Annotated in this window: 228 protein-coding genes, 1 other RNA gene, 2 riboswitches and 2 other annotated features (1 of these 233 only partly in view); of the genes, 179 read left to right on the top strand and 50 right to left on the bottom strand. The window is 38.3% G+C overall.

Annotation, left to right across the window (positions count from 1 at the left end; all coding sequences use genetic code 11):
- Positions 1–45 carry the 5' end (the start) of a DUF3267 domain-containing protein gene (locus tag ACNSTQ_RS03780; protein WP_418198513.1) on the bottom strand. Its footprint begins 498 nt before the window's first position, so the window shows 45 of its 543 coding nt (coding positions 1–45); the start codon lies at positions 43–45; its stop codon lies beyond the left edge, outside the window.
- Positions 46–172: 127 nt separating this feature from the next.
- Between ACNSTQ_RS03780 and ACNSTQ_RS03775 the strand changes: the two genes are divergently transcribed.
- Complete coding sequence (locus ACNSTQ_RS03775) at positions 173–526, top strand: DUF1878 family protein (protein ID WP_418198512.1); 354 nt, start codon at positions 173–175, stop codon at positions 524–526.
- 16 nt (positions 527–542) lie between these two features.
- On the opposite strand, the gene ACNSTQ_RS03770 is transcribed toward ACNSTQ_RS03775, so the two are convergent.
- Together ACNSTQ_RS03770 and ACNSTQ_RS03765 are read right to left on the bottom strand one after the other, a co-directional pair.
- The gene (locus ACNSTQ_RS03770; protein WP_418198511.1) at positions 543–1,115 is read right to left on the bottom strand and encodes an HTH-type transcriptional regulator Hpr; all 573 of its coding nucleotides are present in this window, start codon (positions 1,113–1,115) and stop codon (positions 543–545) included.
- A gap of 365 nt (positions 1,116–1,480) precedes the next feature.
- Positions 1,481–1,825 carry a YtxH domain-containing protein gene (locus ACNSTQ_RS03765; protein ID WP_418198510.1) on the bottom strand — a complete coding sequence of 115 codons (345 nt, stop codon included), beginning with the start codon at positions 1,823–1,825 and terminating at the stop codon, positions 1,481–1,483.
- A 102-nt stretch (positions 1,826–1,927) separates the two neighbouring features.
- Here ACNSTQ_RS03765 and ACNSTQ_RS03760 point away from each other — a divergent pair, with 102 nt between their 5' ends.
- Complete coding sequence (locus ACNSTQ_RS03760) at positions 1,928–2,125, top strand: hypothetical protein (RefSeq protein ID WP_418198509.1); 198 nt, start codon at positions 1,928–1,930, stop codon at positions 2,123–2,125.
- A 54-nt stretch (positions 2,126–2,179) separates the two neighbouring features.
- Here ACNSTQ_RS03760 and serC read toward each other — a convergent pair whose 3' ends face one another.
- Together serC and ACNSTQ_RS03750 are read right to left on the bottom strand one after the other, a co-directional pair.
- Positions 2,180–3,262 (bottom strand): 3-phosphoserine/phosphohydroxythreonine transaminase, encoded by a 1,083-nt coding sequence (gene serC / locus ACNSTQ_RS03755; RefSeq protein WP_418198508.1) that lies wholly within the window; start codon positions 3,260–3,262, stop codon positions 2,180–2,182.
- A gap of 487 nt (positions 3,263–3,749) precedes the next feature.
- Positions 3,750–4,184 (bottom strand): HIT family protein, encoded by a 435-nt coding sequence (locus ACNSTQ_RS03750; protein ID WP_418198507.1) that lies wholly within the window; start codon positions 4,182–4,184, stop codon positions 3,750–3,752.
- 278 nt (positions 4,185–4,462) lie between these two features.
- Between ACNSTQ_RS03750 and ACNSTQ_RS03745 the strand changes: the two genes are divergently transcribed.
- The 6 genes from ACNSTQ_RS03745 (at position 4,463) to ACNSTQ_RS03720 (ending at position 10,085) form a co-directional block, all read left to right on the top strand.
- A complete protein-coding gene (locus ACNSTQ_RS03745) occupies positions 4,463–6,049 on the top strand; it encodes a long-chain-fatty-acid--CoA ligase (protein ID WP_418198506.1) in 1,587 nt (528 codons plus the stop codon).
- A gap of 141 nt (positions 6,050–6,190) precedes the next feature.
- Positions 6,191–6,691 carry a PCYCGC motif-containing (lipo)protein gene (locus ACNSTQ_RS03740; RefSeq protein WP_418198505.1) on the top strand — a complete coding sequence of 167 codons (501 nt, stop codon included), beginning with the start codon at positions 6,191–6,193 and terminating at the stop codon, positions 6,689–6,691.
- A gap of 254 nt (positions 6,692–6,945) precedes the next feature.
- Positions 6,946–7,689, top strand: a complete 744-nt coding sequence (locus ACNSTQ_RS03735) for an ABC transporter ATP-binding protein (RefSeq protein WP_418198504.1) — start codon at positions 6,946–6,948, stop codon at positions 7,687–7,689.
- On the top strand, positions 7,686–8,906 hold the full coding sequence (locus tag ACNSTQ_RS03730; protein WP_418198503.1) for an ABC transporter permease: 1,221 nt from the start codon (positions 7,686–7,688) through the stop codon (positions 8,904–8,906). The genes ACNSTQ_RS03735 and ACNSTQ_RS03730 overlap by 4 nt, the downstream gene beginning before the upstream one ends.
- A gap of 18 nt (positions 8,907–8,924) precedes the next feature.
- Positions 8,925–9,653 (top strand): EcsC family protein, encoded by a 729-nt coding sequence (locus ACNSTQ_RS03725; protein ID WP_418198502.1) that lies wholly within the window; start codon positions 8,925–8,927, stop codon positions 9,651–9,653.
- A gap of 213 nt (positions 9,654–9,866) precedes the next feature.
- Positions 9,867–10,085, top strand: a complete 219-nt coding sequence (locus tag ACNSTQ_RS03720; RefSeq protein WP_418198501.1) for a hypothetical protein — start codon at positions 9,867–9,869, stop codon at positions 10,083–10,085.
- Positions 10,086–10,803: 718 nt separating this feature from the next.
- Here the strand turns inward: ACNSTQ_RS03720 and ACNSTQ_RS03715 are convergent.
- Together ACNSTQ_RS03715 and ACNSTQ_RS03710 are read right to left on the bottom strand one after the other, a co-directional pair.
- Positions 10,804–11,985, bottom strand: a complete 1,182-nt coding sequence (locus tag ACNSTQ_RS03715; protein WP_418198500.1) for a M20 family metallopeptidase — start codon at positions 11,983–11,985, stop codon at positions 10,804–10,806.
- 84 nt (positions 11,986–12,069) lie between these two features.
- Complete coding sequence (locus tag ACNSTQ_RS03710) at positions 12,070–12,786, bottom strand: cytochrome c biogenesis CcdA family protein (RefSeq protein WP_418198499.1); 717 nt, start codon at positions 12,784–12,786, stop codon at positions 12,070–12,072.
- A gap of 294 nt (positions 12,787–13,080) precedes the next feature.
- Between ACNSTQ_RS03710 and ACNSTQ_RS03705 the strand changes: the two genes are divergently transcribed.
- The 7 genes from ACNSTQ_RS03705 to ACNSTQ_RS03675 all read left to right on the top strand — a co-directional run bounded on the left by ACNSTQ_RS03705 (position 13,081) and on the right by ACNSTQ_RS03675 (position 20,014).
- Positions 13,081–13,500, top strand: coding sequence for a LiaF transmembrane domain-containing protein (locus ACNSTQ_RS03705; protein WP_418198498.1), 420 nt, complete (start codon positions 13,081–13,083; stop codon positions 13,498–13,500).
- Positions 13,501–13,512: 12 nt separating this feature from the next.
- Positions 13,513–14,181, top strand: a complete 669-nt coding sequence (locus ACNSTQ_RS03700; RefSeq protein ID WP_418198497.1) for a PspA/IM30 family protein — start codon at positions 13,513–13,515, stop codon at positions 14,179–14,181.
- A gap of 105 nt (positions 14,182–14,286) precedes the next feature.
- On the top strand, positions 14,287–15,138 hold the full coding sequence (locus tag ACNSTQ_RS03695) for a DUF4097 family beta strand repeat-containing protein (protein WP_418198496.1): 852 nt from the start codon (positions 14,287–14,289) through the stop codon (positions 15,136–15,138).
- Positions 15,139–15,180: 42 nt separating this feature from the next.
- On the top strand, positions 15,181–15,987 hold the full coding sequence (gene liaF / locus ACNSTQ_RS03690; RefSeq protein WP_418198495.1) for a cell wall-active antibiotics response protein LiaF: 807 nt from the start codon (positions 15,181–15,183) through the stop codon (positions 15,985–15,987).
- A complete protein-coding gene (locus ACNSTQ_RS03685) occupies positions 15,987–17,033 on the top strand; it encodes a histidine kinase (protein WP_418198494.1) in 1,047 nt (348 codons plus the stop codon). Before liaF ends, ACNSTQ_RS03685 begins: the two co-directional genes overlap by 1 nt.
- 50 nt (positions 17,034–17,083) lie before the next feature.
- Positions 17,084–17,716, top strand: a complete 633-nt coding sequence (locus tag ACNSTQ_RS03680) for a response regulator (protein ID WP_418198493.1) — start codon at positions 17,084–17,086, stop codon at positions 17,714–17,716.
- Positions 17,717–17,866: 150 nt separating this feature from the next.
- Complete coding sequence (locus ACNSTQ_RS03675; RefSeq protein ID WP_418198492.1) at positions 17,867–20,014, top strand: transglycosylase domain-containing protein; 2,148 nt, start codon at positions 17,867–17,869, stop codon at positions 20,012–20,014.
- Positions 20,015–20,213: 199 nt separating this feature from the next.
- Here ACNSTQ_RS03675 and ACNSTQ_RS03670 read toward each other — a convergent pair whose 3' ends face one another.
- On the bottom strand, positions 20,214–21,926 hold the full coding sequence (locus ACNSTQ_RS03670) for a methyl-accepting chemotaxis protein (RefSeq protein WP_418198491.1): 1,713 nt from the start codon (positions 21,924–21,926) through the stop codon (positions 20,214–20,216).
- 592 nt (positions 21,927–22,518) lie between these two features.
- On the opposite strand from ACNSTQ_RS03670, the gene hemE reads away from it, so the two are divergent.
- From hemE to hemY, 3 genes are read left to right on the top strand one after another with little or no spacing between them, the layout of a single operon-like run.
- Entirely contained in the window at positions 22,519–23,556 is a 1,038-nt protein-coding gene (gene hemE / locus ACNSTQ_RS03665) for a uroporphyrinogen decarboxylase (RefSeq protein WP_418198490.1), read from the top strand.
- A 22-nt stretch (positions 23,557–23,578) separates the two neighbouring features.
- Positions 23,579–24,520: a ferrochelatase gene (gene hemH / locus ACNSTQ_RS03660; RefSeq protein WP_418198489.1), complete on the top strand. Its 942-nt coding sequence runs from the start codon at positions 23,579–23,581 to the stop codon at positions 24,518–24,520.
- The gene (hemY, locus tag ACNSTQ_RS03655) at positions 24,520–25,941 is read left to right on the top strand and encodes a protoporphyrinogen oxidase (protein WP_418198488.1); all 1,422 of its coding nucleotides are present in this window, start codon (positions 24,520–24,522) and stop codon (positions 25,939–25,941) included. Before hemH ends, hemY begins: the two co-directional genes overlap by 1 nt.
- Positions 25,942–26,523: 582 nt before the next feature.
- Here hemY and ACNSTQ_RS03650 read toward each other — a convergent pair.
- From ACNSTQ_RS03650 to ACNSTQ_RS03635, 4 genes are all read right to left on the bottom strand, one after another.
- Positions 26,524–27,528, bottom strand: a complete 1,005-nt coding sequence (locus ACNSTQ_RS03650; protein ID WP_418198487.1) for an aliphatic sulfonate ABC transporter substrate-binding protein — start codon at positions 27,526–27,528, stop codon at positions 26,524–26,526.
- A 22-nt stretch (positions 27,529–27,550) separates the two neighbouring features.
- Positions 27,551–28,324 (bottom strand): ABC transporter permease, encoded by a 774-nt coding sequence (locus ACNSTQ_RS03645; protein WP_418198486.1) that lies wholly within the window; start codon positions 28,322–28,324, stop codon positions 27,551–27,553.
- Positions 28,257–29,102 (bottom strand): ABC transporter ATP-binding protein, encoded by an 846-nt coding sequence (locus ACNSTQ_RS03640; RefSeq protein WP_418198485.1) that lies wholly within the window; start codon positions 29,100–29,102, stop codon positions 28,257–28,259. Before ACNSTQ_RS03640 ends, ACNSTQ_RS03645 begins: the two co-directional genes overlap by 68 nt.
- A gap of 128 nt (positions 29,103–29,230) precedes the next feature.
- Complete coding sequence (locus tag ACNSTQ_RS03635; protein WP_418198484.1) at positions 29,231–29,494, bottom strand: hypothetical protein; 264 nt, start codon at positions 29,492–29,494, stop codon at positions 29,231–29,233.
- A 471-nt stretch (positions 29,495–29,965) separates the two neighbouring features.
- Here ACNSTQ_RS03635 and ACNSTQ_RS03630 point away from each other — a divergent pair, with 471 nt between their 5' ends.
- From ACNSTQ_RS03630 to pheA, 4 genes are all read left to right on the top strand, one after another.
- On the top strand, positions 29,966–30,472 hold the full coding sequence (locus ACNSTQ_RS03630) for a Spo0B C-terminal domain-containing protein (protein WP_418198483.1): 507 nt from the start codon (positions 29,966–29,968) through the stop codon (positions 30,470–30,472).
- Positions 30,473–30,516: 44 nt separating this feature from the next.
- The gene (gene obgE, locus ACNSTQ_RS03625; protein ID WP_418198482.1) at positions 30,517–31,800 is read left to right on the top strand and encodes a GTPase ObgE; all 1,284 of its coding nucleotides are present in this window, start codon (positions 30,517–30,519) and stop codon (positions 31,798–31,800) included.
- A gap of 162 nt (positions 31,801–31,962) precedes the next feature.
- Entirely contained in the window at positions 31,963–32,412 is a 450-nt protein-coding gene (locus tag ACNSTQ_RS03620) for an ACT domain-containing protein (RefSeq protein WP_418198481.1), read from the top strand.
- A gap of 22 nt (positions 32,413–32,434) precedes the next feature.
- Positions 32,435–33,319, top strand: coding sequence for a prephenate dehydratase (gene pheA, locus ACNSTQ_RS03615; RefSeq protein ID WP_418198480.1), 885 nt, complete (start codon positions 32,435–32,437; stop codon positions 33,317–33,319).
- Between the two features lie 203 nt (positions 33,320–33,522).
- Here the strand turns inward: pheA and ACNSTQ_RS03610 are convergent, their stop codons facing one another.
- Together ACNSTQ_RS03610 and ACNSTQ_RS03605 are read right to left on the bottom strand one after the other, a co-directional pair.
- A complete protein-coding gene (locus tag ACNSTQ_RS03610; RefSeq protein WP_418198479.1) occupies positions 33,523–34,056 on the bottom strand; it encodes a transcription repressor NadR in 534 nt (177 codons plus the stop codon).
- 61 nt (positions 34,057–34,117) lie between these two features.
- The gene (locus ACNSTQ_RS03605) at positions 34,118–35,248 is read right to left on the bottom strand and encodes an IscS subfamily cysteine desulfurase (RefSeq protein ID WP_418198478.1); all 1,131 of its coding nucleotides are present in this window, start codon (positions 35,246–35,248) and stop codon (positions 34,118–34,120) included.
- Between the two features lie 144 nt (positions 35,249–35,392).
- Here ACNSTQ_RS03605 and nadB point away from each other — a divergent pair, with 144 nt between their 5' ends.
- From nadB to yajC, 12 genes are all read left to right on the top strand, one after another.
- Positions 35,393–36,979 (top strand): L-aspartate oxidase, encoded by a 1,587-nt coding sequence (gene nadB, locus ACNSTQ_RS03600; protein ID WP_418198477.1) that lies wholly within the window; start codon positions 35,393–35,395, stop codon positions 36,977–36,979.
- Positions 36,980–36,989: 10 nt separating this feature from the next.
- A complete protein-coding gene (gene nadC, locus ACNSTQ_RS03595; protein WP_418198476.1) occupies positions 36,990–37,835 on the top strand; it encodes a carboxylating nicotinate-nucleotide diphosphorylase in 846 nt (281 codons plus the stop codon).
- The gene (nadA, locus tag ACNSTQ_RS03590; RefSeq protein ID WP_418198475.1) at positions 37,832–38,935 is read left to right on the top strand and encodes a quinolinate synthase NadA; all 1,104 of its coding nucleotides are present in this window, start codon (positions 37,832–37,834) and stop codon (positions 38,933–38,935) included. Before nadC ends, nadA begins: the two co-directional genes overlap by 4 nt.
- Positions 38,936–39,113: 178 nt before the next feature.
- Positions 39,114–40,412, top strand: a complete 1,299-nt coding sequence (gene safA / locus ACNSTQ_RS03585; protein ID WP_418198474.1) for a SafA/ExsA family spore coat assembly protein — start codon at positions 39,114–39,116, stop codon at positions 40,410–40,412.
- Positions 40,413–40,723: 311 nt separating this feature from the next.
- Positions 40,724–41,998, top strand: a complete 1,275-nt coding sequence (locus ACNSTQ_RS03580; protein WP_418198473.1) for a YhcN/YlaJ family sporulation lipoprotein — start codon at positions 40,724–40,726, stop codon at positions 41,996–41,998.
- Between the two features lie 221 nt (positions 41,999–42,219).
- Positions 42,220–42,807, top strand: a complete 588-nt coding sequence (locus tag ACNSTQ_RS03575) for a BofC C-terminal domain-containing protein (protein ID WP_418198472.1) — start codon at positions 42,220–42,222, stop codon at positions 42,805–42,807.
- A gap of 357 nt (positions 42,808–43,164) precedes the next feature.
- Positions 43,165–43,779, top strand: coding sequence for a Holliday junction branch migration protein RuvA (gene ruvA, locus ACNSTQ_RS03570; RefSeq protein WP_418198471.1), 615 nt, complete (start codon positions 43,165–43,167; stop codon positions 43,777–43,779).
- Between the two features lie 70 nt (positions 43,780–43,849).
- Entirely contained in the window at positions 43,850–44,806 is a 957-nt protein-coding gene (gene ruvB, locus ACNSTQ_RS03565; RefSeq protein WP_418198563.1) for a Holliday junction branch migration DNA helicase RuvB, read from the top strand.
- Positions 44,803–45,021 (top strand): DUF2905 domain-containing protein, encoded by a 219-nt coding sequence (locus ACNSTQ_RS03560; RefSeq protein ID WP_418198470.1) that lies wholly within the window; start codon positions 44,803–44,805, stop codon positions 45,019–45,021. Before ruvB ends, ACNSTQ_RS03560 begins: the two co-directional genes overlap by 4 nt.
- A gap of 79 nt (positions 45,022–45,100) precedes the next feature.
- Positions 45,101–46,144 carry a tRNA preQ1(34) S-adenosylmethionine ribosyltransferase-isomerase QueA gene (queA, locus tag ACNSTQ_RS03555; RefSeq protein WP_418198469.1) on the top strand — a complete coding sequence of 348 codons (1,044 nt, stop codon included), beginning with the start codon at positions 45,101–45,103 and terminating at the stop codon, positions 46,142–46,144.
- Complete coding sequence (gene tgt / locus ACNSTQ_RS03550) at positions 46,145–47,284, top strand: tRNA guanosine(34) transglycosylase Tgt (RefSeq protein ID WP_418198468.1); 1,140 nt, start codon at positions 46,145–46,147, stop codon at positions 47,282–47,284.
- Between the two features lie 82 nt (positions 47,285–47,366).
- Positions 47,367–47,630, top strand: coding sequence for a preprotein translocase subunit YajC (yajC, locus tag ACNSTQ_RS03545; protein ID WP_418198467.1), 264 nt, complete (start codon positions 47,367–47,369; stop codon positions 47,628–47,630).
- Positions 47,631–47,914: 284 nt separating this feature from the next.
- Here the strand turns inward: yajC and ACNSTQ_RS03540 are convergent, their stop codons facing one another.
- Positions 47,915–48,259 (bottom strand): TIGR04086 family membrane protein, encoded by a 345-nt coding sequence (locus ACNSTQ_RS03540; protein ID WP_418198562.1) that lies wholly within the window; start codon positions 48,257–48,259, stop codon positions 47,915–47,917.
- A gap of 519 nt (positions 48,260–48,778) precedes the next feature.
- Here ACNSTQ_RS03540 and ACNSTQ_RS03535 point away from each other — a divergent pair.
- From ACNSTQ_RS03535 to ACNSTQ_RS03525, 3 genes are all read left to right on the top strand, one after another.
- Positions 48,779–50,065 (top strand): ArsB/NhaD family transporter, encoded by a 1,287-nt coding sequence (locus ACNSTQ_RS03535; RefSeq protein WP_418198466.1) that lies wholly within the window; start codon positions 48,779–48,781, stop codon positions 50,063–50,065.
- A 268-nt stretch (positions 50,066–50,333) separates the two neighbouring features.
- Positions 50,334–50,993: a DUF421 domain-containing protein gene (locus tag ACNSTQ_RS03530; RefSeq protein ID WP_418198465.1), complete on the top strand. Its 660-nt coding sequence runs from the start codon at positions 50,334–50,336 to the stop codon at positions 50,991–50,993.
- Positions 50,994–51,146: 153 nt separating this feature from the next.
- Positions 51,147–51,431 carry a hypothetical protein gene (locus ACNSTQ_RS03525; protein WP_418198464.1) on the top strand — a complete coding sequence of 95 codons (285 nt, stop codon included), beginning with the start codon at positions 51,147–51,149 and terminating at the stop codon, positions 51,429–51,431.
- 97 nt (positions 51,432–51,528) lie between these two features.
- Here ACNSTQ_RS03525 and spoVB read toward each other — a convergent pair whose 3' ends face one another.
- Positions 51,529–53,097 carry a stage V sporulation protein B gene (spoVB, locus tag ACNSTQ_RS03520; RefSeq protein ID WP_418198463.1) on the bottom strand — a complete coding sequence of 523 codons (1,569 nt, stop codon included), beginning with the start codon at positions 53,095–53,097 and terminating at the stop codon, positions 51,529–51,531.
- A gap of 226 nt (positions 53,098–53,323) precedes the next feature.
- Between spoVB and ACNSTQ_RS03515 the strand changes: the two genes are divergently transcribed.
- The 14 genes from ACNSTQ_RS03515 to ACNSTQ_RS03450 all read left to right on the top strand — a co-directional run bounded on the left by ACNSTQ_RS03515 (position 53,324) and on the right by ACNSTQ_RS03450 (position 69,796).
- Positions 53,324–54,160: a DUF368 domain-containing protein gene (locus ACNSTQ_RS03515; RefSeq protein ID WP_418198462.1), complete on the top strand. Its 837-nt coding sequence runs from the start codon at positions 53,324–53,326 to the stop codon at positions 54,158–54,160.
- A 395-nt stretch (positions 54,161–54,555) separates the two neighbouring features.
- Positions 54,556–54,852, top strand: coding sequence for a post-transcriptional regulator (locus ACNSTQ_RS03510; protein ID WP_418198461.1), 297 nt, complete (start codon positions 54,556–54,558; stop codon positions 54,850–54,852).
- A 114-nt stretch (positions 54,853–54,966) separates the two neighbouring features.
- A complete protein-coding gene (gene secD, locus ACNSTQ_RS03505) occupies positions 54,967–56,268 on the top strand; it encodes a protein translocase subunit SecD (RefSeq protein WP_418198460.1) in 1,302 nt (433 codons plus the stop codon).
- On the top strand, positions 56,258–57,196 hold the full coding sequence (secF, locus tag ACNSTQ_RS03500; RefSeq protein ID WP_418198459.1) for a protein translocase subunit SecF: 939 nt from the start codon (positions 56,258–56,260) through the stop codon (positions 57,194–57,196). The genes secD and secF overlap by 11 nt, the downstream gene beginning before the upstream one ends.
- 115 nt (positions 57,197–57,311) lie before the next feature.
- Positions 57,312–58,217 (top strand): cation diffusion facilitator family transporter, encoded by a 906-nt coding sequence (locus ACNSTQ_RS03495; RefSeq protein WP_418198458.1) that lies wholly within the window; start codon positions 57,312–57,314, stop codon positions 58,215–58,217.
- A 1-nt stretch (position 58,218) separates the two neighbouring features.
- Complete coding sequence (locus ACNSTQ_RS03490; protein WP_418198457.1) at positions 58,219–58,551, top strand: LapA family protein; 333 nt, start codon at positions 58,219–58,221, stop codon at positions 58,549–58,551.
- Positions 58,552–58,709: 158 nt separating this feature from the next.
- Complete coding sequence (gene recJ / locus ACNSTQ_RS03485; protein ID WP_418198456.1) at positions 58,710–61,061, top strand: single-stranded-DNA-specific exonuclease RecJ; 2,352 nt, start codon at positions 58,710–58,712, stop codon at positions 61,059–61,061.
- A 3-nt stretch (positions 61,062–61,064) separates the two neighbouring features.
- Positions 61,065–61,577, top strand: a complete 513-nt coding sequence (locus ACNSTQ_RS03480; protein ID WP_418198455.1) for an adenine phosphoribosyltransferase — start codon at positions 61,065–61,067, stop codon at positions 61,575–61,577.
- A 241-nt stretch (positions 61,578–61,818) separates the two neighbouring features.
- Positions 61,819–64,002, top strand: a complete 2,184-nt coding sequence (locus ACNSTQ_RS03475; protein WP_418198454.1) for a RelA/SpoT family protein — start codon at positions 61,819–61,821, stop codon at positions 64,000–64,002.
- 11 nt (positions 64,003–64,013) lie between these two features.
- Positions 64,014–64,460 (top strand): D-aminoacyl-tRNA deacylase, encoded by a 447-nt coding sequence (gene dtd / locus ACNSTQ_RS03470; RefSeq protein ID WP_418198453.1) that lies wholly within the window; start codon positions 64,014–64,016, stop codon positions 64,458–64,460.
- Positions 64,461–64,541: 81 nt separating this feature from the next.
- Positions 64,542–64,718, top strand: a complete 177-nt coding sequence (locus tag ACNSTQ_RS03465) for a hypothetical protein (protein WP_418198452.1) — start codon at positions 64,542–64,544, stop codon at positions 64,716–64,718.
- A gap of 60 nt (positions 64,719–64,778) precedes the next feature.
- Positions 64,779–65,003, top strand: a binding site (T-box leader).
- 114 nt (positions 65,004–65,117) lie between these two features.
- Complete coding sequence (gene hisS, locus ACNSTQ_RS03460) at positions 65,118–66,395, top strand: histidine--tRNA ligase (protein ID WP_418198451.1); 1,278 nt, start codon at positions 65,118–65,120, stop codon at positions 66,393–66,395.
- A gap of 2 nt (positions 66,396–66,397) precedes the next feature.
- A complete protein-coding gene (gene aspS / locus ACNSTQ_RS03455) occupies positions 66,398–68,191 on the top strand; it encodes an aspartate--tRNA ligase (protein ID WP_418198450.1) in 1,794 nt (597 codons plus the stop codon).
- A gap of 76 nt (positions 68,192–68,267) precedes the next feature.
- A riboswitch (SAM riboswitch) is annotated at positions 68,268–68,379 on the top strand.
- Positions 68,380–68,563: 184 nt separating this feature from the next.
- Positions 68,564–69,796: a homoserine dehydrogenase gene (locus tag ACNSTQ_RS03450; RefSeq protein ID WP_418198449.1), complete on the top strand. Its 1,233-nt coding sequence runs from the start codon at positions 68,564–68,566 to the stop codon at positions 69,794–69,796.
- Here the strand turns inward: ACNSTQ_RS03450 and ACNSTQ_RS03445 are convergent.
- On the bottom strand, positions 69,771–70,058 hold the full coding sequence (locus ACNSTQ_RS03445; protein ID WP_418198448.1) for a hypothetical protein: 288 nt from the start codon (positions 70,056–70,058) through the stop codon (positions 69,771–69,773). The genes ACNSTQ_RS03450 and ACNSTQ_RS03445 overlap by 26 nt on opposite strands.
- Before the next feature lie 581 nt (positions 70,059–70,639).
- Between ACNSTQ_RS03445 and ssrS the strand changes: the two genes are divergently transcribed.
- From ssrS to ACNSTQ_RS03415, 6 genes are all read left to right on the top strand, one after another.
- Positions 70,640–70,818: non-coding RNA, 6S RNA (gene ssrS, locus ACNSTQ_RS03440), on the top strand.
- A 304-nt stretch (positions 70,819–71,122) separates the two neighbouring features.
- Entirely contained in the window at positions 71,123–71,890 is a 768-nt protein-coding gene (locus tag ACNSTQ_RS03435; RefSeq protein ID WP_418198447.1) for a ThiF family adenylyltransferase, read from the top strand.
- Positions 71,891–72,165: 275 nt separating this feature from the next.
- Positions 72,166–73,950 (top strand): L-lactate permease, encoded by a 1,785-nt coding sequence (locus ACNSTQ_RS03430; protein ID WP_418198446.1) that lies wholly within the window; start codon positions 72,166–72,168, stop codon positions 73,948–73,950.
- Between the two features lie 232 nt (positions 73,951–74,182).
- Entirely contained in the window at positions 74,183–74,902 is a 720-nt protein-coding gene (locus tag ACNSTQ_RS03425; protein WP_418198445.1) for a (Fe-S)-binding protein, read from the top strand.
- Positions 74,903–74,929: 27 nt separating this feature from the next.
- Positions 74,930–76,357, top strand: coding sequence for a LutB/LldF family L-lactate oxidation iron-sulfur protein (locus tag ACNSTQ_RS03420; RefSeq protein ID WP_418198444.1), 1,428 nt, complete (start codon positions 74,930–74,932; stop codon positions 76,355–76,357).
- The gene (locus ACNSTQ_RS03415; RefSeq protein ID WP_418198443.1) at positions 76,357–77,076 is read left to right on the top strand and encodes a LutC/YkgG family protein; all 720 of its coding nucleotides are present in this window, start codon (positions 76,357–76,359) and stop codon (positions 77,074–77,076) included. The genes ACNSTQ_RS03420 and ACNSTQ_RS03415 overlap by 1 nt, the downstream gene beginning before the upstream one ends.
- 321 nt (positions 77,077–77,397) lie before the next feature.
- Here the strand turns inward: ACNSTQ_RS03415 and ACNSTQ_RS03410 are convergent, their stop codons facing one another.
- A complete protein-coding gene (locus ACNSTQ_RS03410; protein WP_418198442.1) occupies positions 77,398–78,027 on the bottom strand; it encodes an RsfA family transcriptional regulator in 630 nt (209 codons plus the stop codon).
- A 373-nt stretch (positions 78,028–78,400) separates the two neighbouring features.
- Here ACNSTQ_RS03410 and ACNSTQ_RS03405 point away from each other — a divergent pair, with 373 nt between their 5' ends.
- The 20 genes from ACNSTQ_RS03405 (at position 78,401) to greA (ending at position 99,020) form a co-directional block, all read left to right on the top strand.
- Positions 78,401–79,645 (top strand): replication-associated recombination protein A, encoded by a 1,245-nt coding sequence (locus ACNSTQ_RS03405; protein WP_418198561.1) that lies wholly within the window; start codon positions 78,401–78,403, stop codon positions 79,643–79,645.
- An 89-nt stretch (positions 79,646–79,734) separates the two neighbouring features.
- A complete protein-coding gene (locus ACNSTQ_RS03400; protein WP_418198441.1) occupies positions 79,735–80,445 on the top strand; it encodes a YczE/YyaS/YitT family protein in 711 nt (236 codons plus the stop codon).
- Positions 80,378–80,797, top strand: coding sequence for a cysteine metabolism transcriptional regulator CymR (gene cymR, locus ACNSTQ_RS03395; RefSeq protein ID WP_418198440.1), 420 nt, complete (start codon positions 80,378–80,380; stop codon positions 80,795–80,797). The genes ACNSTQ_RS03400 and cymR overlap by 68 nt, the downstream gene beginning before the upstream one ends.
- Before the next feature lie 80 nt (positions 80,798–80,877).
- Positions 80,878–82,020, top strand: a complete 1,143-nt coding sequence (locus ACNSTQ_RS03390) for a cysteine desulfurase family protein (protein WP_418198439.1) — start codon at positions 80,878–80,880, stop codon at positions 82,018–82,020.
- 39 nt (positions 82,021–82,059) lie between these two features.
- A complete protein-coding gene (gene mnmA, locus ACNSTQ_RS03385; RefSeq protein ID WP_418198438.1) occupies positions 82,060–83,175 on the top strand; it encodes a tRNA 2-thiouridine(34) synthase MnmA in 1,116 nt (371 codons plus the stop codon).
- A 103-nt stretch (positions 83,176–83,278) separates the two neighbouring features.
- Entirely contained in the window at positions 83,279–83,941 is a 663-nt protein-coding gene (locus ACNSTQ_RS03380; RefSeq protein ID WP_418198437.1) for a tetratricopeptide repeat protein, read from the top strand.
- Between the two features lie 12 nt (positions 83,942–83,953).
- The gene (locus ACNSTQ_RS03375; protein WP_418198436.1) at positions 83,954–86,224 is read left to right on the top strand and encodes an ATP-dependent RecD-like DNA helicase; all 2,271 of its coding nucleotides are present in this window, start codon (positions 83,954–83,956) and stop codon (positions 86,222–86,224) included.
- A gap of 61 nt (positions 86,225–86,285) precedes the next feature.
- Complete coding sequence (locus ACNSTQ_RS03370) at positions 86,286–86,759, top strand: PRC-barrel domain-containing protein (RefSeq protein WP_418198435.1); 474 nt, start codon at positions 86,286–86,288, stop codon at positions 86,757–86,759.
- An 18-nt stretch (positions 86,760–86,777) separates the two neighbouring features.
- On the top strand, positions 86,778–86,966 hold the full coding sequence (locus tag ACNSTQ_RS03365) for a hypothetical protein (RefSeq protein ID WP_216829090.1): 189 nt from the start codon (positions 86,778–86,780) through the stop codon (positions 86,964–86,966).
- A 349-nt stretch (positions 86,967–87,315) separates the two neighbouring features.
- Positions 87,316–88,380, top strand: coding sequence for an AI-2E family transporter (locus tag ACNSTQ_RS03360; RefSeq protein WP_418198434.1), 1,065 nt, complete (start codon positions 87,316–87,318; stop codon positions 88,378–88,380).
- A gap of 46 nt (positions 88,381–88,426) precedes the next feature.
- Positions 88,427–88,634: a binding site (T-box leader), on the top strand.
- Positions 88,635–89,430: 796 nt separating this feature from the next.
- Positions 89,431–92,073 (top strand): alanine--tRNA ligase, encoded by a 2,643-nt coding sequence (gene alaS / locus ACNSTQ_RS03355; protein ID WP_418198433.1) that lies wholly within the window; start codon positions 89,431–89,433, stop codon positions 92,071–92,073.
- Positions 92,074–92,159: 86 nt separating this feature from the next.
- Positions 92,160–92,429: an IreB family regulatory phosphoprotein gene (locus ACNSTQ_RS03350; protein WP_209122861.1), complete on the top strand. Its 270-nt coding sequence runs from the start codon at positions 92,160–92,162 to the stop codon at positions 92,427–92,429.
- Positions 92,429–92,848: a Holliday junction resolvase RuvX gene (ruvX, locus tag ACNSTQ_RS03345; RefSeq protein ID WP_418198432.1), complete on the top strand. Its 420-nt coding sequence runs from the start codon at positions 92,429–92,431 to the stop codon at positions 92,846–92,848. The genes ACNSTQ_RS03350 and ruvX overlap by 1 nt, the downstream gene beginning before the upstream one ends.
- 14 nt (positions 92,849–92,862) lie before the next feature.
- Positions 92,863–93,168: a DUF1292 domain-containing protein gene (locus tag ACNSTQ_RS03340; RefSeq protein ID WP_418198431.1), complete on the top strand. Its 306-nt coding sequence runs from the start codon at positions 92,863–92,865 to the stop codon at positions 93,166–93,168.
- Between the two features lie 265 nt (positions 93,169–93,433).
- Positions 93,434–94,597, top strand: coding sequence for an endolytic transglycosylase MltG (mltG, locus tag ACNSTQ_RS03335; RefSeq protein ID WP_418198430.1), 1,164 nt, complete (start codon positions 93,434–93,436; stop codon positions 94,595–94,597).
- Positions 94,598–94,798: 201 nt separating this feature from the next.
- Positions 94,799–95,443 carry an O-methyltransferase gene (locus ACNSTQ_RS03330; protein ID WP_418198429.1) on the top strand — a complete coding sequence of 215 codons (645 nt, stop codon included), beginning with the start codon at positions 94,799–94,801 and terminating at the stop codon, positions 95,441–95,443.
- A gap of 14 nt (positions 95,444–95,457) precedes the next feature.
- Positions 95,458–96,390, top strand: a complete 933-nt coding sequence (locus ACNSTQ_RS03325; protein WP_418198428.1) for a peptidase U32 family protein — start codon at positions 95,458–95,460, stop codon at positions 96,388–96,390.
- 12 nt (positions 96,391–96,402) lie between these two features.
- Positions 96,403–97,683 carry a peptidase U32 family protein gene (locus ACNSTQ_RS03320; RefSeq protein WP_418198427.1) on the top strand — a complete coding sequence of 427 codons (1,281 nt, stop codon included), beginning with the start codon at positions 96,403–96,405 and terminating at the stop codon, positions 97,681–97,683.
- Positions 97,683–98,330 (top strand): uridine kinase, encoded by a 648-nt coding sequence (gene udk / locus ACNSTQ_RS03315; RefSeq protein WP_418198426.1) that lies wholly within the window; start codon positions 97,683–97,685, stop codon positions 98,328–98,330. Before ACNSTQ_RS03320 ends, udk begins: the two co-directional genes overlap by 1 nt.
- A 213-nt stretch (positions 98,331–98,543) precedes the next feature.
- Entirely contained in the window at positions 98,544–99,020 is a 477-nt protein-coding gene (greA, locus tag ACNSTQ_RS03310; protein ID WP_418198425.1) for a transcription elongation factor GreA, read from the top strand.
- Positions 99,021–99,100: 80 nt separating this feature from the next.
- Here greA and ACNSTQ_RS03305 read toward each other — a convergent pair whose 3' ends face one another.
- Positions 99,101–100,315 carry a L,D-transpeptidase family protein gene (locus ACNSTQ_RS03305; RefSeq protein WP_418198424.1) on the bottom strand — a complete coding sequence of 405 codons (1,215 nt, stop codon included), beginning with the start codon at positions 100,313–100,315 and terminating at the stop codon, positions 99,101–99,103.
- 361 nt (positions 100,316–100,676) lie between these two features.
- Here ACNSTQ_RS03305 and ACNSTQ_RS03300 point away from each other — a divergent pair, with 361 nt between their 5' ends.
- The 4 genes from ACNSTQ_RS03300 to ACNSTQ_RS03285 all read left to right on the top strand — a co-directional run bounded on the left by ACNSTQ_RS03300 (position 100,677) and on the right by ACNSTQ_RS03285 (position 103,752).
- Entirely contained in the window at positions 100,677–101,054 is a 378-nt protein-coding gene (locus ACNSTQ_RS03300; RefSeq protein WP_418198423.1) for a GntR family transcriptional regulator, read from the top strand.
- Positions 101,051–101,911 (top strand): ABC transporter ATP-binding protein, encoded by an 861-nt coding sequence (locus tag ACNSTQ_RS03295; protein WP_418198422.1) that lies wholly within the window; start codon positions 101,051–101,053, stop codon positions 101,909–101,911. The genes ACNSTQ_RS03300 and ACNSTQ_RS03295 overlap by 4 nt, the downstream gene beginning before the upstream one ends.
- Positions 101,895–103,067 (top strand): ABC-2 transporter permease, encoded by a 1,173-nt coding sequence (locus tag ACNSTQ_RS03290; protein ID WP_418198421.1) that lies wholly within the window; start codon positions 101,895–101,897, stop codon positions 103,065–103,067. The genes ACNSTQ_RS03295 and ACNSTQ_RS03290 overlap by 17 nt, the downstream gene beginning before the upstream one ends.
- 88 nt (positions 103,068–103,155) lie before the next feature.
- Positions 103,156–103,752: a YrrS family protein gene (locus tag ACNSTQ_RS03285; protein ID WP_418198420.1), complete on the top strand. Its 597-nt coding sequence runs from the start codon at positions 103,156–103,158 to the stop codon at positions 103,750–103,752.
- 90 nt (positions 103,753–103,842) lie between these two features.
- On the opposite strand, the gene ACNSTQ_RS03280 is transcribed toward ACNSTQ_RS03285, so the two are convergent.
- Positions 103,843–104,052 (bottom strand): DUF2536 family protein, encoded by a 210-nt coding sequence (locus tag ACNSTQ_RS03280; protein WP_418198419.1) that lies wholly within the window; start codon positions 104,050–104,052, stop codon positions 103,843–103,845.
- Positions 104,053–104,175: 123 nt separating this feature from the next.
- On the opposite strand from ACNSTQ_RS03280, the gene mtnN reads away from it, so the two are divergent.
- A complete protein-coding gene (gene mtnN, locus ACNSTQ_RS03275) occupies positions 104,176–104,871 on the top strand; it encodes a 5'-methylthioadenosine/S-adenosylhomocysteine nucleosidase (RefSeq protein ID WP_418198418.1) in 696 nt (231 codons plus the stop codon).
- A 157-nt stretch (positions 104,872–105,028) separates the two neighbouring features.
- The gene (locus tag ACNSTQ_RS03270) at positions 105,029–105,277 is read left to right on the top strand and encodes a YrhC family protein (RefSeq protein WP_418198417.1); all 249 of its coding nucleotides are present in this window, start codon (positions 105,029–105,031) and stop codon (positions 105,275–105,277) included.
- A 139-nt stretch (positions 105,278–105,416) separates the two neighbouring features.
- Here the strand turns inward: ACNSTQ_RS03270 and ACNSTQ_RS03265 are convergent, their stop codons facing one another.
- The 4 genes from ACNSTQ_RS03265 to ACNSTQ_RS03250 form a co-directional block, all read right to left on the bottom strand.
- Positions 105,417–105,989, bottom strand: coding sequence for a hypothetical protein (locus ACNSTQ_RS03265; RefSeq protein WP_418198416.1), 573 nt, complete (start codon positions 105,987–105,989; stop codon positions 105,417–105,419).
- A gap of 257 nt (positions 105,990–106,246) precedes the next feature.
- Positions 106,247–106,375, bottom strand: coding sequence for a hypothetical protein (locus tag ACNSTQ_RS03260; protein WP_418198415.1), 129 nt, complete (start codon positions 106,373–106,375; stop codon positions 106,247–106,249).
- Between the two features lie 57 nt (positions 106,376–106,432).
- Positions 106,433–108,079 (bottom strand): sodium:solute symporter family transporter, encoded by a 1,647-nt coding sequence (locus ACNSTQ_RS03255; RefSeq protein WP_418198414.1) that lies wholly within the window; start codon positions 108,077–108,079, stop codon positions 106,433–106,435.
- Position 108,080: 1 nt separating this feature from the next.
- Positions 108,081–108,359, bottom strand: coding sequence for a hypothetical protein (locus ACNSTQ_RS03250; protein WP_275118377.1), 279 nt, complete (start codon positions 108,357–108,359; stop codon positions 108,081–108,083).
- A 346-nt stretch (positions 108,360–108,705) separates the two neighbouring features.
- Here ACNSTQ_RS03250 and ACNSTQ_RS03245 point away from each other — a divergent pair, with 346 nt between their 5' ends.
- The gene (locus tag ACNSTQ_RS03245; RefSeq protein WP_418198413.1) at positions 108,706–110,208 is read left to right on the top strand and encodes an MDR family MFS transporter; all 1,503 of its coding nucleotides are present in this window, start codon (positions 108,706–108,708) and stop codon (positions 110,206–110,208) included.
- Here the strand turns inward: ACNSTQ_RS03245 and ACNSTQ_RS03240 are convergent.
- From ACNSTQ_RS03240 to ACNSTQ_RS03230, 3 genes are all read right to left on the bottom strand, one after another.
- A complete protein-coding gene (locus ACNSTQ_RS03240) occupies positions 110,205–110,834 on the bottom strand; it encodes an NUDIX hydrolase (protein WP_418198412.1) in 630 nt (209 codons plus the stop codon). The two genes, ACNSTQ_RS03245 and ACNSTQ_RS03240, sit on opposite strands and share 4 nt — an antisense overlap.
- Positions 110,835–111,048: 214 nt before the next feature.
- A complete protein-coding gene (locus ACNSTQ_RS03235) occupies positions 111,049–113,037 on the bottom strand; it encodes a prolyl oligopeptidase family serine peptidase (protein ID WP_418198411.1) in 1,989 nt (662 codons plus the stop codon).
- Between the two features lie 11 nt (positions 113,038–113,048).
- Complete coding sequence (locus tag ACNSTQ_RS03230) at positions 113,049–113,492, bottom strand: Lrp/AsnC family transcriptional regulator (RefSeq protein ID WP_418198410.1); 444 nt, start codon at positions 113,490–113,492, stop codon at positions 113,049–113,051.
- Between the two features lie 223 nt (positions 113,493–113,715).
- On the opposite strand from ACNSTQ_RS03230, the gene ACNSTQ_RS03225 reads away from it, so the two are divergent.
- The 9 genes from ACNSTQ_RS03225 to ACNSTQ_RS03185 all read left to right on the top strand — a co-directional run bounded on the left by ACNSTQ_RS03225 (position 113,716) and on the right by ACNSTQ_RS03185 (position 123,821).
- Positions 113,716–114,384: a response regulator gene (locus ACNSTQ_RS03225; protein WP_418198409.1), complete on the top strand. Its 669-nt coding sequence runs from the start codon at positions 113,716–113,718 to the stop codon at positions 114,382–114,384.
- A gap of 97 nt (positions 114,385–114,481) precedes the next feature.
- Positions 114,482–114,814 carry a hypothetical protein gene (locus ACNSTQ_RS03220; protein WP_418198408.1) on the top strand — a complete coding sequence of 111 codons (333 nt, stop codon included), beginning with the start codon at positions 114,482–114,484 and terminating at the stop codon, positions 114,812–114,814.
- Between the two features lie 481 nt (positions 114,815–115,295).
- Positions 115,296–117,041: a PucR family transcriptional regulator gene (locus ACNSTQ_RS03215; RefSeq protein WP_418198407.1), complete on the top strand. Its 1,746-nt coding sequence runs from the start codon at positions 115,296–115,298 to the stop codon at positions 117,039–117,041.
- 873 nt (positions 117,042–117,914) lie between these two features.
- On the top strand, positions 117,915–119,123 hold the full coding sequence (locus ACNSTQ_RS03210; RefSeq protein ID WP_418198406.1) for a M24 family metallopeptidase: 1,209 nt from the start codon (positions 117,915–117,917) through the stop codon (positions 119,121–119,123).
- 22 nt (positions 119,124–119,145) lie between these two features.
- Complete coding sequence (locus ACNSTQ_RS03205; protein WP_418198405.1) at positions 119,146–120,351, top strand: cystathionine gamma-synthase family protein; 1,206 nt, start codon at positions 119,146–119,148, stop codon at positions 120,349–120,351.
- Positions 120,352–120,376: 25 nt separating this feature from the next.
- Complete coding sequence (locus tag ACNSTQ_RS03200; RefSeq protein ID WP_418198404.1) at positions 120,377–121,414, top strand: homoserine dehydrogenase; 1,038 nt, start codon at positions 120,377–120,379, stop codon at positions 121,412–121,414.
- A gap of 110 nt (positions 121,415–121,524) precedes the next feature.
- Entirely contained in the window at positions 121,525–122,958 is a 1,434-nt protein-coding gene (locus ACNSTQ_RS03195) for an aldehyde dehydrogenase family protein (protein ID WP_418198403.1), read from the top strand.
- A gap of 299 nt (positions 122,959–123,257) precedes the next feature.
- Positions 123,258–123,548, top strand: coding sequence for a hypothetical protein (locus ACNSTQ_RS03190; RefSeq protein WP_418198402.1), 291 nt, complete (start codon positions 123,258–123,260; stop codon positions 123,546–123,548).
- Positions 123,549–123,590: 42 nt separating this feature from the next.
- The gene (locus tag ACNSTQ_RS03185; protein ID WP_418198401.1) at positions 123,591–123,821 is read left to right on the top strand and encodes a helix-turn-helix domain-containing protein; all 231 of its coding nucleotides are present in this window, start codon (positions 123,591–123,593) and stop codon (positions 123,819–123,821) included.
- A gap of 54 nt (positions 123,822–123,875) precedes the next feature.
- On the opposite strand, the gene ACNSTQ_RS03180 is transcribed toward ACNSTQ_RS03185, so the two are convergent.
- The 4 genes from ACNSTQ_RS03180 to ACNSTQ_RS03165 form a co-directional block, all read right to left on the bottom strand.
- Entirely contained in the window at positions 123,876–124,208 is a 333-nt protein-coding gene (locus ACNSTQ_RS03180; RefSeq protein WP_418198400.1) for a helix-turn-helix domain-containing protein, read from the bottom strand.
- Positions 124,209–124,289: 81 nt separating this feature from the next.
- Positions 124,290–124,412, bottom strand: a complete 123-nt coding sequence (locus ACNSTQ_RS03175) for an anti-repressor SinI family protein (protein WP_418198399.1) — start codon at positions 124,410–124,412, stop codon at positions 124,290–124,292.
- Between the two features lie 491 nt (positions 124,413–124,903).
- Complete coding sequence (locus tag ACNSTQ_RS03170; RefSeq protein WP_418198398.1) at positions 124,904–125,050, bottom strand: anti-repressor SinI family protein; 147 nt, start codon at positions 125,048–125,050, stop codon at positions 124,904–124,906.
- Between the two features lie 253 nt (positions 125,051–125,303).
- Positions 125,304–125,495 (bottom strand): anti-repressor SinI family protein, encoded by a 192-nt coding sequence (locus tag ACNSTQ_RS03165; protein WP_418198397.1) that lies wholly within the window; start codon positions 125,493–125,495, stop codon positions 125,304–125,306.
- 32 nt (positions 125,496–125,527) lie between these two features.
- Positions 125,528–125,616: riboswitch (cyclic di-GMP riboswitch) on the bottom strand.
- A gap of 550 nt (positions 125,617–126,166) precedes the next feature.
- On the opposite strand from ACNSTQ_RS03165, the gene sigK reads away from it, so the two are divergent.
- The 3 genes from sigK to ACNSTQ_RS03150 all read left to right on the top strand — a co-directional run bounded on the left by sigK (position 126,167) and on the right by ACNSTQ_RS03150 (position 127,566).
- Entirely contained in the window at positions 126,167–126,871 is a 705-nt protein-coding gene (gene sigK / locus ACNSTQ_RS03160) for an RNA polymerase sporulation sigma factor SigK (protein WP_275118437.1), read from the top strand.
- Positions 126,872–127,042: 171 nt separating this feature from the next.
- Positions 127,043–127,294, top strand: a complete 252-nt coding sequence (locus tag ACNSTQ_RS03155; RefSeq protein ID WP_418198396.1) for a hypothetical protein — start codon at positions 127,043–127,045, stop codon at positions 127,292–127,294.
- Positions 127,294–127,566: a type II toxin-antitoxin system RelE/ParE family toxin gene (locus ACNSTQ_RS03150; RefSeq protein ID WP_418198395.1), complete on the top strand. Its 273-nt coding sequence runs from the start codon at positions 127,294–127,296 to the stop codon at positions 127,564–127,566. The genes ACNSTQ_RS03155 and ACNSTQ_RS03150 overlap by 1 nt, the downstream gene beginning before the upstream one ends.
- A gap of 192 nt (positions 127,567–127,758) precedes the next feature.
- On the opposite strand, the gene ACNSTQ_RS03145 is transcribed toward ACNSTQ_RS03150, so the two are convergent.
- Positions 127,759–128,334, bottom strand: coding sequence for a class D sortase (locus ACNSTQ_RS03145; protein WP_418198394.1), 576 nt, complete (start codon positions 128,332–128,334; stop codon positions 127,759–127,761).
- A gap of 377 nt (positions 128,335–128,711) precedes the next feature.
- On the opposite strand from ACNSTQ_RS03145, the gene ACNSTQ_RS03140 reads away from it, so the two are divergent.
- From ACNSTQ_RS03140 to ACNSTQ_RS03110, 7 genes are all read left to right on the top strand, one after another.
- Entirely contained in the window at positions 128,712–129,734 is a 1,023-nt protein-coding gene (locus ACNSTQ_RS03140; protein ID WP_418198393.1) for a hypothetical protein, read from the top strand.
- 56 nt (positions 129,735–129,790) lie between these two features.
- Complete coding sequence (gene sipW, locus ACNSTQ_RS03135; protein WP_418198392.1) at positions 129,791–130,372, top strand: signal peptidase I SipW; 582 nt, start codon at positions 129,791–129,793, stop codon at positions 130,370–130,372.
- 98 nt (positions 130,373–130,470) lie between these two features.
- Positions 130,471–131,364: a TasA family protein gene (locus ACNSTQ_RS03130; RefSeq protein ID WP_418198391.1), complete on the top strand. Its 894-nt coding sequence runs from the start codon at positions 130,471–130,473 to the stop codon at positions 131,362–131,364.
- A gap of 92 nt (positions 131,365–131,456) precedes the next feature.
- On the top strand, positions 131,457–132,125 hold the full coding sequence (locus ACNSTQ_RS03125; protein ID WP_418198390.1) for an LPXTG cell wall anchor domain-containing protein: 669 nt from the start codon (positions 131,457–131,459) through the stop codon (positions 132,123–132,125).
- 180 nt (positions 132,126–132,305) lie between these two features.
- Positions 132,306–133,460 carry an iron-containing alcohol dehydrogenase gene (locus ACNSTQ_RS03120; RefSeq protein ID WP_418198389.1) on the top strand — a complete coding sequence of 385 codons (1,155 nt, stop codon included), beginning with the start codon at positions 132,306–132,308 and terminating at the stop codon, positions 133,458–133,460.
- A gap of 12 nt (positions 133,461–133,472) precedes the next feature.
- Entirely contained in the window at positions 133,473–135,149 is a 1,677-nt protein-coding gene (locus tag ACNSTQ_RS03115; RefSeq protein ID WP_418198388.1) for an ATP-binding protein, read from the top strand.
- Positions 135,150–135,201: 52 nt separating this feature from the next.
- A complete protein-coding gene (locus ACNSTQ_RS03110; RefSeq protein ID WP_418198387.1) occupies positions 135,202–136,665 on the top strand; it encodes a sigma-54-dependent transcriptional regulator in 1,464 nt (487 codons plus the stop codon).
- A gap of 126 nt (positions 136,666–136,791) precedes the next feature.
- On the opposite strand, the gene ACNSTQ_RS03105 is transcribed toward ACNSTQ_RS03110, so the two are convergent.
- From ACNSTQ_RS03105 to pssA, 5 genes are all read right to left on the bottom strand, one after another.
- The gene (locus ACNSTQ_RS03105) at positions 136,792–137,448 is read right to left on the bottom strand and encodes a carboxymuconolactone decarboxylase family protein (RefSeq protein WP_418198386.1); all 657 of its coding nucleotides are present in this window, start codon (positions 137,446–137,448) and stop codon (positions 136,792–136,794) included.
- A 32-nt stretch (positions 137,449–137,480) separates the two neighbouring features.
- A complete protein-coding gene (adh, locus tag ACNSTQ_RS03100) occupies positions 137,481–139,001 on the bottom strand; it encodes an aldehyde dehydrogenase (RefSeq protein WP_418198385.1) in 1,521 nt (506 codons plus the stop codon).
- A 157-nt stretch (positions 139,002–139,158) separates the two neighbouring features.
- The gene (locus ACNSTQ_RS03095) at positions 139,159–140,319 is read right to left on the bottom strand and encodes an iron-containing alcohol dehydrogenase (protein WP_275118443.1); all 1,161 of its coding nucleotides are present in this window, start codon (positions 140,317–140,319) and stop codon (positions 139,159–139,161) included.
- 405 nt (positions 140,320–140,724) lie between these two features.
- Positions 140,725–140,997, bottom strand: coding sequence for an HU family DNA-binding protein (locus ACNSTQ_RS03090; RefSeq protein ID WP_418198384.1), 273 nt, complete (start codon positions 140,995–140,997; stop codon positions 140,725–140,727).
- Between the two features lie 133 nt (positions 140,998–141,130).
- The gene (gene pssA / locus ACNSTQ_RS03085; RefSeq protein ID WP_418198383.1) at positions 141,131–141,670 is read right to left on the bottom strand and encodes a CDP-diacylglycerol--serine O-phosphatidyltransferase; all 540 of its coding nucleotides are present in this window, start codon (positions 141,668–141,670) and stop codon (positions 141,131–141,133) included.
- A gap of 123 nt (positions 141,671–141,793) precedes the next feature.
- Between pssA and ACNSTQ_RS03080 the strand changes: the two genes are divergently transcribed.
- The 5 genes from ACNSTQ_RS03080 to ACNSTQ_RS03060 all read left to right on the top strand — a co-directional run bounded on the left by ACNSTQ_RS03080 (position 141,794) and on the right by ACNSTQ_RS03060 (position 146,864).
- Complete coding sequence (locus ACNSTQ_RS03080; protein WP_418198382.1) at positions 141,794–142,591, top strand: phosphatidylserine decarboxylase; 798 nt, start codon at positions 141,794–141,796, stop codon at positions 142,589–142,591.
- On the top strand, positions 142,591–143,733 hold the full coding sequence (locus ACNSTQ_RS03075; protein ID WP_418198381.1) for a CdaR family transcriptional regulator: 1,143 nt from the start codon (positions 142,591–142,593) through the stop codon (positions 143,731–143,733). Before ACNSTQ_RS03080 ends, ACNSTQ_RS03075 begins: the two co-directional genes overlap by 1 nt.
- Before the next feature lie 179 nt (positions 143,734–143,912).
- Entirely contained in the window at positions 143,913–145,325 is a 1,413-nt protein-coding gene (gene glcD / locus ACNSTQ_RS03070; protein WP_418198380.1) for a glycolate oxidase subunit GlcD, read from the top strand.
- Positions 145,322–146,656 (top strand): (Fe-S)-binding protein, encoded by a 1,335-nt coding sequence (locus ACNSTQ_RS03065; RefSeq protein ID WP_418198379.1) that lies wholly within the window; start codon positions 145,322–145,324, stop codon positions 146,654–146,656. The genes glcD and ACNSTQ_RS03065 overlap by 4 nt, the downstream gene beginning before the upstream one ends.
- A gap of 64 nt (positions 146,657–146,720) precedes the next feature.
- Complete coding sequence (locus ACNSTQ_RS03060; RefSeq protein WP_418198378.1) at positions 146,721–146,864, top strand: hypothetical protein; 144 nt, start codon at positions 146,721–146,723, stop codon at positions 146,862–146,864.
- A 652-nt stretch (positions 146,865–147,516) separates the two neighbouring features.
- Here the strand turns inward: ACNSTQ_RS03060 and mnhG are convergent.
- Genes mnhG through ACNSTQ_RS03025 form a run of 7 tightly spaced genes read right to left on the bottom strand, consistent with a single transcriptional unit; the run spans position 147,517 to position 153,280 of the window.
- Entirely contained in the window at positions 147,517–147,885 is a 369-nt protein-coding gene (gene mnhG, locus ACNSTQ_RS03055) for a monovalent cation/H(+) antiporter subunit G (RefSeq protein ID WP_418198377.1), read from the bottom strand.
- Complete coding sequence (locus tag ACNSTQ_RS03050; RefSeq protein WP_418198560.1) at positions 147,860–148,141, bottom strand: Na(+)/H(+) antiporter subunit F1; 282 nt, start codon at positions 148,139–148,141, stop codon at positions 147,860–147,862. The genes mnhG and ACNSTQ_RS03050 overlap by 26 nt, the downstream gene beginning before the upstream one ends.
- Positions 148,141–148,617, bottom strand: a complete 477-nt coding sequence (locus ACNSTQ_RS03045; RefSeq protein ID WP_418198376.1) for a Na+/H+ antiporter subunit E — start codon at positions 148,615–148,617, stop codon at positions 148,141–148,143. Before ACNSTQ_RS03045 ends, ACNSTQ_RS03050 begins: the two co-directional genes overlap by 1 nt.
- Positions 148,618–148,622: 5 nt before the next feature.
- Positions 148,623–150,104 carry a Na+/H+ antiporter subunit D gene (locus ACNSTQ_RS03040; protein WP_418198375.1) on the bottom strand — a complete coding sequence of 494 codons (1,482 nt, stop codon included), beginning with the start codon at positions 150,102–150,104 and terminating at the stop codon, positions 148,623–148,625.
- Entirely contained in the window at positions 150,097–150,435 is a 339-nt protein-coding gene (locus ACNSTQ_RS03035) for a Na(+)/H(+) antiporter subunit C (protein WP_275118453.1), read from the bottom strand. The genes ACNSTQ_RS03040 and ACNSTQ_RS03035 overlap by 8 nt, the downstream gene beginning before the upstream one ends.
- Entirely contained in the window at positions 150,435–150,860 is a 426-nt protein-coding gene (locus tag ACNSTQ_RS03030; protein ID WP_418198374.1) for a Na(+)/H(+) antiporter subunit B, read from the bottom strand. The genes ACNSTQ_RS03035 and ACNSTQ_RS03030 overlap by 1 nt, the downstream gene beginning before the upstream one ends.
- Positions 150,857–153,280, bottom strand: a complete 2,424-nt coding sequence (locus ACNSTQ_RS03025; protein WP_418198373.1) for a Na+/H+ antiporter subunit A — start codon at positions 153,278–153,280, stop codon at positions 150,857–150,859. Before ACNSTQ_RS03025 ends, ACNSTQ_RS03030 begins: the two co-directional genes overlap by 4 nt.
- A gap of 534 nt (positions 153,281–153,814) precedes the next feature.
- Between ACNSTQ_RS03025 and ACNSTQ_RS03020 the strand changes: the two genes are divergently transcribed.
- A complete protein-coding gene (locus tag ACNSTQ_RS03020) occupies positions 153,815–154,018 on the top strand; it encodes a hypothetical protein (protein ID WP_418198372.1) in 204 nt (67 codons plus the stop codon).
- A 299-nt stretch (positions 154,019–154,317) separates the two neighbouring features.
- Here the strand turns inward: ACNSTQ_RS03020 and ACNSTQ_RS03015 are convergent, their stop codons facing one another.
- Positions 154,318–154,458, bottom strand: a complete 141-nt coding sequence (locus ACNSTQ_RS03015; RefSeq protein ID WP_418198371.1) for a sporulation histidine kinase inhibitor Sda — start codon at positions 154,456–154,458, stop codon at positions 154,318–154,320.
- Positions 154,459–155,164: 706 nt separating this feature from the next.
- Here ACNSTQ_RS03015 and yqeH point away from each other — a divergent pair.
- The 7 genes from yqeH to ACNSTQ_RS02980 are packed head-to-tail and all read left to right on the top strand — an operon-like array spanning position 155,165 to position 159,712.
- Entirely contained in the window at positions 155,165–156,271 is a 1,107-nt protein-coding gene (yqeH, locus tag ACNSTQ_RS03010) for a ribosome biogenesis GTPase YqeH (RefSeq protein ID WP_418198370.1), read from the top strand.
- Between the two features lie 15 nt (positions 156,272–156,286).
- Positions 156,287–157,126, top strand: coding sequence for a shikimate dehydrogenase (gene aroE / locus ACNSTQ_RS03005; RefSeq protein WP_418198369.1), 840 nt, complete (start codon positions 156,287–156,289; stop codon positions 157,124–157,126).
- A 5-nt stretch (positions 157,127–157,131) separates the two neighbouring features.
- Positions 157,132–157,425, top strand: a complete 294-nt coding sequence (gene yhbY, locus ACNSTQ_RS03000; RefSeq protein ID WP_418198368.1) for a ribosome assembly RNA-binding protein YhbY — start codon at positions 157,132–157,134, stop codon at positions 157,423–157,425.
- A gap of 25 nt (positions 157,426–157,450) precedes the next feature.
- Positions 157,451–158,047 carry a nicotinate-nucleotide adenylyltransferase gene (locus ACNSTQ_RS02995; protein ID WP_418198367.1) on the top strand — a complete coding sequence of 199 codons (597 nt, stop codon included), beginning with the start codon at positions 157,451–157,453 and terminating at the stop codon, positions 158,045–158,047.
- The gene (gene yqeK / locus ACNSTQ_RS02990; protein WP_418198366.1) at positions 158,016–158,582 is read left to right on the top strand and encodes a bis(5'-nucleosyl)-tetraphosphatase (symmetrical) YqeK; all 567 of its coding nucleotides are present in this window, start codon (positions 158,016–158,018) and stop codon (positions 158,580–158,582) included. The genes ACNSTQ_RS02995 and yqeK overlap by 32 nt, the downstream gene beginning before the upstream one ends.
- Before the next feature lie 16 nt (positions 158,583–158,598).
- Positions 158,599–158,952 carry a ribosome silencing factor gene (rsfS, locus tag ACNSTQ_RS02985; protein WP_418198365.1) on the top strand — a complete coding sequence of 118 codons (354 nt, stop codon included), beginning with the start codon at positions 158,599–158,601 and terminating at the stop codon, positions 158,950–158,952.
- Between the two features lie 19 nt (positions 158,953–158,971).
- Positions 158,972–159,712: a class I SAM-dependent DNA methyltransferase gene (locus ACNSTQ_RS02980; protein WP_418198364.1), complete on the top strand. Its 741-nt coding sequence runs from the start codon at positions 158,972–158,974 to the stop codon at positions 159,710–159,712.
- A 56-nt stretch (positions 159,713–159,768) separates the two neighbouring features.
- Here the strand turns inward: ACNSTQ_RS02980 and comER are convergent, their stop codons facing one another.
- A complete protein-coding gene (comER, locus tag ACNSTQ_RS02975) occupies positions 159,769–160,605 on the bottom strand; it encodes a late competence protein ComER (RefSeq protein ID WP_418198363.1) in 837 nt (278 codons plus the stop codon).
- A gap of 114 nt (positions 160,606–160,719) precedes the next feature.
- A complete protein-coding gene (locus tag ACNSTQ_RS02970; RefSeq protein WP_418198362.1) occupies positions 160,720–160,986 on the bottom strand; it encodes a DUF2533 family protein in 267 nt (88 codons plus the stop codon).
- 33 nt (positions 160,987–161,019) lie between these two features.
- On the opposite strand from ACNSTQ_RS02970, the gene ACNSTQ_RS02965 reads away from it, so the two are divergent.
- From ACNSTQ_RS02965 to ACNSTQ_RS02950, 4 genes are all read left to right on the top strand, one after another.
- On the top strand, positions 161,020–161,631 hold the full coding sequence (locus ACNSTQ_RS02965; RefSeq protein ID WP_418198361.1) for a helix-hairpin-helix domain-containing protein: 612 nt from the start codon (positions 161,020–161,022) through the stop codon (positions 161,629–161,631).
- A 109-nt stretch (positions 161,632–161,740) separates the two neighbouring features.
- Positions 161,741–163,027, top strand: a complete 1,287-nt coding sequence (locus tag ACNSTQ_RS02960) for a homocysteine synthase (protein ID WP_418198360.1) — start codon at positions 161,741–161,743, stop codon at positions 163,025–163,027.
- A gap of 776 nt (positions 163,028–163,803) precedes the next feature.
- Positions 163,804–164,370: a ComE operon protein 2 gene (locus ACNSTQ_RS02955; RefSeq protein WP_418198359.1), complete on the top strand. Its 567-nt coding sequence runs from the start codon at positions 163,804–163,806 to the stop codon at positions 164,368–164,370.
- Positions 164,371–164,388: 18 nt separating this feature from the next.
- The gene (locus tag ACNSTQ_RS02950; RefSeq protein ID WP_418198358.1) at positions 164,389–166,713 is read left to right on the top strand and encodes a DNA internalization-related competence protein ComEC/Rec2; all 2,325 of its coding nucleotides are present in this window, start codon (positions 164,389–164,391) and stop codon (positions 166,711–166,713) included.
- A 47-nt stretch (positions 166,714–166,760) separates the two neighbouring features.
- On the opposite strand, the gene ACNSTQ_RS02945 is transcribed toward ACNSTQ_RS02950, so the two are convergent.
- Complete coding sequence (locus tag ACNSTQ_RS02945; protein ID WP_209122973.1) at positions 166,761–166,898, bottom strand: YqzM family protein; 138 nt, start codon at positions 166,896–166,898, stop codon at positions 166,761–166,763.
- 687 nt (positions 166,899–167,585) lie between these two features.
- Between ACNSTQ_RS02945 and holA the strand changes: the two genes are divergently transcribed.
- Positions 167,586–168,605 carry a DNA polymerase III subunit delta gene (gene holA / locus ACNSTQ_RS02940; protein ID WP_418198357.1) on the top strand — a complete coding sequence of 340 codons (1,020 nt, stop codon included), beginning with the start codon at positions 167,586–167,588 and terminating at the stop codon, positions 168,603–168,605.
- A 140-nt stretch (positions 168,606–168,745) separates the two neighbouring features.
- Here holA and rpsT read toward each other — a convergent pair whose 3' ends face one another.
- On the bottom strand, positions 168,746–169,012 hold the full coding sequence (rpsT, locus tag ACNSTQ_RS02935) for a 30S ribosomal protein S20 (RefSeq protein WP_418198356.1): 267 nt from the start codon (positions 169,010–169,012) through the stop codon (positions 168,746–168,748).
- Positions 169,013–169,338: 326 nt separating this feature from the next.
- Between rpsT and gpr the strand changes: the two genes are divergently transcribed.
- The 13 genes from gpr (at position 169,339) to deoC (ending at position 185,226) form a co-directional block, all read left to right on the top strand.
- Complete coding sequence (gpr, locus tag ACNSTQ_RS02930; RefSeq protein WP_418198355.1) at positions 169,339–170,463, top strand: GPR endopeptidase; 1,125 nt, start codon at positions 169,339–169,341, stop codon at positions 170,461–170,463.
- Positions 170,464–171,202: 739 nt separating this feature from the next.
- Positions 171,203–172,375, top strand: coding sequence for a stage II sporulation protein P (gene spoIIP, locus ACNSTQ_RS02925; protein WP_418198354.1), 1,173 nt, complete (start codon positions 171,203–171,205; stop codon positions 172,373–172,375).
- Between the two features lie 42 nt (positions 172,376–172,417).
- Positions 172,418–172,810 (top strand): DUF3679 domain-containing protein, encoded by a 393-nt coding sequence (locus ACNSTQ_RS02920; protein WP_418198353.1) that lies wholly within the window; start codon positions 172,418–172,420, stop codon positions 172,808–172,810.
- Positions 172,811–172,943: 133 nt separating this feature from the next.
- Positions 172,944–174,779, top strand: coding sequence for a translation elongation factor 4 (gene lepA / locus ACNSTQ_RS02915; RefSeq protein ID WP_418198352.1), 1,836 nt, complete (start codon positions 172,944–172,946; stop codon positions 174,777–174,779).
- A 183-nt stretch (positions 174,780–174,962) separates the two neighbouring features.
- On the top strand, positions 174,963–176,105 hold the full coding sequence (gene hemW / locus ACNSTQ_RS02910) for a radical SAM family heme chaperone HemW (RefSeq protein ID WP_418198351.1): 1,143 nt from the start codon (positions 174,963–174,965) through the stop codon (positions 176,103–176,105).
- Between the two features lie 91 nt (positions 176,106–176,196).
- Positions 176,197–177,228 carry a heat-inducible transcriptional repressor HrcA gene (hrcA, locus tag ACNSTQ_RS02905; RefSeq protein ID WP_418198350.1) on the top strand — a complete coding sequence of 344 codons (1,032 nt, stop codon included), beginning with the start codon at positions 176,197–176,199 and terminating at the stop codon, positions 177,226–177,228.
- 100 nt (positions 177,229–177,328) lie between these two features.
- On the top strand, positions 177,329–177,898 hold the full coding sequence (gene grpE / locus ACNSTQ_RS02900; RefSeq protein WP_418198349.1) for a nucleotide exchange factor GrpE: 570 nt from the start codon (positions 177,329–177,331) through the stop codon (positions 177,896–177,898).
- A gap of 67 nt (positions 177,899–177,965) precedes the next feature.
- On the top strand, positions 177,966–179,810 hold the full coding sequence (gene dnaK, locus ACNSTQ_RS02895) for a molecular chaperone DnaK (protein ID WP_418198348.1): 1,845 nt from the start codon (positions 177,966–177,968) through the stop codon (positions 179,808–179,810).
- Between the two features lie 188 nt (positions 179,811–179,998).
- Complete coding sequence (dnaJ, locus tag ACNSTQ_RS02890) at positions 179,999–181,114, top strand: molecular chaperone DnaJ (RefSeq protein ID WP_418198347.1); 1,116 nt, start codon at positions 179,999–180,001, stop codon at positions 181,112–181,114.
- A gap of 33 nt (positions 181,115–181,147) precedes the next feature.
- Entirely contained in the window at positions 181,148–182,086 is a 939-nt protein-coding gene (gene prmA, locus ACNSTQ_RS02885; protein WP_418198346.1) for a 50S ribosomal protein L11 methyltransferase, read from the top strand.
- A 62-nt stretch (positions 182,087–182,148) separates the two neighbouring features.
- Positions 182,149–182,901, top strand: a complete 753-nt coding sequence (locus ACNSTQ_RS02880) for a 16S rRNA (uracil(1498)-N(3))-methyltransferase (protein WP_418198345.1) — start codon at positions 182,149–182,151, stop codon at positions 182,899–182,901.
- Positions 182,902–182,906: 5 nt separating this feature from the next.
- A complete protein-coding gene (mtaB, locus tag ACNSTQ_RS02875; protein WP_418198344.1) occupies positions 182,907–184,253 on the top strand; it encodes a tRNA (N(6)-L-threonylcarbamoyladenosine(37)-C(2))-methylthiotransferase MtaB in 1,347 nt (448 codons plus the stop codon).
- 298 nt (positions 184,254–184,551) lie between these two features.
- Positions 184,552–185,226 (top strand): deoxyribose-phosphate aldolase, encoded by a 675-nt coding sequence (gene deoC / locus ACNSTQ_RS02870; protein WP_418198343.1) that lies wholly within the window; start codon positions 184,552–184,554, stop codon positions 185,224–185,226.
- A gap of 332 nt (positions 185,227–185,558) precedes the next feature.
- On the opposite strand, the gene ACNSTQ_RS02865 is transcribed toward deoC, so the two are convergent.
- Positions 185,559–186,494 carry a Na/Pi symporter gene (locus ACNSTQ_RS02865; RefSeq protein WP_418198342.1) on the bottom strand — a complete coding sequence of 312 codons (936 nt, stop codon included), beginning with the start codon at positions 186,492–186,494 and terminating at the stop codon, positions 185,559–185,561.
- A 201-nt stretch (positions 186,495–186,695) separates the two neighbouring features.
- Between ACNSTQ_RS02865 and ACNSTQ_RS02860 the strand changes: the two genes are divergently transcribed.
- From ACNSTQ_RS02860 to ACNSTQ_RS02640, 45 genes are all read left to right on the top strand, one after another.
- On the top strand, positions 186,696–187,901 hold the full coding sequence (locus ACNSTQ_RS02860; RefSeq protein ID WP_418198341.1) for an acyl-CoA dehydrogenase: 1,206 nt from the start codon (positions 186,696–186,698) through the stop codon (positions 187,899–187,901).
- Positions 187,902–187,917: 16 nt separating this feature from the next.
- Positions 187,918–189,555 carry a long-chain-fatty-acid--CoA ligase gene (locus ACNSTQ_RS02855; RefSeq protein WP_418198340.1) on the top strand — a complete coding sequence of 546 codons (1,638 nt, stop codon included), beginning with the start codon at positions 187,918–187,920 and terminating at the stop codon, positions 189,553–189,555.
- 38 nt (positions 189,556–189,593) lie between these two features.
- On the top strand, positions 189,594–190,367 hold the full coding sequence (locus ACNSTQ_RS02850) for an SDR family oxidoreductase (protein ID WP_418198339.1): 774 nt from the start codon (positions 189,594–189,596) through the stop codon (positions 190,365–190,367).
- Between the two features lie 31 nt (positions 190,368–190,398).
- On the top strand, positions 190,399–191,574 hold the full coding sequence (locus ACNSTQ_RS02845; RefSeq protein WP_418198338.1) for a thiolase family protein: 1,176 nt from the start codon (positions 190,399–190,401) through the stop codon (positions 191,572–191,574).
- A gap of 27 nt (positions 191,575–191,601) precedes the next feature.
- The gene (locus tag ACNSTQ_RS02840) at positions 191,602–192,354 is read left to right on the top strand and encodes an SDR family NAD(P)-dependent oxidoreductase (protein ID WP_418198337.1); all 753 of its coding nucleotides are present in this window, start codon (positions 191,602–191,604) and stop codon (positions 192,352–192,354) included.
- A 22-nt stretch (positions 192,355–192,376) separates the two neighbouring features.
- Positions 192,377–193,993 carry a long-chain-fatty-acid--CoA ligase gene (locus ACNSTQ_RS02835; RefSeq protein ID WP_418198336.1) on the top strand — a complete coding sequence of 539 codons (1,617 nt, stop codon included), beginning with the start codon at positions 192,377–192,379 and terminating at the stop codon, positions 193,991–193,993.
- 86 nt (positions 193,994–194,079) lie between these two features.
- The gene (locus tag ACNSTQ_RS02830) at positions 194,080–194,646 is read left to right on the top strand and encodes a TetR/AcrR family transcriptional regulator (RefSeq protein ID WP_418198335.1); all 567 of its coding nucleotides are present in this window, start codon (positions 194,080–194,082) and stop codon (positions 194,644–194,646) included.
- Between the two features lie 76 nt (positions 194,647–194,722).
- On the top strand, positions 194,723–195,607 hold the full coding sequence (locus tag ACNSTQ_RS02825; protein WP_418198334.1) for a 3-hydroxyacyl-CoA dehydrogenase family protein: 885 nt from the start codon (positions 194,723–194,725) through the stop codon (positions 195,605–195,607).
- Entirely contained in the window at positions 195,607–196,386 is a 780-nt protein-coding gene (locus ACNSTQ_RS02820) for an enoyl-CoA hydratase (protein WP_418198333.1), read from the top strand. The genes ACNSTQ_RS02825 and ACNSTQ_RS02820 overlap by 1 nt, the downstream gene beginning before the upstream one ends.
- 102 nt (positions 196,387–196,488) lie before the next feature.
- A complete protein-coding gene (locus ACNSTQ_RS02815) occupies positions 196,489–196,896 on the top strand; it encodes an acyl-CoA thioesterase (RefSeq protein ID WP_418198332.1) in 408 nt (135 codons plus the stop codon).
- 51 nt (positions 196,897–196,947) lie between these two features.
- Entirely contained in the window at positions 196,948–198,015 is a 1,068-nt protein-coding gene (locus tag ACNSTQ_RS02810) for a phosphotransferase family protein (RefSeq protein WP_418198331.1), read from the top strand.
- Positions 198,016–198,034: 19 nt separating this feature from the next.
- The gene (locus tag ACNSTQ_RS02805; protein ID WP_418198330.1) at positions 198,035–198,769 is read left to right on the top strand and encodes a 2-phosphosulfolactate phosphatase; all 735 of its coding nucleotides are present in this window, start codon (positions 198,035–198,037) and stop codon (positions 198,767–198,769) included.
- Between the two features lie 3 nt (positions 198,770–198,772).
- A complete protein-coding gene (locus ACNSTQ_RS02800) occupies positions 198,773–200,548 on the top strand; it encodes an acyl-CoA dehydrogenase family protein (protein ID WP_418198329.1) in 1,776 nt (591 codons plus the stop codon).
- Between the two features lie 18 nt (positions 200,549–200,566).
- Positions 200,567–201,331, top strand: a complete 765-nt coding sequence (locus tag ACNSTQ_RS02795) for an SDR family NAD(P)-dependent oxidoreductase (protein ID WP_418198328.1) — start codon at positions 200,567–200,569, stop codon at positions 201,329–201,331.
- A 14-nt stretch (positions 201,332–201,345) separates the two neighbouring features.
- Positions 201,346–202,125: an enoyl-CoA hydratase/isomerase family protein gene (locus ACNSTQ_RS02790; RefSeq protein ID WP_418198327.1), complete on the top strand. Its 780-nt coding sequence runs from the start codon at positions 201,346–201,348 to the stop codon at positions 202,123–202,125.
- A gap of 26 nt (positions 202,126–202,151) precedes the next feature.
- The gene (locus tag ACNSTQ_RS02785; RefSeq protein ID WP_418198326.1) at positions 202,152–203,135 is read left to right on the top strand and encodes a quinone oxidoreductase family protein; all 984 of its coding nucleotides are present in this window, start codon (positions 202,152–202,154) and stop codon (positions 203,133–203,135) included.
- Positions 203,136–203,391: 256 nt separating this feature from the next.
- Positions 203,392–204,255 carry a branched-chain amino acid ABC transporter permease gene (locus ACNSTQ_RS02780; protein WP_418198325.1) on the top strand — a complete coding sequence of 288 codons (864 nt, stop codon included), beginning with the start codon at positions 203,392–203,394 and terminating at the stop codon, positions 204,253–204,255.
- Positions 204,255–205,247, top strand: coding sequence for a branched-chain amino acid ABC transporter permease (locus tag ACNSTQ_RS02775; protein ID WP_418198324.1), 993 nt, complete (start codon positions 204,255–204,257; stop codon positions 205,245–205,247). The genes ACNSTQ_RS02780 and ACNSTQ_RS02775 overlap by 1 nt, the downstream gene beginning before the upstream one ends.
- A 14-nt stretch (positions 205,248–205,261) precedes the next feature.
- Positions 205,262–206,047, top strand: a complete 786-nt coding sequence (locus ACNSTQ_RS02770) for an ABC transporter ATP-binding protein (RefSeq protein WP_418198323.1) — start codon at positions 205,262–205,264, stop codon at positions 206,045–206,047.
- Entirely contained in the window at positions 206,019–206,726 is a 708-nt protein-coding gene (locus ACNSTQ_RS02765; protein WP_418198322.1) for an ABC transporter ATP-binding protein, read from the top strand. Before ACNSTQ_RS02770 ends, ACNSTQ_RS02765 begins: the two co-directional genes overlap by 29 nt.
- A 124-nt stretch (positions 206,727–206,850) precedes the next feature.
- Positions 206,851–208,065, top strand: coding sequence for an ABC transporter substrate-binding protein (locus tag ACNSTQ_RS02760; protein WP_418198321.1), 1,215 nt, complete (start codon positions 206,851–206,853; stop codon positions 208,063–208,065).
- 92 nt (positions 208,066–208,157) lie between these two features.
- Complete coding sequence (gene rpsU, locus ACNSTQ_RS02755; protein ID WP_003323311.1) at positions 208,158–208,331, top strand: 30S ribosomal protein S21; 174 nt, start codon at positions 208,158–208,160, stop codon at positions 208,329–208,331.
- 22 nt (positions 208,332–208,353) lie between these two features.
- Positions 208,354–208,797 (top strand): GatB/YqeY domain-containing protein, encoded by a 444-nt coding sequence (locus tag ACNSTQ_RS02750; protein WP_418198320.1) that lies wholly within the window; start codon positions 208,354–208,356, stop codon positions 208,795–208,797.
- 239 nt (positions 208,798–209,036) lie between these two features.
- Positions 209,037–210,389 carry an NfeD family protein gene (locus ACNSTQ_RS02745; protein ID WP_418198319.1) on the top strand — a complete coding sequence of 451 codons (1,353 nt, stop codon included), beginning with the start codon at positions 209,037–209,039 and terminating at the stop codon, positions 210,387–210,389.
- Between the two features lie 2 nt (positions 210,390–210,391).
- Positions 210,392–211,384, top strand: coding sequence for a flotillin-like protein FloA (gene floA, locus ACNSTQ_RS02740; RefSeq protein ID WP_418198318.1), 993 nt, complete (start codon positions 210,392–210,394; stop codon positions 211,382–211,384).
- A 32-nt stretch (positions 211,385–211,416) separates the two neighbouring features.
- Positions 211,417–211,947 (top strand): hypothetical protein, encoded by a 531-nt coding sequence (locus tag ACNSTQ_RS02735; RefSeq protein WP_418198317.1) that lies wholly within the window; start codon positions 211,417–211,419, stop codon positions 211,945–211,947.
- Positions 211,948–212,054: 107 nt separating this feature from the next.
- The gene (gene yqfC / locus ACNSTQ_RS02730) at positions 212,055–212,339 is read left to right on the top strand and encodes a sporulation protein YqfC (protein WP_216830094.1); all 285 of its coding nucleotides are present in this window, start codon (positions 212,055–212,057) and stop codon (positions 212,337–212,339) included.
- A gap of 24 nt (positions 212,340–212,363) precedes the next feature.
- A complete protein-coding gene (yqfD, locus tag ACNSTQ_RS02725; protein WP_418198316.1) occupies positions 212,364–213,551 on the top strand; it encodes a sporulation protein YqfD in 1,188 nt (395 codons plus the stop codon).
- A gap of 14 nt (positions 213,552–213,565) precedes the next feature.
- On the top strand, positions 213,566–214,531 hold the full coding sequence (locus ACNSTQ_RS02720) for a PhoH family protein (protein ID WP_418198559.1): 966 nt from the start codon (positions 213,566–213,568) through the stop codon (positions 214,529–214,531).
- A gap of 220 nt (positions 214,532–214,751) precedes the next feature.
- A complete protein-coding gene (locus ACNSTQ_RS02715) occupies positions 214,752–216,917 on the top strand; it encodes an HD family phosphohydrolase (RefSeq protein WP_418198315.1) in 2,166 nt (721 codons plus the stop codon).
- Entirely contained in the window at positions 216,917–217,387 is a 471-nt protein-coding gene (gene ybeY, locus ACNSTQ_RS02710) for an rRNA maturation RNase YbeY (protein WP_418198314.1), read from the top strand. Before ACNSTQ_RS02715 ends, ybeY begins: the two co-directional genes overlap by 1 nt.
- The gene (locus ACNSTQ_RS02705) at positions 217,371–217,775 is read left to right on the top strand and encodes a diacylglycerol kinase (protein ID WP_418198313.1); all 405 of its coding nucleotides are present in this window, start codon (positions 217,371–217,373) and stop codon (positions 217,773–217,775) included. Before ybeY ends, ACNSTQ_RS02705 begins: the two co-directional genes overlap by 17 nt.
- A gap of 24 nt (positions 217,776–217,799) precedes the next feature.
- A complete protein-coding gene (locus tag ACNSTQ_RS02700; RefSeq protein ID WP_418198312.1) occupies positions 217,800–218,534 on the top strand; it encodes a DUF502 domain-containing protein in 735 nt (244 codons plus the stop codon).
- 20 nt (positions 218,535–218,554) lie between these two features.
- Positions 218,555–218,935, top strand: a complete 381-nt coding sequence (locus tag ACNSTQ_RS02695; protein ID WP_418198558.1) for a cytidine deaminase — start codon at positions 218,555–218,557, stop codon at positions 218,933–218,935.
- Entirely contained in the window at positions 218,928–219,839 is a 912-nt protein-coding gene (era, locus tag ACNSTQ_RS02690) for a GTPase Era (RefSeq protein ID WP_418198311.1), read from the top strand. Before ACNSTQ_RS02695 ends, era begins: the two co-directional genes overlap by 8 nt.
- Positions 219,840–220,068: 229 nt before the next feature.
- The gene (locus tag ACNSTQ_RS02685) at positions 220,069–220,209 is read left to right on the top strand and encodes a YqzL family protein (protein WP_418198310.1); all 141 of its coding nucleotides are present in this window, start codon (positions 220,069–220,071) and stop codon (positions 220,207–220,209) included.
- A gap of 40 nt (positions 220,210–220,249) precedes the next feature.
- A complete protein-coding gene (gene recO / locus ACNSTQ_RS02680) occupies positions 220,250–221,014 on the top strand; it encodes a DNA repair protein RecO (protein WP_418198309.1) in 765 nt (254 codons plus the stop codon).
- Positions 221,015–221,416: 402 nt separating this feature from the next.
- The gene (gene glyQ / locus ACNSTQ_RS02675) at positions 221,417–222,307 is read left to right on the top strand and encodes a glycine--tRNA ligase subunit alpha (protein ID WP_418198308.1); all 891 of its coding nucleotides are present in this window, start codon (positions 221,417–221,419) and stop codon (positions 222,305–222,307) included.
- Positions 222,300–224,375, top strand: coding sequence for a glycine--tRNA ligase subunit beta (gene glyS / locus ACNSTQ_RS02670; RefSeq protein ID WP_418198307.1), 2,076 nt, complete (start codon positions 222,300–222,302; stop codon positions 224,373–224,375). The genes glyQ and glyS overlap by 8 nt, the downstream gene beginning before the upstream one ends.
- Before the next feature lie 193 nt (positions 224,376–224,568).
- Positions 224,569–225,192, top strand: a complete 624-nt coding sequence (locus ACNSTQ_RS02665) for a helix-turn-helix transcriptional regulator (protein WP_418198306.1) — start codon at positions 224,569–224,571, stop codon at positions 225,190–225,192.
- Between the two features lie 33 nt (positions 225,193–225,225).
- Positions 225,226–226,041 (top strand): pyruvate, water dikinase regulatory protein, encoded by an 816-nt coding sequence (locus tag ACNSTQ_RS02660; RefSeq protein WP_418198305.1) that lies wholly within the window; start codon positions 225,226–225,228, stop codon positions 226,039–226,041.
- 454 nt (positions 226,042–226,495) lie between these two features.
- Entirely contained in the window at positions 226,496–226,942 is a 447-nt protein-coding gene (locus ACNSTQ_RS02655; RefSeq protein WP_418198304.1) for a YaiI/YqxD family protein, read from the top strand.
- 17 nt (positions 226,943–226,959) lie between these two features.
- Positions 226,960–228,771: a DNA primase gene (dnaG, locus tag ACNSTQ_RS02650; protein ID WP_418198303.1), complete on the top strand. Its 1,812-nt coding sequence runs from the start codon at positions 226,960–226,962 to the stop codon at positions 228,769–228,771.
- A 70-nt stretch (positions 228,772–228,841) separates the two neighbouring features.
- Positions 228,842–229,960 (top strand): RNA polymerase sigma factor RpoD, encoded by a 1,119-nt coding sequence (gene rpoD, locus ACNSTQ_RS02645; protein WP_418198302.1) that lies wholly within the window; start codon positions 228,842–228,844, stop codon positions 229,958–229,960.
- A gap of 100 nt (positions 229,961–230,060) precedes the next feature.
- Positions 230,061–230,606 carry a hypothetical protein gene (locus tag ACNSTQ_RS02640; RefSeq protein WP_418198301.1) on the top strand — a complete coding sequence of 182 codons (546 nt, stop codon included), beginning with the start codon at positions 230,061–230,063 and terminating at the stop codon, positions 230,604–230,606.
- Positions 230,607–230,686 lie beyond the last annotated feature (80 nt).

Below are 230,686 nucleotides of genomic sequence, written 5' to 3'. Positions count from 1 at the left end.
ACGACCGAAATCGCGTGTAATATTAACAGATTTCCAGCAAAACAAGGTGAATGGCACCTCCTTAATCTATTTGAATAATTTACGACGATTTTGCTAGAAAATCAATAGGTATGACAAAAATATTAAATTTTCTATGTTTAACGACAAATGAAATATAAAGGGAGGGATAGACATGAGGGTGTACGATGAAGACGATTATTTAAGTAAATTAAAGTTTCAACATCGATTGTTATTGAAGATGATTGATAGAAATTCGTTTCCTTTTTATTCTCTTGCACTTGAAAAAGACTTGTCCGAGGGCGAAGTAGAACAAGTATTGATGTTGTGTCAAGAACTGCAAAAAGAATACGAGGAGCAGTGCGAACTTGGTTTCGTTCATCATACACCGCTTCTCGTACACTTTGTCGGAATGTTGCCTGAAAAATTACCGATAGCTGAAACTTTACAAGCTTTAAAAGCCCAAAATTTATATATTGACTTAATAGATGTGTTACAAAGAGCAGAAAAAAGAGTAGAGGAAGACTAATTAATGTTAAGCTTTCTTATCTTGTTTCTGCGGGCTGCTGAGGTTTTAACGTTCCATCTTCGTCTGTAAACTCATTTTCAAATTTATCTAGTGTCTTTTCGAAGATTTCTATAAAGTCTGGACCATAAATATGACGAACGATACTCATTAACTCAGAAAACTCAGGAAATTTACCATATAAGTCTTTAATCGGCAGGGCACCGCCATAAATACTGTATGTCCCTGGGTTATAACACTCTAACGTTTTAAGAAGTAATTCCTCACCTGCCGGCGTTAAATAAACATAAGTATTTCGTTTATCATTTTCTTTTTTTGAAAAAGTAAGTAGACCGCGTTCTTCAAGCTTTTTAGAAAAGTTGAAAGCTGTTGAGACGTGCATAACCCCGAATTTCGCAATATCAGAGATTGAAGCCCCCTCCAAGTAATAAGCAATCCATAGAATATGATGTTCATTGATATTTAAATCAAACGGTTTAATCCATGACTGCCAATCTTTTTCAACAGATTTCCACAAAGCCTTACTGAGTTGAGCAACCTTGTGGCTAAACATTATTGACTGCTTTATAGAGTAAGGTACGTTATGGTCCATTGTTCTCCCCCATTACTAAAATATTTTTATACTATATTTTCTTTATATTATGACAAGAAATTGTATATTAATAAAGAGAAATTTTAATTTTTTTTAAAAAATTAGATAATTTTGTGAATGAATATTCAATCAGAAAGTTTAATCCTAGGAATTTTTATACCGTTTAACTAGCGCTAAGGCTCCACTTTAAGCCTTTAAGGAAGCAAAAAAGGCTTAAAGTGGGAGACGATTGAACACAGAATAAGGTCGCCACGTCCTGTGGTTGCGTCTGTGTGATCCACATCGTGTAGGCCTCAGTAACAACCAAATTGGTTTGACTAATTTTCAGTGGGAGATGAGGAACCCCCCACTGAAAAAGCTTTATTTTATGTGTTACGGCTGTTTTGGAACACTTCCTGTAGTTCATCTATTTCTTTTTGGAGTTGTTTTATAGCGGGTTCGACCTCTTGCTTCCAATCGTCAATTGAAACTTTTACATCCTGAGAAACAACTTCTATTGCTTCTTTACTAATTTTGGCTGTTTCAGAAAATTGATCTTTAAGAGAGAGAGTTTGTTCTTTCGTCTCATTTAGATTTCTTTTTATTAAATTCACAGAATTTGTAAGCGAGGCTTGAACCTCTTTTCCAGACTTAGGTGTCACTAGAAGTGTAGTAAGGCTTGCAACCGCACTTCCTGCAATTACTCCGTATATCAAGGATTTAAGTTTCATAAAAATAACCTCCGAATGAATTTATTAAATTAGGAAATTAGACAATCGTTCCAACATATAATAGTTAAACTCAACACTGTCACACTATAAAGGAGGCTTACAATGAGTGGATTAATTTTTGCTTTCTTTGCCTTTGCCACTTTACTATTCTTTAGTACGGGCTATACTTTATTATTTACAGCGGAACGGGCCCAAGATTATGACGAAAGGAACAAATGGAAACGATATGGACTGAAGATGGGTATTTTATCGTTTCTATTTCTAGGTATGGGAATATGGTTATATGTCACCTATTATTAAATTTTTAACAAAGCACCTCCAATGAATTTGGAAGGTGCTTAAAAAAATTTCTTATTAATGATTGTTTCTAAACGTGATCATAAACTTGCGTAGTGCCTCACAAGCTTCTACTGGAACTGCATTATAAGTTGATGCCCTGCACCCACCAACAGAACGGTGTCCATTTAGACCAACAAACCCTGCAGCTTTTGCTTCAGCTAAGAATTTTTTATTCAACTCTTCACTTGGGAGGTTAAATGTAATATTCATAAGAGAACGACTGTCTTTTTCAGCATGACCACAATAGAAGTCATTACTTTCATCAATGGCATCATAGATGAGTTTAGCTTTCTCAATGTTTCTTTTTTCAACCGTTTGAACGCCACCTTGTTCTTTTACCCATTCGAGTACTTTAGCTAACATATAAATAGCGAAAGTAGGAGGAGTATTATAGAGTGAATTAGCATCTGCGTGGGTAGAATATCGTAAAATTGACGGTATATCTTGTCGTGAATTTTCAATTAATTGTTTTTTTAAGATAACGACTGTTACTCCAGATGGTCCCAGGTTCTTTTGGGCTCCGGCATAAATCATGGAGAAGTTCTCTACTTGGATGGGACGACATAAAATATCACTAGACATATCAGCTATTAGCGACGTATTTTCAAATTCAGGGAACTGATGCCACTGTGTTCCATAAATCGTGTTGTTTGATGTAACATGCAGGTAAGCGTCATTTTTATTAATTGAAATTTCTTCTACATTAGGTATGGAACGATATCCTTGTTCTTTCGTTGAAGCACCGATGAACGTTTCCCCGATTAATCTTGCTTCTTTTAAAGCTTTTTCTGACCAAGAACCGGTAAGCACATAATTTCCGATTTTTCCTTCTTTAAGAAGATTCATCGGAATTTGCGCAAATTGAAGGCTTGCACCACCTTGAAGAAATAGAACTTCGTAGTCGTTCGGAATTTGTAACAGTTCCTTTAACATAGATTGAGCTTGTGTATGAACTTCATCGTATTCTTTACTTCGATGGCTCAATTCCATTACAGACATTCCAGTTTGTTTGAAATTCACAAGTTCATCCTGCGCTCGTTTTAAAACTTCTAATGGTAATGCAGATGGTCCCGCATTAAAGTTATATGCTCTCTCCAAGTTTTCCACTCCTTTAACTCTTTAAAACATTAAGGTTTATAATACTCCTATACTATCACGGGTAGTGTCTTGTTTCTATTATTTTTTTAATTATTAATAAATTTGTCTTTTATTTAAAAAGCGCTGTTAAAGAGTATTGTTGATTTTGGGATCATTCCTCAACCTTTCAGTTCCTGCAAGGCGTGTGAAATTAAAATTTCACACGATGAGTCCAAAATCAACACCGGATATCAACAGCATTATTTAAGATAGCTATTTAAAAAAGGCTCTTTTCTAAAGGCTCTCTTCACAAAGATTGTTGCTCCGTGCTTTTGGACCGTAAGCCAAGCGAATGCTTGGCTCTTCACGCTATGCGTGAAGCTTTTGAAAACGGTCCATAAGCAACAAAGTTTACGAAAACAGCCTTTCTAAAAGAAACATAGTATACGTAACAGCTAATTCGAAGCATACAAAAAGTGAGACTGGATTGCAGCCTCACTTTTTTAACTTATTTAATTCCGGCGGCAATTGAAGTCGCCATTTCTTGTAGTTGTTCAAATGAATATTGACTACTATGGTCTTTCCATACTGCACCAAATCCGTCACCTTCACCATAGCGAGGAATAAGGTGAATATGATAATGGAACACAGTTTGTCCTGCAGCTTCACCATTGTTATTAACAATATTTAAACCAAGTGGCTTAAATTGTTTCTTAATAGAGTTTGCAATCTTTGGAATTACACTAAAAAGGTGTGAAGCGACATCTTCGTCTAATTCAAAAATGTCCTCTTGATGTACTTTAGGGATGACTAAAGTATGTCCTTTTGTTACTTGGCTAATGTCCATGAACGCTAAAACATGCTCGTCTTCATAAACCTTTGCGGCGGGAATTTCCCCCTGTACAATTTTACAGAAAATACAGTTTGGATCGAAATTGGTCATTAATTATCCCCACTTTCAATTTAATGGTACTTTTTACTATATGTAAAGGATACCGTTTAATAGAGGGGGATGCAACAAACTAACTGAAGAGGTATTAAAAAGTAAGTAAACAAAGTTAATTACTCTGTTATAAAACAGTTAGTAATTTTAATAGAATTATCATACAGAATATAGACACAGACTGAGCGGTTTGTTATAATTATTTTAAACATTATAAAAATATAAAAATATAAAAATTTTAAGTGTGGAGAAGATATCTATTAGGGGAGGAATACAGTATGCATGTACCTTTAGTTTTAACTCATTTTTTAGACAGGGCTGTTAGTCTTTATGGAGAGAAACTAGCAATCATCGATGACACTAGAGAATTGACGTATAACCAATTAAATGAAAGAGTCAACCGTCTTTCACACGGTTTGAAAGCGCTTAATATTAAAAAAGGCGACAAAGTTGCCTACCTTGCACCAAATACAATAGAAATGCTAGAAGGTTTTTATGGAGTGTATCAAGTAGGTGGAGTAATGACTCCTTTAAATACTAGATTAAAGCCAGAAGACTATGTCTTCATTTTAAATCACAGTGAGAGCCAAGTTTTATTTGTAGATGAAGAACTCTACCCTTTAGTTGAGCCAATTTTGAATGAGTTGAATACTGTTAAGAAAGTGATCATTCATGGTGCGACTAAGGCTTATGAAAATGCCGAAAGCTATGATGAATGGTTAAATCGATATCCAACAACAACGTTTGAGCGAGTGGAGTTAGAAGAAACGGATGTGGCTAGCCTACTATATACTAGTGGAACAACTGGAAATCCAAAGGGTGTACTACAAACACATCGTGCTAACTATCTACACGCTTTAAGTGTTCAGCACCATTTAAAGGTTTCAGATGAAGATAGATTGCTTCATATTTTGCCAATGTTCCACGTAAATGGCTGGGGGTCTCCGTTCTATTATACAGCCAATGGAGCAACTCAAGTAATGCTTCGTAAAGTAGATCCAAAGGTGATCTTAGAAAAAGTTCAGAAGTACAATATTTCGATTATGCACATGGCACCAACCGTGTTAAATATGATCTTAGAAGAGTATGATCTAACTAAACCAACGATTGATCAAGACGTTCGTGTCGTCATTGCGGGATCTGCACCACCGCCAGCGTTTGTAAGACGTGTCGAAGAAGATCTTGGTTGGGAGTTTATACAAGTTTATGGTATGACTGAAACATCGCCGCTAATTACGGTTTCTAGAATTCGTTCTCACCTTAGTGAATTACCAAAAGATCAACAATACCGTTTAAAAGCAAAAACGGGATACTCGATGATTGGTACACAAGTTAAGGTAGTAGATGAAAATGGAGATGAAATTCCGCACGATGGAGTAGCAATAGGTGAAATTGTAACGCGTACAAATGGTGTCATGGAAGGTTATTTAAAAAATCCAGAGGCGACAGCAGAAACGATTCGTAACGGTTGGCTCCATACAGGTGATATGGCAACAGTTGATGAGAATGGATATATTGAAATCTGTGATCGTAAAAAAGACGTCATCATCAGTGGTGGAGAAAATATTTCTTCTATTGAAGTTGAAGGGGTTCTTTACGATCACCCAGCCGTACTTGAAGCAGCAGTCATTGCTGTTCCGCATGAAAAATGGGGAGAAGTTCCGCATGGTGTAGTTGTTCTTCGCGATGGGGAAACGCTTACTGAAGAAGAACTGATTGCATTTTCTCGTACAAAGCTTGCTAATTTTAAAGCACCAAAAGGAATTACATTTACAGACGCACTTCCAAAAACAGCGTCTGGTAAAATTCAAAAAGTAGAAATTCGTAAAGAGTTCTGGGGCGAACGTTCTCGACTTGTTAACTAACATCGAACAAAGGCTGACCTTGTGTCAGCCTTTTATTTTTACCCAAATATTCTCCGCGGTCAGTTTTCTTTTTTGTCAAATCGTTTGTATATCGTTTGTGATATACTTTGTTTGATTATAGGAAAGGTAGGAGTGGCAGATATGAAACGAATTTCAATAATATCACTATTTATTCTACTAATGGCTTCTTTTTTAGCAGGTTGCGGGCAAGACGAAGCTACACACCATCAAGGTCACGAAGCAGGTCATGTTGAACACTATAAAGCGGATATGAGAGAGACAACAACTTCTATTGAAGAGCTTCCTAGTTTTTTAGAACATTATCATTCTAATATTATAGATATCTATGAACGAGTGCCTTATTATCAAGATCTTTTAGAGCATATTCCTTGTTACTGCGGGTGTTCTGATTATGTGTCTCATCGTCATACTTACGATTGCTTTGTTCATGAGCACTTTGAGAATGGAAAAGTTCAATGGGATGATCACGGTGCAAGATGCGGAGTTTGTTTGGAAATTGCCCATTATTCCATGAGATATTACGATGAAGGAGTTTCTCCAGTAGAAATTCGACAGATCATTGATGAAATGTATAAAGAAGGTTTTCCGGAGCCAACAGACACACCAATGCCTATTTCTTAAAAAAGCAATCATTAAAAGAGGCTGTTACCCATAAGTGTTAGACATCGTATAAAGGTAGCTGTTGCAACAATATGCACCTATCTTTAGGTTCTCTAAAACTTACATAGGGGACAGTCTCTTTATTCATGTATGATGATCGTTTAAAGGCAAAATATCTGGTACAATAAGGTAATGGAATTGAGAGATACAATCATTTTTGTGACTAATATCCGCAAGATGTTATATAAACGGTTAGAAAAGGAAGGGGTAGACGCGTGGGAAAAGTATTGGATGTTAGAAACTTAACGGGTGGTTATCACGCCAGTAAACCGGTTCTTCATGATGTAAGTTTTGAAGTTCATCCAGGGGAAATTGTCGGCCTTATTGGTTTAAATGGTGCTGGTAAAAGTACGACAATTAAACATATTCTAGGATTGATGGAACCTATAAAAGGTAGTGTTACGATAGATGGACAATCGTTTATAGAAAAACCAAATGAATACCGGGCTTCTTTAGCGTACATACCAGAGATCCCAATCTTATATGAAGAATTAACGTTATGGGAACATTTAGAGCTTACGGCAATGGCTTATGGGGTGGATGAAAAAACATTGCAAGTAAGAGGGGAAGCCTTACTTAAAGAGTTTAAAATGGATAAAATGAAGCGTTGGTTTCCAAGTCACTTTTCTAAAGGTATGAAGCAAAAAGTAATGATTATGTGTGCTTTCCTAGTAAATCCTAGCGTCTATATTGTAGATGAACCTATTGTTGGTTTAGACCCCGTCGGTATTAAATCATTTTTAGACTTAACGGTTGAAATGAAAGAGAATGGGGCAAGTGTCCTTATGTCAACACATATTTTAGCAACAGCAGAGAAATACTGTGATCGGTTTATTATTCTTCACCGTGGAAGAGTTATTTTATATGGGACGTTGCAAGATTTACAAGCAGCATTAAACATGCCGAATGGAAGTCTCGATGACATTTATATTGAGGCGACAAAGGATGATAACCAATGAAAGATGTAGGGCAGTTATGGAGTAGTCGTTTAAAGAGTTACTGGGAGATCGCTATAAGATATTTGCGTCTGATTGGCAATAGTGGCTTCTTGTTCACGATCTACTTGTTAATTATTGTAGGTAGTTATTATTATCGACATTTTTTAGATTGGCTTCCTCAGACATTTCCTGCAGTGTTGTTCTTTGTTATCGTGAGTACGTTTTTATTAACGAGAGGGGCAGTAAGGACATTTGTAAAAGAAGGTGATTTAGTTTTTCTATTGCCTATGGAAGGCCGCTTACAGCCTTACTTTCGCTCTTCCATCATATATTCTAGTATTTTACAAAGCTTTGCGATGATCGTTATCTTCTTTATTTTAGCGCCAATATTTGCAGAAAGAATTAATAGTTCGTTTTCATACTTCTTAGTAGTATTAGTTATTTTAGCTGGAGCAAAAGTATGGAACTTGCTATGTCATTTTGAAGAACAGCGGCTAGCATCATCAAGAGAAAGAATTTATCATATCATGTTGCGTGTTGCGATGAATGCCAGCTTTTCGTTCTTCTTATTTATAGAGGATGGTTGGACCTTTCTGCTAGCAGTAGCGGTGATTATGTTAGGCGTATATTTGATTTATTATCGAAAGCTGCAAAAAAATCATAGTATAAAGTGGGAACAACTTCTTTCAATTGAAAATAAAATGTTAACTCTTTTTTTCCGAGTAGCCAATATGTTTACGGATGTTCCTAGTTTAAAAAGTTCGTTTAAGAAGAGACGATGGGCAAACGCGATTGTAACTAGAATTCCATACAAGCATAAGCATACGTTTGACTACTTATATACGAGAGCTTTTCTCCGTTCAAATGATTACTTTGGTATTTATATTCGGCTGATTATTGTGGGCACGGTTATCTTATTAGTGCTTCCTGATGGAATTATTCGGTATCTCTTGTATTTTGTATTTATTTACATGTCGGGACTGCAATTATCGACACTTTGGAAGCATTTCTATAAAGCAATCTGGGTTGACTTGTACCCTATAGACGCAAAAGATCGACAGCAGTCTTTTTTAAGATTAATATTTATTCTTCTATCGATTAAAGCAACGGTCCTTGTTGTATTATTAGTTATTTTTGCTGAGGGTACGATGGTGACACTTATCCTATTACCGCTTGGCGTTGCGTTCTCATATGCATATAGCTTTCATTGGATGCATAGAAAAGTGAGTGTAAGGTAATCATTGGGGGAGGTATAAATGGCAGTAGATGTTAGAGTGAAAGATGAGCTTCGCAGCTGGCAAAAAAAAATGGAAAAACGTCAATCCATGACAGGCCGTCTGGCGAAACGAATCCAAACTAAAATGAATCAAATCATTCCTGAGAAGGTTCATCACGTCGTAACGACTAGTATTAAAAAGATGGTCCATGCTACTTTAATCGGATCAGAATATACAACCTCGGTAAAACGAATAGATAATACAAGCTTTGAAGAACGAGAACGTCAAGTGGATGAAGCGATTAAAAAGTATAAAAAAACAGCTGCAGTAGAAGGTGCGGGTACTGGAGCTGGCGGTATCCTTTTAGGAATGGCTGATTTTCCGCTTTTGTTAGGAATCAAAATGAAATTCCTTTTTGAAACAGCAAGCTGCTATGGTTATGATGTAAATAATTTCAGGGAACGTTTATTTATTCTTTATTTATTTCAATTGGCTTTCTCAAGCGAGGAGAAACGTAAAGAAGTTTACGAAATCGTTTCTAACTGGGATGAGTATGTTCAAACGGTCCCAACTGAGGAAGAGTATTTAGAAAACATCAATTGGAAGGAATTCCAACTCGAATATCGTGACCACATCGACTTAGTAAAAATGCTTCAACTTATTCCTGGGTTTGGAGCCATTGTCGGTGCTGCGGCGAACTATCATTTTTTGGATGTTCTCGGTGAAACCGCCAAAAATGGGTATCGAATGAGATTATTGCAGTTATAAAGGTGGTAAATAAACATTTTATTAAGCAGTTCCACTTTTGTGGAAAACTTATAAAACAATATGAATTAGCATATCAATTTACATAGTAATTGGTATGCTATTTTTCGTTAGTACATCAATATATGTGATGAAGGACGAAGTAAGGCAGATAAGCAAGGGAAATGTCCTTCATAGAGCTGATGAAGGACAAAACAAGATCGAAAAGGAAGCGAAGTGTCCTTCATAGAGCTGATGAAGGACAAAGCAAGATCGAAAAGGAAGGAAAGTGTCCTTCATAGAGTTGATGAAGGACGAAGTAAGGCAGAAAAGCAAGGGAATGTCCTTCATAGAGCGGATGAAGGACAAAGCAAGACCGAAAAACAAGGGAATGTCCTTCATAGAGCTGATGAAGGACAAAGCAAGATCGAAAAGGAAGCAAAGTGTCCTTCATGAAGCTGATGTAGGACAAAGCAAGATTGAAAAGCAAGGGAAGTGTCCTTCATAGAGCTAATGAAGGACAAAGCAAGATCGAAAAGCAAGGAAAGTGTCCTTCATATTGTTCTCAAAAACTACTTAACGTTTTATTGTGCTTTTCTGTTTTTACTGCTCACCACATTGCATAAATTATAATCTGACAACAGAGTGAGTAAAGCGGACTCCACAGGCCCTTATTCCTGTCAAAAAGCCTTGCTTCTTTAATTTGAAGCAGTGAGAGGCCCTTATTTACTAGTTTTCTTAGTGTTATTAATAGATTTTGGGCAAATAAGGTCCTCTCAAGTCCGCAAAACCTTGAGAATGCCAGTTTTCATTAAAATAAGGGCCTCAGAGTTCCTTAATATTGAAACATGAGCAGCTTCACTACAGTTCAAGGTGTGGCATTATTGTATTTTATGAGATCTGGCCTCCATCCATTAGCGTTCGAATCCGCCTCACTCTTTCAATGTCTCTAGTTAGGTGCGGAGCTTTAGCCATGCTTCGTTCTGTCCGATAAATAGAATTTTATAGACACATGGGGGAAATCTGTAGGGAGGACACAACGAGAGCTTGTTGCCTACGCATAGGTAGGCAGGTATTAACCTTTGCTGCTATTCTAAAATTAAAAAGCGTTTCCACCTAAATAGTGAAAACGCTCAAGCTCAAATAATATGGACGGCTTTTTATACTGTTACTCTTATTCTTCTTTACCAAGATAATGTAACGTAACATGCCCTAACGTTTTAGCTGCAATTAGCATCGCTCTTTCATCAAAATCAAATTTTGGATGATGGTGGGGATAAGCGACGTTCCATTCTGGGTTTCTAGCACCTGTAAAGAAGAACGAACCTTTCACATGCTGCAGGTAGTAGGCAAAGTCTTCTCCACCCATTTGCGGTATCATGTTTTCTACCTCATAAACGCCAGGCACTTTATTAGCGACTGTTGCTACAACTTCAGTTTCGTCATCATGGTTCACAACTGCTGGGTACCCTCTAAAATAGTGATAAGTAGCAGAAGCATCAGCAGCTAGAGTCGTACCATCTATAATTCTTTTAATCTCTTGTTCCATTTTGGTACGGATGTCTTCATCAAATGTTCGTACGGTACCAATCAATTTTGCAGAGTCAGCGATAACATTAAACGCATTTTGGGCCTGAAACGAACCGATAGAAAGAACAGCTGCTTTTAATGGATCGACTCTTCTACTCACAAGTTGTTGTAAGTTGGTAACAAGTTGTGCACCAATGACCACTGCATCTTTTGTTAGATGAGGCATGGCACCGTGGCCGCCTTGGCCGTGAATTTCGACTTCAAAACGGTCAGCGGCGGCCATGATTGGACCTTTTCGATATTGGATTTTCCCTAATGGTTCAGTCGCCCATAGGTGAGTTCCAAATACATAATCTACACCTTCTAAACAACCGTCTTGGATCATCGCAATGGCCCCGCCTGGAGCATACTCTTCTGCATGTTGATGAATAAATACAATCGACCCTGACAAGTCTTCTTTCATACTGTTAAATACTTTCGCTAAACCGAGAAGGCTAGCGGTATGACCATCATGACCACACGCATGCATCGCGCCGTCTACTTTTGATTTGTAAGGAACATCTTTCTCGTCTTGGATCGGTAAACCGTCAAAATCAGCCCGCAGAGCAATCGTTTTTCCAGGTTTACTTCCGCGAAGAATGGCAACTACTCCTCGTTCTCCTACTCCTGTTTTAACTTCATGTCCAAGCTTTTTATGAAATTCAGCAATGTATGCTGGAGTTTTCTCTTCCTGAAATGAAAGCTCAGGATATTGATGCAGGTATCTTCTAATATCGACCATTTCTGAATAAATGGCGTCCAACCCTTTATTAAGTAGTTCTTTCATAACTATCACCCCAACACTAAGAAAATGGCTTTCTTAACATCATACTTCGAGGAGTGATTGAAATATTCCTCTAATTCTATTGTTTTAGAGGTTAAAGAGTTGGAAACGAGTTAAGTAAGCCGCAATGGCTGCAAATTTTCCGGTAAACAGTAAGATCCCAAGAATGATTAAAATATACCCACTTACTTTTTGGATCTTTGGAATGATACGGTTTAATTTTCGTAGTTTGTGAAGTGACCTCGACCATAATAACGCAACAAGAATAAATGGAACTCCAAGTCCCATGGAGTAAATGAATAGCATAAACATTCCTTTAAACATCGTTTCTGATTCCATCGCTAATAATAGAATTGACGATAGGACGAGTCCAATACACGGTGACCAGCCTGCACCAAAAAATAAGCCAAAAAATACAGAGTTTGCAAAGCTTGTTGATTTCTTCGGTGTATTTTTAAAACGTTTTTCGCTGAGAAGCATCGATATTGAAATAATCCCTGCCATTTGTAGCCCAAAAACAACAATGATAATTCCACCGATTTGTTGGATCAATAGCTGATTCTCAAGAAATACCCTTCCAATAAACGTAGAAGAGGCCCCGAGCATTACAAAAATAATAGTAAAACCAATAATAAATCCAATACTTCGTGAAAGGATTAAGGACCGATCTGCTTGTATTTGATTGTCACTTACTGAAGTTCCCGTTAGTTGTGCTAAATAAGCGGGCACTAATGGGAAGATACAAGGAGATAAAAATGAAATAACTCCTGCGAAGAAGGCTAACCATATTGTAATTTCTGTCATCATCTCACCTCGTTTAATATTTCCACTTTTTAGTTCGAACTCTTACTTTTAAGGAGTCTATGAAGTAGTCAGACAAGTATTCATGTAATACCGTCATTATAACTGATTTTCCTTAAAGGAAGAAAATGAATGGACGTTACAATTTCATGATACTTAAAAAATGTGTAGTATTTGTGAAGTTAGTCTGAAAAACAATCCGTCTCAAGGCTGATAGTAAAACCGTTCTCATGCTCGTTATCGTTGCTCTTTTGAATGTTTACAATAAAGGTAGCTTAAGACAAAGGAGGCGAGAAAATGAATTGGACTGGTAAAGCGATAGTAGGGATTATTCTTCTTTTTATTGGAGCAAATCTTTTCTTACAAACATTAGGGATTCAACTTGGGGGGTTAATTGGATTAGCGATATCGGTACTCCTCGTTATTTATGGGTATCGAAAAATGAAATCAGATCACGGATCTAATTTGCTCGGAATGGCCATTTTAATTTTTGGATTACTTCTTGCCATTGGTCACCTTCATATATTTGCGGGCATCTTCATTGCAGCAATAATCATTTATTTTGGTTATCGACTAGTGACAGGTGAGAAAACGAAAAGATTGGTTGACCAAGACCAAGAAGTAGCAGCAGCAACATCGGATGCAACGCAAAAGAGCAAAGATGCTTTCGATGATGAGTGGAATAAATTTTTAGAAAAAAACCATTTGAAATCTTAGGAGGAAATAATAATGATATTTAAACGAATACGCGATTTAACGGTAGCTACGATTCATGAAGGCCTAGATCAAATAGAAAATCCAGTCGTGATGTTGAACCAGTACTTACGTGACATGGAAAAAGAAATAGCCTCAGCAGAAAAAGCAATTACGAAGCAAATGACAATTAAAGCAAACTTCGAAAAGCAGAAAAATGAGGCTGTTGAATTGATGAAGAAACGCGGGCAACAAGCGGAACTAGCATTGAAAGCTGGAGAGGAAGAGCTAGCCAAGAAAGCCTTATTATCGAAAAAGCAATATGAAGAAAAAGTATCTTATTATGGGGACGTTTGTGTACAAAATGATGAGAAAATAGCTGAGTTAAAAGATCAGTTATATGAGATGAGAGAGAAGTATCAAGAAATGAAAGATAAAAAAGTTGTTTTAATCGCAAGAGCCAACGCTGCAAAGACAAAACAATCTATGGACCAAGCAATGAACCGCTTTGATCATGAAAAAGCTCAGGCAGGATTTGAACGCATGGAACAGAAAATCTTTGAAATGGAGACGACTATTAACCTAAACAGAAATAAACGAGATGTTCTATTAAGCAGTCAAACGAGTCAGATCGAATATAACGAGGAGGTCGAACAAGAATTAAATAAGTTGAAAGAAAAAATTCACTCTCAAACTACAACCTAAGGGTAACCTCCAGAGAAAATAAGGTAGGAGAAAAGGAAAATTCTCCTATCTTCATTTCTCATAGCTATAGTAAAATGAAGGAGACTTGAAAGAGAGGGTGAAGGTATGAAACGATCCTTAGGAGTATTGCTTATTTTTATCGGAATCATAATTGCATTCGGTACAATTATTCAACCCTTATTAAGCTCTAATCGAACAAGTACGGTCAGTGAACAAGGGATTCATATCAATGACTATGATAAACTCTCTATTACTACATCTGTGGCGGATCTGAAAATTCGTCAGTATCCGGGTGAAAAATTAATACTGGAAGTAAAAGGGAATTCTTCTGATTATCATATCCAATCAGAGGCGAGAAATTCGACTTTAGAAGTAGATATTAAAAGTAATAAAAGGTGGCAGTTCTTCAATGTTAGCAAGTCATCCGTCGATATCCTTATACCTGAACATTATACTAAGTCTGTGAGCATCCAGAATACAGTTGGAGATCTAAGGTTTCATTCACCGCTTACCTTGGCAGAGTTAGATATTAAAATGACAGCAGGTGATGTTAAAGGGTTAACAGGTTCTATTGATCACCTTACTTTTCAAGGTACGGCAGGTGATTTTCATGCTTATGATTTAAATTCAGTGAGTACTGAGATGAAAGGAACTGCAGGTGACTTTCGGATTGAGCGGTTTACAGGAGATTTAAAAGGGACAAATACAGCTGGAGATATTACAGTAGAATATGAACGAGAAAATGGTGACATTGAGCTGAAAACGACTGCAGGTGATGTCCGGATATCGATTCCTGAACCTTCTTTTGAACTTAATGCAAGCACGACATTAGGAGACGTTTCTATAAATATTCCGGTTATGCTGGAACAAAGCGGTAAGACGTATAAAGGTATTGTAAATCATGGTGAAAACAAAGTAAGAGTATCGACTACAATAGGCGATATTCGAATTGACTAAGTAACAAAACAAAGTAAGGCTTATAGGAAGGAGGAACGAAAAATGCACACGTCAAGAAATGTAATCATAGGTATTATTATCATACTCATTGGAATTAGTGCATTGTTGAACACGATAGGATTTAACTTTCATCTAGGATTGTTAATCGGTCCCCTTATTTTTTTTGTTATCGGTCTATTTTTTTATCGGAAAGGTCACAGATGGTTAAGTATTATCTTTTTATTAATTAGTTTAGTTACGTTCTTTGACAATGTAGTAGGCGTTAATATTACCGGTATAATTATTGCCGTTGTATTTATTTACTTTGGCTATAAGTTGTTAACCGGGCATGAAAAAACAAAAGACACTGAGTCCAATGACAATAATCTTGATAAAGAAATTGATGAACTTGTAAAGTCAGTTGATGAACTTGTAGAGGAAGTTTCCTTTACAAAAGAAAAACCAAAACTAGAGGAACCAGTAAAAAAAGTTCATACTACACCTTCATTTAGAAGTGCACTCATAGGAGATTTTCGATTATTATCAGACCGTTATGAACTGCAAGATATGAACATACGAAATGGAATTGGCGATATCAAAATCGACCTTTCAAAAGCGATTATTCCAGAAGGTGAAACGGTTATTGTTATACATGGTTGGATTGGAGATATCGATGTGTACGTCCCATATGACTTAGATCTCTCTGTACAAGCAATGGTTACGGTTGGTGACTTGGATATTTTAGATAGCAGACAAAGTGGCATTAATCGTAATATTGCGGTCGCGACTAAAGATTACAAACAAGCCCCTCGTCGCGTTAAGCTTGTGTTATCACTCCTCATTGGAGATATAGATGTGAGGTACGTGTAATGAAACGAGTTCTTCTGGTTAATATTCAATGGCAAATGGTTCGAAATTCAATTTGGATCAGCTTACTTACTGCGTTGTTTGCTGTATTTATTTTAACGTATGGAGAAGCAGAGGGGCTGGCTGTTCTCCTCCGCAAGAAGTTATTTGGAATTCCTTTGGTTCTGGTTATTCCAGTTATATCCATATTCATTGGCGGTGCTTTCGGATATATGGCTGGAGATAAGGTGAAAAAAAGGTTAGAAATCTTACAACAGGGGACATTGTCGCTAGAGCGTGGTAATTTCTCGTATCGCTTTCCCGATCTTGGTGCCGATGAAGTAGGATTGGTAGGAAAACAGCTCAATGAAATGGTTAAAAGAGTAGAAAGCCAGGTCATATCGTTACAAAAGTTATCAACAGAACGCGTAGAGTGGCAGGAGACGATTAAACAATCTGCGATAAACGAAGAAAGGCAACGTCTTGCTAGGGATTTGCATGACGCAGTTAGTCAACAACTATTTGCGATATCCATGATGACAGCAGCACTGCCACACACTTTAGACAAGGATTTAAAAAAAGCAACCCAACAAATTGAAATGGTTGAACAAATGGCATCGACTGCACAATCTGAAATGAGAGCACTACTCTTACATTTACGGCCTGCACATCTCGAAGGGAAGGATTTACAGGAAGGAATTCAAGAATTATTAGTTGAAATTAATTCGAAACATGGCCTGAAAATTGATGCGAAAATTGAAAGAACGAACCCTATACCAAAAGGGATAGAAGATCAACTGTTCCGAGTTGTACAAGAAGCGTTATCAAATATTTTGCGTCACGCGAAAGCAAGTCGAATTGAGTTTCAATTAAGACAAATACATGATCAACTTCGGTTAAAAATAATTGATAATGGAATTGGATTTGAATTTACTGATCAAAAAATGGGCTCGTACGGTTTACAGACGATGAAAGAGCGGGTGACTGAAATTGGAGGGACGTTAGAAATTATATCGATCCCTAATAAAGGAACCCAAGTTGAAGCAATGGTACCTCTCGTCCTACTTTAATAAAGGGGAATATATTATGTTTATCTAGATGCAGTTAGGGGTGAATGGATTTGATTAAAGTATTACTTGTTGATGATCATGAAATGGTTCGAATGGGGTTAAGTGCATACTTATCAACGGAAGAAGATATTGAGGTAGTAGGAGAAGCTTCTAATGGAAAAGAAGGTGTAACACTTGCTTTACAATTACAACCGGATGTTATCTTAATGGACTTAGTTATGGAGGTGATGGACGGAATTGAAGCAACAAAGCAAATTACAAGTCAATTCCCGAATGTGAAAGTGATCGTACTAACAAGCTTTGTGGATGATGAAAAAGTATATCCCGTTATCGAGGCGGGTGCGTTTAGTTACTTATTAAAAACGACAAGAGCACCTGAAATTGCACAAGCAATTAGAGCTGCATTTGAAGGCAAATCGGTTGTTGAGTCTCAAGTGACGAATAAAATGATGCAACGAATGCGAACCCAGCAAAAGAAATTGATGCATGAGGAATTAACACCAAGAGAATTAGATGTCCTAAAGCTCATCGGAATTGGTAAAACGAATCAAGAAATTGCTGATGAGTTATATATAGGAATTAAAACGGTAAAAACTCATGTAAGTAATATATTAGCGAAACTAAATGTTGACGACCGGACGCAAATCGCTATTTATGCACATCGTCATGGTCTAGTAAATTAAGAAACTGTCTACGTGTATTGTATACGCTTAGGCAGTTTTTTCTTTGGTCATATGTGGTTTCTATAATGTTGATTTCACGCTCTTTGTTTTAATTCATAGTCAAACTATATTATAATTACACTTAACCGGATTCGACAAAAGGTGATGATCATGACGAAAAAACGACTACTTCTTAGTTTTCTCGCTGTATTAGTAGCGATCGGATTAGGATTTATTATTTATTTTTCAATTATTTTAGCTGGGAATTATGTCATTGATGATAAAAAGCTAGTCATGCACAGCTCATCTTCATTAATAGACGAAGATGGGAATTTATTAACGAAATTATTTATAGAAAATCGTCAATTAGTTTCTATTCAAGAAGTACCTCAACATGTACAAGATGCGTTTGTGGCAATAGAAGATGCACGTTTCTATGACCACCAAGGCATTGATTTTCGAGCGATCACTAGAGCTTTGTATCGAGATATACTAGCAGGCGCTAAAGTTGAAGGTGGAAGTACGATTACACAACAACTTGCTAAAAACACTTTCCTCAGCCATGAAAAAACGTTCTGGCGGAAGACAAAAGAAGTTCTTATTGCGATGAACTTAGAACATAAATATAGTAAATCAGAAATTCTAGAATTTTATTTAAATCGCATCTACTTTGGACATGGAGCTTATGGGATTCAAGCAGCATCTAAACTATATTTCGATAAGGATGTAAGTGAATTGACGATCGAAGAAGGAGCTTTATTAGCAGCGCTTCCGAAAGCACCGAATGCTTTTTCGCCGATCACCTATCCTGAAAGAAGTAAACAAAGAAGAGATGTTGTCCTAAGTGTAATGGAACGAAGAGGCTATTTATCAGCAGAAGAAGCTGTTCGGCTGCAGGGAAAAACGGTTTCAGTGCAACGAAATACAGTTAGTAAAAAAGAAGAATACTTAACCTATATCGATATGGTTCTGGATGAAGCCGAACAACGATATCAAATCTCAAACGAAGAGTTATTAACGGGTGGATATACAATTGTTGTACCGATGAGAAAGGAACTGCAAGAAAGTGTTTATGAAAAGTTTCAGCAAAATGAATTTTTCCCTGGTCAAGATCCTAACGTCGAAAGTTCAATTGTTCTAATGGATGTTGAAACAGGTGGAGTTCTTGCGGTACAAGGTGGCAGAGAGTATGTAAGTAAAGGAATTAATCGAGTCAATGTAAGACGTCAGCCAGGGTCAGTCATTAAACCTTTAGCTATTTTTGGGCCAGCGATTGAAACAGGTCAATATCATCCATATTCGATGTTAAGTGATGAACTACTTGATTATGATGGATATGAACCGAGAAATTTCACGAATGAGTATAAAGGAGAAGTACCAATGGTCGATGCCCTAACACATTCATTAAATGCACCTGCGGTTTGGTTGTTTAATGAATTAGGAATCGATCGAGGAAAAACATATCTGGAGCAACTCGGTCTAGGTACTGAAGATGATGGATTGGCTCTAGCGTTAGGAGGTATGACAGAAGGATATACACCCCTTGAAATAACAAAAGCTTACCGTACACTAGCACATGAAGGAACGTACACGGACCATTATTTTATTAAAGAGTTGTATGATCGTAATGGAGAACTACTTGTAAACGTTGAAAATCGTGAACAACAAGTATTTTCTGAACAGACAGCGTGGTACTTAACGAGAATGCTTGAATTAGTAGTTAACGAAGGAACGGGTACTTCTGGAGTTACAAGTGAACCTTTAGCTGGGAAAACTGGGACAACTTCGTTTACGGCTGTAAGTGGTGGTACAAGAGATGCCTGGTTTGCAGGCTACACCCCAAAAGTAGTTGGATCCATTTGGATGGGGCATGACCGTACGACAGAAACATCCTATTTACAAGGCGGAAGCAGCTATCCTACAGCATTATTTAAAGAAATCTTGAATGAATTGCCCGATGATCTCAAAACTGCCCGTTTTGAAAAGTCAGTGGCAGTAAATGATCTTGAGCCGGCTATTCACCTTGAGAAAATTTCAGACCTTAAAGCTTCGTTAGTTTTTGGAGGGAGACGGGTTTTAAGTGTTAAGTTATCGTGGACACCTACAGCTGATGAACGAGTTCGCTATCACATTTATGAAGTCACGAATGAACAGGGTGCACAAAAAATAGGGTTCGTTGATGGGAGCGGTGAATATTTGGTAAGAAGTATTAACTTATTCCGATTGCACGAATATTTCGTTGTCCCATATGATTATTTAACAGACCGGGAGGGACCAGCATCTAATCTATCTTCTGTGTCAGGTCCATTTGGTTTTTAATACTAGCAGCCTAGTCCACTGGCACGATTTATTGTCCGTTTTGAATTTTTATTGTCCAAATTATGTCCAACTGATAGTGTTTCTATTAGACCAAGTAATGCTTCATTATGTCAAAAAAATTAAAATTCACTCATTAAATAAATTAACAAGGCCTGCTAGTAAGAGAGTCGTCATCTCTAGCTAACAGGCCTTTTCTTTATTACACTTTAAAGTTTGAGATTTTTTGTTCAAGTTCAGTCGCAATGATAGATAATTCTTCTGCTGATTGTGTTACGCTTTCCATGGTTGCTACTTGTTGCTCCATTGTAGCTGAGATACTGTCAGTGCTGTCATTAGCAATTGTAGAAATGTTTTGAATTTCATTTACAGTCGCTAAAATGTTTTGACTTAAGCTATTAACAGACATCACCATTTCGTTAATTTGACTTGATTGCGATAGTACTTGTTTTACTGATGTTAAAATTTCCTCAAAAGATAAGCCTGTTTCTTGTATGACTTGTTCACCATGTTTAATCATAGTTGTACTAGCATGTGACTTTTCAATGGAATATCCGACTTGTGTAGATATTCGGTTAATAATTTCAGAAATCGTATTTGCTGCTTTCTCACTTTGAGCAGAAAGTTTACGAATTTCATCTGCAACGACTGCGAAACCTTTTCCAGCTTCTCCAGCACGAGCTGCTTCGATATTTGCATTTAAGGATAACAAATTCGTTTGTGCGGAAATCTCCTGGATCATTTGCACGATATTTTGAATTTCCGTTGAATTTCTCCCTAATTCTTCAATGACAACAACATTCTCTTCATTTTGCTTGCGAATGTTTTCCATCGACAAGATCGAATCTTCGAGCTTGTCTTTTCCAACAGTTGCTTTTTCATTAGATGTTTGGACAGCGGATACGATCGTTTGTGTAGAGTCCTGTACTTGTTTCAAGCGCTCTTCCATCTCCTGAAAGATGGTTGCTGATTGATTGATCGATTGATTCAACTGAGTTTGTCCACTAGCCATTTCTTGTAATGAACCGGCCACTTCTTGCGACCCTGCATTCACTTCTTCTGATGAAGAAACGAGCTCATGGCTTGCGGCGGAAACATTTTGTGAAGTCGACGTAATATTAGCTACAAGATCACGCAAGTTGCGTGTCATTTCGTTTATTGCTGTTGCTAACATACCTAATTCATCTTTAGATCGAACTTTAATTTCTTCGGCTAAAAGATTTCCTTTACTTACTTCTGTTGCGACAGTTAACGTACTGTGAATTGATTGTTTAATAGATCGTGATAAAGCATAGAATATAATGCCACCAAGTACTGCTGATACGATAAATGAAATCACACTAATAATGACGGCTAAAGTAATCGCATTATTTAAATTAGTACTTGTCTCAATCATCCGGTTTTTTAAGATAGCATCTAATTCATTAACTGCATTGATTGTTTCATTCCGAATTAACGCAAGTTGCTGCATCGTTTGTGCATTGGTGCCCGTTAATCCTTCAAGGATCGCATCGACCCTACTGTCAAATTGGGAGTTATAAAGTAAAAGCGATTGATATAATTGCTGTTCGGCTTCAGTCACCATTACATCTTCAATAGTTTCTAATGTTTCATGAAGTTTATAATCATTTTGCCGATACATATTTTGATTAATAACCCCATGGTAGTCAACATCGGTTATAGCTATGTACTTATATTGAAATAAAGAGCCAATCTCTGATATCTGAACAGTTCTATCACTAATTAACTCCATGTCACTTCTATGTTCATCTACTACTTGATACTGATAAAAATTAAGAATAAATCCAATAAAGAATAAACCCAGAACGAATGCTAAACCACCTAAAAGTTTAAACTGAATACCGATGAAACGTTTCTTTCCTTTTTTTATCTTCTTTTTTCCTATAGACCTCATTTTCTCACCTTAGCCCCCTAATTCTAAAAGATGTCTTTGTGTTGATTGGCTCTCCGCAAGTAGCGTGCAGGTAAAGATAGTGCAAAAGCAACAATTTTACCAAAAAAGAACCGATTATTAAATATAAAGTACTATGTTCGCCAAAAATTTAAAATATTTGACAAAATATCTTAAAATAATTTTAACACATATTAGTACTATTTGAACATTTGAAATACAAGGAAAGTATAAAAAAATTAAAAAAGTGGTTTCAAAGTAAGGTAGTTGTGAAAAATATAGGTAAAATATCCTGTTAAAATTCAAATTTTTAAAAAGGCGAATGTCAATAAGTCCTAGATATTCATCAATTTTTTGACACTTTAAGAAGGAGTATATACATTGTAATTTGTGGGATTTATATTAAAAAGAGTATTTTATTTTACTGTTTAGAAATTCAGGAAAATAGTATCCTTTTAATAGTATCCTTTTAATAGATAGTTTTTCTTTTAGATTTGTTGCAGGACAATGTTAAGAGGATAAAAATGATTTTTTCCAAAGAATGATTTACAATAAACAGCGTATGATTTATTCGGAAGCAGAAAGGTGTGTAGGAATGACTACCCAATTTAATGATAACTTTTTACGAGCATGCAGAGGAGAAACAACAGATCACACTCCTGTTTGGTACATGAGGCAAGCAGGGCGATCGCAGCCAGAATATCGAAAAATAAAAGAAAAGTACTCACTATTTGAAATTACGCATCAACCTGAGCTTTGTGCTTACGTAACGAAGCTTCCAGTTGATCAATATAATAATGACGCAGCGATTTTATATAAGGACATTATGACACCACTTCCAGCAATAGGTGTTGATGTTGAAATTAAAGCAGGAATCGGGCCTGTTATTGATAATCCAATTCGCTCAAAAGCTGATGTTGAAAGGCTAGGAACGATTCATCCTGAAGATGATGTGCCTTATGTCTTAGAAACCATTAAGCTTTTAGAAGAACAACTAAATGTTCCTTTAATTGGCTTTGGCGGTGCACCATTTACGTTAGCCAGCTACATGATCGAAGGCGGACCTTCAAAGAACTATAACAAAACAAAAGCATTTATGTATGCGGAACCAGAAGCATGGCACCTATTAATGGACAAGCTTGGAGAAATGACGATTACATATGTAAAATCACAAATTAAAGCTGGAGCAAAAGCAATTCAAATATTTGATTCATGGGTTGGCGCATTAAATGTGGCTGATTATCGTTTATTTGTTAAACCTGTTATGAATCGTATTTTTGCCGAGTTAAGAAGTGAAGGGGTTCCATTAATTATGTTTGGTGTTGGGGCTAGCCATTTAGTCAATGAGTGGCATGATCTCCCACTAGATGTAGTTGGATTAGATTGGAGACTATCGATAGCAGAAGCACGAGAAAAAGGTGTGAACAAGCCTGTTCAAGGAAATTTAGACCCAGCTATTCTATTATCCCCATGGGAAGTCATTGAAGGAAAGGCAAAAGCTATTATTGATCAAGGGTTAGATCACGCTCCTGGCCATATCTTTAACTTAGGCCATGGTGTATTTCCTGAAGTGAATCCAGATACACTACGCAGACTTACTGCATTTGTACATGAATATAGCAGCACTAAATAAATAGCATTGGAGTGTTTGATGAATGTCTAAACGTAAAATCGGTCTTCTTGTTATGGCATATGGTACTCCTCGCAGTTTAGATGAGGTAGAACCATACTATACTCATATTCGCAGAGGAAGAAAGCCTTCTGAAGAAGCGTTAAATGAATTAACTGAACGTTATGAAGCAATTGGCGGTATCAGTCCTTTAGCGAAAATTACAGAAGCACAAGCGCAAGGTCTTGAAGATGAAATGAACAAGCGCTTCGATCACCTAGAGTTTAAAGCGTATTTAGGTTTAAAACATATTGACCCTTTCATTGAAGATGCGGTTCAGCAAATGAAAGAAGATGGAATAGAAGAAGCAATTAGTATCGTTCTTGCACCGCATTATTCAACGTTCAGTGTTAAATCATATAACGGTCGTGCGCATGAAGAGACAGAGAAGATCTCAGGTCCGGCTATTCACAGTATCGATAGTTGGTATAACGAGCCATTGTTTATTGAATATTGGGCGGATCAAATAAAACAAACGATGGCTACTATTGAGGATAAAGACTCTGCTGTTGTCATCTTCTCAGCGCATAGCCTGCCAGAAAAAATTCTTCAATATGGCGACCCATATCCTGATCAACTTCAAGAAACAGCTGACTTAATTGCAAGAGCGGCAAATATTAAAAACTACACGATCGGTTGGCAAAGTGAAGGAAATACACCTGATCCTTGGATTGGACCAGATGTTCAAGATTTAACTCGTGATCTTTTCGAAAAAGAAAAGTACCAGTCTTATGTCTATTGCCCAGTAGGGTTTGTCGCGGATCATCTTGAAGTTCTTTTTGATAATGACATTGAATGTAAAGTTGTAACTGATGAGCTCAATGTGAACTACTATCGACCGGAAATGCCAAATGCGAAGCCGGAATTTATCGACTGTCTAGCAAAAGTGGTGACAGATAAGCTCAAAGAGAAAGTACGTGACATCTAGTGGCAGATGAACGAAAAAAAAGAGTGGCTATCGTTGGAGGGGGAATTACAGGTTTAACCATTGCTTATTATCTACAAAAAGAAATAATGAGTAAAAGGTTAAACTTAGAATATAAGTTGTACGAGTCGAGTGAAAATTTGGGTGGAAAAATTCAAACCGACTATACAAACGGATTTGTTATTGAACGAGGCCCAGACTCATTTCTTGCCCGAAAGCAAAGTGCAGCTAAATTAGCAAGAGAAGTTGGACTAGAAAGTGAGCTTGTACATAACGATACAGGGCAGTCATTCGTTTTAAAAGGAGACCAACTCTATCCCATTCCGGGTGGTGCTATTATGGGAATACCAACCAAATTGGCGCCATTTGCAACGACAAAACTGTTTTCACCAATGGCCAAAATACGTGCTGCTGGAGATTTGTTTTTACCAAAAACGAGTCAACCTGATGAAGATCAATCACTCGGGCACTTCTTTAGAAAGCGGTTAGGTGATGAAGTTGTTGAAAATTTAATTGAGCCACTGTTGTCTGGCATTTATGCAGGAGACATTGACCAATTAAGTTTGATGGCCACTTTTCCACAGTTTCATCAGGTAGAACAAAAGCATCGCAGTCTTATTCTTGGAATGAGTAAGGTCATGCCAAAACCAGCCGAATCTTTACATCCAACCAAGTCTAGAGGAATGTTCATGTCCTTTAAAGGGGGCTTACAGTCGTTCGTTGACAGCATTGAAAATCATTTAGATGAAGACGCAGTAAAAAAGTCGGTGAGTGTTTATTCCATTAGTAAAGAAGGTGAGCAGTACAAGCTGACCTTTACAGATGGTCATGTTGAGACGTTTGACCGTGTCATTCTAACGACACCACATGAAGTTACTGCGGGTATATTAAGAGATTTTACACATATTACTCAACCTCTTAAAGAGATCCCATCAACTTCAGTTGCCACGGTTGCAATGGCTTTTCCGCTATCGAGTATAAAAGGTGATCTTGGGGGAACTGGGTTTGTTGTCGCCAAGAAAAGCGGTTATTCCATTACTGCATGTACGTGGACACATAAGAAGTGGAAACACTCTGCTCCAGAAGGTTATGCACTTCTTCGCTGCTATGTGGGTCGGTTTGGAAACGATGAAATTGTAAGTCAATCGGATGATGAGATCCTTTCAGCAGTAAAAAAGGATTTAAAAAAGATCATGAACATTGATGAACAACCAGAGTTCCACAGTATTACTCGTTGGAAAAAGGCAATGCCGCAGTATATTGTCGGGCACAAACAAAGAATTGAACAGTTAAAAACAATCTTAAAAAATGAGATGTCTGGTGTATATGTAGCCGGTGCAGCATACGAAGGACTTGGTCTACCAGACTGTATCGATCAAGGTGAAGCTGTAGTTCAGCATGTAGTTCAATCATTCGAAGAGTAATAACAGAACGAGATAATAAAGGGTCTACTTCAGAGGTGTAAATAAGCCAAGCAAAAACACATGCGATTTCATGTAGGAAATCACATGTGTTTTTTAATTCTGTAAAAAGTACTGTAACTTGATTGCTATTATTATAAAGCCAGTGAAGGACAAAGTTAAGCTGAAAAGCAAGGGAAGTGTCCTTCATAAAGCCGATGAAGGACAAAGCTGAGCTGAAAAGCAAGGGAAGTGTCCTTCATAAAGCCGATGAAGGACAAAGCTGAGCTGAAAAGCAAGGGAAGTGTCCTTCATAAAGCCGATGAAAGACAAAGTTAAGCTGAGAAGCTAAGGAAGTGTCCTTCATAAAGTTGATGAAGGACAAAACTAAATCATAATCCGTTGAAAAAGTCTTTCACTTGAACCAGAGCAGTTATTAGGTTAACGGGTGCTGGTTTAGTTGTACAAGAAAATAAAAAAATAAGAGCATGGAGATCAAACTCCATGCTCTTATTTAAAGAATATAATTTATGAGATTATTAATGTGAATTTACGATTTTGCACTTTCACAAGTAAAACAGCTTATAATGACTGTCTCATTTTTTATTACTTTAGCAACTCTTCAAGTTTAGAAGTATCTACAAAACCTGTTAAATCTGGATCGTCTTCAATAAAGTCTAATTGATAAGAAGCATCAGCCCATGCTTGGAGTGCTTCTGGGTGTGTGTCAGTTGTTACAACCATACGTTGCCATGCGTTTTCTAGTACACTTTCTGGTAAACGTTGCTGTGTTAAGTTATATAGCGAGTCATTGATTGTTTTTAACGTATCTTCAGTGTTTTCATGTGTGTAATCAACAGATTGAATGTGTCCTTTAAGCACAGCTTCAACAATCTCAGGTTGTTCTTCCATAAAACGCTTAGATGTAACTAGAACAACACTTGCTAACGTCTCACCAAGAAATACATCATTCCATTCTGAGACAACTTTTGCACCTAATTCTTCAACAAGGTACGTTCCCCATGGTTCTGGAGCAGCCGCAGCATCAATTTGTCCTTGTTCAAACATAGCAACCATGTTTGCTGGAGCGACACGAGATTGGTGCTCTACAGTACCACCTAGACGGTTGGATTGAAGTCCAAGGTCTTGCAACATAATTTCTAATTGAACGTTATGAGTACAACCATTTCCTGGCGTACAGAACGACTTCCCGTCGAAATCCTCAAGAGTTTCAATACCAGCATCTTCACGAGCAACAATTAATGTAGCACCATTAGCGGCTGCACTAATAACAACAACATCTCCACCACGTAAGAAGTAGTTAATCGCTGGACCTGGTCCAACATACCCGATATCTAACGTGCCAGCATCAAGCGCTTCGATAAAGTCATTTCCATTTGGAAAGTCTCTGAAGTTTGCTTCAACTTCTCCAAGTTCATCTTGGAAGAAGCCTTTCTCCATTCCTACAATACCTGCAGCGTGATCTAAGTTTGGAAAATATCCGATTGATACGCTGTCAGCTGAGCCGTCACCTGAAGTGTTACCAGCTCCACAAGCAGCAAGCATTCCAACTACTGCAATACTAGCAACTGTTTTTAAAAGCTTTTTCATTTTTTCTTCCCCCTATAAAATACTAATTATTTTTTGCTAATCCAAAGCGAGTAAGGACTCGTTTTTCAATTCGGTTGAAAATTAAATATTCTACAATTAATCCAATTAAAGAAATAATGACCATAATCGCAATAACCAAGTCCATATTAAACATATCTTTTGCGTTTAATAGTGTACGTCCCAGTCCGCCTGTACCAAGAAGTTCACCAGCCATCAACGCACGCCATCCGAATGCCCATGCAAGTCTGGCACCGGTTAAAGCTGAAGGAATAGAAGCTGGGATCATTACTTTCCAAACGAGTTCGGAGCGATTATAGCCCATTGTCCGTGCTGCACGAATAAGCAGCGGTTGAACATTTTTTATTCCCATTCGTACATTCATCGTCATTGCCCATGTTCCACCTAAAACAATAATAAAGATAATGGCAAGGTCACTTCCTGCAAAAATCATAAGCGCAATGGGTAACCATACAATACTAGGAACCGATTGAAGTGCAATAACAAGAGATCCTAATGTTTCATCAGCCAGTTTTGAACGTGCTAATAAAATACCTAATGATGCACCTATAATAACAGCAAGCACAAAACCAATCGCTATTCGCTGAATACTTGTTGTAAGAGCATGAAACAAAATACCAGTTTCAAAGAAACCACGATACAATTGTGTTAGCGTCCCGCCTGGTGATGGAAACATCATTACAGAGAAGAACTGATAACTAAGGTTCAGTCTATATGTGATCTCCCATATCGCGATGAGTGCCATAAAGAAGAGCAGCCTTCTTACTATTGTAGTCATCTCCCATTTCCTCCCTCATGACTTTTTCAATTTCACCAGCTAGATGTTCCATAATTTCTTCTTCTAGTTTAATAAATTCTGGACTAGCTTGTTTTCTAGGTCTTGGTATAGTAACGTCAAATGTTTTAATGATTCCACCGGGTCTAACACCCATTAAGACAATGCGATCAGATAAAAGAATGGCTTCACGAATGTTATGAGTAACAAACAAGATCGTTTTCTTTGTTTCTTCCCAAATGTATTGAACTTCTTTATGAAGCATAGATCTTGTCTGTTCATCTAAGGCACCAAAAGGTTCATCCATTAAAAGGATTTTCGGGTCCATTGCTAAAGCTCGGGCAATCGATACACGCTGCTTCATTCCTCCTGAAAGTTCATGAGGGTATGAATTGATAAATTTACTTAAATGAACGAGTTTTAAGTATTCAATTGCTTTTTGTTTTGCTTCATCTTTTTTCATTTTCTTTTTTAGCGCAAACATGACGTTTTCAAGTACAGATAACCAAGGCATTAGTGCGGCCTCTTGGAATACGACTCCACGGTCAGATCCTGGACTTGTAATGACTTGATTACTAACTTCTACCGTACCAGTTGTTGCTTGGTCCAATCCTGCAACAATATTTAATAATGTTGACTTTCCGCATCCAGAAGGACCTAGCAATGATACAAACTCTCCTGATCTTAATTCAAGATTAATATTTTCAAAGACTGTGTATGCTGTTTTATCATCTTTGTTATGGAATGTCTTGCCTACATTTTTAATTTGAACTTCAGCCATTGCACAGACCTCCTTTATATCCCTTAATTTTCTAATTTTTGATAAATCATATCTTTTTAGTCGGCTTTAATTATGTTGTTAGTATATGACGGAACTTTTTGTCTGTCAACAGTTATTTCCGTACATTTTTAGTCTAGTCGTTGTTGTTGATTCAATTGATGGTTTAATTCATATAACATGGCTTGGATTTGTTGTTCTGTTTGTAATATCTCCTGTTGAATTTGCGGAACTGCAGATTTTTCTTCCTCTTTTAATTGTTGCATTAAATCTTGGAGTTCATTTTCTGTTTCGTACATTAATTGTGGGTTCTGGTCTTTAGACTGTAATGCTTGTAAAGCGCGCTGCATAGCAAGTACCGATTGATGAACGACTTCGTTTTGTGGTTGTGTCACTACAAATCCTCCTATGTATATCTATACGATTTTTAAATTGGCTCTTCACAGCCTTTTTAATAGTATGGATTGGAAAATAAGGATTATTTGTAAATGTTATTGATTATGACTTTTATCCTATAAGGCAACGGAATTGTCTGATCAATCACAAGGTGTTAATCGAATAGTAAACGATTTAAAATATCGTAGAAAAAATGATGGCTACGACCATCGTTTTTCTCTGAGGCTCTTTTCTAAAAGAATGTTGCTATTAGCTATTGGACCGTAACCAAGCGAAAGCTTGGTTACGGTCCAATAGCAACAAAGTTTACGACAGCCTTCTCTGAAAAAGAGGATAAATAGTGAGCATTCGCTGTTAACTTGTAGGGAATAATCACGTGACTTTCGCTTTTCTTTCACAAATAAAAAGAAACATCCGTGAATTTTTGCTATACTGTTTAGAGCATAGTAATGATAAGGTGGAGTACAGGCATGGCAAAACCAAATGAAATTATTGATATTTTGCGTCATTCCAGGCACGATTGGTTAAATGTAATGCAGTTGATTAAAGGAAATCTTGCCTTGAACCGACCTGAACGAGTCGAGGAAATTATTCATTCTGTCATACAACAGTCTCAAAATGAAAGTAAGTTATCCAGTTTAAACATACCAGCGTTAGTTGCGGATTTATTCACTTTTAATTGGGAAAACCATTGTTATGAACTAGAAATAGAAGTCATTGGTGATGTGAAAGATTTAAGCCATTATGAGAACCAACTCCATGATTGGTATTCTCAATTCATACAATTGCTGGATCAATGCTGTGATGAAGGTACTGAAAATCACTTATTAGTTACGTTCCAATTGTTAGAGGAAGAAGTAAAGTTAATTTTTGATTTTCAAGGACAGTTCAAAGATATTTCTGTTATTAAATCTTGGTTCGAGTCCCCATCATCAGAACTATTAGTCATTGCTGAACAAGAAATTTCAGTTGATTAGTTGTTTTGTGTAGTAACGTTGAAATAATTAGAGGTGAGATCAAGATGTTTGTAGATAAGGTCAAGGTTTATGTAAAAGGTGGAGACGGCGGAAACGGTATGGTTGCTTTTCGCCGTGAAAAATATGTTCCAGACGGCGGGCCGGCTGGTGGCGATGGTGGAAAAGGGGCAGACGTAGTTTTTGAAGTGGAAGAAGGATTACGAACGCTTATGGATTTCCGCTACCAGAAGCATTTTAAAGCACCAAGAGGAGAGCATGGTCGTCCCAAAAATCAACATGGAAAAAATGCGGAAGATTTTGTTATTAAAGTCCCGCCGGGTACAACTGTTATTGATGATGATTCGAAAGAAGTAATTGCTGATTTAACACAACACGGGCAACGTGCAGTAATTGCTAAAGGTGGTCGCGGTGGTCGAGGAAATACGCGATTTGCTACTCCAACGAATCCGGCACCAGAAATTGCTGAAAATGGAGAACCCGGTATTGAACGTTATATTTCGTTAGAATTAAAGGTTCTTGCGGATGTTGGTTTAGTCGGTTTCCCGAGTGTTGGTAAGTCAACTTTACTATCTGTTGTTTCTGCAGCCAAGCCAAAAATTGCGGATTATCATTTTACAACGCTTACACCGAACCTAGGTGTAGTTGAGACTGAAGATGCAAGAAGTTTTGTTATGGCAGATTTACCAGGATTGATTGAAGGCGCACATTCCGGAGTAGGGTTAGGTCATCAATTCTTAAGGCATATTGAACGTACGAAAGTAATTGTACATATTGTTGATATGTCTGCGTTAGAAGGGCGAGACCCTTATGAAGACTACGTCAAAATTAATGACGAACTAAAACAATATAATATGCGTCTATTAGAAAGACCACAAGTAATTGTTGCTAATAAAATGGACATGCCTGAAGCAGAAGAAAATTTAATTAAATTTAAAGAGGAATTACAAGAAGATATTCCAATCTTCCCGATTTCTGCTTTTACAAGACAAGGGGTAAGGGAGCTTTTATTAGCAGTTGCTGATAAAGTAGATACGACACCAGAATTCCCGCTCTATGAAGAAGCACCGGACCAAACAAGAGTTCATTACAAACATGAAAAGAAAGAAGATCCTTTCATGATTTCTAGAGGTGACGATGGTTCGTATGTGATTTCAGGTTCAGAAATTGAAAAGCTTTTCAAAATGACAGACTTCTCTCGTGATGAGTCCGTACGTCGCTTTGCTCGCCAATTGCGTGGAATGGGAGTAGATGATGCACTTAGACAAAGAGGTGCAAAAGACGGTGATATTGTCCGCTTACTTGAATACGAATTTGAGTTTATCGAATAAGCTGTAAATCAGAGAGCTGCCTTGACTAGGGCGGCTCTTTAGACTTTTATATTCATTTAGCACCAGAAAGTATTATGAGATACAGTGGATTTTTCCATTGTCAAAAAGTTCTAACAAATTTATAATGAAGAATAACTTTAGATGGGGATCGGTGGTGGTATTATGTCCAGAGGAATTGAACAGTTTTACCTTGTTCGGGGAGATATGTTAACCGAAGCGATGCAAAAGACGCTAGAAGCAAAGGAATTACTAGAGTCGGGAAAAGCAAAGAAAATTAATGAAGCGGTGAAAGAGGTTGGGTTAAGCCGAAGTGCTTTTTATAAATATCGTGATGGGATATACCCTTTTCATAAAATGATTAAAGAAAAGATTATCACTTTATCGATTAATTTAGAGGATCGCTCGGGAACATTATCTCAGCTTTTATCTATTGTAGCGGCATCGGGATGTAATGTACTCACCATTAATCAGACCATCCCGTTAAAAGGAAGAGCGAATATTACGTTATCATTAGATACGGTTTCAATGAAAATGGAAGTAAGTAAACTGATGCAGTCAATTCGTGATTTAGAGACGGTCATTAAAGTAGAAATTGTAGGTTCAGGCTCTTAACAGAAAGGAACGGTGTACTTAGGTGAAAACGATTGGATTTTTAGGACCAGTTGGGACATTTACAGAAATGGCAACGATGTCTATTTTCCAAAAACAAAAACGAAAAGAATTTTCTACAATTCCAGCATGTATGGAAGGTGTTTCTACGGGAGAGGTGGATGCTGCAGTTGTTCCATTAGAAAATGCGATTGAAGGATCTGTGAATTTAACTTTAGACTATATCATTCATAAACATCAGCTTCCAATCGTCGGGGAGGTCGTTGTACCTGTTGAACAACATTTACTTATACATCCCAAACATAGCGATGATTGGAAAGCTGTTACTACGATATATTCTCACCCTCACGCCATTGCTCAATGTCATGAGTTTCTAAGAACCGCCTTACCCCAAGGTGAAGTGGAATATACAAATTCTACAAGTGCAGCAGCTAAGTTTTTAATGGAAAACTCACATCTGAAAGCAGCGGCAATTGGTAATGAATTAGCAGCGAAGACCTATAACCTTTCAATTATTGCAGAAAATATACATGATTATGATAATAATCGTACTCGGTTTGTGATCTTATCTAGACAGAAAGATGAAATCATTACTCCTTATACTGTAGGACATAAAACGACATTAATGGTGACATTACCATCGGACTATTCAGGTGCTCTCCACCAAGTATTAAGTGCATTTTCATGGAGAAAGCTTAACCTTTCAAAAATAGAGTCACGTCCAATGAAGACGGGTTTAGGTAATTATTTCTTTGTCATTGATGTTGAACAGAAAATGGATGAAATTTTAATACCTGGTGTTATGGCTGAATTAGAGGCATTAGGATGTGGAGTTCGTGTACTAGGAAGTTATCCTTGTTTTACAATAGCATCTGCCAATGAGGCAGCCAAAAAGCCAATACCGGAATAACATTTTTAAAATCAGGCTGTTTTTGAAAATTTTGTTGCTTTTGGACCTTTTTCGCTTCTCGCCCAGCTTGAGAGCCAATAAGCATTCGCTTGGCTTACGGTCCAATAGCAAGGAGTAATAATCTTTGAGAAAGAGCCTAAAATAATTAAAGAGTGGAAGAAAACCTGGTTCTAATAATCGGTTTACTCCACTCTTTTATCGTACTAATTTAATAAAAAGCCCCTTTGCTTTAAAGCCTCTATGGCAGCCTCAATATGCTCCATTCGATCTGCTTCTATTGTATGTAGATGTACTCCTTCGGTCAATTCAGATAGTAGAGCGGCTTTTGTATTACGCATTTTTTCAATAAATAGTTTGACATCATTTCGATTATTTAACATTAAAGAACCTGTTAAGTCACCATATATCGGGTGTTCAATCATGACATCGCGAATCGTTACACGGTTGTCGACGAGTAAAAACAGCTCTTCTTCTGTTTCTTCTGGGGAGTGCTGACAAGCAATAACTTGTTTAACCGTTTGCTCTTCTTGAGTTGGTTTTATATACATATAGCCTTGTGCAGTTGCTATTAGCGGATAATTTCTTGCTTTTAAAATTGAAATGTCTTGTACGATCACTTGGCGACTTACACCTGTTTTTTCTGCTAGTTCATTTCCTGTAATTGGAGTACTCGTCGTTTTTAACCAGCTTACAATTAATTTCCTGCGTTCTTCTCCTAATATTTTTTTTGTAGTCATTTAGTTTTCCTTCCCTGTGTTTAATTTTAAGAGTGTTACAATGGTCAACTAGTTTAATTATTTAATGAGAATAGAACTGCTCGATGATTTCATTTAATGCGGAAACGGTATAATGGATATGCTCTTCAGTCGTTTCTCTTCCAAAGGATATGCGAATCATTTCTCTTGCTTCATCAAGAGTTTTTCCTGTTTCAGTCATTGCTCTTGAAGGTGAAGTTTGTCCAACTTTACAAGCGCTTCCTGTTGAAATGGCGATACCTCTCCGGTTACATTCAAGCATCATATACTGTCCCTCTATTCCTTTTACTCGTAAACAAAGATGATGTGCTAAGCGATTCGTCGGATGCCCTTCAAGGATAATCTTAGTGCGATCAATGGAATTTAGAAATAGCTGTTGTAGTTGCTGACAGCGTTGCATCTCTGTGTCTTGTTCTATAAGCATTTGCGAAGCAGCAATTGTAAAGGCTGCGATTCCGGGGACATTTCCTGTACCTTGCCTGAAGCCCTTCTCTTGTGTGCTGTTTGGTACAGTTGCTTTCCAGGACAGTTCAGGTGACAAGTATACAGCGCCAACTCCTTTTGGTCCATAGATTTTATGGGCAGACATTGTGACAGCTGATAGATTATAGGCCATTACATCAATTGGGACTTTGCCAAAGGTTTGTACACAATCACTATGAAAGAAGATGCCTCTATCCTTTAATAATCGTCCGATCGCTTCCATATTTTGAATGGTTCCAAGCTCACTGTTCGCATGTCCTATCGAGACAAGAACGGTTTCTTGGTTGATTTGTCGTTCTAATTGTTCGAGTTCAACCTCACCGTAAGAATTAACAGGAACAAATGAGATGTTAAAACCTTCTTCTTTTAGAAGTTCTAATGTATTGAGAACAGAAGGGTGTTCAATGTTTGTTGTTATAATGTGACTGCCACGATGTTTATTCCCTCTTGCAATCGATAAAAGAGACAAATAATTACTTTCTGAACCACCACAAGTAAAATAAATGCCCTCTTTTTCCCCGTTAATCATTTTTGCAATGTCAACTCTTGATTGATCTAGTAACTGGTTAGCAGTTGTTCCATAATCATGTAAACTGCTAGAGTTCCCAAAAAATTCCTTTGCTGCCTTAGTGTATATTTCCAACGATGTTTCTGACATGGGTGTAGTTGCACAGTAATCAAGATATATCATTTATAAAGACCTTCTTTCAGGAGGATTTGCTTTTGTTTCTATTATCTTACACGAATAGAATTATAAAAAACTCTTGTCACTAGTTTAAAATTATGTAAAGATAGGTGTCAAGACAGGTGTAAATGACTAAGGAGGTCATTTAGTATGAAAGTATTTACGTCAGATGTCATTATCATAGGAAGTGGGATTGCAGGATTAATGGCAGCTGAGCTTCTTTCTTTCGATAAGAATGTGATACTTATCACAAAGTCAGATGTGTTCAGTAGCAACTCAATGATGGCTCAAGGTGGTATTGCCGCAGTAGTGGACAAAGAAGATGATTGGAGAGATCACTTCCTTGATACGATGCGAGCAGGTTGTTACTACAATAGTGGTGATGTCACTGAGCTTCTTGTAAGGCAAGGAGCGAAAATGATTGAGAAATTGGAAGAGCTGGGGGTACAGTTTGATAAAGGAAAAGATGGTAAGTACTTACTGGGCCAAGAGGGCGCACACTTAAAACGGAGAATTCTTCATGCTGGTGGAGATGCAACAGGTAAGGAATTAATTACAAAACTAATTTCCAGAGTGAAACAAAATGTCACTATTCATGACCATATGGATGCGATTGATTTAATTATTGAGAATGGTCGTTGTAATGGTGTCGTTTGTATAGATGAAGATCAACATTATGTTCAATACTTTGCACCGCATGTTGTTTTGGCTACAGGTGGGGCAGGTCAATTATATTCAGTTACTTCAAATGATATGTCGATCACAGGTGATGGTATGGCATTGGCTTATCGTGCAGGTGCTAGATTGGCGGACATGGAGTTTGTCCAATTTCACCCGACAATGCTTGTAAAGAATGGAAAAGGTGCCGGGTTAGTTTCTGAAGCAGTAAGAGGAGAAGGTGGTCGTCTCATTACGGAAGATGGCAAACTGTTAATGGAAGGCAAACATGAACTAGGTGATTTAGCTCCTCGTGATGTAGTCGCGAGAGAAATATTTGAGAAGGTAGCTAATAATCAAAAAGTTTACTTAGATATAAGACGCATTAAAGAGTTTAAACGGAAGTTTCCTTCGGTTACTGCACTTTGTACGAAGGCTGGAATTGAATTAGAGGATGGGCTCATTCCGATTGCTCCTGGTGCACACTTTGTCATGGGCGGCGTAGAAACAACATCATACGGAAAAACGACTGTAGAAGGTTTGTATGCGATCGGTGAAGTGTCAAACACGGGTGTTCATGGAGCTAACCGGTTGGCAAGCAATTCGCTTTTAGAAGGAGTTGTGTTTGCAAATGAACTAGCTCGAGCCATTATCCATTCCGATGAAAGTATCATGAAAACGAATGTTAAACCAATTGCTTATATCGATCAAACGTACTCACAACGACTGCCGACGCAAGGTGAAGTCCAAGCGGTTATGTCTAAATATGTTGGTATCGTCAGAACGAAAGACAACTTATTAAAGGCATTGAAATGGTTTGAGAAGTATAGAGAGGTCATTCAATCTAATCAAAGGTACGTCCTTTCATGTGAACAACATACGATACGCAACATGTTGACTGTAGGATACTTAATTACTGCTTCCGCACTTTGCCGTAAGGAAAGCCGAGGAAGCCATTTTCGTTTAGATTATCCGCTTGCGAGTGATCATTGGCTTAATCAAACGGTATTTTGCTCAATTAATAAACAAGAACCGTATGTACGAAATAAAAAAGATTACGTAAGTAACTTTGTAATATAGGGGGACAACCATGAACGATCTTAAAGTAAAAGAGAAACTACAGCAATTTTTCATTGAGGATATTGGTGAAGGAGACGTCTCAACCAATACGATATTTTCGGATGATGATATTCAGACAGGAAAATTTATCGTAAAAGGCGAAGGAGTCATTTCTGGCCTTCAGATTATTAAGTTAGGCTATGAACTGCTTCATTCAAATGTAGATGTCCAGTTACATTATAACGATGGAGAAAAAGTCAGCTTTGGAACGTGTGTCGCTCAAGTTACCGGACCAGTAAAAACATTATTGACTGGAGAAAGAGTCATTTTAAATTTATTACAGCGGATGAGTGGAATTGCAACTTTTACAAGAACAGCTGTAGATACATTGAATGATGACCATACAAGAATTTGCGATACGAGAAAAACGACCCCAGGCTTAAGAATGTTTGAAAAGTACGCTGTGCGAAGCGGCGGAGGATTTAATCATCGCTTTGGACTTTATGATGGGGTCATGATTAAAGATAATCATATTACGGCAGCGGGAAGTATAACGGCTGCCGTAACTCAAGCCAAGTCAACGCTTGGTCATATGGTGAATATTGAAGTTGAAGTCGAAACAGAGGAAGAAGTGCGAGAAGCTATTGAAGCGGGTGCACATATTATCATGTTTGATAATTGTCCTCCAGAAGTCATGAGAGAATGGGTGAAACTTGTTCCTGAACATATTGTTACGGAAGCATCAGGTGGAATACAAGTCAGTAACCTCGGAAATTACCGAAATATAGGAGTCGACTATATTTCTTTAGGTGCATTAACACACTCCGTTACGGCATTAGATATTAGTTTTAATTTAGAAGGGGGTAAAAAAGGATGAGCTTAGTAGAATTGATGAATACAAATCAAGGTCTTCCTGAGAAGTATAAACAAATGACAACAGAGGAAATGGAAAATAGAATTCGTGAAATTAAATCAGAGTTAGGCGAACGTCTATTTATACCAGGACATCACTATCAACGTGACGAAGTGATTCAATTTGCGGATGCAAGTGGAGATTCCCTGCAACTAGCTCAAATTTCTGCGAAAAATAGTAAAGCAGATTATGTTGTGTTCTGTGGTGTTCACTTTATGGCGGAGACAGCAGATATTTTAACGGACGACCGTCAAGTTGTAGTTTTACCTGATATGCGAGCTGGCTGTTCTATGGCTGATATGGCCGACATTAACCAAACAGAAAAAGCATGGAAAGCATTAGAAAGTGATTTTGCAGATACCATCCTACCGTTAACATATGTTAACAGTACAGCAGCTATTAAAGCCTTTTGTGGACGTAACGGTGGTGCGACTGTTACTTCTTCTAATGCTAAAAAGATGGTTCAATGGGCTTTTACACAAAAAGAAAGAATTTTATTTTTACCAGACCAACATCTAGGAAGAAATACTGCATTTGATCTAGGAATTCCACTCGAACAAATGGCAGTGTGGGACCCAATTGCAGAAAAGATGGAGTATGAAGGAAACATTGACGATATCAAGGTTATTCTCTGGAAAGGTCATTGTTCGGTTCATGAGAAATTTACAGTCGACAATATTAGAGAGCTTCGTGAAACGGATCCAGATTTTCAAATTATTGTACACCCAGAATGTACACATGAAGTTGTCCAATTATCAGATGATGCAGGATCAACGCATTATATCATTGAAAAACTAAAGGCTGCTCCAGCAAATAGTAAGTGGGCAGTAGGAACAGAAATGAATTTAGTTCGTCGTTTAGGACAGGTTCACACCGATAAAACGGTCATTTCATTAAATCCTAATATGTGTCCATGTCTGACAATGAATCGAATTGATCTTCCGCATTTATTATGGTCGTTAGAATCGATTGTAGAAGGAAAGCCAGTGAATCAAATAAAAGTAGATAATGATGTTGCAAAAGATGCATTATTAGCATTAGAGCGCATGTTAGAACGCGTGTAACTCGACATGAAGGGGGATTAGTTTCCTCCTTCTTTTTTATTTTCTTAATACTTGGTTCGGTTAAGGTGAGGGTAAATGGTTATAGGACGAGGTTTGAACGCATAGATTGACCTTAGAGTAATCATTTCGTCCATTTATTTTATAAAGCAAATGGAAACTAAGCTAAGGAGGGACATTTATGAAGATTCACATCGTTCAAAAAGGAGACACATTATGGAAGCTCTCCAAAAAGTACAATGTCGATTTTGAACAGCTAAAAGCAGCCAATGATCATTTATCTAACCCAGATATGATCATGCCAGGAATGAAAATTAAAATTCCAACGGGGAGTGTTCCTGTTAAAAAGGAGCAGCCGTTAGATGCTCTCGTAGGAATGGCTAAGAAGAAAGAAGCTCCTATCGTTAAAAAAGAGGAACCAGTTACTCCGCCGGTAAAAGAGAAACCAATCGTTGCACCAAAACCGCCGGAAAAACCAAAGGAAATGCCAATGCCAGAAATGCCTCCAATGATGATGCCAACGGCACCGCCGCCACCACCACAGCCGCAGCCTATTACTGCAAAACAAATGCAAGAATTTAATATGAATTTTAACATTTATAAGCCGCAACCGTATCAACCAGCACCTAAAGTGCCCAAACCACCAAAGCCAGTTGCTCCAAAGGTTGAAAAACCAATGGTAAAGCCAGAACTTCCGAAAAAACAGCCAATTAAACAAGAAATGCCGAAAAAACCAGCAGTAATGCCAAAAGAGCAGCCGATGAAAATGCCAACTATGCCAAAGGAGGAGGCAATGATGAAGCCTCAAATGAAGCCTCAAATGGCACCGATGGATCAAATGGCGCCAATGCCGCAAATGGCACCGATGCAACAACAAATGGCACCAATGCCGCAAATGGCGCCTATGCAACAGATGGTCCCATGCCCGCCATATTATCCAGTATCCCCAGTTTTACCAGGTTGTGCTCCTTGTGGCAGTGGTGGACAGTGGGTATATGGGCAACCAATGGCTCCAAGTTACGGACAGCAAATGATGATGCCGCAACAAGCTATGCCACAGCAACATCATCAGATGATGCCACAACAAGGGATGCCACAGCAACATCATCAGATGATGCCACAACAAGGGATGCCACAGCAACATCATCAGATGATGCCGCAACAAGGGATGCCACAGCAACATCAACAGATGATGCCACAACAAGGGATGCCACATCAACATCAACAGATGATGCCACAACAAGGGATGCCACATCAACATCAACAGATGATGCCGCAACAAGGGATGCCACATCAACAATTTGCACCACAAACACATGATATGGACGAAATGCAACCGTGGACTGGGATGGCACATTCTCCACAACTTCCAGGATCTCATCACCAAGCTAGTATGCCTGGAGCAATGACAGGTCCAAGTCAGCCGATGAGTCCTCAGATGCCTCATCAGTTCCAAGAGTTTGACGACTTTGATGATTAATGATTAATTAATTATTTTATATAGGAAGAGACAGTTATTAGGCTGTCTCTTTTTTTGGTTGTTTTCGTATACATCATTGCTTATTGTTTTTTGGACCGTAAGCCAAGCATTGGCACGGCTTATGGTTCAAAGGAAGACCCTAACTAGGTCAGTCACCAAAACTATTCTTAAACAAAGTTTACGAAAAAAAGCCATGAACAGGATGAAAATTTTGAGAGTTAAAGCCCTTGTTTTTACTTCTTTTCCTACATATTAACAGATTAAAAAGGATCACAAAATGCCACTATAAGTGGTGAAAGGAGGAGATACAAATGCGAAAATTCGCGATCACAATTACTGCAGCAACAATGATAATAGGTGGTTTAGCTGGATGTGGTGTCGATAATCAAGCAAGAGATATGGGTGGCGCTGGTGCAGCTAACCGAGAGATTGGTTATACAGATGCTGGCAGACAAGGTGCTGCTGGAGCAGGTGCTCATGGTGAAGTTGGATTATTTGGTCAAGGCCGTGGAGCTGGAATGGCTGGACAGGGAGCTGCTGGAGCAGGCGCTGGAGCAGGTGCTGGTGGCGGATTGTTCGGTGGTGCTGGATTTGGCGGCGCTGGAGCAGGAACTGGAACTGGAACTGGTGGACACGGGATGACAGGAGCTGGAGCTGGAGCTGGAGCTGGAGCTGGAGCTGGAGCTGCTGGCGGTCGTGGAGTAACTGGTGCTAGATGGACAGGGGAAGGTCCAATCACGGATATGTTTACACCAAATAATCGTGCTGGACGTCAAGGTATTACTGGTTATGGCGTTGAACAACGTCAAGGGCAAGGTATCCGTGGTGGTCAATTAGGAGTTAACGACCGTGGAGCTGGCCTAAGAGGCACAGATAGAACGATAAACCAACGAATTACAGGACCTAACTACGACATGCGTGGAACAGGTATGGGTGGTGCAGGATTCACTGGACGTGGCATGGCTGGAAGAACAGGTATGACTGGTGCTGGAACTGCAGTACCGCATGGAACATTAGATGATGCTCATACTGGAATGGGCGGAGCTGCAACGCGTGGTGCTGCTATCCAAGGTAAAGCTGGTACTCGTGGAGCCGGTATGCACGGCCAAGCTGGGACTCGTCAAGGGGCTACAGGTATTACTGGTGGAAACCGTGAAGGTATGGTAGACCAACGTGGAGTATTACGTGGTCAAAATCGTACAATGAAAGGTCAAACTACAGCTAATTATCACCGTGGATATGATGGACAAACAGTTCAAGAAATTGAACGTTCTGTAGAAAATATGGACGGTGTTAGAGATTGCCGTGTAGTTATGCATGACGATGAAGTTGTAGTTGCAGTTGAAGCAACAGATAAACAAAATCAAGCTAAACTAGAGGAAAAAGTTGAGAACAACATTGAAAACATGGTACGTGGTAAAAACGTTCATGTTGTAACAGATAAAGATGCTATGACACGTGTTAGAACAATGGACGACCGTTTACGTGGCGGGGCAGCATTTGATGAAGTAGGTGCTACTTTCACTGAAATGGTAAGAGACTTGGGACGTGCAGCAGGTCGACCGTTTGAACGTACACGTAACTAGTTGTATTTAGATTATTAAGTTGAGCAGGAGATCAATTCTCCTGTTCAATATACATAACTACTTCTGTGTACTAGCATGTTCAGTAATGGTAAATTTATACCTTAACTTCATAAAAGCTTAAACAATTGGAATGGATTTCATCACTTTACGGATAAAAGCATTTATTCATGGCTAGAATAATCATGAATAAATGCTTTTATTTTTTATATGGTGGTGATTATATGAAGGGCGGTCAAATCATTAAGAAAATATCAAAAAAATATATGGTTGTAGCTGTCCTATTTTCTTTAAGTTTTGTCCTGCTTTTAGGTTTTCAAACAGGAAGCGTAAAGACCATTCAACCTCATGCTTCTAAGTCAGCAGTTCCAGTAATGAAAATGGTTGAAAATGAAGACTCAGGGCCCAAAAAGGTACAGGTCAAATTACAACGTGTATATTTAGATGGTGAAATAAGTGAAGAAGTAGTAGAAGAAACCATTTGGTCTATGGAAGATTTTTGGGCATTTTATGATCAATGGTTACTGGTGGATCAAAATGAAGAAGAAATTCTTTTTAAACAGGAGATAGATGATATATCACCGTTATTAAAAATTAATGGATATTTTGGTATTTCAGAAGATGGAGTTTTAAATATTTATGAAGGAAAACCAGATGATCAAAAAATCATCCAGTCGTTCTTCCAAATAAATACGAAAAAATTAAAGAGTCATCACGAAAGTGAATTAAAAAATGGAATTCCGGTAATGTCACGTGAAAATTATCAGGAAGTTTTAAAAATATTAGAGAAATATGCAATAACAGAAATGTAAAGAGACGTGATAACTTCACGTCTTTTTTATGTTTAATGTTGTTACTTGTGTTAAAGGATTCGAGAAAGCGTGAACGAAAAGCACATAATGATGAGCAGTAAAGGAAAAAACTAGGAGAATGCAGTAACCAAAAGCAGAGAATAGTGTGCGCTAAAGGGAAAAATACGAGTAAATCAAGAATCTCCTTCAACAGAACATTACACTTAGCCTTAGGGGCGAAGGTTGTGTTTACACTATATGAAAAAGGTTGATTATGATAAGATAGAAATACATGTTCGTTTTTTTACATAAGATTAGAATATGCTGAACTTAGTAATTAATGTTTAACAAAGATGGCAGTAAAAGGGAGAGAGTCGGTTGTTTGATTATATTCAAGGAAAAGTAGACCATATAGATGTTCAATATATCGTAATTGAAACTCACGGGATAGGATATCAAATTCATTGTCCTAACCCTTATATATTCCAAAAAGAATTAGATGAAGACTGTAAAATTTATACATACCAACATGTCAGAGAAGATTTAATCCGCCTTTACGGTTTTCAAACAAGGAAAGAGCGACACTTATTTGAAAAGCTATTAAATGTCTCTGGAATTGGACCAAAAGGTGCTTTAGCTATTCTTGCTTCGGGCCAACCCGAACAGCTGGTTAATGCAATTGAAGAGGAAGATGAAAAGTTTCTCGTGAAATTTCCTGGTGTTGGTAAAAAGACGGCAAGGCAAATCATTTTAGATTTAAAAGGTAAATTAGATGAATTTGCATCAAATCTTTTTCAACAAGATGTATCGGAAGCATTTAGTAAGCCTAAGAACAATATTGCGTCAAAGGAGCTAGAAGAAGCTGTTGAGGCGTTAAAAGCATTAGGCTACGTGGATCGTGAAATTAATAAGATTGTTCCACAGCTGGAAAAAGAACAGACGACAACGGATCAATACATAAAAAAAGCACTACAACTCATGCTGAAGCTATAATAACAATCGGACAGGAGGAAAAACTGTGGAAGAACGTATAATTTCTGCACAATCGCAGATCGAAGAAGACATGATTGAGGGCAGTCTCCGTCCGCAACAATTCTCTCAGTACATTGGGCAGGAGAAGGTTAAAGAGAACCTTAAGATCTTTATTGAAGCGGCAAAAATGCGTCAAGAATGCTTAGATCATGTCCTCTTATATGGCCCGCCAGGACTTGGTAAAACAACCTTGTCTGCTATTATTGCGAATGAAATGGGAGTTCAGATGAGAACGACTTCCGGTCCAGCTATAGAAAGACCAGGTGATTTAGCGGCCGTATTAACAGCTTTAGAACCTGGGGATGTCTTGTTTATCGATGAAATTCACCGGTTAAACAGGGTGGTTGAAGAAGTGTTATATCCTGCGATGGAAGACTTTTGTATTGATATTGTTATCGGTAAAGGACCAACAGCTAGATCAGTACGTTTAGACTTACCACCATTTACACTTGTTGGTGCAACGACAAGAGCAGGGTTATTGTCAGCACCATTGAGAGATCGTTTTGGCGTTTTATCAAGGCTTGAATTTTACAATGAAAAAGAACTGTCTCAAATTGTTATACGCACTGCAGACATTTTAGAAGTAGAACTAGGAGAAGATGCTGCACTAGAAATTGCAAGGAGATCTCGAGGGACACCTAGGATTGCTAACCGATTGCTCCGCCGAGTCCGTGACTTTGCCCAAGTACAAGGAGATGGGCAAATAACGGCATCCTTAGCTCACCACGCTTTAGAACGTCTGCAAGTCGACCGTTTAGGATTGGATCATATTGATCATAAATTATTAATGGGGATTATTGAAAAGTTTCGTGGTGGTCCAGTCGGTATTGATACGATTGCAGCCACAATTGGTGAGGAACCAGAAACAATTGAGGAAGTGTATGAACCATACCTTCTTCAAATTGGCTTTTTACAAAGAACTCCCCGTGGAAGAGTAGTTACACCTTTAGTCTATAACCATTTTCAAATGGAGGTGCCAGAAGCTTGAGCAATATGCCTAAGCTGTTAATTACGATTGGTGTCATTTTAATCGTAATCGGAATTTTGTGGCAAGTAGGGGGAAGAATATTACCTCTGGGAAAGTTGCCAGGTGACATCTTAATTAAAAAGGAAAATGCTACTTTCTATTTTCCAATTGTTACTTCCATTGTTTTGAGTGTAGTGATTTCACTTATTTTATTGATCATCGGACGATTTCGTTAGGTTGTACTTGTGTTTAAGTTTTCGTTTATGTATGCTAATAAAGATTGACATCTGATCATTTTGAAAAGGAACGAATAAAATGAATGTAAACGACTTTGACTTTCACTTACCAGAAGAATTAATTGCTCAGACCCCTTTACTTGATCGAACGGCATCACGGCTGCTTGTTTTGGATAAAGAAACGGGTGAAATAAAAGACCAACACTTCTACGACATCGTAGACTTTTTTAACGAAGGAGACTGTCTTGTATTAAATGATACGAGGGTTCTTCCTGCTCGGCTGTTTGGAATAAAAGAAGATACAGGAGCTAAAGTAGAAGTTCTTCTTCTCAAACAATTAGAAGGTGACTCTTGGGAAACGCTAGTAAAACCAGGCAGAAAGGTGAAAGAAGGGACTACACTCGTTTTCGGTGAAGGAAAGCTTCGGGGCATCTGTAAGCAGAGTCTTGATCATGGTGGCAGAATTATCGAATTTCAGTATGAAGGGATTTTTCATGAAATATTAGATTCTCTTGGTGAAATGCCTCTTCCACCTTATATTAAAGAACAGCTTGAAGATCAAGATCGTTATCAAACCGTCTTTGCTAAACATCGCGGGTCAGCAGCTGCACCAACTGCAGGGCTACATTTTACTGAGGAACTTCTTGAGAAGCTTCGAGAAAAGGGTGTACACCTTGCTTTTATTACGTTGCACGTAGGTTTAGGTACATTTAGACCCGTTAGTGTCGAGAGTATTGAAGAGCATGAGATGCATGCTGAGTTTTATCAAATGACCGAAGGAACAGCTGCGCTTCTTAACGAGGTAAGGAAACAAGGTGGAAAAATTACTGCTGTAGGAACAACGTCCGCCCGAACACTAGAAACGATTGCCAGCCAACGTGATGGAGAGTTTGAAGCGGCTTCAGGATGGACGGATATTTTTATTTACCCTGGGTATACATACCGTGGCATTGACTCTTTAATTACAAACTTTCACCTTCCAAAGTCAACACTAGTCATGCTCGTATCGGCATTGGCAGGAAGAAAAAATATACTTTCAGCTTACGAACATGCGGTCCGAAATAAATATCGCTTTTTTAGTTTCGGTGACGCTATGTTTATTAGAGAAGGAGGGCAACGTTAATTGTCTGCCGTAACCTATGAATTAATTAAAACGTGTAAACAGTCTGGAGCTCGACTAGGAAAAATTCATACTCCCCATGGTGTAATTGAGACACCGATTTTTATGCCAGTTGGGACATTAGCAACAGTGAAGACGATGAGTCCGGAAGAATTAAAAGAAATTAACGCACAAATTATTTTAAGTAATACGTACCACCTTTGGTTGCGACCAGGTCATGATATCGTTAAAGAAGCAGGTGGTTTACATAAATTTATGAACTGGGACCGTCCCATCTTAACCGATTCTGGTGGATTTCAGGTCTTCAGCTTAAGTGATTTACGTAAGATCGTAGAAGAGGGTGTCCATTTTAGAAATCATTTAAGTGGAGAGAAGTTATTCCTTAGTCCTGAAGGCGCGATGGAGATCCAAAATGCGTTAGGACCAGATATTATGATGGCGTTTGACGAGTGCCCACCATACCCTGCAGAATATGATTATATGAAAAGCTCTGTTGAACGGACGAGCCGTTGGGCTGAGAGGTGTTTAAAGGCTCATAAACGACCAGAGGACCAGGCGTTATTCGGAATTGTCCAAGGTGGAGAATATGAGGAACTCCGTAAGCAAAGTGCTGCTGATCTCGTCTCACTGGATTTTCCGGGCTATGCAATTGGCGGTTTATCCGTAGGTGAACCGAAAGATGTTATGAATCGAGTGTTGGAATTTACTACACCACTTTTACCGACAAATAAGCCTCGTTATTTAATGGGGGTAGGTTCACCGGACGCTCTTATCGATGGTGCCATTCGAGGAATTGATATGTTTGACTGTGTATTACCGACACGTATTGCCAGGAATGGTACATGTATGACTAGCACGGGACGTCTTGTTGTTCGTAATGCAAAATATGCTAGAGATTATCGACCTCTTGATGAAAATTGTGATTGTCATGTATGTAAAAATTATAGTCGTGCCTATATTCGACATCTTGTAAAATGTGAGGAAACTTTCGGATTTCGACTTAGCTCTTACCATAATCTTTATTTCCTGATAAAATTAATGGAACAAGTGAGACAAGCAATTCGTGAAGACCGTCTTCTTGACTTCAAAGAAGAGTTTTTCGAACAATATGGATTTAATAAGCCTAATGCGAAAAACTTCTAAAATCGTTCAAAGAAAATGATCGTATGATCGTCTTTTTGAACAAAACGAAAAACATTATACTTTATAAAGGGGGGAAATTAACATGGAAATGCTAGGTACTATTTTACCGTTGCTGCTGATGTTTGCAATCTTCTGGTTTTTACTCATTCGTCCACAGCAAAAGCGTCAAAAAGCAATTCGTGAAATGCATGCAGCCTTACAAAAAGGTGATAAAATTATCACAATTGGCGGCATGCATGGTGTCATCGATTCAATCGACGAAGACATCATGGTTATTCTTGTAAACGATAACCGTAAGCTTACGTTTGATCGTAACGCGGTACGTGAAGTTGTAAACCCAGATTGATCTACATAAAAGAGACTGACTCTTAAGGCTTAAATCTACGGTGTGTAGAAGTAACTGAGCCTTAATATAGTCAGTCTCTTTTTTTGTTTGTATAGATAGGTACAGTTTATTGTTTGAGGTAAAGATTGTAGCATGGAAATAAAAAAACTGTCCCTTAAGTTATAGCATTCTTAAAAGACAGCTTGTTTCATTTTTAAAAGATAAGAAAGCATAAAATTTGAAGATGTCTAGCTCCAGTGTTGAGCGACTAGCGAGGCTTCGCAAAACGGGCGCTTGCGCTTTTTTTATTTTCCTAAATTAACGCCTATTATTCCACCGAAGACCGAAGCGAGTAAATAGCCGCCATGATATAAATACTGTTCCATAGTAAAGGTTGAATTGTATCCTAAATATTGGATCAATAATGTGATTACTGTAAATAAAAGCGCAGTACCTGCTCCTACCATCCACCCCTTTTCTTTGGCTTTAACACCAGCAATCATTCCACCGATGAAAAGTGCTAAAAAGGATACGATAAGAATAAACCAAGAAAATGATGCTTCAGTTAAAGAACTGAATGATAATATTAATGAAATAACAAAGCTAAAGGCAACAGCAATAAACAATACACCGATTAGACCATAAAGCATGGATCCAAATATACCACGGTATGCCAATGAAATCTCTCCTTTCAATCATTCATTTATAGAGGATGTTCAAAAAGTCCGGGCAAAATCTCTGTCAGTAGAAGATCTTCGACTAACCCCCCCACGTCCTGTGGGAACGTCGAAGTCACCACGTCCTGTGGAAGCTCGTTGGTTTGTTGCTGCGTTCCTCACGTATTAATAACATACGCTGTGGTACTCGCAACTGCACCGCCTCGAACTTCTTGGATCTTTTGTCCTCCTTTTTGAACACGCACTTATACAGTTAATACAGCTTATTCATGCTTGGCCAAACATAGAATAAACTTTTTGAAAATTGTTTGGTTTTTTAATACTTGGTTGCAAATTTGTCTGTATTTTAGGTATGCGTGAAGAGCGATGCATTCGCATGCTAACCGTTCAAAACAAATAGCAACCTTTGAGAAAAAGGGCCTCTAAAAAAAACACATGAATGGGACATCCCTAACATAGGATGGTAGAAATAAGAGGAGAGGAAAATTCAGCATGGAAGTGACCTTAGCCTTTATCATTTTTATCATCAGTTACATATTCATCATTAGTGAGAAAATTAATCGGGCATTAGTGGCCTGTTTAGGTGGAGTAGGAATGCTTTTTGTTGGAATTATCGACTTGGATGGAGCTTTCCTGCAATATATTGATTGGCATACAATCTCGTTACTGTTAGCGATGATGATTTTAGTTTCTATAACTAGTCAAAGTGGTTTTTTCGAGTACATTGCCCTTCATGTTGCCAAATACGTTAATGGTAGACCTATTCCACTTCTTATTTTAATATCACTGATGACTGCATTGGGTTCTGCTTTTTTGAACAATGTAACGATGGTTTTATTAGTTGTTCCCATCATATTAACTCTAACTAAGCTGCTAAAGCTCAATGCTGTCCCTTTTTTGTTGTCGATCATACTGGCATCTAATATTGGAGGAACGGCTACTTTGATTGGAGACCCACCCAATTTGATGATTGGGCAAGCTGTAGATCATCTAACGTTCAATGATTTTCTTGTACATCTAGGGCCTGTGGTCCTACTCATTTTTATAGTTGTTATGTTAGGGTTGGTTGCGTATTATCGTAATTCTTTGCAGGTTACATTAGAGGATCAATCGAAATTAGAAAGAGTGCGTCCGAAAGATTATTTAAAGGATAAAGTTTTATTATTTAAATCCATTTCGGTTTTAAGTCTTACGACGGTAGGCTTTATCATTCAACCTCTTTTGAACGTGGATATAACGAGCATTGCAATGGGTGGTGCGCTGCTACTCATGCTGTTAACCTATCAACAGCAAGATGTAGAAGAGGTATTTAAGTCGATTGAGTGGGTAACGTTATTCTTTTTTATCGGGTTATTTATGCTTGTGGGTGGAATTAAAGAAGTTGGCTTGATCGATGAAATGGCAAAGTCAATTATTTATTATACAGAAGGTGACTTACCAAAAACTGCTATCTACATCTTGTGGGGATCTGGTATACTTTCTGGCTTTGTTGATAATATTCCGTTTGTAGCAGCAATGATCCCAGTTATTCTTGAGTTTCAGAGTTATGGAATGACGAACTTAGATCCTTTATGGTGGTCACTAGCTTTAGGTGCTTGTCTAGGAGGGAATGCAACACTAATTGGCGCGACAGCAAATGTGATTGTTGCAGGTCTTGCTGTGAAAGCGAAACAATCTTTTAGCTATCTAGAGTTTTTAAAAGTAGGTGCGCCGGTTGCTCTTGTCTCGTTTATTATTTCCACAATTTATATTTATTTTCGTTATTTGATTTATTTTTAGCGCTCTCCCATTATGCGTGAAGCTAAAAACGGTGCAAAAGCAACAAATTTTATGTGAATAGCCATTTTTAAAACAATTTATATTGAGAAACTGAGTCCAGATAACACTTTGAACTTGTTACCAAAAGCTTCATCTCATGTTCTAACTGTCTAAGGTAAAAATAAACCTAAGTTTCCTTGTTATAAGGGAGGACTAGGTTTATTTTGCTTTAGCTTTTATTGTAGCTTTATGACGTACGTAGGAGTGAGATGAAGGGAGGCGCGATCACTTGGATTTTTCAACGATAATTTTACGGACAATCTTTATATATTTTATCATTCTGTTTATTTTTCGTTTTATGGGTAAACGAGAAATTGGTCAGTTATCAGTCCTTGACTTTGTCGTGTCAATTATGATTGCAGAGTTAGCGGTAATCTCAATTGAAAATATTCGTGTCCCGATGCTACATACCATCATTCCGATCGTCGTACTTTCTTTAATTCAAATTTTCTTTGCATTTATTTCACTAAAAAGTGAGAAATTACGAAAACTTGTAGATGGTAAGCCATCAGTGTTAATCAACCAAGGAAAAATTGATGAAGGAGAAATGAGAAAGCAACGGTATAATTTTGATGACTTACTCGTTCAACTCAGGCAAAACAAAGTAAGTAAATTGTCTGATGTGGAGTTTGCTATCCTTGAGCCTTCAGGTAAGTTATCGGTTATTGAAAAAGATAAAGACCGTCCAGATGATCAACAGCCAAGATTACCATTACCAGTAATTCTCGATGGAAAAGTAAATGAAGATCATCTCGAACAACTCGGTAAAACGCCATTATGGTTAAGACAACAATTACGGAAACTCGGTTATCGAGATGTTAAAAAAATCTCTTATTGTGCTATACACGATGACGATAGCTTCTTTATTGATTTAAAGGATGAAAAATAAGAGCTAGCCCTCCTTTATTTAACGAAATGGAGGGGAGCTACACTCCGTTCTTGGGCTTGTATAATTAAAAAAACGGTCCAATATAGTACATCCGTACAAGCAATAGGCTCCTTTCTGCAATAGGATGCAGTAGTAACAGAAAGGAGGAGACAGATGGATTATTATCAAATGTGTTGTAAGCACCAAGGAAAAGTTGTTACTATTTATGAAAAATGTGGACGTAGGCATTATGGCCGTATCGTTAATGTAGATCATCAATTCGTTTATATCGAACCCGTACAACCACGTTCTGGGGGACTTGGTGGGTTTAGTTATGGGTTTTATGGAGGATATGGACCTTATGGTTACGGCGCTGGTTATGGATACGGGAGGTTCGTACCCATTGCATTAGCGGCAATTGGAGGTTTTGCCTTAGCAAGTGCCTTCTTCTGGTGGTAAACCATAAGTGGTACCACAGCAGTAAACCGTACCACAGTAAACGGTACCAGGCACCTTTAACACATCAGTTCGTTAAAGGTGCCTGGTACCGATTTTTTTACGCTTTTGTGAATGGGGCTAGCCATTTTCCGATAAATGGTACCCGAATGATTTCTTCCTTTTTGATTAGACCAAGTACGATTAGGAGGAAGCCGTAGAACAGGCCAACAATCGATAGAGAGAGCAGGGTCTTAACAAGTAAGCCCATCGATAAGAATGCATGTTCATATAAGAGCATTCCAACGGATCCAGTCGCTATCATTGCAAGTAGCGATTTACCGACTTCTCGAACATGTAACGTAAAGCTTAATACTTTAACGATAGAAGCAAAGTGTAACAGTGTGACAAGGACCATACCAATAACAATCGCTAAGGCAGCACCCATTATTCCAAGCTCTGGTCTAGTTGCAAGAACAAATATTGCAGCTGTTTTAATGACGGCTCCGAATAAGCTGTTCATCATCGCAGCTTTTGCTAAATTTAAAGCTTGCAAAGTCGCTTGTAATGGCCCCTGAAAATATAAAAAGATGCTAAAAGGTGCCATGACTTGTAGATAGATCGCTGTGTTTGGAGCATTATACATCAAAGACATAATCGGCTCTGCAAATATATATAAAACGACAACAGAAATTCCACCTGATATAAGGGCAAGTCGTAAAGCTTGGTCCAAACGATGATTAATTAATCGGTATCTTTTTTGTGCGGCTGCTTCACTAATCGCTGGGACGAGAGAAACAGATAAAGAATACGTGATAAAAGTTGGTAATAAAAGCAATGGAATGACAAACCCTGCAAGCTCACCGTACTGCTTAGTGGCAACGACTGTTGCAACCCCAGCAATCGCAAGACTTTGAGCAACAACAATCGGTTCAAAGAAAAAAGCAATGGATCCGATTAGTCGACTACCTGTTGTTGGAAGCGCGATACTCATCAGTTCATTAAATGTCGTTTTTCCTTGACGTAAGTAATCCATAAAGCCTCTACGAATTCGAATGCGCTTATTCGTTTTAAACATAAACAACATATAAAAGAGTGAAGCAAGTTCTCCAATAACGACAGAAACCATTGCTCCAGCCGCAGCGTATTCAACCCCGTAAGGTAAAAACGCACTTGTCATAACAGCTACTAGTGTAATTCGTACAACTTGCTCAATGACTTGAGAAAAAGCGGTAGGCCTCATATTTTGACGCCCTTGAAAATATCCTCTAAGCACACTCGATAAAGCTACAATTGGAACAATCGGTGCAATGGCAATCAGGGGAAGGTAAGCTCGTTCATCTGTTAATAACGTTTTAGCAATGATAGGTGCAAAAGCAATCATAGCGGTAGTAAAAATCCCACTTAGAATTCCTGTCGTTGCTAGTGAAACAACAAGAATTCTTTTTATCTTTTTGCGGTCTTTTTTAGCTTCTGCTTCCGCCACTAATTTCGAAATCGCAACAGGCAACCCTAATTGTGTAATGGTGATTACGAGTAGGAGGGTCGGTACGGCCATACTATAAAGCCCTACACCTTCAGCACCCATAATTCTAGCGACTACAATTTTATTTATAAACCCTAAAATACGTGTAATTAGTCCAGCTAATATTAAAATAATCGTACCTTGTATAAAGGTTTGTTTTGACATGTGAGAAGCCCTACTTTCTAATAATGTGGTCTATGTCTACATTCATTTATATGCAAGTAAGGTGGTCAAGCATGACAAGTTGTTCGGTGAAAATAATAACTGGAAAAATAAATTGACATAACTGTTAGAAAGTGAGAAGATGACTTTTGATTCTGAATGTTGACAGCATAAACAAAACAAGCTGTACATAAATTGAAATACATCTCATTGTTAAAGGGGATTTAATATGTTTGAGTGGAAAAATATCTTTCGCGGTATGATGATTGGGATATCTGACCTTGTCCCTGGTGTAAGTGGGGGAACGATTGCTGTTATCCTAGGAATTTATGATCGTTTAATTGCAGCAATTAGTGGTTTCTTTAGTCGAAAGTGGAAAGATTATCTGGGCTTTTTAATTCCTTTAGCCATCGGAGCAATATTAGCAGTTTTTCTCTTAAGTCATCTAATTAAATGGTTGTTAGCGTACTATCCACAGCCGACTTATTTCTTCTTTCTAGGTTTAATAGGCGGAATTATTCCTTACCTATTTAGCAAGATAGATTATAAGAATACGTTTAAGCCTGCACATTATTTAGTTCTAGTTGTGTCTAGTATTGCTATTGGATCGACAGTCTTCTTTGTTGAAAGAGAAAGTCATACATTAATTGAAACGGTGACAGCTTCATCTGGACTAGTCTTTTTCTTCTCGGGCTGGATTGCAAGCATGGCGATGCTATTACCTGGAATAAGTGGATCTTTTGTCTTGTTATTAATAGGTGTATATCATTCTGTTATTCACGCCGTTGCGGAGTTAAACCTATTGATTATACTTATTGTTGGGGCAGGAGTAGGGGTTGGCTTAATTGTGAGTAGTAAGATCATTCGTTTTTTACTTAAGACGTTACCCGTTTTCACATATGCTTTTATCATTGGAATGGTCATCGGGTCCATCGTAGTCATTTTCCCTGGAATCGAAAATAACATAATGTTACTGATCGTTAGTATTGTAACGTTTATTGCTGGTTTTTCTGTAGCTACCTTCTTTGGCAAAATGGAAACCAGTCGTAATGGAAAACTGTCCTAAGGGGCAGTTTTTTTTTATGGACACCGGGAACAACATTGCTGATTAAAACCAAAAGCGGCGAATGATAAGCGGTAGAGGGAAAAATTAGGAGAAAACGTGAACGGAAAGCGGCGAATGATGAGCGGTAGAGGAAAAAGTTAGAAGAACGTGTTAACCAAAAGCTGTGAATGGTGAGCGGTAGAGGAAAAAACTAGGAGAACCCATCAACTAAAAACATGATCGGCGCACATAAAAGGAAAAACTCATGAAAATCCACGAACCAATTTTAGTCATTATTATATGATAGCAACGAAAATTCCCCAATGAACGAAAAATAAAAACCACTTGATTATAATAGTTTTTTTATCAGGAAAAAGATTATAATGGAAAAAAGGGGAAAAAGGAGAGTCGATCTTATGAAACAGCAGTTTGAAGTTTGGAAAGATGATGTCATGCCTGCTCTGCAAAGTAAAGTAGAAGAGTTTCAGATGCTTGGGTATAACAAAGCGACAGTAGATCACCTATGGAAAAGTGTGATGTACAAATTACGTAAGAAAAAGGATTATGTCCACCTCCATGAATTTGTTAATGTGATCTTAACCCTTCGTGCCCCGGATTATATGAATTATTTAACAGTAGAAAGTTACAATGCTACCGATTGGTTCGCCAATGAAGGAGTTATGGAAGAGTTAGTAGGAGAGGAGGACAAGTAAACCGCAATATTAACCTATAATTGACATGGAAAAAGTACAATAGCTATAATTGAACTATTGCTTATTTTATGGACAAGTATAATTGTTGTGATTGTTAAGGAGGAAGTACATACTATGGTGAAAAAAGGTCGTATTTTTACTTTTTTTCTCATTGTAATTATTCTTGGTGGTTTAATAAGTACGACCATTATGGGAATTGCAAAGGAAATTAAGTTAGGTTTAGATCTTCAGGGTGGATTTGAAATCTTATACCAAGTCAAGCCTGTCGATGAAGGCGGTGTCATTGATGATGATGTCCTCAATGCAACCGTTAGTGCTCTTAATCAACGTGTTAACGTTCTAGGTGTTTCAGAGCCATACATAACGATTGAAGGTGAAGACCGAGTCAGGGTTCAATTGGCTGGAGTAGAAGATCAACAAACCGCACGTGATTTACTAGCGACTGAAGCACAGCTAACCTTCCGTGACGTCGATGATGTTGTTAAATTAGATGGAGCGGATCTTCAAGAAGGCGGCGCACGCGTAACTTTTAATGAAGCGAACCAACCCGAAGTAGCGGTTACACTAAAAGATGCGAACCAGTTTGGAGAAGTAACGCGAGAAATTCGTGACCGTGCTCCACAAGGTGAAAACCTTCTTGTCATTTGGTTAGATTATGAAGAAGGCGATAGCTTCTATGAAGAAGTAGGAAAAGAAAATCCTAAATTTTTATCAGCACCAACGGTTAGGGAAGTTTTAAATACAAGAAATGTCGTTATCCAAGGAAACTTTACGATTGATGAAGCGACGTTTTTAGCAGAAGTACTGAATGCGGGTGCTCTTCCTGTGCAGCTTGAGGAGCTTTATTCTAACTCAGTTGGAGCGTCACTCGGTGAACAAGCGATGAAGAATACGATCTTCGCTGGATTTATTGGCGTAGCGCTTATTTTCTTGTATATGTTAATTTTCTATCGTTTTATGGGGACAATCGCAGTTATTACTTTATCCGTGTACATTTTCCTCGTCCTCGTTATTTTTAACTGGATGAATGCGGTATTAACATTACCAGGGATTGCTGCATTAATTTTAGGTGTCGGGATGGCAGTTGACGCCAATATCATCACATATGAACGAATTAAAGAAGAAATTCGTTCCGGAAAATCGATCATGTCAGCGTTTAAAGCTGGAAGTAGACGTTCATTATCGACGATACTTGATGCAAACATCACAACAATCTTAGCGGCTAGTGTCCTGTTTTACTATGGGACAAGTTCTGTACAAGGTTTTGCGATTATGTTAATTGTCAGTATTTTAACCAGCTTTTTAACAGCGGTTTACGGTTCAAGATTATTATTAGGGCTTTGGGTTAATAGTCGAATTTTTAACAAAAAGCCTCGCATGTTTGGTGTAAAGGAGAGTGAGATCAGTGAGCTTTAATTTTCATGACCGAACGATTGACTTTGTCAAACACCGTAAGAAGTTTTTCATCCTTTCTTTGGTCGCAGCTCTCGTTGGAGTTGTCTTACTCTCAACAGTTGGATTAAATCTAGGAATTGATTTTGAAAGTGGTTCACGAGTTGAAGTGGCGACAAATGAACCTGCTACAGCAGAGCAAATCATGGAGGACTTTGCTAGTATCGGTGAAGGGTATACCCCAGATGATATTACGATGGCAGGAGAACAAAATAATCTCGTCCACGCACGTTTCATAGGTCAGCTTGAACCGAATGAGATTGCTGAGATCCAAATCTACTTTAATGAAAAATATGGCGCTGAACCGAATGTAAGTACAGTATCTCCGATGGTTGGTAAAGAGCTGGCCCGTAACGCTTTAATTTCCGTAATGATCGCATCGGTTGGGATTGTTATTTATGTAGCGATACGTTTTGAGTGGCTTTATGGAGTTGCAGCGGTTGTGGCATTATTCCATGATGCATTCTTTATTATTGCTGTATTTAGCGTCGTACAGTTTGAGGTCAATGTTCCGTTTATTGCGGCTGTGCTGACGATTGTAGGTTACTCGATAAATGATACGATCGTTACTTTTGACCGCATTCGAGAAAATATGAATAAAGCGAAGCGTGTGAAATCATTTGATGATTTAGCAAATATAGTGAATGTAAGCTTAACGCAAACATTAGCTAGATCGATTAATACGGTTCTTACAGTAATTCTAGCTGCAGCTGCGATTTTCATTTTCGGCGGCGAAGCGATTCGCTCGTTTGCATTTGCCTTAGTTATCGGATTAGTAGCAGGAACGTATTCTTCGATTTTCTTAGCGGCTCAATTATGGCTCGTATGGAAGTCTAAGCAATTAGAGAGAAGAAAATTTAAAAGTAAGTCTCAAGCTGAAGGCGAAGTTTAAAGAATTAAGGTCACGGTGCATACCGTGGCCTTTTTGTTGGTATAATTTACTTATGTGCATTTTTACACGGAATAGAACGAATACGATGTTAATAAGATATTAAGAAGGTGACAGTATGGATGAAGATATTCGCTATCAGAAAGTGAAGATGGGTGCATGGATTGGGATTATCGCTAATATTATTTTAGCTATTATTAAAGGTGTCGTTGGTTTTCTATCTAACAGTCGTGCCTTAATTGCCGATGCTGTTCACTCAGCTTCTGATGTGGTAGGGTCAGTTGCTGTGCTGATTGGTGTTCGTGCAGCGAAAATGCCACCAGATCGCGACCACCCGTACGGACATGGAAAAGCTGAGTCTATTGCTGCAATTATTGTGGCAGTCCTTCTTTTTATAGTTGGTGTTGAAATTGCGATTGATGCTATAAAAGCTTTCTTTGAACCGATCGCGGTTCCAAAAGTGATAGCCATCTATGCTGTTATTTTTTCCATCGTTGTGAAAGAAATTATGTTTAGATATAAGTATCATTTGGGTAAGAAATATAGAAGTGAAGCGTTAATAACAGATGCTTGGCATCACCGTTCTGACGTTTTTTCGTCAATAGCAGCTTTACTTGGTATTGGTGGTTCCATTATTGGAGGAGCTGTCGGAATACCTTGGCTCGTCTATGCAGATCCAGTCGCTGGGTTATTTGTCTCGATATTAATCGTTAAAATGGCATGGAGTCTCGGAAGTCAGTCGATCCACAATACGTTAGATCACGTACTCCATGAAGAAGATACGGTAGAGATGAAAAAAGCGGTTACTTCAGTTAAAGGGGTTTTAAATCTTGACGAATTTTTAGCAAGAGAACACGGACATTACGTCATCATTGATTTAAAAATTGCAGTCGACCCTGAGATTACCGTTAAGGAAGGTCATGCGATTGGTAAAGCAGTAAAGAAGAGACTGCTTGAAGAAAACCATGTCCACGATGTGTTAGTGCATATTAACCCATATGAAAAAAATAAGGAGGGGATGTAAAATGCGCGGTCAATGGGGATTTATATTAGGAATTATTGCTGCACTAATTATAGCAATTTTTGCTGTTATCAATGTTGAAGCGGTTCGTGTCAATTATTTATTTGGAACGGCCGATTGGCCATTAATTCTCGTCATTATCGGGTCTGTATTAATGGGCGGGATTATTGTTGGCGCGGTAGGTATGGTTAAAGTTTACCAACTGCAACAGGAGAATAAGCGTCTAAAGCAAACGAACGCTACTAAAAATAGTCCAACGAATCAGAAGGAAAAAGACACTAGTCAAGATAAGCGAAAAAAAGAAGATAGTGTGCAAACGGAAGCGAAGGGAAAATAAAGCCGATCTCGCTGAAAGTTGTTATTCTGTATTATTAACTTTTCAATATAGCGAACGGACAGCATGTATTCCCTTTTTATAGAAAACTACCAGATTATTATTCATTGCCCCCCTCTGACCCCTCTTGTATAATAGTTAGGTCAAGGGGTGTTTTTTTTATGCTTAAATCAAACAAAAGATGGAAATTAGCACAGCTAGAACAAGAGAAAGTGGATTTATTAGTAAGTGAGTTGAACTTAACGCCAATTGTGGCAAAATTGCTCGTACTTAGAGGCATTGAAACGGTGCAGGCCGCCACACGTTTTTTATATAAAGAAGAAGTTTCATTTTATGATCCTTTCTTATTAGATGGGATGAAAGAAGCCGTTGAACGAATTCAGTTAGCGATTGAGAAAAATGAAAAGATTTTAATCTTTGGTGACTACGATGCCGATGGTGTTAGTAGTACATCAGTCATGGTTTATTTGATGCGGGAGTTAGGAGCCAATTTTAATTACTATATTCCAAATCGCTTTACTGAAGGATATGGACCTAATGAAGCAGCTTTTCGTCAAGCAAAGCTTGATGGCTATGATCTAATTATTACAGTGGACACAGGTATATCTGCTGTACATGAAGCAGAAGTAGCTAAAGAAATTGACATTGACCTAATTATTACGGACCACCATGAAGCACCTCCGCAATTACCGGATGCCTATGCGATTGTAAATCCTAAAAAGCCAGGGTGTACATATCCGTTCAAAGGCTTAGCGGGAGTAGGGGTGGCTTTTAAGTTAGCACATGCTCTACTAGATGAAGTGCCTGCCCATTTATTAGACATTGTAGCAATAGGGACGATAGCGGACCTTGTACCGTTAGTGGATGAAAATCGACTTCTTGCTAAAAAAGGAATTGAAGCGTTACAGCGCACGACGAAGCCTGGTTTAAAAGCATTAAAGAAGATAGCGGGTATCGATACTCAAGTAATGAACGCGGAACATGTCGGTTTTGCGATTGGCCCCCGTGTTAATGCAGCAGGCCGGCTTGATTCAGCTGATCCAGCGGTAGAACTTATGACGACGGATGATGAGTTAACTGGAAAAACAATAGCTGAAGAAATTGACCAATTAAATAAAGAAAGAAAAGCAATCGTCGATGAAATGGCAAAAGAGGCAATTGAACAAGTAGAAACACAGTTCCCACCTTCTAAGAATCATGTTTTGATCGTTGGAAAGGAAGGGTGGAACCCCGGTGTTATCGGGATTGTCGCTTCACGGTTAGTGGAAAAGTTTTATCGACCGACGATCGTGCTGAGCATCGATAGAGAAAAAGGTGTAGCAAAAGGGTCTGCTAGAAGTATTGAAGGGTTTGATATGTTTGTCAACTTATCTGAAAGTAGAGATATCCTTCCTCACTTTGGCGGACATCCAATGGCTGCTGGACTTACAATGAAAATTGAACATGTCGAAGAACTAAGACGTCGTTTAAATAAACAAGCAGATGCACTTCTCACGGAAGAGGATTTTATTCCTGTAACGAAAGTCGACCTTGTTGCGAAGCTAGATGAAATTTCACTAGATGTCATTAAGCAATTAGATGAGCTAGCTCCATATGGTGTAAGTAATCCGATACCAAAAGTCATGATAGAAGATGTGAGTATCGGACAAATCCGTCGAATTGGCAGTGATGAGAACCACTTAAAAGTTCTTTTTGAACAAGATGGAACAACGTTAGATGGTATCGGATTTCAACTAGGTTATATCCATCCCGAAATTAATCCAGCTGCGAAGGTTTCTGCGGTTGGTACGGTATCAGTGAATGAATGGAATGGACATTGTAAGCCGCAACTGTTTATTGAAGATGTTCAAGTAAACGAATGGCAGCTGTTTGATTGGCGGAATGCCAAAAAGTTAGCAGAGAATATCGCGTCTTTACCAAAACAAAAACGAAAATTAATTGCATTCCAATCTACTACGATGGATAAGCTAGGTTTAGACACTTTAAATGAAGAAGTTTGTTATGCTGAATCTGATGAGGTAAATATAGAAAATAAATATATAGTGCTGTTAGATTTACCTAGGTCTACCCAGCAATTAGAAGAGTTACTTCTGAAAGAAACTACAGGTCCCGAACGGATCTATTCAGTATTTTACCAAGAAGATTCAAACTACTTTTCAACACTTCCGAAACGAGAACACTTTAAATGGTATTATGCATTTTTATCGAAAAAAGGATCCTTCGATATGAAACGATATGGTCAACAACTAGCTGCACATAAAGGCTGGTCTAAAAATACGGTAGATTTTATGACACAGGTGTTTTTTGAATTAGATTTTGTTACAATAAACAATGGTATTATTAGCCTGCATCCTACCCCTTCGAAAAAAGGGCTCGACGAATCTGAGACATATCAGCGAATGACAGAACAGTCGAAGCTAGAGCAGCAATTTTTATATTCCTCTTATTATGAGTTGAAGCTCTGGTTCGATCAAGCAATAGACCAGGTAAGAAAAGTTAAGGAGTCGGTATAAGAGATGGATTTTAAACAGTATATTACGATTGTTGAGGATTACCCAAAAGAGGGTATTCGCTTTAAGGACATTACAACTTTAATGCAAGATGGACAAGCGTATAAAAAGGCGATTATAGAACTAGCGAATTTTGCTCGTGAAAAAAATGCCGACGTTATTGTCGGCCCAGAGGCACGTGGCTTTGTTGTCGGTTGTCCAATTGCTTTCGAATTAGAAAAGGGCTTTGTTCCTGTTCGTAAAAAAGGAAAACTTCCACGTGAAGTTATTTCTGTAGATTACGGATTAGAGTATGGAAACGATAGTTTAACGCTTCATAAAGATTCGATCCAAAAAGGGCAACGCGTAGTGATTGCTGATGATCTTCTTGCCACGGGAGGAACGATCGAAGCAACGATTAATATGGTCGAACAGCTAGGTGGAGAAGTAGTTGGAATTGCATTTTTAATTGAGCTAACTTACCTTGATGGAAGAGACAAGCTTAATAACTACGATGTATATACATTAACACAATACTAATAAGACAAACTGACTCTACTTAAGAGTCAGTTTGTTTTATATTGGTGTCTAGTTTTAGGTGCGATAGTATGGATATTGAACAAGTTCTTAATTGAGGGCTATAATTCTAGATTTTCGTCTAAAATATAAATGAAGTTCGACATTTTTCGTATTTTATCTTTACACATATAGGCTACTTAATGATATTATAAAGAAATATAGAAAAAATGGGACCAATTATGTAGGGATAAAAGGTGATTCCATGACGATAGATCAATTATTTGAAAAAGCAGAGCGCTATCTCTCAGAGAAAGATATGGCGTTTATTAAAAAAGCATATGCATACGCAGAAGAAGCACATAGTGAGCAGTACAGGAAATCAGGGGAACCGTATATTCACCATCCGATTCAAGTCGCTGGAATTTTAGTAGAGTTAGGAATGGACCCTGATACGATTGCAGCTGCTTTTCTTCATGATGTCGTTGAAGACACAGACGTAACGATAGAGGAACTGAAAGAAGCTTTTAATAGTGAAGTTGCAATGCTAGTAGATGGGGTTACAAAACTCGGGAAAATTAAATATAAGTCAAAAGAAGAGCAACAGGCAGAAAACCACCGAAAAATGTTTGTTGCGATGGCAAAAGATATTCGGGTTATTTTAATTAAACTAGCCGATCGTCTTCACAACATGCGGACATTGAAACATTTACCGCCTGAAAAACAACGTCGTATTTCAAACGAGACGTTAGAGATTTTTGCTCCATTAGCTCATCGTTTAGGGATTTCAACGATTAAGTGGGAGTTAGAAGACACAGCTCTTCGTTATTTAGATCCACAGCAATACTATAGAATCGTTAATCTAATGAAGAAGAAGCGTGCCGAGCGAGAGCAGTATGTAGATGAGGTTGTTAAGAAGATACGAGCTAACTTAAATGACATTCATGTCATTGCGGACATCTCAGGACGCCCAAAACATATTTATAGTATTTATCGGAAAATGGCGCTTCAAAATAAACAGTTTACTGAAATCTATGATTTATTAGCTGTTCGCATCATCGTGAAGAATATTAAAGATTGCTATGCTGTTTTAGGTGTAATTCATACGTGTTGGAAACCGATGCCTGGCCGGTTTAAAGACTATATTGCGATGCCAAAAGCAAACATGTATCAGTCCTTACACACGACTGTACTAGGACCGAGTGGTGATCCGTTAGAGGTTCAAATTCGTTCCGAAGAAATGCACCGAATTGCCGAATTCGGGGTTGCTGCTCATTGGGCCTATAAAGAAGGAAAACACGTAGGAAATGATGAAACACTAGAAACGAAATTAACTTGGTTCCGAGAAATTATCGAGTTTCAAAATGACTCACAAGATGCTCAAGAATTTATGGAATCACTTAAAATTGATTTATTTTCTGATATGGTCTTTGTTTTCACTCCAAAAGGTGATGTCATTGAACTTCCTAGAGGATCGGTACCTTTAGACTTTGCTTATCGGATTCACTCCGAAATTGGCAACCGTTGTATTGGGGCGAAAGTCAATGGGAAGATGGTTCCGCTCGATCATGCACTGAAGACCGGTGACATCATTGAAATTATGACGTCAAAACACTCTTATGGACCTAGTCAAGATTGGATTAAAATTACCCAAAGTTCACATGCGAAAAATAAAATCCGACAATGGTTTAAGAAAGAACGACGTGAGGAAAACGTTACTAAAGGTAAAGAAGTTATTGAGCGAGAAGTTAAAGCATTAGACTTAGACCCTAAAGATGTCGTTACAGCAGAAAACCTTGCTGAGGTTGCACAAAAATTTAGTTTTGCGGGCGAAGAGGATATGTTCGCAGCAGTTGGCTATGGCGGAATGAGCCCGAAACAGATTGTCAACCGTCTAGCTGAGAAATTTAAAAAGGATACTGAACCAGAACAAGAAGAACAATCTCTCGCGCAAGCAGTAGCAGAAATCCAAACGTTGGCACCTAAAAAGAAAACGAGTACAGGTGTAACAGTAAAAGGTGTCGATAATTTATTAATTCGTCTATCCAAATGTTGTAATCCTGTCCCAGGTGATGACATTATCGGATACATTACAAAAGGACGTGGAGTATCTATTCACCGTACGGACTGTCCTAACGTATTAACGGATGAAGCTAAAACCCGCCTGTTGGAAGTGGAGTGGGAAGCGAATCATTTAGAAAATAAAAATTATAACGTAGATATTGAAATTACCGGTTTTGATCGTAATGGTTTACTGAACCAAGTGCTCCAAGCTGTAACAGAATCAAGAACGACGATTAATGCAGTTTCAGGACGTTCGGATCACCGAAATAAAGTCGCAACGATTCATATGACGATTTTAATTCAAAATGTAGATCACTTGCATAAGGTTGTTGAAAAAATTAAGCAACTACCTCATATTTATTCAGTAAGAAGAATTATGCATTAAGGAGTTTTAATATGAAAGTCGTTTTACAAAGAGTAAGCGAAGCGTCCGTAAAGGTGAATGAAGAAGTGGTCGGAAAAATCGATTCCGGATTAATGCTTCTTGTAGGTATTACGCATGAAGATACGATTGACGATGTTAAGTATCTTACGGATAAAATTGTCAACCTGCGTATTTTTGAAGATGAAGAAGACAAATTAAATCTTTCTCTTTTAGATGTAGGGGGGCAAATTTTATCAATTTCTCAGTTCACATTATATGGTGATTGTAGAAAAGGGCGTAGACCCAACTTTATGGGAGCTGCTAAACCAGATGTAGCTGAACCTTTATATGAAACGTTTAATGAACAACTACGTCAAAAAGGCGTTCAAGTCGAAACGGGTGTTTTTGGTGCGATGATGGATGTACAACTCATCAATCATGGTCCAGTTACTCTAATTATTGATAGTCGGCAAAATTAACATGTTTTTCTTCCAAAACTGAAAGAATTAGATGACTTTTGGTTATGCTAGTTCTAGATGTTACTACGGAAGGAAGATTCGATGCGGACAAGTATGAAGCAAGAAGGCAGCGGAAGAAATGAACATCAGTTATTTCATGTGAACTTTCACGACTTTGTAGAAAAAGAAAACAGTAATACAAGTATGGAACTCGCAGATGAGTTTGGGTTATCTTTACGAGAAGTGAAGCAACTGAAGAAAAAGCTGGGACGAAACTAATAAAATTTATTGACAACTTTATTAAACATTCGTATGATAAAAAGCAAATGCAAAGACTGTCACAAACCGATGATGGGGAATAGTAGTTAAGGTGGCACATGTTAAGAGAGGAAATGCCGAGGCTGTAAGCATTTCTACATGGACCTTAATGAATGAACACTCCGTAGGTTTTTTTCTGAAAACTGTTCGTTAGTAGGAAAAAACGTAAGCAAGGCGTTAACTGCTTAAAGTGGAAGCTTAGGCTTCAATAAGGGTGGCACCACGGGTATAACTCTCGTCCCTGATTGATTTATGATCAGGGATGGGAGTTTTTTATATTGCAATGAAAACTAAGTGAAAGATAAAGTCTTAGTTGAAGCTAGGCAAGCTTTATTAGATGTTTTAAATGGGAGGGTCATGATGAGTATACATATTCCTAGAGGTACACAAGACATTTTGCCAGGAACTTCAGAGCTGTGGCAGTATGTCGAAGCAAAAGCACAAGATATTTGCCGTCGGTATAACTATAAAGAAATTCGCACACCAATTTTTGAACATACAGAGCTTTTTCAGCGCGGGGTTGGGGATACGACAGATATCGTACAAAAAGAAACGTATACGTTTCTGGATCGCGGTGACCGAAGCTTAACTTTAAGACCAGAAGGCACAGCTTCAGTTACGAGAGCGTTTGTAGAAAATAAACTATATGGAAATCCAGGACAACCGACAAAACTTTATTATATCGGTCCGATGTTCCGTTATGAGCGTCCACAGTCAGGAAGAATGCGTCAATTCGTTCAATTTGGCATTGAAGCACTAGGCAGTAATGATCCTGCAATAGATGCAGAAGTAATGGCACTTGCCATGGAGTTTTATCGAGAACTAGGCTTATCAGGATTAAAACTAGTTATTAATAGTCTTGGAGATACGGATAGTCGTATTGCACACCGTGAAGCACTAATCAATCATTTTAAACCGAGAATAAATGAGTTTTGTTCTGATTGTCAGCAACGTCTCGAGAAAAACCCACTACGAATTTTAGACTGTAAAAAAGATAGAGATCATGAATTGATGGCAACTGCGCCTTCGATCTTAGATTACTTAAATGAAGAGTCAGTCGCTTACTTTGAAAAAGTAAAACAACACCTCGATGCGATGGGTATTTCCTATGTCGTTGATCAGACATTAGTACGTGGGCTAGATTACTATAACCATACGGCTTTTGAGATTATGATTGAAGGTGAAGGGTTTGGTGCGATTACAACATTATGTGGCGGTGGCCGCTATAATGGACTCGTTGAAGAAATCGGTGGTCCTGAAACGCCAGGAATTGGCTTTGCTCTAAGTATCGAACGTTTGCTTATGGCACTAAAAGCAGCAAACATCGATATTCCAATCGAACAAACGATTGATTGTTACCTTGTTGCACTCGGTGAAGAGGCAAAAGACAAAAGTGCTAGTCTGTTGTTTGAACTGCGCAAAGCTGGGTTATCTGCTGAAAAAGATTACCTAGATAAAAAAGTTAAAGCTCAATTTAAAGCTGCCGATCGACTAGAAGCAAAGTTTACAGCTGTCTTGGGAGACAATGAACTGGCAGCGAATAAAATTAATGTGAAAGAAATGAGCACTGGAGAGCAAGTGGAAGTATCACTCGATGATTTTATTACATATATGCAAGATAGATTAAAGGAGGAGTAAGGATGATAGGAAGAACGCATCATTGCGGCCAAATATTAGAAGATACAATTGGAGAACGAGTGCAGTTAAAAGGTTGGGTACAAACTCGTCGTGACCTTGGGCAAGTTATTTTTATCGATTTACGAGATCGCTCAGGTATTGTTCAAGTCGTTTTTAACCCAGAAGTTTCAGCAGATGCTCATGCAATTGCAGACCGCGTACGTGGTGAATTTGTTTTAGATGTAGAAGGTACGGTTGTTAAACGTGAAGACGAAACGGTTAATGAAAAAATTCCTACCGGAAGAGTCGAAGTTCACGTTGATCAAATAACGATTTTAAACGCATCAAAACCGGTGCCGTTTCAAATTGAAGAAGATACAGATGCTTCTGAAGATGTTCGTTTACGTTATCGTTACCTAGACTTACGCAGACCAGATATGCAACACATCTTTAAAATGCGCCATCAAACGACGAAGTTAATTCGTGAAACATTAGATAATGAGCAGTTCTTAGAAATGGAAACACCAATGCTGACGAAAAGTACACCAGAAGGAGCACGTGACTATTTAGTACCAAGTCGAGTGCATCATGGTGAATTTTATGCACTCCCACAATCACCGCAACTTTTTAAACAGTTATTGATGGTTTCAGGGTTCGAACGTTATTATCAAATCGTTCGTTGTTTCCGTGATGAAGATTTGCGAGCAGATCGTCAACCGGAATTTACTCAAGTCGATATCGAGACATCGTTCATGGATAAAGAGGACTTACTTGCAATGATGGAAAACATGATGGCTAAAATCATGAAAGAAATAAAAGGGATTGAAATCTCAACTCCTTTCCAACGTTTAACGTATGATGAGGCAATGAACCGTTTTGGATCAGATAAGCCAGATACACGCTTTGGCTTAGAGTTATCAGAGTTAACCGACGTAATGAAAAACTCACAGTTCAAAGTGTTCGCAAATGCAATCGCTAACGGCGGAATTGTAAAAGGCTTAAACGTAAAAGGGGCGGCTACAAAACTAACTCGTAAAGAAATCGATGACTTAGCACATTTTGTAGCCATTTACGGTGCAAAAGGTCTAGCTTGGCTGAAAGTTGAAGAAAACGAGTTAAAAGGGCCAATTGCAAAATTCCTAAACGAGGAAGAGGTTGCCGGCATGCGTGAAGCGATGAATGCTGAACCCGGTGATTTATTATTCTTTGCTGCTGATAAGAAACAAGTTGTGTATGATAGCTTAGGTGCACTTCGTCTTAAATTTGGTAAAGACTTAGACTTAATAGACAAATCTAAATTCAATTTCTTATGGGTGGTTGATTTCCCACTTGTTGAATTTGATGAAGATGCTAATCGGTACGTCGCTCTTCACCACCCATTTACTAGTCCAAAAACAGAAGATCTACATTTGCTCGATACAGATCCAGGTCGAGTACGTGCAGAAGCATATGATCTTGTGTTAAATGGATATGAGCTTGGTGGAGGCTCCCAGCGTATTTATCAACGTGATGTACAAGAAAAAATGTTCACTGCTCTTGGTTTTTCTGAAGAAGAAGCAAAAGAACAATTTGGTTTCCTTTTAGATGCCTTTGAATATGGTACACCACCACACGGAGGTATTGCGTTAGGACTAGATCGCCTCGTTATGCTTTTAGCAGGCCGTAGCAACTTACGTGATACAATTGCTTTCCCTAAGACTGCAAGTGCAAGTTGTTTATTAACAAATGCACCAAGTTCGGTTAGTGAGGCACAATTACGTGAGCTGAACTTATCTATTGTTCCGAAAAAAGAGGAAGAAAAGAAAGTTCAAGTCTAAACTTTAAGTTGACAAAAATAGAATAGTCGCATTATAATCATAACTATTAAAATTCAAAAATTAATTGCAAAAATAAAACTTATCACGAGAGGCTGAGGGACTGACCCGATGACGCCCGGCAACCGGTTTGTATGCCAGACAAACAAAGGTGCTAATTTCAGCAGAGCGATTGCTCTGGAAGATAAGTGGAGGCGTTTTAAAAAAACCTTTCCCTTATCGGAGAGGTTTTTTTATTTGTGTACACATAAAAAAATAAACTAGTTCGGGTAGCTGTTTAAACAATACAGCCAGAACCAAGTAATAAAAATGAACGGCAGTGTGGAGGAGTTAACTAAGGAGTAAAAAAGTGTTTTATATAAGGAGGAGCTTGGGATGTTACATGTTGGGGTTATCGGTTTCGGAACAGTCGGTTCTGGTATTTATGAGCGGTTACTGAATTCAAAAGAAGAACTACAGACCATTTTTCAAAATGAGGTTCAGGTGACAAAAATTCTAGTGAAAGACGATACAAAAGATCGTGGTTATACGCATGTAAATGCACTTATAACAAGTGATCCAAATGAGTTTTTTAATCAACAGTACGATGTTGTATTTGAAGCAATTGGTGGAGTTGAGCCCGCTAAAGGTTATATTGTGAAGCTCATGCAATCAGGTACATCGATTATTACAGCAAACAAAGAATTAATTGCTAAGCACGGTAAAGAGCTTGAAGAGCTTGCTGGCCATTACAATGTTTACTTAGGGGTTGAAGCAGCTGTTGGCGGTGGAATACCAATAGTAAATAGCTTCAAAACGTTATTTTCTACAACACCTATTCATTCTGTGACCGGAATTTTAAATGGGACAACAAATTATATTTTAACGGAAATGAAAGAAAAAAATCGAACGTTTGCTGATGTGTTAGCTGAAGCGAAAGAGTTAGGTTATGCCGAGGCTGATCCTACAGATGATATTGAAGGATATGATGCTCTATATAAAATCCAAATTTTAAGTCGTCTGGCCTTTAACTCATGGCCAAATGAAACTAACTTTTCCTGTAAAGGAATTAGTGTCATTGAGGAGGAAGCCATTAATTTTGCGGAAAGAAATGAATTAGCCATAAAATTGATTGCCAAAACATCTATCGAAAATGGAGTGATTCGTGGATTTGTATCGCCTTCATTCGTGGCAAAAGATCATCCACTCTATAATGTGAACGGTGTTACGAACGGTGTTTGTATTGACGGTGAAACAATTGATCGTATTACGATGTGTGGTCCAGGTGCAGGAAAGGATGCAACAGCTAACAGTATGGTAGAAGATTTTGTTCTACATGAGCAATTTCAAGGGTTTAGTCGTCCCTTAAGGCAACAATTTAACGAAACAGCCAACGATGGAATGAGTGTTATTGTCTTTGTTTCCGATCTAGAAAAGCAACAATTGAATACTGATTTAATTAGTATCTCAAGCGAGATTGAAGTAGAAACTGGAATTTACGAAAAGCAAGCAGTGATTTTTAAATTAGCTGAAGGAAAGTCTTTGAATGACTTACCTCTTTTATTGCAGCAAAAAAGCTACCCGGTATTAGGTAAGGTAGCTGTTAATAAACTTGCTTTACCTTTTTAAATGTATCAATGAAAGGAGTAGGATTGGTTTTTACGAGGTGAGGTAAAACACCTTGGTTCGTATGCAAATACAAAAAGCCAATCTTTTCTGTTGCTTGGCGGTATGAAATATCAAATACATGTTCTAGTAAAATCTCTTTGTCTCGTGAGCGAATTTTATCAGTAAAGAGCTCCATGTCGAAGTTTTTTTCAACTGTATACTTCTTGGTATATTCAATTTTTTGTTCTACTTCAATACAAACTTGAGTAAAAATAGGCTTCATGGAAAACATCCTTTATAAAAAAGATAAGAAACTTTGCTTGTAGAAATAAATTTGCGGACTCCAGCGCCGTTATTTCATATAAAAGCATGCTTTTTTAGAACGTAACGGACTCAGAGGCCCTTATGCCCCAATATTCGTAGTCATATTTAGTATTTTTAAGCAAATAGGGGCCTATCAGTCCGCTAAATCCTTAAAATGGTGATTATCTTCAAAATAGAGGCTGCTGAGTCCGCTTAAACATATCCTAACGAGATCAGAGCTTCTACCCTTTATCTCATACGGTGGGCTCAGTCCAAACGTCGCTAAACGGGCACTTCCACCTTTCGATGTCTAGTTCCAGGTGCCATCGGCTCGAGATCGCTTCGGTCCATCAAAAGTGTCCAAAGGTCAGGACACTAATTGCTGGCCCTCCAGCGCTTGTCGCCGATAAGCAGGCACCCTTCACCTTTCATAATTCCTAATTGACACTTTAGCACAGCTTAAATAATTTCGCAAAAATATATTTTATGGAAAATTCAGAAAAATTATCTTTTCCGCTTGAACCCTATATCTTTTTATGCTATTATTTCCTTAACAAAGTAAGAGTCCTAGCGTGTTCGTGAGCGACTGACAGTTTTGAGCCAACATTTTTTTATTGGGAGTATTAATTCTTCTTTTGGAATACATGCCTTCATTTGTGAGGACGTATAAAGAAAGAAGCTTGACACCCACCTGCGAGTGCAGGTTCAAAACTAGGGAGTTACGGCACTTTGGGTCTCTTCTTTATTTTTTTAGGGTAAACAAAGCTGACTTTGTTATGCTTCTTACTTTATCGATGCTTACTGTGTATGAACTGCACGTAACGATATCGAAAAGAAGCTGACACTTATAGTCAGCTTTTTCTTATGTCTACTGGTCGTTTGGTACATAATAATGATGAGTAAAAATAGGTTACTGAACACTATAGATTTTTCATGGAAGCTATGGTATATTTTACCCCGACTACTTTTATAGGTATAATCAGTATATTAGAAAAGTTAACAGTTGTTTAATGTGTTTTTATAGAGAGGAAGGACGAGGAACAAATGTTGTATCAATTTTCAAGAAATGAGTTAGCGATAGGAAAAGATGGAGTAGAAGCTTTAAAGAACAGTACAGTTGCTGTGTTAGGAATAGGAGGGGTAGGTTCATTCTCAGCCGAAGCACTAGCTAGATCTGGTGTTGGTCGTTTAGTATTAGTGGACAAAGATGATGTCGATATTACAAACGTAAACCGTCAAATCCATGCTTTATTATCTACTGTAGGGCAGCCAAAAGTGGAGTTAATGAAAGAACGTATTAAAGATATAAATCCTGAGTGTGAAGTTATTGCGTTAAAAATGTTCTATACTGAAGAAACGTATGAAGATTTCTTTAGTCATGGATTAGATTTTGTCGTGGATGCTTGCGATACGATCACATACAAAATTCATGTCATTAAACAATGCTTACAAAGAAATATTGGTATTATTTCGAGTATGGGTGTGGCCAATAAAATGGACCCGACGAGGTTACGTATTGCCGATATCTCAAAAACAAGCTATGACCCAATTGCCAAAGTGATTCGTACAAAACTTCGTAAAGAAGGTATTCATAAAGGCGTAAACGTAGTTTTTTCTGACGAGAGCCCAGTGAAAATTCGTGAAGAAATTCGTAAAGAAATCGTACCGGAAAGTGCCGAAGAAGGACCGATTCGTAAGGCCAAACTGCCACCGTCTTCCAATGCTTTTGTACCTTCTGTTTCAGGACTCATTATGGCAGGTCATGTCATTACAAAGATTTTAGAACAAAATCAAATTAAAATTGAAAGATAATTAACTCACAACTCACAAAAAATCACGATGCCAAGAGTAAGGTATCGTGATTTTTGATCTTTTCAGCAAAGAGTTGCAATCATAGGATCTATTTACATATAAATACATGTGAATTTTTTTTTGAAAAATATATTGAATAATTTATGAACATTTCTTATAATGAAAGCACTTACAACTAATGAGACATCTGATGACCATAAGATATGATAACTAGGTTATATGATGATAGTGTTTAGTTTGCGGGAGAAACATCATTTTTAGGGGGAAGACGAACTATGAGTTTAGGGGTTTTATCACTATTGGCATTAGTACCTATTTTAACTGTATTAATTTTTCTTGTTATTTTAAGGTGGCCTGCAAGTCGTGCAATGCCTTTAGCGTTTGTTGTTACAGCAGCAGTCGCACTGCTTGTTTGGAAGGTGCCTTTTAACCAAGTGGCTGCAGCCAGTTCACGTGGTTTAGTTACGGTTATTGAAGTATTATTTATTGTTTTTGGTGCTATTCTTCTTTTAAATACATTAAAAGAAAGTGGAGCACTGCACTCGATCCGTGAAGGATTTACGAATGTTTCACCTGACCGTCGTGTGCAGGCGATTATCATTTGTTGGTTATTTGGTTCTTTTATTGAAGGAGCTTCTGGCTTTGGTACTCCAGCTGCCATTGCAGCTCCACTATTAGTAGCAGTCGGTTTTCCAGCGATGGCGGCTGTCATGGTAGCGTTAATTATTCAATCTACTCCCGTTACATTCGGAGCAATTGGAACCCCAATTTTAATCGGTGTTAATAACGGAATTGGGGCAGACGAAAAAGTTTTAGCTACTGCTGCAGAACTAGGAATGACATATGAAGCGTACTTAAATTCAATTGGTGCACAAACAGCTATTTTTCATGCAATTATCGGTACCTTAATTCCATTATTTATGGTTGCAATGTTAACTTGGTTCTTTGGTAAGAATAAATCAATTGCAGAAGGCTTAGCGATATGGAAGTTTGCTATCTTTGCGGGACTTGCCTTTACCGTTCCATATGCGTTAATTGCTAATTTGTTAGGACCAGAATTCCCGTCACTATTCGGTGGATTAATTGGTTTAGCAATCGTTGTACCTGCAGCAAAACGCGGTTTATTTATGCCGAAGAAAACGTGGGATTTTGATCGTAAAGAAAATTGGGATCCTGAATGGGTTGGTAAGTTAAAAATTACAAACGAGGCACCAGTTAAAAAGGTGTCAGTATATAAAGCATGGATTCCATATGTACTCGTTGGATTATTATTAGTATTAACTCGTTTAAATGATTTGCCTATTAAAGGTTGGTTAACGAGTGATGCAGTGAAAATTAACTTCACGGAAGTGTTCGGTACTTCGATCTCATTTGCAAGTACACCATTTTACTTGCCGGGTACAATTATGGTTGTCGTATCATTAATCTGTATCGCTTTATTCGGGATGAACGGACAAGCATATGGACGTGCAGTTAAAGAGTCGTTTATGACAACTGTAAGTGCTGCAGCAGCTTTACTATTTGCAGTTCCCATGGTTCAAGTGTTCATTAACTCAGGGGTTAATGCAGCCGAATTAGCAAGTATGCCAATTTTATTAGCAGAAAGTGTATCACTTGTAATTGGTGATAATTGGCCAGCCGTTGCTCCGTTAATTGGTGCACTTGGAGCTTTCGTTGCAGGTAGTAATACAATTAGTAATATGATGTTCTCTTTATTCCAATTTGGAGTGGCTGATAATATCGGCGTCAATCCTTCTACAATTATCGCTTTACAAGCAATAGGTGGAGCAGCAGGTAACATGATTTGTGTCCATAACGTTGTAGCAGCTTCAGCGGCAGCGGGCTTAGTTGGTCGTGAAGGAACATTAATTCGTAAGACGATGATTCCGACTTTATACTATATAGTATTTGCTGGTGGTCTTGGATTTGTATTCCTATACGGAGTTGGTTTTAATATTGGAACATTTATGGTATTAGCTGTTGTTGCAGGTATTATCTATGCTATCTTAAAAGGAAGTAAACAAAGTAAGAAAGATCAAGACGATCAAATTGCTGCTTAAAGTCGTTGTGTATACTCGTAATCTTGATTATAATTTAATGTAAATGTTGAAAGAGCGTTAGAGGTCGACTCAAACTTGTTTGGACACTTTATCTATGGATTGAGGTGGTGTTGGACTGTTGAGTTGGCTCCAATACGCTTTTTCAATTGTTTGATACTACAGCTTAGAATAAAATATTTTTTCTATACGATAAAGGTCTGATGACCCGATAACCTATAAGGGGATGAAAAGTATGAAAGTATCGTTATTTATAACCTGTCTTGCGGATGTCTTTTATCCTGGCGTTGGTAAAGATACAGTAGAAATATTAGAAAGACTGAACTGTGAAGTTGTGTTTCCAGACAATCAAACGTGCTGTGGCCAGCCGGCATATAACAGCGGCTATCATAAAGAGGCGAAAGATGTAGCCAAGCATATGATTGAAACATTTGCTGCATCTGATTACGTAGTTTCACCGTCAGGGTCTTGCGTTTCGATGATCCACGAATATCCACATCTTTTTAAAGATGATGAAGCGTGGAAGGCAAAAGCAGAAGCATTAGTTGCTAAAACGTTTGAATTAACACAATTTATTGTAGATGTCTTAAAAATTGAGGATGTTGGAGCGTCACTACCAACAAAAGCCACCTACCATACATCGTGCCATATGACTCGTTTATTAGGTGTTAAAGATGCACCAATGAAATTATTAGAAAATGTAGAAGGTCTTGAGTTTGCAAGTTTACCAAATAAAGAAACGTGCTGTGGTTTTGGTGGTACGTTCTCGGTTAAAATGGTTCCCATCTCAGAACAGATGGTTAATGAAAAGATCGATCATATCGAAGAAACAGAAGCAGAAGTGCTAGTTGGAGCTGACTGTGGCTGCTTAATGAATATTGGCGGTAGAATTGAACGACAAGGAAAGCCGATTAAAGTAATGCATATCGCGCAAGTATTAAATAGTAAAAAATAATAATAAACGAGTAAGGCGGTGATATAAATGACCATGAAAATAAGTGATGAAAAGTTTTTTGATCGAGTGGATAAAGGCTTAAAGAATGAATTTATGAGAAATGCAATGGTTTCTGCTCAGGAACGCTTAAAGAATAAGAAACTAGAAGCGCAAGAAGAGCTAGGAAATTGGGAAGAGTGGAGAGATTTAGCGGAAGAAATACGCCAACACACGTTAGAAAATCTAGATTACTATTTAGAACAGTTAACTGAAAACGTAGTAAAACGCGGGGGCCACGTCTTTTTTGCACAAACGGCAGAAGAAGCCAATGAATATATCACAAATATAGCAAAGCAAAAAAATGCAAAGAAAGTCATTAAATCTAAATCAATGGTGACAGAAGAAATTAGTATGAATGAAGCGCTTGAAAAAGCAGGCTGTGAAGTCATTGAATCGGATTTAGGGGAATACATTCTGCAAATTGATGATCACGATCCGCCGTCACATATTGTTGCTCCGGCGCTGCATAAAAACAAAGAGCAAATTCGTGATACGTTCTCTGAAAAACGAGGGTATGACAAATCGTCCCAACCGGAGGAATTAGCATTATTTGCAAGAGAACAATTACGGAACGAATTTTTAGAAGCTGATATTGGTGTGACCGGTTGTAATTTTGCAGTTGCAGAATCAGGGGCGATTTCACTTGTTACGAATGAAGGAAATGCTCGTCTGTCTACTACACTTCCAAAGACACAAATTACAGTGATGGGTATGGAACGAATTGTACCAACTTGGGAAGAGCTTGATATTTTAGTAAGTATGTTATGCCGAAGTGCTGTCGGACAAAAATTAACGAGTTACATTACGGGATTAACAGGACCAAAAGACGAAGGTGATGTGGATGGACCTGAAGAGTTTCATCTTGTCATCGTCGATAATGGACGTTCAAATATTTTAGGAACAGAGTTCCAATCAGCACTTCAATGTATTCGTTGTGCAGCCTGTATTAACGTTTGTCCAATTTACCGTCATATCGGTGGGCATTCGTATGGCTCCATTTACCCTGGACCGATTGGAGCGGTACTGTCTCCACTACTTGGTGGATACGAAGATTATAAAGAACTTCCATATGCTTCGAGCTTGTGTGCAGCATGTACGGAAGCGTGTCCAGTAAAAATACCATTACATGACCTGCTCGTAAAACATCGTCGAAATATTGTTGAAGAACAAGGTAAAGGTGGCTTTGGCGAGAAGTTAGCGATGAAAGGCTTTGCAATGGCGGCTAGTTCGCCAAAATTATATAGCATGGGTTCAAAAATGGCACCAACGATGATGGGTCCATTTGCAAAAGAAGGAAAAGTAACGAAAGGTCCGGGTCCAATTAAGCCTTGGACAGATATTCGTGATTTCCCAGAGCCAAGTAAAGAAAGTTTCCGTAACTGGTTTAAGGATCGTGAAAAGGGGGAGAACAACTAATGGCTAACGGTACAGTACAGAACAAAGAAAAGTTTTTAAATCAAGTAGCAAAAAGTCTTGGTCGAAGCCGACAAACGAGTCCTGTTTCACGTCCAAATTGGAAACATCAACCCCAATGGGATGTCTTTAAAGATCTAACACAAGATGAACTTCTCGATGTGTTAAAAGAACAATGTACTCGTATCCACACTCAGGTCGCTCTAGCAACAACAGAAACATTAACAGATGTACTAACAGAAGTTGTTAATGGGTTTCAAGCAAAATCAATTGTAAGCTGGGCAGACCCTCGTTTAGAAGAGTATGGAGTTGATCAGTATTATAAGCAAGCGGATGCCAAAGGAATAGATGTTCATATTTGGGATACGAATGCAGGAGAAGAGAATATAAGAATTGCTGAGAAAGCAGATATCGGTCTTACGTTTGCCGATTTGACACTTGCAGAATCAGGTACAGTTGTATTACTGAGTGATAATGGAAAAGGAAGATCTGTAAGTCTCCTACCGAAGTATTATGTAGCCCTTATACCAAAAAGTACGATTGTCCCAAGAATGACACAAGCGACAAGCTATATTCATAAACTTCAAGAAGAAACAGGGAAAGTGCCTTCTTGTATAAATTTCATATCGGGCCCAAGTAATAGTGCTGATATAGAAATGAACTTAGTTGTAGGTGTTCACGGTCCTATTAAAGCAACGTATATTATTATAGAAGATAAATAGAGAGGATGTTCAAAAAGTCCAGGAAAAATAGCTTTCGAGAGAAGAACTTCGACTAAGAGCCCCACGTCCTGTGGGAACGTCGAAGTCACCACATCCTGTGGTAGCTCGTCAGCTTGCTCCTTCACTCCTCACGTATTAACCCCATACGTTCCGCTCCTTGGAAAAGAAGAACACTTTTCCTGCGTGCGTAGATTATGCTTACGGAGCAACCAGCCTTATGCTTGGAGACTACACTTCCTTGATTTTCTCGGCTCTTTTTGTCCTTTTTGAACCGCACAAATAGATAAGAAAAAAAGCAACAGAAAAAATATTCTGTTGCTTTTATTTTGCGACTTTTTCTAGGTTACCGTTCTTATCCATGCGGAATGTAGCGTTAGATAGTGGCTCTTCTTCTTGTAAAATAGCCATACGTCTAGCACGATTCATAATTTGAATTAGTGATTGATAGTCCTCTTCAATGGTTTGATGTTCATCTTTTATCGTATTCAATTCAGCTTCAAGCTCTTTGTTTTGCGTTAATAGCTCGAGGTTTTCTTTTAATAGCTTCTCATTTTCTTTTTTCAAATGATCTGCTGGAAGTTGATTTGAAGTTAAAGAACGAAGGTAAGAAATCACCGTATCGATATCTAAGTTTTCTAAGCTTAAAGGTTGAGCTGTATTCATGACAGGATAATACAATGAAGCATTTCTTACAGGTCTACGATTCGTTTGGAATGCAGCCGCTCTCTTACGTTCTTTACGCTCTTTTTTAGCTTCGCGAATTTGGTCTACATACTTTTGACGTACGACTGCGTTCCAACGAAATCCACAAGCCGCAGAAGTTCGGTGTAATTCGTCTCCCACTTCATCAAATGCAACTAATTGAGTACTTCCTTCTCGAATGTGACGTAATACGGTTTCTGCTAAAAGAACATCATCTTCATGTGACCAAGCATCTTGGCGTACTTTCATAATACCATCTCCTTATCTCTCTTGTTTTACAAGTAAATTCATATTTTAGTTAAATTTACTAATACTATTTCCAAGAAGTCTAGGATTTATACACTTGATATGAAAATACTAGTATTGCTTGTTGAGGAGATGTTCATGAAAGGGTTGAAATACAATCCTTCCGTTTGCAAACCAGAACGGTATAGTATATATAATAGAACTATTAATATTTGGGACTACTACTGGTCCAATTAAGATGTCCAAAAGAGTATGTATTTACTATTAGAATAAGAATAGATAAATATTCTAGAGACTGCTAGATTTGTTTCAAGGAATGTTTTATTGGAGTTGATATTTAGTGGAAAATTACTTTACTGAACCACTTGCCTTTCGAATGCGTCCTGCTACATTAGATGAAATCGTTGGTCAAAAGCATATCGTTGGTGAAGGGAAATTACTTCAACGTATGATTAAATCTAATCGTTTATCGTCTATCATTTTATATGGGCCACCAGGAACAGGAAAAACAACCATTGCAAATGTAATCGCACAACTAACTTCATTACCTTATCATGAAATAAATGCCGTCTCATCAGGAAAAAAAGAAATGGAAGCAGTTGTCCAAGAAGCAAAGTTACTCGGAAAGACCATCTTATTCGTTGATGAGGTGCATCGCTTTAATAAAAGTCAACAAGACTTTTTACTTCCATTTATGGAAAGCGGGCTGATTATTCTCATTGGAGCAACGACAGAAAATCCACATTTCGAAATTAATAATGCGATTAAATCCCGTTGTACTGTTTTAGAGTTAACGCACCCCCAGCCTGATGAGATTAAAGAAGTGTTACAGAGAGCCTTGCATGACGAGCGAAAAGGCTTTGGGAAACTGAATATCGATATTGAAGACGGTGTTCTTGATGAACTGGCTCTTCATTGTGGTGGAGATATTCGTGCGGCACTTAATGGTTTAGAGATCGCTGTTTTATCAACTGATCCCAATCAAGATGACCAAATTATAATTACTCTAGAAATTATAAAAGAGTGCTTACAAAAGAAAAGTTTACATTATGATAAAAAGGGAGATCACTTTTATAACATCATTAGTGCCTTTCAAAAAAGTATGAGGGGGTCTGATGTAGACGGGGCACTTCATTATTTAGCTAGATTAATTGAAGCAGGCGATTTAGATGTAATTTGCCGCAGACTGCTCGTAACGGCTTGGGAGGATGTTGGTCTAGCGAACAGCCATGTTCCACAAATGGTATTGTCAGCAATTCAGTCGGCAGAACGTCTAGGTTTGCCTGAAGCTCGGATCCCATTGTCTGTTGCTGTGACTGAGTTATGCCTTTCTCCTAAATCGAATAGTGCTTATAAGGCATTAGATCACGCACTAAATGATGTTCGCTCCGCAAATATTGGAGAAGTACCTGATCATTTAAAAGATGCACATTATAAAGGAGCTAAGGAATTAGGTAGAGGAGTGGATTATAAATATCCGCACAACTTTGGAGGCTGGGTGAATCAACAATACTTACCGGATCATTTAAAAGACAAAAAGTATTATAAACCAAAAGAAAGCGGGCAAGAAAAGAGACTCGCTCAATTCCATAATCGTATTCAAGAATTGAAAAAGAGTTAAATCTGTTTCCATGCAAATCAAATCCTATTCATGCTATAATGGGCAAAGAATTTAAAGTTTGAGAAGAGCATGGAGAGAAGGAATTCAACATGGGATTAGAGGAGCACAGCGATTGGAAAAGAAAGAAGCTAGGCCTGCGTTGGGGAATTTTTATGCTAGGTTTAGTGATCATGTCTTTTGGAATTGCTTTAATGATAACTGCTGACCTTGGAAGTGCTCCTTGGGATGTACTTCATATTGGCCTAACCCTACAATTAGGGTTAACCATCGGTACTTGGTCCATCATTATGGGATTTGTTATTATTGGAGTTACGACCTTATTGACAAAAGAATGGCCTCAAGTAGGTGCGTTTGTTAATATGGTCCTAGTTGGAGTTTTTATTGATATTTTTTTATTTATATTAAGTACGCCAAGTTCACTTATTGGCAAACTCATTATGCTGGTAAGTGGAATTATTATTATTGGTTATGGAATTGGACTTTACATTGCGCCAAAATGTGGAGCCGGTCCTAGAGACAGCCTTATGTTAGCAATAACGGAAAAAACAAAACTCAAAGTACAATGGGTTCGAAGTGCAATGGAAATTGTAGTTCTTACAACGGGATGGTTATTAGGGGGACCTGTTTTTATTGGGACTTTAATTTTTTGTTTTGGAATTGGAAGTGTTGTTGGCATTACTCTACCACAATGTCAACGGCTAGTGGATCGATTGATAGAAAGAGGGGTAAATAATGAAGATATCAACAAAGGGACGTTACGGGTTAACCATCATGATGGCATTAGCAAAGAAATACGGTGAAGGACCGATTTCATTAAAATCAATTGCAAAAGATCATGATCTGTCTGAGCATTACTTAGAGCAATTAATTGCACCATTGCGAAATGCAATGCTTGTTAAGAGTGTAAGAGGAGCATATGGCGGCTACATGCTGGCCAAAGAACCAGTTGAAATTACAGCTGGAGATATTATTCGTGTTCTTGAAGGGCCGATTAGTCCAGTTGAAGTACTTGAGGATGAAGAGCCTGCCAAACGTGATCTATGGATAAAAATCCGTGATGCGGTTAAAGATGTATTAGATAATACTACACTTCAAGATTTAGCTGAGTATGAGGATGAAGGAAATCAGGAATATTATATGTTCTACATATAATTCCTTTTGAATTTTTCTAATAGGTAGTATTTCACCAATAGAGAAGAACACATAAGTGAACGATAAAGTAGGTGTAAGAATTGAAACCGATATATTTAGACCATGCAGCGACTTCACCTCTACATCCGAAAGCATTAGAAGCGATGATGCCCTATTTCAGTGAGCATTTTGGTAACCCTTCAAGTATTCATAGCTTTGGTCGTAGAACGAGGCATGCATTAGATGAAGCTAGATTATCGTTAGCTCAAACGATAGGCGCTCATCCAGATGAATTGATCTTTACAAGCGGTGGAACGGAAGCCGATAATATGGCAATCATCGGGTACGCGATGAAAAATAAAGCTAAGGGCAATCATATTATTACAACGGTAATAGAGCATCACGCTGTTCTACATACGTGTAAGTCATTAGAAGAACACGGATTTGAGGTCACTTATTTACCTGTAGATGAACAGGGGAAAGTATCGGTAACGGATGTACAAGACCATGTCCGTGAAGAAACGATCCTTGTCTCCATTATGTACGGTAATAATGAAGTAGGTACAGTTCAACCTATTGCAGAGATTGGTGCGTTTTTAAAGGAAAAGGACATTGCCTTTCATACGGATGCGGTACAAGCCTATGGGACGATGCCGTTTCATGTTGAGGAGTTATCAGTACATTTTCTATCCGTTTCTGCTCATAAAATCAATGGACCAAAAGGAACTGGTTTTCTATATGCAAAAAAGGGCTATGATCTAAAGCCACAATTGTTTGGCGGGGAACAAGAAAGAAAACGTCGGGCTGGAACAGAAAATGTAGCAAGCATCGTCGGCTTTGCAGAAGCTGCTAAAGTAGCAACGAAAGAATTGCAAGAAAAAAGGCAACGCTATGTTCAATTCCGTGAGCAAATGATTGGTATTTTTCGTGAAGAGGGGCTACACTTTTCTGTTAACGGGCATGAAGCCGATGTCCTGCCTCATGTTTTAAATATTAGTTTTAAAGGTGTAAATGTAGAATCACTGCTTGTCAATTTAGATCTAGCAGGTATAGCGGTTTCTAGTGGATCAGCATGTACAGCCGGATCCATTGAGCCATCGCATGTTCTTTCGGCAATGTTTAAAGATGATGAGAAAGCAAAATCGTCAGTGCGATTTAGCTTCGGGTATGGAAATACTATAGAGGATATAGAGAAAGCAGCTAAGGAAACAGTAAAAATAGTCAAAAGAATTACAGCGCTATAACCTGCTGTTACAGCCTTAGCTTTGTAGGTGGTGAGTAGTATGAATAGACAACTAGATAAAAAGCCAGAAGATACTCGTGTCGTTGTTGGAATGAGTGGGGGCGTTGATTCGTCCGTTACGGCACTTGTTTTAAAAGAACAAGGCTATGATGTGATCGGCATTTTTATGAAAAACTGGGACGATACAGATGAGAACGGCGTTTGTACGGCGACGGAAGATTATAACGATGTGATTAAAGTGTGTAACCAAATTGGTATTCCGTACTACGCTGTTAATTTTGAAAAGGAATACTGGGATAAAGTGTTTACGTACTTCCTAGATGAGTACCGCGCGGGGAGAACACCGAATCCAGATGTCATGTGTAACAAAGAAATAAAATTTAAAGCCTTTTTACAACATGCACTTACACTAGGTGCCGATTATGTAGCAACCGGCCATTATGCACGTGTTGATTTTCACGATGGAGAGCACCGTTTAATTCGCGGCTTAGATAACAATAAAGATCAAACGTACTTTTTAAATGCTTTAAGCCAAGAACAAATCTCCAAGGCGATGTTCCCAATTGGACATATGGAGAAAAAAGAAGTCCGTGAAATTGCAGAACGAGCAAATTTAGCAACAGCTAAAAAGAAAGACAGTACCGGCATTTGCTTTATTGGTGAACGTAACTTCAAAGAGTTTCTAAGCTCCTATTTACCTGCGCAACCCGGTGAAATGCAGACGTTAAATGGAGAAGTTAAAGGAAAACATGACGGCCTTATGTATTACACGTTAGGGCAACGTCAAGGATTAGGAATTGGCGGTGCGGGCGAGCCTTGGTTTGTAATCGGAAAAAATACCGAGAAAAACATACTGTATGTAGAGCAAGGGTACCATCATCCAGGACTCTATTCATTAGGATTATATGGTGTTCATTTGAATTGGATTAGCCCTAATCCGCCAACAGAGCCATTTAAATGTACAGCAAAATTCCGTTACCGTCAGCCAGATCAAGGAGTAACCGTAATTCCGCTTCCTGACAATAACGTGAAAGTTATTTTTGATGAACCACAACGTGCAGTTACACCTGGTCAAGCTGTCGTTTTTTACGATGGAGATGTATGTCTAGGTGGCGGTACAATAGATGTCATATTGACAGAAGAGGGAGAACTTTAATTCAAGTTCTCCTTTTGTGTTTGGGTGACAGTCACAATTCTTTGTTATACTAAATATAACTAGGACAAAATCATATGAAGAAAAAGATAAGGATGGGAAAATAATGAGCGATTACATACAACAAGGACTGCAAGCGATGCAAGAACAAGATTATGAAAAGGCAGCTTCATACTTTAATCAAGCGATCGAAGCTAATCCAAATGATCCGGTCGGATTTATTAATTTTGGAAATTTACTAGCCATCATAGGTGAGCTAGAAAAAGCGATCGTATTTTTTGAACGAGCAATTTCTTTAGATGCTTCTGCAGCAACAGCCTATTACGGAGCTGGAAATGCCCTCTATCAATTGGAGAAATTTGATGAGGCAATTAAGATGTTTAGCCAAGCGATTCAAAATCAGCTTAAAGAGGCTGATGTTTATTTTATGATTGGAATGAGTCACTATCAATTAGGACAATTGAATCATGCACTCGTTCATTTTCAGACGGTAACAGAAATCAACCCAGACGATCTCGATGCTCGTTTTCAATATGGCCTTTGCCTTGCGCAACTTGAACAAATTGATGGAGCAATGGAACAATTCAAACAAGTTGTTGCACAAGATGAAACTCACGCGGATGCCTTTTTTAACATTGGTGTAGCGCATGCTTATAAAAACGAACCACAAGAAGCGTTAGAAGCATTTAACCAAGCACTTAAAATTCAACCAGATCATCTCCTTGCTGGAAACGGGAAAAAGAAAATGGAGGAACTGCTAACGCAATAGGGGGCAGATAAAATGGAGAACCGAGGAAGTCAAGAAGACCAATCCCCATATATAAAAGGAGAGGTCACTCACGTTATTTTCCATAACGAAGAAAATTTGTATACAGTAGCTGCGGTAAAAGTTCTAGACACAACAGAACAGCTAGATGATCCGCAAGTTACCGTTGTTGGAACACTGCCCAAAGTAGAACCTGATGATGTTTACGTCTTTTTCGGAAGGCTTCATGACCATCCAAAGTTTGGGCTGCAATATGTAGTCGAGCAATTTCGCCGGGATATTCCGCAAACGGCTCAAGGTATTATTCAGTATTTATCAAGTGATCGATTTCCGGGGATCGGAAAAAAAACAGCCGCGTCGATTGTTAAAAGCTTAGGAGAACGTGTAATTACTTTAATTCTTGAAGATCCGTCCGTACTTGAAAATGTTCCCAAACTAACTGAAGAAAAACGTAAATTGATTTACGATCAATTGGTAGAACACCAAGGAATAGAACAAGTCATCTTATTTTTATCAAAATATGGGTTTGGAATTGAACTTGCGGTTAAAATTTATCAGGTATATAAACAACAAACACTTGATGTCATTCAAAATAACCCGTATCAATTAATTCAAGATGTAGAAGGAATCGGATTTAAAAGAGCAGACCTGCTCGGTGAAGCGATTGGAATTTCAGGTAATCATCCGGATCGTATTCAAGCGGGATGTTTTTATTGCTTAAATGAAGTAAGTAATCAACAAGGGCATGTTTTTCTAGGGCAAACTGAAATTGTTCAAGAGGTTATCAACTTATTATCCACTTCTTCCAATCCTATTTCAGCAGAAGAAGTAGTAAAGTCCTTAACGATGATGGATGAAGAAGAAAAGGTCGTCATTGAAGAAGAGCGCATTTACTTAAAGACGTTATTTTTTGCTGAAAAAGGTTTAGTTACGAATATCAAACGTCTTGTTAATCGTGAAGAGCCATTGACTTTTGTTCAATCTGAATTTTTAACGGCACTTGGTGAATTAGAGGAAACGTTGAAAATGGAGTACGCGGAATCACAGAAAAAAGGAATTGAGACGGCTCTTTCTTCACCCATCATGATCTTAACGGGTGGACCTGGTACAGGAAAGACAACGGTTATCAAAGGAATTGTTGAAATTTATGCGAAGCTTCATGGTGTTTCCCTTGAACCTAGTGATTATAAGGATGGAAATCCATTCCCTGTCCTCCTTGTCGCTCCGACGGGAAGAGCAGCTAAACGAATGGGTGAAGCGACCAACCTTCCTTCGTTAACGATTCATCGTTTATTAGGGTGGAAAGGCGGGAATGGCGGTTTTGAAAAAAACGAACATGAACAATTGGAAGGGAATTTACTGATCGTCGATGAGGTATCTATGGTTGATATATGGCTGGCCAATCAATTGTTCAAATCGATTCCCGATCATATGCAAGTTATTTTAGTTGGTGACCAAGATCAGCTTCCATCGGTTGGACCGGGACAAGTGTTAAGTGATTTGTTACGTTCACGTGCGATACCAATTGTAGAGCTAACTGATATTTACCGACAAGAAGAAGGGTCTTCGATTATCCAGCTTGCTCATGAAATTAAAAATGGCGCGTTACCGCAAGACTTGAAAGAAGCTAAAGATGACCGTCGCTTTTTTCCATGTCATCAAAATCAAGTGATGCAAGTTATCGAAAAAGTGTATCTTAATGCAATAAAAAAAGGATATTCACCGAAGGACATCCAAGTATTAGCTCCGATGTATAGAGGAAATGCAGGTATTGAACGGCTGAACCTCCATTTACAAAACCTTGTGAATCCACCTGTAGAAGGGCGAAGGGAAATCGAGTTTGGAGATGTGGTTTATCGAAAAGGCGATGTTGTCCTGCAGCTTATCAACAATCCCGATGAGCAAGTGTTTAACGGGGATCGTGGTGAAATTGTAGCGATTATCTTCGCGAAGGAAAATGTAGAAAAAGTCGATCAAATCGTTATTTCGTTTGAAGGAATTGAGGTTGTATACACTAAAAAAGATTTAAGCCAAATTACACATGCGTACTGCTCATCGATTCATAAAGCGCAAGGTAGTGAATTTCCAATCGTGATTATGCCTGTCGTGAAAGGATATTTTCGTATGCTCCGACGTAACCTAATCTATACCGGAGTGACAAGAGCTAAGCAATTTTTAATCTTATGTGGGGAACAAGGTGCACTTTTCCAGGCGATTGAGCAAAAAGACGAGCACAATAGAAATTCCATGCTTTGCGATAAGCTTAAGGATGCACTGGTAACATGAAACTAGGATGAAAACTAACTAAAAGTCAGATACTATAACTGTTCGAGAGGAGGAGGTTCCTTTGCGAACATTTTCAAGTATTTGTGGTCAATCACTTTTTTGTGCAAAAACAGGAGAAGAACTTGGAACCGTCAATGATTTGTTATTAAACGATAATGGAGTGGTGACCGGTCTTGTCATAGATAAAAAAGGTTGGTTTAATCGTCACCTATTTGTTCCGATTGATGCAATTACAGGGTTTGGCCATGAAAGTCTAATGATCCAAGATATAAAGGATGCTTCTATCTATCATAAAAAAAAGACAGAGCATCACTTGAAGCAAGGGAAGGAAAAGCTGTCAGGAAGACCGTTACTGACAAGTGAAGGCGAAAAACTCGGGTTGGTAGAAGATGTATATTTTATGGAAGAATTGGGCACTATTGTAGGGTATGAAGTAACAGAAGGTTTAATTGCTGATATTAAGGAAGGGCGTAAAGTAGTGAAGACAGAGCACCCTTTAACAATCGGCAAGGATATCTTAGTTATTCAATTATAAAAAAGAGGAGACCCTATGATGCAATGTCCAAACTGTAATTGTAAAGATATCGGAAAAATAGGAACAAATCAATATTATTGTTGGAATTGCTTTGTTGAAATGACGATTACCAAAGGAAAATTGTCACTCCATCAAGTGGAAGAAGACGGTTCACTCAGTTCCTTGGACGATCTATTTGAAGACCATGATTTACAAATAGAAATGTAAATGAAGAACTTTGCCTAAAACTTATAGAGATCGATACATCCAATGGTATCGGTCTCTTTTTATTTTGGTAATCAATTGACCTTTTAATAGGCCGGCATCTGAAAATAAGTGGGATGTCACAGTTTGGCAAATAAATACTTCAAATCGGACAATAAATAACTGAATTCGGACAATAAAATTGAAAAACGGACAATAAGAGGTAAGACTCTAACTTAAAACAGATAACTCCTGCAATAAAAAGTCAAACTTGCTACTAAATCATAATAGCTCAGTCAAATATGATCATGCACACTGCTTTTCTTCATAGTTTTTGAGAAATTGTACAGTATATAACTATGGAGGAATTTATATGGAACATACAAGAGGGATCAAGTGGATTATTAGGCTGTCTATCACAATTTTGGTGTTGTTATGTATATACTTTTTTTTACAAGTATCTCCACTCTGGTTACCCGTTTTACAAGTATTATCAAAAGTAGCTATTCCGTTACTAATTGCGGCTATTATCACATATTTATTACATCCAATTATTGAAAATGCTCATGCTTATGGTCTTCCACGCCCTGTTGCGGTTTTAATTATTTATTTACTTTTTTTTGGAGGAATTGCTTATCTAATTACCGCAGCTTTCCCTTATGTTGTTGAACAGCTTAGGGAGTTTGTAGAAAATCTACCTTATATTATTCAACAAATTCAACAGTGGAGTAATTTATTTGAAAGACAGATCTCGGCTTTACCTGAAGGAATGCAAGTCCAATTAGCGGATTGGATGACGGGTTTAGAGGCGCAAGCTGAGTCATTAGGGGAACGTATTCTAGATACACTTGGTTCGATCATTGGTTCATTTATTTATTTTATCGTAATCCCATTTTTAGTTTTTTATTTACTAAAGGACTATCAGTTAATTGAAAAAGTTGCATGGTATGTTACACCGAAAAAGTGGAGAAAAGAAGGCGTTGCATTTATTCGTGATGTTGATCAATCCCTAGGAAACTATATTCGTGGACAAATTCTTGTATCTATGTGTGTTGGCTTAATTGCGATGATCGGATTATGGATTATTGGAGTTCCATACCCGATTATTTTGGGGTTATTTATTGGCATGACCGATATTATTCCATACTTCGGTGCATTCCTTGGAGCGTTTCCGGCCGTTATTGTAGCTGCCCTTCATTCTTGGCAAATGCTCCTCTTTACAGTGTTACTTATCTTTATCCTTCAACAAATAGAGGGTAATATTTTATCACCTATTATTGTGGGGAAGTCGGTGCATTTACACCCTATTTTAATTATGGTTGCTCTTCTTATTGGAGTAGAAACAGCCGGAATACTCGGTCTCGTTTTAGCTGTCCCTGTTTTATCGGTTGTTAAAGTAGTCTTGCTCCACTTGCGAACAAATTTACTCAATCATTGACAACTGATGTGTCGATTTTTATAATTAATATTGAAATCATAATATAATGAATACGTTGAAGGAACAAGTATGTTACAGCCCGTTTGATAGAGAGGTATTTCCTTGGCTGAAAGAAATACTAAACGAAGAGTAACAGAAAGCTACTCCTGAGTGTAGAAAAACCTACCGTTAGCTGCGTTAAAGCATATAGAGTGATGGACTGTTGTTGTCCATAACTAGGGTGGTACCGCGTGAATATAACTCTCGTCCCTTATTTTGGGGAGGAGAGTTTTTTTATTTGGGTCGCGGGCATCAAAGTCCATCCGTCGCTGTGAAGGTGTTTTGCGTTTTTTGGTAGTCTAGCTCTAGTGCCAGCGTCTAGTGACTTGGATTATGCTAGCTTTCATCGAAATTGATGAATTTACATCTTTGGTAAATTTAGCGGACACACAGGCCCTTATTTCAGTAGAAAACCTCTTTTTTATTTGTTTAGAGGACTCAGAAGCTCTTATTTACTACAATTCATGATGTTTTTTAATGTTTTCATGCTAATAGAGGCCTCTCAGTCCGCCAAAAACAAAAATAAGGTACTTTACCCTAGAATAAGGGCCTCTCAGTCCGCTAAATAGCGGCCGATAGCATAATCATCGTCAATGACCATAATCATTGACTAAAAATCAAGGCTGAGCGGAGGGCTCCAGTCCATACGCCGCTAAACGGACACTTCAGCTTTTCGTCGGTCTAGCTCCAGACGCCATCGGCTCGAGGTCGCTTCGGTCCATCAAGCGTGTCCCAAAAGCCGGACACTAATTGCTGGCCCTCCAGCGCTTGGCGCCGATAAGCAGGCGTCTTCCGCTTTTAGGCTGTCTAGCTCCAGTGTCCAGCGTCTAGTGGACTTCGCTCTCCTCCTTACGATAAGGCAACATCGTATCGCTACCGCTCTACGTGTTTTCTTTATCTCATCCGGAGGGCTCCAGTCCATACGCCGCTAAAACGGACACTTCCGCTTTTAGGATTATTTTTCACTTTTTTTGGTTACGATGAATAACGAGAATTAAGGAGGAATACATAGTGAAGAAGTTAACTTCTGCTCAAGTACGACAAATGTATTTAGATTTCTTTAAGGAGAAAGGTCATGATGTGGAACCGAGTGCATCTCTAGTACCAGTCGAGGACCCATCGCTGCTTTGGATTAATAGTGGTGTAGCTACATTGAAAAAATATTTCGATGGACGCGTCATCCCTGAAAATCCTCGAATTACTAATGCTCAAAAATCGATCCGAACGAACGATATTGAGAATGTCGGTAAAACAGCTCGTCACCATACGTTCTTTGAAATGTTAGGTAACTTTTCGATTGGTGACTATTTTAAAGAAGAAGCAATTGACTTTGCATGGGAATTTTTAACGAGTGAAAAGTGGATTGGGTTTGATCCTGAACTCTTATCGGTAACAGTTCATCCCGAAGACGAGGAAGCCTATAACTTCTGGAAAGAAAAAATCGGAATTCCAGAAGAAAGAATTATTCGTCTTGAAGGGAACTTCTGGGACATTGGAGAAGGTCCAAGTGGTCCAAATACGGAAATTTTCTATGATCGAGGGCCGAAGTACGGAAATGATGAAAATGATCCAGAATTATACCCTGGTGGAGAAAATGATCGTTATTTAGAAGTGTGGAACTTAGTATTTTCACAGTTTAACCATAATCCAGATGGTACATATACACCGCTTCCTAAAAAGAACATTGATACAGGTGCAGGGTTAGAACGACTAGTTTCAGTCATTCAAGATGTTGAAACGAACTTTGATACGGATCTCTTCATCCCGATTATTCGCGCAACTGAAGAGATTTCAGGTGTGAAGTACGGTCAAGAAAAAGAAACGGATGTGTCTTTTAAAGTTATTGCGGACCACATTCGTACCGTTACATTTGCAGTTGGAGATGGCGCACTGCCATCGAATGAAGGACGCGGTTATGTTCTTCGCCGTCTATTACGACGTGCGGTTCGATATGCAAAACTCATTCAAATCGAAAAGCCATTCATGTATGACCTCGTTCCAATTGTCGGAGAGATTATGGTCGATTTCTACCCAGAAGTGAAAGAAAAAACCGACTTTATTCAAAAAGTAATTAAAAATGAGGAAGAGCGCTTCCATGAAACACTCCATGAAGGTCTAACAATTCTTTCTAAAGTCATCGCTGAGGCTGAGAATAAAGGTCAAACGACGATTTCTGGTAAAGACGTGTTTCGTTTATACGATACATATGGATTCCCGGTCGATCTTACGGAGGAATACGTAGAGGAAAAAGGACTAGTTATAGATCGTGAAGGCTTTGAACGTGAAATGGAAGGTCAAAGAGAACGTGCACGTGCGGCTCGACAAGAAGGCGATTCGATGCAAGTTCAAGACCGTGTCTTGGGTGAATTAAAAACGGAAAGTACATTTGTTGGATATGAACAACTTTCAGCAGAAGCTACTGTTGAAGTCATTATCAAAGATAAAGAGTTAACTGATTTTGCAGGAACATCGCCTGATACGATTCAAGTGATACTGGATGTCACACCTTTTTATGCGGAAAGCGGTGGTCAGGTTGCCGATAAAGGTGTCTTAACAGGTAATGGATTTGTCGCACATGTTGAAGACGTACAAAAAGCACCAAATGGTCAAAACCTTCATTTTGTTAAAGTAGTAGAGGGAACATTGAAAAAAGGTGCAAAAGTAGAAGCTGTTGTTTTAGAAACGAACCGCAATGGTATCGTGAAAAACCATACAGCAACTCATCTATTACATCGCGCATTAAAAGATGTACTAGGAGAACATGTAAACCAAGCAGGTTCATTAGTTTCTGAAGAGCGATTACGTTTTGACTTCTCACACTTCGGTCAAGTGACTAGTGAAGAATTAACAAAAATCGAAGAAATCGTCAATGAAAAGATTTGGAATGCAATCTCAGTAAATATTATGAGTAAAAGCATTGAAGAAGCTAAAGCAATGGGAGCAATGGCTTTATTCGGTGAAAAATATGGGAATGTCGTTCGTGTCGTTCAAGTGGGCGATTACAGTATTGAGCTTTGTGGTGGTTGTCATGTACAAAACACAGCTGAAATCGGACTGTTTAAGGTCATTTCTGAGTCAGGTATCGGAGCAGGAGTTAGACGAATTGAAGCTGTAACAGGACAAGGTGCGTATGAATTTATGAATGGTCAACTAGATCTATTACGTCAGTCGGCCGACCTATTAAAAGCGAAAAACCTTAAAGATGTTCCGCAACGTGTACAAACGATGCAACAACAAATTCGCGATCTTCAACGTGAAAATGAGTCTTTAAATGCTAAATTAGGAAATCTTGAAGCTGGTAACCTTATTAACGAAGTAATCGAAATTGCTGGAACTAAAGCACTAATTAAACAAGTTCAAGCAAATGATATGGATAGTTTACGAGGAATTATGGATACACTGAAAGATAAAATTACTTCAGGGGTTATCGTACTAGGAGCTGCAAGTGGCGGGAAAGTAAACATCGTAGCTGGTGTTTCTAAAGACCTTATTGAAAAAGGTTTCCATGCCGGAAAACTAGTGAAAGAAGTTGCTACGCGCTGCGGCGGCGGTGGCGGTGGCCGTCCTGATATGGCTCAGGCAGGTGGTAAAGATCCTGAAAAGCTAGAAAGTGCTTTAAATTATGTTGAAGAATATATAAAATCAATTTCCTAAATAGGAAAATTTAGTGTACAATGAAATCAAACTACTGTGGGTATGAATACTCACAGAAATAGGCAGTATAGAAAGAGGTGTATGTGATGGGCTCAATGGACAATACGATGAAGTTTAATATTCAAGAAGATACGGTTGATGTCGATGTCCGCGAAGTGCTGCTAACGGTTTATGAAGCCCTTGAGGAGAAAGGTTACCACCCCATTAATCAAATTGTAGGATATCTTTTATCGGGGGACCCTGCTTACATTCCTAGACACAAGGATGCAAGAACAATTATCCGAAAGTTAGAGCGTGACGAATTGATCGAGGAGCTAGTAAAGTCTTATTTATCACAGCACCAAAAGGAGAAGTAATGAGAATTTTAGGCTTAGATGTAGGCACTAAAACAATTGGAATTGCTGTTAGTGATGAATTAGGGTGGACTGCTCAAGGAATTGAGACGTATAGACGAAAAGAGGATGACCCGACAGCGGATGTCAATTATATTGTTAACCTTGCCAATGAGTATAAAGTTGGGAGCATCGTTGTCGGACTACCTAAAAATATGAACGGAACGATTGGACCAAGTGGTGAGGCATGCCAACAATTTGCAGAAAATATAAAAGAACATGTGGATTGCCCGGTCATTTTATGGGATGAGCGTTTAACGACGGTTGCAGCAGAACGTATGTTAATTTCTGCTGATGTTAGCCGTAAAAAGCGAAAACAAGTCATCGATAAGATGGCAGCAGTTATTATATTGCAAGGCTATTTAGACAGTAAATCAAACTAATGAAGAGGTGTAGTATGACACAAGAAGAAAGAGAACGTATCATTATCCCTGATGAAAATGGGGACGAGCATTTATTCGAAGAACTATTCAAGTTTACAGTAGATGAAACTGGTAAGAACTATATCTTGCTTGTACCAGTTGGAGATAGTGAAGAAGATTTAGAAGATGACATGCAAGAAGTTATTGCATTCCAATACGAAGACAAAGAAGGCGACGATGGAAGTGACCTTGCATTAATGCCAATCGAATCGGATGAAGAATGGGCAATGGTCGAAGAAATGCTTAATACATTCGTTGCAGAACAAGACGACGAAGAATAATCAATCAAACATGAACAGAGCCAATCGGCTCTGTTTTTTTGCTGTGGTTTACGTTGTTCCTCTATTTTTTAAAATAAAGCACGAAAAATTTAGACAGCGGTGCGCATCTAAACGTAATATCTTAAACACAATTAGAGTAGTAAGGGCCGCAGTGAGAACGCCGTTGTTACTAACTCGGATAGCATCTGGAAATAAAATCTGTCTTTTTTACACGAATAATGAAATGTTTTGTAGTATAATGGTAATCGTGAAAGGGGGATATCTAGTGAGTGATCAGAAGAAAGATGAGCAGCTAGACAAATATGCTGAAAAAGTTCGGAGGGCAAAGATTGTCCGTAAAATTGTTCTTATTTGCGTTGCCATTATCTTTTTATTTTTTATTTCTGCAGTAACTTTTAGTTATTTATATATGAAGTCAGCAATGGGACCTGTCGATGCTGAGAGTACAGAAATAGTAAATGTCGAAATTCCAATCGGTTCTTCTAGTACTTCGATCGGGAGAATTCTTGAAGAAGAGGGAGTCATTAAAAACGGATCATTTTTTAGATACTATGTAAGATATAAAAATGAATCTGGATTCCAAGCCGGGAAGTATGAGTTATCTAAAGCGATGACTTTAGATGAGATCATTGATGAACTTAAAGAAGGTCTAATGATGCAAGAGGCTGACTTAATGTTTACGATACCTGAAGGATTATGGCTAGAAAATGTAGCACGTTTAATTGCACAGAATACAGACCATACTGAAGATGAAATAATGGAAACAATAAGCGATGAAGAATATCTAGAAGAATTGATTGAGCGTTATTTTATATTAACAGAAGATATACTAACCGATGGTATCCGCCACCCGTTAGAAGGATATCTATTTCCAGCACGATATGACTTTGTAGATGAAGATGTTTCAATTGAAACGATTATTGAAGCGATGATCGAACGAACCGATAAAATTGTAGCAAAATACATGTCGTATTATCCAGATCATCCGTATACGGTTCATGAGACTTTAACATTAGCTTCTATTATTGAGCGAGAAGCTCAAAAAGAAAAAGATCGTTATACGATTTCTGGTGTATTGTATAATCGTTTAGACCGCAATATGAGATTGCAAGTAGATCCAACTGTTGCTTATGCCATTGGAGAACATCTATATATGACGTCTTATGCAGACTTACGAGTAGACTCACCTTATAATACGTATATGTACGCCGGAATTCCGATCGGACCCGTAGCTAATCCTGGGGAAGCATCCATTAAAGCTGCTTTTGAACCAGAAGAAACGGAGTACATTTATTTCTATGCAAGGTACGGCGGGGATGTATTATATTCCGTTACGTATGAAGAGCATAACCAAAATGTTCAGAAATATCGTCATGAATGGGCTGAAGCTAGACAGTCAGAAGAAAATGAAGAAGGCGAACAAGAGTAATCTAGAAAGTAAACAGCACGAGCACTAGGATGTAGGGATCCTAGTGCTTTTTATAAGTAATATCGTTAAGTCTGACATAGTCTATTGTGCTTGTTTGCTAAATTTTTCAATTCACACGTTTAACGAGATGAATTTCGCGAACGGTGGTGATTGTGGTAAAATAAAGCGTTATGGAGTGTGGAATACTAAGGAGGAAAAGCGATGCTTCCTAATGATGATAAAATAGATGCTTATATTACATCACTAATTTCTGAGCGGAATGAGCTTCTTATAGAAATGGAGCAACTGGCTAAAGAACAACAAGTACCCATTATGGAGTTAGTCGGAATCGAAACGTTGTTGCAGTTGTTGAGAATGAAACAACCTAAGTCGATTTTAGAAATTGGTACAGCAATTGGTTATTCAGCGATTCGAATGGCTCAAGCAATAGATGGTGTAAAAATAGTTACGATCGAGCGCGACGAGCCAAGGTACAATCAGGCTCTAGGTTTTATTGAAAGGGCAAATGTAAGTGATCAAATAGAAATTATCTTCGGGGATGCCTTACATGTAGGCGAACAACTTGAATTATATGCCCCATTTGATGTATTATTTATTGATGCTGCTAAAGGACAATATGAGAAGTTCTTTCAAATATATGAGCCATTGGTGCGATCAGGTGGCTTAATTATTTCAGATAATGTACTATTTCGCGGCCTCGTGGCTGAAGAAAATATTGACAATAAAAATCATGCAAGCATGGCTAAAAAACTTCGTCGGTACACTGAATGGCTGATGAAAAATGAACATTTTACTACAAGTATATTGCCAGTAGGAGACGGCATTGCCTTATCAATAAAAAAGTAAAGAAGGTGTAAGACATGGGGAAGAAACCAGAGATTTTAGTAACCCCAAATAGCGTTGAAGCCATTGAACGGTTAATTCAAGCGGGTGCAGATGCAATCTTAATTGGGGAACAACGTTTTGGTTTACGTTTAGCAGGTGAATTTTCTAGAGAAGATGTTATAAAAGCAAAAGAGATTACAAAAGCGCATGGTGCAAAAGTATATGTTGCGATGAATGCCATTTTCCATAATGAACATTTGGATGAAGCATCTGACTATTTGAAATTTCTTAATGAAACGAATGTAGATGCGGTTGTTTTTGGGGACCCGGCCATTTTAATGTTGGCCCGTGAAATGGCCCCAACTATGAAGCTGCATTGGAACCCTGAAACGACAGCAACCAACTGGTATACAGCGAATTACTGGGGAAGACAAGGGGCAACACGAGCTGTTTTAGCTCGTGAAATCAATATGGATGCGATCGTAGAAAGCAAAGAGAATGCAGAAGTCGAAATCGAAGTACAAGTACATGGCATGACGAACATGTTCCAATCCAAACGTTCATTAGTTGGGAACTACTTTGAATATCAAGGTAAGAACCTAGAGGTTGAGACAACGGAGCAAGCACGTCAAATGTATTTATTCGATAAAGAACGAAATGCAAAGTACCCTATCTTCGAAGATAAAAATGGTACACATATCATGAGTCCAAAAGACATCTGTATCATTGACGAGCTAGAAGATATGATTGACGCTGAAGTTGACTCGTTCAAAATTGATGGTATATTAAAAAGCACTGAATATATGGAACAAGTAATTCAAATGTACCGGGAAGCAATTGAATTATATCTAACAGATGAAGATGCTTACGCAGATAAAAAAGAAGAATATGTTGAAAAAATTCGCGAGATCCAACCACCAAATCGTGACATCGACACTGGATTCTTCTTCAAAGAAACGGTTTATTAAGGAGGGAATACGATGCAAGCTATATCAGAAGTGAACGAAACGGGAAAACGTGTCATTACAAAAAAGCCTGAATTACTCGCACCAGCAGGTAGTTTAGAAAAGCTAAAGATTGCTGTTCATTACGGAGCAGACGCGGTCTTTATCGGTGGACAAGAGTTTGGGCTTCGCTCCAATGCAGACAACTTCTCAAAAGAAGAAATGCGTGAAGGCGTTGAATTTGCGAAGCGTTACGGTGCCAAAGTATATGTGACGACGAATATTTTTGCTCATAATGAAAATATGGACGGCTTAGAAGAATACTTGGAAGGTCTCCAAGAAGTTGGCGTTACAGGTATTATTGTTGCGGACCCATTAATTATTGAAACTTGTCGTCGAGTTGCACCAAATGTTGAAGTGCACCTATCTACACAGCAATCATTAAGTAACTGGTTAGCGGTTAAGTTTTGGAAAGAGCAAGGTTTAGAGCGTGTTGTATTAGCTAGAGAAGTCAGCTTAGAAGAAATGCTTGAAATGAAAAAACACGTCGATATTGAAATTGAAACGTTTATTCACGGTGCCATGTGTATTGCTTATTCAGGACGTTGTGTATTAAGTAACCATATGACAGCTCGTGACTCTAACCGCGGTGGATGTTGTCAGTCCTGTCGTTGGGATTACGACTTATTTGAACAAAAAGAAGAAGAAGGAAAAGGGCTTGTTAAAGAAATTCCTTTGTTTGCCGAAAATGATACGCAATATACAATGAGTCCAAAAGATCTAAATTTGCTTCAATCGATTCCACAATTAATTGAAGCAGGAATTGACAGCTTAAAAGTCGAAGGTCGTATGAAGTCTATTCATTACGTTGCAACTGTAACTTCTGTATACCGAAAAGTGATTGATGCATACTGTGCAGACCCAGACAACTTTGTCATTCAAAAAGAATGGTTAGAGGAACTAGAGAAGTGTGCGAATCGTGATTTTGCACCACAGTTCTTTGAAGCAACACCAACATACAAAGAGCAAATGTATGGCATTCATCCGAAACGTACGACGTATGATTTTGCTGGACTTGTCCTAGACTATGATGATGAGTCAGGAATTGTCACATTGCAGCAACGTAATCACTTTAAACCAGGAGATGAAATTGAATTCTTCGGTCCTGAGATTGAAAACTTCGTTCAAACGGTTGAAACGATTTGGGATGAAGATGGTAACGAATTGGATGCAGCTCGTCACCCGTTGCAAATTGTTAGAATTCAAACGAAGCAACCAGTTTATCCATGGAATATGATGCGTAAAGAGGTTAAATAATGAAACAAAAGCCAATCATAATTGGGGTTGCAGGCGGAACAGGTTCAGGTAAAACGACTGTAGCAAAAGAAATTTTTCACCAATTTAATCAAAAATCTATAGTATTAATTGAGCAAGATGCATATTATAAAGACCAAAGTCACTTATCGTTTGAAGAAAGACTAGGTACTAACTACGATCACCCATTGGCATTTGACAATGATCTTCTAATGCAGCATTTACAAACGTTGTTAAATGGTGAGTCAATAGAAGTACCCGTTTATGACTACGCACAGCATACTAGATCTAATACGTCTATACCTGTATTACCAAAAGATGTCATTATCTTAGAAGGTATTTTAATCTTAGAAGATAAACGACTTCGAGATCTGATGGATATCAAAGTATTTGTGGATACAGATGCCGATATCCGGATATTAAGAAGACTTTCTAGAGACATTCAGGAGCGGGGAAGAACATTAGAATCTGTTGTTGAACAATATACGACTGTAGTTAGACCAATGCATTTACAGTTTATCGAACCAACTAAGCGCTATGCTGATATCATTATTCCTGAAGGTGGACAAAATAGAGTGGCAATTGATTTAATGGTAACGAAAATCCGCTCTATTATTGAAGCCCAGTCCTTTTTAACGAAAAACCAGTAAAAACAAGAAAAAAAGTAAAAAGTTATCAGATCAGGATAGCAGGATACGTTGTTTTTGTTTATACTATAAGAGTATCTTTAAAAGGGCTTTAAAGAACTAATGGGATAAAGAAAAGCGAGGTGATGAACCTTGCTTTTCTTTTACATAGCCTAATTTCTAGAATATTATTTCATAGTAAATTTACTTTTTTTGTAGGAAAGAGGAGTGAACGTCATGGCTGAAGAAAAAACACATTATATGACCCTTGAAGGGAAACAAAAATTAGAAGAAGAGTTAGAGTTTTTAAAAACGGAAAAACGTAAAGAAGTCGTTGAACGTATTAAAGTAGCTCGTAGTTTCGGTGACCTTTCTGAGAACTCAGAGTATGACTCAGCGAAAGAAGAGCAAGCATTTGTTGAAGGACGTATTTCGACTTTAGAAAAAATGATCCGTGATGCAGTCATCATTAAAGAAGATCAAACGAATACTTCTGTTGTTTCTTTAGGAAAAACAGTTCGCTTCGTCGAACTTCCTGATGGAGACGAAGAAGAATATACAATCGTTGGTAGTGCAGAGTCAGATCCGTCTGAAGGCAAGATTTCAAACGACTCTCCAATGGCACAAAGCTTACTTGGAAAATCAGTGGGCGATAAAGTAACCGTTAACACACCAGCTGGTGAAATGGAAGTTAAAATTTTAGAAGTAAAATAATTAGGAAAAGAACTGTTCATTCGTTGAACAGTTCTTTTTATTAGACAAAAAAAGGGTCTCAAAGTAAGAATTTAAAAAATTTATTCACTTACAATATAAACCGTTGTTTGCAAGGGAATATTATTGTACATCCATAGTACATCCTCATTGTGCATGCGAATACACCCTAAGCTAACATGTTTACCAATAGACGAAGGATCGTTGGTACCGTGAATACCGTATTTAAAGTTATTCGTACCTGGAACATTAAGACCTAACCAGTGACTGCCTAGTGGGTTATTTGGGCTGCCTCCAGGAATGTTCTTCGGATTATACCAAGGCTTTTCTACTTTATTGACAATTTGAAACGTTCCTTCAGGTGTTAATGAAAGTTCTTTTCCAGTCGCAACTGAAAAAGTCCTTAATACTTCAGTATTTTGATACACGGTTAATGTATTCGACGTTTTATTGACCTTTATAGTAATCCCACTCGGCTTGTAATTTTTTAATATCGTCGGATGTGGGATCGTTAGTGTCATCCCTGCCTTCACATCGTTCGCTGGATTTACAATATGATTATAATTAGCTAGTGGAATAAGTTGATCTGCATCTCGATAATATCTCATTGTAATGTTAAATAAAGTCTCTCCCGACTGAACATTATGAAAAGCGATAATATCTGGATCTGGGAGTTTTAACTCAAGGCCCGCTTTAAGATCAGTTGCTGGATTGGTAATTTCATTGAATTGAGCGATTTTATGTTGTTGAGTGTCTGGGTTGATATAATATTTTTTTGCGATGCTATATAATGTTTCATTTGGTTTCACTTCGTGAGTAATGACGATTTCAGCTTTTTGACTAGGCTCACTTTTTGGTTGTTCTGCCGGATTTTCTTTTGGCTTTTCATTATTGTGAGGTGCTGGTTTATCTTCATTAGACCTTGTTCCTTGCTCTACTTCTTTTGGCTTTTGTTGACGTGTGTCTTGCCCCGCTTCTTTTTGATCACCTTTTCCATCTGTATCTTCTTGCGTGTTGTCTGTTTCTTCATCCACCTCTTCCTCAGATGGTTCTTCAGTAAGTTCTGTATCGTAAGTTTGCTCCTCTTCTAGCTCGCTACTTTCCTCGTGTTGTTGTCCTTGATTAAAGACCCCTAGTTGGAATGGAACTAACCCAAAGTTTAGTACTGCAGCTGTAGCTCCTCCTAAAGTTAGTAGGAGGACAGCTATTAGAATAAATGAAGATACCTTTCTCTTTTTTTTCTTATGTTTGACTGAACGAGGTACAAACTCACTATGCTCTTTTGATTTCTTAGACACCAAACTTCCTCTTCTCTATAAATAATAACGTTCCAGATTGACTACAAAAAACTAAACATTTATTCCGCAACAATCGAGAAAATCCTTCATCTTTTGACAAAATAGTCGTTTTAAAAATTTAATTAGATCTTAAGTTCTATATTTTCTCATGATACTAAGCAGAAAAGAATTCAAAGGAACTACTCCTTACTATTTATTCGACAATGATAGTCAAATTTCCTATATAAGGTATGAAGGAAGTTAAAAAGTTGACACACCAACCCCGGGTTACATTTTCAAAAGAATGGAGAGTTTTTTCTTGTCTTAGAAATATAGTGGGTATATACTGTGTATATACTTTATGTACAGTCGAGGTGGCAACATGTGGATTCACCTTTCGAATGAATCAAAAGACCCGTTATATAAACAATTAAAAGATCAAATTAAACAACAAATTATTGACGGGACATTAGCAGGAGATACAGAATTACCATCGATCAGAACGTTAGCTAAAAACATTCAAACAAGTGTAATTACTGTCAAACGAGCGTATTCAGAGTTAGAGCAAGAAGAGTTTATTTATACGCGAGCCGGCCGAGGAACGTTTGTAAAAGCAACGGAAAAAAGAATTTTACAACAAAAAGTCGAGAAGCAATTTGAAGCAGAAGTGGATCGACTGTTTCAGCTAGGGGCTACTCTAGGACTCAGTGTAGAAGAGATGATGTCAATGATTCAGAGAGTAAAGGAGGAAAGAAAGTGAAAGGTATCGTTACAGTTAATAGCGCAGTTCAATCCTATAAAGAATTTCAGTTAGGTCCAATTGATTTAAGTATTAAGGAAGGATTTATAACAGCGCTGATCGGACGGAACGGGGCAGGAAAGACCACATTATTAAAAGGGATCGCACATGTTGAACCTTTTTTATCTGGTGAAGTCACTGTTGCAAATAGCTCATATGATCAAGACCGGTTACATTTTAATCGCAATATCTGTTACGTTTCTGAAGACATCAATATGTATAGCGATTTTACAGTGCGACAATCGATTAATTTTGTCTCTTCATTTTACTCCAACTGGGATAGCGACCTTGAAGAAAGGTTATTAAATGAGTTTCAATTATCACCTAAAAAGAAAATTCATCAGCTTTCTAAGGGGATGAAGTTAAAAGTAAATTTGCTTTTAGCTCTTTGCTTTCATCCAAAGGTGCTTATTTTAGATGAACCAACTGCAGGACTCGATCCAGTAGCTAGACAAGAATTATTAGTTTTACTTCAGCAATGGATTGAAACAGGAGATAAGACCGTAATATTATCCTCCCACATAACAACTGATTTTGAACAAATCGCAGACTACATCATTTTTTTAAGGGACGGGCAAATAGCGCTATATGACGATAAGGAACAATTAAAAGATAAGTATCTGTACTTCACGACAAATCACCATACAGATCTCCCTCGTACAGGAGTTTATGGCTATCAAAAAGGACCGTATGAGGTGACAGGTGTAATTGATACTGAGCAGGAAAATACGTTTGATGCGAAATTGCGCCCGGCTACTTTAGATGAAGTTTTATACTACGTAGTGGAAGGTGGGGCAAACGATGCAATCTTTGATTAAGAAAGATTTACTTTCTTTGAAAAGTATTTCAATGATTTTTATTCCGCTCACGATCTTATTCCAATTTTTTATCACCTGGTATGTTAGTAATATGAGCGGATTTTTATTAAATGATTTAAGCGGAGTCATCTTCTTTATTGTATTGTTTAATTTATTGATGAGCTATGGATTGATTACTCATATTTGTAATGCTGAGGAGTTAAGCGGAGTCAATAAAAGGATCCGGAGTTTGCCTATTTCTGCTTCAACGATTGTCGTTGCTAAGTTTAGTTCGGCTCTTATTATAGTGATTAGCATTAATGCAATTACTTTCGGTACGTTGTTTTTTGTTCAAGTGATACTAGGATATTCAATAGGGATAGGGTATTCAGGTGGTGCTGTACAGCTGCTGAATGCATTAATTCTTTTGTTTATTAGTTTTTATTTATTTGCTCATTTTACTTTTGGCTCTTATATAGCGGTTTGGATTGGTCGATTGTTTATTGTTACAGCGGTTTTCCTGCCGATGTTTTTAAGTTGGCCCACGAGTATCGTATTTGGGATACCGATTGCCGTGGTTACACCGTTATTAAATCAATTCTTCTTTATCAGTACTTTATTATTAGTTGGAGGTTCGATGTGGTTTTCCATCCTAAGCTATCGTGATTTTTATAAAACAAAGAAGAAAATCAAGGTGACTGTGTCTTTTTTTAGTACATTTTTCATTCTCATGTTTCTCACAGTGATTTCAGCAGTTGCACTTTCCTCCCCGCCGTTGAATACGAAGGAAGAAATTATTAATCATATATCAGTAGAACATTTAGTTATAAATTATAAACCAGATCAATCAATTGGAAGTGAAATTTATGGAATAGAGTATGAAGTGATTCTCACGGCTTCTCCCTTATCGAACCCAGTGCTTCTTCAAGAGATCGGTATAAGCCTTATTTTTCCTAAAGAAGATCCATTGTATGAATTGATTGGACATGATATGGGGGTTCATTATAGCAGTTGGTCGTTTCATCAGAATCGTCCTACTTTTTGGTTGAACGGAGAAACAAGTTCGTATGATATATACGTTGAACAATTATTAAAAGCAATTAGTGAAAGCCGTCCGCAAATTGCAATTTATGAAAATTTTCAGCAAAATGTACCATCTAGATTGGTAAACTACTAGAAACGTCAAGGAAATAGTAGTAAAATAACTAGAAATTGAAGGTGTTGCATGGTAGTATTAGGTTGGAATTGGGAAGGAGAGATGGCGAATGAACTACTCAACTCGATATGATCAACGTAAAAAACGTCGTTTAAATCGGTTGCTGAATGTAGCAATCGGAATTGTAGCTATCTTAATTATATACGTTGCGGTGAAGGTATTCTTCACTCCTAGTGCCAGTGAAGAAGTAATTGCTGATCTTGAGCAAGAACAACAACAGGAAGAACAACAAGAGCAAAGTACAGAAACGGAACAAACGATCGAAAATGATCGAGATATCGATTCTACTCAAGAAGAAGTAGAAAATGAGGAACTTCGTGAAGAAGAAGAGGATGCAGAGGAAGAGCTGTCTGACGGTGAATGGCAACCGATTGGGACGGTGCAAAGTGAACCATTTCAAATAAACTTTTCAAAAGATCACGTTAATTGGAAAGAAATGACCCATGCCATTCAATATGCAACAGGGTTATATGATGACATCATTATCTGGCGAATTGAGAACGGCGGCGATTCGATGAGTGCAGTTGGAACGGTCAGTGATGCTGCAAATAAAAATACCCCTTACCGAGTGAGGATCGAGTGGGTAACAGAACGTGGTTGGAAACCAGTGGAAGTTATCAAGTTGTCTTCAAATCCTTATTTATAAAACAAACAGATTTTAATAGCTTACTATAAATAAAGGCTCCCCATTCTTATGATGGTGTGGAGCCTTTTTCATTTAGCTTGGGATGTCGATCTATTTTTTCGCTTTAAAATGAACGACTGCTGAATAAATTGGTAAAGAAGTTTTTTGGTCAATGTGTACGTTATGCTGAACATGATGAACTTGTAACAAGAGGACCTTATTATTATCAATTTGTTCATTTATTTGCTTTTCTAACTGTTTTAAGCTACGAGCTTCGAAACATTCGACTTTATCTTCAATCGTATCTAAATGAATTTGCATCGTTATTTCTCCCTTTTTATCAAATTTCAGTTATAATATACCAAGAACTATGGAGATTGTATACTTTACTGTTTTATATGGAAAAATGTTGAAGTAAAAGTTGCAAATGAAAGGAAGATAGACATGAAAATTGGAATAATTGGTGCGATGGATGAAGAAGTAGAATTATTAAAAAGTAAATTAGACAATCGAGTCGATCAATCAATTGCAGGCTGTGAATTTCACGCGGGGAATTTAAATGGTCTTGACGTCGTCCTATTAAAGTCAGGAATCGGAAAAGTGAATGCAGCAATCGGAACAACATTGCTTATTCAATTATATAATGTTGAAAAGATCATTAATACGGGGTCTGCAGGCGGGTTTCATGAAGGATTAAAAGTTGGAGATATCGTCATCTCTACGGAAGTCCGATATAACGACGTTGATGCTACTGTATTTGGGTATGAATTTGGACAGGTCCCAAGAATGCCAGCTTATTATTCTCCAAATGAAAAATTAGTAGCTATTGCAGAAGAAGCAGCGAATGACGTTGGGGTTCATTCTGTAAAAGGACTAATCGTATCTGGCGATTCGTTTATGAGCGACCATGCTCGTGTAGAGGATTTAAAAGCACGTTTTGATAACCCGTATTGTGCCGAGATGGAAGCAGGAGCCATTGCACAAGTTTGTCATCAATTTGATTGTCCATTTGTTATCATACGTTCACTTTCTGATATTGCGGGTAGTGATGCTAAAGTTTCATATGATCAATTTTTGGAAACGGCATCCGTTAATTCTGCAAAGCTTGTTTTACTCATTGTAGATGAGTTGAAAAAGTAAAGAGCGGAGTGTTACAGGTAGTATAAAAACTAGCGAGCACCAACAGTTCTTGAACGGCTCATATCCTATATATTCCCTCTAGTAACAACAGTTACATCCCCTTGTATACACCATTCTATGCTAGAATAGAAGAGTGTTAATAGGGAGGAATGTAAACATGGATGATAAGAAAATTCGTGAAATTAAAGGAAAAATAGAAGACTATAAGCGATTTGGTTTTATTTTATTGTCCTTAAGTATATTTATGTTTCTTGGCATCATTATTCCAAACGATGTTCCTTTAACTGGAAATTATGTTGAATATATGATGGTGGGGACTGTGTTATCGTTAGTGATGGCATTGATTTTTCACCGAAAAGCGATGCGCTATCGCAACCAACTAGATAACGAAGAGCTCGGACAATAATAATATATGATATATATAAATGGAGAAGAGGATGACAATCAGGTCATCCTCTTCTTTGCTACATAAAAGGTGGTATATAAAAAATAAAGAGGTACCAGGTACCTTTAGTGGGCTAAAGGATAACCTGGTACACGGTTGTTTATGTTGCTGGTGGCGTAACGATGTAGTAGATACTAATAAAGAAGATAAAGATTACGAGTACGGATGTATATGCTTTCCATGGTACAAACTTTTGCGTAACAAGCACGATCTTTACACATGTCATGTACATCCAAGCAATCCCTATTATAACACCTATCACTGCGATGAATGGAACCGTCGCATCGACGCTGTCAGCAATAAAACCTGGCATCGCTAGAATAGAAGGGATGAGGGCACCAGCTGAAAGGCGGAAAAGCTGTCCTAGTAAGCCTGGTCCACCAAATCCGCGAGAGGCTGCCCACAATAATAGAGAAAGCGCAACTCTCGTCAGAAAAACCATAATAATTCCAGCGAGGATGAAAAATCCAGGTACGACAATATCTCTTAAAAAGTCAGCTTCAAAGCTGGAAATATAGTCTATATTCTGCTGAATAGAGATAAAGCCATAAATAACCCCTAACAGGATACTTACAAGGTGACCCCATATATTCCATTTTGGAGAAGTCGTTAGTTCAGCTATAGCTTCATTGTTTAGTAGAATGGTGCGAATATAAAGTATCAACCCTGTCATAAATATCCCCTCATTTATATCATTGTTTGTTGTAGCTTTTCTATCTGTCTAGCTGCAGGCACCATCGGCTCGAGGTCGCTTCGGTCCATCAACGTGTCCAAAGACCCGAACACTAATGCTGGCCCTCCAGCGCTTGTCGCCGATAAGCAGGCGCCTTCCGCTTTTCATTGTCTAGTTCCAGCGCTCAGCGTCTAGTGGACTTCGCTCTCCTCCTTACGATAAGTCAACATCTGCTCGTTTGCACTCGCCGTGTTCCTTTATCTCATACGGAGGGCTCCAGTCCATACGTCGCTAATCGAGCGCTTCCGCTTTTCTAACTGTCTAGCTGCAGGCGCCATCGGCTCGAGGTCGCTTCGGTCCATCAACGTGTCCAAAGACCCGGACACTAATGCTGGCCCTCCAGCGCTTGTCGCCGATAAGCAGGCACCTGCCACTTTTCTAAATTAAAATTCCCATGGCATTAGTGCCCAGACAAAGATGGCAATACTTACTGCAGTAATTAAAAATGCTCCAAATGTGCTGTTGTAACGAGCTGGGTTAACGTCGTTCCAACCATGAATACGTTCAATTAACTTGTGATCAGCCTTAGTAGGTAAGTTCTTTTGTAAAGCTGGGATACGATTTGTAATATATGATACTACAATTAGTAAAATAAAGCTAAGCGGTACACATAACATTGCTCCAGATAATCCCATACCATCTGTTAAGGCATGACCACTAACTACGATGTTAGGGAATACGAAAGGAGAAACGATGATGTACAGAATTCCACCAACTACAGATGCTGCCATTGCGCCGTATCTGTTCGCTTCTTTCCACCATACACCCATCATGATGAGTGGGGCATTGGTAACTCCTGCTAATCCAAAGGCCCATAGAATACTTACCGTTAAGAATTCAGGAGGGTTAAAAGCTAGTAGTACACTGACTAAACCACCCATTGCAATTGAAATATACCCTAAGCGTACTTTAGATTTACTTGTTAAGTTTGGCTTAAGTGTCGTTACAATATCTTGAGAAATTAACGCACCGATTGCTAGTAAGTTACCACTTAAAGTAGATAGACCAGCAGAGATGGCACCAGCAATAACAAGTGCAGTTACCCATTCAGGATTGTAAACTAAGTTTAAGATAATTGTTAGTTTATCCGCATCTGCAGAAGAAATTTCTACTCCAGAAATTTGTGTGTAGTATACCCCTGCAAACCCCATTGCATAAGTAGCAGAGAAAACAAGACCTAAAACTAGTGCAAACCATACCATTGCTTGACGTGCACTTTTTAAACTAGAAGCTGTATATATACGCATCGCTAAGTGAGGTAATCCAAGAGAACCAATCGTTAATGCAGGAATAATTGCAAAATACCATTTTGAAGAGTATTGGTAATCAAAGAAACTCGGCATTGCTTCTAACATTGCAGGAACCATATCAGCATATAAAAGTGGAGGGAAGTACCAACCAGTTCCGCCCATTGCTTTCATGATTGCTCCTAATGGAACGATAAACATTAGTGCTATAATAACCATTTGAATAGCAGCGTTGTTTGTAGCTCCACTCATACCACCAATGGTTACATAACCAACAATTAAAATACCACCAACAATAAGTCCAGTAATATAAGGAATACCAAGTAACGTTTCAAATGTAACAGCAATACCGATCATTTGTCCTAGTGCGTACATAATTGAAACTAAGATCATAAATAATGCAGCGATAATTGATGCAGTCACACCGTAACGTTCACGGACGAAGTGAGTAGGTGAGAAAGCACCCATACGACGTAAAGATGTTCCATAAATAATTGTAATTAAAGGAATAGCTAAAATCATTTGGATCCATAACATAACGAATGGAACTTGGAGATTTAGAATTAATCCGGTTACTCCTAAAAATGTAGCTAAACTCATGTATGTGGAAGCCATTGCAAGACCATTGGTTACTGGTCCTACACCACCGCCAGCGGCATATAAGTCCTCGACGGATTTACTGGCACGGTTGGAAAAATAACTTACAGCATAGAATAATACGAATGTTGCGATAACGATTACGATACCTATAATTGGATTGGATAACTGCCATGTTTGGTCCATCTTAACTTACTCCTTTCTGGCTATCATTTGTGTCTTGACTTAAACGAGCATTTTCTTCATCAATTGCTTCATCGATGTGATTTCCAATTTTACCTGCAATTAGAGTTAAAATGAAAATACCAAACCAACCGATTAAGATTGGTACGATGTACATGATCGGAAACCCAAACAAGTTACCTTCTACTGGAAAGATAGAAAAGATAAAGCCGACATGCCCAGCCAGTAGGAAAATTGCTGACATAATAATTGTGAACCAAACTTCTTTTTTATACGCACTCATTAAAAATTCTCCCCCTTCATTTTGTAAGTGCTTTCATTTTTACATAAGCTCACTAACCCATTGATGAACTGAACGAACACTCAATCTGTCTTCAAACTAAAAATAAAGCTGACCGACCAGTCAGTTTTCTGAAAATGAACTCCACTAGTTGAAGAAAAAATGAGTTAAAAGGATCCCCCTCCCTTTCGCAAGTAGAGAAAAATTAGTAAACTTAATTAGAATTTACACGAAATTTGGAATTGTTTCAAGATTAAATCGTAAGAAAATTATATTTAATTTTAAGTTTTCTGATATTTTATACGAATTTCTATACATTAAATTACATAATTAGAAAGAGTTGATAAACATGAAAGAGTTATTACGACGGAAAACAACGAACCGCCCAATTGTCTTGTTTGCGATTATCATGGCAATGTTTATGGCAGCCGTTGAAGCCACGATCGTCGCTACTGCCATGCCAGGAATTGTTTCAGAGTTAGGCGGTTTTAGCTTATTCACTTGGGTTTTTGGCGGTTATCTACTAATGCAAGTTGTATCGATCCCGATCTATGGCAAGTTAGCTGATTTATTTGGAAGAAAGATTATTTTTTCAATTGGAATTCTAATCTTTCTTGTTGGGTCTATATGGTGCGGATTTGCCACTTCGATGGAATGGTTAATTATTGCTAGATTTATTCAAGGTCTAGGAGCAGGTGCAGTTCAACCGATTGCAACGACGATTGTCGGGGATATCTACACAAAAGAAGAACGAGCCAGCATTCAAGGCTATTTAGCAAGTATTTGGGGAATCTCCTCCATCCTTGGGCCAGTTTTAGGTGGAGTATTTGTTCAATACGTCCATTGGTCATGGATATTTTGGATGAATATTCCGTTCGGTTTGCTAGCGGTTCTTTTAATCGTATTATTTTTAAAAGAAAATATTGAGAAAACAAAACCAGCAGTCGACTATTTCGGAGCGCTCTTAATATTAATAAGTGTGGGATCTTTAATGATGGTGTTAATTCAAGGCGGGGTTCAATGGGACTGGTTTTCACTACCTATCATACTATGTATCAGTTTATTTGGTATTAGTTTTATTGCGTTTATTTATCAAGAAAAACGAGCGCAGGAACCGATTATGTCGATGGATATATGGGGAACACCGTTAATTGTGATTGCAAATATTGCATCATTTGCATCGGGAGCATTGCTGCTGGCAGTATCGTCCTTTCTTCCTACGTATGTTCAAGGAGTCATGAATCAGCCGGCAATAATTGCAGGTTTCACATTAACGATGATTTCAATTGGCTGGCCGATATCATCAACGATCGCAGGAAAACTTTTACTTAAAATTGGGTACAGAAAAGCAGCACTTATTGGCGGCTTTGCTTTAGTTTTAGGATCGACATTTTATTTAACTTTATCGCTCGTCCATCACCCGGTTTGGGCAGGCCTTGGTTCGTTTTTTATTGGGGTAGGAATGGGATTTTCAACGACAACTTTTATTGTTTCGATACAAAGTCATGTGGATTGGAAAAAGAGAGGTGTGGCCACGGCTTCCAATATGTTTATGAGAACATTAGGAGGCGCAGTTGGAGTGGCCTTATTAGGTGGGATTCTAAATAGTAAGTTAAAGTCACAACTTGAAGGGGTTATAGGAACTTTTGACTATGAATTGGATATGGATATCGTCAATATTATATTAAGTCCCGAACAAAGAAAAGTACTGTCTGAACAAGAAGTCGTATTTATTCAAGAAGCTCTTTCACAGGCATTATCTTATGTGTATTGGGGAATTTTCATATTCGCACTCATTAGTCTCGTTTTAATTTTCTTTTTACCGCAAGATGAAAAGGTGAATGAAAATTAAATGTCAGATTTAATTAACTCAATAAAATGTTGAAGAATACGAGCCGTTAAGCCCCAAATGACGTACTGATCGTAGAAGTAAAAAAACTCTGGAAACGAATGGGTTCGTTTCGTATAGGCTTCTCGATTCGGAATGCGGTCAAATGGAAAGTTTTCATCAGGTTCAAAATGAATATTCATATTGTACATTTTCGGTTCTGTTTCTAGTAAAAAGGATAAAGGAACCGTAAATACTTCTTCAACTTCATGTTCACTCGGTGAAACCTTTTCTGGTGACAAGATTTGACCAACAAACGGGAAGATTGTCCCGCGAAATGGTGTAACTAAGACGTCTAGTGGCGCAATGGTAGCAATATCAGCGTCCGTTAGTCCTAGTTCTTCACACAATTCACGTTTCGCTGTTTCTTCTTCAGATGGGTCCGTTACATCAATTTTTCCACCAGGAAAGCAAATTTCACCGGGTTGACGGCTTAATTGTTTGGAGCGGACTTCAAATAAGATGTGAAGTTCATGGTCCTTTTCAATTATGGGGACGAATACTGCTGATTTTAAAGCACGTGAATCCTTTAAGACACCGGCATCTCTTTTTGCGAGGAGTTGCTTGATTTGGTCTAAATTTACAGACATTTCCTCCACCTCTTTGACAGTTTTATTCTTATCATACCAAAAAAGAAGCTGACTCATAAAAGTTATGCTCCTCAATGAATGTAATCATGAGAAGTTACCATTGTTTGAGTCAGCTTGATTTATGTGCGTATATTGTATTTTTGTGAATGAATACCTAGTTCGAGCGCAATTAGGCTGGGCCGAGCGCTTTATCCCATTTCATTGTCTAAATGAATTAAAGTTTTTCATTAAACCAATTAACGATATGGTTTAAACGCTCAATGCGAAGATGTGGCGGGCCACTGCGTGAAAGCTCATGGTTCGATTCTGGAAAACGAACAAACATCGTATCTTTCTTTTGATGCTTTAAGGCAATGTAAAGTTGCTCGGCTTGTTCAATCGGACAACGATAGTCGTTTTCACCGTGCAAAATTAATAATGGTGTTTCAACGTTCTTCACATAACGAAGTGGAGAGTGGTACCACAGTTTTTCTGGATCCTCTTGGAAGCAAGCCCCAATTTCCCATTTCGTAAAAAAGTAACCAATATCACTAACCCCATAAAAACTCGTCCAGTTTGAAATCGAACGTTGGGTAACAGCAGCTTTAAAGCGATTCGTATGACCAACGATCCAGTTTGTCATAAAACCACCGTAGCTACCGCCAGTTACGCCTAGGCGGTCTTGATCGATGTAATCAAAGTTTTCTAACGCAAAATCAACGGCTGACATTAGATCTTCATAATCTTTTCCACCATAATCGCCACGACAAGCATTCACAAACTTTTGGCCGTAACCGTGACTTCCTCGAGGGTTCGTATAAAGAACAACATAACCTTGAGCGGCTAAAAGTTGTAACTCATGGAAGAATGAGTTGGCGTACATAGCATGCGGGCCACCATGAATTTCTAAGATCATTGGATATTTTTTACCTTCTTCAAAGCCATAGGGTTTCATTACCCACCCATGGACTTCCCAGCCATCACTTGCTTTTGCTGTAATTGGCTCAGGGATGGAAAGGTGGATTTCTGAAAGAAAACCTTCATTAATATACGTTAACCTCGTTTTCTTTTTCTCCCCTAGGACGATTTTGTAAAGGTCTCCTGGGTTGGAAGCATCACTAAGTCCAATAATCGCAAACTGTCTAGCTTCATCGAACGTATAACCATACACATGACCTTCTTCAGCGAAAATAGGTGTAATTTCATGATTCTCATCAATCGCATAAAGGCTCGTATTTCCATTTTCACTACCAGTGAAGTAAAGAGTTTTACCATCTTTTGACCAGATTGGACCTGGGTTTGGATGACCAGATCGCATGTCAGAAATCGCAGCATCTGTAATATGGACATCCCACGTTTCTGTAATACATTTCTTTTCTTTCGTGCTGATATCAATCGTGTAAATTTGGTTGATGGTTGCCCCTAAATATTCAAGTTCGTTACCAAAACAAGCAATCGTTTGTCCATCAGGTGACCATGTTGGGTTCATGTAAACCCCGTTATGATCCGTTAACAAAGTAAGCTCTTTCGTTTCTACATGTAAAAGGTAGAGATCGGAAACGATTTGGAAGTCCGCGTCGTCTGTTAAGTTTGCTGAAAGGGCGATCGATTTACCATCTGGTGACCATGAGCTCGGTTCATAACTAAAACGGCCAGAAGTAAGTTCTGTTATTTCTTTTGTTTCTAAATGAATAAGTGCAAGTTGTTGATAGGTTTCGTTATGGAAGCCTGCACCATCTGATTTATATTTTAAGCGATTAATAACAAGAGGCTCTGATTTTTTGTTTTCTTTTTTCTTTTCCTCTTGATCAAAGACACTTTCATCTTGACCTTGTTTTAATGACGTTTTAAAAAGTAATTGTGTACCACACGGTGACCAAACTGGGTGTGATGCACCATTTTTACTTTGGGTTACTTGTTGTGGCTCTCCACCTTCAGTAGAGATGACCCAAATTTGTGATTTACCTGAACGATTCGAAACAAAAGCGAGTTTCTTTCCATCTGGAGAAAAGCATGGAGAGTGATCGCGTACTTTTCCGAATGTCCACTGTACACTAGAAGCTTCATCTAAACGTTGGAAATGAAGGTGAGAACGGTACTCTTGATCTTCATCAATTGTTGTTTTTACAAATACAAACTTTCCGTTGCATGGAGAAATTTGAGCTTCACCGACGTTCGAAATTTTAAACAGATCCTCACTTGTGATTGGTCTTTTGTTTGGCATATGTATCCCCCTTAATGAATTTCAAACGTATTTTTATTAACTTCTAGTTGAACCATTACATTCGACTTGCTAATACCAGAAATCGTATTCAAGCCTTTCAAAAACAATGTTAAATCATCATATGTTTTAACATTTACTTGCATGAGCAGTTGATATTCCCCAGTGATCAAAGAAACGTGCCGAACTTCTTTAAATGACATTATTTCTTCCATTACATCATTCAACTTCTGTGCTTCAACACCTAGTTGTAAGATCGCGGAAACTTTTAGCCCAAGCGAGATAGGATTAACGACGCCAACTACTTCTAAGATTCCTTGATCTACAAGAGTTCTATAACGGGTACGCACTGTTTTTTCCGTAACCTCCAGTTGGCTAGCAATTTCAGTGAAAGACATTCTTCCATCCATTGAAAGCAGCCTGAGGATGCTCTTATCCAGGTCATCAATATCCTTCAAGAAAGAAATACCTCCTTTAGGTTATAAAAAGAAAGATAGGGTCTAATTCTGTTCGCTCTCTGCAAGGATACTCCTAAAATAAGAATGATTCTAATAAAAAATGACTTAAATCAGGACTAGCTAAAGTATATAAAAAATATTCTTAAAACTCAATTGTTTTACAAATTATCTGGTAAATTCATCGTATAATGATGGTATGTGATTTTTAATCGAGGTGAATGAGTTGACGGCTATAAAAGTATTAATTGCGGATGATCAAACATTAATGAGGGAAGGTTTGAAAACGATCATTGATCTTGAAGAAGATATGGAAGTTGTTGCGACCGCTCAAGATGGACAAGATGCAATTGAAAAAGTAAAAATGTTTGAGCCGAACTTAATCTTAATGGATATTAAAATGCCAAACATGAACGGGATCGATAGCTTAAAAAAAATAAAAAAACGAAACCCACAGATGAGAATTGTTATTTTAACGACGTTTGCTGAAGACGACTATATTATTGAAGGTTTAGCAAGTGGTGCGGATGGATTTTTGCTAAAAGATATGAATTATGATCAATTAATTCACTCCATTCGCGAGGCAGCAGTTGGCCAATTAATGCTCCCGTCGGTCATTGCATCAAAATTAGCACAGCGTCTTTCAAAATTTAATTCGGTCATCGAAAATGAAATTAACGTTGATAAGCTTAAAAAGAACGGTATTCATTTATCTGAACGAGAACGAGAAGTTGCTTCTTTAATTGTCAAAGGATTTAGCAATCGTAAAATTGCCGGACAACTTTTTATTAGTGAAGGAACGGTAAAAAATTACATCAGTGAAATTTACAGCAAACTAGGGGTGAAAGACCGCGCTCAAGCGATTGTTTATTTAAAAGAACTGCAGTTGAAATAATTCGATTTTCCTTTTTTATCAAATAAAAGATTGTGACATAATTTTCATGTTCTTGTAAATCCTATGTGTAGGGTAAATAGAAAGGATTGAATGAATCATGGAAAAAAAGCAACAAATGGAACAGATCGTAAACGATTTCTTACAACATGCACAGTCGATTTCCGGCGACTTAAAATCAAATTTAAATCAAGTGAAGGAGCAACTTCAGTCCATGTCATCAGAGGACATTGATATGAAAAGTGATCATGTATTTACATCTCCAGCCAATCAACATCAGCAACAAGATGATCCTCAATCGATGCTTCAATCGATGTACGGCGAAATGGAAAGAGTGGCTAGACAAGAGCAAGATAACCAACAATTACAAGAAGTGATCCAACAAATGAGATATTACTTCAATATTGAAGAAAAAGACGGATTTTTTCCGTAAGAAGATCTGACATAAAAGCTGTAAAAACACTTATTATTTTTTATACTACTCTTATAAGGTGCTCCTTAACCAAAGAGTTGGCTCCAACTGTTCTCTCTCCAACTCCCCCTAGTGGCTATCCAGTTTATTGGATAGCTTTTTTTTAGTTAGCGCTGTTAAAAAGTATTGTTGATTTTGGGCTCATTCCTGAAAAAATAACCTGAAATTCTGTGAGAAAATGCATTTTCTCGATCATTTTAGGTTTTTTTTTCAACCTTTCAGTTCCTGAAAGGCGTGTGAAAATAAAACTTCACACAATGAGCCCAAAATCAACGGATATCAACAGCAATATTTAACATAGCTTTTTAGTTAATGAAGGAAACCGAATACTGGTTCTAGAAAAAGGGTAAGAATTAGAGAAAATACTTGTCTTTGCTAATAATTAGAAGAGTAGATTAATACTGTGGTAATAAGAAAACTTTTCGAAGAGGAGGCAGAGCTTTTGCAACTTACAATGAATGATATTATGAATTTCGATTTGTTGGATTCGGCTCGTGTCCTTTCTGGGGAAAAGTATTTGAAAGAACGTTATGTGGAATGGGTGTCAATTACGGAAAGTCCAGTTGAAAACTTTGTCCGTAAAAATGAATTTGTTTTAACTACTGGTATTGGTTGTGAACAAAATATTGATGCATTTGAGCAATACGTCCAAGATGTTGTCGATTCTGAAGCAAGTGCCTTAGCAGTTGCCACGGGTCGTTATATTTATGATATTCCGACTGAAGTCATTCAACTTGCTGAGCAAGCGCAGTTTCCAATCATTGAAATTCCTTGGGAAATAAGGTTTGCGGATATTACACACGAAGTCATGAAAGAACTAAATCGCAGACAGCAACAAGAATTAAAAGAGTCTGAAAAAGTCCAACAGCAACTGATTAATATTTTATTAAATGGTGGAAATTTAGACAAAGTGGCACAATATGTCGGAAAGCATATTCATGCCCCCGTACTCATTACAGACAAAGACGGACTGGTCAAAGGAAGTGCTAGGCAAACGAAAGAAATTCGGTCGATGTGGGGAAAGCTAAGAACCGATAACAAAGTCCCCCACCATACTTTTATAACAGATGATACGACACACCATCCGCTCCATCAAAAAATTCATAAGCTCGATCATCCCCCGTGGAAAATTGTTCAATTACCGATTATACAAGATGTTCATCGTGTTCTCGGTTTTTTATTTATTATTTTAAATTCTACACACCCTCTAAAAGATGACCTTAGCCATTATTCTATTAACCTTCTCGAACATGCTTCAACCGCTAGTGCCCTATGGTTTTTACGAGAAAATGCAGTTCTAGAAACTGAATTTAAGTTACGAGATGATTTCGTATGTAGTATCGCCAAAGGTGATTTAACCTCGTGGGAACGGATTAGTGAGCGTGCGAGACTACTAGGGTACGATGTAAGTGTCCCATACGTCTGCATTGTCGGTTATCCAGAAAATTTGCGGGCCATGTATGAAAAAAGCGACCAAATTAAACAGACGAGTTATGAAAAGTGGCTGCATAGCATGGTCTATTATATTGAAGAAGAAGTGGTATTTGCGAGCCAATCTTTAGAAAAGCAGCTGCTAATGACCTACCAACTAGATGAAATCATTATTTTCCTAGAAGCAACCGTCGTCTCGAGAAAAGACAGTGTTCACTATTTTCTCGATCTTCTTGAACGACGACTGGGCAATTTATTGCCAGGAGTTGTCATGTCCTGGGGGATTGGCAGAGTGTATGACGATGAATTAAAGTTTTCAAAAAGTTATCGAGATGCGCAGCAATCACTCGAAATTGGCAGACGCCAAAAAGGACCCGGTCAAAGAATGTATTACGATGACTCAAAAGTTGAACGCATCTTATTATCTCTAAGTGACAATGAAGAAGTCCAACACCTATCAGAATCCGTGATCACACCATTAATCAATTACGATCAAGTACGGCAAATGGAACTCGTCCGCACATTCATTATTTTCACCCAGCATCATTACAATGTCAGCAAAACGGCACGCAGTCTGTCCCTCCACCGCCAATCGTTGTTATACCGCCTCAGAAAAATTGAAAAACTAACCAAACTGTCACTCGTAAATCCAGACGACTTATTCCTATTAAACTTAAGTATTAGAATATGGCTGGCTACATCCGCACCAGAACATGCCCGCAATTATATTCACTCTCAGAAGCCGGTGATTAAATGAAAGTGGTTGTATTTATATTCGTAGGGTAGTTTTTGAATAGTGAATAAAATGAATTGAGAAGGGGGTATAAATCGGATGAGGTTTATATCTCTTTTTTGGTTAGTAGAGAGAGTTTACAAGGCCGCATGAGCTAAGTAAGGGAAAAACTAGGCAATCTATAAGTTATAGCAGAGATTAGAGTGCAGTAAAGGGAAAAACTAGGAGAACCCGTGAACGAAAAGCGCGGAATGGTGAGCGGTAGAGGGGAAAACTAGGAGAAAGCGTGAACGAAAAGCGCGGAATCGTGAGCAGTTGAGGAAAAAATTGGGAAAGCGTGGAATGGTGTGCGGTAGAGGGAAAAATTAGGAGGAAGCGTGAACGAAAAGCGTGGAATGGTGTGCGCTAGAGGGAAAATTTAGGAGAACTTGTGAACGAAAAGCGCGGAATGGTGAGCGTTAGAGGGAAAAATTAGGAGGGAGCGTGAACGGAAAGTGTGGAATGGTGTGCGGTAGAGGGAAAAATTAGGAGAGAGCGTGAACGAAAAGCGTGGAACGGTGTGCGGTAGAGGAGAAAACTAGGAGAACCCATTAACCGAAGCAATGATTAGAGCATAATAAAGGAAAAAAACTATAGGAACTAAAGCAGTGAATAGTGCAAATGAAGTTACCCCAGTCCCATACTACTCGCTCCACCAAAACACCCCCACCCGAAATCGCCATTCACCAGCCCTCTAAACCCCCTCAACATCACCCAAAACCTAACAAAAGTGTACTACATGATAACTGAATATTCTTACACTTTTTACAATATCGGGTTCGGCTCCACTCGCTTATGATAATAACAAATCACAAAAGTAAGGAAAAAAGGAGAAAGGGGCGAAAGGAGTGGGAGAAGATGCTCCATTTTACACATGGGGAATTTCATGAGCGTTTGCGTCTAACAAAAGAGAAAATGGTTCAAGAAGGAATTGAAGTGCTTGTTGTGACCGACCCAGCCAATATGAATTATTTATCAGGATACAATGGGTGGTCATTTTATGTTCATCAAGCATTAATCGTGATTATTGATGAACCGCAACCACTATGGATTGGTAGAGAAATGGATGCGAATGCTGCAAAAGTTACGAGCTGGCTCTTTCATGAGCATATTATTCCGTACCCAGATTATTACGTGAATTCGAATACGACACACCCGTATGATTTCATCGGAAACATTTTAAAGGAAATTGGGCAAAGCAAGCGGGTGATCGGGCTTGAAATGGATAATTATTATTTTTCAGCGAAGTGCTTTGAACGTCTATTAAAAGCTCTTCCACATGCCGTTTTTAAAGACAGTACGAATCTCGTCAATTGGGTACGTATTATAAAATCGGATACGGAAATTGAATATATGAAGCGTGCAGGTCAAATTGCTGTTCGTGCGATGAAAGTCGGCATTGATGCCATTGATGTTGGTGTACGTGAATGCGATGTAGCTGCGAAAATCTTTGAAGCTCAAATTAAAGGAACACCGGAATTCGGTGGCGATTACCCTGCAATCGTACCACTCATGCCGGCAGGTGAACACACATCTACACCCCATATTACGTGGAGCGATGAAACATATAAACCGAATACGACCGTTTTAATTGAATTAGCTGGATGTTATCAAAGGTATCACGCTCCTCTCGCCCGAACCGTAACGATTGGTGAGCCAGAAGAAAAGGTGAAGGACTTATCTGAAGTTGTTATTGAGGGCATGGAGGCTGCATTAGACGTAATAAAACCAGGAATCACCTGTGAGGAAGTCGAGCGTGCCTGGAGAAAATCGATCCAGAAAAGAGGCTACCAAAAAGAGTCAAGGATCGGATACTCAGTCGGCTTAAACTATCCGCCAGACTGGGGGGAGCATACGGCAAGCTTACGTCCTGGTGATCAAACGGTCTTAAAGCCGAATATGACCTTTCATATGATTTTAGGGATCTGGATGGATGACTATGGCGTTGAGTTAAGCGAGTCTTTTCGTGTTACGAAAACAGGCTATGAATTATTAGCAAGTGCACCAAGAAAGTTGTTTGTGAAACATGCAGGAAAGAAATTATGGCCAGGGGGAATGGGAGCTTAATTAAATCAAGGAGGTAGATCGTATGGAAAACAAAATGAAAAAAGCAAATATGGGGACAAAAGCCGTCTGGGCAGGGGAGAAAGACTACCTTGTGCATGGAGCAACTCAAGTACCTGTCATACCGAGTGTCGCTTACAACTATGATGATATGGATGAGTGGTATGAAGTCGCGGTTGGACGTAAAAAGGGACATATTTATGGCAGAAACACGAATCCAACCGTTCAAGCGTTCGAAGATAAATTAAAAGAACTTGAAGGAGCGACAGCAGCGACGAGTTTTTCAACGGGGATGGCGGCGATTAGCAATACGCTTTATACCTTTTTGCGACCAGGCGATCGTGTCGTTACGATTAAAGATACGTATGGCGGAACGAATAAAATTTTTACTGAATTCCTGCCCCAAATGGACGTAGAGATTACGTTCTGTGAAACGGGTAATCATGAAGAAGTAGAAAAAGAAGTCGCCAAAGGCTGCAAGATTTTATATCTCGAAACCCCAACGAATCCAACTGTAAAAATTACCGATATTAAGCGCATGGCCGAAGCAGGTCAAAAAGCAGGAGCGCTCGTCATCGTTGACAATACATTTGCAACACCGTTAAACCAGCAACCACTAGAACTTGGAGCGGATATCGTCCTTCATAGTGCAACAAAATTTCTCGGTGGGCACGCGGACGCCTTAGGTGGAGTGGCGTGCAGCAATAATGAAGAGTATATCGAAAAGATCTATCACTACCGAGAAATCAATGGGGCAACGATGGATCCTTGGGCGGCATACCTCATCTTACGTGGAATGAAAACGCTCGAGCTTCGCGTTCGACGTCAAGAAGAAAATGCATTAAAGCTAGCAAACTATTTAAAATCAGAGGAAATGGTGGAATCCGTATTTTACCCAGGACTTGAGGAGCATCCGAACCATGAGATTGCGAAAAAGCAAATGGTTGGCTTCGGGGGCATGTTGAGCTTTGCTGTGAAAGGCGGTATTGATACAGTCAAAGAGCTTTTACCAAATCTGACATTCGCTCACCGTGCAGCGAACTTAGGAGCTGTTGAGACGACAGTAGGCCCTGCAAGAACAACAAGTCATGTGGAGTGTACCCCAGAAGAGCGAAAGGCGATGGGAATTCCTGAAGGACTCATTCGCGTCTCATGCGGGATTGAAAATGCGGAAGATATCATCAACGATTTTAAAGAAGCCTTTACGCATGTGAAAGAGGCAGTTCGCTAGCCATTTCTGAAGGAGGCTTAAAACTATGCAGAAACTCGCTTTATTAGGATTTGGCACCGTCGGCCAAGGATTAGCAGAAATTTTAGTAGAAAAAAAAGACGCCTTAAAAGCAGAAACCGGTTGGGAAGGAAAAATTGTTGCGATTTCAGATGTCATGAAAGGCTCCATCTATGACCCAGACGGCCTTGATATAGAAAGAGCATTACACATTGTGAAGCGAACAGGGACTCTTGATGACTATCCAGATAGCGAGCGACTAATTCGCGATTTAGACAGCTTTGAAACGATCGAGCAAACGAACGCAGATACGATTGTGGAAGTGACGTTCACCGATGTAAAAACAGGTCAACCGGCGATCGATCATTGTAAAGCAGCGTTTAGAGCAGGAAAACATGTGGTGATGAGTAATAAAGGTCCCGTTGCTCTAGCTTATAAGGAGCTGGCACAATTAGCAAAACAGCACAGAGTTCGCTGGGGCTTCGAAGGCACGGTCATGAGCGGAACGCCTGCTCTCCGGATGCCACTCGCGGCTTTAGCAGGCAACGAGATTAAAGAAATGACAGGCATTTTAAACGGAACGACGAACTACATGTTACTCAGAATGGAAGAAGGGCTTTCCTATGAAGAAGCCCTCGAAGAAGCACAACAGCTTGGGTATGCTGAAGCTGACCCAACGAGTGATGTAGAAGGCTATGATGCACGCTATAAGATCGTCATTCTTGCTAATACCGTCATGAACTCCTTACTAAAAGTCGACGATGTCCAGTGCGAGGGTATCACTCACCTCACCCCTTATGATATTAATAAAGCAAAATCAAAGGGAAAGCGGTGGAAACTGATTGCTCGTGTCAGTAATGAAAACGGCAAAGTCAAAGCATCCGTACAACCGGAAATGCTCGATGAAACCCATCCACTCGCTTCCATTCAAGGGGTCTTAAACGCAGTTACTTTTGAGTGTGATTTAGCTGGGACGATTACACTTTCTGGCCCTGGGGCAGGACGAACGGAAACAGGGTATTCTTTATTAATTGATTTACTGAATATATATAGGAACCATTTATAGATGTTCACAGCTCAAAATGGATGTTGTGAGTTAACTTGAGCGACAAAGATTGATCAGACAAATGAAAAAGAGATGTGAGGTTATATAAAAAATGAAAGGTGGGAAAGCCAATGAAAGTTCGAGTGGCACAAAGGAAAATGTTTCTCGCCGGAAAGTGGGTGACCCGAGACCAGACGATTACAGTAACCAATCCAGAAAATAATGAAGCAATTGCTACAGTGCCGGCAGCGACAAAGGAAGATATGCTTGAAGCGGTTCAAGCCGCTAAAAAAGGAGCTGTCGTATCAGCAAAGTTGCCTGTTTTTAAGCGAATTGAAATTATCCAGCTAGCGGCGGATTTCATAGAAGAACAACAAGAAGATTTTGCGGTCACAATTGCCTTAGAAGGCAGTAAAACGATCCGCGAAGCGAGAAAAGAAGTAGCACGATGCATTCAAACCTTGCGCATCAGTGCAGAAGAGGGGCGGAGATTAGAAGGAAAAACGATCCCGTTTGATCAAAGCAGTGGAAATGAAAATCGGTTAGGGTATTACTCTTTGTTCCCGATTGGAATTATCGGAGCGATCACACCGTTCAATGATCCATTGAATTTAGTCGCTCATAAAATTGGTCCAGCCGTGGCCTCAGGTAATGCGATTATTGTAAAACCAGCAACGGTGACACCGCTTAGTGCATTAAAGCTAGCAGATGCGTTTTCACAGGCGGGGCTACCAGATGGAATTTTATCGGTCATTACGGGTAGAGGCTCTGAAGTTGGAGATACACTCGTTACTCATCCTGATGTAAGAATGATTTCTTTTACAGGTGGTTTAGAAACCGGAACAGAAATAGCGAAAAAAGCGGGCTTGAAAAAACTAAGCATGGAACTCGGCTCGAACTCTCCCGTCATCGTGTTGAATGACGCCAATCTCAATCAGGCAGTGGACTCTACGGTTTCTGGAGCGTTCTGGGCAGCCGGACAAAATTGTTTAGGAGTGCAACGTATTTACGTAGAAAAAGACGTATTTGAACGGTTCACTGCTCAATTTGTTGAACAAACAAAAGCCTATCGAAAGGGCAGTAAGTTGTTTGATAGTACCGATATGGGGCCACTGATTAATGAACGAGAGGCGATCCGAGTTGAAAAACTAGTGAATGAAGCGATCAAACAAGGAGCGACTTTAGCATGCGGGGGTAACCGAGAAGGAGCTTATCTCGAGCCGACGGTTTTAACGAACGTCCCACCAAATGCAACGATCGCTAAAGAAGAAATCTTCGGCCCTGTCGTCTTGCTTTTCGCGGTTAATAGTCTACAAGAAGCCATTGAACGATCAAATGATGTGAACTATGGCTTACAGGCAGGGATCTTTACCAATCACCTCCAGGCTGCTTTTGAAGCGATCCAAAGGCTCGATGTCGGTGGTGTCATGGTGAACGACAGCAGTGACTTCCGGATTGACAGCATGCCATTTGGCGGTGTCAAAGGATCAGGATTAGGTAGAGAAGGTGTGAAATACGCTATTCAAGAAATGACTGAACCAAAAGTGGTTTGTTTCAACCTTTAAAAGTTTTTATATCAAAATAATGAAGAGTGGTAGGGCCGTTATAAAGTTCCCTGCCACTTTTTTGTTGTTGTATCCTCAGGTCCCCACCTCTCCACCTTTCTCATAATCTCCCCTATTTATTTACTTTTCTGTTCTTAAAACAAGCGTAACGTAAATAAGTTAACACTAAGAAGGACGTAATAAGTGTTCTTTATAGCGAATAAAAGGACTATTGTACCGTTTACTATAACGAACTTTTACCATATAATATTCTCTATAAAGAACGAAGTGGTGTTATCAATGCATGAGAGGAGGATCAAATGATGCAGACGATTGATATAGAAAGTCCAATTCAGGCGCAGTTAACGATACATGTCGTGAAAGACAACGTTGTCAACTCGAAATGTACGTATGTTAAAGTAGTAGAATTCACAACAACATCACTTACATTTATTAGTTCTTTAAAATTTCCAGTTTCAGAAGAGGTTATTTATCGGATGACTCTTAAGGTATTTGGAAGAGAAATGGAAGTATACGGAATGATCTTAACTTGTGTGAAACGTGTTCAAAGTGAAGAGTATTATTATGAAATGAATTTTAAAGTGAATTAAGAATGACGATAAAATGACAAAATAAAAAAGGGTGAGATACATATGAATGGGGGGAATATTAGGGAGCTGCGAAGAAAAAAAGGTTTATCCTTAGATCGACTCTCTGAGTTGTCAGGTGTTTCTAAGTCCTATTTAAGTTACATCGAACGTGGTTTACAGACGAACCCAAGTTTATCGGTTTTGGAAAAAATGGCACAAGCACTTGGCGTTGAACTCATCCACTTAATAGAAGTAATGAATTCGGAAGAAGACAAACAATCCACCTCCATGTAGAGAGGTGGATTGTTTGTTGATTGAACTATTTTTTACTAAAATATGTTAGGCTAATTATTTATTTTTACGCCATTTGTTAAATTCTAAGTACTCGCGGAACTGTTCTTTTGAAACACCAGACTCCATCGCCTCTTTTACTAATTCGACCCAAGCGGAATCGAGGTCGTATTCTGCTGCTTTTTTCTCTTCTTTGTTTTCGTTTAAGAGGGTTTCAACACTAACACCTAATACCGAAGAGATTTTTTCTAGGAATTGTATGGAGGGATTAGATTGGATGTTTCTTTCTATGGAACTTAAATAGGATTTTGCTACACCAGCGGATTCTGCTAATTCAGATAAAGACAAGCCTTTTTCTAATCGTAATCGTTTGACTGTTTCTCCGATCATCTGTATCGTTTCCTCTCTCAACCTGTATACTTATAGGAATTATAACAGTTTAAGGCTTGTTCTGTAAATAGAACTACGAGATCATGTTTTAACGGTTTGGTTAAGGTATTCTTTTATTTCTTCAATCGTAAACCCTAATTTTTTAGCTTCAACTATTAGAGCTGTCCATTCTTGGTCCAAAACCTCACAGGTCTTTGTATTCATTCCTTTTACCTCCTAGTTCCTGTACACAGTAATATCGGTCTACTGTCAGTATAGCAATAGGTCTATATATAAACGCGACGATCAATAGTTAATAAAATAGTTGTGATTTTGCGACTATAATTAGTTAACCCATTACCATCATATATAAAAATGGGAAAAACTTTTAGTTACTGAAGTCATATTTATAGTAACAGTTCCAATAAATTTCCAATCGACATTTTATTTAGCGAGCGTAACACCTAGTGTAAAGGTGTTTGTACTAAATACTCTTAGAAAAAAATACTTTTTAATCTTTGCTTTGCGACAAAAATTTCCGAATTTCTACATGTTATTAATAGGTAAAAAGAAGGTGTTTTTAGTTTAATAGTCCTAGACTGTTTTAATGGTAGTTATAGTAATAACCTCTAAATGACCAATTGTTTAGATAGCTAAAGTCATTTAAATTAAGACTATATTCACAGGAATCTATATTGATATAAGTTATGACAGATCTACCTTTCTTCTTGATTCCCATTCCATTGCTTTAAAAAGGCTTTAACATCTTCTGGTTTAAGTCCGATCTCTTTGGCATTTTTCATAAGTAAAATCCACTCTACATCCAGTAGTCTTTCCTCGTAGGATAGTTCAGTAGGTTTCAATACGATCTCTCCCTTTTCCTAATATTGCCGTTTTATTGGTTATAATGTTCATTATATAGAACGTACGTAGATAATCAAAAAAGGATTTTAAAGAAAAACAAGGGAAAATAGATGGAATTAGGTGTTTATTGTTCGTTATATCGTATATTTGGGGATTTTCACTTTTTTTGATTAAATTTTAAAAGATAGGTTTAGTTTCTTAAAAAAAGTGATACGAGATGAACAAGTTTCATCACATATCACTTTTCTCATATTATAACGTAGCGTAAAAAGAGGAGGTCTTTTTGTTGATTTTGAACGTCCTTGATGTGTGAATGGTAGGTGCAACTTTTTCAGTTTTTAAGAAAAAAGTTTTTACTTCATCTGTACTTATACCTAAATTTTTCGCTTCCTTCATTAATTCAATCCATTCGTGATCAAGGTTTACCATGCCGCTACTCTTCATTAATTGTTACCTCCTAAAATACATTAAGCATTTCAGGTAGTCCAGCCATCATCATTGATAAATCAACCTTAGATCTGTGACTTTGCGTCCCTACTTTTCAATAGGTTTGCCCTTTGACTGATTACTTTATTTTTTATTCATTAACATACTTTTTTACAATTTATATGACTTATGGCTTGTTATTAGTAGTATATAGGATGAAAAAATTTTGTGGTGTTGAAGAGTGTCGATGACAGAAAATTCTAATTTTACAATATAGAAACATTAAATAGGTAAAATTAACCTCGTAAATAACATAATTATAGTGTAAATGTTATATTTGTAGTTATTTGGTCCTTGTTTTGTGGTTGAGAGTCTATAAATCTTTAGAATTAGCTAAAATGGAGTAGGAATAAATTGTAAAATGAGCATAGAAATTCAAAGAAAGTGTCGAGATTTTACTAACGAAAGTTTTGGTTTTTTAATAAAAGTTTCCTAGTTTTAATCTTATAGAAGAAAATTGTGGACTATTTAATATTATTCTGAAGGAATGGATATCCAGATTAAATTGAGCGAAAATCCGGTTATTATGGTGGGTAACATTTAAAAAAATTTACATATTTCTGGTGTACAGACACAAGCAAGCCCAAACGTACATAGATATAAGATATCAAACCTTTGGGGGTGAGGAAGTGTCATTATTTGCAGCCATCACCTATTTCTTTAAAGAAGTCATTGTTTTTGTATCGTATGTAAAAAACAATGCCTTCCCGCAACCGCTTTCGAAAGCAGAGGAGCAAAAGTACTTACAGCTCATGGAGCAAGGAGACGAAGAAGCTCGTAATCGCCTCATTGAACATAATTTACGATTGGTTGCCCACATCGTTAAGAAGTTTGAAAATACACGCGAAGATACCGAAGACTTAATTTCGATTGGAACGATTGGGTTAATTAAAGCGATTGAGAGCTATTCACAAGGAAAAGGCACGAAATTAGCGACATATGCAGCCAGGTGTATTGAAAATGAAATCCTCATGCACCTTCGCGCGTTAAAGAAAGTAAAAAAAGATGTTTCTCTCCATGATCCCATTGGAACCGATAAGGAAGGAAACGAAATTACCTTAATCGATGTCCTTCAAGAAGAAACCGACGACATCGTTGACACGATCCAACTGAAAATGGAAAAGAAACAAATTTACGATTATATCCACGTTCTAGATGAACGAGAAAAAGAAGTCATCGTCGGCCGCTTTGGCTTAGACTTAATGAAAGAAAGGACTCAACGAGAAATCGCAAAAGAATTAAACATTTCAAGAAGCTATGTCTCTCGGATTGAAAAGCGAGCTTTAATGAAGCTGTTTCATGAGTTTTATCGAAGGAATAACGGGCAGGTATAGAATGAGAAAGGAAGTATGAGAAGAGTGGTTTCTCATACTTCCTTTAAGTCGTAATATTGTTTAATCGAAAATAATAAAGTGTTGACATAAATTTATTCTGCTCGAAATTGAGAAGTAGAGGAAAAAATAGTGCGAACAGAGTATAATGAGTGTATGAAAGGAGGAATGACATTGGCTAAAAAACTCTATGGTAAAGATGCGCAAACCTTTAAAAAATGGGTGAATCAGGGCGCAGAAACTATTATTGATATTGATGGACAGCGCTACTTAATACAAGCGTTGCAAGAAAGTCGGGTAAAAATAGAAATAGAGTCCGATCCAGAGTTAAGAGAGATGATAAAAAGAGCAGACAAAGATATCGAGAATGGTAACTTATTTAATACTGAAGATATACTCGAAGCGATAGAACGTGGTGAGATATAGTGGAAATTAAATGGACAAGTGAAGCAAGGAATAATTTTAAGAATATAGAAAGTAACCACTATAGTAAGTCAGAAACGAAAGAATATAAAAAGTGTTTAGCTGTTAAAATTAGTAATAAAATAGTAACGATGATGGAAATCATGCCAGTAAAAGAACCAGAATGGAAAGGTAATTATATGATCTATGTGGATAATTACAAAGTAATTTACTCGTTTTCGAATGACAAGCAGATCTGCTATATAAAAGCCTTTAAACATCAGAAACAAAATTAATTGGATCTCTCTAATTCTCCATTTCTTCTTCTCAAGTTCCCCCTTCTTCGTAAACTCAACAACCTATACTAATCATTAATAAAATCAATATACGTTACGTTAATAGATGAACACCAATGTCTTAGATATATAATATAAAAAAATGGCAGTTTGGTGAGAGGTTAGTTCATCAGACTGTCATTTCTATTTAATTTATTCAATTGGTCTTGCATAAATAATATAACGGTCCGGTGCACTTCCTACATAAGAAAACGGATAACACGTCGTGACGACTAGCACTTCATCAGGAGCTGTTGAGCCAATAATCGTTCTGTCATCGGCATCTACGATTTTCGTACTTTCAATCTCATACGCAAACTCGCCATATGGAAGTTTAATAATAAATTGATCCCCAATTTCAAGCTCGCCCATTCTTCGAAACACCGTATCTCGATGACCGGATAAAACAATCTGATCATTTTCCATTGGCCAAGCAGTGCCTTTGTAATGCCCGACTCCTTTTTCTAACTCATCCTCGTCTGTACCTTCCACAATCGGAAGTTCCGCATCAATCGCAGGTATAGAGAGAATACCGACTGTATCTCCCATTTGCGGGTCGAAGTCATCTATAGTTCGTTGGACTTCTTCTTCAGTTTCCTTTTTTTCTAAAAGTTCATAAGCCGAAGCCAAACTTTCTATTTGGGCTGTCTGCGTTTGCCAATACTGATAGCCCCCAAAAATAAGTAAGGCGAGCCCCCCAATAATAAATACATAAGAAATTACCTTCATCGTCATCTTCCTTCTATATAGTAATAAAAAATCATTAAATGAATGTAAAGTATTCTCTTTAACTATTGTAGTGGCTCGTGGCTGCAACATGCAACAATTGGATTTATTAGTCTAGTTAAAAAATAGTTGAATGTTCTTTATAAAGAAAATAACGTTCTTTATAAATTACAAAATAGTGAGAAAAAATGAAAAATCATGAGATATAGGCAGTTTTTTGTTCACTATAACGAAAAAATGGACGTATTTGGACGTTTTCAAATGATAGAACATGGCCTATACTCAGGTTATTAGTTCGTTAAAGAGAACGAAGGATACTTGGAACGTTCTTAAAAAAGTGAATAGGAAAATTCATTATCTACTTCCTAGGAGGAGTTGAAATGTGGATGAGAAAAGGCCGCTTAACTGAAAAAAGGAAAAAAGAGCTACTACGAGGTCTTTACATAAAGCCAATGCTGTTATTTTTCCTCTTATTTATAGTAGTTGCACAAGCAACAGGAGGAACGAATGCACTGTTTAATGATGTAGAAATTATAAAAGATTCAATATATGTCCCAATTTGGGAAGAAGATGATGATGATGACGGTAGTTGGGATAAGAGTTCATTAAGCTTTTTAGAAAGCAAATCTAGTTATGGTTTTAATGAAAATTCTAACTCAATCTTTGCCACTGTAAAAAATGGTGGTGATGGTGATATGAGAGGAACTTCAGAGTTTGAACTTCTTTATATTTTCAATTCAAATAATGTAAGTCTTAAGGATTTTACGGAAGCCTTTGGTAAAGACAATGTTATTCCACTTGAAACTGGCCAAAACAATAAAGGTAAGGGTAATCCACATTATCAAGTTGTAGTGTACGAAGGTGAAATTCCACAATTGGATAAAAATCATGAAGCAAAGGTGTTAGTTATGTTAGTCGAACTAGAAAAACAGCTTGAAGAAAAACTTGAGCTATTACTAGGGAATAAAGATGGAAAGTTCAAGTTTAAAGGGTACCACAGACCAGGTCATGGTAATAATGACGAAATACGAAAAGTTATTCGGAGTGAGGATATAAAAGTCTCTAATATAAAAATTTCAAATAATGTTCAAACACAAAATTCTAGCATTCTAGAAGAGGACACAAAAGAGGTTATTAAAGTAGAAGGCAATAGTGAAGAGAGTGAACTTAAAAAAGAAGATAAAGTAGGTAATGATACAACTGATGCAAAAGAAATTGAAGAGAAAATTCAAAAAGACGAAGCAACTACTAACAAAACGGCTGAAGGCAAGGAAGAGAAGGGTGCAGAGAAAGATGAACCTATAGAAGATACGGAAAAAAAGGAATCAAAAGCAACTATCTCATCTACCAAAAATGAAGAGGAAGCTCAATCAGATAAAGATAGTAATAAAGATGAAAGTTAGCAGGAGTTACAAGAAAATTTCATACTTAATGACTGGAAGAAAGGTGTTGATAAGGAATGGCAGCTAAAACCTTAAAAATATTTAGTAAAACAATAAACGTAATATTAATGGTGCTCTTAGTAATAACAGCGATTTTAGTCTTTACTAATCTGACATCAGAGGGATCACCGAAAATATTTGGTCAAGAGTTAAAAGTAGTTTATTCCGGTTCCATGGAGCCTGAAATAAAAACAGGGTCAGTCATAGGGGTTATTCCAGCTATTGATAAAAATAGTTATCAAGTCAATGATGTCATCATGTTTCAGCAATCACCAGGTGTCTATGTAACTCATAGAATCATAGATGTTTTTCAAAATGAAAGTGGAGTACTATACCAAACAAAAGGGGATAACAATGCACAGGCAGATGTAAATCCAGTATTAGCATCCAATGTTTATGGTCTGCATTCAGGGTTTCATGTACCGTACTTAGGATATGCAATGGACTTTGCTAACTCACAATTTGGATTAGTAACTCTACTACTTATTCCTGGCATCCTGTTACTCATTCATTCTGGGAAAACATTATACGTTGGGATCCGTGAATTAAAAGCAGAAAAAGCACAAGTAGCAGCTTCTAGTGAGTCAAATCAATCTTGATTTTTACTATAAGAGATCCGTTTAAGGACTACTATAGTTAAAATATAAAATTTTAATTTATACATACCTCAAAAAGAGGTGAAAGGGAGGAATTATTCATGAGTGTTAAAAAGAAAATTGGTGTTGGTGTATTAACGGGAATGTTAGGTTTATCATTAGTAGGCGGAGGAACTTGGGCAGCATTTAACGATACTGCTACAATTAACAACCACTTTGCAGCAGGAGTATTAGACTTAGAGGTAATTCCAAACCATCCAAGCCATAAAATGAACTTCGATCTTAGGAACATGAAGCCAGGGGATAATGTACAACGTATCTTTAAGTTAAACAATGGCGGTACAATTGCTATTAAAGAAGTATTGTTAAATGTGACTGCAGATAACTTTGAATTTGAAGAAGGATATAACAATGATATGTTAGCATTCTTAGATCAATTTGTTATCGACTTTATGAATGTTGATACTGAAAATCCACAATGGCAACCAAGAGGAAATGTTGTTAAGAGTGGTCAGGAATTAACTCTAGGAGATTTAGTTAGAGGTGGAGAAGCTTTAATGGATAAGATCGACTCAAAATATCATGCTACTGATGGAACTCCACGTATTAACTTGGTACCACTACAACTTCCTACAAACGGAGACCAAGCTAGAAGAGGTTTACCAGTAGAGCCACAAGATACTGATGCAGTATTTACACAAATTACATTTAAAGATGACCGTACTCGAGTTGGAGGAGATTACTCTGAGTTCGTACAAAACATGTTCCAAACAAACGGTGTTGATTTCTTCTTTAACCTAGAGGCTACTCAATGGAATGGTTACCACATCGATACTCCTAATGGAAACGGTGAAGTTAATAACCAAATTGCTCCTAATGCAACTGACCGACATGGTAATCCAATTGCAGACCCTAAAACAAGAGGTACAGGCAAATACGATGGTAATATTGTAATCGACGAGCAAAACAACGGTGGTTTTGGAAGTGAAGATTAATAAAGTAGTAAATTTTTAGCTATCAAATAATAAAAGGCGGGTCTTCCCCGCCTTTTATAAACCTTTTCAATTACTAAAGAAGGTGAGAACCTATGAAGCGATTTTTTCTACCAATTGCTATGGCATATACAATAGCAGCGCTACTCTTTGTTACTTTTATGCCTGCAACGGGTACTGGTGCTAATGAAGTCGAACCTGTCGTTAATTTGTCAACTTCACCTACTTCCTATTTGTTTGATATATCCAATATGAAGCCTGGAGATAGTATTGCCCGCGAATTAACGGTGATTAATAGTGGTAATAGAGATTATTATTATCAATCCAAAGCGAAGCAAACAGCAGGATCTGAAATGCTTTATAAGCAATTGCAGTTATATGTTTCTACTTCTGAAAAGACATTATTTGAAGGTAGTTTAGCAGATTTTATTGGTTTTGAGCCTCGCTTTTTAGAAAAAGGAACCGAAGAAGACATTCAGTTTTGGGTGGAATTCCCATGGGAATCTGGAAATGAGTTCCAAGGGTTAGCTACTGCGTTTGAAATTAAGTTATGGGCAGAAGGAAGTGCACCTCCTGGATCAGGTACACCTGCTACTCCTACACAAGGTGAGATCACCCCAGGCGATGGTTCACCTCTACCAACAACTGCAACGAACATGTTTAATCTTATAATTGGTGGCTTACTATTATTATCCGTAGGGTTTATCTTTTATGTCATTCAAAAAAGAAGGAAAGCGGCTTTAAATAAAATAGAAGGAAATTAACCGATCTTGTTTCTCCAGTAATGGAAATCAAGATCTTTTTTTACCTTTTATTTAAGATAGAAACTTTTTTGTTCAACTAAACAGAGTTATCTCCCTCTTGTTCCACTCTACCAAAATATAGTAAACTAAATGAAAACGATTACAAAATGTTAGATTAATAGGATGGGTTGTTGATAACCGATGATCAATAAGTTTATGTCTCCTGAAATTATTTTTGGTAAAGGTGCGCTGGAGCATGTGGGGGAAAGTTTTTTACGGTTAGGTGCAAGGAAGATATTGATTGTCAGTGATACCGGTGTTTGTCGTGCGGGTTGGGTCGATCAGGTGATGGAGAATTGTTTGAATGCTGGATTGGAGTATTCGACTTTTTTTAATTTGACGACAAATCCGAAAGATTTTGAAGTGACGTACGGGGCGCAAGTGTTTGCAGAGACAGAATGTGATGCGGTGCTTGGGATTGGCGGAGGCAGTGTCTTGGATGTCGCTAAAGCGATTGCGATTGTTGCGACGAATGGTGGAAAGATTAATGATTATGAAGGGGTAGACAAGCTGTTGGCACCGTTACCGCCAACGATTATGGCGTCGACAACGGCTGGTTCAGGCTCTGAAGTTTCTCAATTTTCTGTCATCGTAGACTCCGAGAAGAAAAAGAAGATGACGATCATTTCAAAATCGCTAATTCCTGATATCTCGATCACCGACCCATTGACATTAGCTACGAAGGATGCGAGTTTAACGGCAGCGACGGGTTTAGATGTGTTAACCCATGCGATTGAAGCGTATGTCAGTATTGCGGCTACACCGCTTACAGATGTCCAAGCAAAGAATGCCATTCAGCTAGTCAGTAAATATTTACGACCGTCTGTAGCTACCAAGTCAAATGAAGAAGCGAAACATGCGATGGCGATGGCGAGTCTTCAAGCGGGCTTATCGTTTTCAAATGCGATATTAGGAGCGGTTCATGCCATCTCTCATGCGGTCGGTGGGCGGTATGAATTATCCCACGGGGAAGTGAATTCGATCCTTTTACCTCATGTGATGGACTTTAATCTGTTAGCGAAACCCCAAAGGTATGTTGAGATAGCTGAATTACTAGGTGTGGATACGAGAGGCCTCCAGCTGATGGAAGCAGGAAAAAGAGGAATTGAGGTCATTCGCCAACTAACCAAAGAAGTTGGGGCCCCCCAGCATTTTTCCGAATTAGGCTTACATTCACCAGATGAAGCAAGTATGAACGAAATGGCAACGATGGCACTTGAAGATGCATGCATGATTACGAACCCTCGTGATGTAACGACAAAAGATATAAAGGACATTTTTTCACGAGCGATGTAGGGGAGATGACCAATGCCGATCAATGAAAAACAGATGATGATTGAGAGATTAACAGGGGTTAAATCGTCCAAAAGAAATTACTATACAGAACTGAAGAAAATGGTTGAACAACTCGAAAAGAAAAACATGAAACTGGAAATTATTAATGAAGTGACGAAAAGTTTTACGATTGACATGACGATGGATGAACTCCTGAAAAACATCATGGAAAAACTTGAAAAGCTGTATACGTTTGATCGAATTAGCCTCACGATTTACGAAGGTCAACAGTTAATCTTAACGAATGTGTACCCGCAAGATTCGTTTTTCTTAAAAGTAGGGGAAGTCCTGCCAAATAAAAATTCATTGTATTATCAGGTGATCCATGAAAAGAAGGTTCTTATGAATGATGTGAATGGAACATTTGGCCAATTATCTGACGTCGAAAAAAATACGATGAAGCTTTTAGGAATTGAGACCGTTGTTTGCTTACCTCTTTTTCGAAAAAAACAAGTGATTGGTGTGCTCAGTCTTGGAAGTAAGACGAGAATTGATTACCCGAATGATGATTTTTCGTTTCTTGAACAACTAGCTGATCAAATGGCGGTTTGTATAGAAAACTCTTCATTATATAATGCGGTATTAAATGGAAAAAAAGAATGGGAAGAAACGTTTCGTGCCGTTCAAGATTTAATTTTATTTGTGGATTTAGATTATCGGATTATTCGCTTTAATGATGCGGTCAAAGCGTTTTTTCAATTAGAAGATGACCACTTGTATGGAAGAAAAACGTATGAAGTCATTCATTATCAAGATCCAATTGACTGTCCAGTCAGCGAAAGCTACCGGACGAAGAAAACCGCATTTCGCCAGTCGCGATTAGATCATAATCGAATTTGTGATATTTATACATATCCTGTTTTTAATGAAACGCAAGAAATGTACGGGGTCATTATTTATTTGAAAGATGTAACGAAAAAATTATATACCGAAGCGCAATTGATGCATTCAGGTAAATTGGCTGCTATTGGAGAAATGGCGGCTGGAGTGGCACATGAATTGAATAGTCCGTTAACCGCTGTTATCGGGAATAGTCAATTACTATTACGTGATTTTAATGAGCAGGATCCGGCCTACAATTTATTGAAAGATATTCATAATTGCGGGGTGCGAAGTAAAAATATCATCCGTAATCTATTAACATTTTCCCGCCAAGATGAATATGAATTTGAGCCATGTCAAATCAATAAAGCCGTTGAAGAGGTCTTGAGCTTAATTCGTTATCAGATTGAAAGACAATGTGTATCGTTGTGTGTTGATCTTGATCCGTCGCTTCCGGTGATAGAAGGTAATTTACAACAGCTCGAACAAATTGTTATTAATTTTATTTTAAATGCAAGAGATGCTTTAGAAGAAACTGAGCAACTAGAAAAAGAGATTTTAATTAAAACAGGGATGAGGCAGATCAAAAATGAAACATTTGTTTATTTGTCAGTACATGATAATGGGGTTGGCATAAGTGAACAAGAAATTAACGAAATCTTTCGTCCGTTTTACACGACGAAAGATGCGATGAATGGAACTGGATTAGGTTTGTCTGTTAGTTTAGGCATTGCCAAAGAACATGGCGGCGGCATTGAAGTAAACAGTGAAAAAGGAAAGGGAAGTACATTTATTTTATTAGTACCCATGAAAAAAGAAGGCGATTAAATACATGAGGAAATTGAAAAGTTCTAAACTCCCTAAAGGAAGGAGTGTTTAAATGACAAAACTGCTCGTTGTTGATGATGAATACGAAATTGGAAATTTCTTAAGTTACTTATTTACCAAGAAAGGCTATGAAGTAAGTGTAGCACGGACTTATCATGAAGTCGTTGATCACTTAAACCAAACGAGTTTTCACCTTGCCATGGTTGATTTAAAAATGCCGGATACGAACGGACTACAAGTGTTACAAATGATCAAGGAAAAAACGCCTTCATGTAAGGTCATTATTATGACAGGCTATAGTACGGTTAAGACCGCTGTTGATGCGATTAAAAATGGCGCGAATGATTACATTGAAAAGCCGTTTGATGATATTGATGAGCTCGAAAAACATGTGGACAATTTGCTTCACGTTCCGGGTGCTTTTTTAGATGAAGAAATTTCTAAAGTGGCCGAACAAATTGGGATGATCATAGGAAACAGCACTGAAATGAAAACAATGCTTAAGATGGCCTATAAGTTTGCGAGTAAAAATATTAACATTTTACTAGAAGGAGAGACGGGGACAGGTAAGGAAGTGCTGGCTCGGTTTATTCATGAAGCGAGTCACCGGGTACAGAACCCGTTTATCGGTTTGAACTGTGGGGCATTAACGGAAACGTTGTTAGAAAGTGAATTATTTGGACATGAAAAAGGGGCGTTCACAGGAGCGGGACAGCAACGAAAAGGGCTGTTTGAAATTGCCAGTCAAGGTACGCTCTTTTTAGATGAAATAGCAGAAGCCTCACCAGCCATTCAAGTAAAGCTTCTCCGAGTTTTAGAGACGAGAGAGTTTATGCGAGTTGGTAGTGAGCATACGCTAAAAACAAATGCGAGAATTGTGGCAGCGTCCCATGTGAATTTACACGAAGCGGTACGTAATCGCTCATTTCGTGAGGATTTGCTCTACCGGCTCGATGTCGTGAAATTACATATTCCGCCTTTACGAGAGCGGAAAGAAGACCTTTCACTGCTAATTCAGAAGTTACTAGAAAACCAGCCAGCGATTGAATTCTCACACGAATCTTTAGCCATGATGGAAGACTATCATTGGCCGGGAAATATTCGTGAATTGTCGAATGTCGTGACACGAGCTGTAGCGTTAGCAGAAGGTGAAACGACCATCATTACGCCAGACTACTTGCCAGTAACGATCCGCGAACGTAAAAAAGTAATCCCTATTCAAAGACAGGAAGTGGAGTCAGCCCCGGAGCCTGCTGGCAAAGACTTTTCAAAGTCTGAGCTGGAACGGTTTTTAGAGCAGTGGAATGGTGAGATGATCGATTTGTTAGAAGAACAAGGCGATCTAGAGCAAGTGAAGGAAAATATAAAAAAACTAGAGGAAGTTGTTGAAAAAGCATTCGTCTACAAAGCCCTGCGCGACACACTGGGGAACCGAAAAGAAGCGTCGAAAAAACTAAATACGACCGTTAGAAAACTTCGTTACATATTAAACGAAAAAGGGCACGGCGTCCACTAAATTCGACAGCACAAGAAAATCGCATTGGATCCTAGTTCCAATGCGATTTTTCTAGTTAATAGTTTATTAACTTTATCTTGATCTAGTCCGCTGAGCAGAATAGATTGCCCTTACTATTGCAAGCTATTATGCATCATAAGCTTCTAACATATTGACAGCGTGAGCCAGTGCTGAGCCGGCTTTAAGTGCGGTTGCTACCATCACAGCCTCGGCGAGTTCATTGAGTGACGCACCTGCTTTTTTAGCGGCCTTTGTATGAAGGTCGATACAATACGGGCAGCCTGTGGTATGGGCGCAAGCGACAGCGATTATTTCTTTTTCTTTGCTTGATAATGCTCCGTCTTTCAGTGCTTTCTGATCAAAGTCAATAAAAGCAGCGAACGAGTCACCTGTTAGCTTGGAGAATTCCATAATTCGCCCAAAATATTGTTGTTTGTATAACACTTCGGTTTCATCTGTATACGAGTTCAGTGCATTGACACCGTGAGCGAGGGCGGACCCGGCTTTAAGAGCGGTTGCGACCATAATCGATTCGGATAACTCTTCAAGCGTCACTTCTTCTTTTTTACTGTTGGTCACATGAAGGTCAATGCAATACGGGCAGCCTGTAATATGAGCGATTGCGACGGCAATAAGCTCTTTTTGTTTCGTCGTTAATTCACCACTGCTTAACGCTTGCTGATCAAAGTTAAGAAAAGCTTTAAACGAATCCGGTACATATTTATTTAGTTCTCCTATTCGATTAAACGTCGATTTTTTATATAAAATATCTTTATCTGACAATACGTTCACTCCCTAAAAAATGATCTATGTTTTTAAAAGAATCCTAGAGCGTCTTCGCTGTAACTTACGAGCATGTTTTTCGTCTGCTGATAATGGCTGAGCATCATCTTATGATTTTCACGGCCGATCCCTGACTTCTTATACCCGCCGAATGCCGCATGAGCAGGGTAAGCATGGTAACAATTCGTCCATACACGTCCAGCTTGAATGTTACGGCCAAAACGGTACGCTGTATTGATGTTACGAGACCAGACGCCAGCCCCTAATCCGTACAACGTGTCATTGGCAATAGCAAGCGCTTCTTCTGCGTCACTAAACGTCGTTACAGCTACAACAGGTCCGAAAATCTCCTCTTGGAAGATACGCATGCTATTATCTCCTTTAAACACAGTCGGTTTCACGTAATAACCGTCTTTCAATTCATTGCCTAACTCATTGCGCTCTCCACCAATTAAACATTGTGCACCTTCTTGTTTACCAATTTCTAAGTAAGAAAGGATCTTCTCAAGTTGTTCTTGAGACGCTTGTGCACCCATCATCGTATCGGTATCTAGCGGGTTTCCTGTTTTAATGGCCTCGACACGTTGAAGGACTCGCTCCATAAATGGCTCATAAATCGACTCATGTACAAGGGCACGAGACGGGCATGTACACACTTCGCCTTGGTTTAAGGCAAACATCACAAACCCTTCAATCGCTTTATCAAAAAACGCATCGTCCTTTTCCATAATGTCAGGGAAGAAGATATTCGGTGATTTTCCGCCAAGCTCAAGGGTGACAGGAATGATATTTTCAGACGCGTATTGCATGATGAGGCGACCTGTTGTCGTTTCTCCAGTGAATGCAATTTTTGCGATACGATCACTAGAAGCGAGTGGCTTACCTGCTTCGACACCGAAGCCATTGACGATGTTGACAACGCCTTTAGGAAGTAAGTCTTCAATTAGTTCCATAAGAACCAAAATGGATATAGGCGTTTGTTCCGCTGGCTTAAGAACGACGCAGTTTCCAGCAGCAAGTGCAGGAGCAAGCTTCCATATGGCCATTAAGATTGGGAAGTTCCACGGAATGATTTGGCCGACTACCCCTAATGGCTCATGGAAGTGATAGGCAACCGTGTTGCTGTCAATTTGCGAAATGCTTCCTTCTTGACTGCGAACGACACCAGCAAAATAACGGAAGTGGTCAATCGCAAGCGGAATATCCGCATTTAATGTTTCGCGAACCGCTTTTCCGTTTTCCCACGTTTCAGCCACTGCCAGCATTTCTAAGTTTTCTTCCATGCGATCGGCAATTTTATTTAAAATAATGGCGCGTTCAGCAGGTGGTGTCATTCCCCAGCTTGTCTTTGCTGCGTGTGCCGCATCAAGGGCCATTTCGATATCTTCAGCAGATGAGCGTGCGACCTCACAAAAGACTTGGCCAGTAACCGGTGTTTTATTTTCAAAGTACTCACCGTTCACCGGGGCGGTCCACTCGCCATTAATGTAATTTTCGTACCGTTTTTTAAATGTCACTTTTGCGTTTAATTCTCCAGGGTTTGCATAAATCATGTCCATTACCTCCATCTATCTATATGAAATAAAGGATGGGAATAGACCCATCCCGATTTGTGATTGTGATTTGTGAACTATTTTAACGAAATGAATTTCTTAACCTTCATGTGTTTTGTGTACCAAATATCTTCAAAAAGGAGGACAAAAAGTTCCTTTAGTAGGAAGCGCGAATAATCTCTTGAAGTTCATCCATCGTCGCTTTACGAGGGTTTGTTAATGCGCAAGCGTCTCGCATCGCATTTTCAGCAAGTACTGGAATGTCTTCTTCTTTTGCACCTAGTTCTTTAAAGCCTGTTGGAATTCCAACGTCTTTTGTCAGTGTTTCAATGGCTGTGATCGCTTTTTCAGCTGCTTCTCTTGTCGATAAACCGCTTACATTTTCACCTAAAGCGACAGCAATATCAACAAAGCGTTCAGGTTTTGCAATTAAGTTAAATCGCTCAACGTGAGGTAGAAGGATCGCATTACACACACCATGAGGTAAGTTATAAATTCCGCCAAATTGGTGAGCAATCGCGTGAACGTATCCTAAAGATGCATTGTTAAACGCCATTCCTGCTAAAAATTGTGCATAAGACATCTGGTTTCTCGCTTCGATATCTTCACCATTTGCAACAGCTGCACGAAGGTTTTTACTAATAATTTTCATCGCTTGTAATGCGCAAGCATCTGTAATTGGTGTTGCATTCGTTGATACGTAAGCTTCAACAGCGTGCGTAAGTGCATCGACTCCAGTAGCTGCAGTTAACCCTTTAGGTTTCTTCACTGTTAAAATTGGATCGTTAATCGAAACTGTAGGTGTTGTATGTTTGTCGACAATCGCCATTTTCACTTTTCTTTCTGTGTCTGTAATAATACAAAAGCGTGTCATTTCACTTGCCGTACCTGAAGTCGTATTGATGGCAACGAGTGGAGGCATCGGTGAAGAGGATTGATCGACTCCTTCATAATCGTGGATCTTACCGCCGTTAGCTGCGACAAGACCGATACCTTTTGCGCAGTCATGTGAACTTCCGCCACCTAATGAAATGATTGCATCGCATCCTTGTTGTTGGTAAACGGCTAATCCATCATGGACATTTGTATCCGTTGGGTTTGGTTCAGCACCAGGGAAAATTTCGACTTCAACACCAGCTTCACGAATGAGAGCAGCAACTTCGTCAGCGACACCCATTTGGTTTAAACCTTCATCGGTAACGATTAACGCTTTTTTGCACCCTAAAGATTTAACTCGTGGTCCAGCTTCTTTCACTGCTCCTACACCCATTAAATTGACGTTTGGAATATAAAATCCATATACTTGTTCGTTTGCCATTGTAAAACTCCCCCTTAAAATTGAATTCATAACTCATATTGCAAACACTGTGCCAAAAATTAAAAAGGTTTAGAATATTAAATAAGTAATTTGTATTTTAACGGAAACAATTAAGGGTCGAAAAAGGAAAAGCCTTATGGCATCAATGATTAAAATGTTGAAGAATAATTTTATATAAATGAATGGAAGGAGCTTCTTTTGCGAAAAATTATAATACGAAACAAATAGTGGAAATGAATAGGTGCCGATTTTTCGGCCGATATGGACGAACCATTGTCAAAATGAGCCAAACGTTCAAATGAGGTGTAAGAATCAAGTGAGGGCGAACGTTAAAGTTTAATTAAGGCAACAAAAAAAAGCAATGGAGCTTGTCCATCGCTTTTTCATTCAACTATAAATATAAAATTAGTTTACAGCGTCTTTTAATTGTTTACCAGGTTTGAACGCTGGGTTTTTAGTAGCTGGAATTTCAATTTCTTCACCAGTTTGTGGGTTACGTCCTTTACGAGCAGAACGCTCACGTACTTCAAAGCTTCCAAATCCAACTAATTGAACTTTTCCACCATCTTTTAATGCGTCAGTAATGCTTTCAAATACAGCGTCTACTGCTTTGGCTGCATCTTTTTTAGAGATCTCTGCTTGTTCAGCAACTGAATTAACTAAATCTGTCTTGTTCATGGAAAAACTCCCTTTCATTACTATAAATAATTGCCTGCATCTCAAATTTAATCGTGAAACCCTAGTAGTGTCAAGACTTTAAAGAGAATTTCATGAAAAAATACCATTTTTTTCTCGTTTTTTTGATATATTTCTATATTTTTCTTATTTTGAAGGTACTAATCATTAGAAATGCTAGAATTAAAGTAATGAACATAAAATGATAGTCAGGAATGATATCAATCAGTAAAAAACTCAATGTTAAAAAGAGTCCCGCTGCTGTAATCGGTAGCCCAACAAAAAATCCATGCGTTTCCGTCACGTTAAATCGTGCGAGTCGAATCGCGCCGCAAGCGATAAAAATAATGGCGAAAATTGCGCCTGGCATCCCAAATGTAAATAAAACAGCTTGGTATAATAAAATAGCAGGAGCAACACCAAATGAAATGATATCACTAAGCGAGTCAAGTTGTTTTCCGAGTTCAGATGTCGTATTTGTTTTACGAGCAACCATACCGTCCAGACGATCAAATACGGCAGCAATGGTAATGAGTAATAAACTTGTCCGCAGTTCGCCTTGTAGAACTAATAAAATCGCCATTGCACCGAACCCTAAATTAATTAGTGTAATTAGGTTTGCGGCTTGACTTTTTATTTTTTTAACGGTTTGATCTAAGTGTTGTAATAAAAACATAACTTCACTCCTTAAGTTTATGTAAAAAAATGGAGTAGATATTGAATTGTCTTAAAATTTTATGATATCATAAAGGGCTGTTGCCTACTAGAGAAAAAAGTATTGTCTATTTGGAGGTATTCTGTGAAAAAGCAATTATATCGTGCATTTGTTGAATTATCCGGAAATCGTGTCAACTCTCATTTGTTACGTACATTTACAACTTCCCGCTTAAGTAAAGGCATCAATCGCTCCTTTACAAAAGCTTATAACTTAAATACAGAGGAAATGGAAAAACCATTACATGAATATAAAAGTTTACATGAATTATTTACGAGGCGTTTAAAAGAAGGGACTCGCCCGATCGATGCCGATGAACACGCTCTCGTTAGTCCGGTTGATGGTGTACTAGCTCACGTTGGCCCATTAAATGAACAGTCTGCGTTTCGTGTCAAAGGTCAAGATTATACACTTGAAGAAATGCTCGGCAGTCAAGTAAAGAGTCAAATGTACTGTGGAGGTACTTTTGTTATTCTTTATTTAAGTCCTAGTCATTATCACCGTATTCATAGTCCAATTTCTGGTCGTGTCCTTGAACGCTGGTATCTCGGAAAAAAATCGTACCCTGTAAATGAGCAAGGTCTGAAATATGGAAAGCGTCCATTATCGAAAAATTACCGTCACATCACTGAAATTGACGTCAATAAAAAACACATGGCAATTGTTAAAGTCGGTGCACTAAATGTAAATAGTATTGAGTTAACCCATCATGATGAAGAGGTGACAAAAGGGGCTGAGATCGGTTATTTTACGTTTGGTTCAACAGTCATTCTTTTATTTGAAAAAGGGTTAGTTGAATTAGATCCTCACTTGCAATGTCCTGCTGATGTAAAAGTAGGAATGAGAATTGGTACAATCCATACTTCAAAGGATGAAGAGTAGTGAAGATCCTTTCGTTATTGGCCCAACGTATAGTAGATGAAGTTACGCAAGTCATTGACGAAGAAGTAATCGTTATCAACACTGAAGGCATCATCATAGCCGGTAGTGACAGTCAACGAGTGGGTCATTTTCATGAAGGGGCGCTACGCGTTTTTCGTTCAAAACAAAAGATGGAAATTACTGCTACGGACGTTCATTCGTTAGAAGGTGTAAAAGCAGGATTAAACTTACCGATCTTTTTTCAACATGACGTAATCGGTGTGATTGGGATTACGGGTGATCCGAGAACGGTGTCCCCCTTTGGTGAACTCATTCAACGGATGACCGAATTAATTATTCAAGAAGCACATTCAGCCGAAAAGTTGAACTCTGAAATTCGCGGTGTTGAGACATTTGTGTATGAATGGTTACACAATCGTGAGTTTGGTGAAGAGTTTTACGAAAGAGGTCAGCTATTAGGGCTCGACATGGATCTTTCAAGAATGTGTGTCTTGATCAAGCTAACAAGTACTAACGATTCTGATTTACATTTAGTTGAAAAAGAAACGGATGAACGATTACGACTGCTGTTTTCTGAACCGGCCATTGATACGATCGTCCGAGCTGGGCAAGGTCGTATTTTACTCTTAAAAGGACTAAAACATCAAAAAGATGAACTGAATTTTTTTAAGCAGTTAAAAACGTTAAGGAAACAATTAGAGCAATTAACCCAAACGACTATTTTTGTTGGGGTTGGAACGAGACAAAGCCCAGACCTTGTTTTAAAATCTTATAGTGAAGCCAAGAAAGCCTTACAGACAGCGTCAGTTGCCGTTCCAGTCGTTTTTTATGAGCAATTGACATTAGAAGGCGTCCTCGCTGAAATAAGCTTAGATATGAAGCTTGATGTAACTGAGAAGGTTTTAGGTAAAATGACAGAAGAAGCTGAGTTAATGGAAACATTAGAAACTTACTTTCAATATCATATGTCATTAAAAGACACGGCAGAACACCTACATATCCATATTAATACGCTGCACTATCGGCTCAAGCGGATCCATGAGCGCTTAGGCGGGAATTTAAAAGACCCCAAATTTTTAGCAACTTGTTACATTGCCTATATATTTTGGAAAGAAACTAGAGAAACATACAATGATACCTGAATAATCCTCGTCTAACTTTGTGTTTTTACACATAGCATGACGAGGGTTATTTTTTTATAATTAGAGATATAAAAATAGATCAGATGACCTGACTAAGTGGTGGGTTTAGAGGAGATAGGGTGACTATCTTTCCAACTTAACACTTCTATGTGTCTTATATAGTCTACGGGAGGATTATTATGCTACGAACTGAAGTGAAAGAAAAGTTATTCCAAATTGTTGGACCTAAAAATTTATTAGACTCACAAGAAAGTTTACTTGTGTATTCATATGATGCGACACCGAATTATCAAGCGATGCCAGATGCGGTCATTAAGCCGAGAAATACGAAGGAAGTCCAAGAAATTGTTAAGGTTTGTAATGAATACAAAGTTCCGGTCGTTCCACGTGGTTCAGGTACGAATCTTTGTGCAGGCACCTGTCCGTTAGAGGGCGGTATTGTCATGTTATTTACCCATATGAACAAGATTTTAGAAATTGATGAAGAGAACTTAACAGTGACTGTTCAACCAGGTGTGATTACGCTAGACATGATTAACGCGGTAGAAGAAAAAGGTCTTTTTTATCCGCCAGATCCAAGTTCTATGAAAATATCTACGATCGGTGGCAATATTAATGAAAATTCAGGTGGACTTCGTGGATTAAAATACGGGGTTACTCGAGATTACGTGATTGCGTTAGAAGTTGTGCTGCCGAATGGCGATGTCATTCGTACTGGTGGAAAACTAGCTAAAGATGTAGCAGGTTATGATTTTACGAGATTAATGGTTGGAGCGGAAGGAACGCTCGGAGTGATTACAGAAGCGACGTTAAAGCTTATTCCAATCCCTGAAACGAAAAAGACGATGCTGGCTCTTTTTGACTCTTTAGAAGCTTCTGGAGCAGCTGTATCATCAATTATTGCGAATAAAATTATTCCAGCAACACTTGAGTTTATGGATCAAAGTACATTAGAAGTGGTTGAAGACTTCGCTAAGATCGGATTACCAACAGATGTTGGCGCTGTTCTTTTAATTGAACAAGATGGTCCTCGTGAAGTCGTAGAGCGTGATATTGATAAAATTGCAGAAATCTGCCGGGAACAGCAGGCGAAATCTGTTCAAATTGCCCAAACCGCAGAAGAAGGGTTAGCACTTGCGACAGCAAGACGTGCCGCACTTTCAGCATTGGCGCGTAAGAAACCAACGACAATTCTTGAGGATGCAACAGTCCCTCGTTCAAAAATTGCAGAAATGGTGAAAGCAATTGATGAAATTGCGAAAAAGCATCAAGTTGAAATTTGTACATTTGGCCATGCAGGAGATGGAAACTTACATCCGACTTGTATGACAGATGCTAGAAATAAAGAAGAAATGGAACGTGTAGAAGAAGCGTTTGCTGATATTTTTGCAAAAGCGATTGAGTTAGGCGGCACGATTACCGGAGAACACGGTGTAGGCGTCATGAAAGCCCCTTACCTTGCATGGAAGCTAGGAGAAGAGGGCGTAAATGCGATGAAAACATTGAAGTTCGCTTTTGATCCAAATAACATTATGAACCCTGGTAAAGTGTTTGCGAAAGAAACGAAGAAACGGGTGGTTGTACAACGATGAGTAAAGTGACAGAAGAACAAAAAAATCAGACCGTTATTGAATTTCAAAAGCGCATGGATTATGACGAACTTTTAAACTGTATGCGCTGTGGTTTCTGCTTACCGACCTGTCCGACGTATGGAGACGATCAGAACGAGGCCGCATCTCCACGTGGGCGTATTGCCTTAATGAAAGCAGTCGTCGATGGAAAAATGGAGCCCGATGAGGATTTTGAAAATCAATTAAATTTATGTCTTGGCTGTCGCGCATGTGAAACAGCGTGTCCGTCAGGGGTAAAATATGGGCACTTATTAGAAGAAGCAAGAGATATTTTAAATGCAACGAAGAAACACAGCCTGCCCGTTCGCGTCATTCGTAGAACGGTGTTTGAACAACTATTCCCATACCAAAACCGCATGCGCTCTTTGAATAGCTTGCTTTGGTTTTATCAGAAATCCGGCGTGCAAAAAGTCGTCCAAACGACGAATGTATTAAAATTAATGCCAGGAAGCATGGCGACGATGGAAAAGGTACTTCCACAAATTCCATCACCAAAAGCGATGAAAAACCGTCCAACCTATGTGCAAGCAGAGGGTGTTAAAAAGAAGCGAGTTGCCTTCTTCTCAGGTTGCTTAATGGACACGATGTTTATGGAGACAAACGATTCTACGTTATTTTTATTAAAGAAAGCGGGATGTGAAGTAGTCATTCCACAAAACCAAGGATGTTGTGGTGCGTTACATGCTCATAGCGGTGAAAAAAATCAAGCAAAAGAAATGGCCAAGAAAAACATTATCGCCTTCGAAAATGAGCAAATCGATTACATTATTTCAAATGCCGGTGGCTGTGGAGCTCTTCTTGTAGAATACGATCATCTTTTAAAAGATGAACCAGAATGGGTGGAGCGGGCGCGAAACTTTGCTAGAAGTGTAAAAGACATAACGGAGATTTTAGTTGAAGTGGGAATGCCAAAGATGAAGCTTCCTAAACAGATCGTCACGTATCAAGACTCTTGTCATTTACGTAACGTGATGAAAACCGCTTCTGCCCCGCGTAAGTTGTTACAATCGATCGAGGATGTAGAATTTCGAGAAATGAAGAATGCCGATCACTGTTGCGGTTCGGCAGGGATCTACAATATCATTCAACCAGAGATGGCCAATGAGATTTTAGATTATAAGATGGCACAAGCCAAAAATACAACAGCACAAACGATCGTAACCGCAAACCCAGGCTGTCTGTTACAAATGAAAGCCGGCATTGAGCGTGAGAAGCTGACAAAAGAAGTAAGTGCTGTGCACATTGTCGATTTACTGGCTGACGCGGTAAAGTATGCAGAACAGCACAAATAATTGAAAAGATTAATAATGTCCGTAGAAGCCCGTTTTTGCTCTTGCTGAGTAGAAGCGGGCTTTAATGTGTGCTGATGCTGGTGAGAAGGAGAAAGAGGCTGTAGCGGTAACCAAAGAAGAGCAATGGTGCCCGCAAGAGGGAAAAAGAGAATGTAGCGGTAACCAAAGAAGAGCAATGGTGCCCGCAAGAGGGAAACCGAGGCTGTAGCGGTAATCAAAGAGGAGCAATGGTGCCCGCAAGAGGGAAAAAGAGAATGTAGCGGTAACCAAAGAGGAGCAATGGTGCCCGCAAGAGGGAAAAAGAGAATGTAGCGGTAACCAAAGAGGAGCAATGGGCCCGCAAGAGGGAAACCGAGGCTGTAGCGGTAACCAAAGAGGAGCAATGGTACCCGCAAGAGGGAAAAAGAAAATGTAGCGGTAACCAAAGAGGAGCAATGGTGCCCGCAAGAGGGAAAAAGAGAATGGAGCGGTAACCAAAGAGGAGCAATGGTGCCCGCAAGAGGGAAAAAGAGGCTGTAGCGGTAACCAAAGAGGAGCAATGGTGCCCGCAAGAGGGAAACCGAGGCTGTAGCGGTAATCAAAGAGGAGCAATGGTGCCCGCAAGAGGGAGAAAGAGGCTGTAGCGGTAATCCAAGAGCAACAATGATGCCCGCAAGAGGGAAAAAGAGAATGTAGCGGTAACCAAAGAGGAGCAATGGTGCCCGCAAGAGGGAAAAAGAGGCTATAGCGGTAACCAAAGAGGAGCAATGCTAACCGAACTCCCCCTAGATTTACACTCAAGCAATTAATCTTCCTCCTCTACTCTTCCAAATAGGCTTCTTTTCCCTCTCCAACAAAAAAAGCTAAAGGAGAAATCTCCTTTAGCTTTTGGCACGACTCTTTTTCTTATCTTTTTCCATCTTTGCTTTCAAATCATCTTGAATGCTATGTTCCCATAGCGGTACACCGATGCGGTAAGCGGATCTAGACATCATCAGACCAGCAACTGGTGCTGTTAAGAAAACGAAAATAATCGTTAGTAAGATTTTTGCAACAAACAGTTGTTCATAAAGAAGAAAGAACAAGAAGGTTGCTGTCATGATTAAAATAACGCCTAATGTCGCACTCTTTGTGGCCGCGTGTAAGCGTCCGTATACATCAGGGAACCGTATCATACCAATCGCCCCTAAAAGGCTGAGAAAGCCTCCTAATAAGACGAATAGGCTAATTATTATCTCGATCAAAGACAACACCCCTTTCTAAGAACTTAGCTAGTGCGATAGAACCGACAAAAGCAAGTATACTGATGACGAGAATAATTTCTGCATAAGCCGTTGTTTCTTGAATGATCATGAGGATTCCAACAAAGCCAATTAAGTTAATACCAAATGTATCTAGTGCGACTACACGGTCTGGCATGGTTGGTCCAATGATTGCTCGAACAAAGCAAACGAAAAGTGAAATGGACATGATGACGAGAACGATTTGTAACACAGTTTGTAGCATCAATGGGTCACCTCCATGATGGCTTTTTCAAACGTATTGTGAATTTGTTTAATCATCGCATCTTTGTCAGGGACATGGATGGAATGAATGTAAAGCGTTTTATTATCATCTGAAAAGTCCATCGATAACGTACCTGGTGTTAATGAGATAAGAGAAGCGAGCAGTGTCAACTCCCACTCCGTTTCTAACTTTGTTGGTACTGCAATAATCCCAGGCTGAATATTCATTTTAGGACTTAATACGATCTTAATAACATCCCAATTGGCTAGAATTAATTCTTTACTAAACAGTAAGATCAGCTTGATTGCTGCGATCACACGTCTGAAATAAAAATCGAAACTTAGAAAACGTCTGAGTACAAATAGAATAAATAAACCAACTACATAACCGATTAAAAAGTCGACCCAAGTGTAGCTATTTTGCAAAAATACCCAAATGACGGCAATTACGAGATTTAATAAGATTTGAAAAGCCATAGCAACTACTCCTTAAGTACAGAATTAATATAAATCGAAGGATTTAAAAGCTCTTCTGCAACTTCTAGTGAATATGAGAAGATCGGTTCTGCGAAGAAGCCTAACACAATTGTTAAAATGACTAAAGGAACAATTGGGAGAATTAACTTTCCAACCTTTTGTTTTGCTTGCTTTTCAGTCATCTTCTGCTCTCCCCAGAAAGCATAGATAAAGATTTTCATCATCGAGAAGAGGGTTAATAAACCTACGACTAAGGCAACCGTAACGATAATGTAACGTCCTTCTTCAAAGCCCGCAAGAATGAGGGCAAACTTACTGAAGAACCCACTTAGTGGAGGGATACCAGCTAAAGAAATAGCAGAAATAAAGAACAGCCAAGCAAGCAAAGGATGTGTTTTTAATATTCCACCCATCTCTTTTAAGTTCGTTGTACCTGTTAACTTTTGTGTCGCACCCGCAAATAGGAATAGTGCAGCTTTTACGATAATGTGGTGAGCGATATAATAGATCGCACCCGCAATTGCAAGCGGTGTAAATATCCCAAGACCCATTACCATGTAACCAACCTGACTAATAATGTGATAGGAAAGGATACGTTTGAAGTCAAACTGTGATACCGCGCCTAATACTCCAAAGAACATTGTTAATCCAGCCAGGATAAGAATGATCGTATGTGTAAAGCCAGGGTCATGATTAAAGATTAACGTAAACATTCGAATAATTGCATACATTCCTACTTTAGTTAATAGACCCCCGAATAGTGCGGCAATCGCAGCAGGCGGGCCATAGTAAGAACGAGGCAACCAGAAGTAGAGTGGAAATAATGCACCCTTCATTCCAAATATGATCAGGAAGAGGATCGCAATTACATTTAATACCCCTTGTTGTTCTAGTAATGCTACTTTAACTGCTAAATCAGCCATGTTTAACGTTCCAGTTGCTGCGTAAATGTAAGCAACACCGACGATAAACAGGATCGAAGCGAATATATTGATAGCTACATATTTTAAAGATTCACGTAGTTGATATTTGGTTCCGCCCATAACAATTAAAATGTATGATGCAATAAGCATAACTTCGAAGAATACGAACAAGTTAAACAAATCGCCTGTTAAAAATGCACCGTTTACCCCTGTCAGCAGGAAAAAGTAAAACGGATAAAAGTAATATTTTTCGCGTTCACTTGAAATCGTTTGAAAGGCAAAAAATAAACAGACAAGACCTACAATACTTGAAAGCACGACCATCATCGTAGCAAACATATCAGCAACTAGGATGATACCAAATGGTGCTTGCCAATTCCCTAGTTCTATTGTTTGAATGCCTTCTTGATAGACTAAAACGGCTAAGTAGATAGATACACCAAGAAGAGCAAAAACTGTAATCCCACTGATCACGCGTTGGATCTTATGCTTTTTCGCAAATAAGATGAGTACAGTCCCGATGATAAATGGTATTAATATTGGTAATATTACTAAATTATTCATCGCCAGTTCCCCTTAATTTATCTAAATCATCTGTTTTGTGCTCTTTATACGTTCGATAAGCTAATACGAGTAAAAATGCCGTCACACCAAAGCTAATAACAATTGCTGTTAGAATTAAAGCTTGTGGCAGCGGATCGGCATAGAAGGGAGCTTCTTCTCCTAGTAAAGGAGGGGCTCCTCTTTTTAATCCCGACATTGTCAGTAACAATAGATGTGCACCATGAGAAAGCAGCATTAATCCTAAAACAAGGCGTAATAAACTTTTCGTTAAGATTAAATACGTACCGACCATAAAGAGGACACCAACTGTGATGGACATTAAGATTTCCATTAAGCATCATCCTCCGCAATCGTTAAGATTATTAACAATGCAATACCGACAACAACCAAGTAAATGCCTAAATCAAACGGTAATGCAGTTGTTAAGTGAAACTCGCCTAAAAATGGGACTGTAACATAACGATCAAACTGAGTTAAGAAAGGAAAACCAAGACCGATACTTCCAAGCCCCGTAAAGATTGAAATTAATAACCCAACCGCAATCATATGGGTGAAGTTAAATGGGATTGCTTTTTTTACACTTTTCATATCGAAGCCTAAATACATAAGTAATAAAGCACTTGCCGTCATTAATCCACCTATAAACCCTCCACCTGGATTGTTATGTCCAGCAAAAAATAAGTAGACGGAGAAGGCGAGAATAATGAAAGTAACAATCCGCGTAATCGTGTGAAGCATTACATTGTTCGACCTCATACATCTTCCCTCCCAGTCATTCTTAACTTAATAAGCGTAACAACTCCAAGTGCTGCAATTCCAAGTACGAGTACCTCTAATAACGTATCAAGTCCACGGAAGTCAACGAGGATAACGTTAACCATATTTTTCCCGGCAGCTAGCGTATAAGAGTTTTCCACGAAAAATTGAGAAATCGGTTCAATTCCATTGGACGTACTAAGAGCAAATGAACTAAATGCAGTTACCGTTACAAAAATACCGACAGCAATTGAAATGATTAAGTTCACACCATTGAAGCGTGGAGTGAATTTTTCTTTTCTAAGCTCAGGTAAATGATAAAACGCAAGTAGTAACAATACGACCATTACCGTTTCAACTAGTAACTGTGTTAACACGAGGTCAGGCGCTCTAAATACGGCAAAGAATAAAGCGAGCAAGAACCCGATTACCCCAACAATAATGATGGCAGTAATTCGATGGTTAATGAACGGAACAGATAAAGTCGCTGCAATAAATACGAGTGTTAAAATCCACATGTATGGTGAGATAGTAGCAACATTGACTGTATCAATGGCAAAAACATCGTATCTGATAAATGTGTATCCAAGTAAAAGAATCGTGAACGTGATCATGTAAGCAAAGTAATCACGTAATAATCCAGTCATTTGAATTTGAGTAACGCTAGTAGAGCCTTTAATTAAACCGACTAATGATTGATCATAAACATAGTTTAGTGGATCGCGCTCTTTTAAGTAGATATTCAATTGCATCCACTTCTTCGCTGTTAAATAAATGAATACCCCAACAGCAATAACACCAATCGTCATTAATAATTCGGTATTCAACCCGTGCCAATGATAAATATTCACATAGAAGCGTTGACCTTCGTCTAACACACCTGGAAGAATTGCTGCCATGGCTGGCTCAATGACAGTGTAAGATAGAAGGTTCGGGAAAAATCCGAAAATAACAACTAATGATACTAGGATGATTGGACTGATTAACATTCCAATCGGTGCCTCGTGTACATGTTTTACATCATAGTTTTCAGGTTTAAATTTACCAGTGAATGTTTTGAAGAACATAATCGTACAGTAGACGAATGTAAAAACACTAGCAATCCAACCGACTACAGGAAAAAGTAAGCCCCACGTTTGCATGTTAAAAATGTCTAGCTCCGAAGCTCTTAGAATACCTGTAAAGAACATTTCCTTACTTAAGAAACCGTTCAATGGAGGAAGACCTGCCATTGCTGCGAGACCAATTAAAGAGATCGTAAAGGTAATAGGCATGATGGCCATTAATCCACCTAACTTACGAATATCCCGTGTCCCTGTTTCATGGTCGATAATACCGACGGCCATAAACAAGCCGCCTTTAAACGTTGCATGGTTAATTAAGTGGAAGACCGCTGCTAATGTAGCCGCAGAATAGTAAAGGGCTGCTTCTGTCCCTGTACCATAGTATAAGGAAGCTGAGCCTAGACCTAGTAATGCCATAATTAAACCAAGCTGACTGATCGTTGAGTAGGCGAGAATGGACTTTAAATCCTTCTGACGAACAGCTGAGACTGAGCCCCATAGCAATGTGAATATACCGAACACTGAGATAATCCAAAACCACTCTGGTAACCCGCCAAAAACAGGAGTCAAGCGAGCAACTAGATAGATACCGGCTTTAACCATTGTCGCTGAGTGCAAGTATGCACTTACAGGTGTAGGTGCTTCCATCGCATCCGGTAACCAGATGTGGAATGGGAACTGTGCCGATTTAGTAAATGCCCCTAATAGAATGAGAAGCATAGCAGGTAAAATTAACGGATCATTCGCAATGACAGCTGCTTGTTCAATAATTCCGCGAATGCTGAACGTATTGGTCATGACGTATAGTAGTGAGAAACCACCAAGCATTGCAAATCCGCCAAACACCGTAATAAGCATTGATTTTTGAGCCCCGTAAATGGACTTTTCACGATGGAACCAATAACTAATTAATAGAGAGGACGCTAAACTTGTTAATTCCCAGAAAACGTATAAGACAATTAAGTTGTCAGAAATAACAACTCCGAGCATTGCCCCCATGAACATTAATAAATAAACATAGAAGTTATTTAGAGATTCTGTTTTCTTTGACAAGTAATAGATAGAATAGAGAACTACGAGAGAACCAATTCCGGTAATCAGTAATAAAAAGAGTAAACTAAGTCCATCCACATAAACAGTAAAATTTATACCTAAAGAAGGTACCCATGGGACTGTATGTTTTACGACATTCCCATTCGATGTCACCGGTAGAAATTGAATGAAATAAATAAATAAGAATACAGGTAACGCAAGTACAAACCAGCCCGTATGTATCTTTCGGATATACTTATAAAGAAATGGAACAAGAATGGCTAGTAAAAATGGTGATACTGTAGCCCAGTGTAGAGCAGTCAATGTTTATTACCTCCTTAAAATAGTTTATGTGACATATCAGATTTAAAGAGGCTGAGTCATAAGTGTTAAGTTTTCCTCAGTCAATAAACGAATAGTTGCACATCAAGAGTAACTACTCATTTATCGTGAGGAACTTATCACTAGCATTTACTTCAGCCTCTTTAGAGAACACCGAGATTGCTATGTCAAAGAAATACGTTTTACGAACAATAAATTCATTTCACTTAAAAAAGGTGCTTCATCGTTCATGATATGCGGACATTACAAGGCTAAAACAAATTATATAATAAATTAAAAACACTTGCACCTTTGAAACCATAGCAAAACACTCAGTATTTATTGTTCAATTTAAATATGTAGAAATTCGCAAAAACGAAAAAAAAAATTTTTTTTAAAGCGTGTAAAAACACTGATAGTTTTCACCTAATTGACAAAAATATGTAACTTTTTACTAAATCTATGTATAAATCTTTCGTTTATTTTTCATTCTATAAGTACAACCACTTTCTTTTAGAAAATACTGGAGTGAAAAAAATGAGACTTAGAAAAGGTTTAGTTGCGTTGTCCATCTTTACGATCCTGTTTATCGCTGCCTGGCAAGCCAATTCATATAATGACCGCATGATTCAAATGTATAATCTAGATGAAGAGCATGAAAATATGGGCATTTTAGAAGCACCGCAACAAATCCAACAGCTTGAACCGTTTAGACCAAGAGAATATATTAAAATTCGATAAAGCAGAGGATATCCAAATCAGTTTACTTGGGTGTCCTTTTTCGTAATTAAGAAAGTATTAATTGTCAGCAAAGAAGCATACTCGACGTATCTTTTGGATTGGCTATAAGTACAACTCCGTCGCTGTCTTCGCTGAAAGGCTCGCCTAATCGGCAAATTTTCTTTATTATGTTTTATAGGAGAAGTTGTGAGAAGGGTTGTTTTTTTGCAATACACATTTAACCGTGTATACAAAAATATATTACAAAAAAAACCAACTCGAGAATATACCGAGTCGGTCTGTTGATTTTCTAAGGTGTATTAAGAAGTGAGTTTAATTTTGTCTGCTAACGAACGACGGTCAATTTCAAGTTTAATGAGGTAGATAAAATCTTCACTTAATTTAAGTTCGATAGCCTTAAAGTACGTTTCAATTAATAGATCATCTGATAATTTCTTCATTAATATTAACCTCCTTCAAAAGGAAAATTACTTGACGAGTGAAAAGTAACGGATAACAGGTATATTTTTATGTATTAAGCATGTTTTACTAGGTCGATTAATATACTAATAGGATTTCCAATTTGTTGTAACCTAATCCTAACATGTACAAAAAAATAGAACAACCGTTCGATTTATCCACAATTAACAGTGGATAACTTGTTGATTACTTGTTTATAAATGTAAAAATTCCATAATTTATAAGATGTTAATAGGTGAATAAAGTTATCCACAGTGTAGATAACAGCCAATTTTTGTCGAAAACTTTTTTAAATTTTTTTGAAAAGAAACGAATTTTTTCGAAATATCCCATATTTTTTAGAGATTAGTTGTCTCAAGTCATTTGGGGAATCATCGTTCTTTTGTGCTCATCCTTACATAACAACATTACTGCTCTCATAAAAGCATCAACTCCGCTAGATAAAAAGATTGAAATATACAGAAAAAAATTGTATACTTACGGTTTGATTAAAGGTTTGGAACATTTATCCTTATTGATAAATCAAACTCGTCAAATGATATACCCGAAAAGAAAACATCTTACACATTTTCCAGAAACTCATTAAACATAAGAGGATAACAAGATACTTGTTTCAAATAATAAGAATAAGGAAAAGTGTAGAGAAAAGAAAAGTTACTTAAAAGCACGAACATTGGAGGATGAATAGTGGAAGAAAAAGATATTATTTGTGCTGGTTGCGGTGTCAAAGTTCAATCCATTGACAAAAGTGAATTGGGGTACGCCCCAGCTTCAGCATTAGAACGCGATGTAATTATCTGTCAACGTTGCTTCCGTTTAAAACATTATAATGAAGTCCAGGATGTTAAATTAACAGATGATGATTTCTTAAAAATCTTAAATACGTTAGGGGAAACCAATTCTCTCATCGTAAAAATCGTTGATATTTTTGACTTCAATGGAAGTTGGTTACCTGGCTTACACCGTTTTGTAGGTAATAATGATGTTCTTTTAGTAGGAAATAAAGTGGATTTGCTTCCTAAATCGCTGAATCCTAACAAATTGATTAATTGGATGAAACGCTCCTCAAAAGATTTAGGTTTGAAACCAATTGATGTGATGTTGATTAGTGCTGAAAAAGGTCATGGTGTATTAGATGTGGCTAATCGCATCGAAGAGCTGAGAAAAGGTAAAGATGTTTACGTTGTCGGTTGTACAAATGTCGGGAAGTCCACATTTATCAATCGATTGATTAAAGAATTTGGTGGCGATGAAGAGCAATTAATTACGACATCACACTTTCCTGGTACGACCTTAGATATGATTGATATTCCGTTAGACGATGGCTCTGCTCTATATGACACACCTGGTATAATTAATCACCATCAAATCGCTCATTATATTGATAAAAAAGAATTAAAAACGATCACACCGAAAAAAGAAATTAAAGCCATGGTGTTTCAATTAAACCGAGAACAAACATTGTATTTTGGTGGATTAGCAAGGTTTGATTTTGTAGAAGGAGAGAGAAGTTCATTTGTTTGTTATTTCTCAAACGAAATTCATATTCATCGAACAAAATTGGAGAAGGCAGATGAGTTGTATCAAAATCACTTAGGTGAATTGTTGTCACCACCAGGGCCGGAAACAAAAGAAAACCTACCGGAACTAGTTAAACATGAATTTTACATCAAAGAAAAAAGCGATATTGTCTATTCTGGTTTAGGGTGGGTTTCAATACATCAAGAAAATGTACACGTCCAAGCATATGCTCCTAAAGGTGTAGGTGTAACGATTCGTCCAGCGCTCATTTAAAAGGGAGAGAGAACGATGGGGAAACTATTTGGATTGATTGGTCACCCGGTAAGTCATTCGATGTCACCAAGTATGCATAATGATGCTTTTCGAAATCTAGACGTAGACCATCATTATCAGGCTTTTGATGTAAAGGAAGAAGACCTTGAAGCTGCAATTTCAGGAATCCGTGCACTAGGAATTAAGGGATTTAACGTAACTATTCCTCATAAAGTAAATGTGATGAAGTTTCTAGATGAGGTTGAAGAGGAAGCTAAGTTAATTGGTGCTGTTAATACAGTTGTAAATAAAGATGGAAAACTAATCGGTTATAACACGGATGGAGAAGGTTACTTACAATCATTATTGAAAGTAACTGGACAAGAGCTTCAGCAGATGAAGACATTGATTATTGGTGCCGGCGGAGCGGCACGTGCTGTGTTTACGGTTCTTTCCAAGTACGGTGTTTCCGAGTTGGACATTGCAAATCGTACAAATGAAAAAGCAGCGATACTTGCAAGTGAATGTAATTGTGGTCAGGCAGACGTAGAGGTTCTTTCAATAGAAGAAGCCGGGGAACGACTGAACGAATATGATCTAATTATTAATACGACTTCAGTTGGAATGAGTCCTCACACAGATCATCTGCCAATTCATTTAAAGAATTTAAAAAAAGCAGCAGTCGTGAGTGACTTAATTTATAATCCCTTAAAGACGAAACTTTTGCTTGAAGCAGAAGGTAAAGGAGCAACCATTCTAAATGGAGTTGGGATGTTCGTGGAACAAGGAGCACTCGCTTTTGAAAAGTGGACAGGTGTTGCACCTGACCGCCATGAAATGGAAAATATTGTATTAAAACAACTAGGAGGATTTTAAAATACATGTTAAAAGGAAAACAAAAACGTTTCTTACGCTCTAAGGCACATCACCTAACACCTATTTTTCAAGTAGGAAAAGGCGGAGTGAATGACAATATGATTAAACAAATTAATGATGCATTAGAAGCAAGAGAATTATTAAAGGTAAGCGTCTTACAAAATTGTGAAGACGATAAAGATGAAGTGGCAAATGATTTAAGTAAAGGGACCAGAGCTGAAATTGTTCAAGTGATTGGGAATACTATAGTATTGTATAAAGAATCAAGAGAAAATAAACAGCTGGAGCTCCCACAATAATTAGAAGATAAAGGGGAGAAGGATTATGCGAAAAATCGGTATTCTTGGAGGTACATTTGACCCTCCGCATATCGGGCACTTACTCATTGCTCAAGAAGTACTGGAGCAATGTAAGTTAGATGAACTATGGTTTATGCCAGCAAATATTCCTCCCCATAAAAAAAACGATGATGTATCATCTGTTACTGACCGTATCGAGATGGTAACCAAAGCAATTGAAGGTGTTGAGCAATTTATTGTTTCTACCGTTGAGTTAGAGCGAAAAGGCCCCTCTTATACAGTAGACACATTAAAAGAGCTTAAAATGAGATTACCAGATGTGGAATTTTACTTTATTATTGGTGGAGATATGATTGAACAACTCCATACGTGGGAACGTATCGATGAGTTGTTTGAGTATGTGACGTTCGTTGGCCTTCAGCGACCTGGATACTCCCACTCTTCCAAGTATGAAGAGAAGTTGAAATTATTAACGATTCCTCAAGTGGATATTTCTTCATCAGATATTAGAGACAGACTTAAAGATGGGCGGAGCATTCGCTACTTTGTACCTGAACAAGTCCGTCAGTTTATTGAGGAGAGAAAGTTATATGGAACGAGTACAAGCGTTAGAAATCGTTAAGCCTCACTTAACCGATCATCGTTATACTCATACAATCGGTGTAATGGAAACGGCCATACAACTTGCTAAACAAGAAGGGATCGACCAAGGAAAAGCGGAACTAGCTAGCATTTTTCACGATTATGCTAAATTTCGACCGAAAGAAGAAATGCGTCAGCTCATAAAAGAACAAAATTTAGGTGATGATTTTCTTAATTATGGTGATGAATTACTTCATGCCCCATGTGGAGCGTATTGGGTAAAACATGAGGTTGGAATCAGTGATGAGGAAGTATTATCTGCCATCCGTTTTCATACGACGGGTAAACCGGATATGACAACGTTAGAAAAGGTCGTTTTTTTAGCTGACTATATTGAACCTGGAAGGCATTTTCCTGGTGTGGAAGAAGTGAGAGAAGTTGCTGTAAAAGATCTAAATTATGCATGCATTATGTCGTTACGTAATACGATGGCATTTTTAATGAAAAAAAATCAATTGGTATATCCAGATACTTTAGCAGCTTACAATCACCTAATAACTGAACGGAAAAAATAAGGAGGTAATTAACTTAATGGATGTAAATAAAGTATTAAAACTAGCTGTAAATGCAATTGATGACAAGAGAGCGGAAGATATTGTCGTGCTCAATATGAAGGGTGTTTCTCTAATTGCTGACTATTTTATTATTTGTCACGGGAACTCAGATAAACAAGTGCAGGCGATCGCACATGAACTAAAGAAAGTCGCTCAAGAAAATGGAATTGATTTAAAACGTTTAGAAGGATTTGATCAAGCACGTTGGGTCCTTGTTGACTTAAACGACATTGTGGTGCATGTGTTCCACCATGACGAACGTTCATACTACAATTTAGAAAAACTATGGGGCGACGCACAAGTGATGGAGCTTGAAGGGGAACTACTGTAGTTGATAGGAAGGAAAAACGATGAACTACGAGCAGTTTGCTTACTTATATGATCAATTAATGAAGGACGCACCGTATGATGAGTGGTTAACATTCACAAAAGAAAAGCTGCACCTATATTTACCAGAAGCTAAAGAATTATTAGATGTTGGTTGCGGGACTGGAGAACTTTTGCTTCGATTAGCCAAAAACGGGTACGATGTGACAGGAGTCGATCTATCGAGTGATATGTTGGTCGTTGCCAATAATAAGGTTGAGGCAGCAAAGGTAACTGCAAAGTTGTTTGAGCAAGATATGAGACATTTAGAAGGACTTGGTCATTTTGACGCAGTTCTTACGTATTGTGACAGTTTAAACTACTTACCGAATGAAGACGATGTTCAAGCTGCATTCTTAGCCTTTAACCGATCATTAAAGGATAATGGATTATTACTATTGGATGTCCATTCGTGTTATAAAATGGACGAAATTTTTACGGGGCAAATTTTTGCAGATGACGATGAAAATATCTCGTATATTTGGAAGGTGTTTGAAGGAGAATTTCCATATAGTGTTGAACACGATTTAACGTTTTTTGTTCAAAATGAAGATCAGACATATGCTCGTTATGAAGAGTTCCATGAACAGCGAACCTATACTATTGAGCAATATAAACAGTGGTTAGAAGAGGCAGGGTTTTCAGTTCTGGAAATCAGTGCAGACTTTGGTAAAGAGATTACTGAAATCAGTGAGCGAATTTTTTTTGTGGCGCGAAAAAAATAAGCAGGAATTTGAATTTAAACAAAGAATAAGACAAGAGACGAGTAAAGTCTCTTGTCTTATTCTTTGTATGTTTTAGAAGAAAATTGTTGTTCAATTAACTCTTTGTCTTCGTAATACTTGGCATGTGTTTGCTGAAAAAGATGATCAAACATTTGACCAATTTCTTCTTCTAAAACTTTAATTCCTTCACCAGTGATGCCCCCAGGTACACAGACTCTTTGTTGTAATGTTGGTAATGTAAAAACCTCTTTTTCCAACAGTTTCCCCATTCCGATGATCATATTCGTTGCAAGTGTCGTTGCATCTTCTTCTGTAATTTCAGTTTGTCTTACAGCCGCGTCCACAAATCGTTGTAAAATGTAACTAAAAAAAGCAGGACCGCAACTTACGATATCCGAAGCAACTCTCGTAACATTTTCTTCAATGACAAGAGGAGTAGAAATATGACTGAGAAGGGAGGTGAGTACCTCTTTATCTTTACTTGAACAACGGCTACCGAAACTTAGTAGTGAAGGACCCGCGTGTGCCCGGTTTAAAATACTCGGAATTGCTCTTGCCACTTTACAATTTACCATCTGTTCAAGCTGCTGTACGGCAATCGGACTTGTAATGGAAACGAGTAATTGGTTGCTGTAAAAATCGGCCTGAATCGACTCTAATAACGAGTGAAATTGTAGAGGTTTAACACAAATGAAAATGAAGTCCGTTTTCCGTACAACCTCATTTGGTGTTTCACATATGTTAAGTGAATGGTGCTTCTTCCCAAGATTTTTTGCTTTTTCTAATGTGCGATTATGAATGAACAGCTGGGATGGAGTGACAGCTTTTGCTTCAATCAAGGAATCAATTAAAATGGTTCCCATGCTTCCTGTACCGATTATCCCAATATTCATGTTGCATCCCTCCTTTTCCTCACGCTGTGCTCACATAGGGGCTACAGAATGTCCTCTAGACAGTCTTTAACGTAAATATATGAGGGATGCTATCGTATTATGTTTATTTTTAAATTAACGGTTTGCTTTCGATCTCTTTGTGTATTCAGTAACCATTTCTTTGGTCACCGTTTTTCTAGTCGGAAAACCAAACTTCATCGCAATTCCGTTCATCTCGTTTGTAATTTGATTAATTTCAGTAACTGAAAAATCGTTACCTTTCTTCGCATCAGCTACTACCTTTTCAATAGTTGCTTCCCGCATGGCCTCTAGCCTTTTAAACTCCATTTGTCCATTTATATGGTTTTCAACCTGTTTAGATATCGCTAAGTGTACACTCATATTTAACATCCTTTCCTAAAGCGAGGTGTAATGATGAAATTCTCCAAGCGTGAGCTATGGCTCGTTTGTTTGATTGGAGTATCACTTCTAGTAGTAAGTGTAAGCTTTATTTTTGACTTTGACAACAACTCCGATGCAGAAGAACTAAACTGGTACTATGAAGAAGAGGAGGAAAAAGAACAAGTTATAGTTGAACCGAACCTTTCAATTATTGTCGATGTAAAAGGAGAAGTTATTTCACCAGGTGTTTACGAACTAGAAGAGGGGCAACGAATGAAAGATCTCATTGAATTAGCGGGTGGGTTAACCCCAGATGCAGATGAAATGAAAATTAATTTAGCTGCAATTCTTTCTGATGCAATGGCGATATATATTCCTAAAGTGGGGGAGGAAGATCCGCCGATGTCAGAGTCAGTTATGGTCGGTAACCAATCATCAACAAGTGAGAATGGAACAATTAACATTAATCAGGCAACAGCCGATGAACTTCAAAAACTGCCTGGTATCGGTCCGGCAAAAGCAACTGCAATCATTTCATATCGTGATGAAAATGGTCCCTTTCAAACCGTCGAAGAATTACAAAATGTCTCAGGCATTGGTCCAAAATCCATTGAAAAGATGAAAGATGATATAGCAGTAAGATAACAGAAAACTCATAATAAATTGACAACTGGCTAGATAAAGGATATAATCAGCGGAAAATTCATATAATTTCTATCTGATTTTTTTGGGTGGGAGTAGGAGGAAGAAAAGCATGAGTGAAAACAAGTGGTCTTTAGAAACTATTGCTGTTCATGGAGGACAAGAAGTAGATCCTACCACGCAATCAAGAGCTGTACCTATTTATCAAACAACATCATACGGCTTTAAAAGCACTGAACATGCAGCGAACCTTTTTTCTTTGGCAGAACCTGGGAATATTTACACGCGTATTATGAACCCGACACAAGACGTATTCGAAAAACGTGTCGCTGAGCTAGAAGGCGGAGTGGCAGCGCTCGCTACAGCTAGCGGAAGTTCAGCTATACACCTAGCTATCCTTAACATATGTGAGAATGGTGATGAAATCGTTGCTTCAAGTGCATTATACGGGGGAACGTACAACTTATTTGTACATACGTTAAAAAAGATGGGAATTACCGTTCACCTTGTTGATGGTACGGATCCTGAAGCATTTGAACGCGCGATCACACCGAATACGAAGTTGCTATATGGTGAAATGATTGGAAATCCTCAAGGAGACATTCTGGATGTAGAAGCTGTGGCAGCCGTTGCTCACCGAAATGGAATTCCGCTTATGGTTGATGCGACTTTAGTAACACCAGCATTATGTCGTCCGATTGAGCACGGAGCGGATATTGTTGTTCATTCTGCGACTAAATTTATGGGTGGACATGGAACATCAATTGGTGGAGTTATTGTTGATGGTGGAAAGTTCGACTGGGGTAACGGGAAGTTTCCTGGACTGTCTGAGCCGGATCCGAGTTATCACGGTTTAGTCTATACTGAAGCTTTAGGAAACTTAGCATACATTATTAAAGCGCGTGTACAGCTGTTACGTGACTTAGGACCAGCAATTGCGCCGTTAAACTCTTTCCTATTATTACAAGGATTAGAAACGCTTCACTTGCGTATGGAGCGTCATTGTGAAAATACGGAGAAAGTGGCTCAATTTTTAGATAACCATGAGCTTGTCGAGTGGGTAAGTTATGCCGGCCTACCGTCACACCGCTCATACGATTTAGCCAACAAATACTTACCAGATGGTAAAGGAGCAATTCTTACGTTTGGTATTAAAGGTGGTACGGAAGAAGGAAAGAAATTCATCAATGCACTAGAATTGCTTTCCCATGTTGCCAATGTAGGTGATGCGAAATCGCTCGTCATTCACCCTGCAAGCACAACCCACCAACAGTTGTCTGAAGCAGATCAAAGAGCAGCTGGCGTAACGCCAGAGCTTATCCGTCTTTCAATCGGAATTGAAAATGTAAATGATATTATTCATGATATTGAGCAAGCGCTTGTAAAGAGCCAAAGCTAAGCAGGGTGAGGGTGACTCCTAAGTATTGGTTACGCGGTATGATGTGATGACAATCCATTTTATTGTCGTGATTACTTTACTGGAGTCGCCTTTTTTCCTTGAGGAAAAACCTTTGGATGGCGGGGGCAGTGGTCAGTCGGCCTGCCTATGCAAATACGAATGTTCGGCTAGTTTTTAAGTTGGAGTTGGCGCGCGCATTGTTTCACAGGCTTCACATGCTCATCGTTTCAAAGACTTCACAAGTCCATGCTTATTAGTAACTGCTAACTCCAACATGAAATAGAATAGGGGGACTGAGAGGTCTTTATTTGTGTCAATAAGCCACTTTTGTTTAGTTTAGAGGACTCAGAAGCCCTTATTTACTAGTTTTCATGGAGTTGTGTAATGATTTTAGGCAAATAAGAGCCTCTCAGTCCGTGAAATCCATAAATGAGGGGGTTTTCACTAAATTAAGGTCCTCTCAGTCCCCTAACGTCTAATGCCCTCAAATTTTTACTCCATTAATTCAGGCTAGCCCTCAAATTTCTGCTAATGCTCCAAAAAAGTAATGATAGTATAGTTTGTGTCACCTTTCATTATTAAGCTACGTACCGTCGAGTATACTTTGTGCTCGCTTATCTATCTTCAAACATGAGTAAAGAGCAAGCCACGTATTGCTGGCCCTCCAGCGCTTGTCGTACTAAACGGCCTCTTCCGCTTTTCTTACCATTGACGCATGTTTCTGACGTTGGATAAACTATAGGCATAGAAGCAAATTGACTAGGAGTTGAAAAAAGGTGAATCGAATTTCATGGGATCAGTATTTTATTGCACAAAGTCATTTACTTGCGATGAGGAGTACATGTACACGTTTGATGGTAGGGGCTACAATTGTCCGGGATAAACGAATTATTGCAGGAGGGTATAACGGATCGATTTCCGGAAGTGATCATTGTATAGATGAAGGTTGTTATGTCGTGGACAACCATTGTATTCGGACGATCCACGCGGAAGTGAATGCTCTTTTGCAATGCGCTAAATTTGGCGTTCCAACACAAGGAGCAGAAATTTATGTTACTCATTTTCCGTGCTTAAACTGTACGAAGAGCATTATCCAGAGTGGCATTTCGGCCGTGTATTATTCAGCCGATTATAAAAATCATCCGTATGCGTTAGAGTTACTTGAACAAGCAGGGGTGAAAGTGAAGCAAGTGGAATTGGAAGAAATGATCTTAGATAAAAATTCAAATGAAAAGCTTCAATTTACAGCATCATTATTGGAAAAGCTCGCTGCAAGCGGGATTTCAGAAACCGAGCTTAAAAAGCTTCGTGATGAAGCAAACAAGCTCTATACTCCACTTTAATGTAAAGGAGTTATTTCTTTGACTGGACGTTGGCATATTGTTGTGTTGGCAGCGATCATTAGTATTGTAATAGCTACAAAAGAATTTCAAGTTTGGTTACTTTTTCTGATAGCGTTCTTAAGTTATGATTTAATGGTTCACAGGCGAAGGATAAGGATTGATGGACTTTTTCTTGTCCTTTGCTTACTGTTATTTTTTTCGAGTAGTTCCTACGTTCATAAAAATAATGTGACGAATTATTCCTCCGAACAAACCTCTTTTATTGGTACGATTAGTTCCATTCCGCAAATAAATGGCGATCGCCTAAGCTTTCAATTCAAGACCGTAACAGGTGAAAAATTACAGACCAATTATTTAATTAAATCCGAACAAGAGCAACTGCAATTAAAAGCTCTTACTGTCGGAATGAAATGCCCTCTGCAAGGCAAGCTTCGTAAACCTTCGCCGTCAACCAACTTCTATGCCTTTGATTATCAAGAGTTTCTCTTTTATCAAAAAATCCATTGGACTTTCCATCCTGAGACTATAGAGGTCTCAAAATGCCACTCCCCTTCGTTTTCTGTTCGCTATGCGCTTCAAACCATTCGGCAACATGGAATTCAATACATTAGTGACCAATATCCAGATGGGTCAAAGGGAATTGTTACTGCTTTACTATTTGGTGATCGAGCGAGTATGGAGGAGGATGTGTTAGAAGCGTATCAGCGTTTAGGTGTCATTCATCTTTTAGCTGTTTCTGGTCTTCATGTAGGACTAATTTTCTCAGCGTTATTCTTTCTTCTTATTCGTTTTGGTCTCACACGTGAGCGAACGATTGATTTATTGTTAGTATTATTACCGATGTACATGGTTGTTGCAGGAGGTGCTCCTTCTGTTATTCGTGCGGTATGTATGACGGTTGTCATCCTCGTTTCATTGCGGATAAAAAAGAAATTACATCCACTTGATGGAATTAGTTTCGTTTGTCTTTTGTATTTACTTCTATCTCCTTATTCCTTATACCAATTAGGCTTTCAATTATCATTCTTAATCAGCTTTACTTTAATTGTTTCCTCAGAGTTGGTGAGTAAACAGAGTCATTATTTACAGCAACTGGTAACCGTGACTACCATTTCACAGCTCGCATCTTTTCCTATAATCGTTTTCCACTTTTACGAAATTTCCTGGTTAAGCCTTCCGCTTAATATCGTATTTATTCCATTTATTTCTTTACTTGTTTTGCCTGCTGTTTTTTTAACTTATTGTATTCATTTGATTTCACCTTTTTTTGGAAACTCGCTTTTAGAAGTGCTTAATGGAATAATTGTTTATTCACATGCAAGTTTAACGTTTCTTAATAACTTGCCTTTTAGTTCAATCCTTTTTGGTCAATTTGATATTTGGGTTGCTTTCTCAATAATTTTCATTTGCTTTGTAGCGTTCCTTTTTTATGAGAGGAAATTTTCGCTCAAACGTTGGGCAATTCTTATGGGCGTTCTGACCAGTCTGATGTTCATCCATTTTCTAAGCCCTTATTTTAAAGGACAAGGTGAGGTGACAATGTTAGATGTAGGGCAAGGTGACAGTATTTTCATTGAACTCCCTCATCGAAAAGCGGTTTATTTAATCGATAGCGGAGGCCTGGTGAGTTTTGGAAGAGAAGAAGAATGGAAAAGGCGATCACGTGAATTTGATGTCGGCAAACATATCGTCGTTCCTTTTCTCAAAGCAAAAGGAATTCGCACGATTGATAAGTTAATTTTAACGCACGGTCATTACGATCATATTGGTGGTGCTGAGGCACTTCTTGATCAAGTGAATATAGATGAAATCGTCTATGCATACGGACCTGTTGAAGGAGATTTTGAGCGCTATTTATTAACCGAATTTCAACAGAGAGGTACAACCATACAATTTGCTAAAGAAGGAATGGGGTGGTCTATGGCAGGAAGTGACTTTCGTGTTTTATCACCTCAAGGAAGTGAAGACAGCCTTAATAATCGATCAATTGTTTTATATAGTACATTAGGTGGCGTCAAGTGGCTTTTTACCGGTGATTTAGAGGAAAGTGGTGAAGCTCGTCTTATTCGTGATTTTGTTGATTTAGACGTCGATATTTTAAAGGCTGGTCATCATGGAAGCCGTACGTCGTCAACTCCTCCATTTATCGATCATATTCAACCCAAAATAGTCCTCATTTCGGCCGGAAGAAATAATCGGTTTCAACATCCTCACGAGGAGGTGATTGAAACATTTAATGAACGCAACATTCCAATTTATCGTACGGATGAACATGGTGCTATCCGATACGTCTTTTCGAAAAAAGGGCTTCTTCATATAGAGACGGCCATCAAACAAAAATGAAAAAGGGTTACCAATGCGGTAACCCTCTCTCTTTAAGTATGGTTGTCTTACATGTTGCCGAATACGTCAACTAGTGAAGCGATAATAAATAAAGTGGCAAAGAAGCCGAAAGAAACGATAAACCCAACACCTGAATCAATTGCGTCGTTGCGTTTACATTGTACTCTTTTTTCGAACTCACTCATTAGTAACCCCTCCTATTTCATTCTTTAGTATAAGGGAAGACAAGAAAAAAATCCATACTATCCATAGTCCTTTCTGTGAATAATCGCAGCTGTCTAGCTCCAGCGCCCAGCGACTAGCGAGACTTCCCTCACCTTCGTACGATAAGTCAACATCGACTCACTCCCGTTCATCGTGTTTCCTTTATCTCCTACGGGCTCAGTCCAGTCCGTACGTCGCTAAACGGGCGCTTGCGCCTTTCTCGTCTAGCTCCAGCGCCCAGCGACTAGCGAGATTTCCCTCACCTTCGTACGATGCCTTTTTTGAATTTACGTATTGTCAAATTTTAAATCATTGTCTTCCACTGCTGTAAAGAGTTGTCACCTATAGTTTTTAACTGCATAGGATATCATAACTAGTGTAGAGGTCGCCGAACATGATTATCGCCATTAGAGGGGTTTCCTAGGGTCCGTTTGATGGCGTTTATCATAAATGGAGGTTAACTCATGAAATTGGTTCTTAACTTATGTTAATGAACTGACTTGCTCATTTCATTAGTATTGGATTAAGTTTGGGAGCCAATGACAATGGGTTGGCCTCTTTTTCATGTTTAAATTCCTTCGTAAGTGTGGACAATACTTTTGATATTCCCCATAATAATATTACCAATCTCTTTTAGGAATATCCAACCATTAGGAAGGGACGTAAAAATGTCATACATAGAAACAAAACGAAACATTCTAAAAGAAAAAATTTCCCCGCTTTATTTGTTTATTGGTGAAGAACGTTTTTTAGTTGATGATTTAATTCAATCGATTGTTGCCAAAGCATTGACGGAAGATGAGTTAGACTTTAATTTATCAACGTATGAATTAAAGGAGACTGCGATAGATGTTGCTGTAGAAGATGCTCAAACACTTCCATTTTTAGGGGCAAAACGTGTAGTTATCGCTAAAGATGCCTATTTTTTAACCGCACAAAAAGACGATAGTAAAATTGAGCATAATTTAAAATTACTGGAAACCTATGTACAAAATCCTGTTCAAGAAACAGTTTTTATTTTAATAGCACCGTATGAAAAATTAGATGAACGCAAAAAGATAGTTAAATCGTTAAGAAAAGAAGCAGAAGTTGTTGATACGAAAGAGTTTGACGAAAAAATGCTAAACGAGTGGATAAATGAACAAGCGATGACTCACTCGATTGAATTGACCTCAGGTGGCAAAGAAAAGTTAATTCAATTATTAGGTGGAAATTTATTAATGCTCATTAATGAAATTGAAAAGCTCTCTCTCTACGTAGGGGAGCATGGGATGATTGATGAAACGGTAGTTGATCAACTTGTAGCAAAGACAGTTGAGCAAGATGTATTTATGTTAATCGACCATATCGTACACAAACGTATTGAAAAAGCTCTAGAGATTTATTTTGACTTAATGCAACAAAAAGAAGATCCAATTAAGCTTGTCGCTTTATTAGCCCGTCAAGTACGCATCATTTATCAAGTAAAAGAACTGTTGAAAAGAGGGTATTCACAACAACAGATTGCCGGTCAAATTAAAGTTCACCCGTATGCTGTTAAGTTAGCGGGACAACAAGGAAAAGCATTTCAAGAAGCTACATTATTTCGTTTATTAGAGCGACTTGCGGAGACTGACTTTAACATTAAAAGTGGACAAGTGGATAAACATTTAGCAATTGAGTTGCTTTTGATGGAATTTCACAGGTAATTCAGTGTAACACTTTAACCGGGTTCATGTACAAGATCAAAATTTTAATAAAAATATAAAAAGCGGAGTAACTCAAAAAGAGTTCCTCCGCTTTTTACCTTAAAAAAGTTAACTTTTTTAAAACTAAGCCAATCATTCGATTATGCAGAAACTTCGTTTAATTGCTTTTGTAAACGAGACTTTTGACGAGATGCTGCATTTTTATGAATAAGGCCTTTGCTTGCTGCTTTGTCAAGCTTTTTAGCAGCTGTAACATACGCTTCTTTCGCTGCTTCTACTTCGTTAGCTGCAACTTTCGCTTCAAAGTTCTTGATAGCAGTACGAAGAGCAGACTTTTGAGAAGTGTTTTGCACACGGCGCTTGTCGTTAGTTTTTACACGTTTAATCGCAGATTTAATGTTAGGCATTCCTTTCACCTCCCTGATGCAACCTTCACAACAGTGAATAAGTACAACAAACAGCATTCTATCAAAAACCATGAATAATTGCAATAGAAGAATGAAAAGCTTCTTCACGGGAAACCTATTTTCAAAAGGAACACTACTAGTGTGTGTTGAAAAAGGAGGACAAAAAGATCCAAGAAGTTCAAGGAAGCGCAGTCTCTGAGCACTGGAGCGTATGGTGTTGATACGTGAAGCGAGGAAGAGCAAGCTAACGAAGAAATTCGAAAGAGATTTTTCCCGGACTTTTTGAACAACCTTTACTAGTGTGTGTTGAAAAAGGAGGATTCTCTGTGGCTGAAAAAGATTTAGACATAAGTAAATATAACGTCCGAACAGACTTAGCGGTAGAGGCTCATGAACTTGTTCAGGAAGAAGAACAAAAAAAGGCTCCTGCCAAAGAAAAAAGAACAATTGAAGGTGTTGTTGTTAAAGAAAGAGAACAAGAAGGTGTAAAAATAACTAGAGTAGAAATCACAGACCAAGGTGCTGAGAGATTAGGTAAAAAAGCTGGTAGGTACTTAACGTTTGAAACACAAGGCATACGAAAAAAAGATACAGCACTTCAAGAAAAAGTGGAAGCTGTCTTTGCACGAGAATTTAATTTATTTTTGGAAGAGCTTAATATTACTAGAGATTCGAGTTGCCTTGTTGTCGGGCTAGGAAATTGGAATGTGACGCCAGATGCTTTGGGACCGATTGCAGTAGAAAATCTACTCATTACTAATCATTTATTTGCGTTGGCACCAGAACAGGTAGAAGACGGCTTTCGTCCAGTTAGTGCCATCGCACCTGGTGTAATGGGGATAACTGGAATTGAAACAAGTGACATTATCCACGGTGTTATTGAAAAAACAAAACCTGATTTTGTCATCGCGATTGATGCATTAGCTTCTCGTTCGATTGAAAGAGTCAATACAACGATACAAGTTTCTGACACAGGCATTCACCCTGGAAGCGGAGTGGGCAATAAACGTAAAGAGTTAAGTCAAGAAACATTGGGAATTCCTGTTATTGCCGTTGGTATTCCTACTGTAGTAGACGCAGTTTCGATCACGAGTGATACGATTGATTTTGTTTTAAAACATTTTGGCAAAGAAATGAAAGAAGGAAATAAACCTTCGAGAGCTTTAACTCCTGCAGGAATGATGTTCGGTGAAAAGCGTCAGTTGACGGATGAAGATTTACCAGATGAGTCAAAGCGCCAGACCATTTTAGGAATGGTAGGTACGTTAGAGGAAGAAGAAAAGCGCCAGCTCATTCGTGAAGTGTTAGCACCGCTAGGACATAATTTAATGGTCACACCAAAGGAAATCGATGTATTTATCGACGATATGGCAAATGTACTTGCAATGGGACTTAATGCAGCACTCCACGGCGAAGTGGATCAAGATAATGTTGGGTCTTATACGCATTAAGCGGATTGTAAATGGATTACAGACCCTTAATGCTTATCAACTACAAAAAGTTGCTTCTTCATAGAAGCAGCTTTTTTACTATTTAAAGTTATTGAATAAAACAAACGTTCTTCATCCATGTGAAGGACACTACCCTTACATTTCAAACCTGAAATGTCCCTCATCAGCACAATGAAGGACACTACCCTCCCATTTCAAACCTGAAATGTCCCTCATCAGCACAATGAAGGACACTACCCTCCCATTTCAAACCTAAAGTGTCCTTCATCAGCACAATGAAGGACACTTCCCTTACATTTCAAACCTGAAATGTCCCTCATCAGCACAATGAAGGACACTACCCTCACATTTCAAACCTGAAATGTCCCTCATCAGCACAATGAAGGACACTTCCCTTACATTTTAAACCCGAAATGTGCTTCATCAGCACAATGAAGGACACTTCCCTTACATTTCAAACCTGAAATGTCCCTCATCAGCACAATGAAGGACACTACCCTTACATTTCAAACCTGAAATGTCCTTCATCAGCACAATGAAGGACACTTCCTCAACATTTCTAACCCGAAATGTCCCTCATCATCTATGAAAACCACTCCGTATAAATTTTTCACTTGTTTTTTCCTTTATCACTTTAAGCGTATGCGAATGTTTCTTCACGAAAACGGAAAGCTTTTTTAGTTCTATTCAAGACAGCTTGTACATAGATTGTGATAAGAGTAATCGAAAGGGTGGGAGTATGAGGAGAAACCGATTCCATGGTTTGACCATCTCAATAAATAGGACAAGTCTTAGAAAAATTGCCGTTTTTATTATTGTTGGTATTATCGCCGTTTTTATATTTACAGGCATGTTAACATCCATTGATCCAGGATACGGCATGGCCTCTTCTACGGTTCATAGTTGGACAACTCAAGTTACTGGAGAAAACCTCGTTTACTTAATGGGGATGGAAAATAGATATTTTCAACAGGCGTTGCCTGAAGAAAGCGAACCTCCTAATTTGTCTAGTATCGCATTTGAACTGGCGACGAGTATAAACCCCGATGACCCGAGGAGTTTGTTGGGGAGGGAGTTACCCGGATTTGCATTGTTTGATGGGAATATCGTCGTTGCCGGTGAAGGTTCAGATTACACGAATATGCCCATTGAGTCAGCACCGCCAATGGAAGTGTTAATGGCAGAACGAGAAGCGGCAACAACTTCTTTTGATGGGTTGGACAAGCCGACAGATCAAGCGCAACCTGAGATGACAACAGGTGACCGAAAAGTGGTTCATATTATTCATTCGCATACAAGAGAGTCGTTTTTACCAGAGTTAAAGGGTGTAACAAATCCGAACGAAGCATGGCACTCTGAAGTCAATATTTCACTTGTTGGTGAGAGATTAGGGCAATCTTTAAGAAATCACGGCATAGGGACGGATGTCGATCGTACTGACATTCAAAGCGTATTGAATGAACGTGATTGGAAATATCATCGATCGTACGAGGCGTCAAGAGAATTTGTGAAAGAAGCAATGGCTAATAATGATCAATTAGACTTTTTCTTCGATTTACACCGTGACTCTTTATTAAGAGATAATACGACAGTTACGATTAATGGTGAACATTATGCACGAATATACTTTGTCATTGGAAGAGATAATCGAAACAATGAACGAAATAAGAAATTAGCTCAAGACTTACACCACCGACTTGAGAAAAAATACCCTGGTTTAAGCCGCGGGGTTGTAGAAATGGGTGGAATAGGCAGAAATGGCGTCTACAATCAAGACTTACACGAGAATTCAATATTGATAGAGTTTGGTGGAGTTGAAAACTCAGTGGAAGAAAACTTCCGATCAGCGGATGCCTTTGCTGAAGTATTTAGTGAATTTTACTGGGAGCAAGCAAAAGTATCAACAGAGTAACGTCAGCAAATATAAAACCGGAAAAGATGAGGAGGAAGAGGGATGACCAAATTTTTGCTTAAAACATTTTTTGTACTAACGATCTTATTGTTTGGAGTTGTCTTTGGAATTCACCAAGCAAATGAAGGAACATTAAGCCTGTTTGGCAAAAAGGAAGCAGAACAGACGGTCACGGCACCTTCCTCCCCGTCAATTGAAAAACAAGAAGTGAGAGATGAGAAGAAAACCGTACCACCACCTGAAAACGAGCAGTCTACACAAGAACGAGTAAAAACAACCCAAGAATTACAAGAGAAACAGCAACTCGCTGCGGATGTCGGTGCTTTTAATTTTTATTCTGAGCTCGGTTCAAATATAGGAGAACTACTAGAACTAATCGTTTACCATACCGTTTCAGCCATTACAGGAATTATTCACGGTTGGCTCAACAATTAACGAATAATCAATAAACTTCTGTCTATATAGGCAGAGGTTTTTATTTTTTTACCCTCCAGATCACTACGGTTATTGAAGGAAGAGCAACACATTGGTATAATCAAACTTAGTGCATATAGGAGTGATAATGACTATGAATAAAGAACAACGTTTAGCGCGCAGATCGAAAATTAGAAACTTTTCGATTATTGCTCATATCGATCATGGAAAATCAACGTTAGCGGACCGAATTCTAGAGAAGACGAGTGCGTTAACGCAACGCGAAATGAAAGAACAAATTCTCGACTCGATGGATTTAGAACGTGAACGTGGAATTACAATAAAATTAAATGCTGTACAGCTTACTTATAAAGCAAGCGATGGCGAAGAGTATATTTTTCACCTGATTGATACACCAGGACACGTCGACTTTACGTATGAGGTCTCACGAAGTTTAGCGGCGTGTGAAGGGGCTCTGCTTATCGTCGATGCAGCTCAAGGAATTGAAGCTCAAACACTTGCGAATGTTTATCTAGCTTTAGATAATGACTTAGAGATTTTACCAGTCATTAACAAGATTGATTTACCAAGTGCTGAGCCTGAACGAGTGAAAAAAGAAGTAGAAGATGTCATTGGTTTGGATGCTTCTGATGCTGTTCTTGCGTCTGCCAAAAATGGCATTGGGATCGAAGAAATTTTAGAGCAAGTAGTAGAAAAAGTACCAGCACCAACTGGGGATCCTGAAGCACCATTAAAGGCATTAATTTTTGACTCTTTGTATGATTCGTATCGTGGTGTTATTGCGTATATCCGAATTATTGAAGGTACGGTTAAGCCTGGTCAAAAGGTTCGAATGATGGCAACAGGGAAAGAGTTTGAAGTAAATGAAGTTGGAGTATACACGCCGAAACCAACTCGTCGCGATGAATTAACTGTTGGTGACGTAGGTTTCTTAACAGCTTCAATTAAGAATGTAAGTGACTGTCGTGTCGGTGATACCGTTACACTTGCAGATAATCCTGCTGATGCTGCGTTACCTGGTTACCGTAAAATGAACCCAATGGTATTCTGTGGTATTTATCCTATTGATACAGCAGATTATAATGATTTACGTGAAGCGTTAGAGCGTCTCCAATTAAATGATGCGTCTTTACAATTTGAGCCGGAAACGTCGCAAGCTTTAGGCTTTGGTTTCCGTTGTGGTTTCTTAGGGTTACTTCACATGGAGATCATCCAAGAGCGTATTGAAAGAGAATTTAATATAGACCTTATAACGACAGCGCCTAGTGTTGTGTATTCCGTTTACCAAACAGATGGAGAAGTATTAGAAATTGATAATCCATCGAAAATGCCGGATCCACAAAAGATTGAGCGAATTGAAGAGCCTTATGTTAAAGCAAAAGTGATGGTGCCAAACGATTATGTTGGTGCGGTTATGGAGCTTTGCCAAGGCAAGCGCGGTATTTTTATCGATATGCAATATTTAGATGAAAACCGAGTATCCATCGTTTATGATATTCCGTTGTCTGAGATCGTTTATGATTTCTTTGATCAATTAAAATCAAATACAAAAGGCTATGCTTCGTTTGATTATGAGTTAATTGGCTATAAGGAATCGAAACTAGTGAAGATGGATATCCTATTAAATGCTGAAAAGGTGGATGCCTTATCGGTCATTGTTCACCGTGATTCTGCTTACGATCGTGGAAAAATTATCGTTGAGAAGTTAAAAGAACTTATTCCGCGACAACAATTCGAAGTGCCTGTTCAAGCAAGTATAGGGCAAAAGATTATTGCACGTTCAACGATTAAAGCAATGCGTAAAAACGTTTTAGCGAAATGTTACGGGGGAGATATTTCTCGTAAACGTAAACTTCTTGAAAAGCAAAAAGAAGGTAAAAAGCGTATGAAGAGTGTTGGTAGTGTAGAAGTACCGCAAGAAGCATTTATGGCCGTATTGCGTATGGACGATTCGAACCCTTCGAAATAACTGGATTTACTAACTTATAGACTAAGCAAAACCGCAGGCCTAAAAATCCTGCGGTTTTTTACCACCTAAGAAAGTTTTTTCGATTCCTAGGTGTAATTTTGATCAAGAACGATAACTAATGAATAAGAGAGATGACATTGTGTGTTCTAATGTCTTTATCTTTTCATAGAAAGTAGGAAGACCATGCCGACAGCGATTTACGTTCACATTCCTTTTTGTGAACACATTTGTCATTATTGTGATTTTAATAAAGTATTTTTACAGGGACAGCCCGTCGATGAATATATTCAAGCTCTCGATAGCGAACTAGCCGATGCAGCCGATAAGTATTTAACTGAACCGATTCAGACGATTTATATCGGGGGAGGAACACCGACCGCTCTATCCGCGCAACAATTAGAGAAGGTGCTATCTAGTTTGCATAATCGCTTTTCGCTAACCCACCGATTAAAAGAATGGACGGTTGAGGTAAATCCAGGTGGAGTGAATGAAGACCAGCTGAATGTTTTACGAGATTATGGCGTAAATCGATTAAGTATTGGGGTCCAGACATTTGACTCGCTCCTATTAAAGAAAATTGGACGAACCCATCAGCCTGAAGATATTTATAAAACCATTGAGCGAGCGAGACAAAAAGGGTTTAACAACTTAACGGTGGACCTTATGTTTGGACTACCGGAACAAACAATGGAAGCATTCGACGATACTTTAAAAAAAGCTTTTTCATTAGAAATTGAACATTTTTCTGCTTACTCGTTGAAAGTTGAAGAAAAGACGGTTTTTTATAATCTTTTAAGAAAAGGAAAACTGCCTCTTCCTACAGAAGATGAAGAAGCCGTTATGTATGAACGATTGATTGAACAAATGAACGTGCATGGATACAATCAATATGAAATTAGTAATTTTGCAAAGCCAGGTTATGAAAGTAAGCACAATATCATTTATTGGAATAATGAAGAATATTTTGGAATGGGTGCAGGTGCACACGGGTATATCAACGGTGTCCGCTACGCGAATATTGGACCGGTGCAAAAATATATCCAATCTATAACGGAGAAGAAACAAGCAAGATTTGAGGCTCACAAACTGAGTAAGAAAGAGCGGATGGAAGAAGAAATGTTTATGGGGTTGAGGATGCTCGAGGGAGTTTCTAAGCAAAGGTTCTTTGAACGGTATGGAGTACAGTTAACAGATGTGTATCAGAAGCAAATTGAACAATTAGTAGCACGTCAATTAATTGAAGTTACACAAGACCGAGTAAGCTTAACAAGAAAAGGTGTTTTCTTAGCCAATGAAGTTTTTGAACAATTTTTAGTGGTAGAGTAGTGTCTACTAGTTGACAAAAAATGACCTTTTTGATAATTTTATTTTAGATTTAGCACTCGATACATTAGAGTGCTAACAGAGGTGATTTGGGATGTTGACAGAACGACAATTTTTAATTTTGCAAGCAATAGTTGATGATTACATTCGTTCTGCAGAGCCAGTCGGTTCACGCAGCATTTCAAAACGTGAGGACGTTGAGTACAGTGCAGCGACCATTCGTAACGAAATGGCTGATTTAGAGGAACAAGGCTATATAGAGAAGCCTCATAGTTCTGCTGGACGAATACCGTCGCACAAAGGGTATCGCTATTATGTTGATCACATGTTAATGCCTCACCGTTTGACTGGTGAAGAAATCGAAAAGGTAGAAACGCTTTTTTCTAGTAAGAAAGAAGAAGCTGAACAAGTTATTCAACAGTCAGCAAAAATATTGTCACAAGTTACGAGTTATATTTCCATCGTACTCGGTCCTGAAATGTTTGAGGCTTCTTTAAAGCATGTACAAATTATTCCACTTTCAGATCGGAAAGCTGTTTTTATTCTCGTGACCGACACAGGCCATGTTGAGAACTTTTCGATTAAAATTCCAGAGGGGATGAACCCTTCGGAAATGGAAAAAGTCGTTAATATCTTAAATGACCGCTTAAAAGGTGTACCGCTCTATCAATTAAGGGAAAAATTAAATAATGAAGTGGCTATTATTTTTAAAGAGCATCTATACAACCACAAAGCCATTTTACAAATGTTTCAGACAACGTTTCAAACCGATAGGAATGATAAAGTGTTTTATGGTGGGAAAACCAATTTACTAACTCAACCAGAATTTCGCGATGTAGAAAAAGTTAGACACCTGATGAACATTTTAGAAGAGGATACACTCGTTCAGCAAATTTTCCGTTCAGAGTCCTCAGGAATCCAAGTAAAGATTGGTCATGAGACAAATATGGATGCTTTAGAAAACTGCAGTATTATCACAGCATCCTACTCAATTGGTGGAAAACATATGGGAACGGTAGGGATCCTTGGACCCACAAGGATGGAATATCGTCGAGTCATTGGACTCGTTGATTATATTTCTAAAGATTTAACGAAATTATTAACTCACTTGTATCAAAGAGGGTAGGAATGGTAATATTGACAATTAGTTGTGGGGACGTTTTCCCCACAGCTAAAAAGTCATGTCATTCTAATATATGACTTTATAAATACGGGAGGTGAACAGGTTGGAACAGGAAAAAAATCAAACTGAAACAATAGTTGAAGAACAAACTTCTGAACAAGTAAATGAACAACCTGAAAGTGAAGTTGAACAAACGGAAGTGACTGAAGAACTTTCGGAAGAACAACAAAAGGTACATGGACTAGAGCAACAAGTTGCTGAGTTAAACAGTCGTTTGTTACGTATTCATGCCGACTATGATAATTTCCGCCGTCGTACAAAAGAAGAAAAAGAAGCGGCTGCAAAATATAGAGCACAAAGTCTAGTAGAAGAACTATTACCCGTACTAGATAACTTTGAGCGAGCTTTAGCGGTAGATCCAGCCAATGAAGAAACGAAAACGTTACTTCAAGGCATGGAAATGGTTTATCGCCAACTTCAAGATGGACTGCAAAAAGAAGGCGTGGAAGTCATTGCATCTGTTGGACAAACATTTGACCCACACTTACACCAAGCAGTTATGCAAGTTCAAGAAGATGGACACGAGCCGAATACAGTCGTAGAAGAATTCCAAAAAGGATATAAATTAAAAGACAGAGTGATTAGACCGTCAATGGTTAAAGTGAACGGTTAATGCATTTAATGCACTACATAAAAGAACTTAAATAAAATTGAATTGATTCGAATGGAGGAGTTACAAAATGAGTAAAGTTATCGGTATTGACTTAGGTACAACAAACTCGTGTGTTGCTGTAATGGAAGGTGGAGAAGCGGTTGTTATTCCAAATGCAGAAGGAAACCGTACGACGCCTTCAGTAGTAGCGTTCAAAGATGGTGAGCGTTTAGTTGGGGAAGTAGCAAAGCGTCAAGCAATCACGAACCCAAACACAGTTATTTCAATCAAACGCTTCATGGGTACAGATCATAAGGAAGAAATTGAAGGTAAACAATTTAGTCCTCAAGAACTTTCAGCGATCATCCTACAAAAATTAAAATCAGATGCGGAAAGCTATTTAGGTGAGACTGTAACAAAGGCAGTAATTACAGTACCAGCTTACTTCAATGACGCTCAACGTCAAGCGACTAAAGACGCTGGTAAGATTGCGGGTCTAGAAGTTGAACGTATTGTAAATGAGCCAACAGCAGCAGCACTTGCTTATGGCCTTGAAAAAGAAGAAGATCAAACGATCCTAGTATATGACCTTGGTGGTGGAACATTTGACGTTTCTATCCTTGAGCTAGGTGATGGTTTCTTCGAAGTTAAAGCAACTTCTGGTGACAACAAACTTGGTGGAGATGACTTTGACCAAGTAATCATTGATCATTTAGTAGAGCAATTCAAAAAAGACAATGGAATTGATCTTTCTCAAGATAAAATGGCTATGCAACGTTTAAAAGACGCTGCTGAAAAAGCGAAAAAAGATCTTTCAGGTGTAACACAAACACAAATTTCATTACCATTTATTACAGCTGATGCGACAGGTCCTAAACACTTAGAGCTAAGCTTAAGCCGTGCTAAATTTGAAGAGTTATCTGCTGATCTAGTAGAACGCACATTAGGCCCAACTCGCCGTGCTCTTCAAGATTCAGGTCTTTCTGCAAGTGAAATCGATCGTGTTGTCTTAGTAGGTGGTTCGACTCGTATTCCTGCAGTACAAGATGAAATTAAAAAGCTTACAGGAAAAGATCCGCATAAAGGTGTAAACCCAGATGAAGTAGTTGCTCTTGGTGCAGCAGTTCAAGCTGGTGTATTAACTGGAGACGTTAAAGATGTGGTTTTACTTGACGTAACACCGCTATCACTTGGTATTGAAACAATGGGTGGCGTATTTACTAAACTAATTGACCGTAACACAACGATCCCAACAAGTAAGTCACAAACGTTCTCAACAGCAGCTGATAACCAAACAGCCGTTGATATCCATGTTTTACAAGGTGAGCGTGAGATGGCTGCATACAATAAAACATTAGGTCGTTTCCAATTAACAGATATTCCTCCAGCTCCACGTGGTGTTCCGCAAATCGAAGTATCATTTGACATCGATGCAAACGGAATTGTAAACGTAAGAGCGAAGGACTTAGGAACAAATAAAGAGCAATCAATCACGATCACTTCTTCTTCTGGTTTATCAGATGATGAAATCGAAAAAATGGTGAAAGAAGCAGAAGCGAACGCTGAGGATGATAAGAAGCGCCGTGAAGAAGCTGAACTTCGTAACGAAGCAGATCACTTAGTATTTACGACTGAAAAAACGTTAAAAGATCTTGGTGATAAAGTAGAGCAAGCTGAAATTGACAAAGCAAACGAAGCAAAAGATAAAGTGAAAACAGCATTAGAAGGTACTGATCTTGATGCGATCCGTACGGCAAAAGATGAGCTTCAAGAAGTAGTTCAACAGCTTTCAACAAAACTTTATGAGCAAGCAGCTCAAGCTGCACAACAAGCACAAGGTGAAGCAGGAGCTGAAGGTGCTGGCGCACAACAAGCCGATGAGAATGTTTTTGATGCAGATTACGAAGAAGTAAATGATAACGACAAGAAATAACAGTCTTTAGATACTTCTATTGAAAAAAGTCAAAGTCAGGCTTTCTTGGCTTTGGCTTTTTACATCTAATTAGGCACTCGTTTTAAAATGGAGGGATAAAATATCTAGATTGGAATTTGTCTAACCTTTTTGAACGACACCTAATGTGGTATGATTACTGTTATGTAAAAAAATCGGGAGTGGATAGGATGAGCAAGCGAGATTTTTATGAAGTGCTTGGAGTCGACAAGAACGCTTCAGAAGATGAAATTAAGAAAGCCTACCGAAAATTAGCACGTAAATATCATCCAGACGTTAATAAAGCCGCGGATGCGGAGGAAAAGTTTAAAGAAGTGAAGTCTGCCTATGATACGTTAAGCGACTCACAAAAAAGAGCGCACTACGATCAATTTGGTCACACAGATCCAAACCAAGGTTTCGGTGGCGGCGGAGCTGGTGATTTCGGCGGTTTTGGGGATATTTTTGATATGTTCTTTGGAGGAGGCGGCGGTGGACGTAGAAATCCAAACGCTCCTCGACAAGGTGCTGATTTACAATATACGATGACGATCGATTTTAAAGAAGCGGTATTCGGTAAAGAAACTGAAATCGAAATTCCTCGTGAAGAAACATGTTCAACGTGTACAGGGTCTGGGGCTAAACCGGGAACGAAACCTGAGACATGTTCGCACTGTGGAGGAAGCGGTCAATTAAACGTAGAACAAAATACGCCATTTGGTCGAATTGTTAATCGTCGTGTTTGTAATCATTGTAGCGGAACGGGTAAATTTATTAAGGAAAAATGTTCAACATGCCGTGGAGAGGGTACAGTAACTAAGCGTAAAAAGCTTAAAGTTCGCATTCCAGCAGGTATAGATCATGGTCAACAAATTCGTCATACGGGTCAAGGAGAAGCTGGGGTAAATGGTGGGCCTCCTGGAGACTTATATATTGTATTTAACGTTAAACCTCATGAGTTCTTTACTCGTTCAGGTGATGATATATATTGTGATATGCCAATAACATTCGTTCAAGCTGCACTTGGCGATGAAATTGAAGTACCGACATTAGAAGGAAAAGTGAAGTTGAAAATTCCTGCAGGTACGCAAACGGGATCAAGTTTCCGCTTAAGAGGAAAAGGTGTACCAAACATTCATGGTCGTGGTCAAGGAGATCAGCATGTGAAAGTTAAAGTGATTACACCGAAAAACTTATCAGACAAACAAAAAGATTTATTACGAGAGTTTGGTAAACTAAGTGGGACTGAGGTCGATGAACAGCACGATAACTTTTTTGCAAAAGTGAAGCGAGCTTTTAAGAGTTAATTTTAATTAAGAATTTGGATGGAGTTGGTAGTTTTGAAATGGACAGAATTTAGTATTCATACAACACAAGAAGCAGTTGAACCAGTAAGTAATATTCTTCATGAAGCTGGAGCAAGTGGAGTAGTCATTGAAGATCCTCATGATTTAATCAAAGATTGGGGCGTCCATCTCGGCGAAATCTACCAACTCTCTCCTGATGATTATCCAGAAGAAGGGGTAATAGTCAAAGCGTATTTCCCAGTTAATAGTTTTTTAGCAGAAACGGTTGATGAAGTAAAAGAGGCGATTAATGGACTGCTTTTATATGATATCGATTTAGGTTATAACAAAGTGACTTTACATGAAGTAAAAGAAGAAGATTGGGCAACAGCATGGAAAAAGTATTACAAACCCGTTAAAATTTCTAATTCTATTACAATTAGTCCAACTTGGGAAGAATATAAACCAGTGCGTGAAGATGAATGTGTCATTGAACTAGATCCTGGAATGGCGTTTGGAACCGGTACACATCCAACTACAGTTCTTTGTGTCCAAGCTATAGAGAAGTATATTCATGATGGCGACGCAGTAATTGATGTTGGTACGGGTACTGGTGTGTTAAGTATCGCTGCCGCAAAACTTGGGGCAGGTAGAGTCATTGCCTTAGACTTAGATGAAGTTGCTGTTGAAAGTGCCAAGTTAAATACGGAACTTAATAAAGTAGATGATGTCGTTACAGTTAAACAAAACAACCTCATTGAAGGAATTGAAGGACAGTACGATGTAATTGTTGCTAATATTCTAGCTGAAATCATCGTCCGATTCGTCCAAGATGCGGCAAGGGTACTTAAACCAGGTGGAACCTTTATTACTTCAGGGATTATTCAACGAAAGAAAGTAGACGTTAAAGAGGCGCTTCTTTCCCATGGATTTGAAATTGAGGAAATATTAGAAATGGAAGATTGGGTAGCTATCATTGCAAAAAAGGTGTAAAATAAACACTACCATAGTAGGGGAATACTCTCCTCTTAAGTAGTAATAATTAGGTGAAAATGATGCAAAGATATTTTGTTGCAAAAGAACAAATGAATGATCATATGGTACTCATACACGGTGAAGATGTGAAACATATTACTCGAGTCATGCGTATGACTGAAGGTGACCAAATTATTTGCAGCAATAATTTTGATCGAATCTGTTTATGTGAAATTGAACGTTTCGAAGATGATCAAGTGGTCGCATTAATTGTTGAAGATCTTTCGAGTGAAAGTGAGCTTCCGGTGAATGTTACAATTGCTCAAGCTCTTCCAAAAGGAGATAAGCTTGATTATGTCATACAAAAAGGAACTGAGCTCGGTGCAGCTCAGTTTATTCCTGTTCAAGGTGAGCGCTCTATCGTCAAATGGGATGGAAAAAAAGAAGGTAAGCGAATTGAACGGCTAAGTAAAATCGCCAAAGAAGCTGCAGAACAGTCGCACAGAAGTCGTATTCCTGTGATCGAAAACCTTCATACTTTAGAACAATTAATAGAGCGTAAGCACGAGTTTGACCACCTCTTATTTGCTTATGAAGAAGAGGGAAAGTTGGGTAATCATAGACAGTTGGCTAACGTTTTTTCGAAAGCGGAAAGCAGTGACTCTTTATTATTTGTAATTGGACCAGAAGGAGGCTTTTCTGAAGCGGAAGCCGTTAAACTTCGTGAAGCTGGTTTTATTCCTACGAGTCTAGGTCCAAGGATTTTACGAGCAGAAACAGCACCTATGTATATTCTTTCAGCTGTTTCGTATTATTTTGAATTAGAGAGGTGAGATCAATGCCTACAGTTGCATTTCAAACATTAGGTTGTAAAGTGAATCACTATGAGACAGAAGCGATCTGGCAACTATTCAAAGCGGATGGGTATGAAAAAGTAGACTTTGAAAAAACAGCCGATGTTTATGTTATTAATACATGTACGGTTACGAATACAGGAGATAAGAAAAGCCGTCAAGTCATTCGTCGAGCGATACGGAAAAATCCAGATGCGGTTATTTGTGTAACGGGATGCTACGCTCAAACGTCTCCAGCAGAAATTATGGCGATTCCTGGTGTAGATATCGTAGTAGGGACACAGGATCGTACAAAAATGCTAGATTATATCGATCAATTTACAAAAGAACGTGAGCCTATTAATGGTGTAAGTAATATTATGAAAACACGTGTATACGAGGAACTCGATGTTCCAGCTTTTACTGATCGTACGCGTGCATCATTAAAAATTCAAGAGGGCTGTAATAATTTCTGTACGTTCTGTATTATTCCTTGGGCACGTGGCTTGATGCGTTCACGTAACCCAGAAGAGGTTATTAAACAAGCAACACAGCTAGTAAACGCAGGTTATAAAGAAATCGTCTTAACAGGAATTCACACGGGTGGATATGGCGAGGATTTAAAAGACTACAGTCTAGCACGTTTACTTGAGGACTTAGAAAAAGTAGAGGGCTTAAAACGGATTCGTATTTCATCAATCGAAGCAAGTCAAATTACGGACGAAGTGATCGATGTGATTGACCGTTCAACAAAAGTTGTCCGCCACCTTCATATTCCACTTCAATCAGGTTCGGATACGGTCCTAAAAAGAATGCGCCGTAAATATACAATGGAGTTTTTCGGTGAGCGCTTAGACCGTTTAAAAGAAGTACTTCCTGGATTAGCAGTAACATCTGATGTGATTGTCGGTTTCCCTGGAGAAACAGCAGAAGAGTTCCAAGAAACGTATGACTTTATTGCAAAACATAAGTTCTCTGAGCTCCATGTTTTTCCGTATTCAAAACGAACAGGCACGCCAGCTGCACGTATGGAAGATCAAGTCGATGAAGATGTAAAAAGTGAACGAGTTCACCGTTTAATTGAGTTGTCCAATCAGTTGGCGAAAGAATATGCTTCTCAATTTGAAGGAGAAGTATTAGAAGTCATTCCAGAAGAAATGGATAAAGAAACAGCAGATAGCGGGATGTATATCGGTTATTCAGATAACTATTTAAAAGTAAAATTCCCTGCAACTGAAAGTATGATCGGGCAAATTGTGAAAGTGAAAATAAAAAAAGCCGGTTATCCATACAATGAAGGTGAGTTTGTACGTATCGTAGAAGGTCAAGATCAAGCCGTTGTTACCGGATAAAGATTAAAAAGACTAACTTTACTAGTTTAGTGTCATATAGTAAAAATAGATACTAGCTTTAATGGGTATACTATATTTGCTAATAAAAGGACACTTTAACGTAGAGTTGGTCTTTTTTGTTGTGTTTTTTAGCGGGCATAATGAATTTTAAAATCGTGAACACTTATAGGAAGGCCGTTTTATTTCCTGAAAAAATGAGCCCATCTATAGTACTAATCGATAGCGCTTGCACAATTTTATACTCCTATGCTAGGATTGAAGAGGTACGTACAAGTAAATTGAGAGTGAGGAATACATAATGAGTGAAAAAATCGCTGAAATGATCGATCATACATTACTTAAAGCAGAAACGACAAAGGAGCCAATTATTCAGCTTTGTCAAGAAGCGAAAGAATACAAATTTGCATCAGTTTGTATAAATCCAACATGGGTAAAAACGGCTTACGAGCATTTAAAAGATACACCAGAAGTGAAGGTGTGTACGGTTATTGGGTTTCCGCTCGGAGCAAGTGCATCTGTAGTCAAAGCTTTTGAAACGACAAAAGCAATTGAGGACGGTGCGACTGAAGTTGATATGGTCATCAACATTGGCGCCCTTAAAGATAAAAATGACCAACTCGTTGAGGCTGACATTAAGGCTGTAGTTGAAGCGGCAAAAGGAAAAGCTTTAACAAAAGTAATTATTGAAACAAGCTTACTAACGGATGAAGAAAAAATTCGCGCATGTAAGCTGGCAGTGCAAGCTGGAGCGGACTTTGTAAAAACATCAACAGGGTTTTCAACAGGCGGTGCTACCGTGGAAGATATTCGCCTCATGCGAGAAACTGTCGGACCTGATATTGGAGTAAAAGCTTCAGGCGGCGTTAGAGATCGTCAAGGTGCGTTAGCTATGATTGAAGCTGGTGCCACTCGAATTGGAGCAAGTGCTGGTATCGCTATTGTGAATGGTGGTCAATCACAATCTGATTACTAGAACCTTGAGTAATTTCAGGGAATTAGGGTGGAAATGCAGAAGGCAATTTTTGCGGGACTCACAGGACCTTATTTCCTTAAAATCCACTCTATTACAGCTGTTAGGGCAGTGACAGGCCCTTATTTGCTATAAATATAGTGTCATGAGCTTATTTTTTGTGAAATAAGGGCTTCTGAGTGCCCTAAACTGTAAAAGTCACTGCTTTTGACACAAATAAGGGCCTCTGGAGTCCCTAATGCTAATCTTCTTATCTCATTTGTTTATAGAGGTGCTCATCAACACCATGTTGATGAGCACCTCTATATTATGTGATACCCAAATTTCCCAATTCATCAGTTCTTTCTGCCATGTACAAAAATAATAAACTTCGCATACCAATGCACAAAAGGAAGAAGCACTAACGAAGAAATGATATTAAATATAGTACTTGCATGGGCGAGTTGTAAGCTTGGTAAATGCGTTAAGGAACTTGCGACCTCACTTAACCATCCGATGAATGGAAAGAATAATACGACTCCTAATAAATTTAACCAAATGTGTGCAAAAGCAACTAGCCTAGCAGAATGATTTGCCCCGATACTAGCTAAAAATGCACTAAAGCATGTACCGATATTCGCACCTAACATAATTGCAATTCCAGAAGTCAGTCCAAATATCTCATCATTCATAAATCCCATAGCAATTGCAGTAGTTGCCGTACTCGATTGAATAATAGCTGAAAAGACGGCACCTAACCCAATTCCAAGTAGTTCACTATTATTCGTCCAAGTAAAAAAGGAATGAGCGAATGGCAAAGATGAGAGCGGAAATGCGAGACCTTCTAAACCGTGCATGGCTACAAAAATACACCCTAGACCAAACGAAATACATCCGAGGAAATACGTAATCTGGTTCTTTAAAAAGATTAAGAAAACCCCGATCAGTAATAATGGCATGATAAATGATGAGAGGTCGAAGGCTAACATTTCTAATGTTAGACAAGTCCCAATGTTAGTTCCAAGTATGATCCCGATAGACTGTTTGAAAGTTAGGATTCCAGCAGCGACAAGACCAACGGCCATAATCATAACGGCTGAACTACTTTGGAGAATTGCGGTAATTCCAGCACCTAACAATAAACCTTTCCACGGGCTATCCGTCATTTTTTCTAATATATACTTGAACCGATCCCCTGCTAAATTATGAAGACCTGCTCTCATAATCGTCATGCCAAATAGGAATAAGGCGATAAAAACAATGAATAAAGTGAATAATTCTCTATGAGTCATAAAATCACCTCTATTACATCCTATGGACAAGAGGATACAAGCATGACAACTTCATGATTTTAATAATTTACTCTTGAATATTCTGAAAATATAGTCTAATATAATACAAGAATAAGTATTTTCAAGAAGTCATATATTTTTTTATCTCTAACATACTAACCGGTTAGTGAGTTAGAAAAATCCATTTTGGAGGGGTATATTATGAATTTCGATTTTAGTCCGAAGGTTCAGGAGTTACAAGCAAAGTTAACTGATTTTATGAACGAAGTTGTGTACCCGAATGAAAAGGCTTACAAAGAGCAACTTGATCAACAAGAAACACGTTGGAGTGCCATTCCGCCAGTGATGGAGGAAATGAAGAAAAAAGCTAAAGAAGCTGGCCTATGGAATTTATTTTTACCAGAAAGTGAACATGGTGCTGGTCTTACAAATTTAGAATATGCTCCATTGTGCGAAATTATGGGACGTTCTTTTATTGCACCTGAAGTTTTTAACTGTGCCGCTCCTGATACAGGGAATATGGAAGTCCTTGTTCGTTACGGAAAAGAAGAACATAAGGAGAAATGGTTAAATCCACTTCTAGAAGGTGAAATACGTTCTGCGTTTTGTATGACAGAACCAGACGTTGCCTCTTCAGATGCGACAAATATACAAGCAGAAATTCGCAGAGATGGAGATGAATATGTAATTAACGGAAGAAAATGGTGGTCGTCTGGTGCAGGTGATCCTCGTTGTAAAATTTTGATCGTAATGGGGAAAACAGATCCTAATGCACCGAGGCATGAACAACAGTCAATGATCCTAGTACCAATGGATACACCAGGAGTCAATGTCCTACGTATGCTTCCTGTATTCGGCTATGATGATGCGCCTCATGGACATGCGGAAATTGAGTTTAAAGATGTTCGTGTACCTGCTTCTAACATTCTTTGGGGAGAAGGAAAAGGATTTGCGATTGCTCAAGGTCGATTAGGTCCTGGAAGAATTCACCATTGCATGCGAACAATTGGAGCTGCTGAACGAGCATTTGAATTGATGTGTAAGCGTGCCAAGGAGCGTGTCGCTTTTGGAAAATCGATAGCTGAGCAAGGAGTAGCAAGAGAAGCTATCGCAAATTCAAGAATTGAAATTGAACAAGCCCGTCTTCTTACACTAAAGGCAGCTTATATGATGGACACGGTTGGTAATAAGGTAGCGAAAAAAGAGATTGCGATGATTAAAGTTGTTGCACCTCAAATGGCTCTAAACGTAATTGATCGAGCAATTCAAATACATGGAGGCGCTGGTGTAAGTGAAGACTTCCCACTTGCCTATCAATATGCAGGAATTCGTACACTTCGATTAGCTGATGGTCCAGATGAAGTTCATAGAGAATCCATTGCCAAACTAGAATTAAAAAATTTTTAATTGGAGGTTCTGTAAAATGAGTAAGAGTTGGTTACCTTTATACCATGAAAATATTAGTGAACAATCTAACATTGAAGATAAATCTCTAACTAACTTATTTGAGGAAACGGTGAAAAAGTATCCTCAAAATACAGCATTAACCTTCTATCATCTAACTTGGACATATGAAAAAACATATGCAATTGTTGAAAAGCTAGCCTCAGCTCTAGCAGCTAGCGGTATGAAAAAAGGTGATCGCCTTGCTATTATGTTACCGAATTGCCCGCAATACGTATTCTCGCTTTTTGCAACGTTTAGAGTAGGCGGTATTGTTGTTCAAGTAAATCCTATGTATGTTGAACGAGAGTTGGAGTATATATTACAAGATTCTGATGCAGAGTATATGGTCATTTTGGCTGATTTGTATCCACGCCTTAACAATGTCCGTAAAAAGACTTCATTAAAGAAAGCGATCGTTGTCGGTTTACAACCAGGAGTTGAAGTGGACCTTCAAGGAGATGACATTCTTTTTGATGATTATGTAGCTCAAAGCCACCCAACAGTGCCATCGGTTACCATCGATCCAGCTGAAGATATTGCAGTACTTCAATATACAGGTGGAACGACAGGGGTATCTAAAGGGGTTATGCTAACTCACCTTAATTTCATCTCAAATATCGAACAAACTTACGATTTCATGTACAAAGTACTCGATGAGTTTCCAAACAATGCAAAAGTAGTGAATGTTCTACCGATGTTCCATATTTTCAGTTTAACGTGTGTCAATTTCTTATGTGTTCGTCACGGTGGAAATCAAATCTTACTGCCTCGTTTTGAAATGCAAGAGGTACTTGAAACGATTAAGAAAGAGCAGCCTTTCCAATTTGCTGGTGTTCCAACGATGTATGTAGGATTTAATGCGGTCGGACAATACGATGTATTTGGTCTTGATCAAATTAAAAGCTATGTAAGTGGCGGGTCTTCTCTTCCAGTAGAAGCGCTTGAGCAGTTTGAAAAAGGAACAAATACGCAGATTTGTGAAGGGTTTGGTCTTTCTGAAGCTTCACCAGTAACTCATTTTAACCCATCTTTTAGAGAACGTAAGGCAGGAAGTATTGGTATTCCATTACCAAGTACAGATGCTAAAGTGGTTCGTGTAACGGAAAATGGCTTTGAAGAAGCTCCTGTCGGCGAAGTAGGAGAATTAATTATTAAAGGTCCACAAGTGATGAAAGGGTATTGGAAAAAGCCTGAAGCTACTGCTGAAACAATTAAAGACGGTTGGTTATATACTGGTGACTTGGCACGAATGGATGAGGATGGCTATTTCTACATCGTTGATCGTAAGAAAGATATGATCATTGCTAGTGGATATAATATTTATCCTCGTGAAATTGAAGAAGTGCTGTATCAACATCCAGATGTTCAAGAGGTTATTGTACTTGGTATTCCTGATCCATACCGCGGTGAAACCGTTAAGGCATATGTAACACTAAAGGGAGGATCACCGCTAACAGAGGAAGAGCTAATTAAATTCTCTCAATCTTATTTAGCAGCTTATAAGGTACCAAAATTTATTGAATTCCGAGATGAATTACCAAAATCTGCGGTAGGAAAACTATTAAAACGCAAACTAAGAGACGAAGAGTTAGAAAAAATTAAAGCACCAAAGTAATAGATGAACAGAACAATAGAGAAAGAGGCGATAAAAAGATGAACGTTCTAGATTTATTTAAATTAGATGGAAAAACAGCCATCGTTACAGGTGGTGGTCGAGGACTTGGAGCACAAATGGCTGAAGCTTTTGCAGAGGCTGGAGCCAATGTTGTCGTTTGTTCTAGAAAGCTCGAAGCTTGTGAAGAAGTAAGTAAAGAATTACGCGAAAAAGGTGTTCGATCGATCGCATTCCAATGTGATGTCACGAATCCAACAGAAGTCCAAGATGTAGTGGATGGGACTCTTGAGGAATTTGGTTCGATTGATATCCTCGTTAACAATAGTGGAGCTACTTGGGGGGCACCAGCAGTTGAAATGCCGTTAGAAGCATGGAACAAAGTAATGAATGTTAATGTGACAGGTACTTTCCTAATGTCCCAAGCAGTTGGTCGCGAAATGATTAAACAACAATCTGGAAAAATCATTAATATCGCATCTGTAGCCGGACTTGGCGGTGCTGATCCTCGTGTGATGGATACGATCGGGTACAACGCTAGTAAAGGTGCTGTAATAACATTTACAAAAGACTTAGCAACAAAATGGGGTCAATATAACATTAACGTAAATGCGATCGCACCAGGATTTTTCCCTACAAAAATGTCTCAAGGTTTATTAGATCAAGGATCAAAATTAATTTTAGAAGGTACACCGTTAAATCGCTTTGGTAGCGATTATGACCTTAAAGGGGCAGCTTTATTTTTAGCATCAAATGCCTCGAACTTCGTAACTGGCGATATTCTTATTGTTGATGGTGGAAGCCACGCAATGTAACAAAAAATCTGAAATTTAGGGGGAATATGATATGTCTAAAAGAGATGCTGTTATTGTATCAGCAGTTCGTACGGCAATTGCAAGACAAGGAGGTGCTTTTGCAACACTTCAAGCTCACGAATATGGAGCAGTCGTTATTAAGGAAGCATTGAAAAGAGCCAATGTGTCAGCAGAAATGGTCGAAGACGTTATCTTTGGAAACGTACTAAGCGGTGGGGGGAATATCGCTCGCCTAACTGCATTACAAACCGGATTATCTCAAGAAATTCCTGGGGTAACAGTTGATAGACAGTGTGGTTCAGGAATGAATGCAATTAACCTAGCAGCGCAAGCAATCAAAGCAGGTGACGGTGATATCTTTGTCGCTGGTGGTACAGAGAGTATGAGTCGAGCACCGTATTTAATGGATCGTCCAACAAAACCATACAGCATGATGCCTCCAAAGTTTAGATCAGCTCAGTTATCTCCGAAAGAAATTGGTGACCCGCCAATGGGAATTACAGCTGAGAACTTAGCTAATAAGTACTCAATTTCTCGTGAAGAGCAAGATGAATACGCTTTAATGAGTCAGCAACGAATGGCAGCTGCGATGGAAGCGGGGTATTACAACGAACAAATCGTTCCTGTCGATATTCCAGTTCGAAAAGGCGAGCCGATTCGTGTTGCTGTCGATGAGCACCCGCGTCCGTCTACAACACTTGAAGGATTACAAAAGCTTCCACCAGCCTTCATGAAAGATGGGACAGTTACAGCAGGAAGCAGTTCCGGATTAAATGATGCTGCTAGTGCTCTCGTAATCATGTCTCGTGAAAAAGCAGAGGAGTTAGGTTTAAAACCGTTAGCGGTTATAAGAGAGTATACCGTTAGTGGTGTCGATCCAAATATTATGGGGATTGGACCCGTACCTGCAACTCGTAAACTATTAAATAAAGCTGGTTTAACAATGGAAGATATCGATTTAGTGGAATTAAATGAAGCATTTGCAGCTCAAGTGATCGCTTGTAACCGCGAGCTGGAAATTGACTTAGCAAAGTTAAATGTCAACGGTGGAGCCATCGCTCATGGTCACCCGCTTGGGGCAACAGGCGCTATTCTGACAACAAAAGCTGTATATGAGCTAGAGCGCCGCAATGCAAGAAGAGCAATAATTACGGCTTGTATTGGCGGGGGCCAAGGAATTGCTACATTAATCGAACGAGAAGTGTAATTAATGGACAAAGGATAGAGGTGCACAATGAGAGTAAAAGATAAAGTAGCAGTTGTGACAGGTGGAAGTAGTGGCATTGGTCGTGCCACTGCTCTTCGCTTAGCAGAAGAGGGAGCTAAGGTCGTTGTGTCTGATGTGAATGAAGAAGCAGGGAAAGCAACTGTTTCTGATATCCTTCAAAAAGGCGGCGAAGCTGAATTCCTGAAAGCTGACGTTTCAAATGAAGAAGATGTAAAAGCATTAATGTCATCTACTTTTGAACGATATGGATCCATTGATGTTGTCTTTAATAACGCAGGGGTTGGAAATCAGCAAAAAAAAATTACCGAAATCGAAACTGATGAGTGGGATCAAGTCGTAAATATAAACTTAAAGGGTGTTTACCTCGGTATGAAACATGCCATTCCATATATGGAAAAAGGCAATGGTGGATCAATCATTAATACATCAAGTGTACTTGGTATTAAAGGAATGAGATACCAAGGTCCATACAATGCTGCTAAGGGTGGAGTTATTACACTAACGAAAAATGCAGCGTTAGAGTTCGGTACAAAGAATATTCGTGTAAATGCAATAGGTCCAGGGGTGATAGATACACCTATCATCAATGACTGGAAAGAAGATGAGTGGAAGTGGAACATTATTTCTAAAGCAAATGCTTTAAGACGCTTAGGCAAGCCTGAGGAAGTGGCCAACGCCGTATTATTTTTAGCATCTGATGAGTCATCGTTTGTAACAGGGTCAACGATAATGGTCGATGGTGGCGGTTTAACTTATTAAATAAGGTTGTAGGAGGAGTTTTGTGATGGAGAAAGTATGGCTCAATCAATATCCAGAAGATATTAAGACAACAGTAGACATCCCTGTAAAAACGATACCGGATATTTTAACAGAAACGACTGAAAAATATCCGCAACATATTGCTTTAACTTTTTATGGAAATGAAATGACATATGAGAAGTTAGCTCAATTATCACAAGCATTTGCTTCCGCATTGCAAGGATCTGGTGTACAAAAAGGTGACAGAGTAGCTATTATGCTGCCAAACTGTCCTCAATTTGTAATCTCCTATTACGGGATATTGACAGCTGGGGCTATTGTGACGCAAGTTAACCCAATGCTTGTCGAACGAGAATTAGCTCATATCTTGATCGATTCTGGAGCAGAAACAATCGTAGTTTTTGATGCGTTGTACCCTCGTTTAAAAGCAGTTCAAGAGCAAACGAAGGTCAAGAATGTGATTGTTGTCAGCTTTGGTGAGCCAGCTTCTTTAGAGGAAGATCTCAGCTTTGAACAATTTCTTAACACAGCAAAAAGCTTCACTCCTCCTAAGTTTGACCCTGAACAGGATGTTGCGGTACTACAATATACAGGTGGAACAACTGGTCGCTCTAAAGGGGCGATGTTGACTCACCGAAATTTAATGGCCAACCTAGAGCAAGTCTATGAATTTTTTAAGAATGACTTTGAAGTAGGGAAAGAACGGACGTTGACCGTTATTCCATTGTTTCATGTCTTTGGAATGACGTCTTGTATGAATCTAGCTATTTATACAGCGGCAACAAATATTTTACTTCCACGCTTTGATTTACAAGAAGTCCTTGAGACAATCAAAAAAGAAAAACCTACTACATTTCCTGGGGTACCGACGATGTACGTAGCTATTACGAACCACCCTAACGCACAAGACTATAGAATTGATAGTATTCGTATATGTAACAGTGGCAGTGCACCGATGCCTGTTGAATTAATGAGAGACTTTGAGTCAAAAACAGGAGCAAAAATTCTAGAAGGTTATGGGTTGTCAGAAACTGCTCCGACTACGCATGTTAACCCAATGTTTTCTAAAACAAAGCCAGGAAGCGTAGGTATCGGTATACCATCAACTGATTATAAAATTGTCGATGTTGCATCCGGGACTGAAGAAGTTCCTACTGGTGAAATCGGTGAAGTGATCATCCGTGGACCTCAAGTAATGAAAGGGTATTGGAATATGCCTGAAGAAACACAGCATACATTACGTAATGGTTGGTTGTATACAGGCGATATCGGAAAGGTAGATGAAGAAGGGTACCTCTATATTGTCGATCGTAAAAAAGATATGATCATTGCTAGTGGCTTTAACATTTATCCAAGAGATATTGAAGAAGTATTATATGAACATGAAGCGGTACAAGAAGCCGTCGTTATTGGTGTACCAGATCCATATCGCGGGGAAACCGTAAAGGCTGTCATTGTATTAAAACAAGGAAGGACAGCAGATGAACAAGATATGATGAAGTATTGTCAAAAAAACCTTGCCGCATATAAAGTTCCAAAAATTATAGAATTCCGTAATGAACTACCTAAAACAAGTGTAGGGAAAATATTAAGACGGACACTTCGCGAAGAACATCAAGAAGATAAGAAAATGTCATAAAAATACCGGATCATGTATGAAGGGAAGTGACACATAGTATGCTATAATGGGAAATTGAATAAAAAGAGATGGTGAGGTTAAGGCCAATGAAAGATAAAATTTTTGAAAAAAGTATAGACCTATTCGGTGAAAATGGATTTTCAGAAACATCCATCCAGCATATTGTGGATGCACTTGGTGTGACAAAGGGTACATTTTATTACTACTTTACTAGCAAAGAACAAATCTTGATGGAAATTCATTTACGCTTTATTAATGATATATTGGCGAAACAAGACGCTATTATTCAAGATCCTAAACTGAATTATCAAGAAAAAATCTATGAGATCATCTATATGTTATTGAAAAATATCGAAGGCCAAGGAAAAAGTGCAAAAATCTTCTTCCGCGAAATGCAAAACTTGTCAGATGAACACCTTACACAAATCTTCGATAAGCGTGATCAATTTCGAATTAAGTTTCAAGAACTAATCGAATTAGGAATAGAAAAAGGTGAATTCCGAAAAGGTCTAGACTCTCATATTGTTGCACTAGGGATTTTAGGAATGGTGAACTGGAGCTATCATTGGTTTGATCCAAGTGGTCCTTCATCCGATATCGCAGTTGCGAAAATATACATCGATCTCGTTCTTAATGGAATAAAAGCTGAATAGAAGTGATAACTCCCTTTTAGGGAGCTATTATAAAACCAACATACTAAACGGTTAGTATAAAAGGAGGAAATACAAGATGAATGTGAATGATATTAAAAATATTACGGTTATTGGTGCAGGTTCAATGGGACACCAAATTGCAATGCTTTGTGCGCTAGGTGGTTATCAAACTACATTACAAGATATTCAGGAAGGTGCTCTCCAAAAAGCTAAAGAAAGTCTTCAGTACCAAATGGCTAAATGGGTGAGCAAAGGTAAGATTAGCCAAGAAGTGTTAGACCAGGCATTTAATAGATTAAACGTTACTACTAGCTTAGAAGAAGCTTCTGTTAATGCAGACTTTGTTATCGAAGCAGTCGTCGAGAAACTTGATGTAAAAAGAGAACTGTTTGAAAAACTAGATCGCTTTACACCTCCACATGCTATTTTAGCGACAAACAGTTCCACAATTATTAACTCTAAGATTGCAGACGTAACTTCAAGACCGGAAAAAGTATGTAATATGCATTTCTTCTTCCCGCCTCTAGTTATGGACTGTGTAGAAGTGGTTATGAGTGATCAAACATCGGAGGAAACAGCACAAATTACAATGGATGTATGTAAGCAAATTAATCGTACAGCTGTTTTACTTAAAAAAGAGATTTGGGGCTTTGTTGCCAATCGCCTATTATTTGCTCTTCATGCGGAAGCAATTAAGCTTTATGAAGAAGGAATTTGTGACTTCAAAGATATTGATATCATTACGAAAAAATCATTAAATCATCCTTTAGGACCATTCGAGTTAATGGATTTATCAGGGATTGATGTAGGGTACTTTGCCCAACAGCAGCATTATAAGGAAACTGGAGATCCAAAAGATAAGCCTGCAAAATGTATAGAAGAAAAAGTAAAAGCTGGTGAGCTAGGAAGAAAAACAGGTAAGGGCTGGTATGATTATGAAAAAGCAGGGGTGAAGAAATAATGGGACAATTAGTATCATTAAAAAAAGAGGCTGGTATTGGAATTGTAACAATTGATAACCCGCCACTAAACGTACTTAGTCAACAAGTGGTTTCAGAATTAAATGAAGTTTTTACAGCCATTGAGAACGATGATGAAGTAGTTACTGTTATTTTAACAGGTGCAGGGAACAAAGCGTTTATGGCGGGAGCAGATATTAAAGAGTTCCCTCAATCCATTGGTCAACCAAACATGAAAGAAAATGTGATGAAAACACATGAAGTACTTAATCATATCGATTTCTTACCAAAGCCGACGATCGCTGTATTAAATGGTCTCACATTTGGCGGTGGGGCTGAGTTAGCGTTAACTTGCGATTTAAGAATTGCTGAAGAGCACAGCCAATTAGGTTTGCCTGAAATTAAACTCGGTATCTTTCCAGGAGGCGGTGGTACACAACGTTTACCACGCTTAGTAGGAGAAGCAAAAGCTAAAGAATTAATGTTCATCGGTGATCCAATTACAGCCGAAGAAGCTGAGAAGATCGGTTTAGTTAATAAAGTAGTACCTAGTGGAAGTGGAATGGAAGCTGCTATGGCTGTAGCTAAGAAAATTAGCGGGTATTCTCTCCAAGCGCTATCAAGAATTAAAAAAGCAGTTGATGAGGGAACCAATATGGAATTTAATGCAGCGATTGAAAGAGAAGCAGAGCTTTTTGCAGAAGTCTTCCAAACAGAAGATGTCCGTGAAGGGGTTCAAGCCTTTATCGAAAAAAGACGTCCAGTTTTCACTCATAAGTAAAGTTTAATTGAATTAAAAAGAGGTGAAAGTTTTTTTCACCTCTTAAATAATCTCAAAGGCTTAATAAGTATTAAATAGTATAAGAAAGAAAGGGGCTCGTTCATGAAACATGAAATTCAAGTGAAGGTGCGGGCTTGTGAAACAGACGCCTTAGGCCATGTTAGTAACATAAGCTATTTTATTTACTTAGAAGAAGCACGAGTGGAATTCTTTAAATTATTTACATCAGATATGGATATGAAAAGCTGGAATTTTATCTTAGCGCATACAGGCTGTGATTTTGTCAATCAAGCATACTTTGATGAAGTATTGACAGTAGCTACTTCTGTGGAACATGTGGGCAATTCTAGTTTTGAAGTGTCACATCACATCTATAATCGTGATCAACAATTAATTGCAAAAGGGAAAGCAATCGTAGTTTACTTTGATTTTGAAGAGCAAAAAAGTAAGCCGATTCCAGAACCAATTAAAGAAAAGTTAAATCAATTTTCGATAAGTACTCCATCTTAAATAACATTGCCTATTATAAATACTGAATTTTCTTAAAAAGGAGGACTTTGGATGAGTTATAAGGATACAATTCCAGTTCGTCAAGGCGAGGAACTAAATCATAAGCAATTAGAGACATACTTAAGAGGTTATGTTGAAGAACTTGAAGCACACTCTCTTGAAATTGAACAATTTCCTTCAGGGCATTCCAATTTAACCTATGCCTTAAAGGCTGGCCCATGGGAGGCAGTGCTTCGCCGTCCGCCGCTTGGTCCAGTAGCACCGAAAGCTCACGATATGAAACGTGAGTATCACATTTTAAAAGAACTTCACCCTCTTTTTCCAGTAGCACCTAAACCGATCGTGTTCTGTGAAGAGGAAGATGTAATAGGCCGGCCGTTTTTTATTATGGAGCGCCGTCGAGGTATCGTCATTGATACGGAATTCCCGTCTAATATTGAAGTGACTCCTGAGATTTGCAGAAGCATTTCAGAAACGATGATTAATACTTTAGTAGACTTGCACAGCGTAGACTATCGCTCTACTAGACTAGTAGAAATGAGTCGTCCCGAAGGCTTCTTAGAACGGCAAGTACATGGCTGGATTGGCAGGTATCATAAAGCAAAAACCGATGAAGTAAAAGGAGTAGAAGAGCTAACGAATTGGTTAGCAAATAACATTCCGACATCACCAGATCCATCCGTTATTCATTATGATTTTAAACTAAATAATTCAATGTTTGCTCATGATGATATAACCAAAATTGTTGGTCTGTTTGACTGGGAGATGACAACAGTTGGAGACCCATTAGCTGATTTGGGCGTTGCTTTAGGATATTGGATTGAAGACAGTGATCCAGACTTATTAAAGATAGGTTTTGGTAAACCACCAGTAACGATCCTTCCTGGATTTATGACAAGAAGTGAAATGGTTGAAGCTTATGCGAAAAGAAGTGGACGCGATGTTTCGGATGTCCATTATTACCTTACTTTCGCTTATTTCAAACTAGCTGTTATTGCCCAGCAAATCTATTATCGATATAAAAAAGGTCAAACGAATGACGCACGTTTCTCAAAGTTTAACTATACTGTTGCCAGTTTAATTCATCATGGACTAACTGTATCGAAAGAGCCGTTCTAGTCAGAATGAGGTGATGTGCATGAGTAAAATTCATGTCGTTTTAAAAAAAGAAGAAGTAAGCAAGGAAAAGGTAGAAGGTAAAATTGCGATTGTATTTGATGTTCTACTAGCTACATCAACCATTACAGCATCGATACACTATGGAGCAAACTGTGTCATACCTGTAATTGATCAAGAAGAGGCAAAGAAAGTGGCCAAAGAAAGAGGTAACGATGATGACGTTTTAGTCGGAGAATATGAAGGAAGAGCAATTGACGGCTTTCTTGTTCCTAATCCGGTCATGATTCGAGATCAAGTGAAAGGGAAAAACGTTATTCTTTCGACGACAAATGGCACAGTAGCTATTCATAAAGCTTCTGGAGCTGACCACGTATATATCTCATCGTTACTCAATTGCAAATCGATTGCTGAAGTGGTCAATGAGCGTCATCAGGATGAAACGATCGTTATTATTTGCTCAGGTTCTTCTAATGAATTTTGCTTAGAAGATTTCTATGGAGCAGGGTGTATCATTGAACATTTACTAGCTGAGGAGGAGTCCAACTGGGAACTTACTGACTCGGCTAAAGCAGCAAAACTATTTTTCTCAGCTTACAAAGAACAAGGAAAGAACGTCTTAAAAGATTCATATGTAGGACAAATGCTCATACATTTTGATTGTGAGGAAGAAATAGACTTTGTTGCGAGCCAAGATATTTTACCGATAGTAGCCGTGTATGATCAAAAAAATAAGAGAGTAGTCAAGGAGGAATAACCAATGGGAGAGACACAAATGAAAGCAATAGGTGGAAGCTTCCTTATCTCATCATTAGAAGCAGATGACTTATTTACACCAGAAGACTTTACTGATGAACAGAAAATGATTGGTCAAACAGCGAGACAGTTCATTGATAAAGAAGTAGAACCTCATAATGAAGCAATTGAAAATCAAGATATTGAAAAAATTGTTTCTCTTCTTCAACAAGCAGGTGATTTGGGTCTTCTGGCGCATAGTATTCCTGAAGCTTATGGTGGATTAGGACTTGATAAAGTCAGTAAAGGTCTTGTCGGTGAAATCGTCGGCAAATCAGGAGGTTATGGAGTCGCTCATTCCAATCATACGTGTATTGCTACTTTGCCAATTACGTACTTCGGGACGAAGGAGCAAAAAGAGAAATACTTACCTAAAATGGCTTCAGGTGAATATTTAGGGGCGTACTGTTTAACAGAGCCTTCTTCAGGATCAGACGCTTTAGCTGCTAAAACAACTGCAACATTAAATGAAGAGGGAACTCATTATGTTCTAAACGGTACGAAGCTCTATATTACAAATGCAGTATTCTCTCAAACGTTTATCGTTTATGCGAAAGTCGATGGAGATAAATTTACTGCTTTTATTGTAGAAAAAGATTATCCTGGACTATCTTTAGGACCAGAAGAAAAGAAAATGGGAATTAAAGGATCATCTACTCGTTCTGTTATTTTTGAAGATTGTCTTGTACCAGTTGAAAACGTACTTGGAGAAATTGGCAAAGGACATGTCATTGCATTAAATGTATTAAATTTAGGCCGTTTTAACTTAGGTTCAGCTTGTATGGGTGGGGCAAAATCAGCCTTGGCATTAGGGATTACTCATACAAATGAGAGAAAGCAATTTGGGAAAAGAATTGCAGAATTTGGAGCAACTAAAGAAAAGGTAGCTAAAATGGCTGCTCGTATCTATGCAGCTGAGACATTGCAGTATCGAACAGCTGACTTATTAGAAAGTGCATTAGGCGGCGTTTACGATACAGAAGATAAACGACTTGTTTCCGAGCGGTTAATGGAGTTTGCCTTAGAATGTGCCATTTGTAAAGTGTATGGGTCTGAAACATTAGATTATGTTGCTGATGAGTCACTACAACTTCATGGTGGAGCAGGCTTCATTAAAGAATATCGAATTGAACAGGCGTATCGTGACTCTCGGATTAACCGAATTTTTGAGGGAACGAATGAAATTAACCGTTTACTTGTCCCAGGAATTTTCTTTAAGAAAGCAGCAAAAGGTGAATTGCCAGCTTTAGAAGCTGTTAATGATGCAATAGAAAGACTAAAGACAGGTGCTGCGACGATTAAAAGTGGTGAGCTCTTAGCCGAACGTCAAGCGGTCCATTCTATTCGCGATACGTATTTAGCCTTAGCTGGGCTTGCTTATCAGAAGTTTGGGGCTAAGTTAGATGATCAACAAGAGTTAGTAATGAAGTTAGCTGATATTGGAATTGAATTATTTGCTGCAGAGTCGGCAGTGTTACGATCGCAGAAAGCGATAGAGAAAAATGGTGCTGACAAAGAGAGATTGAAAGAACAACTAGCAAAATTAGTCACAGAAGAGGCGTTATTAAAAGTTCAAACGTTAGCAAGAGAATTTATCGGTGGCTTAGAAGCTTCAACCGAAAGCGACGGTCTTCTTTCATTAATTACGAACCAACTATGTTCTTACCGCATGGAAAATCGAGTAGCTAGATTCCGAGAAATTGCGTCGTATGTCAATGAAAGCGGTCAGTATACCTGTTAAGTATTTGGAGGAGATAAGATGTCACGATTTGATGGGCAAGTTTGCGTTGTTACAGGTGCAGGCAGTGGGATAGGAAAAGAAACGGCTGTTCGTTTTGCAAAAGAAGGAGCCAAGGTGGTTCTTGTTGGACGAACAGAATCGAAATTAAACGATGTAGTAAAAGAAATTACAGCATCGTTTGGAGAAGGATCTGCTATTCCTTTTCCAACTGATGTGACAAAAGAAGAAGATGTTTTTAAACTAGCACAATTTGTTCAAGATACGTTTGGTCGTCTTGACGTTGTAGTTAATAATGCAGGTGGTTCAGGATCTTCTTCCATTTTAGAAATGGATGTAGAAGAATGGGAGCGGACACAAGATACGAATTTAAAGAGTGTTTTTCTCGTATCAAAGCAACTAGGTAAGGTTATGATCGACTCTAACGTACAACAAGGGTCGATTGTAAATGTAGCTTCATTATCAGGCTATAAAGCAGGGGCTAAAATTCCTCATTATAGTGCAGCAAAAGCAGGAGTGATTAATTTTACGAGAGCGCTTGCAAATGAATTAGCCCCACATCATATTCGAGTCAATTCAGTTTCACCTGGTTTTATAGAAACCCCCTTAACTGAAAAAGGCTTAGAGAATGAGCAATTTACAGCTGCCATAAAGCGAAATACAGCATTGAAGAGAGTTGGGAATGCTGAGGAAATTGCAAATGTAATTACGTTTGTCGCTTCAAGTGAAGCAAGTTATATGACGGGTTCTGATGTATTAGTTGACGGTGGCTGGCTTATTAAATAAAAGGAGGAAAACAAATGGAAAACCAACATTTATTAACTCATATTGAAGCAGGTGTAATGAGACTTACTTTAAATCGACCTGAAGCGCTGAATGCGTTTAGTCCAGAGATGATTACAGGATTAATGAATTCTATTAAAGAAGCGAAGGAAAACCAAGATGTGAAAGTTATCGTTATTAACGGGGCAGGACGTGCATTTAGTTCTGGTGGTGATGTGAAAACGATGGGAAAGGCTTCTGGTGCTCAAGTTTATGAACACATTGGAAAGCTGAATGAACTGATCCTGGAAATTAAATCGTTAGAAAAACCTGTCGTGGCCGCAGTCCATGGTTTTGCCGCTGGAGCTGGATTTAATTTAGCGTTAGCTTGTGATTTATTATTAGCCGCTGATGATAGTAAATTCGTACTTAGCTTTGCACAAGTAGGGCTCATTTCAGACGGTGGAGGTTTATTCTTCCTGCCAAAAGTTCTTGGACCTTATCGAGCAAAGGAATTACTATTTAGTGCAAAACCATTAGAAGCAGCAAAAGCAAAAGAATGGGGTCTAGTAAATGAAATTGTCCCAGTAGAAGAATTAGAGAGTACAGTCGGAGTATTTGCAAAACAATTAGCCAACGGACCGACAAGAGCTATTGGATTAATGAAGAAGATTGTTGATGAATCAGTAAATATGACATTAGAAGATGTATTAAAACGTGAGCAAATCACCCAAACATTAATGGTTACAACCGAAGATCATTTAGAGGGCGTTCAAGCATTTGTAGAAAAAAGAAAAGCAAAATTTACAGGAAAATAACTAGAAAAAGTAGGAGCGTGTAAATAATGAGAGCAATTCAATTTAGCAAATATGGTGGTCCAGAAGTATTAGAAATGGTAGATCTAGAAAAACCAAAACCTGTAGGAAAAGAAGTATTAATCGAAATTAAAGCGATTGGTGTCAATTATGCAGATACAGCTAGAAGAGAAGGGCAGTATGTTGTTCCAACTCCTTTACCTTATGTTCCAGGTGCTGAAGTAGCTGGAGTGATTACTGAGGTTGGAGATGAAGTTAAGAATGTAAAAGTAGGAATGTCAGTCGTAACTCTATTAGGGACAAAAAAATCAACAGGATACGCTGAATATACGATTGCTGATGAGCGTGGGTTAATTCCAATTCCTGATGGTGTTGATTTTAATCTAGCGGTTGCATTACCACTTCAAGGCCTAAGTGCCTACCACATCATTAAATCGATGGGACGCCTAGAAGAAGGAGAAACCGTATTAGTCCATGCTGCTGCTGGAGGAGTAGGGACGATTGCCGTACAGTTAGCTAAACTAATGGGAGCTGGAAAGGTAATTGCTACTGCGAGTAATGATGAGAAACTAGCTCTAGCCAAAGACCTTGGTGCCGATGTGTTAATTAATTACACAGAAGAAGGCTGGGAACAGAAAGTTCTTGAACATACAGACGGTAATGGTGTCGATGTAGCACTTGAAATGGCCGGTGGAGACATTTTCTACAAGACTCTTGCGTGCCTGGCACCGTTTGGTAGAATAGTTGTTTACGGAGTGGCTAGTGGTCAGCAAAGTAAACTCTACCCTTCTTCTTTAATGGCAAAAAATCAGTCGGTTATTGGCTTTTTCTTGCCACAAATGATGCGAAAACCAGAACTGTATAAGCAAAGTCTAGTCGAATTGTTACAATACGTTCAAAGTGGTCAATTGAAACTGCAAATTGGTGGCACATATCCTTTAGATCAAGCAGCAAAAGTACATGAGCTAATGCAGGGTAGACAAACGAGCGGGAAACTTATATTAGTACCGTAGGAATTGGAAGAAAAATGCAGTAAAGTCCTGTTTTAAATTGTAGTAAATTGTCATAAAAAATACAGTGAATCTGTCGTATGAGAAGGGATTAGAACAAGTTTTGTCGTCTAATCTCTTCTTTTTAAAATACTAGTTTACAAATTTTCAAAAGATTTAGTATAATTAACTCAATAATACTAACCGGTAAGTATTATTAGTTTTCTTATATACTAACCGGTTGGTATATAGAAAATATATTAAAAGGGGGTAGACCAAGTTGGAATTATTTTTTCAACAACTATTAAATGGACTCACAACTGGAAGCGTTTACAGTCTTGTGGCTCTAGGGTTAACACTAGTTTTTGGTATTCTACACGTTCCAAACTTTGCACATGGGGCCTTTTACATGGTAGGGGCTTATGTGACATTAACAGTAATGACGGCACTCGGGGTTCATTATTGGGTGGCAATTGCAATATCCGCTCTAGTAATTGCATTATTATCGATCTTAACTGAGCGTTTGGTCTTTAGTAAGCTGGGGACTGCTGACCCATTATCATTAATGATCGCAGCCATTGGTATACTTTTCTTCCTTGAGTCATTTGCTCAATATTTATGGGGGACAGAATATCAAAGAATGTTTACTCCTTATGGTGATACTATCAGTTTATTTGGTCTAACAGTTACATTCCAAAGGGTACTTATTATTATTGCAGCAGTAGTGCTGATGATCTTATTACATCTATTCTTAACTCGTACTATGACTGGGGCTGCCATTGTAGCGATGTCACAAAATCGTGATGGTGCGTTCTTAGTAGGAATAAATGCGAATAAAGTCGCGATGCTCACGTTTGCTATTGCAGGTGCTTTCGCCGCAATTGCTGCATCGTTAGCAGCCCCAATAAATCTTGTATTTCCAAGTATGGGGAACTTAGTAATTATGAAGGCTTTTGTTATTATCATTATCGGGGGGATGGGTAGTATACCAGGAGCAATACTTGGTGGATACATACTAGGCATTGCTGAGAGCTTGGGGGCAACTTACATTTCTGCTGATTATAAAGACATTATCGCTTTTGTATTACTAGTTATCATTCTAACAATTAAGCCTACAGGTATTTTTGCAAAGGGGGTTCATTAATGAAGTCGTTCTTTAATGAAAGAAATACATTGCTCCTTTTGCTGCTAGTCGCAATTTTGTTTCCACTAGTTATTCAAAATAACTACTACATTCAAGTTATGATCTTAGTATTTATTTGGTCAATAGCTGTTTACGGTTTAAACACAATTACTGGTTTTATAGGCCAGCTATCTTTAGCACATGCCGGGTTCTTTGCAATAGGTGCCTATACATTAGGTCTTCTCACTGTTAAAGGAAACATGTATTTCTGGGTAGCATTTGTGTTCGCTATTATTATAGCTTCAGCTATTGGACTTTTAGTTGGTTTGGTTGCACTTCGAACGAAGTCACACTTCTTTGCGATCTATACAATGTCAGTTGGGTTCCTAATTTACTTAATTATTTATAAGGCAGAATTTACTGGCGGGGTTAGAGGTTTAATTGGTATCCCCAATCCGCCTGATTTAGGACCTATCACTTTTAATTCTATGCAGTCTCAATATTATTTAGTTCTATTCTTCTTAGTTTTAACCATTTTCTTTATGAGACGCATGGTAAGATCGTTAATTGGAAGAACGTTTGTAGCGATCCGAAATAGTGATGAGCTTGCTCAAACCTTAGGTATTTCAGTTATGAAAAACAAGTTAATTGCTTTTGTTATATCTGCAGCCTTTGCAGGATTAGCAGGTGCTCTATATGCGTCATATATTCGATTTATTGGTCCAGAAGTTTCTGACATTCATGTAGCTTTTGAAATTCTTCTGTACTTGCTAGTTGGCGGTATTGGAACGTTAACCGGACCGGTTCTAGGAACCTTCATCGTAGTCGTTTTAACCCAAATGCTTCAATTCTTAGAGCAGTATCGAATGCTTATTTTCGGACCAATTGTTGTTCTACTCATTCTTTTTTATCCGCGTGGGATTGTTGGTGGATATCTAATGTGGAAATTTAAGCGACAACAAAAAAATAGAACAAAAACTAAAACTGAATCAACTAAGCAAAAATCAGCATAGGAGGTGCAAGAACATTGCTATTAAAAATAGAGCAACTAACTAAATCATTTGGAGGACTCACAGCAGTAAACCAAGTTGATTTAGATATCGAAAAAGGAAAAATAACAGCTGTTATTGGGCCTAACGGTGCTGGTAAATCGACGTTCTTTAATTTAATTAGCGGCTTCCATTTACCGACATCAGGAAAAATCACATACAAAGGTGAAGATATTACAACGCTTCCGGCCGAAAAAGTGGCACGGCTAGGAATAGGAAGAACGTTCCAAACGACACACTTATTTGAACAATCAACCGTAATTGATAATGTTATTGTTGGTCATCGCTTACGAACGAAATCGGGTTTGTTTGACGCGATTTTCCGAACAAAAAGGGAGAAATTAGAAGAACAAAAGTGTCTTGATAAGGCGATGGAGTCCTTAGAGTTTGTAGGACTTACACACCTTGCCCATTATCCGATCGCATCTATTACTCAAGAAGAAAAAAAGCGAGTAGCTTTTGCGTTAGCTTTAGCAACCGATCCTGAGTTGATTTTGTTAGATGAACCAGCAGCAGGTGTTAATCCAGATGAAACGGACGGTCTAGCAGAGTTGATGAAAAAAATGGTCGATCGTGGGATTACAGTTTGTTTAATTGAACACAAGATGCCAATGATCATGTCTCTAGCAGACAAAGTGGTAGTTCTAAACCATGGTAAAAAGATTGCAGAAGGTACTCCAGAAGAAATTCGAAACAATCAATTAGTTATAGAAGCATATTTAGGGGGGAGTATTGATGCTAAAGCTCACCAACTTAACAGTTAATTACGGAAAATTTGAAGCGTTAAGAGATATTACATTAAATGTAGAACAAGGTGAATTGGTAGTCTTGCTTGGAGCAAATGGGGCAGGGAAAAGTACACTATTTAAAGCGATTAGCGGACTTGTAAAGCCAGTAAAAGGTGAATATCTCTTTAACGGCAATAATGTCATTGGGGTATCTCCTGACAAAATGGTGGCCAGCGGTGTCGTTCAATGTGCTGAAGGCAGAATGTTGTTCCCACAAATGTCAGTCTTTGAAAACTTGAAAATGGGCGGGTTCGTCCATCGAAAAGACAAAGATGGGATGAAAAAATCACTAGAAGAAGTGTATGACTTATTTCCAATTTTAAGAGATAAGAAAGATGATCCCGCAGGTTCATTAAGTGGGGGGCAACAACAAATGGTTGCCATTGGGAGAGCGTTGATGGCCAAACCGAAATTGTTAATGCTAGATGAACCATCACTTGGACTTGCACCACTTATTGTCGAGCAAATGTTCGGAATTATTAAACAAATTAATGAAAACGGTGTCACTGTTTTACTCGCAGAACAAAATGCAAGTGCAGCATTGTCGATTTCCACACGTGGGTATGTCATTGAAAGTGGAAAGATCGTTATGAGTGGCTCAAAAGAAGAATTATTTAATAATGATGAAATTAGAAAAGCGTATATTGGAGCTTAACTGATTACAGTGCCAAGTAAACAACGAAAATTTTAGGAGGTGATGTGAAGCAATTGAGGGGAGTTATGTTTAATTATTTTGTTTGGATTTAAAAGACTTCAATAATTTAAGGGGGATTTATGAGATGAAAAAAGGAAAACAATGGATTTTAGCTTGCTTATTATTTGGATTAATGTTGTTAGTTGCAGCGTGCGGTAATTCAAACTCAACATCGGAACCTGCTAGCAATAGCAATGATGAAGGAGAAGTACCTGAAGTAGAAGTCAGTGATGAAGAACAAATCATTTCTATCGGGTACACTGGACCATTAAGTGGACCAGCAGCATTCTATGGTGAGAACACAGTTAGTGGATTACGCATGGCAGCTGAAGAGATAAATGAAACTGGTTTTGAAATAAACGGACAAACATATAAAATTAATTTAGTTACTTTAGATGATATGTATGCACCAAATGAATCCGGTACAAATGCACGTCGTATTGTTCAAGAACATAATGCACCAGTTATTTTCGTTCCACACAGTGGCGGGGTATTCGCTACACAAGTATTTAATGAGCAAGAAGAATTCTTAATTGCAGCTTATACAAGTGAGCCATCGATCCTTGAGCAAGATAACTCTTTGACATTCCGAATTCCTCCTGCGTACACGGTTTACCCTGAAGTGTTTACGGAGTATTCTCAAGAGCGATTTGGTAATAAATTAGCATTACTTCCTACTGCTACACAATATGGTAAGGACTGGACAGAAGCAATGGTTCCGGTTTGGGAAGCTCACGGTGGTGAAGTAGTATTTAAAGGTGAAGTTGATTTTAGTAAAGATACTGATTTCTTTACTATTGTTACAAACGCACTTGCTCAAAAGCCAGACGTTTTATTTGTTGGTGGTCCTTCTCAACCTACTGCCCTAATTATCAAACAAGCTCGTGAGTTAGGGTTTGAAGGTGGATTTATGGTTATGGACCAAGCGAAATTAGAAGAAATGGCACCAGTCCTTGAAGGTTATGAAATGTTAGAAGGTGCAATCGGTGCTTTACCGATCATTGATAGTGACGCTGGAGGAGCTTCTGACTTTGTAAGTAAGTATGAAGCTGAATTTGGCCGTATTCCAACTGCAGAAGGTGCTTTTAATTATCAAGCTCTTTATGTCCTTGTAGAAGCTATGAAAGCTGCAGGAACTGTAGACGATGCAAATGCAATTATGGAAAGTCTAGATGCAGGAATTAAAGCACTTCCAGATGACAAGATGGTTTGGCACTTAACTGGAATGGATGGTCAAGGGTTCGATTGGTTACCTTCAATCGGTTATGTTGAAGACGGTGAAGTAATTATTATCGAATAATAAGGTTGACCGATACAATCTATTGTATTATAATCAAAAAAGACTTGTTTTTTTGAAGTCGTAGTTGGTTGTTTCGGAGGGAGGGAAATAAAATGGCAGAAACTCGTGTTCGCAAAAATGAATCGATCGATGCTGCTCTTCGTCGCTTCAAGAGATCACTTTCAAAAGAAGGTACATTAGCTGAAGTGAAAAAGCGTAAGCACTATGAAAAGCCTAGTGTAAAGCGTAAGAAAAAATCTGAGGCAGCAAGAAAGCGTAAGTTCTAATTCGTAAGAGAGGGTGTATCGATTGAATCTTCTAGATCGTCTTACTGATGATATGAAGGCAGCGATGAAAAGCAAAGAGAAGGAAAAACTCTCTGTTATTCGTATGGTGAAATCTTCGTTGCAGAACGAACAAATCAAACTTAGACGTGAGCTTTCTGAAGATGAAACACTTACGGTACTAAACCGCGAACTCAAGCAACGCAGGGAATCCCTCCATGAGTTTGAAAAAGCCAACCGTGATGATTTAGCTTCAAAGCTGCATGGAGAAATTGAAGTTCTCCAGCAATACTTACCAGAACAGCTTTCTGAAGAGGAAGTCACTCAAATTGTTCAAGAAACAATTTCTGAAGTGGGTGCTACTTCAACAGCTGACTTTGGAAAAGTAATGGGAGCGATCATGCCAAAGGTAAAAGGCAAAGCTGATGGCGGTCTTGTGAACCGTCTTGTTAAACAGCATTTATCATAAAAGCTAGAAAAGAGCCTTGTATTTATGCAAGGCTCTTTTTAAATGTATCATTACAAATGGTGCCAGGTACCTTTTAAAGGTACCTGGCACCATTTTTATTCGATTTTCTGCATTTATGGTTTTTTTTCTGTAATGTGCAAATAAATTTAATGTTTAATTATTCGTTAAAAAAGTGAAACCTTGTTATACTAATAACGTATATGTAATAACAAATTAAATATAAGAAAGGGGGCTTAAGATTGAGGAGAAAGCTACTTATTAGGTTTTATCTATCTTTAATGGTCGCTGCTTTCTGTCTTATACCATTACAATTTTTTGTACATAGTCAAACCCCGACATCACAACCGATTGTTTACTACATTCCTGTTGAACAGACAGTGGAGCGAGGGCTAGAGGCGTTTATGAAACGTTCTATAGAGTCTGCTATAGAAGAAGGCGCTGATCACATTGTTTTGGAAATTGATACTCCAGGTGGTGCTGTCGATGCGGCTGGCAACATTGCTAGGTTGCTGCGAGAAACAGACATCCCAATTACAGCTTACGTAGTAAAAGATGCCATTTCCGCAGGTGCATATATTTCCTTAAATGCAGATCAAATTGTAATGGCACCTGGAGCACTAATTGGATCTGCCGGTGTCATTGACGGAGCTGGTAATGCTGCTGAAGAGAAGATGCAATCGTATTGGATTGCTGAGATGGAAGAGTCAGCAAAACTAAATGATCGTGATCCTATATATGCTAGAGCGATGGCGGATAATTCTGTTGATTTGCCAGAGTACAATGCAGAAAAAGGACGATTTCTTACATTAACATCAGGCGATGCCTACGAAGTAGGGTACGCTGATGCGTTAGCGAGTAACCGTGCAGAATTACTTGAGTTTCTACAATTAGAAAATGCGATTGAAAAAGATATGGAAGTAAGTTTTGCAGAACAGATTGCTCGTTTTGTCACGCATCCTGTTGTTATTCCTATTTTATTATCAATTGGAAGTTTAGGGTTAGTGCTTGAACTATACTCACCGGGATTTGGTGTTCCGGGAATTATGGGAATTTCAGCATTATTACTTTTCTTCTTTGGACATCTATTTGCAGGGTTTGCCGGATTGGAATCTGTCATCCTTTTTGGAGGAGGAATTGTTTTAATTCTCATTGAAATATTTGTCCCCGGATTTGGAATATTTGGCGTACTAGGCATCGGATCTATTATTGGAAGTATGATTTTGGCCTCTTACTCCACAGTTAATATTCTCATCTCATTATTAATTGCAGTTGTCATTACAACGATTGTTTCTATTCTGATCTTTAAATATTTTGGTTACCGCGGTCCAATGAAGAAAATCGTCTTTACCGGTGCAACAACAACCGAAGAAGGCTATATTTCAAATGTCACCAGGGACGAACTAATAGGTCAAGTAGGAGAGACGATTACCCCATTACGACCTTCTGGAATGGCGCTATTCGGAAGCGACCGTCTTGACGTCGTTACTGAGGGAGGGTATATTGAACAAGGTAAGGAAGTAGAGGTCGTATATACCTCTGGTTCTCGTATCGTTGTTAGAGAAGCTAAAAAACATTCACAAAGGGAGGAATAAAAGTGCCACAATCAGATATTTTCATTCTCATTATTTTAGGTTTAATTATTGTTGCATTAGCAGTCTTATTTACATTTGTTCCAGTTATGCTATGGATTTCAGCATTAGCTGCTGGAGTAAAAATTGGTATCTTTGAATTAGTTGGAATGAGGCTCCGTCGAGTTATTCCAGCGCGTGTTGTAAATCCGCTAATTAAGGCAGTAAAAGCAGGTCTTGACTTAAACACAAGTAAACTAGAAGGTCATTATTTAGCAGGTGGTAATGTTGACCGCGTTGTAAATGCCTTAATTGCTGCACAACGAGCTAATATTGATCTTAGCTTTGAAAGAGCAGCTGCGATCGACTTAGCAGGTCGTGATGTATTAGAGGCTGTACAAATGAGTGTAAATCCGAAAGTTATTGAAACGCCATTTATTGCCGGTGTAGCAATGGATGGGATTGAAGTAAAAGCAAAAGCACGTATTACAGTTCGTGCGAACATCGATCGTTTAGTCGGGGGTGCTGGTGAAGATACAGTTATTGCCCGTGTTGGTGAAGGGATTGTATCCACAATCGGTTCTGCTGTAAATCATAAAAAAGTACTTGAAAATCCAGATATGATTTCTCAAACCGTTTTAACTAAAGGTTTAGATGCAGGTACCGCGTTTGAAATTCTTTCGATCGATATTGCAGATATTGACATCGGTAAAAACATCGGTGCTGAACTACAAACAGACCAAGCAGAAGCAGATAAGAAAATTGCACAAGCTAAAGCTGAAGAACGTCGTGCGATGGCTGTAGCAAAAGAACAAGAAATGAAAGCGAAAGTTGAAGAAATGAGAGCGAAAGTTGTAGAAGCTGAAGCGGAAGTTCCTATGGCTCTTTCTGAAGCGCTTCGCAGTGGTCACATGGGCGTTATGGACTATGTCAACTATCAAAACATTATGGCTGATACAGATATGAGAGACTCGATTGGTAAAGCAACAAACGATAGTGATGATGATAATAAAAAGTAATGTAAATAATCCTCTAAAAGGAGGAGTTGACATTGAATATTCTTGATTTCCTATTTGGAAATATCTTTTTCGTTATACTTATATTAGGTGCATTGTGGAATTTCTTTAGTCGTCAAGCAGAGGCAAGAAAAGAAGCAGAGCAAGGCAAAAAACCACAAAGGGAACAAGAAATTGACTGGAAAGAAATTTTCCGTCAAGAACAAGCTCCTGACGAAAGGGATAAACCTCAGCCAACTTTAGCAAGAGAAGTTGAACCGTCGTTTGAACCGTCTTTTGAGCCGATTCATCGAGAAGTAGATACTACTGTGAATGATCGACGAACAGACATGGAGAAATTACGTGCTCAATTAGAAGAAAAGCGGAAGAAGTTAAAGCGAGCAGAGGGTAGAACGCAATCTGCAATTTCAGAATCACCGATTACGAATAACGAAATAGGGAAAAAACAAACGAAGCTCGATCTCAATTTTGAGAACATTTCTCAAGCAGATGCAATGAAAGGAATTATCTGGTCTGAGATCTTAGGTAAGCCTCGATCCATGCGTTCCTATTCTAATAAAAGATAATAATAATGGTTTAAAAACAAGGCTAAGTGAATTCTTAGCCTTGTTTTTTTATTTTATAGTGATAGTCAATCTCTTCCTGTCATAAAAATGAGAGGAGAGGAGGTTCTCTGATGAAAAAGTGGCGACAACAAGTGAAGAAATTTCTTACAGACCAGATGGAGCTACCACCTGATGTAATGATGGATTTACCCCGTATTACAATGATAGGACAAATTCATATTTATATTGAAAATCATCGCGGTGTCCTTCAATTTTCTAATGAAGAGATCCGTTTATTATTGTCTCAAGGTCAGCTCTTAATCAAAGGAGAACAATTTGTCATCAAGACGATACTACCTGAAGAACTCCTATTAGAAGGAAAGATCGATAAAGTCTTATTTATTAATGAATAGATCAAAGTTAGTAGGAGGATGACAATGAAAAATGTTTGGTTAACTTACATTTATGGTTACGTTAGAATGAGAATAGATGGACCATATGGGGAAAGGTTTTTAAACCGGTGTATAGAATACGACATTCATATTTGGAACATTAAAAGAGCTGGCGACGAGCGGATTGTTTGTTACATTGCCTTAGAAGACGTTAAACGTCTGAGGCCTCTTTTACGTATGACAAGCTGTAAGGTAACATTTACTGAAAGACGCGGATTGCCTTTCTTATATAAAAAAATGTGGAAGCGAGGAGGATTTACGGCAGGGATCCTTTCCTTTGCTATCGTTCTTCTAATCTTGTCAAACATGGTCTGGAACATATCGATCGAGGGAGCGTCTCCTAAGGTCGAGCATCAACTGCGGTTAGCTGTTGAAGAAATTGGAATTGAGCGTGGGAAGTTCATTTTTATGCTTCCTAGTGTTGAAGAGATACAAAAGAAAGTAACAGACCAAATTGAAGATGCCACATGGATTGGTGTAAAGCTTAATGGTACAACCTTTCAGTTCAGTGTTGTAGAACAAACCTTACCCGAAAAACAGGAAACATTAAACCCGAGACACTTAGTAGCTAAGAAAAAAGCAATTATACATGATATGTTTATTGAACAAGGTCAAGTGTTAGTTCGGAGAAATGAATTTGTAAATAAAGGTGATTTACTCGTTTCTGGATTTATTGGAAAAGAAGATAATACACAAATTGTTCCTGCTAAAGGAAGTGTTCTCGGCGAAATTTGGTACAAGTCTGAAGTAACGGTTCCCCTTGTTAATCATTTTGAAACACTAACAGGGGAAGGTAAGACGTACCATTACTTATCTTTTTTTAATTTAGACTTACCGATTTGGGGTTGGAAAAAACATACCTTTGAAAAAGCAGAGCCTTTTGAAAGAAAACATTCAATACAACTTTTAAATTGGACAATACCTGTGCAATATAAGAAAAAGCAATGGTTAGAAAAAAATGAAGTAGAACGAGAGTACACCGTAGAAGAAGCAGTACAAGTCGCCAAAAAAATGGCGAAAGAAGAATTGGAAGAGCGATTACCTGAGGATGCGTTAATAAAAGGTGAAAAAGTTTTGCACCAAGACGTTGAGAATGGTAAAGTTAAATTAAAGCTTCACTACCAAGTTATAGAAGATATTACGACGGAGCAACCGATCATTCAAGGAGATTGAGGCTATTGTCACAAATGAAGAATATTCCATTAGAAATTAAAGATCAAAATGAAGTTCAAAGATTGTACGGTCCAAACGACGCACATTTAAAACGGATTGAAGAAAAACTCGGTGTTCAAATAACGACTCGCGGGGAAGATCTTTCAATTAAAGGTGAAGATGAAGCAGTACATGTCGTGAAAGATGTTCTAGAAACGATGTTGAAGCTGTTACGTCAAGGAACGGCATTGTCTGAACGAGATGTTGTATATGCTATTCAATTAGCAGAAAAAGGCATGCTAGAAGAACTTCTTCATTTATATCAAGAAAAGCTTACTGTCAATGCAAAAGGCAAACCTGTATTGATTAAGACATTAGGGCAAAAACATTATGTTTCATCGATAAGAAAGCGAGACCTCGTCTTTGGAATAGGTCCTGCTGGAACTGGAAAAACGTATTTGGCTGTTGTTATGGCTGTAACAGCATTAAAAGAAGGACAAGTAAAGAAAATTGTCCTGACACGTCCGGCGGTAGAAGCTGGAGAAAGTTTAGGCTTTTTACCGGGTGACCTAAAGGAAAAAGTCGATCCGTACTTGCGCCCGCTCTACGATGCTCTTCATGATATTTTAGGTGTTGAACAAACCCTTCGATTAATGGAGAGAGGGACAATAGAAGTTGCACCATTAGCGTATATGCGAGGACGGACATTAGACGATTCTTTCGTTATTTTAGATGAAGCTCAAAATACGACACAAGAGCAAATGAAAATGTTTTTAACACGATTAGGTTTTGGTTCAAAGATGGTTGTAAATGGAGATTTAACACAAATTGACTTACCAAAAGGAAAAAGATCCGGGTTAAAAGTTGGTATCGACGTACTTGGTAATGTACAAGGGGTAGACTTTATTTACTTACAACAATCTGACGTCGTACGTCATACGCTCGTTCAAAGGATTTTAGATGCGTATGATCAATCAGAAAAAAGAGATAAAGAAGAGTAAACATTTTGTTCTGAGGGTGACCCATATTTAAAGTACTCGGCCTCGCTCGATAACTAGCTGCTCAAACGATGAGACACTATTATTAAGCGATATGAAATAGTACTTATGAGTCGCCCTCTTATCCTTATTACATAATTGTTTCTTCCCTAAGTTTAAAACTTTATGTTGTTGGACAAACAGGGAATGGAGTAATAGGTAAGAAAATAAGAGGTGACCGATCTTGAATAAACGTTCCCCGATCGATCAAATGACATGGTGGAAAAAAGTAAAAGATCATCGATACTTACGGGGTGTTCTTTTTGTTATATTAGCTGTATTTTTATTTCTATCAATGCTGGATAATATTATTCCAGAAAAGATTGAAGTTCGGATGTCCTCAGTAGCTGAACAAGATATTCGTTCTCCGATTACAGTTGAGAATAAAATTGCAACTGAACAGAAGCGGCGGGAAGTGCTGGAGGCTGTCCAACCTGTTTATGCATTGAAAAAAGAATATACACAAATGCAAGTAGAGAAGATAAATGACATTTTTGATCTAATTCATTTAGTTAACGAAGAAATGACAAAAACAGAGTTAGAGGCAGAAGAAGGGCAGGAAACAGAAAAGTTAAGTTTAGAAGATCGCTTAAAATATGTTCAAGAAGTGATTTCATCTGGGACAACGAATGACCTTTCAGATGAAACGGTTCGTACGCTATTATTATCTTCTAGCAGTCAACTTCAAGTTGCAAGGGAAACAACAACGAATGCAGTACATTCGGTAATGAGTGAAAGAATTGCGATTAATGATTTAGCCCAAGCTAAAAGGTCTGTAAAAGATAAAATTGCAATATTAACGGTTTCTAATCGTTTGCATGATGCAATGATTGAAACGGCACAATTTGCTATTATACCTAATTATATTTATGACGATAAAGCAACAGAACGTCTTCAACAAGAAGCGGTTGAATCAGTAGAGCCAGTTATTATCCGAGAAGGGCAACTGCTTGTGAAGCAGGGAGAGTTAATTAATCATGAGGTTTATGAACAACTCCGAATGGTTGGTTTATTAGACGATGCGTTTAATATATTTCCATATTTAGGATTAGCCCTTTTAGTACTATTAATGGTCGGGATGCTTTCATATTATCTTAATGAAGCGCAAACAAGTGTAAAAACCAATAATAGCCATTTGCTCATGTTTATTCTCATTTTCTTTATCGGTGTATCGGTTATGAAGATAACGAGCTTAATTGAAAGATTGGATATAGTAGCAGTAGGGTTAATTGTACCAGTTGCAGTAGGTGCGATGTTGTTAACGACGTTAATTCATCAACGTATTGCGTTATTTTCAAGTATCTTTTTTGCAATTATTGCAAGTATCATCTTTAATAATGATGCGGTAGGTACTTTTAATTTTACGTTTGGTGTATACATTTTATTCAGCTGTTTTGCGGGTGTTTATTTCTTAGGTCGCTCAACGAGTATGACTCGAATACTAAAAGCAGGACTATTCGTTTCATTTATTAATATGGTATCGATAATATCAATTTTATTTTTGAAGGGGTTTCAACAGAGTTGGATCGAAGTTGGAATGTATTTAGGCTTTGCCTTTTTATCAGGGTTTATAGCGGCTGTACTAACACTTGGATTAGTTCCATTTTTTGAAGCTGGTTTTGGAATTTTATCAACGACTAAGCTTATTGAATTATCGAATCCGAACCACCCTCTACTAAGAAAAATCTTATTAGAAGCTCCAGGAACATACCATCATAGTGTAGTAGTCGGGAATTTAGCAGAAGCGGCATGTGAGTCCATTGGAGCCAATGGTTTATTAGCAAGAGTTGGTTCTTACTATCATGATATCGGAAAAACGAAACGACCGCATTTTTTTATTGAAAATCAAATGAAGATCGATAATCCACATGATAAAATATCACCACAACTTAGTAAAACCATTATCATTTCTCACCCTTATGACGGTGCAGATATGTTAAAGGAATACAAGATGCCTAAAGAAATTATTGATATTGCTGAACAGCATCACGGGACGACATTGCTTAAATATTTTTATCACAAAGCGAATCAAGAAACCGATCAAACAATACCTGAAGAACAATTCAGGTACCCTGGGCCAAAAGCTCAAACGAAAGAGGCTGCAATTGTCGGTATAGCAGACTGCATTGAAGCCGCTGTAAGATCATTAAATAAGCCGACACCAGACAAGATATTGGCGATGATAAGAAAGATCGTAAATGACCGTCTCGAGGATGGACAATTTAACGAGTGTGACCTTACTTTGAAAGAGTTAGACAAAGTGGCGGTTTCGATGTATGAAACATTACAAGGAACATTTCATTCTCGTATTGAATATCCAGAAGATCCTAAAGAAAAGGGAGCGAAATGATGAACTTTGAGATTGACATTCTTGACGAAACTAATGAGATTACGAAAAAACAACTTCAGTTGACAGAGGAAATTATTAGGGAAGCAGCTAAAATGGAAGGCATAACTGGACCAACCGAAATTTCAATAACTTTTGTGGACGATGAGCGGATCCGTGAAATAAACCGGGATTATCGTGGGAAAGATACACCTACGGACGTTATTTCTTTTGCCCTAAATGAGGCGGGGGAAGAAGAGGTGCAAATTATTGATCCAGAAGGTCCAAATGTATTAGGTGATATTATCATTTCCATACCACGTACGATTGAACAAGCTCAACGTTATGAACACTCTTTTGAAAGAGAACTAGGATTTCTCCTTGTCCATGGATTTCTCCATTTGTTAGGTTACGATCACTTAACAGATGAAGAGGAGAAAACAATGTTTTCTAGACAAGAAGAAATTTTGAACGCCTATGGACTTAAAAGATAAAAACCTTTGGGGATTTAAACGACTGCTTCGTTCTTTCGTATATGCATGGACTGGTTTAAAGTATGTTATCCGATATGAGCAAAATATGAGAATACATTTAATTATAAGCGCAGTGGTTATGGTGTTAGCGTTTATACTAGATGTTCCTTTAAATCAAAAAGTTATTTTATTGCTAGTTGTAGGTATGGTACTTTCTTTAGAGGTAATGAATACAGCGATTGAGCGTACTGTAGATATGATCACAGAAGAATACCACCCCAAAGCAAAAGTGGCGAAAGATATTGCTGCTGGAGCGGTGTTTATTTTCAGTATTATCTCAGTGTTGATTGGTTTAGCGATTTTTTTACCGCTAATTTTTGAGCGAGTGTCAAAGATTTTAGGCTCATAGTGGGAGAGGAGTTTTCTAGGGGACATGTGGAAGAGGCTGCAAAAAAATATTATAGCTGGACTTATTTTTCTGTTGCCAGCAATTGCCACAATCTATGTTATTCAATTTTTGTTTACATTAATTGATGCATTTCTAGGCTCATTTATTACTGGCATACTTAAAGGGTTAAATATAATAACGACGCATGACGGCAGTATTTATTTTCTTGGTGTATATACTCCATTTTCTGAACGAATTTTTGGGATTGGCTTTATTTTAACCATTGTTCTCATTACATGGATCGGTTCGATGCGGCTAACAGGTAAAGGTAGCGGTATTCTTAATGCAATTGATAGAGGGTTTAGGAAGGTGCCTATTGCTAACTCTATTTATACTTCTGTCGAACAAGTTATTCATGCTTTCGCACAAGAGCGTTCCTCATTTAAAAATGTCGTTCTTTTAGAGTACCCTAGAAAAGGACTTTATACGATTGGATTTCAAACGGGTTCTTCAAAAGGAGAAGTTCAGCGGCTTACTTCGAAGGAATGCATCAATGTTTTTTTACCAACAACGCCAAATCCAACATCTGGTTGGCTAGTCCTTGTTCCTAGAGAAGATGTCATTGTGCTCAATATGACAGTAGAGCAAGGGTTGAAATTTATTATATCTGGTGGGGTCGTTGTTCCGCCAGATCCGATGGATGATGTAATTGAAAAAGAAGCAACTTTTGATAAAACAAACATGAAAGTATTCATACGTGAAAAAAGAAAGGAAGAATAAATTTGGACAAAATAAAGCTTATGGACGAAGCAAAGGCTGCTAGGGAAAAAGCATATGTTCCATATTCAAAATTTCCAGTTGGAGCAGCATTGCTTACAAAAGATGGACAAGTTTATAAAGGATGTAACATTGAAAATGCATCCTATGGTCTAACCAACTGTGCCGAAAGAACAGCCATTTTCAAGGCAGTTTCAGAAGGAATAAATAATTTTACTGCTATTGCTATTGTGGCAGATACAGAACGACCAGTACCACCATGTGGTGCATGTCGTCAAGTGCTCACTGAATTTTGCCATGCAGAAATGCCTGTTTACTTAACGAATTTAAAAGGGGATGTACAAGAAATAACTGTGGGCGGACTATTGCCTGGAGCTTTTACTGCGGGGGATCTAAATGAATAATAGAGAAGGATATAAATCAGGTTTTGTTGCAATTATTGGGAGGCCCAATGTAGGGAAATCAACCTTATTAAATTATATAGTTGGTCAAAAAATAGCCATTATGAGTGATAAGCCACAAACAACAAGAAATAAAATTCAAGGTGTGTATACGAATAATGATGCACAAATCGTCTTTTTAGACACACCAGGTATACATAGACCGAAGCATAAGCTTGGTGATTTTATGATGAAGATTGCAAATAATACGTTAAGAGAAGTGGACATAGTTATGTTCGTCATCGATGCAGGAGAAGGTTTTGGTTCGGGTGAACAATTTATTTTAGACCGTTTAAAAGAGTCAAAAACCCCTGTTTTTCTTGTCGTAAATAAAATTGACAAAGTTCATCCAGAAAAATTGTTAGATATTATTAATGGATATAAGGATCGTCATACTTTTGAAGAAATTGTTCCAGTTTCGGCATTGGAAGGAAATAATGTGCCGACCTTATTAGAGCAAATTACAAAACATTTACCTGAGGGGCCACAATATTACCCGGCCGATCAAGTAACAGATCATCCTGAACGATTTATTGTAGCTGAGTTGATTAGAGAAAAAGCACTGCACTTAACTCGTGAGGAGATTCCGCACTCATTAGCTGTTGTCATTGAACAAATGAAGCAGCGTGAAGGTAGTGAAACTGTCTATGTTGGGGCTACTATCATTGTAGAACGTTCATCACAAAAAGGTATTATTATCGGCAAGCAAGGCAGCATGCTAAAAGAAATAGGTAAACGTGCCCGTGCAGATATCGAAGCGTTGTTAGGGTCAAAAGTGTTTTTAGAATTATGGGTAAAAGTCCAAAAAGACTGGAGAAACAAAGGTCATCAGTTACGTGACTTTGGATTTAATGAAGATGAATATTAAAATGTAATAGTTCGTAATCAGTTATTAACATATATTTAACAATGGCTCTGTAAGTAGCCATTGTTTTTTTATAAAAAAATCTCTAAGATAGATGTATGAAGTAAATGATTGTTACATATGACTAGTTGTCATAATTGACAATTATTCCATAACATGAATTTGCAAAACAAGGTCAAGCTATAGAATATAGAGCGGTCTAACAATCCTTAAACGAAAGGTGGAATTCCAAGTGCTTGATTTTTCCTGGAAAGTATTCTCGATGACGGGAAGTGTTGATACTTATTTGTTGATCAAGGAACTGGAAAAGGAGCATGGTGATGTTTCAGCTCAAGATATTGAAGAGGAGTTTACAAATTTAGACGCTCACTAATCTTGCTTGCACCTCACGACTTCTTTGTGTGGTGACGAGAATGTTTCAGAAAGTTGAAGGTATTGTTATACGTACTTCGGATTACGGGGAATCTAATAAAATTGTTACATTATTTACAAGAGAAATGGGCAAGATCGGTGTGATGGCAAGAGGAGCTAAAAAGCCTAAGAGTCGCCTAGCTGCAGTTTCCCAATTATTTATCTATGGCACTTTTCTAGTACAAAAGAGCTCAGGTCTTGGTACTCTTCAACAGGGAGAGATAATTCAGTCCTATCGAGAGGTTCGAAACGATTTACTTCGAGCCTCTTATGCATCTTACATAGTTGAATTAACTGACAAGCTTACCAACGATCGTGAACGTAATCCGTTTTTATTCGAACTATTAATGCAAACGCTACATTACATTGACGAAGAAGTAGACCCAGAAATATTAGTCCGCCTCTATGAAGTAAAGATGCTTTTTGTAGCTGGAATTGGTCCACAATTAAATAATTGTGCTAGTTGTGGAAGTGTTGATGGTGAGTTTTCTTTTTCAATAGGCGAGGGTGGCTTTTTATGTCACCGTTGTTCAGCAAAAGATCCTTACCGGTTAAAAATTTCACCAGGAACGATAAAGTTGCTACGGCTTTTTTATCACTTTGACTTAAACCGTTTAGGAAATATCTCAGTAAAAAAAGAAACCAAGCAAGAATTAAAACAAGTTTTGAACTCCTATTACGATGAGTATTCCGGTTTAAGGCTTAAATCAAGATCATTTTTAGATCAATTAGAAAAAATGAATTGGTTAGATTCAGATGAAAGTTGACATTGGGTATCTTTTTAAGTATTATGCTTTTAAAGAACAACCTAAATTTAAAACAAATGGTGCAAAGAAGGAAAAGGAGTACTTATCCTCTCTATAAAAAGCGAACCTAGGGTGGTGTGAGCTAGGGTTATAGATGATAAGGAAAGGCAATCTGGAGCACTTCTCTTTAAAGTGGCTTTTCTCCAAAAAGGAGATTAGCAAATAGGGTGGAACCGCGGGTAACTCTCGTCCCTATGCTATAAGTTATAGCATAGGGACGGGAGTTTTTTTGATTTTAAGGCGATTAATGAAATTCTTATTTACGCCTTTTAACGAAGATTAAACTCAGCTCTATGTCGTCGTTTATAAACTCTTACAGTTGAATGAATCACTTTGGAGTTAATTGATAAGGAGGAAAGAAAGATGAACGTACAAAATATGATACTTACGTTACAAAACTTTTGGGCGAAACAAAATTGTATTATTATGCAGGCATACGACGTTGAAAAAGGTGCTGGAACGATGAACCCAATGACTTATTTAAGAAGTATTGGTCCTGAGCCTTGGAATGTAGCTTATGTTGAGCCTTCAAGACGTCCAGTAGATGGGCGCTATGGTGAAAACCCTAACCGACTATACCAACATCATCAGTTTCAAGTAATTATGAAACCATCACCTGATAACATTCAGGAGCTTTATTTAGACAGCTTAAAAGAATTAGGGATTAACCCTTTAGAACATGATATCCGCTTTGTTGAGGATAACTGGGAGGCTCCTACCTTAGGTGCATGGGGTCTAGGTTGGGAAGTTTGGCTAGATGGGATGGAAATTACGCAGTTTACATACTTTCAACAGGTAGGCGGCATTGACGCTCATCCTGTAGCAGTTGAAATTACATACGGTATTGAACGTTTAGCTTCCTACATCCAAGATAAAGAAAATGTATTCGACCTTGAGTGGGTTAATGGCGTAACATACGGGGACATATTTTTACAACCAGAATACGAGCACTCAAAGTATACATTTGAGGTCTCAGATAGTACGATGATGTTTCAACTATTTAGTACATACGAACAAGAAGCGAAACGTGCATTGGCAGAAAACTTAGTTTTCCCAGCGTATGATTATGTACTGAAATGCTCTCATGTATTTAACCAACTTGATGCTAGAGGAGCTATTTCTGTTACAGAGCGAACAGGCTATATCGGACGTGTCCGTAATTTAGCAAGAGATTGTGCAAAAGTGTACTTTGCAGAACGTGAGAGACTTGGCTTCCCGATGCTTAAGGATAAGGAGGAGATGTCAAATGAGTAAAAAGGATTTTTTACTTGAAATTGGTTTAGAAGAAATGCCTGCCCGCTTTGTGACAGATGCAATGAACCAGCTGAAAGATAAAATGGAGAATTGGCTAAAAGACAGAAATGTGGCGTATGAAGAGATTGAAGCTTATTCAACACCACGAAGACTTGCTATTCTAATTACTAAAGTTGCTGAAAAACAAGAAGACATGGTGGAAGAGGCAAGAGGACCGGCGAAAAAAATCGCTCTAGATCAAGATGGAAATTGGACGAAGGCAGCTTTAGGCTTTGCAAGAGGACAAGGTCTTTCTACGGATGAGTTATTTTTCAACGAAGTGAATGGACAAGAGTATGTTTTTGCAAAAAAACATATTATTGGTCAAGAAACAAAAACGATATTACCGCAAGTTGAAGACATTATAAAAAACCTTCACTTCCCAAAAAACATGCGTTGGAACCAATATGACTTACGTTACGTACGTCCGATCCAATGGTTAGTTGCCCTATATGGGGGTGAAGTCATTCCTTTTGAAATTACAAATGTTCAAACAGACCGTAAATCTTCTGGACACCGCTTTTTAGGAAATGAGACAACGATCAATGAACCAAATAATTACGTACGGACCCTTTTAGCTGAACATGTTATCGTTAATCCTTCAGAAAGAAAAGAAGCGATTAGAAATCAAATCAAACAAATTGAGGAACAAAATGATTGGGTCATACCGATTGACGAAGATTTACTAGAAGAAGTCAATAATCTAGTAGAGTACCCTACAGCCCTTCATGGAAGCTTTGATGAAAGTTTTCTTGAAGTACCGGAAGAAGTACTGATTACCTCTATGAGAGAACATCAGCGTTATTTCCCTGTGCATACAAAAGAAGGGACCCTTTTACCGCACTTTATAACGGTAAGAAATGGTAATCATGAGTTTTTAGAAAATGTTGTTAAAGGAAACGAAAAAGTGTTACGAGCTCGTCTTTCTGATGCTCAATTTTTCTATCGCGAAGATCAAAAGCTTAAGATTGAGGATGCACTAGCTCGATTAAAATCCATCGTCTATCATGAGGAATTAGGTACTCTTGCTGAAAAGGTGAGTCGAATTCAAACGATTTCAAGCCAACTGGCTACAAAGCTTGCGGTAACTGATAGTTCAACGATTACTCGCGCAGCTGAGTTGTGTAAGTTTGATTTAGTAACACAAATGGTGTATGAATTTCCTGAGTTACAAGGACGAATGGGTGAAGAGTATGCCTTAAAAGCTGGAGAGGCTCATGAAGTTGCTTTAGCAATTAAAGAGCATTATATGCCACGGTTTGCAAATGATCAGAGCCCAACCGCTATGACAGGAACAGTTGTAAGTATGGCTGATAAATTGGACACGATTATTACTTGCTTTGGTATTGGCCTCATTCCAACAGGTTCTCAAGACCCTTATGCACTTCGTCGTCAAGCTGCGGGTGTCATTCAAATGATCCTAGATAAAAACTTAAGCGTATCTATTGAAGAGGTCATTCAAATAGCGATAAATGTAGCTGAAGAAAAACAGTTACTAAAGAGAAGTAGTGAAGAAGTTTCAAAAGATTTACTTGAATTCTTTAGACTTCGAGTGAAAAATACACTTCAAGAGCGCGGTTCACGCTATGATATCGTGGATGCTGTTCTTTCAGAAACAATCGGACAGGTAGATACAATCGTTAAAAAAGCTCAGCTTCTAATGGAACAAATTGAAGCTCCACCATTTAAAGAAACTGTCGAAACGTTAAGTCGTGTGACTAATATTGCGACAAAAGCTGGACATTCTACAGAGTTATCGGAAAGTTTATTTGAACAAGAAGAGGAAAAAGCTCTTTATAAAGTTTATCTCGAGACAGATCAAAAAGTTAAACGCGCTTTAGAAACTGGGAATGTTGCTGAAGCTTATCAAGCACTTGTAGATACAAAAGAGACAATAAACTTATATTTTGATAATATTATGGTAATGTCTGAAGATGAGAAAGTGAAAGAAAACCGTTTAATACAAATGAAGTTACTTGCTAACACGATCCAAAATTTTGCTAACTTTAATGCCATCGTATTTTCTTAAAAAGTCTAGACATTCTAAGGCTGACTCAAACGGTATAATAAAGGTTGAAGTCAGCCTATTACTTATAGTAAATATTAATGAGCTAAAATAGGAGCCGCATATTCCATAATTCATTGTATTAGTATATAATAATAGAATAAAAAGCATAACACATTTTGTGTTGTGAAGGCGGTGAAGTACAATCGAATTAACTGTGAGACAAGAGCAGATTATAGATATTGTTAAAAGCAATGGGCCAATTACTGGAGAACAAATCGCAGAAAGGTTAAATTTAACAAGAGCTACATTAAGACCAGATTTAGCGATTTTAACGATGGCAGGGTTTTTAGATGCACGACCGAGAGTAGGATATTTTTATACTGGAAAAACAGGTTCACAATTGCTAACAGAAAAAGTTAAAAAAATAACAGTACAACAGTATCAATCGATACCTGTTGTAGTGAATGAATCTGCTTCAGTCTATGATGCTATCGTTACGATGTTTTTAGAAGATGTTGGCACGTTATTTGTTGTTGACCAAAACTCATCATTAATGGGAGTTCTTTCTCGTAAAGATTTACTGCGAGCAAGTATCGGTAGTCAAAAAATTGAAACAATGCCTGTTAACATTATTATGACGAGAATGCCTAATATTACAATGTGTCAAAAAGATGATTTAATTATTGAAGTGGCGAATAAGTTAATAGACAAACAAATTGATGCCTTACCAGTAGTCCGTGAGTTTGATAAAGGATCAGGACTGGAAGTAATTGGTAGATTAACAAAAACGAACATTACGAAAGTGTTAGTGGACTTAGCAAACGATGACTTAATTTAATTAGGTTGTTTGTTGGTCAATGAGGAGGTAGTAATGGAGGTATTTAACCATCGCCCGATTGTTTATGTTGTATCGGATTCTGTAGGTGAAACAGCTGAATTAGTTGTACGCGCAGCAGCGAGTCAATATAGTGGATCCGGTGTCGAAGTGAGAAGAATTCCATATGTTGATGATAAAAGTACAATTGATGAAGTGATTGGTCTAGCGCAGCAAGCACAAGCGATTATTGCATTTACATTAGTCATTCCAGAAGTAAAGGAATATTTGATTGAACAAGCCCGAGCAGCACAGGTAGAGGTTGTTGATATTATTGGTCCGATGATGGAAAAGATCGGAACATTAACTCATAAAGAACCTCGCTATGAACCTGGATTGGTATATAGACTCGATGAAGACTATTTTCGTAAAGTGGAAGCAATTGAATTTGCCGTCAAATATGATGATGGACGGGACCCAAGAGGAATCGTTCGAGCAGACATCATTCTAGTCGGGGTTTCTAGAACGTCGAAAACACCACTATCGCAGTATTTAGCTCATAAACGTTTTAAAGTGGCTAATGTTCCATTAGTTCCTGAAGTGGAACCACCTGAAGAACTTTTTAAAGTATCACCTAAAAAGTGTATAGGACTTATTATTAATGCAGATAAGTTGAATGATATACGAACTGAGCGGTTAAAGGCTCTTGGTTTAAAAGCGGAAGCAAATTATGCAAATATGGAACGAATTAAACAAGAACTCGAGTACGCCGAGAAAATTATGAATCGGATCGGTTGTACAGTTATTGATGTTTCAAGTAAAGCGGTAGAGGAAACAGCAAACCTTATATCCAACATGTTCCAAGGCAAATAGAGGCTGAATAGTCAGCCTCTATTTTGTTTTTACATGAAAAATTACGTCAGGTCCTATTCTTTTCTATTAGTGCTGTTAAAGAGTAATGTTAATTTCACACGCTGAGCCCAAAATCAACGGATATCCACAGTATTATTTAACATAGCTTTTCTATTAGGAAAAATTTTTTAAGCATGATAGTAGTCAAATTTAGAAATAATTATTATAATGAAAATTTGTGAGAAAAAAACAGCAAGATTTAGCATAAAACAAAAAAAGAACAAATAAATTGAAAAAGTCAAGACTTTTTCTGTGTTTTTTGGTAATGATAGTTATTGTTAGGTATTTGTCGACAAATTTCATTTCTAAATAACATTTTAGAAGGATTTTCTTAGGAGATGTAGAAATAGAGACCATGTTAACGGAATCATCTGTATATGTTGATGCTGACTCTTGTCCAGTTAAATAGGAAATTTTGGAGATTGCAAAACGTTTTAATGTGGAGGTTGTGTTTGTGTCCTCATACTCACACGATATTCATAGTGAGCAAGCCAAAATTGTTCGTGTTGACTCAGACAAAGAAGCAGCGGATTTATTTATTATGAATCATGCGAAGAGAAATGATGTTGTTATTACACAAGATCATGCTCTCGCTTCCATTTTAGTAGGGCGGGGATTATCAGTTTTATCGCACCGTGGGAAAATATTCTCAGAAGATGAAATGATAACGATCCTTCAACTAAGACATTGGTCTCAAAAACAAAGGAGGTCTGGAAACAAGACAAAAGGGCCAAAAGCATTTACAACATCGGATCGCGAACATTTTTGTGCAAATTTGAGAAAAATATTAAAACTAAAGAAGGAATTTGCCGAAAAAGGTCGAAAACATAGTAACCGGACAGGTAATCCAAATGAAATGTAAAAGATTGGTGATGAGTGATGGGCTACCGCATCCCGGAAGAAAAGATTGAAGAGGTTCGTAAATCAGCAGATATTGTTGAAGTGATAAACGAATATGTTCAGTTAAAAAAACAAGGAAGAAATTACATTGGTCTTTGTCCCTTCCATGGTGAAAAGACGCCTTCTTTCTCAGTCTCACCAGACAAACAACTGTATCACTGCTTTGGATGTGGCGCTGGAGGAAATGTTTTCTCTTTTGTTATGGAATTAGAGGGACTGTCGTTTGTTGAATCTGTAGCCAAACTTGGAAAGAAAGCTAATGTTGAACTCCCGAGTATAAGTACTGATCCGAAAAAATCAAATGAACAGTCTGTGATAGAGGCTGCACATGAACTCGCGATGAAATTTTATCATCACATCTTACTTAAAACAGACATGGGCGCTCCAGGACTAGAGTATTTGGAACAACGAGGCTTTACAAAGGAAATGATTGATACATTTCAACTAGGCTTTGCTCCAAATCATTGGGATAGCTTAACGAGCCTGTTAGAAAAACGAGGATTTAATTTTAAGGCTTTAGAGAATGCAGGATTACTTTCTCTTCGTGAATTTGATGGTAAAGTATTTGATAAGTTTCGCAATCGAGTTATGTTCCCCATTTGGGACGGACAAGGAAATGTTATCGCTTTTGGTGGTCGCATTATTGATGATGGGAAACCAAAATATTTAAATAGTCCAGAAACTGTCCTTTTTAATAAAAGTCGTACTCTTTATGGCATCCATTTAGCTCGCCCGACCATCAGAAAATTAAATCAAGCCGTTCTCTTTGAGGGATATGTTGATGTGATATCAGCATGGGGAGCAGGAGTCTTAAATGGAATTGCAACATTAGGAACTGCACTTACGGAGGAACAAGCAAAAATTATTCGGAGAAATGCAGAAACCGTAATTCTTTGTTATGACTCGGATGAAGCAGGCATTCAGGCTACTTCAAGAGCGGCTTCGATCCTGGTTCAGGCAGGTTGTTATGTGAAGGTAGGTTTGTTACCAGAAGGGCAAGACCCTGATGATTATATTAGGCTTAATGGTGGAGAGCAATTTAAGCGGGATATTATTGAAACTAGTCTAACACTAATGTCGTTTAAAATGCAGTATCTAAGGCGAGGGAAAAACCTTCTCGATGAAGGAGAAAGGATGAGGTATATCGAAGAAGTACTTAATGAAATATCTGATCTTCCTCGCGCAGTAGAAAGAGATCACTATTTAAGACAAATTGCTAGTGAATTTTCGTTATCATTGGATGCATTAAAGCAAGAACAATTTAGAATGTATCGAGAACGGCGGAGTAAGGGAGGCCAACAAAAGCAATCGAATGTTCGTTCTTTCGTTGAAGTGAAAAAACGAGGATTTGAACAGAAAAAGTTACTTCCTGCTTTTCACAATGCTGAAAGAATTCTTTTAGCTCATATGATGAAAAATGCTGAAATAGCTGCTACCATTCAAGAAAAAGTGGGTGGGGCTTTTAACATAGATGAATATCATGCGATTGTTGCGCACCTATTTGCTTATTATGGTGAAGGGTATGAGCCAAACCCAAGCTTGTTTATTGAGAGACTTAATGATGAGAAGCTGAGAAGGGTTGCTACAGAAGTTGCAATGCTTGATATAAGAGAGGATTTAACCGACCAAGAATTAGAGGATTACATTAAAAAGATTGAAACCTATCCAAAATGGGTAGAAATAGAACAAAAAGAGAAAGAAAAAAAAGAAGCTGAAAAACGCAATGATGTTTTAATGGCTGCTCAGATAGCCATGGAAATCATACAAATGAAAAAAGATTTAAAACGATAGCACCTGCTAGAGAGATGATCATTCATCTAATGAGAGTTGACGTGTTGTATCAATGGAAGGAGGGGATCGAATGGCTGAGAAACCATTACGCCCACTCGCGGATGGAGATTTAACCATCGATCAAGTGAAAGAACAACTAGTTGAGCTAGGTAAAAAAAGAGGAGTATTAACATACGCAGAAATTACAGAGAAGCTGGCGGTATTTGACCAAGACTCGGATCAAATTGATGAGTTTTTCGAGTACTTAGGTGAGCAAGGTATTGAGATATTAAATGATAATGATGATGTACCTAATATGCAGCAAATGGTAAAAGAAGAAGAGGAATTTGATTTAAATGACTTAAGTGTTCCTCCTGGAATTAAAATTAACGATCCAGTACGTATGTACTTAAAAGAAATCGGCCGTGTTCCACTTCTTTCTGCCGAAGAAGAAATTAACTTAGCGAAAAAAATTGAAGAAGGTGACGAGGAAGCTAAACGTCGTTTAGCTGAAGCGAACCTTCGACTCGTTGTTAGTATTGCTAAGCGATATGTTGGGCGTGGAATGTTATTCCTCGATTTAATCCAAGAAGGAAATATGGGTTTAATCAAGGCGGTTGAAAAATTTGATTATCGTAAAGGGTATAAGTTTAGTACGTATGCGACATGGTGGATCCGCCAGGCGATTACTCGCGCGATTGCAGACCAAGCTCGTACGATTCGTATTCCGGTCCATATGGTCGAAACGATTAATAAATTAATTCGTGTACAGCGTCAGTTACTTCAAGATTTAGGACGTGAACCGACTCCTGAAGAAGTATCGGAAGAAATGGATTTAACGCCTGAAAAAGTAAGAGAAATCCTTAAAATTGCTCAAGAGCCAGTTTCTTTAGAAACACCAATTGGTGAAGAAGATGACTCTCACCTTGGTGACTTCATTGAAGACCAAGATGCACTAGCTCCTTCAGATGCTGCAGCTTACGAGTTATTAAAAGAGCAGCTAGAGGACGTACTAGATACACTAACCGACCGAGAAGAGAATGTCTTACGCCTTCGCTTTGGTCTAGATGACGGTAGAACTCGAACACTTGAGGAAGTAGGTAAAGTATTCGGTGTAACACGCGAGAGAATTCGTCAAATTGAAGCGAAAGCATTAAGAAAGTTAAGACACCCAAGTCGTAGTAAGCGACTTAAAGATTTTTTAGATTAAATTATATTTCAAGCTGGCTCTCAGGAGTCAGCTTTTTTTGCTTTAACTTCTCGCTCTTTCGTACGATAATAAATATAGCGAACCTTCAGGAGGAGAATGGATGAACCAAGAGCGGAAAGAAATCATCATTAAAGAAATCAAATATTGGAAACAAACAAGACTTCTTCCCGAACAATATTGTAATTTTCTGCTTACCCTTTATTCGGAAGGAGAAGAAGAACATTTAAAGGTAGAAGAAGAGTCGCGCTCTAGTATGGACGTGAAGTCTATGTCTACCTTTTTTATCGTTCAATTTTTATTATTGTTTATTGTTGTTGTCATTTATTTTACTGATTTTCCATTTTTATTGCAAATGGCATTTGGGTTATTATGTGGGTTTCTCATTTTAAAAATTGCTAAAAAAACACGAAATAAGCTTCCTCAATTAGCCTATCTTTATTTTTTAATGGCGGCAATCGTTCTTTTATTACTTTTAGCCCAAGTGGTGGAACAAATTTTACCTGGCCATCGAATCGCTATGATGTTAGTTATTTTACTGAACTGTTTTGCTTGGTTGTTCATTGGTTTCAAAATGAAATTGAAGCCTTTTATGATTGGTGGCATCGCTGGAATAATACTCAGTATTGCTTTTTACGCATTCTATTAAGGACATAAGAAATTAAAAGTTTATTTTTTTTTGATTTTTGTTAAAATGGATAAAGGCAATAGAAAACAATGACAAAATAA

This window comes from Alkalihalobacterium sp. APHAB7 (assembly GCF_048323755.1).
Classification (GTDB): Bacteria; Bacillota; Bacilli; order Bacillales; family Bacillaceae_F; genus Alkalihalobacterium.
This window is presented reverse-complemented; position numbering and strand designations above follow the sequence as displayed.

Excerpts from the sequence above, each read along its gene's own strand:
- ACNSTQ_RS03775 (WP_418198512.1), top strand. The coding sequence starts at position 173 with ATGAGGGTGTACGATGAAGACGATTATTTAAGTAAATTAAAGTTTCAA.
- ACNSTQ_RS03770 (WP_418198511.1), bottom strand. The coding sequence starts at position 1,115 with ATGGACCATAACGTACCTTACTCTATAAAGCAGTCAATAATGTTTAGC.
- ACNSTQ_RS03765 (WP_418198510.1), bottom strand. The coding sequence starts at position 1,825 with ATGAAACTTAAATCCTTGATATACGGAGTAATTGCAGGAAGTGCGGTT.
- ACNSTQ_RS03760 (WP_418198509.1), top strand. The coding sequence starts at position 1,928 with ATGAGTGGATTAATTTTTGCTTTCTTTGCCTTTGCCACTTTACTATTC.
- ACNSTQ_RS03750 (WP_418198507.1), bottom strand. The coding sequence starts at position 4,184 with ATGACCAATTTCGATCCAAACTGTATTTTCTGTAAAATTGTACAGGGG.
- ACNSTQ_RS03745 (WP_418198506.1), top strand. The coding sequence starts at position 4,463 with ATGCATGTACCTTTAGTTTTAACTCATTTTTTAGACAGGGCTGTTAGT.
- ACNSTQ_RS03740 (WP_418198505.1), top strand. The coding sequence starts at position 6,191 with ATGAAACGAATTTCAATAATATCACTATTTATTCTACTAATGGCTTCT.
- ACNSTQ_RS03730 (WP_418198503.1), top strand. The coding sequence starts at position 7,686 with ATGAAAGATGTAGGGCAGTTATGGAGTAGTCGTTTAAAGAGTTACTGG.
- ACNSTQ_RS03725 (WP_418198502.1), top strand. The coding sequence starts at position 8,925 with ATGGCAGTAGATGTTAGAGTGAAAGATGAGCTTCGCAGCTGGCAAAAA.
- ACNSTQ_RS03715 (WP_418198500.1), bottom strand. The coding sequence starts at position 11,985 with ATGAAAGAACTACTTAATAAAGGGTTGGACGCCATTTATTCAGAAATG.
- ACNSTQ_RS03710 (WP_418198499.1), bottom strand. The coding sequence starts at position 12,786 with ATGACAGAAATTACAATATGGTTAGCCTTCTTCGCAGGAGTTATTTCA.
- ACNSTQ_RS03705 (WP_418198498.1), top strand. The coding sequence starts at position 13,081 with ATGAATTGGACTGGTAAAGCGATAGTAGGGATTATTCTTCTTTTTATT.
- ACNSTQ_RS03700 (WP_418198497.1), top strand. The coding sequence starts at position 13,513 with ATGATATTTAAACGAATACGCGATTTAACGGTAGCTACGATTCATGAA.
- ACNSTQ_RS03695 (WP_418198496.1), top strand. The coding sequence starts at position 14,287 with ATGAAACGATCCTTAGGAGTATTGCTTATTTTTATCGGAATCATAATT.
- liaF (WP_418198495.1), top strand. The coding sequence starts at position 15,181 with ATGCACACGTCAAGAAATGTAATCATAGGTATTATTATCATACTCATT.
- ACNSTQ_RS03685 (WP_418198494.1), top strand. The coding sequence starts at position 15,987 with ATGAAACGAGTTCTTCTGGTTAATATTCAATGGCAAATGGTTCGAAAT.
- ACNSTQ_RS03675 (WP_418198492.1), top strand. The coding sequence starts at position 17,867 with ATGACGAAAAAACGACTACTTCTTAGTTTTCTCGCTGTATTAGTAGCG.
- ACNSTQ_RS03670 (WP_418198491.1), bottom strand. The coding sequence starts at position 21,926 with ATGAGGTCTATAGGAAAAAAGAAGATAAAAAAAGGAAAGAAACGTTTC.
- hemE (WP_418198490.1), top strand. The coding sequence starts at position 22,519 with ATGACTACCCAATTTAATGATAACTTTTTACGAGCATGCAGAGGAGAA.
- hemH (WP_418198489.1), top strand. The coding sequence starts at position 23,579 with ATGTCTAAACGTAAAATCGGTCTTCTTGTTATGGCATATGGTACTCCT.
- ACNSTQ_RS03650 (WP_418198487.1), bottom strand. The coding sequence starts at position 27,528 with ATGAAAAAGCTTTTAAAAACAGTTGCTAGTATTGCAGTAGTTGGAATG.
- ACNSTQ_RS03645 (WP_418198486.1), bottom strand. The coding sequence starts at position 28,324 with ATGACTACAATAGTAAGAAGGCTGCTCTTCTTTATGGCACTCATCGCG.
- ACNSTQ_RS03640 (WP_418198485.1), bottom strand. The coding sequence starts at position 29,102 with ATGGCTGAAGTTCAAATTAAAAATGTAGGCAAGACATTCCATAACAAA.
- ACNSTQ_RS03630 (WP_418198483.1), top strand. The coding sequence starts at position 29,966 with ATGGCAAAACCAAATGAAATTATTGATATTTTGCGTCATTCCAGGCAC.
- obgE (WP_418198482.1), top strand. The coding sequence starts at position 30,517 with ATGTTTGTAGATAAGGTCAAGGTTTATGTAAAAGGTGGAGACGGCGGA.
- ACNSTQ_RS03620 (WP_418198481.1), top strand. The coding sequence starts at position 31,963 with ATGTCCAGAGGAATTGAACAGTTTTACCTTGTTCGGGGAGATATGTTA.
- ACNSTQ_RS03610 (WP_418198479.1), bottom strand. The coding sequence starts at position 34,056 with ATGACTACAAAAAAAATATTAGGAGAAGAACGCAGGAAATTAATTGTA.
- ACNSTQ_RS03605 (WP_418198478.1), bottom strand. The coding sequence starts at position 35,248 with ATGATATATCTTGATTACTGTGCAACTACACCCATGTCAGAAACATCG.
- nadB (WP_418198477.1), top strand. The coding sequence starts at position 35,393 with ATGAAAGTATTTACGTCAGATGTCATTATCATAGGAAGTGGGATTGCA.
- nadC (WP_418198476.1), top strand. The coding sequence starts at position 36,990 with ATGAACGATCTTAAAGTAAAAGAGAAACTACAGCAATTTTTCATTGAG.
- nadA (WP_418198475.1), top strand. The coding sequence starts at position 37,832 with ATGAGCTTAGTAGAATTGATGAATACAAATCAAGGTCTTCCTGAGAAG.
- safA (WP_418198474.1), top strand. The coding sequence starts at position 39,114 with ATGAAGATTCACATCGTTCAAAAAGGAGACACATTATGGAAGCTCTCC.
- ACNSTQ_RS03580 (WP_418198473.1), top strand. The coding sequence starts at position 40,724 with ATGCGAAAATTCGCGATCACAATTACTGCAGCAACAATGATAATAGGT.
- ACNSTQ_RS03575 (WP_418198472.1), top strand. The coding sequence starts at position 42,220 with ATGAAGGGCGGTCAAATCATTAAGAAAATATCAAAAAAATATATGGTT.
- ruvB (WP_418198563.1), top strand. The coding sequence starts at position 43,850 with ATGATTGAGGGCAGTCTCCGTCCGCAACAATTCTCTCAGTACATTGGG.
- queA (WP_418198469.1), top strand. The coding sequence starts at position 45,101 with ATGAATGTAAACGACTTTGACTTTCACTTACCAGAAGAATTAATTGCT.
- yajC (WP_418198467.1), top strand. The coding sequence starts at position 47,367 with ATGGAAATGCTAGGTACTATTTTACCGTTGCTGCTGATGTTTGCAATC.
- ACNSTQ_RS03540 (WP_418198562.1), bottom strand. The coding sequence starts at position 48,259 with ATGCTTTATGGTCTAATCGGTGTATTGTTTATTGCTGTTGCCTTTAGC.
- ACNSTQ_RS03535 (WP_418198466.1), top strand. The coding sequence starts at position 48,779 with ATGGAAGTGACCTTAGCCTTTATCATTTTTATCATCAGTTACATATTC.
- ACNSTQ_RS03525 (WP_418198464.1), top strand. The coding sequence starts at position 51,147 with ATGGATTATTATCAAATGTGTTGTAAGCACCAAGGAAAAGTTGTTACT.
- spoVB (WP_418198463.1), bottom strand. The coding sequence starts at position 53,097 with ATGTCAAAACAAACCTTTATACAAGGTACGATTATTTTAATATTAGCT.
- ACNSTQ_RS03515 (WP_418198462.1), top strand. The coding sequence starts at position 53,324 with ATGTTTGAGTGGAAAAATATCTTTCGCGGTATGATGATTGGGATATCT.
- ACNSTQ_RS03510 (WP_418198461.1), top strand. The coding sequence starts at position 54,556 with ATGAAACAGCAGTTTGAAGTTTGGAAAGATGATGTCATGCCTGCTCTG.
- secD (WP_418198460.1), top strand. The coding sequence starts at position 54,967 with ATGGTGAAAAAAGGTCGTATTTTTACTTTTTTTCTCATTGTAATTATT.
- ACNSTQ_RS03495 (WP_418198458.1), top strand. The coding sequence starts at position 57,312 with ATGGATGAAGATATTCGCTATCAGAAAGTGAAGATGGGTGCATGGATT.
- ACNSTQ_RS03490 (WP_418198457.1), top strand. The coding sequence starts at position 58,219 with ATGCGCGGTCAATGGGGATTTATATTAGGAATTATTGCTGCACTAATT.
- recJ (WP_418198456.1), top strand. The coding sequence starts at position 58,710 with ATGCTTAAATCAAACAAAAGATGGAAATTAGCACAGCTAGAACAAGAG.
- ACNSTQ_RS03480 (WP_418198455.1), top strand. The coding sequence starts at position 61,065 with ATGGATTTTAAACAGTATATTACGATTGTTGAGGATTACCCAAAAGAG.
- ACNSTQ_RS03475 (WP_418198454.1), top strand. The coding sequence starts at position 61,819 with ATGACGATAGATCAATTATTTGAAAAAGCAGAGCGCTATCTCTCAGAG.
- dtd (WP_418198453.1), top strand. The coding sequence starts at position 64,014 with ATGAAAGTCGTTTTACAAAGAGTAAGCGAAGCGTCCGTAAAGGTGAAT.
- ACNSTQ_RS03465 (WP_418198452.1), top strand. The coding sequence starts at position 64,542 with ATGCGGACAAGTATGAAGCAAGAAGGCAGCGGAAGAAATGAACATCAG.
- hisS (WP_418198451.1), top strand. The coding sequence starts at position 65,118 with ATGAGTATACATATTCCTAGAGGTACACAAGACATTTTGCCAGGAACT.
- aspS (WP_418198450.1), top strand. The coding sequence starts at position 66,398 with ATGATAGGAAGAACGCATCATTGCGGCCAAATATTAGAAGATACAATT.
- ACNSTQ_RS03450 (WP_418198449.1), top strand. The coding sequence starts at position 68,564 with ATGTTACATGTTGGGGTTATCGGTTTCGGAACAGTCGGTTCTGGTATT.
- ACNSTQ_RS03445 (WP_418198448.1), bottom strand. The coding sequence starts at position 70,058 with ATGAAGCCTATTTTTACTCAAGTTTGTATTGAAGTAGAACAAAAAATT.
- ACNSTQ_RS03435 (WP_418198447.1), top strand. The coding sequence starts at position 71,123 with ATGTTGTATCAATTTTCAAGAAATGAGTTAGCGATAGGAAAAGATGGA.
- ACNSTQ_RS03430 (WP_418198446.1), top strand. The coding sequence starts at position 72,166 with ATGAGTTTAGGGGTTTTATCACTATTGGCATTAGTACCTATTTTAACT.
- ACNSTQ_RS03425 (WP_418198445.1), top strand. The coding sequence starts at position 74,183 with ATGAAAGTATCGTTATTTATAACCTGTCTTGCGGATGTCTTTTATCCT.
- ACNSTQ_RS03420 (WP_418198444.1), top strand. The coding sequence starts at position 74,930 with ATGACCATGAAAATAAGTGATGAAAAGTTTTTTGATCGAGTGGATAAA.
- ACNSTQ_RS03415 (WP_418198443.1), top strand. The coding sequence starts at position 76,357 with ATGGCTAACGGTACAGTACAGAACAAAGAAAAGTTTTTAAATCAAGTA.
- ACNSTQ_RS03410 (WP_418198442.1), bottom strand. The coding sequence starts at position 78,027 with ATGAAAGTACGCCAAGATGCTTGGTCACATGAAGATGATGTTCTTTTA.
- ACNSTQ_RS03405 (WP_418198561.1), top strand. The coding sequence starts at position 78,401 with ATGCGTCCTGCTACATTAGATGAAATCGTTGGTCAAAAGCATATCGTT.
- ACNSTQ_RS03400 (WP_418198441.1), top strand. The coding sequence starts at position 79,735 with ATGGGATTAGAGGAGCACAGCGATTGGAAAAGAAAGAAGCTAGGCCTG.
- cymR (WP_418198440.1), top strand. The coding sequence starts at position 80,378 with ATGAAGATATCAACAAAGGGACGTTACGGGTTAACCATCATGATGGCA.
- mnmA (WP_418198438.1), top strand. The coding sequence starts at position 82,060 with ATGAATAGACAACTAGATAAAAAGCCAGAAGATACTCGTGTCGTTGTT.
- ACNSTQ_RS03380 (WP_418198437.1), top strand. The coding sequence starts at position 83,279 with ATGAGCGATTACATACAACAAGGACTGCAAGCGATGCAAGAACAAGAT.
- ACNSTQ_RS03375 (WP_418198436.1), top strand. The coding sequence starts at position 83,954 with ATGGAGAACCGAGGAAGTCAAGAAGACCAATCCCCATATATAAAAGGA.
- ACNSTQ_RS03365 (WP_216829090.1), top strand. The coding sequence starts at position 86,778 with ATGCAATGTCCAAACTGTAATTGTAAAGATATCGGAAAAATAGGAACA.
- ACNSTQ_RS03360 (WP_418198434.1), top strand. The coding sequence starts at position 87,316 with ATGGAACATACAAGAGGGATCAAGTGGATTATTAGGCTGTCTATCACA.
- ACNSTQ_RS03350 (WP_209122861.1), top strand. The coding sequence starts at position 92,160 with ATGGGCTCAATGGACAATACGATGAAGTTTAATATTCAAGAAGATACG.
- ruvX (WP_418198432.1), top strand. The coding sequence starts at position 92,429 with ATGAGAATTTTAGGCTTAGATGTAGGCACTAAAACAATTGGAATTGCT.
- ACNSTQ_RS03340 (WP_418198431.1), top strand. The coding sequence starts at position 92,863 with ATGACACAAGAAGAAAGAGAACGTATCATTATCCCTGATGAAAATGGG.
- ACNSTQ_RS03330 (WP_418198429.1), top strand. The coding sequence starts at position 94,799 with ATGCTTCCTAATGATGATAAAATAGATGCTTATATTACATCACTAATT.
- ACNSTQ_RS03325 (WP_418198428.1), top strand. The coding sequence starts at position 95,458 with ATGGGGAAGAAACCAGAGATTTTAGTAACCCCAAATAGCGTTGAAGCC.
- ACNSTQ_RS03320 (WP_418198427.1), top strand. The coding sequence starts at position 96,403 with ATGCAAGCTATATCAGAAGTGAACGAAACGGGAAAACGTGTCATTACA.
- udk (WP_418198426.1), top strand. The coding sequence starts at position 97,683 with ATGAAACAAAAGCCAATCATAATTGGGGTTGCAGGCGGAACAGGTTCA.
- greA (WP_418198425.1), top strand. The coding sequence starts at position 98,544 with ATGGCTGAAGAAAAAACACATTATATGACCCTTGAAGGGAAACAAAAA.
- ACNSTQ_RS03300 (WP_418198423.1), top strand. The coding sequence starts at position 100,677 with ATGTGGATTCACCTTTCGAATGAATCAAAAGACCCGTTATATAAACAA.
- ACNSTQ_RS03290 (WP_418198421.1), top strand. The coding sequence starts at position 101,895 with ATGCAATCTTTGATTAAGAAAGATTTACTTTCTTTGAAAAGTATTTCA.
- ACNSTQ_RS03285 (WP_418198420.1), top strand. The coding sequence starts at position 103,156 with ATGAACTACTCAACTCGATATGATCAACGTAAAAAACGTCGTTTAAAT.
- ACNSTQ_RS03280 (WP_418198419.1), bottom strand. The coding sequence starts at position 104,052 with ATGCAAATTCATTTAGATACGATTGAAGATAAAGTCGAATGTTTCGAA.
- mtnN (WP_418198418.1), top strand. The coding sequence starts at position 104,176 with ATGAAAATTGGAATAATTGGTGCGATGGATGAAGAAGTAGAATTATTA.
- ACNSTQ_RS03270 (WP_418198417.1), top strand. The coding sequence starts at position 105,029 with ATGGATGATAAGAAAATTCGTGAAATTAAAGGAAAAATAGAAGACTAT.
- ACNSTQ_RS03265 (WP_418198416.1), bottom strand. The coding sequence starts at position 105,989 with ATGACAGGGTTGATACTTTATATTCGCACCATTCTACTAAACAATGAA.
- ACNSTQ_RS03255 (WP_418198414.1), bottom strand. The coding sequence starts at position 108,079 with ATGGACCAAACATGGCAGTTATCCAATCCAATTATAGGTATCGTAATC.
- ACNSTQ_RS03250 (WP_275118377.1), bottom strand. The coding sequence starts at position 108,359 with ATGAGTGCGTATAAAAAAGAAGTTTGGTTCACAATTATTATGTCAGCA.
- ACNSTQ_RS03245 (WP_418198413.1), top strand. The coding sequence starts at position 108,706 with ATGAAAGAGTTATTACGACGGAAAACAACGAACCGCCCAATTGTCTTG.
- ACNSTQ_RS03240 (WP_418198412.1), bottom strand. The coding sequence starts at position 110,834 with ATGTCTGTAAATTTAGACCAAATCAAGCAACTCCTCGCAAAAAGAGAT.
- ACNSTQ_RS03235 (WP_418198411.1), bottom strand. The coding sequence starts at position 113,037 with ATGCCAAACAAAAGACCAATCACAAGTGAGGATCTGTTTAAAATTTCG.
- ACNSTQ_RS03220 (WP_418198408.1), top strand. The coding sequence starts at position 114,482 with ATGGAAAAAAAGCAACAAATGGAACAGATCGTAAACGATTTCTTACAA.
- ACNSTQ_RS03210 (WP_418198406.1), top strand. The coding sequence starts at position 117,915 with ATGCTCCATTTTACACATGGGGAATTTCATGAGCGTTTGCGTCTAACA.
- ACNSTQ_RS03205 (WP_418198405.1), top strand. The coding sequence starts at position 119,146 with ATGGAAAACAAAATGAAAAAAGCAAATATGGGGACAAAAGCCGTCTGG.
- ACNSTQ_RS03200 (WP_418198404.1), top strand. The coding sequence starts at position 120,377 with ATGCAGAAACTCGCTTTATTAGGATTTGGCACCGTCGGCCAAGGATTA.
- ACNSTQ_RS03195 (WP_418198403.1), top strand. The coding sequence starts at position 121,525 with ATGAAAGTTCGAGTGGCACAAAGGAAAATGTTTCTCGCCGGAAAGTGG.
- ACNSTQ_RS03190 (WP_418198402.1), top strand. The coding sequence starts at position 123,258 with ATGATGCAGACGATTGATATAGAAAGTCCAATTCAGGCGCAGTTAACG.
- ACNSTQ_RS03185 (WP_418198401.1), top strand. The coding sequence starts at position 123,591 with ATGAATGGGGGGAATATTAGGGAGCTGCGAAGAAAAAAAGGTTTATCC.
- ACNSTQ_RS03180 (WP_418198400.1), bottom strand. The coding sequence starts at position 124,208 with ATGATCGGAGAAACAGTCAAACGATTACGATTAGAAAAAGGCTTGTCT.
- ACNSTQ_RS03175 (WP_418198399.1), bottom strand. The coding sequence starts at position 124,412 with ATGAATACAAAGACCTGTGAGGTTTTGGACCAAGAATGGACAGCTCTA.
- ACNSTQ_RS03165 (WP_418198397.1), bottom strand. The coding sequence starts at position 125,495 with ATGAAGAGTAGCGGCATGGTAAACCTTGATCACGAATGGATTGAATTA.
- ACNSTQ_RS03145 (WP_418198394.1), bottom strand. The coding sequence starts at position 128,334 with ATGAAGGTAATTTCTTATGTATTTATTATTGGGGGGCTCGCCTTACTT.
- ACNSTQ_RS03140 (WP_418198393.1), top strand. The coding sequence starts at position 128,712 with ATGTGGATGAGAAAAGGCCGCTTAACTGAAAAAAGGAAAAAAGAGCTA.
- sipW (WP_418198392.1), top strand. The coding sequence starts at position 129,791 with ATGGCAGCTAAAACCTTAAAAATATTTAGTAAAACAATAAACGTAATA.
- ACNSTQ_RS03130 (WP_418198391.1), top strand. The coding sequence starts at position 130,471 with ATGAGTGTTAAAAAGAAAATTGGTGTTGGTGTATTAACGGGAATGTTA.
- ACNSTQ_RS03125 (WP_418198390.1), top strand. The coding sequence starts at position 131,457 with ATGAAGCGATTTTTTCTACCAATTGCTATGGCATATACAATAGCAGCG.
- ACNSTQ_RS03120 (WP_418198389.1), top strand. The coding sequence starts at position 132,306 with ATGATCAATAAGTTTATGTCTCCTGAAATTATTTTTGGTAAAGGTGCG.
- ACNSTQ_RS03115 (WP_418198388.1), top strand. The coding sequence starts at position 133,473 with ATGCCGATCAATGAAAAACAGATGATGATTGAGAGATTAACAGGGGTT.
- ACNSTQ_RS03110 (WP_418198387.1), top strand. The coding sequence starts at position 135,202 with ATGACAAAACTGCTCGTTGTTGATGATGAATACGAAATTGGAAATTTC.
- adh (WP_418198385.1), bottom strand. The coding sequence starts at position 139,001 with ATGATTTATGCAAACCCTGGAGAATTAAACGCAAAAGTGACATTTAAA.
- ACNSTQ_RS03095 (WP_275118443.1), bottom strand. The coding sequence starts at position 140,319 with ATGGCAAACGAACAAGTATATGGATTTTATATTCCAAACGTCAATTTA.
- ACNSTQ_RS03090 (WP_418198384.1), bottom strand. The coding sequence starts at position 140,997 with ATGAACAAGACAGATTTAGTTAATTCAGTTGCTGAACAAGCAGAGATC.
- pssA (WP_418198383.1), bottom strand. The coding sequence starts at position 141,670 with ATGTTTTTATTACAACACTTAGATCAAACCGTTAAAAAAATAAAAAGT.
- glcD (WP_418198380.1), top strand. The coding sequence starts at position 143,913 with ATGCTACGAACTGAAGTGAAAGAAAAGTTATTCCAAATTGTTGGACCT.
- ACNSTQ_RS03065 (WP_418198379.1), top strand. The coding sequence starts at position 145,322 with ATGAGTAAAGTGACAGAAGAACAAAAAAATCAGACCGTTATTGAATTT.
- ACNSTQ_RS03060 (WP_418198378.1), top strand. The coding sequence starts at position 146,721 with ATGTGTGCTGATGCTGGTGAGAAGGAGAAAGAGGCTGTAGCGGTAACC.
- ACNSTQ_RS03050 (WP_418198560.1), bottom strand. The coding sequence starts at position 148,141 with ATGCTACAAACTGTGTTACAAATCGTTCTCGTCATCATGTCCATTTCA.
- ACNSTQ_RS03045 (WP_418198376.1), bottom strand. The coding sequence starts at position 148,617 with ATGGCTTTTCAAATCTTATTAAATCTCGTAATTGCCGTCATTTGGGTA.
- ACNSTQ_RS03040 (WP_418198375.1), bottom strand. The coding sequence starts at position 150,104 with ATGAATAATTTAGTAATATTACCAATATTAATACCATTTATCATCGGG.
- ACNSTQ_RS03035 (WP_275118453.1), bottom strand. The coding sequence starts at position 150,435 with ATGGAAATCTTAATGTCCATCACAGTTGGTGTCCTCTTTATGGTCGGT.
- ACNSTQ_RS03030 (WP_418198374.1), bottom strand. The coding sequence starts at position 150,860 with ATGAGGTCGAACAATGTAATGCTTCACACGATTACGCGGATTGTTACT.
- ACNSTQ_RS03020 (WP_418198372.1), top strand. The coding sequence starts at position 153,815 with ATGAGACTTAGAAAAGGTTTAGTTGCGTTGTCCATCTTTACGATCCTG.
- ACNSTQ_RS03015 (WP_418198371.1), bottom strand. The coding sequence starts at position 154,458 with ATGAAGAAATTATCAGATGATCTATTAATTGAAACGTACTTTAAGGCT.
- aroE (WP_418198369.1), top strand. The coding sequence starts at position 156,287 with ATGGGGAAACTATTTGGATTGATTGGTCACCCGGTAAGTCATTCGATG.
- yhbY (WP_418198368.1), top strand. The coding sequence starts at position 157,132 with ATGTTAAAAGGAAAACAAAAACGTTTCTTACGCTCTAAGGCACATCAC.
- ACNSTQ_RS02995 (WP_418198367.1), top strand. The coding sequence starts at position 157,451 with ATGCGAAAAATCGGTATTCTTGGAGGTACATTTGACCCTCCGCATATC.
- yqeK (WP_418198366.1), top strand. The coding sequence starts at position 158,016 with ATGGAACGAGTACAAGCGTTAGAAATCGTTAAGCCTCACTTAACCGAT.
- rsfS (WP_418198365.1), top strand. The coding sequence starts at position 158,599 with ATGGATGTAAATAAAGTATTAAAACTAGCTGTAAATGCAATTGATGAC.
- ACNSTQ_RS02980 (WP_418198364.1), top strand. The coding sequence starts at position 158,972 with ATGAACTACGAGCAGTTTGCTTACTTATATGATCAATTAATGAAGGAC.
- comER (WP_418198363.1), bottom strand. The coding sequence starts at position 160,605 with ATGAATATTGGGATAATCGGTACAGGAAGCATGGGAACCATTTTAATT.
- ACNSTQ_RS02970 (WP_418198362.1), bottom strand. The coding sequence starts at position 160,986 with ATGAGTGTACACTTAGCGATATCTAAACAGGTTGAAAACCATATAAAT.
- ACNSTQ_RS02965 (WP_418198361.1), top strand. The coding sequence starts at position 161,020 with ATGAAATTCTCCAAGCGTGAGCTATGGCTCGTTTGTTTGATTGGAGTA.
- ACNSTQ_RS02960 (WP_418198360.1), top strand. The coding sequence starts at position 161,741 with ATGAGTGAAAACAAGTGGTCTTTAGAAACTATTGCTGTTCATGGAGGA.
- ACNSTQ_RS02945 (WP_209122973.1), bottom strand. The coding sequence starts at position 166,898 with ATGAGTGAGTTCGAAAAAAGAGTACAATGTAAACGCAACGACGCAATT.
- holA (WP_418198357.1), top strand. The coding sequence starts at position 167,586 with ATGTCATACATAGAAACAAAACGAAACATTCTAAAAGAAAAAATTTCC.
- rpsT (WP_418198356.1), bottom strand. The coding sequence starts at position 169,012 with ATGCCTAACATTAAATCTGCGATTAAACGTGTAAAAACTAACGACAAG.
- spoIIP (WP_418198354.1), top strand. The coding sequence starts at position 171,203 with ATGAGGAGAAACCGATTCCATGGTTTGACCATCTCAATAAATAGGACA.
- ACNSTQ_RS02920 (WP_418198353.1), top strand. The coding sequence starts at position 172,418 with ATGACCAAATTTTTGCTTAAAACATTTTTTGTACTAACGATCTTATTG.
- lepA (WP_418198352.1), top strand. The coding sequence starts at position 172,944 with ATGAATAAAGAACAACGTTTAGCGCGCAGATCGAAAATTAGAAACTTT.
- hemW (WP_418198351.1), top strand. The coding sequence starts at position 174,963 with ATGCCGACAGCGATTTACGTTCACATTCCTTTTTGTGAACACATTTGT.
- hrcA (WP_418198350.1), top strand. The coding sequence starts at position 176,197 with ATGTTGACAGAACGACAATTTTTAATTTTGCAAGCAATAGTTGATGAT.
- dnaK (WP_418198348.1), top strand. The coding sequence starts at position 177,966 with ATGAGTAAAGTTATCGGTATTGACTTAGGTACAACAAACTCGTGTGTT.
- dnaJ (WP_418198347.1), top strand. The coding sequence starts at position 179,999 with ATGAGCAAGCGAGATTTTTATGAAGTGCTTGGAGTCGACAAGAACGCT.
- ACNSTQ_RS02880 (WP_418198345.1), top strand. The coding sequence starts at position 182,149 with ATGCAAAGATATTTTGTTGCAAAAGAACAAATGAATGATCATATGGTA.
- mtaB (WP_418198344.1), top strand. The coding sequence starts at position 182,907 with ATGCCTACAGTTGCATTTCAAACATTAGGTTGTAAAGTGAATCACTAT.
- deoC (WP_418198343.1), top strand. The coding sequence starts at position 184,552 with ATGAGTGAAAAAATCGCTGAAATGATCGATCATACATTACTTAAAGCA.
- ACNSTQ_RS02865 (WP_418198342.1), bottom strand. The coding sequence starts at position 186,494 with ATGACTCATAGAGAATTATTCACTTTATTCATTGTTTTTATCGCCTTA.
- ACNSTQ_RS02860 (WP_418198341.1), top strand. The coding sequence starts at position 186,696 with ATGAATTTCGATTTTAGTCCGAAGGTTCAGGAGTTACAAGCAAAGTTA.
- ACNSTQ_RS02855 (WP_418198340.1), top strand. The coding sequence starts at position 187,918 with ATGAGTAAGAGTTGGTTACCTTTATACCATGAAAATATTAGTGAACAA.
- ACNSTQ_RS02850 (WP_418198339.1), top strand. The coding sequence starts at position 189,594 with ATGAACGTTCTAGATTTATTTAAATTAGATGGAAAAACAGCCATCGTT.
- ACNSTQ_RS02845 (WP_418198338.1), top strand. The coding sequence starts at position 190,399 with ATGTCTAAAAGAGATGCTGTTATTGTATCAGCAGTTCGTACGGCAATT.
- ACNSTQ_RS02840 (WP_418198337.1), top strand. The coding sequence starts at position 191,602 with ATGAGAGTAAAAGATAAAGTAGCAGTTGTGACAGGTGGAAGTAGTGGC.
- ACNSTQ_RS02830 (WP_418198335.1), top strand. The coding sequence starts at position 194,080 with ATGAAAGATAAAATTTTTGAAAAAAGTATAGACCTATTCGGTGAAAAT.
- ACNSTQ_RS02825 (WP_418198334.1), top strand. The coding sequence starts at position 194,723 with ATGAATGTGAATGATATTAAAAATATTACGGTTATTGGTGCAGGTTCA.
- ACNSTQ_RS02820 (WP_418198333.1), top strand. The coding sequence starts at position 195,607 with ATGGGACAATTAGTATCATTAAAAAAAGAGGCTGGTATTGGAATTGTA.
- ACNSTQ_RS02815 (WP_418198332.1), top strand. The coding sequence starts at position 196,489 with ATGAAACATGAAATTCAAGTGAAGGTGCGGGCTTGTGAAACAGACGCC.
- ACNSTQ_RS02810 (WP_418198331.1), top strand. The coding sequence starts at position 196,948 with ATGAGTTATAAGGATACAATTCCAGTTCGTCAAGGCGAGGAACTAAAT.
- ACNSTQ_RS02805 (WP_418198330.1), top strand. The coding sequence starts at position 198,035 with ATGAGTAAAATTCATGTCGTTTTAAAAAAAGAAGAAGTAAGCAAGGAA.
- ACNSTQ_RS02800 (WP_418198329.1), top strand. The coding sequence starts at position 198,773 with ATGGGAGAGACACAAATGAAAGCAATAGGTGGAAGCTTCCTTATCTCA.
- ACNSTQ_RS02795 (WP_418198328.1), top strand. The coding sequence starts at position 200,567 with ATGTCACGATTTGATGGGCAAGTTTGCGTTGTTACAGGTGCAGGCAGT.
- ACNSTQ_RS02790 (WP_418198327.1), top strand. The coding sequence starts at position 201,346 with ATGGAAAACCAACATTTATTAACTCATATTGAAGCAGGTGTAATGAGA.
- ACNSTQ_RS02785 (WP_418198326.1), top strand. The coding sequence starts at position 202,152 with ATGAGAGCAATTCAATTTAGCAAATATGGTGGTCCAGAAGTATTAGAA.
- ACNSTQ_RS02775 (WP_418198324.1), top strand. The coding sequence starts at position 204,255 with ATGAAGTCGTTCTTTAATGAAAGAAATACATTGCTCCTTTTGCTGCTA.
- ACNSTQ_RS02765 (WP_418198322.1), top strand. The coding sequence starts at position 206,019 with ATGCTAAAGCTCACCAACTTAACAGTTAATTACGGAAAATTTGAAGCG.
- ACNSTQ_RS02760 (WP_418198321.1), top strand. The coding sequence starts at position 206,851 with ATGAAAAAAGGAAAACAATGGATTTTAGCTTGCTTATTATTTGGATTA.
- rpsU (WP_003323311.1), top strand. The coding sequence starts at position 208,158 with ATGGCAGAAACTCGTGTTCGCAAAAATGAATCGATCGATGCTGCTCTT.
- yqfD (WP_418198316.1), top strand. The coding sequence starts at position 212,364 with ATGAAAAATGTTTGGTTAACTTACATTTATGGTTACGTTAGAATGAGA.
- ACNSTQ_RS02720 (WP_418198559.1), top strand. The coding sequence starts at position 213,566 with ATGAAGAATATTCCATTAGAAATTAAAGATCAAAATGAAGTTCAAAGA.
- ybeY (WP_418198314.1), top strand. The coding sequence starts at position 216,917 with ATGAACTTTGAGATTGACATTCTTGACGAAACTAATGAGATTACGAAA.
- ACNSTQ_RS02705 (WP_418198313.1), top strand. The coding sequence starts at position 217,371 with ATGGACTTAAAAGATAAAAACCTTTGGGGATTTAAACGACTGCTTCGT.
- ACNSTQ_RS02700 (WP_418198312.1), top strand. The coding sequence starts at position 217,800 with ATGTGGAAGAGGCTGCAAAAAAATATTATAGCTGGACTTATTTTTCTG.
- ACNSTQ_RS02695 (WP_418198558.1), top strand. The coding sequence starts at position 218,555 with ATGGACGAAGCAAAGGCTGCTAGGGAAAAAGCATATGTTCCATATTCA.
- era (WP_418198311.1), top strand. The coding sequence starts at position 218,928 with ATGAATAATAGAGAAGGATATAAATCAGGTTTTGTTGCAATTATTGGG.
- recO (WP_418198309.1), top strand. The coding sequence starts at position 220,250 with ATGTTTCAGAAAGTTGAAGGTATTGTTATACGTACTTCGGATTACGGG.
- glyQ (WP_418198308.1), top strand. The coding sequence starts at position 221,417 with ATGAACGTACAAAATATGATACTTACGTTACAAAACTTTTGGGCGAAA.
- glyS (WP_418198307.1), top strand. The coding sequence starts at position 222,300 with ATGAGTAAAAAGGATTTTTTACTTGAAATTGGTTTAGAAGAAATGCCT.
- ACNSTQ_RS02660 (WP_418198305.1), top strand. The coding sequence starts at position 225,226 with ATGGAGGTATTTAACCATCGCCCGATTGTTTATGTTGTATCGGATTCT.
- dnaG (WP_418198303.1), top strand. The coding sequence starts at position 226,960 with ATGGGCTACCGCATCCCGGAAGAAAAGATTGAAGAGGTTCGTAAATCA.
- rpoD (WP_418198302.1), top strand. The coding sequence starts at position 228,842 with ATGGCTGAGAAACCATTACGCCCACTCGCGGATGGAGATTTAACCATC.
- ACNSTQ_RS02640 (WP_418198301.1), top strand. The coding sequence starts at position 230,061 with ATGAACCAAGAGCGGAAAGAAATCATCATTAAAGAAATCAAATATTGG.